Source organism: Pedobacter sp. 05T44 (assembly GCF_056395985.1).
In genome coordinates, this window is the sequence record NZ_JBFTKO010000001.1 from 560,598 (window position 1) to 791,283 (window position 230,686).

Genomic DNA, 230,686 nt, shown 5'->3' on the forward strand with positions numbered 1-230,686 from the left:
TTTTTATAGAATCTTTCAAAAACCTTATCTGCAATCAACGCTGTATCTAAACCGGTATTACTAACGATAAGTTGGCTATCATTTAATTGAATAAAGATCTGGCCGTCTTTATAGTTATGACGGATGGCATTACTAAGCAGGTTATTGATCAACATATCTGCAAGATGCTTGTTCATATTGATCTGCTTGTGAGCAAGGTCTGTTCTAAGGTTTATGTTATGCAGTTGAAGCAGCTCCTGGAATTGTCTTGTTTTTTGCCTGATCAAGTTATCCAGCGGAATCGTTTCCTGATCTGCTATCAGATTATTCTCGATCTTAGCAAGCATCAGTAAGGTTTGGTTAAGACGAGATAACTTGCCTACTGCAACATAAATATCTTCTATAAGCTCGCCTTGTGAATCACTGAATGTTTCTGTTTGAATCAGTGTATCTAGTTTGGAGTTTATTACCGCCAGAGGAGTCATCATTTCATGAGACGCATTGTCTGTAAAACTCTTCAATTCCCTGTAATCTTGTTTTACACGCAAGGACATGGTTGCAACTGCCGTATTTAACTCTGCAAATTCATCGATTTTTGTTGATTCTATTCTGATATCATTTTTATCTGCCAGATTAAAGGCTTTCATTTGTAGCAGTATTCCATAAAAAGGCTTCCATATATTATTGAGAATAAACCTATTGATTAACAACAGGGTGATTAGAAGCAAAATAGTTACGCTAAGGGTTATTAAAACTATTATTCTAACCAGATCTTCAGACTCTACTCTGGATTTTGTTACCGTAACAGAATATAATTTCCCATTTACTTCTACCGTATAAATGAGGCTTCTCCCTGGTTCAATCTTTTGTTCTGATTTATTAAAATAATCATTATAGAAATACCTGCGTTCAAAATTATGACCAGAGTCAATAAGGCTATAGCTTACCTTTTGTTCTTTAAAACTACCTGCTTGTGGCAATTTGCCATTGGCTTGCACATAGGCAACAATTTCATCTTCTTCGATTTCCAGATCCCTATCCAACTGATCTGTCAGGATATAATGGATTACCGAATAATAGATTACCCCAGTAAATACAAAAACAATAATAGAGGCAATTAAGGTGACCCTGTTATATTTTGCGGATAACTTCATACATTTTCAAATTTGTAGCCTACACCATACATAGATTTGATGTAATCTTTGCATCCTGCTTCTACCAGCTTTTTCCGTAGGTTTTTAATGTGGGTATAAATGAAATCGAAATGATCGGAAAGGTCAATCTCATCACCCCATAAGTGCTCTGCTATTGCACTTTTGGTAGTTACCTTGCTATGATTTGCAATAAAATAAACAAGTAGATCATATTCCTTACGGGTAAGGATTAACACATTATCTCCTATCTTCACACTCATTGCCTGCGTATCAATATGTATTTCATTAAAAGTGATAATGTTGCTGCCATTATAACTTTTTCTGCGAACTATTGCTGTTACCCTTGCTTTAAGTTCCGACAGGTGAAAGGGCTTTACAAGGTAATCATCAGCACCAAGGTTCAATCCATCAAGCTTATCATCAAGCGAATGCCTTGCAGAAATGATAAGTACCCCGTCTTTTTTATTGATCTTTTTAATTGCACGCAGAATCTCCATCCCATCGCCGCCCGGTAGTGTTAAATCTAAAAGAATACAATCATAATTATAGATGTTAACTTTCTCTATTGCCGATTTATAGTCTGCTGCGGTTTCGCAAATATTACCTTCATCTGTAAAATAAGTGATAATACTTTCGCGCAATGAGCTTTCATCTTCTATCAATAATATTTTCATTCTGGAGATGTTAAAAAATTAAATGTAGTAAATTAATAAGGCAGTTTATGGTCTTTATAGAGTAAGTTTATCATGCTGGGCAAAACGATAAGCAGTAAGGGCATAGCAACAATAAAACCACCAATAACAGCTATTGCCAATGGCTGATGGAGTTGCGCCCCGGCTCCAATACCCAATGCAAGAGGCATCAGTGCAATTATAGCTCCGAGAGCCGTCATTAATTTTGGACGTAATCGCGTTGAAATGGCATAAACAATGGCATCCTGAACTTTATTTTCCCTACAGGACTCTTTAAACTGCAGGAAGGTAAAAATTGCATTTTCGCCTATTATACCTATGATCATAATCAGGCCTGTATAGCTCCCCACGTTTAGGGCCGTATGAGTTAAAAACAATGCCAAATAACTACCTGAAATACCCAAGACAGCTATAAATAATATAACAGTAGCAATTTTAAAATCTTTAAACAGAAATAAAATAACGGCAAATACAAGCAAGCTTGAGGAAACCAGGATCACAAGGAGTTCTTTAAAAGATTGCTGTTGCTCTGCATAAGCGCCACCATATTCGATATGATAACCAGCAGGCAAATGAATACTGTTTGAAACCTGCTGCCGGATATCCTGAATTGTGGTTCCAAGATCCCTGTTTTCAAGACGGGCCGTTACTACACCCATTGCCTGCAGATTCTCCCGTTCAACCTCTGCTTCTCCGGCATTTATATCGATAATTGCCAGATTAGTGATTGGTACCAACTTACCATCGGGCAAGAATATCTGCATTGATTTAATTCCTTCTACATTATATTTTCTGCTGTTTGGATAAATAAGCCTGATGGTTGAGAGTTGCTCTTTTTCGAGAACAGCGCCAGCAGAATTTCCTTCTAAAGCCATTTGCAATTGATACTGAAAATCGGCTACACTGATACCGTATTGTGCAAGCTGGCTATAAATGGGCCTCACATCAATAGAGGGCCCGGCTATGATAACGCCATCAAATACATCCGCAGCACCCTTAACCTTAGAGACAATAGCAGCAACAGCTTTAGAAAGGGTCGTAAGCTTTGAGTGATTATCTCCAAAGATTTTAATTTCTACGGGCTGGGTTGAACTCATAAGATCGCCAAGCATGTCGCCAATTACCTGTCCGAAATCTATTTCGAGAGAGGGTTGGCTAGCAGTTATCTTATTACGGATTTCGCTTATCACCTCTTGAGTTGTTCTGCTGCGTTCTTTTTTAAGCTGAATAAGGTAGTCTCCATTATTGGGCTCCGTAATAAAGAAGCCCATTTGGGTACCTGTTCTTCTGGAATAAGTTTCTACATCAGGAATTTTTATAATGATCTGCTCTACTTCTTTCAACATCCTGTCGGTTTCCTGAAGAGAGGTTCCCGGCGGAGATTTGTAATCGAGTACAATACTACCTTCATCCATCTCAGGTAGAAATCCTGTTTGGAGTTTTGGCAGTATGAGTATAATAACTAGAATAAGTACCACTATTGCCGCAAAACTGAACATCGGTTTTTTGATAAACCACATTACCCATGCCTGATTTTTCACAGTATGGACTTGGGTTTGTTTCCTTCCCGAAGGTTTTACCTGTTTACCTAAAAGCAGGTATACTACAGGCAAACAGATCCAGGTAACAAAAAAAGAACAAATCAAAGCAATGATCATGGTGTTGGTCATCACCTTGAAATAGGCACCAGCTACTCCTGTCATTAGTAAGAAAGGAATAAAAATAACTATAGTACTAAGTGATGAGCCCAGCATCGCCTGAAAAAGATATCGGATTGCTTTATGAACCAGATCATCGCTTTCCAGCTCCGGATATTCCTCATGAGTTCGATGAATTTGCTCCACTACTACAATTGCATCATCTATAATTAAACCTATTGCGGCAGCAATAGCCCCAAGAGTCATTATATTTAGGGTATAACCAATGCTATATAATACAATTACCGTTAAACAAAGCGTTAGCGGAATGGTAATAAGAATAGTACTGCTGGCCCTTAATGACCTCAAAAAGATGATTGCAACAATAATTGCAAGGCCTAAGCCTATCCAAAGGCTATCGGCTACACTTTTCACAGAATCGTTAACAAAATCGGCCTGTATGTAATAAGGCTTGATGCCTACTCCAGGAGGTAAAATGCTTTGTAAAAGCTTAATTTTTTTCTCCATCTCCTGAGTAAGGGTAATCAGATTGGCCTCGGGCTGTTTAATAACCGCAATCAATACAGCATCATGACCATTTGCATTGATTTTGGTATACTCTACCCCTTCTTGTATGCTTACCCTGGCGATATCTTTAATTTGGATAGCTCTATGTCCGTTATTGCTAACAACAACATCTTCCAAATCCGACCTGGTTGTTACAGCCGCATCTGTAATGGTTAAGTACAATAGTTTATAATCTGAAAGATATCCGTTTGAGCGGATGAAATTGGTTTGACTTAAAGCAGTATTTACCTGCTGAGGAGTGAGGTTGAGCGAACTCATTTTATTTTTATCCAGTTCAACCCAGTACTCCTTAGCCTTTCCGCCGCTCACACGCACTTCCGCCACTCCCTCAACCTGAGAAAGGAAAGGTTTGATGGTATAAGTGGCTATTTCACGAAGTTCAATTGGAGACTTACTATGACTTTCGAGTGTATAACCCATTACCGGTAATATGGAAGGGTTCATTTTTTCAACCGATATGTTGATATCAGGAGGCAGTGCGTTCCTGATCTGATTGATTCTGGATTCTATGCGTTGCTGGCTCAAGTCAATATCCGTATTCCAGTTCATAAACGCAGATATTTCGCAGCTCCCTCTACTTGTAGTACTTCTTACCAACTTTAGTCCGGGTACTTGCTTAACTGCGTTTTCAAGCGGTCTGGTAACTGTTACCATCATTCTGTCAACAGGCTGAAGGCCCGCATCAGCAATTATCTTTATTTTAGGAAATGTGATCTCCGGAAAAAGTGAAGTCTTTAGGTTCTCATAAGCAATAACACCACCAAACATAATTATGGTCAGAATTATTATAATTGGGTTTTTATGAGTCAGAAAGAAATTCTTCATTTGTGGTTGATCATAATTTTAGCCGTATCGGGTAAACCGTAATTACCAGTAAGAATGAACCTGTCATTAGGTTTAAATAAGGGGGATTTTATTTCAACATAACTTCCTGTTTCCAGCCCCTTCTGAATATTTACTTTTACCGCCGTAGTGTCATTCATTAGCTTCATTACCCAAAATTCATCCTGGGTTTCGTTAGTAAGAATGGATTCTTTGGGCAAAGCAATTGGATTTAGCGATTCTGATCGGACTAATTTCACCTTAGCTATAAGCCCTTCTGGAATTAGCTGTTGCGTTTTTACTTGAATGATGACCCTTTGGGTTTGCGATGCAGAATCGACCAAAGGCAGGGAACGGCCCATTTTGCCAGCTAACTTTTGTCCGTCAGGTAATGTTACTTGTAATGCTTTTTGATTTTTAATGATTCCCGTTAGTTCATAAGGCAAATCCATAAGAAAAACAAAACTATTTAGGTTAGTGATTACTGCCAACTGCTCCCCTTCCTGTACATAATCGCCTTTTTGGTGACTTACCTCTCCTACAAAACCAGCTGTATTTGCCGTAATTCGGGTTAGGCCGGTAAACTTAAAACTAGGATCAAGGCTATTAATGGCATTCCCTATGCTTCTGGCCTCTTTGGTAATCACCGTAAATAATGGTTGCCCCCCTTTTACATAGTCGCCTTTTTTTACATTTACAGTTTGCAAATAGCCATTTGAGCTCGCCTTTATAATCCCTTTCTGTTGAAAGGTTGCCGTTGCATTTAATTCAATATAATCGCTTAATGGTGCATGGCTTATCTGGGTAACACTTACCGGAGTTTTTGGATCGGGTGTTTTATCCAACTCACGATTATCCAATGTAGCGCTTGAGTTGCATGCACTCAGAATTAAGCAAATTGAAGCTAAACCCAATGTCACTGTATAATATGGCTTACTACTCATCTTTTTGTTTACTAATTGTTCCAATAGTTTAGTTGATTAATTAGCTGAAGCCTGGATATATTAACCTGCCGAAGCATATATTGGGTATTGAGGTAATTATTTATGGCTATTACATAATCTGCGATAGTGATGTCGCCTGTTTGCAGCAATTTGCTGTCTACATTTATCAAGCCCTCAGTGAATTTAATTTGCCTGGTAATTTTAGCCTGCAGCTCCTGGGTGCCTTGTAGTTGTTGAACAAGCTGATTAACCTGCTGCTGATACTGCCGGGTAAAAAATTGCAGATAATCTTGCCTCGTGTTTTCCTGTATTTGAAGCTGTGTATGCTTCATTTTACGCTGACCACCATCATAAACCGGCACAGAAACACTAAAACCTACACTTGTTCCAAAATTTTTATATGGCTGTAGGATGAAGGATGAATTGTAGCCCCCATTTATATAAACACTTGCCTGCGGTTTGTAATTCAGATCAATCTGCTTTTTATCATTCAATAATTTTAAGCTATCTATTTTATAGCCTTTGATAAAAATGCTATTGCTTAATCCGGTAAGCTGTGTGGCTGTTAGTACGGGTTCTTGCAATACGGTAACACTAGTATCTATAATGCCACTCAAATAATTTAAACGTGCAAAATCATTCTTTAACTGTATGCTGGTTTGGCTCAGCTGCAATTCCTGCTGCTGCAAGGTAACCAGAAACGCAAGGTAATCTGCTTGTTTGTATACACTCTTTTGGGCAAGTACTTTTAACACCTTTTCTTCTTTTTGCAGGAGCTGATAAACTTCAAGATAAAAATCTCTTTGTTGCTGATCCGTATAGGTTGTTATGTATTGTTCGGTGATAGATTTTTTAATGTCTTGCCGGGAGATTTCTGAAGCCGCATTTATTGAATCAGAATGTAATATAATTCCTTCTAACTGAATATCTCGTCTACTTTTACCGATAATATTCTGGTTTGCAGTGATCAGCGCATCGAATGTTTTGCCATTACTAAGCGCATTATCATAACCATAACCGTTAATAACAGGCGCATAACTTCCTGTAGAACTGGCAGTAACCTGAGGCCTGTATCCGGCTCTTAGTATGGCACTATCCGTTTTATCAGAAAGCAGCTGATTCTTAAAATCTTTGAGCAAAGGACTATTGGTCAATGCTTTTTGAATGTAATCATCTACCTTTTTATGCTGTGCCTGACATAAAAATATCCCTCCGCTGTAACTTAAGAGTGTTAATAGCAAGATCGAAGATATTTCCCTTACGCCTTTTATCATTTACAACCAGATTTTTCACTGTATGAATATGATATAAAAGTAAAATCAGACTTTGAAGAAAATCTGTAGAGCTACTGGCAATATCCAGACTAACTTTTTCTTTTATGATGGATAAGCTTATCCATAGCCTCCTGAAATGATCCTGCCCTGGTAACCTCTCCACTATTTACAAAGAAGATTTCGTCGGCATTCTCGATGGTATTTAAACGGTGGGCAATAATTACCAGAGTAGTCTCTTGTGGCAATTTGTCTAATATCTCGCCAAGTAGTTTTTCTGTTATGGTATCAATATTTGCTGTCGCCTCATCAAGAATTAGCAGATCCGGCTTTCTTAGCACAGCGCGCATAAAAGCGATCAATTGTTTTTGTCCCAGACTTAAGCTATCGCCCGAAGAGAGAATCTTTGTTTCTGCTCCATCATCAAAAACTGAAAGTAATCCTTCCAATCCAGTGGCTTTAATTATTGCTAAGAAACTTTCCTGATCATATTCATGATACTGTTCATTGCCGTATAAGATATTTTCTCTAACCGTTCCTGTAAATAAGAACGGTTCCTGAAGTATAAATCCAATTTTCTTACTCCGTTCTTCAGGAGTATAAGATTTGATGTCTTTGCCGTCTAAAAGAATCATTCCACTAACCGGATCGTACAAACGTGCCATAATGGATGCAGTTGTGGTTTTACCTCCACCTGTAGGACCTACCAGCGCATATGTTTTTCCTTTTTCGAGCTTAAAATTCACATTGTGAAGTATTTCATTACTTGTGGTATATCCAAAATGAACGTTTCTGAATTCAAGTAACGAATCTGAGGCTGTTGCAACACTACCCTTAACAATATCCAGATTACTTTCGAGAGATAACATACGGGAGATCCTATCCCAACCCGCAAGTGCAACCTGGAAACTTGTCCACAAAGCAGCCAATTGCCTTAATGGGTTATAAAAGTTAGTAGAATAAGCCAAATAACTTACAAGCAGGCCTATACTAAATTCCGATTCAGAGATCAGATAAATCCCATAACTCAGCACAATTAATTGCGCTAAAGCGGAAAACAACCCGAATACAGGTAAGAACATGTTGTTTKCCATTCCTGTACCCATAGCAGTTTTATAATTATGCTGGTTGGCTACATCAAACTTTTTTCTAAAATAATCTCTTCGGTTAAAAGCAATTATCACCTTAAAGTTGTTCAGGCTTTCCTGTATTTCGGCGCTTAGCCCACCAGAGCTTTTTAAACTTAACGCATTCCTTTTTCTTACCCAAGGCGAAACACTTCTTGTAAAAATCAGGATAACTAAGGCTGGTACCAGGGTAGCTAGCCCAAGTTTTATATTGATAGATAATAAGAATACCCCGGAACCGATCATAGTAATGATACTACTAATGAACTGCATTAGGGCCTGAGAAAAGAATTGGCTCAATTTATCCGTATCATTATTAACCCTTGATATCAGATCACCTGCTTTGTTCTCATTAAAGAAGGCTACAGGTAATTGCTGGATTTTATTAAAGATTACGTTTCTTAATTTGAAGATGGCGCGCTGGGCTACACCTCCCATCCATTGCGTTTGCAAATAACTGCTCACAAAAGCGATAGAATACATCCCTAGTAAAATCCCTGCAAATACCAAAACACCATGATATTTTCCGGTTTGCACGTAATGATCTATTGTATACCCTATTAAAAACGGGCCAAGAAGGTTAAGTGATGCACTAACAAGAATTGCCGATAAGGAGAGAAAAATACGCTTTCTCTCTTCCGCAACCAGATTCAACAGGTTTTTAAGTCCTGTCCAGGATGAACTTTTCTTCTCCTGCTCTGCTATGCTGTTCAGATTATAATTCATAGTTGCTTGTGCTTTTTTGTGAATTAAAAATCTGTACGTATTCAGGGCTTGTATTCATAAGCTCTTTGTGGGTTCCTGCGGCCAGTATTTCGCCCTGCATAAGCAAAATGATCTGTTCATAATGCTCAACCGCAGCTATTTTCTGAGTTACCGATATAAGCGTTAAATTAGGGTAATTGCGCTGAATATTTTCAAGTATGCGGGTTTCAGTCTGATTATCTACCCTTGCTGTAAAGTCATCAAGCAACAATACATTTGGATTTATTGCCAATGCACGTGCCAGCATAATCCGTTGCTTTTGTCCTCCTGAAAGACTTAATCCCCTTTCGGAAACGCTGGTATTTAACCCTTCCGGCAATGATTCCATAAAATCTTTTAGTTCTGCGGTTTCAATTGCCCTTTGTAAAGATTCGTCTGTTACCGTTTCACTAAAAGTTATATTTTCGCGGATGCTCATATTGAACAGGATACTATCCTGAAAAACAAAGCCTAACTTTTGGTAAAAAGATTCACTTTTATATTCATCTATTTGATGTCCGTTGAATGTTAATACACCGCTATCTGGCTTAATTAAACCACTAAGCAAATAGAGCAGTTGTGTTTTACCTGCTGCTGTTGGTCCAATTACCGCAGTCCTTGATCCTGGTCGTACAGAGAAATCGATATGCTTTAATACAGGCTTTTCACCGTAATTAACATTTACATCCTTCATTTCTATAGCTCCGGTTAAATTAGCTGCCAGCTGACCTGTTTCAATAGTATCTGGTCTTTCCAGCATTTCGCTGATCCTGCCGTATGAAGCAGTAGCCTGAGCAATTACATTACTCATAAAACCTATGATAAGAATCGGGAAAATTAGCAGTGCCAGATAACTGTTAAAAGCAGCAAAATCACCCAAGCTMATTCTGCCGTTAATTACATAATGTCCACCCAGAACCAGAATCATTAAACCCGCCATATTTGCTGTAAATACAATTATGGGGATTAGCCAGGCAAATAACCTCAGAATTGAAAGTCCAATATCTTTGGCCTTATTACTCGCCTCAAAAAACTTATCATATTCCAGTTGCTGCGAATTAATTACGCGAATTAACATAGCCCCAAGGATACTTTCATTAATTACTTTATTTAACCAGTCTATTACTTCCCTGCTTTTTTTGAATAGCACCCGTACTTTACCCAATACAATAAAAAACGTACCTCCAATAATTGGAATGATGGCCATGACAATTAAGCCAAGTTTCCAGTTGATGCTAAGCAGTAAGATACTTGCGCCAATAATGATGAACAAGGAGGATACGATAGAAACAATGGCCTGCGATACAAACAATTTTATAGAATCTACATCGGAAGTAAGATTAGTAAGTAAACGGGATGGGTTCGTGGTTTGTATATAAGCAAAGCTTTGTCGGGATATTTTATCGGCTAACCGGGTTCTTAAGTCCCTTGCTACCTTTTCTGAGGCATAGGTTTGCATTAAACTTTGCAGGAAACTAAATAGAAAGATAATGAGCACTACAACTATAAATTCAGTAGCAATGGTTTTATATGAAAATTTGCCTGCACTGTATGCATCTATACCGCTACCAATAAGTTTTGGTATCCAAAGGTTGAGACCATTGCTGAGCAATGCAAACAAGATGAGCAGCATAATCAGGCCTGAATACGGTTTAAGCAAACTAAAAATGCTTTGACCCTGCTTCGTTTTCTGTTTTGGACCCTGAGTATCTGAATTTTTCATTTTCAACTTACGAAATTGGGATTTTTTTTCAATACTATAACCCAATATCAATTATAATTCAGTTATTTTTAAGTTACGAAAATGAATCTCAGCACCCTCAGATTCTAAACACAGGTACCCCTTCTTTACGGTTGATTTACTTATCCCATTTACAAACTTGCCATTTACCGATAATTTGATGGTTCCATCCACACAAACAACTGTATAACTATTCCATTCGCCTTTTCCTTTGCAACGATTCTCTACAGATTTACTGCGTTCGCCCCTTGGATTATCCGGAACTGTTTGTACACCCCCAACCCCAAAAAGTTCGCCATGAACATATGCAATAGGTGGCTTTTCACCATTAGTAATATTCTGGTTTACCCAGTCAAGTTCAAGCATCTGCACTTCTACGCCACCAGGCAGTCGATTTTCCGCTCCCGGTTTTGCATCACTCCATACAAATACTCCCGAATTTCCGCCAGCTTCCATGTGCTTCCACTCAACCTGTAGTATAAAATTCTCATATAGCTTTTCTGAGCGCATAACGCCAATGGGCTTGCCTTTGCAAATGAGCAGATCTTTATCTACCCTCCAGGTATCAGGATCCGTATTTACATTTATCCAGTTAATCGACTGCCCCTTAGCTTTATCACCACTGGTTGTTTGCTCAAATTTTAACTCAGTCCCAAATTTAATAGATTTTGCTTGTGCATATAATGATGGTTTGCAAAGTAAAAGAAACAGAAAGGCCATACCTATCCCACTTAATATTTTCATATCTATCGTTTTAGGTTGGTTAAATTACTTTGGTGATACCAGGCAAAGCTACCGGATGGTCTTCCCATTTAAGATCCCAATGATAATCCTCTATTTTTGGGCCTAGCGTTTCGGTTGATTTCATGACCTGTTCTAATGTCAGCGTTTGGCCACTATATGCAACCATACGTCCCCAAATCGCCAACAGAGTGCTGTTTGCCATTTCTTCGCCCTGGTTTATTGGATTTCCACTTCTTATACCAGCAAAAAGTTCATTATGTTGAGTTTGGTACATATTGTTTTTCTCTCCGTTATAAATCCATTTGTTTTTCCCGGTTATTTCGTATTTGCTGCCAACATTAATAACTGCATTTCCATCTGAGCCTAAAACGTCTACGCTGTTGCGATGCGATGTTCCCTCCTGCTGCCTGCAAAAATGGTATCCCTTAACTCCGTTAGCATACTCATACTCGATTGCAAAATGGTCATATATATTACCAAAGATTTCATCCACACGAACTTGTCTGCCACCTGTCCCTGTCGCACTAACCGGCATTTTTCCGCCCATTGCCCACGACATCAGGTCAAGGCTATGAACTGCCTGTTCTGTTATAAAATCGCCCGAAAGCCAGCTGTGGTAATGCCAGTTACGCATTTTATAGGTGAGATCGGTCCAATCCGGCTGACGAGGGTTTGACCAATTTCCCGCCCCATTCCTGAATGTAGAAACGGTTCTGATGTCGCCAACATCTCCATTTAAAATCCTTCCGAAAGTAGCCCTGCTTGGCAGATCGTAACGGAAACAAAAACCAGACACCAGTGAAAGGTTTTTCTCCCGGGCTTTTTTTGCCGCATCTAAAACCTTACGTATCCCGGGCACATCAACCGCAACGGGCTTTTCACAAAAAACATGTTTATCTGCGTTTATTGCAGCGGTTAAATGGTCAGGTCTAAATGCTGGAGGTGTTGTAAGTAAAACTACATCTACCCCAGAATCTATTAGCTTTTGATAAGCATCAAACCCAATAAATTTATTCTTTTTGTTTACTTTAACCCTATCACCTCCAATTTCTACAAGGGCCGCATACGCGCCTTCCAATCTATCCTCAAAAACATCAGCCAATGCTGTAATTATAACATCCGGATCTGCCTGCAATGCTTGCGCTGCAGCACCTGTACCGCGACCACCGCAGCCTATTAGACCTACTTTAAGCTTAGACTTTGCTGAAGAAAACAATGGAGAAGCAAAGCCTGATTGATAAGCTAATGTACTTCCTACAAGTACCAGACCCGATTTCTTTAGAAATGATCTTCGATCTGTTAAATTTGGAATTGTAATTTTAGTCATAATATTAGGTTCATTTGTTCGGTTGTGTTCTCCCTGGCAGGAGTAGTTTCATTTTGTACTAAATTTATGTTAAGTTATCTAAAGATGGAATTATTCACAAAAAGATTACCTAAAAAATAAAGAAATTGCATGATGATGTCCAATTTCAGAAATTACAATCGTCATCTGTTTTTAACCATTAAAACTTAAGCAAAATGAAAGAGTTCTTATTTGTATTTAGAAATGATTATCAGGCTGTACCTAAAGGTTCTCCTGAAGAAATGCAGGCCGAGACTAAAAAATGGATGGATTGGATAGGCGGTATTGCTGCACAAAACAAACTGGTTGACCGAGGTAATCGCCTGGGATCCGAAGGTAATACTGTAAAACCAGGAAATGTAATTACCGACGGCCCATTTATGGAGATTAAAGAAGCAATTGGAGGCTACACGCTTGTCAGAGCAGAATCACTGGAAGAAGCTACAGAAATGGCAAAAGGCTGCCCTATCTTTAAAAATGGCGGAAGTGTAGAGGTTAGAGCAATTAACCCTATGTAAGCGATAATCCTACGATTAGTTTAAAAAAATGATAAGCCTTTGTAATTTGCAAAGGCTTATCATTTTCGCGCATCTAACCTATCAGTTTTATTATGGAACAAACAGAAGAATTAATACCGCATTTATTTAGAACAGAATACAGGAAATTAACTGCTGTACTAACTAAAATATTTGGTCTGGAACATATAGAAATTGCAGAGGATATTTCAAGCGATACTTTTTTGATGGCATCTGAAACCTGGGGGATTAAAGGTTTGCCAGAAAACCCCGTTGCCTGGCTCTATACTGTAGCAAAAAACAAGGCTAAAGATTATTTGAAAAGGAATACGCTGTTTGATCAGAAGATTACGCCGCACCTCCAAAACAATAGCTCCGAAATTCAGGAATTTGAAATTGATCTGTCGGAACAAAACATTTCAGATTGCCAGTTACAAATGATGTTTGCAGTTTGCCACCCTTCTATTTCTTCTGAAGCACAGATAAGTTTATCTCTCCGCGTGCTCTGTGGTTTTGGAATTGATGAAATAGCAAATGCCTTTTTAACCAACAAAGAGGTTATTAACAAGCGACTGTTTCGGGCTAAAGAAAAACTTAGGATGGAACAGGTTAAAATCGAATTTCCTAATCAGGGCGCAATTGAAGGCAGATTAGAAATGGTTCTAAGAACTTTATACCTTCTTTTTAATGAAGGTTATTATTCGGCCGGAAAAGATGTAACCTTAAGAAAAGAGGTTTGCCTGGAAGCCATGCGTTTAACTAATTTGCTACTTGAAAACAAAACAACAAACAAACCGGCAGTAAATGCACTAATTTCTCTAATGTGCTTTCATGCGTCCCGCTTTGAAGCAAGAGTAAATGTAAACGGGGAAACTATCCTTTATCAGAATCAAAATGAAAACCTTTGGAACGAAGAACTCATTACCCAGGGGGAATGCTTTTTAAATCAAGCCTCCGTAGGGGATAAACTTTCAAAGTACCATCTTGAAGCAGGTATCGCCTATTGGCATACCCATAAACAAGACTCGGCAGAAAAGTGGGAAAGCATTTTGCAACTTTACAATAAGCTGCTTCAATTAGAATACTCGCCAATTGCAGCACTGAACAGAACCTACGCCTTATCCAAAGCCAATGGTAAGAACGAAGCAATTATAGAGGCTGAGAAACTAAACCTGAACGATAATCATTTATATCATGCTCTTCTGGGTAATTTATATACGGGAATTGACAACTCTAAGGCACGGTTCCATTTTCAAAATGCTTTAAAACTAGCTAAATCAAAAGCTGATAAAACGATAATATCAAAAAACATAAGTGATCTTGGTTCTGACTAGAATCAACTAGTTCTATTTTCAGGCCGATCCTCTGCCCTTATTTCCCCAAGAGCAATCTGGCTTGCGTTCCCCATTGACCAATAAAAAGGTCCGGTTTACCATCTTTGTTTACATCACCAATAGCTATACCCCAGCTTCTGCCTACAGTAGATTCCGGAATAACCTCGTTGGTCACTAACTTAAAATTCCCTTTACCATCATTTTGCAATGCCTGAACCTGCATCGGCTGAAAAGGAGGAATCTTGAGTGCGCTTAAGATAATGTCTGGGTGACCATCATGGTTGAAGTCAAAAATTGCCCCTGCATAAGTAGAGTATTGCTGCTTTGGAATCCTTTTTGCCGTTTCATCTTTAAAATTTCCTTTACCATCATTAATCAGCAAACGGGCAGTAGGATCTTTCTCAAATGCACCCCCATTGCTTGTTAGGTTAAGAAATAGAATATCGGGGTGTTTATCTCCATTTGCATCAAATACTAAAACTTCTCTTGTATGCAAAGGAACCAGAAGCTCCAGCTTTTCTGCTTGTTGGGTGAAACGTCCTTTTCCATCATTAAATAATAAACGATTAGGAGGAACCTCATTCCCTGCAATTAAATCCAGATGCCCATCGCCGTTTAAATCAGTCAGCTTAACAGATTGTGTTTCCCATCTGAGTGCAGGCAATCCTTCTTTTGTATAATCAATAAAGTGCCCAGGCTTATCCGGATTATTTAGCCACAAGAAATTCTGAGGTGTAGGTCCGGTGTTTCCAACAACAACATCCAATAAACCATCGCCGTTTACGTCTCCAATATCCAGTCCATTCGCTTCACTTTTTGCAGGCAGTCTCTCACTCACATTTCTAAAAGTTCCATCTCCATTTCCTAAATAGAACTCATGATTTTGATCATCTTCGGCAACGAAGATGACATCCAGATTCCCATCTTTATCAAAATCTCCTGCACGTACGTGTTCTGTATCGTGCGATTTTTCTGCAAAAACACCTTTATTCCAGGTAAATTTTCCTGTACCATCGTTTATATACAATCGGTTAGGCAAATTTTCCAACGCTAGTATAGCATCCAAATGACCATCTTTATTCACATCAGCCAAAACCACATCCAAAGCATGTGCTTCTGCATCTATGGGMAATTGAGTTAAGGTAACATCTTTGAAATACTTGGTTTCCACACTTTGTGAACAAGCATTATTAACAACGACAAGGCTTAGTAAAGCCGAAATCGTATAGAATTTTCTGAATGGAGAAAGCTGCATAACTAAAGTTACTCATATTTTCATTATTCCATTCCCCGGAGCAGACCAAAAAAAGAAAATCAAAACAAAATGATTTTTCGTTAAAAGCTGTTTGTATTAAATCTAAATAAGAATACCTTTGCGGCAGTTTTAATCTTTACACGAATAATTATATGCCAGATTCCCAAATCAAAACGCATGCAGAAAACTTATCTTCTTTATTAACATATAAATTATTACTGATTTTATCAGTCTTGCTTCTTATTGCAACCCCTTTTATCTCATTTGCGCAAAACGGCAATTCAAAGGCTTCGCTATCAGGCATAGTCAATGACACTGAGGGCCAACCGCTGAAATATGCAACTGTTACCGTGAGTGGCGGCAAAAGCATTCCGACAGATAAACTCGGCAGATTCCTGATCAAGGATCTATCTGCCGGTGCTCACCGCATTAGTGTCAGCCTGGTCGGCTATCAGACTTTAGTCAAAGAGGTAACGCTTATTGCTGATACCACCACCGAAGTTTCTTTTGTGCTTGAAACAGGAAATGCCCTTTCTGAAGTGGTTGTTACTGCTGGTAGAAAACCAGAAAGCCTGAAAGATGTTCCCTCCTCAGTTACCATTCTTACCGCAAGGGATGTAAAGGAACAGTTGAACGTTAATCCTTCAGTTACCGCCATCCTTGGAAATACCGTACCGGGATTGGGAACTTCCAGTAATAAGGCCACCAATTCAGGACAGACCCTACGTGGCCGTCAGGTATTGGTACTGATTGACGGTATTCCCCAATCTACGCCACTTATGAACGGAAGTCGTGATATCCGTACACTTGACCCGGCAGCTATTGAACGTGTTGAGGTCATTAAGGGTGCAACTTCTATTTATGGTAATGGATCTGCAGGTGGTATTATTAACTTTATCACAAAAAAACCCACTGCTAATAAAACGTTTAGCGGTACCAGCAGTGTGGGATTAAATGGTAACCTGGCACATCCGTCAAACACAACGGGATACCGATTTTCGCAAACTTTTTCAGGAACGATAAATAAGTTTTCCTATGTGGTTAATGGCACATATAATTATACCGGGGTGTTAAAGGATGCTAAAGGGAACGTGAATGCCCAGCCTGATGGACTTGGTGAGAATTCACTTTATAATACCTTTGTTAAACTTGCGTACAAACCAAATGAGCATAGTGAAATTATTGCTTCATATAACCTGTTTAGAAGTGTACAAAGCAGCGATTACATCAACGTAACGGGCAAATACGGCGAAAACCCTTCGGTAGGTAAAAAAGGAGATGATCCCGGAGAAGCCGCAGGTACACCGTACAACCACAATGCCTTGGTTTCCTATCATAATGATGCGCTGCCTTTAGCCAGTTCTCTTGATGTTTCGGCTTATTACAATAGCTTTATATCTATGAACAGATATGTGGAGAAAGCAACGGCCTGGTACGGCCCGGGACAAACCAAAATACAGTCGTTMAAAAAAGGTGTTCGCCTAACATTGAACACCCCATGGAAAATGGGCGCTTTTGGCGATGGAGAACTGACTTACGGACTCGATCTGTTAAGCGACAGAACCAATCAGGTTCTTACCGATGGCAGGGTATACATTCCGGACATGAACATGCTTAATCTTGCACCATATGCCCAGATGAAGATGGACATAATGACCAATTTTGTTTTGAAAGCCGGAGTTCGTTATGAAAATGCCCGTGTTAAAGTACAGGATTTCAGCACTATTGCCAGAGGGCCTAACGGCGAAGGCAGTATTGCTGTTACCGGGGGTAAGATTCCTTATCATAGCACTACTTTCAATGCTGGTTTAAGATACAACAAATATGATATCTTTAATCCTTTTGTAAGTTTCTCTCAAGGCTTTGCAATCAACGAGCTGGGTCGTATCTTAAGAAGTGCAACCAGCAATACGCTGGAAAGCATTGCCACAGATCCTATTATTACCAATAATTACGAGACGGGTTTCAGCAGCAGGCTAGGCATTGTTAATTTAACCGCATCTTATTATATAAGTACTTCTAAATTGGGGGCTAACCTTGTTGATGTTGGAGGATACCTTGTACCTCAGCGCGAACCGGAAAGAATCCATGGCTACGAAATTTCGGCTGATGTATACTTTAGTCAGAAATGGACAGCGGGAGGCAGCTACTCTTATGTAGAAGGAAAAGCAGAACAAACAGGCGGCACAAAAGTATATATGAATGGTTTACGCATTGCGCCACCTAAAGCAACTGCTTACCTGGGCTACCGTCCGTTGAGTTCGCTTGATGTGAAACTATATTGGGTATATACCGAGGGTCGTGATCGTTTTGATGTACGCGCTAATGGTTTGTATGCCAACAGTGAAGGTCCGGTTAAACCGGTAAGTCTTTTCAACCTGTCGGCCGGCTACAGATTTAACAGTAAGTGGTCAGCCGGACTAGGTGTAGAAAATTTGCTGAATAGTTCATATTACCCGGTAGTAAGCCAGTACCGCGCCATTGATGCAGAATATGTACGTGGCAACGGCGCAACCATGAGTCTGAATCTTTCTTATAACTTTTAATAATGCTGCGGAAACTCTTTTTCTGGCTGCATAAATGGCTTGGTCTGATTACAGGCCTGGTTGTTTTGATTGTTAGTATAACTGGTTGTATAAATGTCTTTTCGGATGAACTAAAAGAATACTTTTATCATAAGCGATATTATGTAGAAGCTGAGGGGAATCGCAACTTTTTAAATTTCAGTGAGCTGCGCAATCAGGCGCAAAAAGCGCTTGGGCCGGATGTTAAGATTACCCGCAGTGAGATCTATCCTGCTAAAGGCCACACCTGGATATTTCGTGCATCGCTAACGGATAAGAAAGCCATCGGACACTGGAACTACTACAAATATTATTACAGGGTTTATGTGAACCCCTACAATGGAAAAGTAGTATACGTGGAAGACACGCGAAATGAATTCTTTCAACTGGTGTTGAACCTGCACATGAACCTACTATTGGGTGACTCAGTTGGCGGCATGGTAACAGGAATTTCGGCGCTATGCTTTTTTGTTTTATTGTTGAGCGGTCTGATTCTGTGGTTTCCTCGGAAATGGAAGACAAAAGCCTTCAAAAAAGGGCTTGTAATTAAGCGTAATGTAGGAATAAAGCGACGAATTTATGATTTACACAATGTATCGGGCTTTTATATCCTGATTCCAGCGATTCTGATCTGTGTAACAGGTTTGGTCTTCGCTTTTCCCTGGGCTGATCAGTCTGTTCAGTTCCTGGCCAATGGCGGAAAAGCTGCTGAAAAGCGCATTATTCCATTATCTACGCCCAACGAGACCTACCATCCTCAGTCAACAGATAGCGCTATTACTCATCTTTTCCAATTGCATCCTCAAGCAGATATACTATCGATCCGCTTCCGCGAAAAGAATACAGATCCAATGGATGTTCAGGTACGGCTTGCCAAAAATCGTACACACCTGTTCGAATGGTATTATTTTKACCGTAACAACGGCAAACTGTTAATGAAGTACGGCGATCAGGACGTAAAGGGTGGTGAGAAATTCAGAAGTATGAATTACGACATTCATACCGGAGCCTATGCGGGCATCCCAACCAAGCTACTTGCTTTCTTTGTTTCATTAATCTGTGCCGGCATGCCCATCACAGGCTTTTTAATGTGGTATAACAAAGGGAACAAAAAGCGGTCGAGATAAGTATCCTCAATTTAGTTGATTGCCACCTGGTAGTGCGTAAAACATTTTTTAACTTTAATCAAATGTTTAGTGGAAATCGAAGATAATATGGATTCTAATGTAAAGATTATCAGTAGCGATGAAGGAGAAACATTAGCGATAGCTGGTGGCAATTACAGAATTGTAATCTCCGGAGATCAGACCAATGGCAACTATGCTGTTATTGAAATGACTGTTCCTCCAGGTGGAGGCCCACCACCCCACTCCCATCCCGAAACTCAGGAAATGTTCCACGTTCTGGAAGGAGAAGTGGAATTTAAAACAGAAGCAGGTAAGCAAACTGTTGGTAAAGATGGCTTTGTAAATATACCCTTTGGTGGGGCGGTACACTGTTTTAAAAACATCTCTGAAAACCATGCACGCTTACTCTGCACGGTGGTACCGGCAGGACTGGAAAATCTATTTAAGGAAATAGGCGTACCTGTATTGCCGGGTCAGATTCTGCCAGTTCCTGAATTAAACGACAAGCGAAGAGAATTTTTAAAAGAAATAGACCTAAAATATAATCAGAAAACCTATCCTCCAGACTTTCTAGGCTAGTAGCTAGGGATAGAAGTCTGCAATACCGAAATCATAGAACATTACTGCTACACTATTGGCCAATGGCCAATGAAAGATTAAACATTACGTACCTGCCCAACAACGAGGCACTACTAGTAGATTTTACAACATTGCTGACATAATTATTAACTAGTGTTTTTACATCAAAAAGGTTTTTACCTATAATGCTGTATTTTAAGCGTGTGTTTTTAGGCTGATATATGAGCTCCGAATTCAATATATGATAATTCGTTTTGTTAAGCTGATATAGGTCAAAAGAAACCAGTTGTGTTAAACCACCACCAAATTTAATCCTTGAAGCAGCAGAATATTTACGGACAATGTTATTGTTTATCCTATTATCGGCTAAATAAGTGGCATCTTTGATATATTGAAATTGTCCTGAAAAGTTCAATGGAAATTTAAAGCCCGTAGATAGCTTAAAATCAAATGCGTTATTGAAATTAGTATAATTATTTATTTGATTGCTAATTGATGCGTAATAATTGGTTTTGGATCGACCAAAATTTAAGGTGAAATCTGTAGAAATAACCGGGATAAATTTTTGAAAAACAGCATTTCCTCCTAATTTTTTTATCCCCTTATAAAAATCCAGTTGCGTGTAAAACAAGGTATTATCAAAATAATTAGCGGTAAGAAAACCTGATGCGCTATAGCTTGCATTGCCCGATAACTGAAATGAAAAATATTTATCAGAAAAAGATCTGTTGTTATAGTATGCCCGTATGATATGGCTGTTAAAGTAATATATACGATCTAAACCTGTATTGATATTCCTAACATCTGTTACCAAACTGTTTTTGTAATAATCAAAATCATCCGTGGAGGTATTCTGAATTTTGTAATTTAAGGACAGCTGCTGATAATCACTTAATTTAGCAGTGATGTTGAGTTCTGGCTGTAAGTAAAAGTAGGTGCTATCCTGCTCATACACACTAATATGTTTTATGTTTCCCCTTAATAAACCCTGCACTTTGATAATTTTGTTATCGAAAGTATATTTCGCCGCTAGATAAAGTAACCGACTATCCGTAACAACATCATTTTGAAAATCTTCTCCAAGAAGGGTTTGATTAAAATTATCTACCCTATAAAGATTAGTAAAGGTTTGTGTTTGTTTAATGTTACCTCCCCCATTTAAGTAGAAATAGTTGTATCCCGATTTTTTTAGTAGTTGAGCATCAACCGTAACTGTATTTAGCGTATTCGAAGCATTTTGAAGCAGATTTTTGGCACCGTTAAATAAAGGAATTTGACTGTATAGATCAGAAATTGATCCGTAGCTTTGCTCAATTTTCTGGTTAAGGGTAGTCATTGTGGCCACAAATGCAGTAGATGCATTGGCTTTTTGAACATAACTTATTTCTCCCTTAAATGATTTAACCTTATCCTCCTGACTTTGATTGACCAGATTTTCAGTTTCAGCATTAAAAAAGGAAGTATCCAGAGAGGCGTAAGTTGAGGGTTTAAAAGTATAGGATATGGCAGAGGATAAGCGAGAAGCCCTGCCAATTCTTTGTTGTACACCCAACTCTATTTGATAATTCTTGTCGTTAGAAGACCTTGTTTCCCGGTCTTCGGTAGTTATAGGTTCTGGGCCAAGGAAAATTTGCGTGTTAGATCGTTCATCAGAAAGCTTATTGCGGATTGCATAAGCACCGAATGTAAGTTTAAGGTTTTTATTAGCATGGCTCACAGCAGAAAGACTTCCTGAAAGCGTGTTATTAAGACGAAAGTTATTGTTGTCGAATGGGTTAGTATCTCCTATAGCATGATTAATTAACTTGCCGTTTGAGTTGTTGTATGCTGTTTTACTATTAAGGCTTAACAAATCTTCCTGGTATTTGCCCGTATTGTTATTGCTTATGTAAGAGAAGGCCTTAATTCTTTTGTATAGAGAAACCACATTGGCAGACACATCGTTTCTTTTATTGATGCCAACCGCCAGATCTGCACTCCCTAAAATACTTTTATTGTTTTTTAATTTAAGATTTAAGACAACCTCATCAGAGCTTATTATTCCATTCAATAGGTCATCTTCGATATAATTCTCTATTGCTTGTACCTGTTCTACAAGCTGGGGTTTCAAATTTTGGGTTATGGTTTTATAATTCTCACCCGTCATATCGTCCCCCTCTAATAAAACCTTGGTGATTTTTTGTTGGTTATAAGTGATCGTGCCATCTTTACTTACAGACATGCCTGGCATTTTTCTGATCACACTTTCAATGTTCTTATCCTCCGCGGTTGTTAATTTAGCTACGTTAAAACTGGTCGTATCATTATGAATTGCTACAGTCGGTTTTTCAGCCTTAATGTTTATTTGCTCTAATTGTTTTGGGTCATCAAGTAATTCGAAGTTATGACTAATTACATTGCCGTTAAAGGTACTCGATTCTAATTTTAGTGTATCGGTTTTTAGACCGATGTAACTGGCTATTAAGTATATAAATTTCGCACCGCCTAAATTCGCTTCTAAAACGAAGAGCCCATTGGTATTGCTGTTTGTATAAGAAAGGATAGTACTGTCTGCTGTTTTTAACTGCAAAGTTGCATATGCAAGCGGCTGCCCGCCAGTAGTAACCTTACCATTTAAAGTTAATTTTTGCCCGAAACCGGCAAAAGATATTAAAATAAATAAGAGTGAAAATACAAATTTCAAAACAACTAAAGTTTTTCCATTTTGGGCGGTAAAGTTACTGTGAAAGACGAGCTTCCCCCACTGCTATTCTGCTGCTCACTTGCCCTCGATAGCGCTGCATTTTGGGCAACACGTTTTTTATAAGCTGCAATAAAATAGGCATGGCTTACAGCCTTCTCTTTTGAATAAGAAAAGGGAATACTGATTATTTTGGGGTCGAATACTGCTTTTAGATTAATGCCGGTAAGTTCATAATTATATTTCCCTTCTAAATCTTTTGCAACAATGATTAAACCGGGCAGTCCGCAGAACTTCCATGGTCCATTTGGTACAGAAATGGCGTCGGTAAACCAAACTTCAAATTGACGCCCTCTAAAGTTGGTAGTTGCCCGTGTACAGCTATAGTTTAATATTTTTTTCTTTTCCTTAGTTATTGTCCACTTAAAATTAGCCAGTGTATCCTTAATCAAATAAATATTACGCTCTATAAAGTCTGAAAGTTGAAGTTCATTTTTGCTGAAATCTTTGTAAACAAATATGGGCTTGCTATTTTTCAGAACTTTCGTTTCCACGAAACTATTATCTCCGTCTGCTACTATGGTGTTAGATAAATTTTTAGGTAGGTTTATCTCAATAGACTTGTTTCCGGAAAAATAAACTATACTGTTTATCTCTGTAGCGCTACTGACACCATCGTTTTTTGTTAACTTATAATTTATCGTTCCTTTAACTTGTGCGCTTATATTAAACGTTAAAAAGCACAATATAAAAGCAAAGCTTAGAGTCGATTTGTTTTGATACATAAATTGTAAGGATATGAGAGGTGGGTATAATTTAAAAAAGATKAGTTCTCCTTTTACAAAGCAGCACTCATCTTTTTGTTTTCAAACAGTAGAATAAAGCCTAAATACGTTTTATAATAAGGGTAATTAAACCGTTAAGGTTTCTTGGGGCTTAATAAACGTGAATAGGGCTTGATGGGTCGTCATTTACCGCTGCCTCTACGGCATTTTGACGTGCTCTTGCAGCATCCATTGCGGCTCCGCAGGTTGCACCACTACCATAGTAAGTATAAGAGCCGTAAACAGAACCATCTGGATACACATAAGTTACCGTAAGYGCTGCGTTACACTGCTTAGCAGCAGCAGTAGAAATTAAAGGAGAAGCGAATGTAGCAATGCCGATTAAGCACAACGCTACGAAAGAAGAGGTTTTTTTCATAGAAATAGATTGAGGATTAATTTTTCAATAATAATTTACACTTATCATGCCAAACGAGCAGCTTTAAAAGATAATGGCATTTTTAACCCTCAAAAAAAGAAATAAAGTTGGCAAGTACTGATTAGATAATACTGATAGCGCTCAGGTATTTGTATGTTAAATTATACATCCCTGTCAAATAAATGTATTAAATTTTTAAGTAAACACGCTTACTCGTATCCTTATTAGAAGCTGATGCAACTACGATGTAGCAATGCAGCTCTTCGCCAATATAGACTCGAAGAATTTAATCCCAGTATCCAGTTAGACACCACATTATGGTTCGGCAGTGCTTGCTTCAGTATCAACTTCGATACTTCTCCGATATATCTTCTTAGCAACTTTGATGCACGTCCGTTCTGAGATGAAGATACACCGAAGTTGCTAAGACGTTGATACGAATTTGATACTGAAACAGTCCAGAAGCAAGTCAGAAGCATCCCAGAAGCAAAGCAAGGATTCACTTCAGCCATGAAACTTTATGCTCACTTTTATGTTTTTTACCTATGACGTCCGCATATAGCGCCGGTCTTCTGGCCATAATATATCTTGAGCCACCCGCATCGGTAAGTTTTTCAGGATCTAGTTCCGCCACTGAAATTTCATTATCTAAAGATCTGCATTCCGCTATGATCTCACCAAACGGATCCAAAATCATGGAACAACCATTTTTCAACTGATCGTCGTCCATTCCAATAGGATTTGAAAATACCGCGTAAACAGCATTATCATAGGCTCTTGCAGGCAACCACTTCATCAACCATTTCCTGCCTTTATCACCATCAAATTCTTTCCTCAGTAACTGGACGTTCGCATTTTTGTCCCTCCACAGGCTAGCGTCAACAAATCCCGCCCCTGGTCTGCTTGATGGTGTACACATCGTTACATGTGGCATAAAAATCACCTGAGCTCCTAAAAGTCTTGTTGCTCTTACATTCTCAATAATGTTATTATCGTAGCAAATTAAAATCCCACATTTCCAGCCTTGCAATTCAAATACAGTATAGGCAGACCCCGGCTTGATATAGGGATTAATGAACGGGTGTAACTTGCGGTGACTAGAGATTAAGCCGTTTCCATCTACACATACATATGCTTTATAGAGTTCATTATTTTCATCTTTCTCAAATAGACCTGCGAGAATAACAATTCCATATTTCTTTGCAAATCCAATGAGAGCAGCTACGCTCGGTCCATTTGGTATGCTTTCACTAAGCACTAACATTTGCTCATAGCTAAGGTTCCTTGCAAACGTATAACCTGTAATCGAACATTCATGAAAACTAATAACATCAGCCCCATCCTTTGCTGCCTGTTCGGAAAGCTGTTCAATCATTTTAAGATTATACTCCTTGTCGCCACTTTTGTTTTCAAATTGCGCAGTAGCTATTTTTATTTTTTTCATGACACAAAATTATCCCTCGGCCTTCAACAATGATTGGAAAATTCCGACAACCATATACATATAACTAAAAACTATATTGATGGAAATGAAGATTCAGCCCTAAAACCGCATAAAATTAATTGCAAGCTTATTGACATTTAACCTGTATTCCATCGGTGTAATACCGGTCATTGTCTTGAAATAATTGTTCAGGTGAGATTGATCATAATAACCAGCTTTATAAACCGCAGTAGTCAATTTGCTTTCTGCAGAAAGATCTCTGAAGATCTTTAAAAAGTGCTGGAAACGAATTACATTCATGAACTTTTTTGGTGAAACACCAATCTGCCTACGATAGAGTCTTTCCAGCTGTCGCTCACTCATTTGTAGTTCCTTCAGCAAGTTTTCCATTCTAATAAGCCCCTCATGTTTATTGATGATTTCAAGGCTAAAAAGCAGATCAGGATTCAAACCGTTGCTTTTTTGGAAACGCTCAAGGAGAAAGCTTTCTATGGTGTCAATTACCTCATGAAGACTTTTACTTTTCGCCGCCTTTCGTTCAAACGGAATCGCCTCAGCTCCGATAAGATCAGTGGGAAGAAATATCCCATCATTTAGCTCATCAGCAGACATCCCAAATAATAAATTAAGTGCAAATGGGCGTAATACAACAACCAACAAAGCCATTTGACCCTGAATTTTAAGATCTCTATAGGCAGACATTTGGCCATAAATAAACATCGATGGCAATTGATCTCCAAATGGATAATCACTCGTGCTGATCAGCATATTTTTAGTCAGCGGAACGACTATGCCTGGTTGTCCGTCAGAAAACAAACGATATGTCATCTCCTCCAACTCATTGGTATGCAATAATAAATAATGCCTGATAAATGGCACTAGCTTTTTACTCGGTTCAAACTGCATTTTACTTAATCTATAAAAATAAGTTTATTCCATCTCTTTTGTAAAGATAACATGATTGAACCATACTTCACCACCCGAGATCGAACTGTAAAATCTTCTTTTCTGTGCAATGGAGGCACATTACAAAATATAAAACCAAAAACCCCTCTCTAAGTGCTTTAGAGAGGGGTTTGTACCGTGGAATAGGAATACTTTGAACATATGGAACGCTTTTTATCGCTCATTGAGCCAATAATTGATTGATTTAGAAAAAAAGAGATGATTATATGCAGGCTCTTTTCATCAATAACTAGCTTCAACAATTAGACTTATTTATTTGATCCCTATGTGAGCCTTTTACTATGAGATTAGTCTACTGCAACCACCACATTTTCATTCGTTTCCACTTTATCATTAACTTCAGTTTTTTAGCTGGCAGTTCTCGGGCCACCCTCTAAATTAGCAATACTAATGCTCAATTCCCCAAAATCAAATGGTTTTACCGTCTTTAATTAAATGAATGTCTGAACTCCAAAGGCGAAACATTTGTCTTTGTCTTGAAAAGTTTACTAAACGATTGTGAATGTTCAAAGCCCAATTCATAAGCAATTTCCGAAACGGAAAGATTTGTAGTTGATAATTTTTCTTTAGCTTTTTCTATGATTGCGTTCTGAATGTATTGTTGTGTGTTAAGCCCTGTCAATGAACTCAACATGTCACTCAAATAGCGTTGCGATAGCTTTAATTCTGTACTGATGTATTTCACTGATGGCAAGCCATTTTTCAGACTGTTTTCTTCTCCAAAATAGCTGTTTAAAAGTTCGTCCAAAGAAGTTATGATGTCGTGATTGATTGCTTTCCTCGTGATAAATTGCCTGTTGTAAAAACGATTGCTATAATTCAATAACAATTCTATTTGCGACACCAAAACATCCTGGCTGAAACTGTCAATATTGTTGTCTAATTCATTGGCTATTGTAGCAAATAAATTGGCTATAATTTCTTTTTCTTTTGCTGATAGAAATAAGGCCTCTGAAACATCGTAAGAGAAAAAGCCGTATTGATTTATTGTTTTTCCTAATGGATAATTTCGGATAAAGTCCGGATGAAAATACAAAGCGATACCTTCATAGCTTTCTACGTCTTCCGGTGAAAAAACAATTTGTTTTGGTTTCAAAAATGCTAATCCGCCTTCTTCAAAATCGTAATATCCCTGTCCGTATTTTATGTGTCCTGTAAATGTAGGCTTAAAGGAAATCTTGTAGAAATCAAGACTTACTTTTTGCCCTTTTGGAAACATTTCAATCGAAACATTATTATAGTCAACCAATGCAATCAGCGGGTGCAATGGTGCAGGAAATCCCAATATCCGCACCAATTGCGATATACTTTTAATGTGATTGATATTAGATTGTTGTTGCATTTTTGGTTTACGAATTTAATCAATTTTGTTTTGACGGACGAATAACAATATCGCCAATTTCAACATCGTTAGGTTGGCTTATTGCATAAATTACAGCATTGGCAATAGCTATGGGATCTATGGCAATCTGTTCCATTCCCTTTTGGACAGCTGTTTTCATTTCTTCATTTTTTATGTTGTTTGCAAAATCTGTTTTCACAATTCCGGGCGAAATGCCTGTAATGCGTATGTTTCCATCTGACTCTTGACGAAACGCCTCTGCAATCGTGCGAATGGCATTTTTAGTTCCTGCATAAACGCCCTGCATTGGGACAATCTTTATTCCTGAAGTAGAAATGATATTAACGATATGTCCCGATCGTTGTTGTTTGAAAATAGGAATTGCAGCGGCCATCCCATACAAAACGCCTTTCAGGTTAATGTCGATCATTTCTTCCCAACCGTCAATATCCAATTCGTCAATACGGCTTAATTGACTGACACCTGCATTATTTACAACGGCATCTAATTTTCCATATTGCTCAACTGCCGTATTTACCAACCTAACTAGATCGGCTTTATCCTTTACATCAATTTGAGCAAAGGTGGCTTCACCACCTTTATTTTTAACTTCTTCAACAAGTTGTTGTAATTGTTCTGTTCGTCTTGCACCCAAAACAACCTTGGCACCATTTTTTGCTAATTCTATTGCAATGGCTTTGCCCATTCCGCTGCTTGCACCTGTAATGGCYACAACTTTCCCTTTAATATTTTCCATTGCTGTTCGTTTTTATTTGTCTATTTGTTTTTCTAAAAATTCCGGATAGCGGTCGCCCACAAGTGTAATTCCATTTACTGTTGTGTCAATTTTTGCAAGTTCATCGGTTGTTAATACAATATTTGTACTGCCAATGTTTTCCTCTAAACGATGCAATTTTGTAGTCCCGGGGATTGGTGCTATCCAAGGCTTTTGAGCTAAAAGCCAGGCCAATGCTAATTGTCCGGTCGTAACATTCTTTTGTTTAGCAATCTCAGAGAGTGCGTCCACTAAAGCCAGATTTGCCTTTATATTTTCTTCGCTGAAACGAGGAATAATGTTTCTACGGTCGATATCCTCTAATTTTTTGTTTATTACACCTGTAAGGAAGCCTTTACCCAAAGGACTGAAGGGAACGAAACCAATTCCTAACTCTTCCAAGGTTGGTATGATTTCATTTTCTGGCTCACGCCAAAACAAAGAGTATTCGCTTTGTAATGCTGTTACAGGTAGAATTGAATGTGCTCTTCGAATAGTTTTAACACTTGCTTCCGATAAACCGAAATATTTTACTTTGCCTTCCTGTATCAGGTCTTTCACTGTTCCTGCAACATCTTCTATCGGAACATTAGGGTCAACTCTGTGCTGATACAACAAATCGATGTAATCTGTCTTTAATCTTTTCAGAGATGCTTCGGTTACGGCTCTGATAGTTGCGGGTCTGCTGTCTAAACCTACCGCTGGTCTGGCATCCTTACAACCAAATTTTGTGGCGATTACTACGTCTTTTCTATAAGGCTGTAATGCCTCGCCAACAATTTCTTCATTGGTGTAAGGTCCGTAGGCTTCTGCGGTATCAAAAAATGTAATACCTCTTTCAACTGCGTTGCATAGTAGTGTGATGGCATCTTTTTTATCAAGACCCTTGCCATCCAAGAAGTTTAAACCCATACAGCCAAAGCCTAATGTGGAAACTTCTAATCCACTATTTCCTAATTTTCTCTTTTGCATAATCCTTTATTTAATTATTTCTAAAACTGACTTAAATTTCAAGTACAAAATTCTTGATTGTCGCGCTGTAAAAAGTAGTTGGATTGGTAATTGTTGTAGTCAGATTTTCAAACGTTTTTTAAACACTATAAATTAATCCGATGCCTTTATCTAACGATTTGATGGCTGTCAGATCATCGGCAGACAACTCTAAGTCAAGTGCATTGAAATTTTCATTAATCCTTTTCATATTTGCTGATTTCGGAATAACCACGACTTCTTTTTGGATTAAACATCGCAGAACCACTTGGGCGATATTCGTGTTATATTTGCTTGAGAGCATAACAACAAGTTAATGGAAATCTGCCAGCACATGCAGTTTACTCCTGAGGTTTTCGTCGCGGAAAGGAATATCTGGAGGTATATTATTGAATCATCAGGGTGATAAATTCAATTTATTGTATCTTCCTAAAAAAAACAAATGAAGAAAACCAAACTACTAATTCTAACTCTGTTTATTGCCAATTTCAGTTACGCACAAACCGCTCTAATGGATAGTTTAATTCAAAAAAACTACTCCACCTTTAAAAAAAACAATAACAACACTTTCGAAGGAAAAGGATGGATTACCCTACAGGATGAAATCAGCAAAAACAATTCTGTGTTATTGGGCGAGCTGCATTTCACCGATGAAGTCCCTTACTTCACAAATGCGATTATTAATAATATTAAGTTCGACAACTATATTCTAGAAATTGATCCATATACAATCAACACAATATCAACAAAAATTAAATCCTTATCCTCAGCTGAACTGGACAAATTCCGTAATGAATCAGGTTCAGCTTTATCTTTTTTACAAGGTGAAGCTGAGTTTGATTTATTCAAAAACATACTTCAGCAGAATATCAAACTATATGGAGCGCACTAAAATTAAGCAGGGAACTATATTTAAGTCGAATTCACCCTTTAAGAGTTCAATACATGAAGCACCTGGTTCTTGAAAAACTACCTGAATGGAAAGACAAGAAGAATCTTTTCAAATTTGGTGCTAATCACCTGCCTAAAGGAGAGAGTTTAATGGAAGTATTCGATATTGGAAACCTGGTTTCCAATATCGAAGAGGCAAATTACCGGAAGTCATTACACATTATGCTCATCGGAAAAGAAGAAGGTGAAACATTGGCTGATTTAGATCAATATAAATCTTTCTTAACCGTCGTAAAAGATGACAATTGGTATACCTATGATTTAAGCCCCTTGAAACAAGCAATCTCTAAAAAGAAGCTTAAAGTAGAGAATTTGGAGCTGGAAAGAATTATAAAAGGTTACGACTATTTGGTTTTCATTCCAAACATAACTAAAACCCCAAAAAGAGGCAGGAAAGACTATTAAATCTGATCAAGAGCCGGCTGTTTTATAGCACAGACGGCTTACTTGGGTGAAGCCCGCTCATAACACCCAAAGAAAATGAGGTTCAGCAGAAATACTTTGAACACAGTTTGAAGAATATTTAGGCGTTAGAAAGATATAAAAAACCGGAATCGAAGTGTTCGATCCCGGTATGTACCGATCAGCGGGACTACTTTGAATATTTAAAAGCCTTTTTATTACTTATTGAGCCTATAGTGGAAGATTTGAAAGTTAAAGGTTTTATAAAATAGCTGCTCTGGATTCTTAGTTTTTTTTCTAGACATAATCTTGCTTTTATTTTGTCTTCAGCATTTTCGAGTTCCGAGAAAAATGCCCGACCTCAAGGGCGCAAGATTCTTTTGTGTATACAAAAGTACATCTTGCAAAACACCCGCGTGGTTAAAGTATTCCTGTAGGTCGCTCGAATTTGTGGATATTTACTTTTGTTGGTTCTCTGGAAAACCAGAATTTTTAATTGCACTTTTGGTATAGGAATAGAGGCAATTATCTACCGCGAGTTCATCCTTAATTCCCGGTAATAACTGAGGAGCCAGGCTTGATTCTTGTTCTTGAGGCAAATGCTTTCTTCGGTCTGATCATAATCAAAGTTTTGATAAGCAAAAGTGATGGGTTAAGAAACAGGAAGATGGTACTCCCGAAGTTAAGAACCTTTATAAAGTATCAAATAAAACTTATGAAAATTTATAACTGCTGCCAGCAGTATGTTTAAAATGGGAAATTCAATTTATGCAAAGGCGTAACACAAACAAAAATAACAGAAAAAAATGAGATTACTATTTTTTGGACTTTTAACATTACTTACCACAAATTCCTTTGCCCAAGGCAATGGACAGTTTGTAAAAGAACATCAATCAAATTGCAAAATATGGTTAGATGAACCGACAACCGCAGACAGCCTAATTTGGAATGGCAATTGCAAAAACAATTTTGCATCCGGAGCTGGCTTTTTGCAATGGTTTCAAAATAATAAATTGGCAGCTACCTACAAAGGTGAAATGAAGCAAGGAAAATTTGACGGGAAAGGAAAATTTGAAATTATTGGATATGCCAGTTTTGAAGGAACTTTTATCAACGGTTCCTTAAACGGAAAAGGTGCAGCCTATTTCAACAACGGCGGTAAAACCATTGGCAATTTTGTAAATGGTGATTTTTTAAACCTAGATGATCAATATCTACCTCTCCTTAAAAAACAAACTTTAGCCCTTAAAAACACGGCTGAGACTTATGGCAACATCAGCAAAGATGATAACCTTTTCTATTACGTACTCGCTCCTAAAAACCCAATACGGGCGGTTTTAGTTCTATTTCCATCAACAGGCGAAACGGCAGAAAATGTAATCAGCTGCAATAAATTTTTGATGCAACAAGCATACGATAAAAATATTCTGTCGGTAGTAGTGAGTGCAAACTACAACAACACATTAGATACGGATACAACATCAAAACGTTTTTTTGATACCGCTTTTGAAGATATTGTAACAAAGTATAAAGCTCCAAAAAATAAATTTATTTTAAGTGGACTTTCGTTAGGCGGGATGAACGCACTGCAATACACCGAAATGTCTCACAATGCAAAATACATCACTTACTTAACACCATTGGCAGTAATTGGTGTAGATCCACCAGTAGATCTAATAGATTTATACAACGGCGCAAAAAATGCAATTGTTAAGTACGAAAAAGAAGGGGATAAATTATCTCAAAGTAAAAAAATAGCATTGCAGGAAGACCATTTTCTGGTAAATGAATTTAAAAAACAGTATGGCGGGTCGCCAGACGAGTTTCCTGAAAAATATGTGGAAGGTTCGATGTTTACAAGAAGCAGAGACGATGGCGGCAATGCAAAATATTTGATCACTGTTCCTGTTAGATTATACTGTGACCCAGATATAGTTTGGCAACTTAAAAACAAAGGCAGGACCTATTATGATTTGAATGCTGCCAATCTTTCGGCAATGACAAATTTTTTAATGCAAAGCGGAAATAAAAAAGCAGAATTTATTCCCGCCATTGGGAAAGGTTTTAGGGTCGACGGAACAAGACATCCACATTCTTGGTCAATTGTAGAACCTACGGATTGTATCAAATGGATCTTGGATTTGGCTAAGTAAAAGTATACAATGTCGGTTTTATACAAGCTAGAAGCTGGTTTTAAATATATTTTCGAATGAATTTAAAGGTATGACCACGCTCATCAAATATTTTGCATTCGCCATACTCCTATTGGTTGTAGTCGGTATTTCAATAAAAAGAACCATCAATCAATCAACAGCACTACCAGAACGAGGTTGTTTTGTAAATTACATTCCAATTGATACTGCTCAAAAAGAGATTATTTTTCCACGATTAGCTGGCCATCTATTAAGTTATACAGGAGACGGTAAAGCATTGTTTACAACTATAACGAATAACTTTTCAAGGCCCATTTCAATGAAAGAGTGGCTGGCTTTGAAACAAAAGCCAAACAAACAAATCGCTGTTAAATCGACCTTAATAGAAGCTAGAGGAACGGTTAAAGCAAATGGTAATAAGTTGGTTTTTGAAAGTGATAAACCAGGCTTTCATAAAGTATTTTTGATAGACCTTTTTAAGGGAAATATCACTAAACTTAATGATGTAAAGACACACGATAAGTATGCTATTAGCACCTGTGATCCGAATCTGTAAACATATTAATTATGGTTTATAATTTACAAGCTTTTATTTGCCGACAAAGTGATGCCATACCACTTACAACGCATCATAAAAAAGCCATTTAAGTTAATCTCGAACAAGGATTATGTTTAATACCTATGACCGTTGACTTATCTGACCAAATCAATAAGGATCTGCAATTGGCAAACCTAGCTGTGTTCTCTTACCTCACTGAAAATCGAAAATAAGCCTTTATTCGACGATTTGAAAATCGCCTAAAAACAAAAAAGCCCTTTAAGATATCTTAAAGGGCTCACAGGTCCCGTGAGCGCACTGATTTCGAACTACATTTTAATGGATTGACCGAATTTAAGAGTTTGATTTTCGAAAGAAGAGCAATTGGAATCCACAATTAAGATTTAGCCGGAAGAAATCAAAAATTGACAAATATCGGGTAATTGGATTTTAAAGGGGTAAGATGTTGATTAGAAATAATGAAAGTTTGTTGATAAATAACAACTCGATGAGTGATGTGAAATCTCACGTTATTACGTTAAGGAGTTACATTATTTAACCCGTATATGTAATAACATTGTTAATGGAATTTCAAAAAAATGAAGCTAAAAAAATGCCACTTCGCAAGAGGCCTATCTTGATAGTGGATAATTTAAATAGAAGTTTCGGTACAGGACCGTATATAAAGGCAATGCTAGAATATTCTTTAAGTGGAAATCAACCGTCAAAATTCCGAAACGAGGATGAGCTTATTGACCGGACTTTACCGAATTTAACTAACCTCTATGAGATTTATCAAAAAGGCAACATTACACAGAAGCATACCCTGATGAGGGGGGTGTTCAAAGATAATCTGGTATGGGGTGATGGTATGTTTAGAACCGCTTTTATTGACCCAACGTTTAATGATAACATACTGAAAGTCAAGCAAAAAGGGTTGCTTTTTAATGAGCAACCCTTTAAGGTTTTGGGCTTGAGCCCGGTTAGTACCCAGCGCCGGAGTCGAACCGGCACGGTTTCCCACAGGTGTTTGAGACCAGCGCGTCTACCAATTCCGCCAGCTGGGCATTTGCTTATTCAGCGGGATGCAAATGTATCAATTGAATAACTAATTACCAAGACTTATTTAAATTATCTTCTTTAAGTTTTTTATCTACCCAAAAAGGGGCAAATGGCACTAATGATGCAAACCCTATGAGTACCACCTTTTTAAAGCTCCATTTATACTCTTGCCATGCCATAATTAAAAAAACAATGTACAGCACAAATAAAAGGCCATGAGCCCAACCTGTGTATTTCACAGCCAAAGGCATATCAGCCCAGTACTTTAGGGGCATAGCAATAAATACCAGCAAGATGTAAGAAATTCCCTCAGCAACGGCAACTTTTCTAAAAATGGATAATGTGTTCATATATATGGATTTGCGGCAAAGGTATCCAAACAATCATTGTAAAAAAGTAGCATTTTACTTTTTTACAATGATTTAACAGCCAGCCTTATATATTGGCAGCTTTAGCAATACTTTCTCTAAGTCTTAACAAATACTTAGTACGATAATACAAGTCCTTTATTGCAATAAGTGTTTTATCCTGCTCCGCTGAAGTCTGACCTTCAAAAGAAGTTGTAAGTGATAAAATTTCATCCGACAACCCCTTCTCTACTCCATTAACATCTTCCTTTAGACTTGCCAGCTTCACAGGGTCGGGATCAAATTGCAAATCCATTAATGCCTCATTAATATCCATCATCTCCATTAAAAAACTTTGGGGCAGAACATAGTTCTCACCTTCCTTTAATAAGCCTTTCAATTCCAGAACATAATGTAATCGCTTCTGCGGATCACTTAGAACCTGATATGCTTTATTATTTACCGTACTCAATTCCAATACCTCAGCCTGTTTCTCATCGCTTTCATTAATATAAAAATCAGGATGATACTTCTTACTAAACTCATAAAACTTTTGCTTTACGAGGGCCACATCAGGATTAAAGCTTAATGGTAAGCCATAAAATGCAAAATAGTCTGTCATAAGGGCTTAATGCATTACAGCCTTAAATATGTCGTTGCCGAGCACAAAAACCATCAACGACAACAGCAGGACAAAACCAACTATCTGGGCACGCTCCATAAACTTATCGCCAAGAGGCTTTCCTTTGATCATCTCTACAATCAGGAATACAACATGTCCCCCATCCAAAGCAGGTATTGGTAACAGGTTCATAAATGCCAAAGCAATAGAAATAAAGCCTGTAGAAGCCCAAAATCTCATCCAGATCCACTCTCCGCCATAAACTTTACGCGCGATTTCTACAGGGCCCGAAAATGCTTTGTTTGCCTGGATTTTACCTGTAACTACTTTCCAGATTCCTTTAGCATTATCACTAAAAGTTTTCCATGCCTGATTTGCTCCTATTGGAAGAGCAGCAAACAGACTATAATTAATTGTTTGTTGTTTTATCTCATCTATGTTAAATCCGATACCAATAGTTCCGGCACTGTCCACAGGAATAGTATAAGTTAACTTTTCAGTACCACGATTAATTATAAAAGACACTGGTTTTTTCTTGTGCTTCTGAAGCTCATCTCTAACATCTGCATTAAATCGAACAGGTGTATTATTTACAGCAACAATTCTATCACCTTTTTTTAATCCTGCTTTGAGTGCGTTGCCAAACACGCTATCTACTGTAGAAGTTAACAAGGGTGCCCTGCTAATAAACGCTTCAATTCCTAAATCAGAAACCTTATTTAAGATATTCTCAGGCACTTTGATATCCAGGGTTCTGTCTCCACGGATAACCGTTAAATTTGTGTTTCCGAGCAAAACCTTTGAACTGATCAATTCATCAAAGCGAATCACCTTGTTTCCATTAACAGCAATTACCTTATCTCCCTTTTGAAGCCCGATTTCTTTACCGATACTTCCGGGATTAATACCATTCTGTGCAGAACTGTTAGGAATAAATGTTTCGCCGTATTTAAATGTAAGCATCCAGAAAATCAGGATACCAACAACTATGTTGACAATAACACCGCCAAGCATCACTATTAAACGTTGCCAGGCTGGTTTAGACCTAAATTCCCAAGGCTGCGCCGGCTGATTCATTTGTTCGGTATCCATAGATTCATCTATCATACCTGCTATTTTAACATAGCCGCCTAATGGTAACCAACCGATGCCGTACTCACAATCCCCTTTCTTAAAACTAAACAACTTAACACCCCAGGCATCAAAAAACAGGTAAAACTTCTCTACCTTAATTCCAAAAGCCCGTGCCGCAAGAAAATGTCCTAATTCGTGTAAAATAACTAATATCGATAATCCCAGAAGTAACTGGGCCGCCATAATCAATCCGCTCATATATGATTTTAAATGTTTCTAAATTTGACTGTAAAAAACTTATTTTGTTACCAGCTCGCCCGCAAATATACGTGTATGCTGGTCGGTTTCTAAATAATTATTAAGAGTTGGTGTCGCTATAAAGCTGATATCAGACATACATTGTTCTATTATATCGCTCATTTCCAGGAAACCAATCTGATTTTGTAAAAAGGCATTTACTACCACTTCATTGGCAGCATTGATGATGCAAGGCATATTTCCTGCTCTGCGTAAAGCCTCAAATGCGAGGTCAAGATTTCTAAAAGTACCTCTGTCAGCCTTTGAGAACGTCAGCTCCGGATAATCCATAAAGTTGAAACGTTTAAAATTGCTGCTTATTCTTCCTGGATATGCAAAAGCATAATGAATTGGCAATTTCATATCAGGAAGACCCATCTGAGCCTTCATAGAGCCGTCATTAAACTGCACCAGCGAATGTACGATAGATTGAGGATGTACAATCACATCAATCTGATCTACATTCAAATCAAACAGCCATCTCGCTTCAATAACTTCTAGGCCTTTATTCATTAAAGATGCCGAATCAATGGTGATCTTAGCACCCATTACCCAGTTGGGGTGTTTAAGCGCCTCGGCTTTGGTAACATTAGCTAAAAAAGCACGTTCCTTCCCTCTAAATGGCCCACCCGATGCAGTTAAATAGATTTTTTCAATTGTATCAACTGCCTCACCTACCAGGCACTGGAAAATTGCAGAATGCTCAGAATCTACAGGTATAATTTTTACCCCATGTTGCTTTGCTAAACTAGTTATCAAATCACCGGCAACTACCAGCGTTTCTTTATTAGCCAGGCCAATATCTTTTTTAGCTTCAATAGCAGCAATAGTTGGTTTTAAACCAACAGAACCTACTATTGCAGTAAGTACTAAATCTGTCTCTGCTAAACTAGCTGCTTCACACAACGCTGCTTCACCTGCTAAAACCTTGATACCTGTAGCTGATAAAGCTGCTTTTACGGATTTATATTGACGCTCGTCGCCAATAACAACCATTAAAGGTTTAAACTTTAATGCCTGGGCAATCAATAGATCAGCGTTTGATTGTGCTGTAAGCGCTGTAACCTTATACAACTCCGGATTTGCCTCAATAACTTCTAAGGCCTGTGTTCCTATTGAACCGGTTGCGCCTAAAATGGATATGTTTTTCAATTTATAAAACTACTTAAATTATCAGCAATCTTTCTGTCGTTCGATAATCTTGGAACCTTATTCTGTCCGCCAAGCTTACCCTGGCTACGCATAAAGTTCACAAAGGCATCTTTCTGTAAAGAACGAATGATCAGTGGTTGCAGTATTTTCCCCTCAATGAGGTCAAAATAGTAAATATTCTTCTTTTGTAGTGCTTCATCTACTTTTTTACTGAAAGCCTCAAGATTCTTAGGAGGATTAAAAAACTCCACAAACCACTCGTGGTAAGGCAATTCGCCGTGTTTCGTTTCCACCTGAGGAGCTACAGTAAATTCTGTGATACCCACACCTTCCAGGTTAGCTACGGTAAGTAAAGCATGTTCTACCTCTTCGCCAATTACATGTTCTCCAAAAGCTGAAATAAAATGCTTAATACGTCCTGTCACCAATATTTTATACGGGTTTTTAGATACAAACTTAATTGTATCTCCGATGCTATAACCCCATAACCCGGCATTTGTATTGAGTATCAAAGCATAATTCTTTTCCAGCTCCACATCTTCCAGACTAACTCTCAAAGGGTTATCATTATAATACTCGTCTGCAGGAATAAATTCATAAAATATACCTGCATTTGCCAGCAGTAACAGACTTTTATCCTGCTGACTATCCTGATAAGCAATAAATCCTTCGGAGGCAGGATAAGTTTCAATTGTATCGATTTTCTTGCCTATGCTTTCCTCAATTTTAGCCCTATAAGGTTCGTAATTAACCCCGCCGTATACAAACAGGCTAAAGTTTTTAAAAATATCTTTAATCTTTTTGCCTCCGGATTTCTGTGCAAGCCTGTCAAAATACATTTGTACCCATGGCGGTATGCCCGAAATCAGGGTCATATCTTCATTAATGGTTTCTTCTACTATTGCATCAACCTTTTGCTCCCAATCTTCAATACAATTTGTGGCATAAGAAGGCAGACGATTTCTCTGTAAATAACCTGGAACAAGATGGGCTACTATACCTGATAACCTACCTACGTTAATTCCATTTTTTTTACTCAGCACAGGGCTTCCCTGCAAAAAGATCATCTTACCATTAACAAAAGCGGTGTTACCGGTTTCGTGAATGTAGGTAAGCAAGGCATTCCGGGCAGCTTTAACATGCTCGGGCACCGATTCTTTAGAAAGTGGAATGTATTTAACGCCCGATGTGGTACCAGAGGTTTTTGCAAAATAAAGGGGTTTTCCTTTCCACATTACATCAGGTTCACCTGCCACTACCCTTTCAATATAAGGTCGTAACTCTTCGTAATCCCTAACAGGAACCGCCTTTTTAAAATCCTCATATGTTTTTACAGAGGCAAAACCATGATCCTTACCAAAAGCCGTACTTTTTGCAGAATCAATGAGTTGGCTTAAAGTTCCCTTCTGTGCTCCCACTGCATTTTTTTTCCATTTATTGATGCCTTTTACAATAAAGGCCGCAAACGGTTTGCTTAATGCCGCTTTTAATCCCATAAGTTCTGTTTAAACTATGTTATGTATAATATCAGGCTCAGCATCTCCCTTGTATTCACTCATCATTTTACGATAAGCAATAGTTAAAGCTACACTTGATAGCGGAACAATAATAAAGGAGCTCAAAATATTTATAAAGAATGAGAACACCGGCCAGTGTATGTAACTAAAAAACAAATAAAGCAGGTGAAAACTTAATAGCACTAACAAAAGCAGAAAAATCTTTGTAAAGTTGCCTTTTGTAGTGGCTAAGCTAAGCTTTATAGATAGAAATGGAGGTAAATCTTTATCGATTATAAAAAACGGGAAGAAAGAAATACGGATCCATGTAATGAATATTGCAATTACCCCAACAGAAATAGCCACATTGGTTATAACTTCCATTTTTATCCCTGTGTATATAAAAGGGAAAGCGATTAACACTACTATCGAATACACACCTACAATACAAAGCATAAAGTAAAGCGTTGCCACCAGGAATCTGATAATCTGTTTTCTGGTAGGAATTGTACTTACAATGCTTACATCATGGTCTTCATCATCCAGTAAATGAAAAATATACTTAAACAGCGATAGATTGATGGTAAAGTAGAACATCACAAAGATGAAAGCCATCAATATACTCAATCCCTTACTTACATCCTTTAAAAAGAATGCCATTAAGCCCGAAGCATTAGAAGTAATAAACATCAAAAAGCACAGTGTGGCAATAGAAAAGTAATTCCTTTTGGTCACTGTCCAGGCCTTGCTAATCACCTCATTTACAGCAAATGTACTCTCCTTTAAAAATTCTATCATTGTTGTTTAAATACTACTCTTTTAATAAAATCCTGCATAAAACCTAAACCGTAGGCTGTTAGCTGAATGAACGCTGCAATAATGCTCAAAAATGCAACTTTTAATGACTTATTAACCTGCCATGAGTGAAAAAATATCAACATAAAGTATATCAGCATTACAAAGTTACAAATGAATGCTAAAGGCCAATAAAATATATTAATAAGCACAGTAAATATTACGGCACATGTAAATGCTGCCGGAAAGAAATGCACCAATTTTAATTCGGAAGGGAAATGTTTATAAATATTTATCCTGGCCCTGCCAAAAAAGTGCAGCTGCTTATAGAACTGGCTAAAACTTGTGCGTCTTTTATGAAAAACTCTGGCTGCCGGGATTAAACCGATCTTAAAACCGTGCTCGTGAATACGAATACTATATTCAATATCCTCTCCTAATCTTGTTAATATAAAGCCGCCAACTTTTTCCCATACTTCTCTGGATACCCCCATGTTAAAACTACGGGGATGGAATTGTCCGATATGCTTTTTATTGCCTCTTATCCCTCCGGTTGTAAATGGAGAAGTCATGGCATAACTGATGGCCTTTTGTACCGGCGTAAAACTTTGGTGTGCAGCATCGGGCCCACCATATGCATCCAGTTTATGTTCAAAAAGATAATCCTTTACTATTTCAAGGTAATCCTCAGGGATGAGGCAATCGGAATCAAAAATCACAAAGAAATCGCCTTTGGCCCTTTCAAACCCATAATTACGCGAAAACCCTTGTCCCTCGTTAGGTTTAAAGAAATATTTTACATCAAGTGAATTGGCATATTTATCAACAATAGCCTTAGCATCATTTACAGAACCATCCTCAATTACCAATACTTCGAATTGGGTATAGGTTTGCCTGGTAAGCGTAGTGAGCAATTCATCAATCTCCTGAGGGCGATTGTAAAGGGGAATTATAATCGAAAAAAACATTTGTTATAAAATCTCCTTTTCTATTAAATATTGGTTACGCTCTGGTGCATTTCTGGTAACCAGTTCTGCAACAAAACCAGTTAAAAACAACTGAGAACCAAGTATTATGGCTACCAAAGCAATATAGAACAATGGTTGATCCGTTACATCCCTTTTATACGGAATGGCCATAGATATATGATATAGCTTAACGCCAATAAGCCATAAGGCCATAAATGTTCCTATCACAAAACTCAGCACTCCTAACGAACCAAAAAAGTGCATTGGACGTTTGCCAAATTTACCTACAAAAAAGATGGACAAGAGGTCTAGAAATCCATTAACAAAACGGCTCATTCCAAACTTGGTAACTCCATATTTACGCGCCCTATGCTCTACTACCTGTTCTCCGATATTCTTAAATCCTGCCCATTTTGCGATTACAGGAATATAACGGTGCATCTCGCCGTAAACTTCAATTGTTTTAACCACATCACTACGGTAAGCTTTTAAACCGCAATTAAAATCATTTAATTGAATGCCCGACATTTTTCGGGTGGCAGCGTTAAAAAGCTTGGTGGGTATGGTTTTGGTAATCGGATCGTAACGTTTCTTTTTCCAGCCGGATATAATATCAAACTTTTCCTCTTTTATCCGACGGAAAAGTTCAGGTATCTCATCCGGACTATCCTGCAGATCAGCATCCATAGTAATTATTACATCACCTTGTGCAGCCTCAAAAGCAACATTTAATGCGGCAGATTTACCATAGTTTCTTCTGAATTTAATTCCTTTTACTGAACTATATTGTTGCTTTAAATCTTCAATAATGCTCCAGGAGCTATCAGTACTTCCATCGTCAACAAAAAGAACCTCATAACTAAAGTTATGCTCCTGCATTACCTTAGCAATCCATGAAGTTAATTCAGGTAACGATTCTTCTTCATTATATAGGGGGATTACAACAGAAATATCCATGTGTGATTACAACGCTTAAAACTGTGCAAACTTACTTAAAACTTAACAAATATGCATATTCACAAAATTGTTAGGTTTTGCCACCACCTGAGCCTCCATTATATGCATCATATTATTAACGACCTGCTAGAATGAAACTGTAACAATATTAGCCGTTCCCAATAAATACTTGGAGAATTACTATAATTAATCCCATTTAATTATAAATTTGAATAGTTATTAAATTAAATCACACAATGATAAACATGCGTAAATCAGTTATCCTTGCTACATTAATGATGGCAGGAATTAACATTGTTCAGGCTCAAGATGCAAAACCTGAAGACACCGAAGTATATACTCCAGTTCCTAAAGTGGTATCAACACCGGAGCTTACAATAGCCCCCCCTTCTGATGCTATTATACTTTTTGATGGCAAAAACCTTGACCAATGGGTAATGACTGAAGACAGATCGAAACCTGCTGCGTGGACGGTTGCCAATAAAGTATTTACCGTAAATAAAAAATCGGGAAACATAGAAACCAAAGAATCATTTGGTAACTACCAATTACACCTGGAGTGGCGTGTGCCTGCAAATATCACTGGCAAAGGACAAGGCAGAGGCAATAGCGGACTTTTCCTTGCTTCTATTGGCAAAGGTGATGCCGGTTACGAATTGCAAATTCTTGACTCTTATAAAAACGACACTTATACAAATGGACAGGCTGCAAGTATTTACAAACAATTTGTCCCTCTTGCCAACCCAACCCGCAAACCAGGAGAATGGAACAGTTACGATGTGATCTGGACTGCACCTACATTTAACGAAGACAAAACTGTAAAAACACCTGCCAGAGTTACCGTGTTATTTAACGGAGTATTGGTTCAGGATAATACTACATTATTGGGGCCAACACAATACATCGGAGCACCTGCATACAGACAAGCTCATGGCCCTGCGCCAATTAAGTTACAATCTCATGGAGATCCTAGCGAACCATTGAGTTTCCGTAACATTTGGATCAGAAATCTTTAATTATTGATTTTTTAGGTAAAGGGCTGTTCAAAGAATGCGAAATTCTTTGAACAGCCCTTTACTATTTATTAGAAAAATAAATCCAATCCAGATTAAACAGATCTTGCTTCTGATCTCCTGAAGCTGTAAATACAAAATAAAGATCATGATTACCTTTTGTTACCTCTATTGCGGCAGTTAACTCTTTCCAATCTGTTTTACCATCAGCCGCTGCTGCCGGTACAATAAGCCGGCTAATTAATGGCCCATTCATACTATCTAACCTCAATTCAATATTTCCTCCGGTGCCAATGACCTGTACATTATACTTAACCCGTTTTATGCCTGCCAGATCTATTTCATTAAACTTGATATAACTATGGTCTGCAATTCCAGTTGTATAAGCCATAAAAGCCGTAGTAATCGTAGCTATACGAACATTTCCCTTATCAAAATCTTCTGCCTGAACGTAAGGATTGMGCAAAGAAATATAAGCTCTACTATCTAAAGGTTCAATTCCATTAGCTCCTTTATCTCTATACGAAGCATTCAGCAGGTAACTTCCCTCCTTTCCTTTTCCAAGATGGTCTTTTAAAGGGATGCTATTTTTAAGAGGCAGTTTTCCAGATTTTCTAGAAAGCGAAAGAATATAATCGACCATTTCTGCAGCGTCATCCGGAGACACCGCCGGATGTGCTGACATAGCCCGCTCTCCCCAGTTCCCGCTACCGCCCTCAATGACCTTTTTAGCTAGCGTTTTCACTACATCTTTCTTGCCTGCATACCGCACCGATATCGACTTATAAGTAGGACCAACTGAAGCCTTGTCCATAGAATGACATGCCTTACAATCCAAATTAGCCAACATCCCCGACCCTTTAAGATATTTATAAGCTCCAGGATCTTGATTCCCGGCGAGGATAACTGCTACATCTTTTCCCTGAGGTAAATAACCGAAAGAGACCTTCACTTTATTCTGATCTATCACCTTATCCTCTACATCTTTAACCACAACCTGATAATCTAATAGCTGTCCATCCCAGTAAAAACTTCTATTTGAATTGCTTTTAATAGCTACCAACGGAGGGGTATTCCCAACATGTATTTTGGAAATTGCGGTTCCTACTGCCCCTTTATCATCCTTTACATTTAGCTCAACATTATAAATACCCGGCTTCTCAAAACTATATTTCACTTCCGATCCGCTGATTGTTTTACCTGCTATCATCCAGCTGAAATCAAGTTTATCTTCTTTATCAAAATCAACTGATTTATTACCTGACAAATTAACTAACAAAGGAGCAGCACCGTACGGTTTGTCGACCGTTATTTCCGCTATAGGTTTTCTATTTCCTTCCTGATACTCTATTCTTATGAGCTTTGCATCCGTATTTTTAGAGAACCAGTTAGTGCCATATTCTAGCATATATATTGCACCATCCTTACTAAATTGCATATCTACAAGGGCAGAAAACTTAAGGTGTTTTAAAAATGGTTCCATCTGTTTATAGTTACCGCTTTCATCAAAAGTAACCGCCATGATCCAACCCCTAATCCAATCGTAAATAAATAACTTACCATTATAATATTCCGAAAGTTTATAGGGCGCATTTGGGAATAGGTCGCTATAATAAATTGGGCCAGCAGCTGCAGTAGCACCACCACTTCCTACCATAGGAAAATGTTTGGAGGGCATTTTACCATACCAGATCATTGCTGGCTCAGCTGGAGGTAGCTCCTTTTCGCCGGTATTATTAGGTGAATTGTTTAAAGGCTTAGTAGGATCCTTTTTTTCTCCCGGCTGTTTGGTTGCATAATTATACAGCGGTAATGCCTGGTTGTTTCCTAAAAAATATGGCCACCCAAAAAAACCCGGTTTTTTAGCCTGATTAATCTCATCAAAGCTCATGTACTCGCCATCTTCACTTTCCACTTTTGTATCCGGACCAACATCCCCCCAGTATACATAGCCATTTTTTTGATCGATGCTAAACCGATAAGGATTACGGGACCCCATAGTATAAATTTCAGGTAAACCTTTTGAACCATCTTTAGGAAAAAGATTTCCCTCAGGAATAGAATAGCCACCACCATCTTTGGGAATAATACGAAGTATCTTTCCTCTTAAATCATTAGTATTGGCAGAAGTTGCCTGATCATCCGCCAGCCCTCTTCCCGGCCTTTCATCCACAGGAGTATAACCTTCCGTTTCCTCTGCGTTTGTATTATCACCTGTAGATAGATATAATATCCCTTTCGAGTCAAATGAGAGGTAACCTGCAGAATGGCAACAATATTTACGCTGAGTTGGAATTTCAAGCAATACCTGTTCCGATTTATTAATTAGCTTATCTCCAACTAACTGATACCGTGCTAACCTACTTTTTGACTCCTCTCCTCCTACCGCAAAATAAAGGTACACCCAATGATTTTCTGCGAACTTTGGATCTAAGGCTAACCCCAGCAGTCCATCTTCTATGCCACTAAAAACATTAATATTTGCTATAGTTTTAACTGACTTTGTTTTACTGTTATAAAGCTTTACAGCCCCCTTACGTTCTACAAAAAGTATATTCAGGTTAGGGAGTACGGCCATTTCCATAGGCTCATCCAATCCTTCAGCTAATACAATGCGCGTATACCGGCTACTATCAGGAACTGTTGTATCGATCTTACTTAATACTTGAAAACCATGATTCTCGTGTTTATTTTTCCAGATCCATGAGCTAAGCACTAAAATAAAAAATGTTGCCGCTACTAATAAATAATTTGATTTCATTTTAACAATTAAACATTAGCCAATAAAACCGATGAACCACTACGTTTTCTGCTCAAATCAGCAGCCTTTATAAAAGAGAAAATCTCCATGGTTTCCCTTTCAGAAACAGGAGGTTTACCCGTTTCAAAAAAACCTATGATMTCAGCTATTAGTGGAGAATAAGAACTAAATGGCCCCAATGTAGCTATTCCACCTTCTCCAAAAGCAGTACCTGCAATATTTGAAGCCCCATTACGTATTCCACGTACAGTTCCAACACGTCCATCTTCCCATACACCTGTTACAAAATCAACACCATCGTTATAAATTCTGGTCACCGTTTTACAACCAGGCCCCATAACTGTAAACAACATTTCTATCCCATGTATAGCATACCAAGCCATATCCATGTGGTTCGATTCAATCTCTGCCGGGGTATAAACATCAGCTCCTAATACCTTGCCAATACTTCCTGAAACAACCTTTTGTACATTGCCATCAAAGCGCAATGCTGAAGAGCTAAAAACCGGAGCATCGTATTTTTTAGAAGCAGCAAAGATTTTTTTCACATCATCCAGCGAAGCTGCAATGGGCTTGTCTATAAACATCCTTTTTCCAGCCTGCATCACTGGTAAAGCTTGTTCAAAATGTGGTCTTCCGTCAATGGTTTCCAACAGGACAACATCAACCTTCCTAATCAGTTMTTCAATCGAGTCCACTATTTCAACTCCATTTGCCTTAACAGCTTCAATGATGCCGGGTTTCATTTTTAATGCTGCAGGAATGTCTTTACTTCCATGTGGATAGGCTGCTATTACTTTGTAGCCCTTCATTTCCAGACCACCTCCATTAATAGCTTTGATGAAAACCTCACTATGCGAAGTATCCAATCCTATAATTCCAATACGTTTTCCTGTTTCCGTACGTAACGGCGACTTGCCTAACGAAGGCAAAGAATGAAGCAAACCTGCACCTAAACCTGCAAGTGCAGTGTTTACGATGAAAGATCTGCGATTAAAAGATCTCATATATATTTGGTTTTGTGTGTTTCTAACAAGAGACTATACAAACAATTCGTTCCTCATATCGAATGTATTCCATAGTACCCCAAAACAGAAAAGAAGCCTTGCTGATTTGAGAGCCGACATGAGTCGAGATAATTTGAGTGCTTTAATATTATGGTCTTTCAGAAATGAAAAGTTCTTCATTAACAGACAACAATCAACATAAGCAGCTGGAACACAGGAATGACGACGACACTTTTGAACAACCTCAAAACAATAATAAACAAAAAAAGACAATTATTAAATCCATTATTCGATTTAATAATTGTCTTTTTAAACAAGTGATATATTTTATATCGTTAAAATACTATTCTTCGTAAAGAGGTTGTTCTTTTTTAATAACAGCTGCACCAATTAAACTGATAATCAAACCATAAATCGTGTAACTCACCGCTACTCCAAATCCTATAAAAAAGATCATGTAAGGTCTCATCATCTCTACTCCCTTAACCTTGTTTTCATCATCACCAGCCGCAGCCTTTGCTGAATCCATTAGCTGATTAAAAGCATTTGTATCTAAAACCTTATAATAAAGGATAGTAAACACAGCTATAAACAATCCTGCATATGCAGCTACTTTAAAGCCCGAAGAAAATGCTTTACCAAAGCTTATATATCCACCTAATTCCTTTTTGTATGTAGTTTGCACAAATACAACAGCCATAATAAATGGAATATAGGAAGCTAGCGAGTATATAATTTTCTCTGCTACAGTGGTATTCGGGTTGTTCTGATCAACTCCTAGCCATTTCATCACAAACATAAGCACAAGGAAATAAACAGAATATGCTATTGCGCTTTTAAACGCCAGCATATTTGGATTCTTTTTCGGTTCTACTACTACTTCTTCTTCCATTTGAAAGTTTTAAATAAACGTTAATATATAAGTTAATAATAAAAGCTATTGCCTAAGCGGTAGCCGCATTAAAATTAGCGATTAAGGTATACACCGCAATATCAAACTCCTTGTTTGCACTAAAATCCTCTAGCTCTTTAATTATCTTATCATTGGCTTTAGGCTGATGGAAGAAAACCATAAAAGGAACAAAAAGATCTTCCATTTCTTCACCCAGATCAATCATCCCGGCATGACTGCAGATATCCTCAACACTTCCTTCAATCAATTGCTGGTTGCTGATCAGGTCTTCATAAATATGGAATTCATCCTGAAACTCGTCTTCCTCAACCAATAAGAATTCTTTAAGGAAATCACCTAATTCAGGTTTTATACGCTCGTCATGGCATTCATTGATATACAACAAAAGGTTCAGTAATTCTGTTCCCCTATCTATTGTTTCTTCTTCAATCCTTAGCCACTCTTCAGAGTCAAGGTAATCTTCTTCAAGTTTTTTAATGTCAATAGAAAAGAAATTAATCATCAGCAAATCAAAGAATACTTCTCTAAGCTCCTCAAATGATGGATGCTCATCAAAAACTTCATCAAACTCTTCAACCTTCTCTATAAAGCCAAGGTCTTTGTTAAACACTTCTACAAGGCTTTCCTCTAACTTAACCGAGTCATTACCAGATACCGCAGCAAATTTATCTAACGATGCAATTAGTGCGTCTTTTACATGATTATCCATATGATTGTAATTGTTTGTTATTAAATACCAGTTGAACTTTACCGGTCAGTTTTTTATTTAATAGTGGAGAATTGGCAGATTTAGAATAGTTACTGGCAACATTATACTCCCATTGTAAAGTAGGATTATAAACTGTAAAGTTGGCTTCAGCACCTTCTTCAATCACAGGAACTGCGAGTCTTAGTAATTTACGGGGATTTATAGAAAGCTTCTCCGCTATCTGCGTTGCATCAAGTCCGGCTTTTATAAGCAAAGGCAAAACAGTTTGCAGGGCAATGATGCCGTATGATGCAATTTCAAATTCAACATCTTTAAATTCTATTTCGTGCGGGCGATGCTGTGATCCTATTGCATCAATGGTTCCGTCTTTTAAACCTGTAAGCAATGCCTTCACATCAGATTTACCACGCAAAGGTGGCTTAACCTTGTAATTACTGTCGAAATCATTCAGCAACTCTTCTGTAAACACCAAATGATGTGCAGCTACATCACAAGTGATTTTCACACCATCTTTTTTAGCTTTCTTTATAAGCGCTACAGAACCTGCTGTTGAAATATTACTAATATGTACAGGAGCATTATGGTAAGTGGCTAAAAAGATATCGCGGCTAATGTGCATTTCCTCTGCTAACGATGGCAATCCTTTCATTCCCAATAACACGCTGGTTTTGCTTTCGTTAATCTGCGATTTTCCTGCAATGGATTTATTCTCAGGATATACCATTAAAAGTCCGTTAAAACCCTGGGTGTATTGTATTGCGCGACTCATAAAGCCATCGTCAACAATTGCCTTTCCTCCATCAGAAAATGCTACTGCACCCGCCTGCTTCATGTCGTACAATTCTGCAAGCTCTTTACCTTCCAGTCCCTGACTAACCGCTCCTATTGGCAGCACATCTACCAGATTGTTTTTTGCCCTGTTAATAATGTATTCCACTTCGGCCTTAGATTGCACCACTGGCTTAGTATTTGGCAAAACCGCGATCCCTGTAAACCCGCCTGCTTTTGCAGCTTCAGTTGCCGTATTAATATCTTCTTTGGTTTCGAAACCTGGATCTCCGATTGAACAGTTTAAATCAAAGAAACCTGGAGAGAGAACAGCACCCTGGCCATCAAAAACCTGTTCGTTTTTAGATGCGGTCAGGTTGTTACCTATAGCCGTTATCTTTCCTTGTTCTACACGAACATCACATTTCTTTTGATTGAACTGGCTGTTTGGATCGGCAATAACTATACCCGTGATAAGAAGGTTCATGATATTTTTATGTTTTTTATGTTATTAAAGAATCTAATAAGTAGTATTTCACCGGCTAAAAAAACAATAGTTAAAATTAGGCAAAGTTTCCATAATTCACTGCTGCTATTTTTCCCTTCGATATTTAATGATTGTGCATCCTTTTTAGAATTAAATACTGCTACCTTTTGTTTGCCAAACAAGTTATTAAGCTGTGTTTCTGTAGCATAATGCATGTCGGATTCTGTACGGTTATCATTAAACGCTATAATGGCCAAAACAGAATCTGCTTTTTTTAATTCATAAAAGCCCGATTTCTTTACCTGATCTGCAACATATAGTAAAGTTTTTCCGGCAGTTTGTCGCACTTCAGGAATAACTTCAAAGTCATTCGACACCAATTTTAACGACTGATTAGCCAGAAGACTAATTTTTTCACTTTCTAATAAATTATTGAGGCCTATTGTATAATATAATGGTTGCTCTTTTGCACTTGCAAAAGCAATCTTATACATTAATGGTACAAAAACCGGGTGCTTAGGCAGGTTGCTATCCTTAATATCCAATGAACTTGATGAAAGATAAATTTTACCGGCCCCTACCGTATACTTTGCAAACAGGAATCTATTTAAAGGCAATTGCAAAATGCTTTCTTTAGCACTTGTATTCTGCTCAGTATAACTAAAATACCTGTTTACCAAGGGCAGATCTATATTTTTAGGAATCTGATCGAACACATCTTTAAAAACAGAGTTCTTTAAATCCATACTGCTTGCTAAAGGTGGCCCAGAATTTAATTGCTGAACCGCAGGCAGCGACAAGCCGGTTAAGAACGGAGTGTAAACATTGCTATTGGCATCAAGATCAGGAAAGATAACTACAGATCCTCCATTTTGTACATATCCTTTTAATTGCTGAGCGAGGCCTGAAGATGGTTCTTTTAGCCCGTTAAGTACTATTAAACTGTAATCGGAAAAGCTGGAGTATTTAATGTTCGACTCAGGCATTTCGGTAAGTTTAAAATAATTGTCGGATGCAAAGAGCGCCTTTATAAATTTATCAGAAGAATTGCCCGTGATGTTTAGCACCTTTAGCTCATTACTTACCTTAAAACTAAAATTCAGATCATCATCAAATGTTAAAGGAAAGTCCTTAATACTAATTACACCTTTTTGCCACCCGCTTTTTAATCCACTAAAAGATAAAGTGTCTTTAACTGACTTACCAGCCTCAACATTTATATTACTGATAGCTTTTTGCTGTTTGTTTATTGTTAGCTTTAAGGCTATGCCCGAAGCAAGCTCTTCACCATAATTCCTTAATTGGACCACAACCCTCTCTGCCTGCCCTGGTTGGTGTACCGGTGAAAGGCTCCAAACACTATCAACCGAAATATTCGGAAGGCTGTTGGCATTTAGCTTAATAAAAGTATAACTGATCTCTTTATTGGCCGCTAAAGGTTTATCACCTGCAAAACTATTCTGAAAGTCGGAAAGCAGATAGCAGATCTCGTTTCTATTTGCAGAAAAACTTGCCTGTTGTCTGTTTAGAATCTGTTGCAAAGTCTTATTTGCTGGTGATATCTTAATTTCATCCAGTAATTGAATAAACTCTTCTTTATTAACAAGCCTTTGGTGCTTGCCCTCAAAATCGTTTGTAATTAATTGAAACTGATCATTAATATCATATGACCTTACAATTTCCTTTGCCTTTCTTTTAGCTTCATCAAGTAAACTGCCCTCTTTGTTTACGGTCTCCATACTATAAGAGTTATCAATATAGATACTGATAACATTTCTCTGTCCCGGATTATGTTTGTTGCCCGAGGGGATAAAAGGCCTGGCAAATGCCAGCACAAGAAATACGATGGCCAATACCCTGCACAAAAGTACAAGCAAATTTTTAAGCTTTTCTCTTGAAGAATTTTGCTCCTTTGCCTCCTTTAAGAATTGTAAGTTGCTAAAATATACTTTCTTAAATTTCCTGAAATTGAATAAGTGAATTACAATAGGTATGGCTATTGCCAGCAGCGCGAAAAGAAAACCTGGGTATAGGAAATTCATTAAAAACCAAAGGTAGAACTTTTACATGAATTTTTTCATAGCATCCCATAAAGTTTCATCTAAACCATAAACATCTGGTCGGAACTGCAGACTACCGTTTTGCGACCATGCGGTTATGTAATTGATGATCAAGGGAACAGGTTTTTTAACGCCAAACCACTTAGGCTTTAACCTATAAACATTTACTGTATCAGCTTTTTTAGCCATTTTTTTTCGGTAAACCGCCATTCTGTTGGTATCTATTGGTGGCAGGTTTACTTCCATTCTTAGCTGATCGTATTCGTACTTATCTTTTACCAGCGTTTCAGCAAATTGTAACGGTTTTTCTACACGAACACAACCATGGCTTATTGCGCGGTTAGCTCTGGAAAATGCACTTTTATTGTTCGTATCGTGCAGGTAGATGCTCGATCCATTGTCGAATATAAATTTAAACTTACCTAAAGCATTCCCCTCTCCTGAGCCTTGCTTGAATTGAAAAGGCAACTTCTCTCTGGAATACTTACTCCATTGAATGGTATCGGGCTCTCCTATTTGTTTACCCTTATAATATACCTTAATGTTACTATTCGAAAGATAATATGGATCTCTAACTGCCTGCCAGTAAATTTCACTTTGTGCAATGCTGACCGGAATATTCCATATCGGATTTACCTGTATAGAGTTCAGTTTACTGTATAGTAAGGGTGTTTCATGATTTTTCGGCTTATCATCCAGATTTCCCGATTTCAGGTACTGCTTAATTTTATCGGCATAACCTTCCTCGCGTTTCCCTCCAACACAAACTTTCATCTGGGTAAGTGTGTCCTGGTTTTTAAACCAGGTAAGCGAAAAATCAGGGATATTTACCTGCACATACTCATCGCCAAGCTCTGGCAATTTCCAGCGCAACCGCTCCATATTTACCATAATGGTTTTTACCATATAGCTTTTACTGCCAGAGTCGGCCTTGTATTTTGAAAGTTTATGCTGGAATACCTGATAATCGGGAGAAGAAGGTTGGATGCTTGTTAATAGTTTTTGAATGTCCTTTGTCTCCAGAACAGCAGTTACACTTAGGCTATCAGGTCTTTTTACCGGCACATAGTACCGGCTAAATAATTTCCTTGGATTGATGCTACCGTAATAAACAAAATTATTGTATTTGATAAGCCCCTCTGCAGCATTAAGCTCCAGATCAGCAATTACAGGATAAACTTCATCTATTGATTTGAATTTATTGGCGTGTAATGTAGCCAACAGCGATTCTATTTGCTTATACCTAAAGAGATTTGGGCTAAAGCCATGTTCCTCACTCCTGCCTATGTAGTTTTCTAAACTATCTAACCCACCATTTACAAAGAATTTGGTAACCAATTCAGGTTTATATTCATTTGCATAGTAATAGTTTGTTAACGTATTGGGATTCGAAAATTTAGGTTTTAAAGAATCAAGGTGTTTTTTAAAAACAACATTATATACAGCAGTATCAAATTTTTTGTACAGTTTATTTTTGAAATGATCTGACAGTACTACCCCTACTTCAGGCACATCTTTAAACCAATTACACGATGATAGCATCGTTATTAACACAACAACAGGCAGTACAGTTTTTTTCAAAGCAAGTGAGTTAGCGACAAATTTAGCCGTTTTTTTATACTTAATGCTTTACCCAAACAAATTAAGTGCCACTTACTATTTCTTAAGCTCCAAACTTCCTTACTTTAAATATAAACGAAAGCATGAAATATCGACCTAATCTGTTTACTTGTCTATCTACAATTACGTTATCGAACACATCTCTTGAGATGCCTGAATTTTCATTAAATAAATCAAACCCATCCAGACGTAAGGTGCCCATGTCTTTTTTAAGAAACTTGTACTCCATAAACAACCGTAATATAGTAGGGTTATTCACAAAAGAATTATCATACCCTGAATTGATCTGTTTAGTAAAGTCGTAACCAAGAGTTAGATCTTTAAAAAAGTAATTACGCCCCTCTATTCCGTATTCAAAACGATTGGTCTGCCGGTCTTCGAAATTCTCTTGCGAATAGGTAGTCCTATTTTGCATGTAAGATGTCTCTATTTCGAAATTAACAATATTTTCCAGGTCTACCCTAAATTCCAATTCCTGTCTCCATACTGCATTTTTTGCAACGTTCTTATTTTGATCAACAAAAGCAACATTGTTATTTAAGGAACCCCATCCGGAAAACTCTATTGTAAACTTACGCTCAAAGAACGGCTTGGAATAGTTATAGTCTCCACTTAAATTATAAAAACCATCAGTATTGGTATAACTGGTTATTTGATTTACTGTATTTGGGATCAGTACTTTAGTAGTTACGATCTTATTTTGTGTTTGGTTATATGAAATATTGGCCGATAACATATGCCCACGGTTCCAGTCTGATTGTTTGTAGCGGGCATTTACACTGTGAATAAATTCAGGCTTTAAGTCTGGATTACCAATCACTACGTTTTGAAGGTTAGAATTGTCAGCAATGGGCTGTAGTTGTAAAAACCCGGGTTGGTTGTTACGCCCCCAATAATTGAACTCAAACGATTCCTGATTTGAAAATCTATACACCATTCTGGCCGAAGGGATCAGATTAAATGTCCTTTGTTCTGTACTGATGTCTTTACTGACATTTTGCCCTTTAAGTACGGCTGGCTGACCATTTACACCTAAAGTATAATTAAACTTTTCACTAATAAAACGATAGTTTACCCCTACTTTATTGGTAATAAACTGATAATCGTAATTATTACTTAAATCCGGATTAAACACTTCTCCACCGTTAAGTACGTCCCGGGTATCTCTGGTACTGGAAGTGGCAGATCGGCTATAATTGTAATTGAATTCGATAAATGTTTTACGCCACAAAGGTTCCATGTAAGAAAATCCCGAGTAGGTACCCAGGGTGTGGCTATTCTGATCGGTAAGTTGATTTTGGAATCTTGTAGAATCAACCCCGCCCTCAGTAATCAGGTAATCATTAGACACGTCCTTAAAGTTATCACCATTAGAATAGTTAAAACCACCCCAATAACTAAAGTTCCTGCCTTTCTTAGAAAATTTATGATTGTAAAACAAGTTAGTTTTCATGAATAAGGAACTGGCATTATTCAGGTTTTTACTATTGCGGTTCGTGATCAGATCCTCTTGAGTGATAGTAGAAAGGCCACCACTACTACCGCTATTTGTATTATATGTAAACTGTGGAGACACTTTAAGATAATTCATGGTATCTCTCTTATATTCTACATTACCATTAAACTCATGATTATACCTGTTGTTTAAATTATCGTTCCTCGAATCCTCTAAACGGGTATAACTATCAAGAAAGTTCTGGGTATGCGAAGTACTAATGGTATTGTTTTTAGTGTTATCGAAATTATAGCTTGCATCAGCAGAAAGTTTGGTGCTCCACTCATTTCGATAATTCAAGCCACCTGCATTTCTGGTAGTTATTCCATCACCTCCGCCCCCTCTCATGTTCGCATTATTTACTGTACCATCAAAAGAAACCTGGCGCTCTCCTTTCATGCTATTGCCCCTAAAGCTGGTATTGTACCTGTCAGAATTACCTACCCCTCCCTGTGCCCGGGCAAAGTATCCCTTTTTCTTATCCTCCTGAATGGTTAGGTTCAGTATTTTTTCAGGCTCACCTGTTTTTATGCCTGTTAATTTAGCCTGATCGCCATAGTCGTCTATAAACTGAAGGTTTTTAATGATGTCGGCAGGCAAATTCTTAATGGCAGTAGCCACATCCGTACCAAAGAAATCCTTTCCATTTACTTTTATCTTGGTTACCGGTGTACCTTGGTTGGTTACATTTCCATCTTTATCAACCTTTATACCGGGTAACTTTTTCAATATTTCATCTACAGCATCCCCTTCCCTAACAGGAAAAGAAGCCGCATTAAAGCTTACAGTATCTTCAGTAACTTTTACAGGAGGAACTCCCGAAATAATTACTGCATCAAGAGTATTGGAAGTTGGTTTGAGTTTAACATTGGGAATTACCAGGGTATTGCCTTGTGTAATGGTGTACTGTTTGGTAAAAGTATCAAATCCAATAAATGCTGCTGTTAAGGTAAATTGTTTAGACTTAACCTTGGTAAAACTGAAGCTTCCGTCTGTATTGGCCGAAATACCCAGGCTATCTTTAACCCAGTTAATTCTAACGATGGCACCGGGCAGTGGCAGCCCAGCAGTATCTAATATGTTTCCTTTAACCGTGTAACTTTGTGCTTTACTGGTTAAAAAAGCACCAGTAAGCGCTACAAGTAAAAGAATTGATTTAATAAAATGGTTCATTTGGTTGTGTGTGTGCCATAAAGGTACAATAAGCTTTGCTAAAGCGTTTTAAGCGTAATTAACATGTTACAACAACACTACCATAAAATTCAGAATACCAAGTTAATTAGTCTTTTGTTTTTGGTAAGATATAATCCATCGGCACCATATCTGCAACCTTTTCATAACCCCAGAAACCTTCATAGAGCAAAGATCCGGGATCATAAATGCCCCCGTTCTCATAAAAATTGATGGACGATTTTAATTGATAAACCAATGAGATCTGAAACCTCGAATATTCTGGTGGTCTTTCAATCTTGTAACCAGAATGATCCGCATAGTTTCTTGTTTCCCTCTCCTTTTTAAAAACGATGTACAGTGCATCTTTGTAATTGAGGGTTTTCAGGCTGCTTAATTTTTGTTTAACCAAAGTATCTGTTAACACCTTCCCTCTGGTTAGCACTTCTAAAGTATCCGGCTTATTCTTCATCATGGTCCAGTAACTCAAAGAATCTTTTCTGGTCTTTAAGCTAATTTGTTTCCCTCTGATATCAGAAAAGAAGTTAATCTTCGCTTCAGTTAGTGTATCCGGGCGTTTACTCTTATTTGGGGCCTTTACCAGTTTGTTAATAATAAAGCCATCTTCCTCAATTGAGTTACTGTATAACGATCTGAAAAAATGTTGAGGAGAACCTAAGTAGGCCACTTTTCTTTTTTCCTGGTAAGCTCTTATTTTTGACCTTGTGCCCTTGATTTCTTCAAAATAAGGATAGCCATAAAATAAGACAATCTTTGTTTCTTCATCTTCTTCAAAGTATTTAAGCAGGTATTTAATTCGGTACCCCAATGCTTTATTTTCTACAACAATAAATTCATCGGCTATTGCTTTCAATATGTGCTTTTCATCATCATAATCAAATTGTATTACCTCCGGATTAGTAATTTCGCACTTTTTAGAATTTGGGGATGTGCCAATGAAACTTTCCTTAAAGGCCTTAAGGCGCTCTTCACGATGCGGATCTAATGTAATTACGACCTCTTTTAACTGTTTAATATTTTCCTGAAGCTTAATTTCTATATCGGCAGATTTACTAATAATGGTTACGTTTTGGTTTGCTGGAAGATACCCGATCATTTGAACAAGCACATTGTAATTTCCTTCCTTTAAATTTCGAATCACAAACCTTCCTTCATTATCTGCCACAGTTCCTGTCTGGTATCCGCTAAGTAAAATGCCGGCACCCGGCAATGTCTCTCCATTCTTATCTTTAACTACCCCGGAAATAGCATATAAACTCTGTGGTGGCAAAACTTCATTCTTATTCTTAGCAATAATCATTACAATTTTATTTTCGATAATGTAGGTTACAGGTAGATCTTCAAAAACGGTACTCAAAACCAAATCAATACCTGCATTTTTAACAGTTATACTAACTGTTTTTAAGCCCTGTAGTAAAGAGTTATCGTACAGAAAATCATAGTTGCATTGTTTTCTGATCTCCTTAAAAACTGTCGACAATTCGGTATCCTTTAGCGACAGAGTGATACCTTGCGCGTTCGCGTTAACTGTGGTATGCAGAAATACGATCAAAAAAAACGCGAATATCAATCTCATCTACTCTGTAACTATAACTCTGTTTCCGTCTATTTTAAATTTAACCTTACCCGTTACTTCTAATGCTTTTAAAACAACCGAAATATTTTTTGAACGAGATACTGTACCGCTTAAATGGAGGTTTTTATGATTTCCATTGTCAACAATTTCAACATTATACCATCGGGCAACCTGACGCAGAATGCTGCCAAAATCTTCGTTATTAAATATAAAATCTCCATTTTTCCAGGCTACAGCCCCCTCTGTGTCTGCCTTACGAACACTTAGGTTATTTTTGGCTAACAACGATTCCTGACCAGGCTGTAAAATCTTATGTTCATTATGGTTCGACACTTTAACAGATCCTTCTAATAATGTAGTTCTGGTTGCATCCTCATCGCTATAAGAATTTACGTTGAAATGGGTACCCAACACCTCAACCTCTTGTTTATCTGTTTTCACAATAAAAGGATGGATTTTATCTTTCGCAACTTCAAAATAAGCCTCACCCACAAGTTCGACTTTACGCTGTTTAAGTGAGGTAAAAGTTGCAGGAAATGTAAGTGTAGAAGCGGCATTTAACCAGATCTTTGAACCGTCGGGTAAAGCCACCTGATATTGTTGCCCTCTTGCGGTAGTTATACTATTTAATTCAGAATTCTCTATGGCTGTTTTCTGTTCATCATCCTTTAAAGGTTTAGCTTTATAGGCCAATTTCCCGTCTGCAGTTTTGAAAATAGATACATTTGTTTGTTCAGCGATCAGACCTGTTGGCGCATCAGATAAAATTATCTTTTTCCCGTTTGCAAGGGTTAAAGTAGCCGTATTTTGAGCGGGTGCCACATCATTAATGGTGTTTGCTACTATAGAGGCCTTAGGCTCTGGACTGATTTGCTGATTGTAATAAAACAAACCACCACCAATTACAACTAACAAGCATGCAGCGGCAACAGCCGGATACCATAAGCGTTTTACTTTTGCAGGTGCCTTCTGTTCCATCAGCGATTTGTAAATCGCTTCAGTTTCCTGATTCAGCTCATCTTCAGAAAGTACTGGAATATTATCTTTAGAAAAATAATGCAGCCAGTATTTAGCAGTTTGTTCTTCCGCAGGAGTAGCTGTACCAGCACTCACCTTATCCAAAACTTTTTTAATATCTTTCTTTTCCATTGGCTCTTTAGAATATCCGCTGATTTGAATTTGGGATTCTGCTCATTGTTGACATAGACAACTCAGGAACACCAAATGGGGACAGCGTCTGAAATTATTTTTACAAATCAGGAGTTAATGATAAAAATCAAGTAAATAACAAGTCCTAATTTTAGCTTCAAGTGCTTCATTGCCCTTTTCAGCTGGGTATTTACTGTTGATTCCGCAACACCTAAATGTTCAGATATATCTTTTGCAGACATATATTGTTTGCTTCGTAACTCATAAACCTTTCGCATTCCTGGTGGCATTGCCGCTATTTCTTTTTCTATCATTGCAGTGATATCCTTTTCTCTTATCAGAAAATCGGTTTCTTCACTATCAACATCTATATAATGGTTTCCTTCGTCTGCATATCGGCGTAAAACATCTTTATGTCTAAAAACATTGAAAATCTTATTAAGAACAGATTTATAGAGATAACCAGAAAGGGTGGTTTTTAAATCGAGCGTTTCACGATTGTTTAACATCCATGCAAAAACATCCTGCACTATATCTCTGGATTCTTCTTTATTACCAAGTTTGTGATAGGCATAGAGATAAAGGGGCTTATCGTACCTCATGTAGATTTCCCTAAACGCCGCATCATCTCCAGACTTAAATAGCCGGATCAATTCACGTTCGTTATATTTGGTATAGTCTAACATATAAACAACTTCTCTAAAGTTAACTATTATCTGAATACTCAAATCAGAAAATATCCCCGTATTGAGAAAATTACAATCGGTTAATAAGAAAGGGCTCTAGCTGCTGATGGTTTTTAGGGCCTTGATAAGGCCAATCGCTCTATAAACACCCTAGCAAGGCCCTGTCAAAGCTTCGCCACACTTAACTCACTATCAAGTCTGAGGCAGTTTCGGCTCCATTTTTATTTTGTACAGCAGTTACATATTAATTTTAAACCAAATTTTATTTGGAATTGCGATTTCAATCTATATATTTGCATCTCCTCAGGATGCTAGCCATTGTTGATAAGGAACTTAAATAATATTATGAACACAATTTTGAACCATCATTTACATTTGCACCATCGCCAATTGGCGATGTATATGTAATGTTTTGTACTTCAAAACTTGTTTCCGACCTTATTTTCTTGTTCAATTCAATAATAATCAAAAGCACATTTGAAAACACTTAAAATCGCTATCCAGAAATCGGGTAGATTAAACGAAAAATCAGTAGAAATCCTTAAAAATTGTGGTCTATCTTTCGAAAACTACAAAAGCTCATTAATTTCAACTGTTACAAATTTCCCATTGGAAATCCTMTTCTTAAGAGATGACGATATTCCGGAATATGTACAGGACGGAATTGCCGATCTGGGCATAGTTGGCGAAAACGTAATTGTAGAGTCTGGCTCTGAAGTTACTTATCTTCAAAAATTAGGCTTCGGTAAATGCACACTTAAAATCGCAATCCCTAACGAAAGTCACATTACAGAAATTGCACAATTAGAAGGAAAAGCCATTGCAACTTCTTACCCTGTAATCCTTGAAAAATACCTTAAAGATAATCATGTAAATGCTGAGGTTCGTACCATATCCGGATCTGTAGAAATTGGTCCGGGTTTAGGATTAAGCGACGCGATTTGCGATATCGTTTCAACTGGTGGAACATTARAAAGTAATGGCTTGAAGCCATTCTCAGAAGTGATGAAATCTGAGGCTATATTGATTGGAAAAGAAGGCTCAGAATTATTACCTGAAGTTCAGGAATTGTTGCAAAGGATCCGTTCGGTACTGCGTGCAAAAGAGACCAAATATGTTGTGCTGAATGTGGCTAAGTCTAACCTTAAAAAAGTTGTAGATCTTTTGCCTGGTGTAAAAAGCCCGACTGTAGTTCCATTGTTTGATGAGGACTGGGTTGCTGTACATTCGGTAATTGCAGAGCATGATTTCTGGGAAAAGATCAATAGTCTTAAAGCAGCCGGCGCACAAGGAATTGTTGTTATGCCTATTGAAAAAATCATTGCTTAATCATAAGATCACAATAGAAAAACGCCTATTTTATCATTAACTAATAGTTAAACTTAAAATATAACAACTTGAAAATCTACAGTTATAAGGATTTATCTAAACAAGAGATTGAATCGATCTGTTTAAGGCAGCTGGAAGACGACGCTACAATACAAGACCGTGTAAAAGGCATAGTGGATGCTGTTAAAACCGACGGAGACAAGGCTTTGTTTAGCTTTGCAAAACAGTTTGACCAGGTTGAATTAACACAGCTGTTCATCGGAAAAAAAGAGATTGAAGAGATAGCCGCATCTATTCCTGCAGCTGCAAAAGCAGCTATTGATACAGCCTACCAAAACATCCGAACCTTTCATGCGGCTCAGGCCAATAAAGAAGAAAAGATAGAGACAATGCCAGGTGTAACCTGCTGGCGCGAAGCGAGGGCTATCGACCGTGTAGGCCTTTATATCCCTGGTGGATCTGCTGTTTTACCAAGTACTTTTTTGATGCTTGGAATACCGGCTATACTTGCGGGATGCAAAGAGATTGTGGTATGTTCCCCTCCTCAAAAAGACGGAAAAACAAATTGTTATCTGGCCTATTGCGCTTTGAAATTGGGAATTGAAAAGATCTATCTGGTGGGAGGTGCACAGGCGGTTGCCGCAATGGCTTACGGAACAGAAAGCGTACCTAAGGTATACAAGATTTTTGGCCCAGGTAACCGTTATGTAACACAGGCAAAACAGCTGATACAGTCGACAACCATGACTGCAATTGATATGCCTGCTGGTCCTTCGGAGGTCCTAGTGCTTACAGATGAGACTGCCAATCCGTCATACGTTGCTTCCGACTTACTTGCACAAGCAGAGCATGGAGCTGATAGTCAGACCATACTGGTCTCTACCTCAAACGAAATCATAACTAAAACACTTGAACAAGTTGAAATTCAACTAAAAGAACTTCCACGAAAAGACGTAACTGCCCTTGCAATAGCAAATTCGTATGCTGTACTGGTAAAAGATCTGGAACAAGGTATGGAATTTAGCAACACGTATGCCCCAGAGCATCTGATCCTTTCCACAGACCATTTTGAACCACTTATACCGCTGATAGCTAACGCAGGATCTGTATTTTTGGGTAATTTAACTCCGGAAAGCGCAGGAGATTATGCTTCGGGCACTAACCACACTTTGCCTACAAGCGGCTTTGCAAAAGCTTATTCAGGTGTTTCACTTGATTCGTTTGTAAAGAAGATTACCTTCCAGCACATCAGCCCTAAGGGTTTAGAAAATATTGGTAACACTGTTGAGGTACTCGCAGAAGCGGAAGGCTTAAGGGCGCACAGAAATGCGGTAAGTATTAGATTGAAAGACATAGTTTAACAAGCCCAAAAATTAATCCCGTTAACATGGATATTAATAAATTACAAAGAGAAAACATTAAAAACCTTCGCCCCTATTCTACGGCGAGGGATGAATATAAAGGGCAGGCCAGCATATTTTTGGATGCCAATGAGAACAGCTATGGCTCTCCATTAGATCAGAATTACAACCGCTACCCTGATCCTTTACAGCTTGATCTTAAAGATGCAATCAGCAAAATCAAAGGAGTTCCAATTGAAAATACCTTTCTTGGAAATGGAAGCGACGAGGCAATAGATCTTCTTTTCAGAGMTTTTTGTGAGCCGGGGATAGATAACATCATCATCCTTCCTCCTACTTACGGCATGTATGAAGTTTCAGCAAACATCAACAATGTTGAAATACGTAAAGTCGATTTACTACCTAGCTTTCAGCTGGATCTTGAGGGCATTGCAGAGGCTATTGATGAGCACACTAAACTGATCTTTATCTGCTCTCCAAATAACCCTACCGGAAACTCAATTATCCGCACAGATATTGAAACCGTACTGGCTAATTTCAATGGTTTGGTTGTGATAGATGAGGCATACATTAACTACGCAAAACAGCGCACATTTATTAAAGAATTAACGGAGTATCCGAACCTTGTGGTATTGCAAACTTTCTCTAAAGCCTGGGGTTTGGCAGCCCTGCGTTTGGGTATGGCTTTTGCCGCCCGTCCGGTTATAGATGTGCTGAATAAAGTTAAACCTCCGTATAATATAAACCAGGCCACACAGGATATTGCTTTGAAAGCTTTGGAGAATATAGAACAGGTAAATGACTGGATTAAAATTACTGTCGAAGAAAGAGATAAATTAAGTACAGATCTGGCTGAATTGGCCATGGTAAAAAAGGTATATCCATCTGATGCTAATTTTATACTAATACAGGTTGATGATGCGTTAAATACATACAACGCCCTGGTAGACCAAGGTATCATCATCAGAGACCGATCTAAAGTATCATTGTGCGAAGGATGCCTGCGCATCACTATCGGAACCACCCAAGAAAACGAAATCCTCTTAAAAGCCCTAAAAACACTATAATGAAGAAAGTATTATTTATAGACCGTGATGGTACACTCATTAAAGAACCCGCGGATGAGCAGATTGATTCATTTGCCAAATTAGAATTTTACCCTAAAGCACTATACTATCTTTCAAAAATTGCAGCAGAGCTGGAATATGAGCTGGTAATGGTTACTAATCAGGATGGTTTAGGCACAGATTCTCATCCTGAGGAGCACTTCTGGCCGGTACATAATTTCATTATGGATACTTTTGCCGGTGAAGGCGTAGAATTTAGTGAGGTAATTATCGACAAAACCTTTGCCCACCAGAATGCAATAACACGCAAACCCAATACAGGACTATTGCAACATTATTTTACCGAGGCCTATGATCTGGACAATTCATTTGTAGTTGGCGACCGTATAAACGACGTTATCCTGGCTAAAAACCTTGGTGCAAAAGCCATATGGATCTGTAATAATGACCAGCTTGGCGCTAATGAAAAGCTTGAAAAGGCGGAGCATTTAACCGAGTATATTGCTTTAAGAACCCAAAATTGGGTGGATATCTATACCATGCTTAAGGCTGGAACAAGAACAATTACTCATGAACGCAATACCAATGAAACAAAGATTAGCATTGGCATTGATCTGGATGGAACTGGCAAAGCTGATATCGATACAGGCTTAAATTTCTTTAACCATATGCTTGACCAGATTGCGCGTCACGGAAGTATTGATTTACGAATCAAGACCAATGGCGATTTGCATATAGATGAGCACCATACTATTGAGGATACTGGTATTGCACTTGGAGAAGCTTTTGCCAAGGCTATAGGTAACAAACTTGGTCTTGAGCGCTATGGTTTCTGCTTGCCTATGGACGATTGTTTAGCTCAGGCAGCAATAGACTTTGGCGGGCGTAACTGGATTGTTTGGGAAGCAGATTTTAAACGTGAAATGGTTGGCGATATGCCTACGGAAATGTTTTATCACTTCTTTAAATCATTTAGTGATGCGGCAAAATGCAACCTGAACATTAAAGCTGAAGGCGAAAACGAGCATCATAAAATTGAAGCTATATTTAAAGCCTTTGCCAAGGCAATTAAAATGGCCATTAAACGTGATGCTGAAAAGCTGGTTTTACCCAGCACTAAGGGAGTATTGTAATTAGATAGCCGTCATCTCGACTTTAGGAGAGATGATGGGAACGAGAAATAAAGAATTGAATAATGATTGGAATAGTAAACTACGGCGCCGGCAACATCTTTTCCCTTACTTCTGCATTGGAAAGGTTAGCTATACCCTTCGGAATGGTAAACACAGAAACTGACCTGGACAAATACACCCACATCATTATTCCAGGTGTGGGACATGCCGGAGCAGCAATGAACAAACTGGAGCAAACAGGGCTTGTTGAGCCAATAAAGGCATTAAAAAAACCGGTACTTGGCATCTGCGTGGGCATGCAATTACTTACCGAACATTCGGAAGAAGGAAATGCCGACATGATGAATATAGTACCTGTTAAAACAAAACTATTCGATAAGAATCAAGGGATTAAAATCCCGCACATGGGTTGGAATAATATAGATCATAAAAACAATTCCTTGTTTGAAGGTGTTGAAAATCTGACACAATTTTACTTTGTGCATTCGTACTTTATTGAATATAACCCTACTTTTGATATCGCGACTGCAAATTATGGAAAACCATTTTCTGCAGCAGTGCAAAAGGATAATTTCTATGGCGTACAATTTCATCCAGAGAAATCTGGTATCGCCGGAGAGCGTTTATTAAAGAATTTTTCAAACTTAAAACAGTAAAATGTACATAATTCCCGCAATTGATATTCTAGATGGTAAGGTAGTTCGCCTTAGAGAAGGTGATTATAACCAAAAAACAGTATATGATGTTTCCATCGCTGAAATGATAGACACTTACCGGTCTAATGGTACAGAATTCATACATATTATTGATCTAAATGGAGCAAAAGGAGATTTCAGTAACCAGGCAGCGCTTTTTGACATCATTAGGAAAACCGACATGCGTGTTCAGTATGGAGGTGGTATCCGCACAATTAAGCAAGTTACAGATTTGCTTGACGCAGGTATTCATCGTGTTATTGTTGGCACACAGGCCATTACCAACCCTGATTTCTTAAAAGATCTTAGTGCTGAAGTAGGCAAAAAATATGACTATGCCAACCGTATTGTTATTGCTATTGACGTATTAGACGAAGTAATTAAATACTCAGGCTGGATGGAAAGTTCACCAATTAAGCTAATGGATTATGTTGACAAGTGCTTACAACTTGGCTTTTTCAGGTTCCTATGTACAGATATCAACAAAGATGGCAAACTAGGTGGCGCAGCCGTAGATTTGTATAAAAAACTATTGGAGCACTCTCCGTTTATAAAACTGATTGCATCGGGTGGTATCAGTTCAATGGCCGACATTGAAGAACTGGCAAACCTGGATATCCGTTCAGTAGTTGTTGGCAAGGCAATATATGAAAACAGGATTTCTATTGATGAAATTAAGCAATGGAATCTGAAGCAAATGACCTCTCTTTAACCGATGTTAAGCAAACGTATTATTCCATGCCTTGATGTTAAAGATGGGCGCACGGTTAAAGGTGTAAATTTTGTTGACCTTAAAGATGCCGGGGATCCGGTTGAACTTGCCTGGCAGTATGCGCAGCAAGGAGCTGATGAACTGGTGTTTTTAGACATTACCGCAACTCATGAAAGACGTGGTACCACGATAGAAATGGTGAAGTCGGTAGCCCGTCAGCTAAATATCCCGTTTACCATAGGTGGGGGTATAACTACCATTGCTGACGCTGAAGCACTATTGAATTCCGGTGCTGACAAGATCAGCATTAACTCTGCGGCAGTCAGAAACCCCTCGTTAATTGAGGATTTAGCTAAAGCATTTGGTGTTCAGTTTGTAGTGGTGGCTGTTGACACTAAACTGGTAGATGGCAAAAATATGGTTCACCTTAATGGCGGACGGTTGATTACTGAACTGGAAACAGAAGACTGGATTCTTAAGGCTGAAAGTTTGGGAGCAGGTGAAATTCTATTGACTTCAATGGATCACGACGGTACTAAAAATGGCTTTGATTGCTTATTACTTGATAAAATAGCACGATCTATCAACATCCCTGTAATTGCCTCGGGTGGCGCAGGGAAGGTTGAACACTTTACGGAGGTATTTTTAGAGACAGGTGTTGATGCTGCTTTGGCAGCCTCGGTTTTTCACTTTGGTGAGATTCCTATCCCCTATTTAAAAAGCGAATTAAAAAAACACAATATACCGGTAAGGTTGTAGCAAAATCTTGTAACTAAAGCGGCCGTCATCCTGAATTTATTTTAGGATCCCGCAAGAGAAAGATAAATAACATGGCCGGGATGCTGAGATAAATTCAGCATGACGAGATCGTGTAAAGAGTTAAAAACGATATGAACATAGATTTTGAAAAAACACAGGGTTTGGTACCTGTAATTATACAGGATGTACAAACCCTGGAAGTTTTAATGCTGGGTTATATGAACCAGGAAGCATGGGATAAAACACTTGCAGAGGGAAAAGTTACTTTCTTTTCGCGCAGTAAAAACAGACTATGGACTAAAGGTGAGGAAAGCGGAAACTTTCTTTTTGTAAAGGAAACGCATATAGATTGCGATAATGATACAATTTTAATAAAAGCTACGCCGGTAGGTCCTACTTGCCATACAGGTTCTCGTAGCTGCTTTAAAACTGACTACAACCAGAACTTTATATTTGAGCTGGAACAGATCATTGCCGATCGCTATGAAAACCCTTCTGAAGAATCTTATGTAAATAAGCTTCGTTCAAAAGGGCTCAATAAAATTGCACAAAAAGTTGGTGAAGAAGGTGTTGAAACTGTTATAGCTGCACTGGCCGAAACTGATGTGGATTTCGTTAACGAAAGCTCCGACCTGATCTTTCATTTATTGGTTTTACTTAGAGAAAAGGGCAAAACCCTGGCAGATATCGGCTTAAATCTAAAAGGTCGACATAGCAAATAATTATATGTTAAAGCACTTACATACACTTAGCGGTCATCAAAACCCAATTTATGCACTTGCAAGTCCTGCTGCAAAAGAAGGCTTCTTCTTTAGCGCAGGCAATGATAAAGGCGTAGTAGAATGGTCATTAAAAACAATGACCTTTGTTAAGGTTCTGGTGCCCGTACAAAGCTCCGTATATGCTTTACATAGTTATAAAGATTTACTCTTTATAGCACAAAGAAGTGGGTTAATTCTTGTATTTGACATAAAGCTTGAGAAAACCATTGCTACTTTAAGTCATCACCAAAAGGGAGTATTCGATCTAAAAACCATTGCTTATAAAAACGAACTTTTAAGTACCGGAGAAGATGGAACAGTGGCTGTATGGTCGCTCAGTGATTTCTCATTGCTATATAATTTCCCTGTTTTACACAATACAGTTCGTACCATTGCGATAAGCAATTCAGAAGAAGAAGTTGCTTTTGGTTGTAAAGATGGAATTATCAGAGTTTACAATTCTTTGGATTATAGCTTAAAGATTGAGTTGAGCAGTCATAAACTCCCAATCACTTCATTGCAATATGCTCCGAATGGAGCATCTTTAATTTCGGGTGGCCGTGATGCACAATTAAAGGTATGGAACTTACCAAACTATGAATTGGCAAATAACATAGCAGCACATATGTTCAGTGTATACACTATCGCCTTCCACCCTACTCAGCCTTATTTTGCTACCTGCAGTCAGGACAAGAGCATTAAGCTATGGGGAGCCAATGATTTCAAACTATATAAGATCCTTAGTTTAGAAAAAAATACGGAGGGCCATTTCCATTCTATTAACAAACTCATCTGGAGTTCAGATGGTAAATACCTGATCTCTACAGGCGATGACCGACAGGTAATGGTTTGGGAGTTTAATTCTTAAAGTATACTATTTTTTTAAGGAAAGTTTGTTTAAATTGGAGGCTACTAAGTATAAGTTATGGCCAAAGAACATCTATATCAAACKAGTTTAACATGGACAGGTAATAAAGGTTCAGGAACAATGGACTACCGGTCTTACGAAAGAAGTTATATCATATCAATAGACCATAAAGCGGATATCCAGGGATCATCAGATTCGGCATTTTTAGGGGATAAAACCAAACACAATCCAGAAGATTTGTTGGTTTCATCATTATCATCATGCCACATGCTTTGGTTTTTACATCTATGCTCTCAAAATGAGATCATAGTATTGGATTATACCGACAATGCCGTAGGAAAAATGGCCGAAGAACCTAGTGGAAGCGGTCATTTTACCGAAGTTATTTTAAACCCTGTGGTGGTAATTAACAATGAGGACCACATAGAAAAAGCGAATTCATTACACGAACAGGCAAACAAGATGTGCTTTATTGCTAATTCTTGCAATTTCCCCGTATCCCACAACCCTAAATGTATAGTAGAAAAGGGTTAAATTGATCGAGCTTAACTTAGAATCGTTAAGTTAATCGCTTAATGATTCTAAGCTTATGAGAATATCTTCCTAATTCAGCATTGTAAATACCCTGATTATCCATTGGATCTATCCTGACTTTACCTGAAGCGTGAATTATATCAGTTGCATTTAACATAATACCAACATGAATAATGCGACCATCTTCATTATCGAAGAAAGCTACATCCCCTGGTTTAACTTCAGGCAAAAAATCAACTGTGGTACCTTGTTCTGCCTGCTGCCATGCATCTCTGTTTAACTGTATCCCGTTTAGTTTAAAAACGATCTGCACAAATCCGGAACAATCCATTCCAAACAAATTTTTGCCCCCCCATAAATAAGGAACGTTTTGAAAGAAAAGTGCCGTATTTATAACATCGATTTGGTCCGAAGGAGGAACTACTGTTGGACTAAATAAAACCTTGTACTTTTCAGTGCCTATACTGCAATAACCATTATTAAACGAAGGAAGATTACTACCTGGAGAGATATAATATTTACTGCCCTGCTCATCTGTTATTACATTCCCTATTTCGGCCGGGGCCAGGTATTTGCAACTATGATTACTTACGAACTCTTCTAACGATACTTCTGTTAACTGCTTAAAGTCTAACCAACCCTCATATCCATCGAAAGCATTGCGTACTTGCCACCACTTTTCATTTCGTTGCAGTATCTCCACATGATCTCCAAAAAGCAATTGAGATGCAATTTCAGCTCTGTCTGATGGTTCAGATCTTAAGGGTGCAACTGCCACCCTACATATTCCATAGTATTGTTCCATAGCATAAAATCAATGGTATAAATGTAAACTTTTGCACAGTTATTTTGTTATTTTTATAGTATAAACCTTAATCTATAAGACGATGAACCTCAAAAAAATTTTAATTGCTGTTGATAATAGTACTTGTTCAGAAAAAGCAGCAAAAGTTGGTTATGAAGTAGCGAAGACGTTTGGCGCAGAGGTTGCACTTGTCAACATTATAGAACCCGTGCCTGCGAACATCAGCCCTGACTTAACACTGGCCCCTGTTTTTCTGGAAACTTACGACAACAGTGAAGAAAACAGTCATTTATTATTAAAAGAAATTGAAACTAAATTTAGTCATGGCATAGCTACCACCTATTTAAGCGTGGTTGATAGTGCTGCGCACGGGATTATACAGCAATCTGATGAGTACGGTTCTGATCTTATTGTAATTGGTACTTACGGCCGAACAGGTTTATATCATTTTTTAATGGGAAGTGTTGCTGAGCACGTAGCTAGAAAATCTGCATGTCCCGTTTTAATTGTTCCAAACAAGTATGAAGAAAAAGCTTAAATAAAAAAGGACACCCTTTGGGTGTCCTGTATAAATTTGATTATAAAAGCTAAAACTAGTTCTCTTGGTGTAACCAAGCTTTTTTAGCCAATAATTCTTCTTCTGTTTCGCGAACATCCTCGTCATCAACGCAGCAATCTACCGGACAAACCGCAGCACATTGAGGTTCATCATGAAAGCCTTTACATTCTGTACACTTATCTGAAACAATATAATAGACCTCATCAGAGGCTGCATCCTGTGCAGCTTCAGCATCTATTTGTTTGTCGCCAAAGTCGATAATACCATTTAAGTTAGTACCATCAGAAAATCTCCAGGCAGTGCCTGCATCGTAAATTGCATTATTTGGGCATTCAGGCTCACATGCTCCGCAGTTAATACATTCGTCTGTTATTTTAATAGCCATGTCTTCGTGTAAATCTATTGCTAAGGGTTACCTTTGCATTGCAAATATAACACTTAAACTTTAAAATTGTTGGAAATATGCCAATCCTTACTACGGAAAAACTAATTATTGCTTTAAAAAAACTTAGTGACTATATAGCCAATCCCGATCAGGGATTCAAAAACCTGATTTTAGCGGCTCAAAACAGCAATGCCTGGTTTACTATAGATGAGGTTGAAAGATCATTAAATGCTTTGCATAAAATGCTTAACCAACAAGATCTGGAAACCTGGTTCAGAAATATTACGATTAATAAAAACCCTAAAAAAGTTGGACTAATATTGGCAGGAAACATCCCTCTTGTAGGTTTTCATGATGTATTATCTGTTTTGGCAACCGGAAACATAGCGCTTATTAAGCTCTCATCATCTGACGATAAATTGCTGCCTGCCCTACTCGCTCAGCTAATTATTATTGAGCCTCAACTGGCAGATCATATTGTTTATGTTGAACGTTTAAAAGATTTTGATGCTGTGATTGCTACCGGCAGTAATAACACTTCAAGATATTTTGATTTTTATTTTGGTAAGGTCCCAAATATCATTCGAAAAAACAGGAATAGTGTTGCAGTCTTAAACGGACAAGAAAAGCCTTCTGAAATCGCATCACTTGGTCATGATGTATTTGATTACTTTGGGTTAGGTTGCAGAAATGTTTCTAAACTATTTATCCCGGAGGATTATAGTATCAAAGAGTTCTTTGAACCAATAGAACATTTCAAAGAAATTATTAATCATTTCAAATACAACAACAATTACGATTATAACAAATCTATTTACCTGGTAAATATGGCTGAGCACTACGATAACGGTTTCCTATTGTTAAAAGAAGATTCAGGAATGTMATCGCCATTAGCTGTATTGTATTATGAGCGTTATAAAAACATCGATGATGTTGCAACTAAGCTAAGGGCAGAAGAAGAAAATATTCAATGTGTAGTAAGTAACATCCCTTTTGAACTAAAAACCGCTGTATTATCATTCGGAGAAAGTCAGGTTCCAAAACTATGGGATTATGCAGATAATGTTGATACCATAGCATTCCTTAAAACGATATAAAAAACCCGGCATACTTAACATATAAACGATATATTAAGTATGCCGGGTTTTGCTTTTGATACAACCTATTATTTGTGTATTACGCCATTTAATTTAATGGTTATTAAATAGGTACCCAGTTGCTTAATCTGGAATCCAAATCTTGGATTGATACTAAATGTGGTTCCAGGAGGATGATTTGCCGGGAATGTAGTTAACGACGCAAACTTACTTGGTATTCTGTAGTACATTAGAAAATCTCCATATCCGCTAATTCTCTTTATCGGGAAAGGCGTAATCTCAAAATTACAAACCATCGAAGTATCTGTATACGTTACAGGGTTAAATTTCGCATAAGATTCAAACGTCGGCCTATCTCCTCTTTTGATGATCTCTCCTGTCTTAGGGTTAAATGGAACTCCATTTTGATCCACAATCTTTACAATTGCATTTGTACCCTGGTCACTGATTTTTTCAATGATCATTTCTGGATTAGCAGACAATGCGCCATTGTCAGTCGCAACTCCATTATCATTAAACCAGCTTGCTGCTATTGCATAAGGCTTAAACAATTCCGGATCTCTAAAATGAATTTCGCCAATGTTTTTAAACACCTTTGTCCCGCTCTCATTACTTACCTCTACGTCAAATTCATATTCAGATCTTGCTGGCAAAAATGCGGTTCCTGCATTAAACAGAAATTGTCCGCTAGGCAAAAACTCAAAAGGAGGCAGCATTTTCTTCTCTCTTTTCGCATTTACCTGCGCAATGGTAGTATCTACGTCCGGATCAATTGGCTGTTTGTAAACATAAACCTCATGTTCTGCATAAAATTCCTCAGCTTTTTGGCTTGTTCCTTTTTTTCTTACTTCCAGTAACTTAACTAAAACAGGAAGCGTTGACCCATCTAAATTTAGTGAGCTTGTTACTACTTTTACATTACCCTGTTCAATTGAAAAGGGGCTGTCTTTATAATACATTGTTTCTCCAATAAAACCTACAGGGATCTTTTTACAACCCACCCAGGCTAAACTTGCGCATACAATTAGTATTAGTGCATATCTTATAATTTTCATTTCGTTCAATTTAATTGAGTAAAAGATTTACCAGTAAAATTTGTGGGTATTATTTAATACGTGGAGTACCCCGTTGGTAGTCAAAATCCCTGAGGTCTGAACCAGCTCTATTATATCCCTGTCCTCATCCAGATAATCATCAGGAATTGGATTCGGGTCCAGACCATTCCTGATCTTGGTTAGATAAAGATACTGTGGTCTAGTGGTTACAAGCCCGGTATAGCTATCAACTTGTTTTAGTAAAATAGAAAAATCCTCGCCAGACAGACTCTTGAAAACTTTATTTTCTAAAGAAAGCTGCTCACGATTAATCTTACCGGTAAAAAGATGAGATCTTAGTGAATCTCTTAGCTCCGGAACAGGCAAACTATCCAACGTATACTTGATATTCTCATCCTGATACTTCTGTTGAATAATTAGTGTTCTTCTTGCCAGAAGTGCTTTAATTGAATAATCTGTAGGAGCAAAAAAGGTATTATTCCCGTTGATTTCATCTTTCAATCCAGCCTTATCAATAAGAACTACCAGGGTATCAAATAGAGGTTTGGTTTTAAGAAAATCATAAGTCGTCATATTTACATGTGGATCATGTAAATCGCCTCCGATGATATAGTCGTTCTTTTTACAGGCGGTAAATGCAACACAAAAAGCGACTAGAGTTAAAATGTATGATAATTTAATTTTCATGATATTTAATTTAAGTGACCAGGTTATCTTAATTTTCCGATCCAGTATTTATTTTGTGTCAATTGTTTATTATCAACAAATAATCCTCTGTTAATAGGCCATTTCCAACCTTCCTCATCGTATCTTGATTGAGGGAAGCGACTAGCATCAAGATAGTCAACCACCATCTTGTTTCGCACCATATCGTACCAGGTATGGCCTTCACAAAACAATTCGCGGAAAGTCTCATCAAATATTTCATATCTAAGATCTTCTCCACTTCCGGCATAATTCTCAAGATTAGACCTTCTTTTAACTTCATTTAAATCTGTGAGTGCCTGACCATCTTTATTTAGTAATGCATTACACTCTGCCCTTAACAACAACATTTCTGCTAATCGGAAAATGCTGATATTACAATCTATTACCGCACCTGTCTGGGCATTAGGATCTTTAAAAGTTAAATTCTGTTTGTTTTTACCAATGTATTTTGTGAGAATCATATCTTCAGGTTTAGACCTGTCGAAATAATAGTTATATCTCGCATCCGAATCATCAGCAAAAATTGCATTAACCATCTCCCTATCAAAAATGGTTGATTTAGACTGTCCTGGTATGTAAGGAATGCCTAGGGTATAATTATAAAAACCGCTTTCCTGATACTCGCCCTGACCGAAACTTGTATTGATCTCAAAGATGCCTTCTGATGATTTACCTTTAAATAATCTGGCAAAATTTGAAGCTGGCTCCAGCATGTACTTCCCAGAAGCGGTTATAGAATCTATTGCTGCAACCGCATTATTTAATAATCCTTGGTCAGCATCTTTAGTTACAAAATACTTCCATCTATTTAAATGAGCCATTAGCGCAAAAGCAGCACCTTTATCAGCCCTTACTATCTCCTCGTTACTGGTTTTCCAATTTAAAAGTTTAACTGCTTTATTCATGTCCACAACACAAGAATCTAAAACTGTAACCTCTGAGGTACGCGCAATATTCTTAGACGATACAGGATCCGGGTCAAACTGAAGTACCAACGGCAAATCTCCCCATATACGAACCATATAAAAATAGGTGTAGGCACGAATAAAATAAGCCTCTCCAATAATCTTCCTTTTATCAGCAGGTGTCTTAAATACATTATCAGGCATTTTACCTACTTTTTCGATTACGGTATTTGCTTGTGTTATTGTTTTATAAAAGGGAGTCCAGGTTTGGAAATCATCCAGATAATCACCTCTAAAATCATTAACATTTAATCCTGTTCCATAATACTGGTCTCCTTTAACAAGGAAATTTAATGCATAATCACCTCCCTCGGTAAAAACTCCCGCGGTAAAATCGCCAAACACAAAATTTGACATACCTTGTCCGCCAAGAGTAAGCGACTTACGCAATAAGGAATAGGCCCCCATTAAGCCAGAAGTTGCATCATCCTGAGTTTTCCAATACACTCCTTCATATACCGAACCTTCAGGTTTTAAGTCTAATAATTTTTTGCAGGAAAATAGTCCTGTGCAAAGCATTCCTCCTAAAAGAAAAATACTTAATGCTCTATATTTTGATAAAATCATGATCTATGTTCTAATTATTAATTATTTATTTAAAGCCGCTTAAAAAGATGCCTGAATACCAAAGGTGAATTTTCTAGGTACCGGATAACTATCTCCTGTATATATTCCCAGCTCATTCACTGCTTCAACATCCGGTAATGTTGATTTCTGGAAAGAGTAAACATTATCTATGATGGTATAAACCTGCAAGCGTTTCATTTTTAATTTTTCCAGCAACTTGGTCGGAACATTATAAGCTAAATTGATGTATTTAATTTTCGCATAAGATCCATCTTCCATATAGGCTGAAGAGAAATTATTAAACTGATAATAATAATCACCGTAAGGATTTAAGTCGGCGTAGGTAGCCTTATCGCCCGGTTTACGCCATATAGGCAATTTATCCAGATTGATAAGCCCAGTGTTTGGGAAGCTTCCAAGTTGTTTATATTGATCAAGTAAACTTGAGATATAAGTGTTATACACCTCTCTGCCTAATAAGAAGGTTGTAAAAACTTCAAGAGAGAAATTTTTATAAGTAAAGGTATTGCTTAAACCACCTGTAATTCTTGGATTCGGATTACCAACCCTTACTTTATCAAAATGATCCCATACATCATAGTCAAAGTTTTGATCTATCCATCTGTATGAGCCAGGTTTTGCAGTCTGCGATCCGTTCCAATAAGTAATCAGATCTCCAGTGCGCGGATCAAAAGGGATTTCATTTTTATCTGTATATACCCCTGCCGATTTAACCAGGAAATATTCATAAATAGGACGCCCTTTTGTAAGTATAAAAGTAGTACCTGTATTACCATCTGTAACCATAATGTCTCTATTACCATTAGGCAACGACATGATTTGATTTTTGTTGAATGACATTACCAATCTTGGATTCCATTGAAATTTGCTCTCAGGACTGAATACTCTTCCTGTAACATTTAAATCAACCCCTAAATTCCTAACATCAACAGCATTAGTTCTAACTTTATCATACCCGCTGGTAACCGGCATAATCAAATCGAAAATAAGGTCTGATGTACCACGGTTATAAGCATCAACAGATATGTTTAATCTGCTTTTAAATAATTCTGCATCAATACCAATATTCGATTGGATTGATCTTTCCCATGTTAAATTATCTTGTGTAATAGATCCGGGATTATAAGTTACCGAGTTTACACCATTGTAGGTATTTGTAGCGGCAGAGCCTTGATACCCTGCACCACCATTTCCGGTAATGTATGAGTTAAATGGCGCATAGTAATCGGCCGGTAAGTTACCTGAAACACCATAACTACCTCTTATTTTCAGTAATGACACCCAATTCTCTGCTGATTTCATAAACGGCTCGTCAGATATTACCCAACCTGCCGAAACAGAAGGAAAGTGGGCCCACCTGTAATTCTTACCAAAACGAGATGAGGCATCGGCACGGAAACTAACAGAGAAGAGATACTTATCTTTATAATCATAACTTGCTCTTCCGAAAAACGACAGCATTCCTGAAGCTTCGCGTTTAGACCCCGTTATCATATTACCGTATGGATCACTATACGCATATTCATTAATACCCTGAACAGTAGAAATTACATTATTCCCTTTTCCAATCCCCCCAATCCCTGTATATTCTCTTGTCAGGTAGTTTATCGTATTTCCACCCAGTACGGTAATGTGGTGGTCATTATTCACCGAAGTAGTATACGAAAGAAGGTTGTCTATATTAAAGTTATCAAAGTTCGATCTAGACGATTGAGCATAAAAATTACCCTCCGCATCCAAAATACTTGGCCTAAAGATGTCTCTGCCGCCTTTGCTTGATTGCAACGATCCTTGTGTTTGAAAATGAAACTTTTTACTGATATCGTAATTTAGTGTTATACTAGACGTAATATCATCATTGATATTCTTATCCTTAACCTGATCCAGCACACCTGTAAAGTTTTGCATATCCACATCACTTATATATAACAGTGAAGTTGGAAACGTCCCTGCATTTATTGGAAGAGGGTTTTCCCAAGGTGCTTGTCCACGTCCTCTGGCGCGGTCTCCCCTCGACAATCTAAATAATGCATCAAGTTTAAGACGCTCTGAAAGCTTAACTCCCATTGATCCCGACATGGTATAACGTTTAAAACCTGTTCCTTTAATAATACCACCCTCGTTGTAGTAGTTACCACTAAAGCGATAATTCATAGTCTCTGAGCCACCAGATGCAGAAGCATCATAATTTTGAATGATACCTGTGCGATAAAATATTCCCTGCCAATCGTTCGCATTATTAAATGCAGGATTTAAACTATCGGTTAGTATCATAGGATATAGCCCCTGTTGCTCATGGCTGGCGTACTTGTTCAAATAATCCATTTTATACCTGCGCTCCTGAGCACCTGTGATGTACTCTTGCATCTCACCTTGTTTAGAAACACCGGTATACGCACTTACATTAATCTCAGGTTTACCAGACTTACCACGCTTAGTTTTAACAACTACTACTCCGTTTGCACCTCTTGATCCATAGATTGATGCGGCTGCAGCATCTTTTAAAACATCAATGGATTCTATATCATTAGGATTTATTCCTGCAATGAAGTTGGTTCCTGTTAAATCTCCAAATGAGGTTACATCCTCACTTGAAATAGGAATTCCATCTATCACAAATAATGGGCTGCTTAAGGCAYGTGCTGCATTTACTGCTCTTCCGATTGATGAATTACCACGTACAACAAATGTTGGTGTACCACCGGGCTCACCTGAGAATGCCTGAACATTTAGTCCCGCCACCCTACCTTGCAAGAGTTTATCAAATGTTGGAGATGGTAAATTTTCAATGTCTTTAGCTTTTACTGTAGATACTGCTGCAGTAGTTTTTTTCCTTGATACTTCCTGGTATCCAATTACGACTACATCTTTAAGCGCATTTGCAGAAGGAGCCAATTGAACATTGACCTCAGTTTGCCCGGCAATGTTTACATCCTTGGCATTATATCCTATATATGAAAAATGAAGAACACCATCTGCAGGTGCATCAATTGTAAATTTTCCATTTCCATCTGTACTAACCCCCTTAGAGGTTCCTTTTAATGTAACGGACACTCCTGGAAGAGGACCACCGTCGTCTGATCCTTTAACTGTTCCGCTAATCTTTTTTTGTGCGAATGCAATTACAGAAAACAGTAGCAACAGGCAGGTCAAGAGTTGCTTCTTGTAAAAATTATTCATAAACATTTTTTTAGTTTAAAATCAAATAGTTGAATTCAATGAAGAGCGATTTTCTTTCAATCTGTTAAGTGGCTGGACTATTCCTGGATAGCCATATTCACCAATTGCAGTTAGGTGACTTGATTTTTCATGGGTTGGTTAGTTGTTAGTTTAAGTTAGTTTGTTAATACAATTAAGGCATAGGAATTCCCCGGCTATATTTATTGTAAATAGCTAATTGAGGTTTACCTAATTCCCTCGTTTAAAATTATATATGGTTATTTGTTGTTCTGGTTTGATGCCCTAAATCAAATCCTGGTTAATGGTTAATAATTAATTCTCAAGCTTTTATGTGCTAAAAATATTATTGCTGTTTTAGTTGATAGCCCTAATCTAGTGTTATTGAAATGTCATTTAACAATCTTTAACAACGCAACCGTTTGCATTAACCAAATAAGATTATACATAGTCCTCATATCAAGATATAAGTCTTAAACAATATTGGAAATAATTTAACTATAAAGACATATTCATTCACAATTCATTACATATGCAAATGATAGGAAAACCAAATAAGTTAGATATATCAATAATTCAACACAAACGGTTGCTTTAGATAAAAAATGTTACTTTACGGTATTTAAGACGGTTTTTAGCAATACGTCCATTCTTGTGCTCTTTCGTTAAAAAAACACCTCAAACAACTAACAATAAGGCACTTAACTAAAACAATAATTTTAGCCCATTATAATTTGTCTTCTATGTTATTATGGTAGACGGCATAAGTAAGATTCAGACGGGTACATTAGGTATAGCAAGGCTGTTTAAAATACAGAGAATAAGCAGTATATTGTATTAGCTTAAATAACTGTATTGACCTGGGGATATACAAAACTTACCGCATTGTTTTTACTGCTCACCTTTAGTGCTGCAAAGGTGAAGGCACAGGTATGTACCGGCTCTTTAGGAGATCCGGTAGTGAACATAGATTTTGGAAGAGGAAGTGCGGATGCTGGCCCCGATCCTGGCTTTAGCAGTTATACCTATGTAAGCGACAGAAATGTACGGGACGGCACCTATACTATTGCAAAAACAACTATTGGCATGAACAGGAATTGGTATGCAGTAACCAATCATACCCCTGATGATGTAGACGGCTATATGATGGTTGTAAATGCAGACCGCAATCCTGGTATTTTTTATGAATCAGATGTACAGATTAATCTCTGTCCAAATACCAAATACGAATTTGCTGCATGGCTACTGAACATGCTTGACTATTCCGGCTTAAAGCCAAATATCACATTTGTAGTATTAGATATGAATGATATAGAATTAGGTAGTTATAACACTGGTGACATTCCGGATCAAGACCGTAATTGGAGGCAATATGGGTTCATTTTTCAAACCACAACTTCAACACGCGTGAAAATCAGAATGATCAATAATGTTTTTAATGTAAATGATGCTGGTGGAAATGATATCGTGATAGATGACATCACATTCAGAGCCTGCGGACCAGATATTAAAGCTGGAATAGGCACTAGTTTTAATCGAGTTCAAGATATTTGTGAAGGGACCACCACAACCTTAAATCTGTCGGCTCAAACAGTGGGTTCGGGAACCCTCCGGTACCAGTGGCAAAAAGACAATGGTGGCAGCTGGGCTGATATTCCCGGGGCTACAAATCCTTCAAGTTATAATGAGTCATTTACTAATGCGATTCCTGGATTGTACAATTACAGATTAACTGCAGCTGAACCAGGAAATTTTAATTCTCCTAATTGCCGAACAGTATCCCCTATCTTAACCGTTAAAGTAAACTCGCCCCCAATGGTAAACGCAATAAGCAATGGGCCTGTATGTATAGGAGATGCCATAATGTTTGATGTAAGTACAGACGGTACCTACGAATGGCGAAGGCCCAATGGAACTTTATTTTCGACAGAAAAATCGCCTGTAATTCTAGATGCTACAGCAAGTATGTCTGGCTCCTATACCCTTACCGTAAAAAGTCTGGGATGTGAGGTTACTTCCGCAATAAATGTGAACGTTATTCCTCCACCAATTCCGGTTGTAGACAATCCGGCACCCCAGATTTGTGAGGGAACTAGTGTACAACTGAATGCTTCAGGGGGTACAAGCTACTCCTGGTCGCCGACAATTGGGCTTTCAGATCCAAATGTTGCGAATCCCATCGCTTCGCCAACTGTAACTACATTATATACAGTTCAAGTAAAAAGTGGTACGTGTTACAGGGAGGCCCAGGTAAATGTAATTGTTAACAAAGTACCAGCTGCTGATGCGGGTCCTGATAAAAAAATATTAAGTGGATATGATGTCAAACTAAACGGAAGTGTGTCAGGAGATGGAGTAAGGTATTTCTGGACACCGAATACTGATATTGATGATAAAAATTCCCTTACTCCCAGGGTATCGCCTAAAGAGGATACAGACTATATCCTGCACGCAGAATCGACTATGGGCTGTGTAACCGCTCTGGACACGGTATTTGTTAAGGTCTATAACGGACTTACAGTTCCAAATGCTTTTAGTCCAAATGGCGACAATATTAATGATGCGTGGAATATCACCGCTATAGATGCTCTGGATGCCCCTGTGGTAAAAGTCATGAATCGTTATGGAACCCTCATCTTTGAAAGTACCGGCTATGAAAAGCCCTGGGATGGGAAGTACAGAAATGAGGATGTTCCTGTTGGTGTTTATTACTACATCATCGATCTGAAAAATGGCATGAAACCAGTTACCGGATCGCTTACCTTGATTAGATAAATACATCACATGCCTTAATTCTCAATTTGAAATACTATTTTTGACCTAATGTATGTTATTAAAGTAAAAGGCATTGCCAAGATCCCTGATTACGTACAATTAAGGGATGATAAATTTACCTTATTGGCCTACTTTAGGGTAGACAGGCCTGATAAATCGCTTGAAAAATTGGGCTTAGGTGATAAATTGCCCTACATTATGAATTTTGTAAATGATTTGCCCTTTGGACAAATTGCTAAAATAGATATTTAAAAATGACAGGAAACGCAGTTATAAATCTAAAGAATGTAGATGTATTTCAACAAAAACATCTGGTCTTATCAGATGTAAATTTAAATGTTGATAAAGGAGAGTTCGTTTTTTTAATTGGCCAAACCGGTTCCGGGAAAAGCAGTTTACTTAAAATCATTTACGGAGATCTTCATATCGGTAATGGCGACGGACAAATTGCTGGCTTCGATTTAAAAAACCTGGCCATTAAAGATGTACCCTATTTACGCAGAAAATTAGGAATTGTATTCCAGGATTTTCAACTGCTTACCGACAGAACAATTGAAAAAAATCTTGAGTTCGTATTAAAAGCTACAGGTTGGAAAGATCAAGCCTTAATTGAAGAACGTATAAAAGATGTTCTTGAAAAGGTAGGCTTACGATCAAAGATCAGAAAAATGCCGCATGAGCTTTCGGGCGGCGAGCAGCAACGCGTTGTAATTGCACGTGCATTATTAAATAACCCAGAAATAATACTTGCTGATGAACCTACAGGGAACTTAGACCCTGATACATCAGAAGAAATAGTAATGTTGCTTAAACAGATTAGTCAGAGTGGAACTGCCGTACTTATGGCTACCCACGATTATCATATTATAAGAACTTTCCCTTCAAGAATTATCAAATGTGAAGGTGGAATTGTGCATGAAGATGCACAAATTGTTTAACCGCCAAAATCTGACAAAACATTCCTTTTCAGTCATTCGCGTCAGTTTATTTTAAATAAAACTGACACCATGACTGATATATTTCATTGGCAAAACTTTTGAGTTTACAATCAAAAATTCTACTATACCATGTTTAGCAAGAAGAAAAAGAACGATAACACAGATCCAATTGTGAAAAATAACGCTGAAGAGCAGATGAATAATACCGAAGATCAAATAAATACTGAAGAAGTAACTGCAGAAAATCCAGTTACGGAAACCGAAGTTGTGCCAGAGCTTTCTGCCGAAGAAAAATTACAACAAGAGAATGCAGCTTTAAACGATAAATATCTACGCTTGTTTGCCGAGTTTGACAATTTCAAACGTCGTACCCAAAAAGAGCGTAGTGAGCTTTTACAAACTGCGGGAAAAGATGTAATAGTTTCACTGTTACCTGTTTTAGACGATTTTGATCGTGCCACCAAGGCCATAGAAACTGCTACTGATATAAATCCAATCCGTGAAGGCGTTGCGTTAGTACATAGCAAGCTAAAAAGCATTTTAGCTCAAAAAGGTTTAAAAGAAATGGAAAGCATCAACAATGTTTTTGATACTGATAACCATGAGGCTATTACTAAAATACCTGCCCCAAATGAAGAGTTAAAAGGAAAAGTAATTGATGAATTAGAGAAAGGCTACACTTTAAATGATAAAGTGATTCGCTTTGCTAAAGTTGTAGTGGGTAGTTAATATTATGAGTAAGAGAGATTTTTATGATGTACTTGGTGTAACCAAAAGCGCATCTGCCGAAGAAATTAAAAAGGCTTATCGCAAACTAGCCATCAAATTTCACCCTGATAAAAACCCTGGGGATAAGGCTGCCGAAGACAACTTTAAAGAGGCTGCCGAGGCCTATGAAGTTTTAAGCAATCCGGAAAAGAAACAACGTTATGACCATTATGGGCATGCTGGCGTTGGCGGAGCTTCTAGCGGTGGATATGGCGGTGGCGGCATGAACATGGAAGATATCTTCAGTCAATTCGGGGATATTTTTGGTGGTGGTGGCAGTCCTTTCGAAAGTTTCTTTGGAGGCGGCGGTCAGCAGTCGCGCGGCGGCCGACGTGTAGCTAAAGGAACTAACCTGCGCATCAAAGTAAAACTCACTCTTGAGGAAATTGCCAACGGTACAGAGAAAAAAATCAAAGTAAATAAGCAGATTAGCTGTAAAACATGTGACGGAACAGGAGCTAAAGATCGCTCATCGGTAAGTACATGTAAAACCTGTGGTGGAAGCGGTGCAGTTCGCAGAGTGACCAACACAATTCTTGGTCAGATGCAAACTACCTCTACCTGCCCTACTTGTAATGGTAGCGGACAACAGATCACGGCTAAATGTACATCATGCCATGGTGAGGGTATAGTTCGTGGCGAGGAAACAATTACAATCAATATCCCAGCTGGTGTAAGTGACGGTATGCAATTAAGCATGAGCGGAAAAGGTAATGCAGCACCTAGCGGCGGTATCCCCGGAGATCTGATCATCCTGATTGAAGAAATACCTCATGAAACTTTAAAACGCGAAGGCAATAATGTAGTTTATGATTTACACGTTTCTATCATTGATGCTGCATTAGGCTATAGTGCCGAGGTTCCAACCATTGATGGTAAAGCAAAAATCAAAATTGAACCAGGTACCCAAAGCGGAAAATTATTACGCTTAAAGGGTAAAGGTATTCCTGAAATCAATTCATATCACAGAGGCGATGAGATTATCCATGTAAATATATGGACTCCAAAAGCGCTAAGTTCTGAAGAAAGAAGCATGCTTGAGAAATTAAGAGACTCTCCTAATTTTAAGCCACAACCTGGTAAGCACGATAAGAGTTTCTTCGAAAAAATGAAAGAATATTTCGAATAATAATTAAATAGTTTTTAGAAAGCCGTCCAGTAGGATGGCTTTTTTTTTGCACTTTTACCATCAAATAAACCTTTAATGAAAGCCGCAGTTATTGATCTTGGTACAAATACCTTCCACCTGATAATAGCAGAAATATCTGCTACAAACGTCCAGATAATCTATAAAACAAACGTACCCGTTAGGCTTGGTCAGGGACGCATTAACGAAAACATCATTATACCCGAAGCATTTGAACGAGGAATTGAAACCTTAAAAAACTTTAAACAGAAAATTGACAAGTACCAGGTTCAGCAAACACTGGCAATTGCTACCTCCGCAGTAAGGAGCGCAGCCAATGGAATTGATTTTGTTGAATCTGCAAAGAAAAACGCAGACATCATTATAGATGTTATTGATGGTGATAAAGAAGCTGAATACATCTATAAAGGAGTAAAAGCCACAGGTACAATCAATGGAACATCATTGATTATGGATATCGGCGGAGGAAGCACCGAATTCATTATCTGTAATGATAAAGAACTGCTGTGGAAGAAAAGCTATAACATAGGTGCAGCCAGATTAATGCAGGCTTATTTCCATTCAGATCCAATTAATGAGCTGGATAAATCAGCTATTATTAACCATCTGAACAATGAGCTCACAGATTTAAAAGAAGCTTGTATATTACATAAACCTGATCATTTGATTGGTTCTGCCGGCGCTTTTGAAACCTTTGCCAGTATGATTTTAAAAGAAACACATATAGAAAACATAAAATCTGCGCCTATAGAATTTACTGCTTACAATAGCCTTTCAGAAAAACTAATTACGTCTACCCATGCAGCACGCCAAAACATGCCTGATCTAATAAAATTAAGGGTTGATATGATTGTGATTGCCGCAATTCTTACCAATCACATTTTATCACTGTCTGAGATTAAACAGATCAGTTTGTCCACTTACGATTTAAAAATGGGCGTTCTATATTCGCTATCAGAATTAAAATCCTGACAAAGCTTTATATAACTTTTCAGTTGGCAAACCCATTACATTTGTATAAGAACCAATAATCTTATCGACAGCTACAAGGCCTATCCAATCCTGAATACCATAAGCACCGGCTTTATCAAAAGGATTAAAATTGGCAATATAAAAATCAATCTGTTCTGCTGTAAGTGGATTAAAAAACACTTCAGTAACATCGTAAAAAGAATGCATTTTATCCCCATAAGCAATGCTCACACCAGTGTATACCTGATGGTTTGTACCAGACAGTTTGGTTAGCATTTCAGTAGCATGAGTTACATCCTCAGGTTTACCCAATATTTCATTATTATAGGCAACAATAGTATCTGCAGTAATCACTATGTTTTCATGGCTATCATCTGCAAAAGCTGCTGCCTTCTTTTCGGCAATATAAACCGCAATTTCGGCCGGGAGCAAATCTTTCGGATAGCTTTCATCAACTTCCTTCAAAACTACTTTAAAATCAAGGTTCATCGATTTCATCAATTCTTGTCTTCGTGGAGATTTTGAGGCGAGTATTATTGGAAGTGTCTGCTTATACATAATTAAAATTTGCTCAAAAATAACAAAAGCGGCCATATGCCGCTTCTATTATTTTAAATGTTTTAATGATTATTGACCTCCGCCATTACCATCTTGTCTTTTTTTCATTGCTTCTTTTCTCTCTTCTTTCCAGGTAGTGTAAGCTTTTTTCTGGTCGTCGTTTAACAAAGCATTAATTTTAGTATCGCTTTCCTCGTTAGATTTCACCATTGCAGCCCGCATTGCGTCTCTATCTCCTGCCGCATCTTCACGCAATTTTTTCATCCCCTCGGCTTGTTCCAGGTAAATGGCAGAAACTTTGGTTTGCTGATCTGCCGTAAGACTAAGCTTTTTAGTCAACATTTCGGTATTTCTTTTTGCTCTCTCTTCAGGTGTTCCTCCTCTACGACCACCTTGACCCTGACCCTGTTGCGCTTGTGCAAATGTTATTACACTAAATAACAATCCGCAGATAATCAATAATTTTTTCATACTCTTTTACAATTTTTAATAGTTATAAAGCTTTTAGCTTCGGTTTTGTAAGAGATTGGAGTATGAACAGTGGAATAGGTTTAATCTAACAGAAGTAACATAATTGTTGCAGGCTGCTACTTTCCCGAATCGGCTGCAGAAGGGTTCTCATCGAACCATTTTTGCTGTACTTTAAGCACCTTTTCAATAATATCCCGAACTGCAGTTTTACCTCCTGAATATGGAGAAATATATTCAGAAATTGCTTTTATTTCGGGCACAGCATCTGAAGGGCACGTTGGCAGCCCTACCAGTTGCATCACTTTAAGATCGGGAATATCATCCCCCATATACAATATTTCGTCGGCCGTAATGTTATGCTTAGCCAAAAGAGAATTAAATACATCTACTTTATCTGAAACACCAAGGAATACTTCCGCAATACCTAAACCTTCAAAACGTCTTTGCATTGCCAAACCCCGCCCTCCGGAGATGATACAAATAAGGTAACCCCTTTTCACGGCCAGCTGTAAAGCATAACCGTCTTTAATGTTAAATGTGCGCAGAAACTCCCCACTGTCTGATGCAATAATATCACCATTTGTGAGCACACCATCCACATCAAAAATAAGGGTGGTAATGTTTTTAAGTTTCTGCAGGAACATATCTTACTAATCCTGGTTATCTCTCCATTCGTAAACCCAGGCCGACTGGATTTGCTCCAAATGACCTTCACTGCTTTCTTCTCTGGTCCCTTTAAAATTAGGTAATTCCAATACCCATTCTATTAACTCAGTGAATCTGATACGGTATATTTTGGCTTCATTAAAATCATCACCAAATTTCTCATATAACTCCTGGGCTATATCCTCATGGTCATTCCAGTATATTGGTAAAGCAAATTTATCTTGCATGTCTTTGTATAATTTATTGATTTATATTAGTGACCTAAAAATTCTGATTGATCAGGGATTGTTACTTCTATGTCTCCATCTATAACAACACACTGGCAACCTAATCTTGAAGTAATTCTAGGACGAACAGCTCTGTCAATAAAATCTTCTTCTTTATCAGAAATTTCCTGGATATTATCCATTCCCTTTAGTACGTAAACATGACATGTACTGCAGCCGCATACTCCACCACAGTTATGCTGTAATTCTATTCCGTGATCTAAACAAGCATCAAGAACCGATTCTCCACTTACAATAGGTAATTCAAGAGGTTCTTTTCCTTGTTCTTCAAAATTTATCTTTAATTTAAAAATACTCATAATTGTGTTCAAAAATAAGCACGAAAAACGGCATTTATAACTATAAATGTGTTTTTTTAATGCTTTTACTTAAAGTTTGATAGATTTCTTTTAATTCAGGCATACCATTCAGTAAAACCTGATGTTTAATCATAGTTTGCTCATCATCCCGAACGGCAGGTCCGGTTTGTACATTTATAGGCAGTTCAGTCTGTACTTTTAATGCCGTCTCCATTATTAATGGCTTAAGCATCTCAAAGTCGAGCTCAAAATGTTCCACTATCTTATCACTCAATGTGTAAAGATGGTTAACAAAATTACAGGCAAAAACTGCCGCCAAATGCAATATTTTCCTTTTCTCGCTATCCACTTCATAAACAGGCGAAGAAAGCATATCCGCGACACTTCTTAAGACCTCCAAAGTATGTACATTGCTTGCCTCAATACATAATGGAACGTTAGCAAAATCAATTGGCTTGGCTTTAGAAAAAGTTTGCAGAGGATATAAAACACCGTAATTTTTCAATGCCGACAAGGCATCTATTGATGTAGCTCCCGAGGTATGAACTACCAATCCATTTATTTCTCTTAAGCTATCAGATACTGATGCAATGGCATCATCTTTCACCGCAACAATGTATAAATCAGCCGAACGGTCAATTTCATCCAGATTTGAGATAGCTACAGAGTTTGTGTTCTTTGCCAGCTCAGAGGCGTTCGCCAAATCACGGCTCCATATCTGAATCAGATCTACACCCTTTGCTTTTAGCGCATTAGCCAAATGCGTTGCCACATTACCAGAACCAATACAGACTACTTTCATTAAACAGCTTTAACTTCTTTTTGTCTCCTGAAAATGGATAGTAAAAATCCTGCAACCATCACTATTGTACCAATCCAATATAAATTGATGTAAGGGAACTCAATAGATTTAAAAACAACCCAGTCCTTCGCCTGCTGAGGTTTTTCAAAAACCTGCAATTCTACTTTGCCTTGATCAGGAATTACTTTTGTAAACCTAACCCTTAACCCTAAATCATCAATATTACGGGCAAAGTCAAATACGTTATTTCCTTTAACCAAAAAGATAGGTTCAGTTTTATATATTTTACCATTAACGTCAACCTCAATTGGCATACCTACAGCTAAATCCTTAGGACCAATTACTAAATCTTTTGCCTGCGGTTTTGGATTTAGTGCTTTAACAGTAAGTACCCCACTACTTGTATGTAAAGTATCACCAACGCTAACTGTCACAATTCTAGGAGCCTTATAGTTTTCTTCTTCACTATGTCCTTCATGGTCTCCATGCTCCTTGTCTTCTTTCAAAGGAGCGCTGGTAACGTGAGTATAAATATCGTAGGTTAAGTAATGTTTAGTGTCAGGTGAAGCAATAAGCCCCATTTTCTCGTTCGACTGAATATGAGGATTTACTTCGAAATCTTCTTTTACTTTGCCAGTACTTTCATCATAAACTTTAAAGTTCAATTTGTAAAAAGTATTTGGAGCAACGGTAGTATCGCTGATATAGGTAACGGTGTACTTACCCATTTTCTTTGGCTCATTTTTGTAGAGAACAATGTTCTCTCCGGGTTTCTCAGCCTTCTCGAAATCTTTAACCGGAATAAAGTTAGATGCATTTAAAGAGATTGGTTTGTTAGTAGCGGCAGCTACCAAAGCGCCAAGCAACAACAAAGCAAAACCAATGTGTGCAACGGCCGCACCTACCAATTTCCGCTTACCTCCAAAACCTTGTCCCAGAATCTTCGCGTTAGACATAACTGCAAAAACACAGCTAAAGGTTAAAAGTATATACATCAGGTTATGATATACATTGGTGATATAAACAAAACCAGCAGTAATTACAATTGAGAAAACCACAGTAGCCGCAAGACTGCTGTAGAATTTACGGATATCAGTTCTCTTGTACTTCATGAACTGGGTGAATCCAGATATGACCGTTACTAAAATAGCAAACGGAGCCTGCCATTGGTTGTAGTACTTAATGGCATCTATAGGAGGTGCAAAGTTAGTTCCAAATGCTGCGTTAAACACAGGTACTGAAGTAGAGAAAATTACCTGAATACAAGCTACAGTAATTACTAGTGCACCTATAAACATCCAGAATTCTCTTGAATAAGTTTCTTCGTCTTTATTGGTAATTGGCAACTCTTTCCATCTTACAATCAGTAAAATTACAGGTAAGGCCAAAAAGACAACATTGTATAATATAAGGTGCCCAAACATACCCAGATCTGTAAATGAGTGGACAGATGTTTCGCCCAAAATACCACTTCTGGTAAGAAATGAAGCATATAATACCAATACAAAGCTGAGGAAGATCAATACAATTGCAGTAAAGAATGCATGCCCTGTATTTTTAAAGGCAATCATTACGTGTACACCCGCTATGAGGGTTAACCAGGGAATAATAGAAGCATTTTCTACAGGATCCCAGGCCCAGAAACCGCCAAAATTAAGTGCTTCATATGCCCAAAATGATCCCATAATGATACCCGTCCCCAAAATCATTACGGCAAACAATGCCCATGGCATTGCTGGTTTTACCCATTCTTTATATTTCTTTTGCCATAGCCCCGCAATTCCATAAGCAAATGGCACAACCATGCTGGCAAAGCCTAAAAACAAAGTCGGTGGGTGGATAACCATCCAATAATTTTGAAGTAGCGGATTTAATCCGCGTCCGTCGGTTATAAATTTAAGGTAGTTTTTAAAGTTTTCAGGATCAGCAAATACAACTGGCGCCATCTCCTTAAGGTTTAAAGCATCTCTTAAAAGGATGAAGGGAGAGCTACCTATTCTTTCGCCAAAGATTTCAACACCTAATAACATTGAAGTTAAAAATGCTTGCGAGAACGCTACAATGGTCATTACGCCAGTTTCCCAGGTTCTGGCCTTCCACATTAATATTACGCCCAGTAATGATTGCCAAAACGCCCATAACCAGAAACTTCCCTCTTGCCCTTCCCAAAATGCTGACACAATATAATATACAGGCAGCTCTTTCGAAGAGTGTGAATAAACGTAAYAGTATTCGTTGTAATGATTTAATATTAGAAAAAAAAGTGTAGCTCCGATGCCTATTACACTAAACCAGTTTATTAGAAATGAGATGCGTCCGATGCGTTTCCATGATTGATCTGCAAGATCCTTATTTTGGGTAGCAAAAAAATAAGAGATGGCTGATAGTAACGACGCAGCGAATGCTAAAACAATAAAGAATTGCCCGACTTTACCCGGAAGGAGGTTCTCTCCAATAAATTGTATATCCATTAAGATTAGTTGTATTTTTCCACTTTACCGTCCTTCTTGACTTCTACAAGATCATTATTATATTTAGATGGACATTTCATGAGTATTTTAGAAGCGTAGAAGGTATCATCTTTCATCTTGCCGATTAATACCAGTTTTTCGGAGCGTTCAAAGTCTTGAGGTTTAGTGCCATTGTAAACAACTTTATTCACAATGCCTTTTTGATCCTTCATGTAAAAAGCAAAGTGGTTAGCATCTTTCTGAGCGTCGTAATATGTACCCTTTTCTTTTTCCCAGTATCCCATTACGTGAAATTCCTTAGGATCTTTTGCAGCTTCAGTAAATGTAGAATAGCTATTTGTATCAGCGTTTAGACTAACTAAAAAACCTACACATATCGCTATAGTAATTAAACCAACAATTGCACTTTTTCTCATGGTCGTAATAAAAATAAATTGAACCCTACAAAGATAAAAAATATAAGTACCTAAAGTCTTTTAGCTACATCCAATTCGGGATGATGACAGTTTATTGATAGTTCTCTGACAAAAAGCTCATTTTTTAGTCTTTATATTCAGATTTTATGAGGTAAGGCATAGTTTTTCTGAGTTTTAGCACTTTTGGGCGAGAAACATTTCTAATGTATGGATCCCAGCTATGTCTTCTATAATAATCCTGATGTTCGGTTTCGGCTGGATAAATGACTTTAAATGGAATCACTTCAGTTACCACCGGCCTGTTGTAACCATTTATAGAATCAATTCTACTAATTAGGTTGTGAATTATTATTTTCTCTGAAGGCGACCGATAAAAAGCGATCGAACGATAATCAGGGCCCAGATCAGGCCCTTGTCCATCCTCCTGGGTAGGATCGTGTGCATTGAAAAATGCTTCGGTTAGTCTTTCAAAGCTTATTACGTTGGGATCATAATAAACCTGTACCGCTTCCGCATATCCGGTAGTTTTAGACAATACCTCATTATAACCCGGATTTGGTTTAGTACCGCCCGAATAGCCACTTATAACCTTACTCACTCCCTTTAACTCCAGCATACATTCCTGCATTGCCCAGAAACAGCCACCAGCATAGGTTGCCACAGCTTCTCCCCTTTTTGCTGCTGTTATTACTGCAAATCCATTTTTAGTTTCCAGTTTTTGCGCCTCATTACAAGCGCAAGATAAAGTAGTCAGAAGTATCCAAAATATTAGCTTAACTTTCATAATCAGGCTTTATGTAATATACGCTGATAAACGCATTTTAATTTTAACATCTGTTTAATTAGCAAACTGATGACAAAAAAAATCCGCATCACTATGTGTGATGCGGATTAAAATAGCTGTCTTTAAAACCTACGGCCAGATACCAAGGTTCATATAAGAAACTGCGATCTTATCAATTGAACCCACAAAAGCAGCGGTCCTTAATGTTTGAACACCAGGTTTGGTAATTAAATTCTCTCTGATCTCATGGTAGGAATGAATCATTGTGTCCTCTAATCCTGAATTTACAAGCTCCATCTCAGAAGCTCCCTTAACAATCATTAAACGATTTTCAGCTGGGATCTTTTTACCAGTAAGATTTTCTAGGGTATTGATTAAGTTGGCATTAGAATTCTCTGCATAACGGTTTTCCATGCGTCCAAATGCTACGTGCGAGAGGTTTTTTAACCATTCAAAATAAGAAACAGTAACACCACCTGCATTACAATACATATCAGGTATGATGATCCCTCCCATTTCGGTAAATATTTCTTCAGCCTCAGGCGTAGTTGGCCCATTTGCACCTTCAGCAATAATTTTTGCTTTTATATTGCGAATGTTGTTTACAGTAATTTGGTTTTCTAAAGCGGCCGGAACTAAAATATCGCATGGTTGCTCTAATCCTTCCATTGAATTTTTGAAATCAGTAGCTCCAGGGAATCCCAATATCGATCCTGTATTTTTACGATGAGCAAAAACTTCATCAATATTTAATCCATTTTCGTTGTAAATTGCCCCCTCATACTCGCAAAGACCAACAATTGTTGCTCCGAACTCTGAAAGGAATTTAGCTGAATGATAACCCACGTTTCCTAAGCCCTGAACAATAACACGTTTATCGCCTAATCCTGCTTTAAATCCAATCTTTTGCATATCCTCGGCTACATTAACGCATTCCTTAACAGCGTAAGCAACACCACGTCCGGTAGCTTCTTTACGGCCGCGAATGCCATGTAAAGCAATTGGCTTTCCGGTAACACAACCTAAAGCATCAAGTTGCCCCGGATTCATAGTCATATATGTATCTGCAATCCAGCTCATTTCACGTTCACCAGATCCATAATCAGGAGCCGGGACATCAATACCAGGACCAATAAAATTTTTCTTTATCAACTCAGTTGTGTAGCGGCGTGTTATAGTTTCTAGCTCGGCCACAGAGTAGTTCTTAGGATTAATACAAATACCACCTTTTGCCCCGCCAAAAGGAACATTTACAATAGCACACTTGTAAGTCATTAGGGCTGCTAAAGCCATTACCTCATCTTCATTTACCATCTCACTGTAACGGATACCACCCTTTGTTGGGCTCATGTGATGAGAGTGTTCTACTCGCCATGCATCAATAACTTCAAATCCATTTCCTCTTCTAATTGGGAACTGGAAACGATACACACTGTTACAGGCTTTAATTTGATTTAATAGTCCCTCGGGATGGGAAGTGAACTGCGCTGCACTGTCAAAATTTTTACACACGTCGGCAAAAAATTTTGTCTCATTTGCTGAATTAGCCATTATTTGTTTTTTATGAATTTTGAATAAGTTCTCAGTTATGAGTACAAAATTGCACTAAAAAAAACGATTATTACAAATGCGGAATTACTTAGTGTCCATCTCCACATCATTAGATTGAGCAAATAATTGTACTGAACTTAATAGCAGCATTAAAGCAAATATGATCTTCTTCATCTTATGAATTTTGTTTGTTTTCTATTGTACGAATTCTAAATCTAATGGTATAAATCCAATACCCTATTATCGACCAGCCAATGAAAGCCGGGTATAAAACAGCGCGCATGCGGCTATCTAAATCGTAGCTGTTAAAGCCCGGATTACCACCGTTTCCGGGGTGTAAGGAGTCTGACAAACGAGGCAATACCATTATAAGCACCACCATCATCGGAAAGGCAAAAATATTGTAAATAGCCGATATCTTAGCCCTTTTTTGTTGCTCATCAATCGCATTTCTAAGTACCAGATAGGCAAAATATAAAAGTATGGCAACTGCTGTAAAATTCTGTTTCACATCAAAACTCCAGAACTGTCCCCAGGTAAATTTAGCCCAGACTGCGCCTGTAATTAGACCCAGTATACTAAAAATGATCCCCACATTTACACTCTCTATTGCTCTGATATCATCCGATTCCTTTCCGTATAATAAATATTTAACACTGTAGAATACCGAAATAGAGAACAATGTAAGCATCGCGAACCACATGGGTACATGGAAATACAGGTTACGAATTGTCTCATTTAATATGGCCAAATGGGGTACTCCGGATAGTAATCCTGCAATGGCGGTATACAAAACTAATACCGACCCTAAAATCTTCCACCAAATCTTGTTCATTATATAGGCTTAATTGTAACAAAGGTAATAACTGGGCAGGGGATTTTAAAGCTCAATCTCTCCATAAATAAGGGAATAGCAGTAATGTTACCGCCGCAACCAGTGCATTTATAATCAAAAGCAGGCCAATTTCATCTAAACTCACACTTCTGTCCAGGCCGTCAATTGCATTTTTTGTAAGCTTAATCAGTACAATTAACACAGGTATAATAACAGGAAAGCTAAGAATAGCCATTAGCATACCTCCGTTACCTGCTTTAGAGGCAATTGCTGAAATCATTGTAAAAATAGTTGAAAAGCTTAAACTACCCAATACCGTGGCTATGATGTAGAGTCCAAGATCCTGAGGCACATAATCGAAGACCATCACGTAAAAAAACAAGGCTATAAGGGTAAGAAGCATCATCAAAAGCACATTGTATACTGTTTTGGAAATGATGAGTGCAAGTGGACTTGCAATGGTATAAATGTATAATTGCTGCCCTTTGCTTTCGTGTAAAAAACCTTTTGAAACTGCATTTATGGAAGCAAAAAGCATGATAATCCAAAACAATGCATTCCAGGTAACTGGAGCTATGCTTACAAACGACAAAAAACAAACAAAAACAGTTGATACTACATACAGCAGAACGCCATTAAGTGCATATTTGGAGCGCCATTCCAGCAGTACTTCTTTCTTAATTAAATATTTTACCTGATGTAGTAATTGCATACTGTGGCAAAGATAATTTTTAATCGGTTATTTTCGATTCAAATAGGTGTTTTGTAAACTAAATATGAATAATATTGTATTAATAAACCTATCCTGATCATGAATCAATATCTTGACATCATTTTAAGAAGCCTGGCAGTTTATGCCTTTATGCTTGTTGCAATTCGCTTAACCGGCAAAAAGGAGCTTTCACAGCTCAACACTACTGATGTGGTATTGATTTTACTGATCAGTAACGCTGTTCAAAATGCTATGGTTGGTAACAACACAAGCTTATTGGGAGGATTAGTTGCTGCAGCCGTTTTGTTTGCTTTAAACTACGCTTTAAAAAAGCTCATGTTCAAAAACAAAAAGCTGAGAGACTTTATCTCTCAGCATCCTGAAATCCTTATCCACAATGGTAAATTCAATTTCGACAAACTCAGCAAGTTGGATATTACCAACGAGGAACTTGAAGAAGCCATGAGGGAGCACGGAATTGAAAAATATAAAGATGTAAAATTGGCTATTCTTGAGGTTGATGGTAACATCAGCATCATCAGCGGTGACGAACATCTAAAACAAACTCAGTTTAAAAGGAAAAGAAAACACAAATCGCTGGGCGATTTGAATTAACAATTTACTTTACCTCAACCCCTTCATTTACCAAAACAACTTTCGGTTTTCTTACAGTGATCAATATAAATGCACCGGCGGCAATAACATACCAACCCCATTTTAATTTTACCATACCTGCACCAAAGTTTATTAGTTTCTTAAAATGAAGAAAACCAAATGAATCATGTGCCTTAAAGTATATGCCAGCCAGGGTAATTAGAACTAAAACAATTCCTCCCCAACCGGCCAATTTTATCAGTCCGGCTTTATTTGCGAAGGCCCCTATCAATCCAATTACCACCAATACATAAAAAGCAATGGCTAACCTCTGGTCTATATCAAAATAATTCCAGCTGCCAATAATTGGAATACGCATAAGTGGGCACATCCCTCCTACGGCCATAAGTACTGAACCAATAATTCCCTGCAGTCTCATTTTATCTATCCTTGAGTATTGATCCCCATTTTATCAGCAAAATGCGCACAGTAATCACGCAAATCTTCTACTATAAGCGTTTCGCCTGTAGCTTTTAAAAAACTATCGCCCATAGTTTGCAACGTTTCGTAAAAAAAACGTTTCATCTCATCAACAGGCATGTCTTTAGTCCAAAGATCAATACGCATTGAGTTCTTATAGTTGTGATCCCACAATGCAAGCATCATAGACTTAACCGGAACTTGTTCCTGAGTTTGTGCATCTGTAGATTCCCAAAGAATATTATCAGGAACATTATTATCGTCTAATTGAACGGTGATTTTAATTTCTGCTTGCTTCATTAACTTATACTAGCTTTTATTATAAATATTAAAATGATGATGAAAATAATTAACACGCCTTCTACAACCCATAGTTTCTTTAGATTTAAAATAAACCTTCTGAAAATTTGATCTGATATGAAAGCAACAACTGCGGTTAAAAAGCTAAACCCAATAAGAATTCCTGTAATATCCACATATTTGGGATTTCCCTCATCTTTCTTATTTATCAGCAGCATTATGGCAATAACCAAACAGATGGCTGAAACAATATTAAGCGGGGTCAGTTTTACTTTCAATGTCTTTAACTATTTTTTGAATTTCTTCTTTTTCCATGCAGGCTGCTTATTTGTTTTATTTCTTGCAGCAGCTGCAATGGCGGCAGCATATTTTTTCTCATGGAATGCACCTTTAAAATCAGGATCTTCTTTACGCTTTTGATCGTCTATTGCACGATTTATGGCTTGCTTCTCCTCATAAGGGGTTTCTTCCACAAAAACCTCAGTCGGCAAAGGTACAACAGGAATTTCTTGTCTTATTAATTTTTGTATTTTCTCAATGTAATATTTTTCGGCTGGCGTACAAAAGGTAAGCGCATCTCCTTTTGAATATGCTCTTCCGGTACGGCCAATTCTATGCACATAATCTTCAATGATAATTGGAACATCAAAATTAATCACATGACTTACTTCCGAAACATCAATACCTCGTGATGCAACATCAGTTGCTACCAATACCCGGATATTACCTTCTTTAAAATTATTTATAGAATTAATCCTGGTATTCTGGCCTTTGTTCGCATGAATTACCCTAACAGCCTCTGCTCCAAACCTACGCTCAATGAAACTAAAAATGTTATCGGCTACCGTTTTGGTTTTACAGAAAATGATCAGTCGTTTAAACTCCTCATCATTTTTCATTAAGTGTTGCAGCAGGTTGATCTTGGTTTTAAAGTTAGGCACTTCGTACAAAGTTTGAGTAACCGTTGCAGCTGGCGTAGCTTGCTCAGCTACTTCAATTAAAGTTGGATGTTTTAAAAAGTCGCCCGCAATCTTTTGAACAAGATTACTCATAGTAGCCGAGAACAAAAGGTTCTGCCTTTTACGAGGTACAATCTCTAAAATCCTATGAATAGAGCCAATAAAGCCCATGTCCATCATTTTATCTGCCTCATCTAACACCAAAAACTTTATGTATTGGGTATTGATATGGCCGGCTAAATAAATATCTAAAAATCTTCCAGGTGTAGCTACAATAATATCAACACCGGCTTTAATCTGTTCAATCTGAGTTTTAGGTCCAAGTCCACCATAAACCACAACAGTACGCAGATCCGTGTATTTAGAGAAAATCTGGATATGCTCGGTAATTTGCATGGCCAACTCTCTTGTTGGGGCTAATATTAATGCACGTGCTGAGTCTCCCTGCGCATATTTCAACTGCATTAGAATGGGCAAAACATAAGCTGCAGTTTTACCTGTTCCGGTTTCGGCAATACCGAATATATCCTGACCCGATAATACAGGGGCTATTGCTTTTTCTTGTATAGGAGTAGCAACAGTAAAGCCTGCATCAGCTACAGCATTTAAAATCTGTCGATTTAGGTTAAACTCTTCGAAATTCTTGGCCATTCGGCAAAAGTAGTCAAAATTTATTTCCTAGCCCTTGTATTTAACCTCCACGTCATCCTGAATTTATTTCAGGGCCTCCAAAGAGAAAGGAGGCATTGCAGGTGCAGGGCCCTGAAATAAATTCAGGATGACGTAAGCTGAAAAGAATATTTTATTTAAGTTTGACACCATGAATACCATACTTATAAAAGCTGCTTCAATTGTAAATGAAGGCCAAATAGTAGTCGCCGACGTACTCATCAAGGCTGGGTTTATTGAAAAAATTGCACCAAACATTGATGAGCCTGCAGATCAGGAAATCAATGCGGAAGGATTACATCTTTTCCCTGGAATGATTGATGACCAGGTACATTTCAGAGAGCCTGGACTTACAGACAAGGCTGATATCTTTTCTGAAAGTATGGCAGCAGTTGCAGGTGGCATTACCTCTTTTATGGAAATGCCCAATACAATACCTAATACACTAACGCAGGAATTACTTGCAGATAAGTATCAGATTGCGGCTGAAATGTCTCTTGCCAACTACTCTTTCTTTATGGGTGCATCAAATACCAATATTGAAGAAGTACTAAAAACAGACCCTAAAAACGTTTGTGGAATTAAAGTTTTCATGGGTTCATCAACAGGAAATATGTTGGTTGATAATGAAAAAGTTTTAGAAAACATCTTCAAAGAAGCACCCATGCTGGTAGCAACTCATTGCGAAGATGAGCAAACCATAAGAGCCAACATGGCCATATATAAAGAAAAATATGGCGAGAACATAACCATTGATATGCACCCACTTATCAGAAGTGCAGAAGCTTGTTATATTTCTTCATCAATGGCTATAGAGCTTGCTAAAAAACACGGAACCCGCTTACACATATTACACATATCCACTGCTAAGGAAGTTGCATTGTTCGACAATATAACTCCTTTAAAAGATAAAAAGATCACAGCAGAGGCCTGCGTTCATCACCTTTGGTTTGACGACAGGGACTATGCTACCAAAGGAAACTGGATAAAATGGAACCCCGCCGTAAAAACCGCAGAAGATAAGGATGCCATTTTAAAAGGAGTACTAGACAACCATTTAGATATTATAGCTACAGATCATGCTCCGCATACCATAGCAGAAAAGGAACAGCCTTACCTGAAGGCCCCTTCTGGTGGGCCATTGGTACAGCATGCATTGCCTGCTTTATTTGAAATGTATCATCAAAAGAAGATCACTTTAGAAAAGATTGCCGAAAAAACTGCACATAATGTGGCTATTTGTTTCAATATCGACAGAAGAGGATTTATTAGAGAAGGGTATTGGGCAGATCTGGTATTGGTAAACCTGAATGATCCGTTTAAAGTGACCCGGCAAAATGTGCTTTATAAATGTGGATGGTCTCCTTTTGAGGGTCAAACATTCCAGGCCGAAGTAACACACACCTTTGTATCGGGCAATCTTGCCTATCAGAAAGGACGATTTACAACAAGAGAAAACGGGAAAAGATTAACCTTTAACAGGTAATGAATGCAGCTTATAAACCTGAAATACGGAAATTTGTTATCCTCTTATCACTTTCAGTAATTGTATTTTTAGCCGGCTTTTTCAGCCGGTTCATTGAAAACATTTATTCAGAGGGACTTTATCAGGTCAGTTCTGTTATCCAGCGTTTTATAAGCTCATTAGTTCCTTTTGCCCTTGGAGACTTTCTTTATCTGCTGCTCATACTTTTTGTAATCAGAAGCTTATTTCTATTCTATAAAAAGATAACCCATAAATCATTAAAAAAAGCTGATCGGGTAAAGGTGCCCTTACAGGTAATTAACTTTATTCTTATTCTTTATTTAATTTTTAAAATTCTTTGGGGTTTAAACTATTCACGTCCTTCAGTTTCAAAACAGCTGGGCATCAACAATGAAAAATACAACACACCTGAGCTGGTTTTACTGGGTAAATTTTTCATCAGTAAACTAAACCATCTCCAAAAAGTAAAGAAAACAAGATACAACATTAAGGAATTAGCGATTAGAGCTAAAGCTGGTTATGACTTGATGGAACAAAGAAATTCCATTTTCAAATACCGCAGCCCTGCGGTAAAACCGGTATTAAATAGTTGGATAGTTACTAAAATTGGCATCGAAGGATATTACAATCCAATCTCGGGAGAAGCAAATGTAAATATGAGATTACCGGCCATAGCCCTACCCTTTGTTACCTGTCACGAAATAGCCCATCAGCTAGGCATTGGTCGCGAAGATGAGGCAAACCTTATTGGTTATCTTGTAGCCGCAAATAGTGCTGATCCTAATTTTCAGTATTCCGCATCCTATGCCATGTTAAAAAGCATACTGTTCGAGATCAGGATCAAGTCTCAGAAAGATTATGATGCTTTGTATACTACCATTAATCCTGGTACAATACAAGACTTTAAAAACGACCGTGATTTTTGGCGCAAGTATAACAGTGAGATGTTTGGATACATGGATGTTGCTTTCGACAGATTTCTAAAACTAAACAATCAGGATAAGGGAACAGACAGTTATCAGGATATTGTACTTTKGCTTTATAATATTCATAAAAAGGAGCTTGACCTTTAAAAATCAKCCGTTCAATTAAAATATTTCTTTAGAAATTACGAATTACTCAATGTATTGAGTAATTCGTAAATCATGTTCCAAAGACCTCATATTAAAGAACTTACATCTAGAATCTTAGAGACAAGAAAACACTTCCAAGTAGTAATTGGCCCACGTCAGGTAGGAAAAACCACATTAGTTAATCATGCGCAATGAGCTTTTCGATGAAGTTAGGCAAGAACCAAAAGAATGGGGTAGAATGGCAGAATCTGCCATAGGAGCTCATTTGGTTAATTCAGCGCTTACCGAAGGCTTTAAGGTATATTATTGGCGCGAGCGCAACAATGAGGTAGATTTTGTATTGGAGCGTCGGGGAAAAGTCATAGGGCTCGAAGTAAAAAGTGGCCAAGATTTAAGTATATCCGGTTTAAATGAATTCCAAAAACAATTCAAACCTGAGAAGATATTACTCATCGGAAAAAGCGGACTGAGCACAGAAGAGTTTTTGAAGCTTAATCCCGTTACTTTATTTTAAACCTCGTAATAGAACAAATTAATTCCCAGGATCTGAAAAACATTACAACCTTAAAACAAAAAAACAGCTAAACATTCCTAAATTTGCCGAACTATGGCAAAAATATCCATCAACCTGGCAACAGGCTCATTCCAGCAAGAAGAAATCATCGTTGGGATTGATTTAGGGACAACAAATAGTTTGGTTGCCTTTATCGATCCGGACAAAAACCCCAAAGTGATAAACGACACTGGTAAAGGCTTATTGGTTCCTTCTATTGTACATTTCAATGGGCAAGGTGATGCTTTGGTTGGAAATGAAGCCAAAGAATTTTTAATTACCGATCCTTCAAACACCATATTTTCTGTTAAGCGCCTACTGGGAAGGTCATACAAAGATGTAGCCAGTCATCAGGATACCTTCTCTTATAAAATAATTGATGATGAGAACGATTCCCTGGTCAAAATTAAAGCCGGCGATAAGTTCTATACACCAATTGAATTATCAGCTGAAATACTAAAAGAGCTTAAAGCCAGAGCAGAGCACGCACTTAAAACCCCTGTGAACAGAGCAGTAATAACTGTTCCCGCTTATTTCAACGACAGTCAGCGACAAGCAACCCGTGATGCAGGAAAACTAGCCGGGCTTGATGTTTTAAGGATTGTAAACGAGCCTACAGCTGCTAGTTTGGCCTATGGACTGGGCCTGGATCCTACTCAACAAAAGACAATAGCCGTTTATGATCTTGGTGGAGGCACTTTTGATGTATCTGTACTTTCAATTCAAAACGGGATATTTGAAGTATTATCAACTAATGGCAATACTTTTTTAGGCGGAGATGATTTTGATCGCGCCATCGTTCATTATTGGATAGACAAAAACAAACTAAACAAACAAGACCTTGCTGCAGATTCAGGTTTAATGCAAGCTTTAAGGTTAAAAGCCGAAGAAGCAAAAAAAGCTTTAACCACTCAAAATTTATTTAATGAGAGGCTTGGCGAAATCTGGTGCTCAATAGATAAACAAACTTTTGAACAACTAATTGCTCCCAAAGTTCAGGAAACCATAAACTCTTGTAAACAGGCCTTAACTGATGCTAAATTAGACATTAAAAATATTGATGAGGTGGTTTTAGTTGGCGGGTCTACACGTACCCCTTATGTTAAAAAACAAGTTGCAGATTTCTTTGGCCGCACTCCTCACGATCAGATTAACCCTGATGAGGTAGTTGCTTTAGGAGCAGCCATACAAGCAGATATCCTTGCTGGAAACAGGTCAGATATCCTTTTATTAGACGTGACCCCTTTATCACTAGGAATTGAAACTATGGGTGGCTTAATGGATGTCATTATTCCAAGAAATGCAAAAGTTCCCACCAAGGCTGGCAGGCAATACACTACCTCAGTGGATGGACAAGTAAACATGAAAATATCTGTATTCCAGGGCGAACGCGATCTGGTTCAGGAAAACAGAAAATTAGCAGAATTTGATCTTAAGGGAATCCCATCTATGCCGGCTGGGCTACCAAAAGTAGATATCAACTTCCTTTTAAACGCCGATGGGATTTTAACTGTCCAGGCTGTTGAACTACGCTCTGGTGTAAAACAGGAAATAGACATTACTCCTAGTTACGGTTTAACCGATGAAACTGTCGAAAAAATGCTGATCGATAGCATTACTCATGCAAAAAGTGATGTAGAACAAAGGATGCTGATTGAAGCCAGAAGTGAAGGCGAACAATTAGTTTACACGGCCGAACGCTTTATCGAAAAACATGGAACTTTCCTTACCGCAGATGAAATCGAAAACACCAACATCCATATCCTGGCACTCAAGGAAGCACTTGCTAAAGCAGAGAAAGATGAAATCCTTAAGAAAGCCGACGAACTAAATGAATTTACACGCCCATTTGCCGAAAGGGTTATGGATGTAGCTGTTTCTTCGGCAATGAAGGGGAAAAGCATCGATAAATAACCACATTAAAGGTTTCTTCATATAGTTTTACGGAAATGAAATATCCTTTTATTTCCGTAATGCTTGTTACAACAATTATTCTGTTTAGCGCCAGGGGCTTCTTTGCTCACATGAGAATTAACTACCTGGCAGTTTTCACGCTTCCTTCCGGCATTAATAGATTCTTCAAAGCGACATAAAACGTTGTGCTGACCATGTGGATGACCACAGACAAACGTCGATATACAGATACTGTAGCGCACCTTGGTACTACCTTGACGTTGATTATATGAACCACCTAGGTCGCTGCTGAGAAGCTAATTTGAACAAATATTTCCCGGGCATAGAAAGTGTAGCTTTTCTGAAAGAAACAATCAAGTGCATAAGCAATACTCCATAGAATAATACCAAAGCATCTCATACTTCGATGAACAGTGTGGTAGACAGGCAGACGAAATCAGCGATATTAACCATAGGATCATCCTGGTACCCAGCATGGGTTGATGCGGGTTACCCCTGCTGCTAATCTACTCTTTTACCTCTTTCTTTTTAAACTTAGATCTTAAAGCTGCAAATATTGCGGGGAAAAAAGTAACAACAGCAATCACTACAATTACTATGTCAAAGTTCTTTTTAACCACAGGAATCTGCCCCAATAAGTATCCCGCCATAAGTAAACTTGTTATCCAGGCAACCCCTCCAATAACATTAAAAAGAGTAAATCTTCCAAACGGCATCTTCGCAACACCCGCAACGAATGGAGCTATTGTTCTGAAGATAGGTAAGAAGCGACTAAAAATAATGGCTTTACCACCATGCTTTTCAAAAAACATGTGCKATTGATTATAATATTCGAGTTTTAGTATTCTGTTGTTCTCTTTAAACACCCGAACACCAAAATAACTACCTAATTTATAATTTAATGAATTACCTAATATAGCCGCCACAATTAAGAGGATCAGCATCACCCAAATACTTAAACCTGTATTTTCTCCGGCAATTAAAGTTCCCATGGCGAACAACAAAGAATCGCCAGGTAAAAAGGGAGTAACTACAAAACCTGTCTCGGCAAAAATGATTAAAAAAAGAATGGCATATGTCCAATTCTGATAATCTCTGATGATCTCCTCCAAATGCTTATCAATATGAAGAAGAAAGTCTATTAAAAAAGTGAAAAATTCCAAGTTTTATAAATTAAGCCCAAAAATAAAAATATCATGCTTATTACCATGATATTTTTAAACTTAGAAATGTCATTTAATTAATTAGTGTGCTATAACGTGTCCTGTTAATTCCGTTGCTGTAACCCCATCAACCCAAATGGTATAATTTTTATTGGCTTGCAAATTCGCATCAAGTTCAGCCGAAACTGGTGAATCTACTATATCCGCAACAAACTTAAATTTAGTACCCGGGTCAAGATCGATATAAGACGATGCACTTTTAAAAGGTATTTTTTCTGAGATCTTGGTAGTTCCAGATAAAACCGAAATCGTATTAGCTAATAAGTAATTCAAATTAATGAACCTCACTTTAGCTTTACCCGCAACTGCCGAAGGTTTCATATCATCATTGATGATTGTTGCCATGTGCAATTCCTTCTGGGTGGTCTGACTCTTTGATTCGGTATAATAGAAAACGGTTGCGTTAATTCCTATTGGAACACCTACAACCGGTGTAGCAGCATTAGCTGTATCTGAACTTATATTACCAAAGGCAAACTGACTATTTCCTGAAGTAACAGTAATATAGCCACTGGATGCACCATACGGAATAGGAATAGAATTTTTCTTGCTTCCATTTAAATAAAATTCCTGCGGACTCGACCCTCTCACTGCGTTAACAGCATTAACATATGCGTCTCCAACAGGCTCTGGTTTGGGTTCTTTAAAACAAGAGCTCAGGAGTATAACACCCAGAGTTAAGCATAAAAAGAATGATTTTTTCATAGTAGTATTATTAAAATTACACTAAACAACGATGACCTGGTCAAAAACCAAGCCATCCAAAATATTTAAATGAGTATTAATTATAATTATTCAACATTACTGGCATAACCAACATTAAAACATCTTCATTTTCATCATTAGTCTGAGGAATTAACAATCCAGCGCGATTTGGCGTAGAAAGCTCCAAGGTAACTTCCTCTCCACTCAAATTGCTTAACATCTCAATTAAGAAACGTGCATTAAATCCTATTTCCAGATCTTCACCTTCGTACTGGCAACTTAAACGCTCATGCGCTTCATTCGCAAAATCTAAATCCTCAGAAGAAATGTTTAATTCACTTCCATTGATTTTTAGTCTTACCTGGTGAGTGGTTTTATTAGCAAAAATAACTACCCTGCGTAGTGTATTCAAAAACAAAGCCCTGTCAATCACTAACTTATTCGGGTTATTAGCAGGTATTACCGCTTCATAATCCGGATAACGCTCATCAATCAAACGACAAACCAGGTTTATATTCTCAAATTTAAAGAAAGCGCTTGTTGCATTATAATCAACAGAAACATTCACATCAGTTGATGGTAATGCCGCTTTCAATAAAGTTAAAGCTTTTTTAGGAAGGATGAAAGAAGATGTTTTATCTGCTTTACTATCCATACGTCTGTATCTTACTAATTTATGTGCATCAGTTGCTACAAAAGTGATGTGTTCTTCAGATAATTGACAAAAAACACCAGTCATGGCCGGTCTTAACTCATCATTACTTACCGCAAAAATAGTTTTGGTAATGGCCTCGGTCAGTACAGACGCTGGTAAGTTTACAGATGAAGCATTTTCTACAACCGGTATTTTTGGAAAATCATCTCCATTTTCACCGCTCAGTTTATATTTACCGTCTCCTGCACTAATCTCAATAGAGAATGATGCATCGTCAATATTAAAAGAAATAGGTTGATCTGGTAAAGTCTTTAAGGTATCTAACAGTATTCTTGCCGGCACAGCTACTTTACCGCCTTCTTTAGATTCAACAGCCAAAGAAGTGGTCATGCTGGTTTGTAAGTCCGTTGCAGATATCGTTAAATTTCCGTCTTTAATTTCAAATAAGAAATTTTCCAGTATAGGCAAAACAGTACTGCTGCTTGATGCACCATTTACTGTTTGCAAATGTTTTAATAACGTTGATGTGGATACAATAAATCTCATAGTATGATCTTGTCAGTTCTCAAAAATATAAAAATTACCTTGCATACTTATGTTTGCGGTAATAATGTTGAAAAATTGCGAACGATATTAACAATAGTAAAGGAAAAACGACATTAATAAGCTGCCATTGTAGCTTTTCGGTACGCAAACGCACCTTGTCCAACAACCTGATCTTAACTTCTTTATTGCGTAAAGAGATCAAATTATCATCATTAGATAAAAAGTCGGCAATATTTAATAACAATGCCTTATTTCCATAGTTTCTTTCTGTATATCTGTCAAAACCCAATGGAAAAACAGATCCGTCTCTGGCACTTATTTGATTTTTGAAGACATCTCCATCTCCAATCACTATCATTTTTGTGGCTTTACTCTCTGCAGGCACACTGTATTGTTCAGTAATTCCGGCAGGAGCCGACCTGTTTAGAAACACAGATTGAAATTTGCCCTCCAAGAGTACGCCAACAGTTCGCTGCACGCTGGCATACTCGCGCGGATCTGGCTGTTCCGCAACCATTTGCAGCGAAAGCATCTTTGGTGTATGATGCACCTTATTATAAGCTGAGCTTTGTAAAATCACCTTTTTATTAACTCCTTTTACTCCAATAGTATCAACAGTGCTAACAAATTCACTCCTTATTCCATCCATATTTTTTACGAGGCTATTAGCTGTATCAGGCATCAGTATTGGATAAAACACCCATGGTGCCATTTGAATCTGTCCCTGCTGTCCACCCATGCTTAAAGGAATTTCTGCACAGTTGGCATCAGCTATAAGATCATAGTTAATTCTTGCGCCATATATAAACAGCATATCATCAAGATTCAGCTTTTTGTTAAAAGCCAGTTGTTCTCCTGCCCCCCTTAAACTATCTAAGCTGGCGCTCACCTGATCTATACTCCAAACTACCCTGCCACCGTTCATTACAAAATAATTGATCTTGTATTTTTCGGCTTCTGTAAATTCCTTTTCGGGTTTTGCAATTATCAATAACTTTAATTTATCTAAACCCGCCTTATCAATTTGGTTAAGGTTTACCCTACCCACGTCATAACTATCCGACAAGCTTTTTATCGCATCATTCAACAGCAAATCAGAGAGCTCACCATTTCCTTCCGTAAAACCAATTCTTGGATGCTGTCCGCTCAATACCTTTTGAATGGCTGATGTAAATACATATTCCAGGTTTTGTATAGAATTATTGATATTTTCTTCATAGTTGCCTGAGGCATCCAGGTTTTGCAATAATTTTAAAGCCAGCTGATTTCCATTCCCTTCAACCATTGCCATTGGAAATATGGTTTTTTGAGCAAACCCGTTATCGTTCTTAATATTTAAGGTGGTAGGCTCTATTCCTACCTGATATAGGTGATTAATAACTGTGTCCTGCTCGGCTGCAGACAGCCCGGATATCGGATCAACAAATTCAACGTTAATATCAGTACCTGCATAGGCTTTGTAGTCAGTTAACAGATCTTTTGCAGCATTTCTCAAACGCTTAAAAGCCGCTGGTAAATMGCCCTCCAGAAAAATAGTAATTGTTATTGGTTTCTTAGCTTCTTTTAAAATCGTTTTAGATTTTGGTGTTAACGTAAAACGCTTCTCTTTTGTAAAGTCTATCCGGGTATAAACATACTGTGATACAACATTCAATAATATTAGCCCTGCCAAAAGACCAACTAATCCGGCACTCTTGCTGTTCTTCAACTTTACCATTTTCTCCCTCCTATTACCAGCTTGGTAATTCCTAAAAAGAAGAATACAAAACTTATAAAATAAACAAGATCACGAGTATCCAAAACTCCTCTGCTTATAGATTGATAGTGCTCATTTACACTTAATCCTAAAAAAATACTTTCCAGGTAACGCATCGAAAAAATTTTGCTCAATGCATCAAAACCGCTGTACGCTACAAAGCAGATAAATACTGCAACTGCAAAGGCAATAACCTGATTTTTAGTAATAGATGACGCAAATATGCCAATGCCAACAAAAGCACTTCCCAGTAGCAATAAACCCAGATAAGAACCAATTACCGCGCCAGTATCAATATTCCCGGCTGGCAAACCCAGCTTGTAAATAGAATAATAATAAATTATAGTAGGCACCAATGAAAACAACACCAGTACCAAACATGCAAAATACTTCGCCAGAATAATTTGCCAATCTGTTAATGGCCTTGATGCCAGTAAAATATAAGTACCTTCTCTCCTCTCTTCAGCAAACGAACGCATGGTTATTGCAGGGATCAGAAACATGAATAGGAATGGCACCAAACTAAAGAACCCGGTGAGTTCAGCATATCCATACTCCAATATCGAGGTATCAGGAAAGAACCAAAGCAGCAAACCTGAGGTTAGTAAAAACACACCAATGGTAATATAAGCCATTAATGAATTTAACAAAMTGAATAATTCCCTTTTAAAAACTGCGTACATTCATTTGCTTTTAAAAATTGTATCCGGCTCTTAAACCAATAAATGATAAAGTTCCCGTATTTTTTGTCCACCCTTCATATCTGGCTCCAATGTCTAAAGAACCTGTACGTGAAACAGGAATTTCAACGCCCAAACCAGGTGTATAAATAAAAGAAACTCCACTGCCATTAGCTGTCGCGATAGACGACCCCACTTCAGCTGTTCCGTAAATATTTTCGGTGATAAAATATCTTGCTCCAACTTTAATCGGAATAAAACTTTGCCTGTATTTCAATGTACCAATAGTTTCTTTGCCATTGAATCTGATATAGCCTACATTTCCGGTAATGTTTAATGACTTTGATACCGGATGCTGATAAAGTAGAGAACCCCCTGTTCCATAATTTGCAAAGTCTCCAAAATCGCCCATAGGTAAGCCTACGTCAAATCCAATTCCCAATCTTGGTTCTGCAATTTGAGCGCTAGATTGTGCCTTAACATCAACCAACTGGAAAAATCCCGCAGTAAGAATTAAGAAAAATATTTTTTTCATTAGTTAAATTTTAATGAGCTGCAATATTATAAAATATAGCTAGTATAACAAAGCTTTGGATGATTACCAGGTTGTCTTCTTTTCTAACATGAGAACACCCCTAGTATAGTCAAAGATGCTTTTAAGAAAACATTCAACTTATATTTTGCTAAACGAACTTACAGAATAACCCTATATTAAGAACATAATGAAAACACAGTTGGAAATACCCTTTCAATAGTACGGCAATAGTATGTTAATAACATACTTTACTTGTACTTATATTGTGGTTATCATATTTTCATTATTAGTGTGGTAATAACCGCATGTCAGGTGTAGTATTATCTTTCTTAATTCCAATGAGTAGAGCAGCGCGAATTTTCAGGGTCACAGTTTATGTAGCCTCAAAACGATATAATGGATAATGAAAAAGCCGCTTGAACTTAATCAAGCGGCTTTTTTATTCGTTTAAACGAACCTTTTGGTTTTTGATTACAAACCGAAATTATATGCTAATCTAAGTCCGATGAAAGAACTTGTAGTTGAATTGGCTGACCATCCTTCATAACGTCCACCTAATTCGATAGCACCGCCATCAGAAACAGGAAACTCTATACCAATGCCAGGAGAATAAGCAAAAGCAGTTTTTCCACCTGATTCAGTAGAGAAAGCAGCACCAAGCTCACCACCTATATAAAAATTCTCAGCCACAAAGTATCTTGCACCTGCTTTAACAGGAATTGAACCATAACTACCGCCACCAAATTCATCCTTAGCCTTAAAACTCAAATAGCCTGCGCTACCTGTTAAATTTAAATTAGTTGCTACTGGATGTTGATACAATAGTGAACCACCATAACCTAATTTATAAACATCACCAAAGTCACCCATTGGAAATGCAAACTCAGCTCCAATACCTAACTTTGGACCTGTCATAGCAACATCTTTTTGAGCCTTAACGCTCGAGAATGCAAAAAGACCTGCAATTGCTGTTAGTAAAAATACTTTTTTCATTTCTGTTTAATTTAAATTGTGTAATTATAATCCTTAGATACAAAAACTTGGCCAATCGTTACAAAAAATAAAACTCTACAGTAAATAATTATTAACAAACGCACAATTGACTTATTTTATTGAGAAGTCAGTTTTCTAAAAATCTCTTCAAGAGACGAAGATTGGTGTTGCTTTTTAAGTTCATTGATTTCGGCATTTGCTACAATCTTTCCTTTATTGAGGATGATGACCTCGTCGCAAACTGCCTCTACTTCTTGCATAATATGTGTTGATAGGATAACCGTTTTGTCCTTTCCCAGCTTCTTAATCAGTTCCCGAATGTCGGTAAGCTGATTTGGATCTAAACCTGATGTAGGTTCATCAAGTATTAAGATCTCGGGATTATGAATAATTGCCTGAGCCAATCCTACCCTCTGCTTGTAGCCTTTAGAAAGCATATTTATTTTTTTGTGCTGCTCGGCCCCTAAGCCAACGGCATCTATTGTCTCCTTAACTTTTTGCTCGGGGTGCTGAAGCTTATAGGTATTGGCAACAAACAATAAAAACTCTTTTACATACATATCTGTATATAAAGGCGTGTTTTCTGGCAGGTAACCAATAATACGTCTAACATCCAAACTCTGGGTTTGCGAATCGAAGCCGCACAACTCAGCGGAGCCGGAGGTTGGCTTCAGATAACCGGTAAGCATGCGCATCGTGGTAGATTTTCCGGCACCGTTTGGCCCAAGGAAACCTAATATCTTTCCGGGTTTAACCTCAAAACTAACTTCATCGACAGCCTTTTGCTTATCGTAATACTTAGACAAATACTGTACTTTGATGCTCAATTTATTTAATTTTTAGGTTTACCGGAGTGCTCATTTTCAAAAGTAGAAAAAACACCACTGCATTCATGAAAACCATTAAAATATTTTATCTAAGTTTGCATCATTATGGCAAAAAACACTAACGACGAGCAATTTAAAAATGTAATATCACACGCCAAGGAATATGGTTTTGTATTCCAAAGCAGCGAAATATATGATGGACTAAGTGCTGTATACGATTACGGGCAGTTAGGGGCAGAATTAAAAAACAACATCAAAACTTATTGGTGGAAAGCCATGGTACAAATGCATGAAAATATTGTAGGCATTGATTCTGCAATATTTATGCATCCAAAAATATGGAAAGCAAGTGGTCACGTTGACGGATTTAACGATCCTATGATCGATAATAAAGATTCGAAAAAACGCTACCGTGCTGATCAGTTATTAGAAGATAAAATTGCACGTTACGAAAAAGACGGCAAAACAGATAAAGCTGCAAAGCTACAAGCTGATATGGATGAGGCTTTAAAATCTGAAAACCTACAGCAATTAAAAACATTAATTGAAGAACACGAAATAGCATGCCCGGTAAGCGGCACAAAAAACTGGACAGAAGTACGTCAGTTTAACCTGATGTTTAGTACCCAGTTTGGTGCTATGGCCGAGGGGGCAGAAGAAATATACTTACGTCCTGAAACTGCTCAGGGTATTTTTGTAAACTTCCTTAATGTTCAGAAATCGGGAAGGATGAAAATTCCTTTTGGTATTGCACAGATAGGAAAAGCTTTTAGAAACGAGGTAATTGCCCGTCAGTTCATTATGCGYATGCGTGAGTTTGAACAAATGGAAATGCAGTTCTTTGTACGCCCGGGTGAAGACAAAAAATGGTTTGCATACTGGAAAGAGGCTCGTTTAAAATGGCATTTGGCTTTAGGCACCTCTGCCGAAAAATACAGATACCACGATCATGTTAAACTTGCTCACTATGCGAATGCAGCTACCGATATTGAATTTGAATTCCCGTTTGGGTTTAAAGAAGTAGAAGGTATTCATAGCCGTACAGATTTCGATCTTTCTCAGCACCAGGAATTCTCTGGCAAGAAAATGCAATATTTCGACAATGATCTTAATGAAGAGGGAAAACCATATGGCAACTATGTACCTTATGTGATAGAAACTTCTATAGGTTTAGATCGTATGTTCCTTTTAACCATGATCAATGCTTTTGAAGAGCAGGACCTTAGTGATGGAGAAAAACAAGATAGCAGGACGTTATTGCGTTTACACCCTTGCCTTGCTCCTGTTAAAGTAGCGATATTCCCACTTACTAAAAAAGATGGTTTACCGGAAAAAGCAAGAGAAATTATGAACAGCTTAAAGCTGGATTTCAACTGTGTATATGAAGAAAAAGATGCCATTGGTAAGCGTTACCGCAGACAAGATGCTATTGGTACTCCTTTCTGCTTAACAATTGACCATCAGACACTGGAAGATGATACGGTAACCATTCGTCATCGTGATACAATGGAGCAACAACGTATTGACATTAAAGATCTTCAAACATTAATTGAAAGCAAAACAAGCTGGAAAAACTTGTTAAGGTAATATTTGCTAAAGCATTCGTCATACCGCTGAAGAGCGGTATCTCGCTTTTTCCAGGCAAACTTTCCCTTGAGGGATGCTGAAATAAATTCAGCATGACGACCGAGCTCTCAGGATGACGAAAGTACAAAGAAGAGGGGGCAGTAAACTGCCCCCTCTTCTTATTTTTTCAAAACGCTACTCAATGAATATTCCCAGTTCATTCTTGCAATATTAAGAACTGAAATCTGTTGGGGGCATTCTACCTCGCAGGCCTCTGTATTACTGCAGTGTCCGAAATTCTCTTCATCCATTTGTTTTACCATAGAAAGCACCCTTTTCCGCGACTCCATTTTTCCTTGAGGCAATTTTGCCAGGTGGGAGATTTTGGCTGATGTAAATAAGGCCGCACTTGAGTTTTTACAAGTAGCAACACAAGCGCCGCATCCTATGCAAGCAGCAGAGTCAAAAGCAGATTCGGCCTGTTCATGTGTAATGGGTATTCCATTTGCTTCAGGTGCCTGACCAGTATTTACAGAAACAAACCCACCAGCCATAATAATCCTGTCAAATGCTGACCTATCAACCCTTAGATCCCTTTTTATAGGAAATGCCAAAGCTCTGAATGGTTCAACATAAATGGTGTCGCCATCTTTAAACTCACGCATATGAAGCTGGCAGGTAGTAAGATTTGCTATGGGGCCATGTGCTTGTCCGTTAATCATCATTCCACACTGCCCGCATATTCCTTCCCTGCAATCATGGTCAAATTCAACAGGGCGGTCGCCTTTTAAAACCAGCTGCTCATTTAAGGTATCCATCATCTCCAGAAAAGACATATGAGGGATCACATTATCCAGTTCGTAATCTACCAGCTTACCCTCGCTGGCAGCATCACTTTGTCTCCAAATTTTTAGATATAACTTCATCAGCCTATTTATTTATAGCTTCTTACTGCCAGTTCAACATTTTCAAAGTGTAATGGTTCAGGGATCAGCAATTCTTCCTGTCCTTCTCCCCGCCATTTCCAGGCAGATACGAAACAGAACTTTTCATCATTCCTTAAAGCCTCTCCTTCCGGAGTTTGATATTCTTCTCTAAAATGGGCACCACATGATTCGTCTCGAGTTAAAGCATCCAGGCACATCAACTCTGCCACTTCGAGATAATCACCAATACGACCTGCCTTTTCCAATTCTCCGTTCATCTCATCTTCATCGCCAGGAACTTTAAGGTCTTTATAAAAATCAGCCCTTAGCTTTTTTATTTCGTTTATGGCGTGGATTAATCCTTCTTTGCTTCTTGATAAACCACAATAATCGTATAATAACTTGCCTAAAGTCTTATGGAAATAATCGGCCGTTTTAGTGCCATTTATTTCCAGCAGTTTACTTAGTTGCGCTCTTACCTGAACTTCGGCATCGATAAATGCCTGATGATCTATCGGCACCCTTTCTGATTTAATTTCTCCGGCCAGATAATTTGAAACCGTATATGGTGCAATAAAATAACCGTCTACACATGCCTGTAATAAAGAATTTGCACCTAACCTGTTGGCTCCATGATCAGCAAAGTTAGCTTCACCAAGGGCAAACAATCCTGGTATGGTCGTCATCAGTTCATAATCAACCCATAGTCCGCCCATTGAGAAGTGAGCCGCAGGAGATATCATCATAGGCTCTACATAGGCGTCGGTAGCCGTAATTTTGCGGTACATGTCAAACAGGTTGCCATACTTCTCTTTAATACGCCCTTTTCCCTGCTCCTTAATCGCCTTGGAAAAATCCAGATAAACGGCATTCCTTTGCGGCCCTACTCCAAATCCTGCGTCTATGCGTTCCTTTGCCGCTCTCGAGGAAATATCGCGTGGGGCAAGATTACCGAAGGCAGGGTAACGTCTTTCCAGGTAGTAATCACGTTCTGATTCAGGAATATCATTAGGTTTCCGGTTTTCAGAAGGTTTTAAAGGCACCCAAATTCGCCCATCATTCCGCAGCGACTCAGACATAAGTGTGAGCTTAGATTGGTAATCGCCCGATTGTGGTAAGGATGTTGGGTGTACCTGGGTCCAGCTTGGACATGCCATTAATGCACCCTTCTTGTGTGCACGCCATATGGCAGATGCATTGCATCCCATTGCAAGGGTTGATAAATAATAGATTTTACCAAAGCCCCCGGTGGCCAAAATTACGGTATGAGCACTATGCCTTTCTATCTCTCCTGTATCAAGATTTCTTACAATAACGCCTCTTGCTTTTCCATCGATAACTACTACATCCAACATTTCATGCCTTGTGTAAAGCTTAACAGTTTTGGCAGCAACCTGACGCATTAAAGCCTGATAAGATCCTAAAAGCAACTGTTGTCCGGTTTGTCCCCTTGCATAAAAAGTCCGGCTAACCTGTACACCTCCAAAAGATCGATTATTCAGATACCCGCCATATTCTCTGCCAAAAGGCACACCTTGGGCAACTGCCTGATCTATTAACTGAGCCGAACATTCTGCAAGCCTATAAACGTTTGCTTCGCGTGACCGGAAATCGCCGCCTTTAATGGTATCATAGAACATACGATAAACACTATCTCCATCATTCTTGTAATTCTTGGCCGCATTTACTCCACCTTGTGCAGCTACTGAGTGTGCACKCCTTGCTGAATCCTGAAAACAGAAAGATTTAACATTGTATCCCATCTCGGCCAATGATGCCGCAGCAGCACTACCTGCCAGTCCGGTACCAATAACAATAACGTCMATTTTTTTTCGGTTGGCGGGATTAACCAGCTTAGCATGGTCTTTATAGAAACTCCATTTATCTTTTAATGGTCCCGGTGGTATTTTAGCGTTCAGTTCCATAAAACATGTTGAGTTAAGTAAATATAAATTGGAATAATAGCGAAACCGATAGTGATGATATAGCTATAGCCTGTACCAAAAGTCCTTACCCACGAAACATATTTAGGATGATACAAACCCAGTGATCTGGCTGCACTATAAAAGCCATGCAGCAGATGATAACCCAGCGCGAACATAGACAGCACATAGAAAAGTACATACCACCAGTCGTGATAGGCAGCCACCACTATTGCGTATAGGTCTTTATGCCCACTTTCATCTTTCGGTAAGCTTCCGAACTTGTACTGATACCAAAAATCCCTGAAATGAAATACCAAAAATATCAGAATTAGTGTGCCAAGTATCCCCATATTTCTTGAATACCATTTGCTGGCTTTGCCCCTGTTATCCACGGCATACCTGCCTGCTGTTTTTTTATTTTTAAGCGTAATTATCAATGCATCCAGGCAATGAATTACAATAGATGCATAGAGAACATAAGAAATGATCTTTATAAAAATATTGCCGGATAGCAGCTGAGAATAACTGTTAAAGCTGGCTTTTGCTTGTTCGGCAGGTAATAATAACTGCAGATTTCCAAGCAAATGAATGACAAGAAAAAAACACAGAAACAACCCCGTAACTGCCATTAGCGTTTTTCGCATCAGTGTAGATGCTCTGTTTTTATTATCCATAAGCTTTAAATTAATACAAGCCGATCATCTTCCACCACAGCCCGCCTATTCCCATCCAGATCAAAAGAAAAACGATACTCAAAACAAATCCCTTTGACCACCAGTCCTTGACATCAACGAATGTACTTCCAAAAAATACCGGTGCCGGACCATGCCCGTAATGGGTTAATGTTCCAAAAATACCACCACAAAAGCCCAGCGATAATGCAAGCAGCATGGGCGGAATGCCAATGGTGATACCCACGCCAAGCAAAGCTGCATACATAGACGCAACGTGCGCTGTTGCACTTGCAAACAAATAATGACTGTAAAAGTAAACCAGAATAATAATAGGAAAAGCCATGGTCCAGCTCAGCCCTCCTATTTTTGCCCTTACCAATTCACTGAACCATGGGATTAATCCCAGCGTATTCAAAGAACTACCCATCATTACCAAGGCCGAGAACCATACAATTGTATCCCATGCGCCCTTTTCACTTTTCACATCTTCCCAGGTTAAAACCTGCGATAACAACAGGAATACCAGACCAATAAAGGCAGTAGTTGTGGCGTCGATTTTAAAAATATCTCCTGTTATCCATAAAAAAAGCAAGACAACAAATGCAGTTAACATCAACCATTCGTTGCGTGTTACAGCTCCCATCTCTTTCAATTTTTCGGAGGCCATTTTAGGTGCTCCTCCCGTCGATTTTATTTCCGGAGGATAGATTTTGTATAAGATATATGGCACCAGAATCAAAGAGATAATTCCTGGAATTATTGCGGCCCACATCCAAGACATCCATGTGATATTTATACCAAGATCTGCAGCAAATTTCTGACACATGGGATTACTCGCTGTACCTGTTAGAAACATTGAGGACGTGATGAGGTTGATGTTATAACAACTTAATGTTAAATAGCCTCCTAGCTTACGGTGCGTTTCCGGTTTTTCTGGAACTGAATCGAAATTAAGGGCCATAGACTTCATGATCGGATAAATAATACCACCCCCTCTTGCAGTATTACTTGGAATAGCGGGTGCCAGTACAAGATCTGCAAGGCCCAATCCATAACCCAAACCTAGAGAGCTTCGGCCAAACACTCTGATAAAAAGGTAGGCAATTCTGCTTCCAAGACCCGTTTTTATAAAGCCCCTTGCGATGAAAAATGAAATGCCAATTAGCCAGATAACCTTATCTCCAAAACTACTTAAGGCCATTGAGATCGACTTACCCGGGTTTCCTGGTGCCAACACCCCTGTTAAAGCAACTATTGCGATAGCAATCATAGACATGGTACCCATGGAAGCTGCTTTTAAGATAATACCTAAAATAGTTGCTAAAAAAATAGCCAGCAAATGCCATGCTTCGGGCTTTACACCTTCTGGTACTGGTAAAAACCAGATTAACAACCCAAAAGCCAATGTAGCCAGCATCATTTTGTAGTTGATCTCTTTCATAATTTAACGGATTAGAGTGAATTAGATAATTAAAATCTTGCCTGAACCTGGCAAATAATCCTATTTGTATTGTACTGCGTTGTATTGGGGATATTTCTTTCGTATCTGTCCATTAGCAATCCCAATTGAACTCTAATGGCGTATGCTTCAGCAAAGGCCGCACTGATCATTGGAATATAACTTTGTCGGGAATTTCCCACTTGCTTAAAATCTGAATCGAGGTATTCATATCGCACTGCAAATTCCAAACTTTTGAGTCTAGCATTTTTAATACTGTAAGCCACATTTGGCAATACATAGATGCCGCGCATTGCATACTCACTTACCGGGATTACCAGATTTTCCTGGCCAAAGAATGCAACACTGTTTATCCCTTGTTTATATTCTGAAACAAGTTCTATACCCCACCGCTCATTCAGCTGCTTTTTATAATCAACATCGGCACCATAAGCCCATATTTTTTGGCCCATGTTTTTGCCAACTCCACCACTGGCACCCAACTGCGTAGTTTTACCTAAACCAACTACAATTCGGGCAGGAATTATTTTACCGTCGTCGTTATCACTTACCTGATTTCGGTTGTTGCCATTAAAAATACCTATATAATATTTTACAGGAACATCAGTATTTTTAATCTCTCCAAAATAAGTGGCACCTATTTGAAAGCTCTGCCAACTGTTTGAACCAAAAAGATAATATTGATTTGAATAATCAATGGAACGTACAAAATCAACAGGATAATTATCTTCCTGACCAAATTGAGGCCTGAACTGACCGAATTGGAAATTCACATAATCATTAATACTGTACTTAATGTATGCGTTTTCGAGCACTTTGTTTTGAGGGTTGCCTGTAAAATCACCAAAGTTGACCAGTATAACAGCGTTAATTCGATCGTTTATAGTAGCATTCAATTGTAAACGTGCCCGTTTTACAGAAAAAGAATTTCTGGAAAAATGCTCATCGCCGGCATGATGCATACCAGCAATATCAATATCGTCATCAAGCGAATAATTAAATTGAGTTTGCAGCATTCCTGAAAAATTGATCTTGGCTTTTTCAGAAACGGGAACGCTTATTCCTTGTGCTTTACTTAAAAGGGGGCTGCAAAATAAAAAGACGACCAGGAGGTGAGAACGACATTTCATAGGGATGATTTGTGTAAGTGTTTCTGTTAAAGCAAATTAATAAAAATTTGAAGTTAAAAAAAGTGTTCAGAGTTATTATTTTTAATAATGTATATCATTTTATTATAAAATGTTTCATTTTGAAAAATGTCCACGCTCATCTAAAGTAAAACAGCCCTGTCGCTATTTGCAACAAGGCTGTTCCGGAATTTAGCAATCGTTATTTCTAGAAATTTGTGAGGGCAAATACATTCCCTGCAAAATCTGCTACATAAAGGGTGTTTTCAACAACTGATAAATCAGCAAATATTGGAGCGCCCAGATTAATTTTCCTCAGTACATTTCCAGAATTTTCATCCAAGACATAGATATATCCATCAGAGGCTCCAAGAAGAAGCTTATTTTTATACTTAATAACTGAACATTCTACAGTAGCCGACTCGGGACCTGCATACGGAGCAGAATAAACAAGCGCATTGCCAGTAGTAGTATTCCACGTTTCTTGTAAAGTATTAACATCATAAGCAACAACTCCATGTTTAGCGGTTGGCATAATAATATGCTTATCTGTAACCAAAGGTGCTGCCATTACCTTAAATTCATAATTGGCATCAATTTTTTGAAGTGTCTTTCCGGTTTGAGGATCTAACACAAAAATGGCGTTCAGACCAGTGATGTATAATTTACCATTTACATACTTCCCGGTACTGCTTCTAAAACGCAAACCTTCGTCACTTCTTTTCCATAGTAATTTACCAGTTCTTTTATCATGACCGAATAGACTTTGCCAATTACTGCCGGTAATTATGACATCGCCCGCAATTGTCATCTTTTCAGGTGTACCTTCTCCTCCTCCCCACTCTTTATTTACCCAAATAGTTTTACCTGATTTAACCTCAAGTGCCTGGAAATAACCTTCAGCCCCTGTATAATAAATACCGTTCTCTGCTACCCCTGCAGAGATGTAGCCAGGCAAGCTCTTCATGCCCAGGTCTTTCTTCCAAACCAATTCACCAGATGATGCTTCTAGCGCATAAGTAAAGCCTTCCATATCTGTACATAGTACCAATCCGCGGTCATAAGCTATTTCATGTTTGATGGAGTTACGGGTTTTATAATGCCATAAAACTTTTCCACTCTGCGGATCAAGTGCTGTAATTCCGCAATTGATATTGTTACCATCATCTATTGTAGCCGCAAATAGTCGCCCTTCGGCAAACAGGGGTGCAGTTTTCCATATATTTCCTTTTATGTTACTTATCCATTTTAATGATGTTTCTGTATCAATTTTAAAAGACTGTTTCTGTATGTGCTGCTCGCCATCTGCAAAAACAACTTCGGTTTGTATTGTTAAAGGTTTCCCTTTTGCCAACTTAGTCACGGGTATTTTCCCTTCCCAATTCCAATCAGTATTTGCGGTCAAAGCTGTTTCGGCCAGCTTATTTCCTTTACCATCATAGATTATGCTCTTAACATTCATTACAGTAGTTTCACTATCGTAAACATTCGCATTTACGATTAGTGCTCCGTTTTTCACCTTTACCATATCCGACCCGGATGGAGTAGTTACCACCAGGTGCTTATGCAAATAAGTATAATGTGGTTTTACTTTTTTTACACCATTTTTATCAATTTCTATAGACAGGAATTGTCCTGCAGAGTTATCTATTCCCCCTTTATCAGGTGGTGCAGATGAAATGTAATGAATCCCTGTCTTTTCGCTTTTCCTTACAAAATTATTGTGCCAATGGCCATAAACCCATGCTTTTAAATTATTATCATTTAAATTGATAGAATCGTTTTTACCTTTTAAAATGAATTGATCGTTGTAAGTAAGGAGATCATGATTAAAGATAATTACGGGTTTGTTTTTATCTACAGCAGCAAGGTCATTTTTCATCCAGCTGATTACCTCATCCACTGTATACGATGGCTGAAAATCGCCAGACCTCATTGGAGTTACAATAAAATGTGCTGGTCCGGCATCAAAAGAGTAATATACCGGGCCAAACAAATTTTCAAACAGTTCCTCGCCATAAGCCCCTTTAACGAGGTCATGATTACCAATACAGTAAAAAATTTGCTTACCCAATGTTTCAGATGTAATCTGGTTGGCATGGAAGTTTAATCCCTTTTCGTAACAGATATCGCCGGTATGAACAATAAAGCTGATGCCCTGTTTTTTTGCATAGTTCTTTACATTCACAATCCAATCGTTGTACTTATCAGTCTCGGTATCCGTAATCTGAAGCATTTTAACAGATGTTCCGGCACTTGTAGGATCTTCAACTAAACCAAAATTATATACCTTATCTGTCGTCTCACCTACTTTGATATAATGTTTATCAGTTAGTTTATAACCAGCAGGAATAGTAATGAATATAAACCTCGTTTTTGAATGACCAGGCAGGTTAAAGCTACCCTCTTTATCTGTGCTTAATACATTTTGCCCATCAGATACGGCTACATTGGCTATACCCGGCTCAGATGTATCAGCAAGTTTGTTCTTATTTTTATCTAGAAAAACCTTTCCCTTAAATTGGGCATTTGCTATACCAACAAAAGATAAGTAAAAAAATAAAATCGCTAGTATTCTCATGGTTTGTTTGTGTGTAAATTTAAAAAGCAGCAGGCGATTAAACCTGCTGCCGGAGAGTGCTGTCATTTTAATATTATTACCAGCCAAACACTTGTTTTAAGGCCGGGTTAACTACAGTTTCACTTATTGGTATTGGCCTGTAATAATACTTTGGTTCAAGAAATGTTCTCGGCTGATCTCTATCGCGCGTAAATGCTACAAAACCAGAAGTGCCATTAGTAAGGTAAAAATTCTGGTCCTTACCGTCTTTATCTTTTAAGTAGTATTTAGATAGGTTCTTTTTCACATCCTCTGGGAGATTTGCGATCGCAGATTCATCATTAGGAGAGGTTAGAATTGCAATATCAGGTATACCATCTCCTGTAACATCCAATCCACCCATTGCCGGAACATACATCCCTTGCTGACTGTTTTGTAAAACTTTACCTACTTTCCAACGAACTATATCATCATACCTTAAACCTTCGCAAGCCATCTCCACCCTTCTTTCCCTGCGAATTTCAAGCAATACCGCTGTATTTGCTCCCATGGCATTAGGGTAAGTAGCTGAAAGTACCGGATCTAGTGCTACCCCCATGCTTAATGCAGGCATTTGCACCCTATTCCTTAACTTATTAATTGTCTGATCCAGGTCGGCTTGAGTAATCGTTCCGGATTCAGCCTTTGCCTCTGCATTTATCAAAAGAACCTCAGCATATCTAAATATTGGCAAGTCTGTGTAGTTCATTACCCAGCCTTGCATTAAATCAGCAGAACGGGGATAAAATTTAATTTGATTATAACCTCCAAGGGTTGGCTTTATTCTATATGGCGCCGTAGCATTATTCGGCCCTCTAAATGCCGGATTAATAATAGTTTCTGCCATACGAGGGTCGCGACCGGCAAACACTTCTGTATATAACTTGGTATTGTAGCCGGGTGTTGAGGTAAATGGAGAACCATCTGTTTTAAGATAAGTATCAGCCAGATTTTTACTAAGAGACCAGATATAGTCTAATACTGTATGGCTATTGTTACCAACTCCAAGTTCTTTTCCATAATCAGCCCACATAATCATCTCTTTATTCGCGGCTAAATTTGCACTTGAAAATAAGGCACGATAGTCTTCACCAGCCTTTCCTGTATTGTAGATAACAAAGCCACCGTCTTTTATAATTTGGGCCGTAGCGGTTATAGCAACGTCAAGAAAACGCTGATAGTCGTTTGTTAATGCTATCTCATCATGGTATTTCCTAAAAGTACCCTCGTGAAGCGCAAAGCGTGCCAATAAAGTAAGTGCCGCCCATTTGGTGACGCGTGTATTGCTTCCATCTGCTTTAATATTATTTGCGGCATAAGTAAGATCGTTCAAAACCGAATCGGCAACCATTGCTCGTGGATCCTGACCTTTATAAAGATTAGGATCTTCGGAATTTACAACCTTTGAAAACCATGGTACATTGCTATAGGTTTTGATCTTTTTAAAATAATAAAGGCCACGGAAAAAACGGGCAATACCTACATAATGATTAATTAGTGTTTGATCACCTTTTACCTGATTAATATGATCAAGCATATAGTTAATTTGACGCAAATCTGCCCAGTCCTTTTTATCCCAGCCACCAACGTTTGAAGATGATATGCCGCCTCTTACCAGATTATCAACCTCACCATTTGCATTATAGTTAGCAATATTATCAGAGTTAATATCATCGTACGAAGGGCTCAACTGCTTGTAAAAGCCATTGCTATATGTTTCGAGGTCTGATGGTGACTGAAAAAAGACGGCGTCAGTAATTTGTGTTTGAGGATTACGTTGCAAAAAATCCTTCTTGCAGGCTGTTATTGCTATAGCTATAAATCCTATTATAAGGATATAATTTATTCTTAGTTTCATAATACTTTCTGCTTGAGTTAAAAATTAAGGTTTAAACCAAAAGAAAAGGTTTTTTGGAATGGATAGACCTTACCATCGAGCCCTTCAGGATCCAGATTTGCTTTAATATGAGATACATCAAATATGTTTTCTGCACTGAAGTAAAGGCGCAGTTTATCCAGTTTTATCCGATTCGTTAAAGTTTTTGGCAGTGTATAACCAAGTGTTAGGTTTTTTAACCGTAAATAAGAAGCATCCTGCAAATATTTAGTCTGTGGATTTCCAAGTTCAGTAGCATCTTCTGCAATATAGGCTTTAACCCTCGGGAAGTAAGCATCTGGTGTTTCGGGAGTCCAGTGGTCAAGATTATGAACCTGAACATTGGCCCATGGTTGTGCATAAACGCCCCAGAAATAATGGTTGCTTGGACCAGGATACCAATCTCTTTTACCAACACCTTGGAAGAATACCCTTACATCAAACCCCTTCCAGCCTGCGTTCAAGTCTATTCCATATTGGTACCTTGCCCTATTATTACCAATGATCTTCTGATCTCCATGATCGGCAAGTGTATTTTTACCTTTATCTATTTTGCCATCACCATTTAGGTCCTTGAATTTTAAGTCACCCACATCAAATTTATACCCTGTATCATCAGCCCCAACAGCAGTTTGGTCAGCATGGTTAGCAAGTTCTTCTTTGTTCTGGAAAAAGCCTTCTGTTTCCAAGCCCCATATCTCTCCGATTTCTTTACCAACATAATGATCAGATAACAAACCATTTGGATTATCAAATCTGGTAATATACGAACGACTATCGCCCATATTAAATCCTATGTTATAGTAAAATTGGCTTTCAGCGAGCATAAATCCATCTTTCCAGCCCAATCTTATTTCCCAGCCTTTTGTTTTCAAATCTGCAGCATTTACTTTTGGTTCATTAACACCAAAAGGGCCAGGTAAGGTTTTACCCTTTGTAAGCATACCCTCTGTGTACCGGGTATAAGCATCAAAACTCAAATCAAAACGATTTTTGAGAAAGCTTACATCACCACCAAAGTTAATTGTTGATACCTTTTCCCAGGTTAAACTTGGGGCAACTGCTCCTGGAGGGAGAACTTGAATGGGTCTTTTGCCATCAAGAATCTGATCAATCTGCCCAGATGCCATAGAAGGAATGTATAAATATGAATCCACATCCTGATTACCCAATGAACCATAAGACGCACGTAGTTTTAATAAATCAAGTCCGATGCTTTCTGCTACAGGCTTAAAGAAATTTTCACCCGTTACTACCCATGCAGCTGAAGCTGAAGGGAAAAATCCCCAACGATCGTCGCTTGGGAAACGTGAAGTGCCATCATAACGGCCATTTAATTCCAGAATGTATTTATTATCAAAAATATAATTCAAGCGATAAAACCATCCCCTTACTGCCCAATCTTCAATTCGTTCACTACCGGTCATATCACCGGTTGCTAAAGAAATAGACGGTAGTGTATTGCTGATCAATCCCTTGCGTGTAACAGAATTAGTGGTACGATATCTATATTCCTGATTAAAGCCTGCCAATACTTGCAAATAGTGTTTTAAACCAAAGGTTTTATGAAAATCTGTATAAATGTTATAAATATTATGTCTCACAAGCCTAGTATCATTTTGAGCCCAGGTTGGGTTCGAACCACTATAACTTATGGCCGAATTAGGTCCTGTTTTATATGGTACGGGTACATCAAACGATCTGCCTGCAGTATCTATTCTTCTAAAGGTAGCATCAGCCTTTAAATCCCATACATCCTTTACCAGTTCAGCTTTGGCATTAAATGTTGTTTGAAAATTATTGCTTCTGGTTACACTACGTCCGCCACTTTGTAATCTTCCCAATAGAGCGGCACCGGTCGAGGTCCAGCTTCCATCAGGGTTCTTTGGAACATCAAGAGAACTCTGCCTGTTAACATTATGAAAGAAGCCTTCCCCGCCATAAACAGATTCATCATAAGTGCTAGACATAAAAGAGGTATTATTACCAAGAGTTAACCAATTCCTTAGCTTATAATCTGCTTTTGCTCTTAAATTATACCGATCATAGTTATCATTTCCGTAGCGCAACATTCCTTTATTTGTGAAATATTCACCTGAAGTATAATAGCTTAGTTTTTCGTCTCTTTTAGATATGCTGAAATTAGCGCTATAAGTTGGGGCAGTGTTATGATACACCTCATTCATCCAGTTTGTAGATCCATAATATGCCCATGCATTAGGATCTGTTGGCGATATAATTACAGACGGAAGAGAAGGATTTTCTGAACGTTGTCTGGCATACTCTCTTACATTTTCTGGAAACAGGTTGTATAGCGGATAAGCAGCATCGTGCTTAAACTCCATGGTCTTAAGGGGATCAGTTACAATATCAGGAACCTTACCCAAGGTACGTATTGCGTAATAAGTATTTGCAGATACCTTAAGATCGTTACTCTTAGCAGTTTTTGTTGTAATCAAAATTACGCCAAAAGCTCCTCTGGCACCGTAAATTGCAGCTGATGCTGCATCCTTTAAAGTCGACACACTCTCTATGTCATTAGGATTTAAAGCCATTAATTCATCGGCAGTAAATGGCACATTATCAACCAGAATATAAGGTGATCCGCCATTTAGTGATGTATAACCTCTGAGGTTAAAAGCTGGTGCTTTATTAACCTGTCCACTTGAAATAGTTATATTAAGGTTTGGAATTAGTCCCTGTAAACTAGCCCCTACGCTTGAAAAAGGCCTGTTTTCGATTTCTTTACTGGTTATTCCATCAACTGCACCGCTCAAATTTATTTTTTTCTGTGTGCCATATCCAACCACAACAACTTCATTCAGAATCTTCTGATCGTCTTTTAAAACGACATTGATCTGTTGTTGTGTACCTACAACAACTTCCTGAGTGGTTAAACCCATATAAGAAAACACTAAAATATCAGCAGAGGACGCTACATTAAGTTCATAAACTCCATTTACATCAGTAGTTACAGAAGAAGTGGTCCCTTTAATCTGTACCGTTACTCCTGGCAATGGTATACCAGTTTCGTCGGTTACTTTTCCCTTTATCAATTGCTTCTCTCCAGACAATTCATTCCTCTTCCTGAAGATCACAATATTTTGATCTATCTCCCTATAGGAAAATGGCGTCTGATCTAATAAACGTACAAGCACTTCGGTTATCGGCTCGTTAGATACGTTTATCACAATTCCTTTTACCTTTCGTAATTCATTGTTGTTATAAGAAAAGTCAAGCTTACTTGTTTTACTGATCTTTTCAATTGCTCTTTCTAATGATTCGCCATTAAGGTTGAGAGTTACCCTAACATCTTTAAGATTCTGGCTAAAAACAGTTTCTGCTAAAAGGGTTCCGGCAGAAGTAAGTAAAGTAGCAAACACTATTAATCCTACCTTCATTATCTTAAGAATTAGTGTAGTAATGTTTTTTTTCATATTTTTAATCGTTTTATAGTTTAAATGAAACACAAAACAGCCATACGGAAGATTTTTCGACGAATTACCCGCATGCTGTACATTTAGATCAGTATCTGCTCCAACAGGTACTGATCATTATTTTTTCTGGTCTAATTACACCCGTTTCCTGTTATCAGTACCTCCTTTTCTTTAATTTGATAAGTAATTCCCTGAATCAGGGCGATTAGATCTAAAGTTTCTTTAAGACTTTGTTTCGCGTTAATGTTGAAGGTATTCTGGCAATTCTTAAATAATTCCTTGTCATAATCTATTTTAACTCCGTATGCATTTTCAACAGCGAGAACAGCCTCTTCAAAATACACTCCGTTTAAATTAACTTTGCCATTATTCCATTCTGTTTTTTCAACAGCCTTAGTTGTAAGTGTTTTCGGCTTGTGGGTAACTTTATTATACACCACCTCTTGATTGGGGGTAAGTACACTGATCTGTTTGTCATGATTACTAACCGCTACCTTTCCGGTTACAACAGATACTGAGGCTGTAGAGAGGCTTTTATAAGATTTAACAACAAATGATGTTCCCAGAACAAATGTTTTTAACGATGAGGACTCAACAATAAAAGGTACTTTTTCATTGTGAACCACATTAAAGAACCCCTCCCCGTCTTCCAGATAAACTATCCTTTTCGCTCCAAACTTTTTGGGATATTTTAAGGTACTAGCGGCGTTAAGCCAAACAGTGGAACCATCGGGTAGTGTAACCAATTGGGTTTTGCCCATAGGCACTTTAACTATTACAAAGTCGTTGGCTTTAAAATAAGAATTGTAATAAAACACGATACCAGCCGAGAGCAGAACAAAACTAATGGCCGCAGCCATTGCCAGCATCAATTTCTTACTTATACGTTTTTGCTTGTTTGCGGATTGTTTGTCATGAGCATACCTGCTTGCAGTAATGCGCGCAAGCATCTCCTTGCGTAACTGCTCTTTGTCATCCTGATCCTCAAAAAATTCTGAAGGATCGGAAATGCCAAATTCTTTATAGATTTCTTTTTTATTCTTAGCGTCCATTCTAAATACATAACGAACAAGAATTAAAGAGGTACTATGTAGAAATAAAATATTTTAATTAGCCTGATATTTAGACCTAAGTCTTTTAAGAGCACTCGTAATTTGATTTTTTACGGTTTGAGAAGAAATGGATAATTTGCCGGCTATTTCATTAACCGAAAGCTGTTCTTCCCTACTCATTAAAAATACCTTTCGCATTCCGGAAGGCATATCTTGAATTTCTAATTGCAATTGCTGTGCCATGTCCTTAGATACAAGTTGGTCAAACACATCATTATCTGCGAAAGGATGGGTCTTTATTGCTTCATCATCGTGCTTAATACGAAGTGTTTGCCTGCGATTAAGATCGGTAAGCTTATTTTTGAGGATCACGTAAATGTATCCGACAAATGTAGTGGTGATATTGATCGAATGACGTTTAACCCAGATGAGCATAAACAGATCATGTACAACATCCTTTGCCTCTTCACGGTCATTTAGTTTTTTACAGGCAACAGCGTACACCAAGTCCCAATAGCGTGCATAAATTTCATTAAATGCATCATCGCTATCATCTTTTAGTAAATCCAATAAAGCTAAATCAGTCAGGCCCTTCAAAAGATGTTGGTTTTAAAATCGTTTGGTCATCACAATGTATTAAAAATTTCAACAAAAGTAAAACTCTAAAAAAGCTTAAAGACTAACGATACATTAACTTTTTATTAACTTATGGAAACTATTTAAAATTTCACATCGCTCTGGATTTGCCCTGATTCTTAAGCTAAAACGGATGTGCTGTAACTTTAACACATTGCACTTACGGCATAAACAGAAGTTGTTTTATTATTTAAATAGTCCTAAATATATTTACTGAACTCATAAACCCACATCAAATGGTGGGATAAACATAATAGCATTACGTATTGTAACCCCAAGTATGGCCTGGCTTTTGCTATTGGTCAAAACATGAAACTGTTTTCGATATCTATCCTTTTTCTATTTTCTATTTTTACAAGTACGCAAGTCAAAAACACATCCGACGACTACACATGGTCTAAAGAGGAGCTAAAAATGGCCAACACCGCGGGCAACTCCAGTTACCTTACCGGGGAAGAAAAGGATCTGGTTATCTATATGAATCTGGCGCGTATGGATGGCGAAAAATTCTTTAATACTTATTTTCAGGATTTTGTGGAGGCACACAACAAAAAAGCCATGAAGTATAGCAACTATGATGAGCTTAAAATAACCACAAGTAATAAGTACTACCGGAGTCTGGCACAGCAGATTAGAGCGGTAAAGGATCTTCCAATGCTTTGGCCAGACGAGGCTTTAAGCATAGTAGCAAAACAACATGCAAGGGATATGAACCGCAACAATTTTAGCGGGCACAATTCCAGTGACGGAAGGTCGGTTAAAGATAGAATATCAGAGATTTACCCTAAAAGATCCAATGGTGAAAACCTTGCATTTGGTTTTTCTTCGGGTCTGGACAATATTTGTATGTTATTGCTTGATAAAGGTGTTCCAGATCTTGGACATAGAAAAATGATCTTAAATGATTCCTATGGGTTAAACTATATTGGGGTAAGTATTCAACCTCACAAAAAATACGGCTATTGTGCAGTAATTGATTTTGTGGCATTACCCAGGTAGTTCCTCGTCATCAATATTTCAAAAAGAACATATCGTAAATTTATTGTTAACAAATCGTTTTCAAAATACTTAGTTTTACTGCCTCTAATTAAAGGCAGTTGAAAATTAAGAACACAAAAGAGGTAAATCTTTACCTGGCACTGGCATACCGGTTTTTTATTGTATTGGTTTTATATACGCTTTGCAGATTGGGCTTTTATGCCTTCAACCATAGCTTATTTCAAGGCATTACTTTCTCTAAGTATCTTGTTATCCTATATGGAGGTGTGAAATTTGATGTTTCCGCCCTGCTGTACATTAACCTTATATTTATATTATTACATGTTATTCCCTTCACTTTCAGGTACAAGGAAGGATATCAAAAGTTCTGCAAATGGCTTTTCATTATCACCAACAGCATAGGTATAATGGCAAACTTTGCCGATTTTGCCTATTATAAGTATACCTTAAAGCGTACCACAGCAACAGTTTACAGTCAGTTTAAAAACGAGCAAAACAAGCTTAAACTATTAGGTGACTTTCTTGTCGACTATTGGTACCTTCTGATCCTTTTTGCGGTGTTTGTGTGGTTATTTATTAAGCTTTACGAGCTTGTTAAAATTAACAAAGCACCTCGTTTCACCTGGCCTGTTTATTTATTACATACCGCGCTTATGCTAGGTATAGCGCTAGCCTGCCTTACTGGAATTAGAGGCGGCTGGGGTTTTGGAACTAGGCCAATTACACTTAGTAATGCCGGTGAATTTGTGGATACACCTGATCAGATGAACCTGGTTTTAAATACACCATTTTGCATATTCAGAACACTTAAAGCTTCTAAGTTAAAACCTGTTCATTTTTATGATGAACAGACATTAAATTCTATTTACAATCCGATCCACATCCCTACTGATACCGGTAAGTTTAAGCCGCTCAATGTAGTTTTTCTAATTATTGAAAGTTTAGGGAAAGAGCACGTGGGAAGCCTAAATACTGATCTGGACGGAGGAAAATACAAAGGCTATACTCCTTTTCTTGATTCTTTGATTTCCCAGAGTTACACCTTCACTCATACCTATGCCAACGGCCGCAAATCTATTGATGCTTTGCCTTCTGTTATTACGGGTGTTCCAAGTATCAGAGAGCCCTTTATTCTTTCCATCTATTCTGGCAATAAAACTACCAGCATTGCTAAGCTATTAAGTGATAAAGGATATGAGACGGCATTTTTTCATGGTGCCCCAAATGGTTCAATGGGTTTTTCATCGTACACCCACCTTGCAGGTATAAAACATTACTTCGGACAAAACGAGTATAAAAACACTGGTGATACCGATGGTACTTGGGGAATTTGGGATGATCCTTTTATGCAGTACATGGCGCAAACCATGAATACCTTTAAACGGCCGTTCTTTTCAAGTTTCTTTTCTTTATCATCTCATCATCCGTTTAGGTTACCGGATGAATACAAAGGCAAGTTTCCTAAAGGCCCTCTTCCGGTACAGGAAATTTTTGGCTATACAGATATGGCTTTGCGCAACTTTTTTAAAACAGCGTCAACTATGCCTTGGTATAAAAACACCTTGTTTGTCCTTTGTGCAGACCATGCAACTGTTTCTTACTACCCTGAATATCAAACAACACCAGGATATTTCTCAATCCCAATTGTGTTGTATTATCCGGGCGGAAACTTAAAAGGAAAAGCTGATAAAGTTGTGCAACAGATAGACATCATGCCAACCGTATTAAACTATTTACATTACGATAAGCCTTATTTTGCATTAGGTTTTGATGCATTTAAAGAAGGTAATGATAACTTTGCTGTGAATAATAACGATGGTACTTTTAGCTTTTACCAGGGCGATTATCTGTTAATTAATGATGGGAAAGAAAATAACGCTTTGTATAATTTAAAAACAGATCGTTTAACAAAAAACAACATTCTGGAAAAAGAACCGTTAATTGCAGAGAAAATGGAGAAATACCTGAAAGCATTTATCCAGCAATACAATAACAGGATGATTGAAAATAAACTAACAGCAAACTAATTGCATGAGGAAAGCCTTATTAAAAATAATAGATTTCTTTTATCCTCCATTCTCTCGCTGGCTACCCATTCATACATTCAGATACATGGTGTCTGGCGGCACCACTGCAGCCACTGGAATTGTAGTATATTATATTTGCTATAACTGGGTATTGCATCAAAAAGATGTTCATCTCTCTATACCTTTCTTTCCGAACCTAATTACTGCACCAACAGCAGCTTTGGCCATAGAATCTGTAATTACTTTCTTTATTGGTTTTATATTAAATAAGTATTTGATTTTTACAAAATCAGACTTAAAAGGACGGATCCAGTTGTTTAGATATGGATCTGTAGTAGCTACAAATATTCTGCTCAACTATGCCCTGCTTAAGGTGTTTTTATCTTTCGGATTTTACCCAACTATTTCCAAGATTATTATTACCACTATTCTAACTGTTTTCAGTTATTTTTCTCAAAAGCACTTTTCGTTTAAAGTAAAAAAGTAGTTCGCTGTGTCTATAATCCAATTAATTTTACTTGTTTAAAGCCTGTTATAGCCTTAACTTAGACGCTTCATATTCAATTTTAGAAATGAGCGATTTTAATGACTTTAATAATCCACAAGTAGCTAAGTTGCCAACGCATCTAAAGCAATTTATTGTAGAGCAACATTACGAAAGATATACGCCAGTCGATCAGGCAGTATGGAGGTATGTGATGCGTCAAAATTATAGCTATTTAAAACATGTTGCTTATTATCCATATATAAAGGGCTTACAACGGGCAGGTCTTAGTATTGAACATATTCCTGATTTGCAAAACATGAACGACAATCTTGGCAAAATAGGCTGGGGTGCAGTTACTGTGGATGGATTTATTCCACCTTCGGCATTCATGGAATATCAGGCATACCGTGTACTTGTTATTGCAGCCGATATCCGTCAGATTAATCATATAGAATATACTCCTGCTCCCGATATTATTCATGAGTCGGCAGGTCATGCACCAATTATTGCGGATACTGATTATAATAATTACCTAAGTTATTTCGGCTCTATTGGTGCCAAGGCGATGTTCTCTTCAAAAGATTTTGACTTGTACGAAGCTATACGACACCTCTCTATATTAAAAGAGGCTGCCGATGTTCAGGAACAGGAAATTGCAAGGGCTGAACAGCGCTTACAACAAATCTCTGAGGATATGGGCGAGCCTTCAGAAATGGCTTTATTGAGCAGATTACATTGGTGGACTGTAGAGTATGGCCTGATAGGCACCTTAGAAAACCCTAAGATTTACGGAGCTGGCCTGCTATCATCAATTGGAGAAAGCTCCTCGTGCATGAAGCCCGATGTAAAAAAATTATGGTATAATAAAGACACCATAAATTACCCATACGACATTACTAAGCCACAGCCTCAATTATTTGTAACCGAAACTTTCCAAAATCTGATTGATGTTTTGGAAGATTTTGCAGATACAATGGCATTCAGGCGCGGAGGTTCAGAAAGTATTGTTAAAGCTATTGAATGTAAAAACCCGGCAACTGCTGTTTACAGTTCTGGTTTACAGGTAACTGGAGTATTTACAGATATGGGTATCGATCAGAATGATGAGCTTACGTTTATAAAAACCACCGGACCATCGGCCCTTGCTTTTGAAGGTCAACAACTTGAAGATCATGGCAAATTTCATCACAAAGATGGTTTCTCATCGCCGGTAGGTAAACTGAAGGGAATGGATACGCCGCTGGAAGATATGGACACATTTCAATTATTGAAATGCGGTATCAAGCCTTTTAATCTGGCCATCCTGGAGTTTGAAAGTGGTATTTCTGTAAAAGGTATTGTTAAGATCATCCATCAGAAAAATAAAAAAACTTTCCTTATCAGGTTTGAAGATTGTACAGTTAAGGAAAGTAACGGAAATATACTTTTCCAACCAGACTGGGGCGTATACGACATGGCTGTTGGTGCGACCATTGTTTCTGTATTTAATGGTGCGGCAGATAAAGGTTCTTATGAGGAAATTACACATGTGAGCGATAAGCACACTCATAAAGTAAGTTACGACGAGAATACACAAAAGCTTCATGACATCTATAAAAGCATGCGTTTGATAAGAGAGAACGAGGCAGGCTTTGAGCAATTACCTGTTTTGTTTGAAAAAATAAAGACAGAACATCGCCAGGATTGGCTTTCAGCACTTGAAATGCTTGAAATTTTACACCATAAAAAACTTTTCCCCGAATTGGAAAAAGAGGTCCGCAATTATTTAGAGCTTAAGTCTGAGAACGAAGCTGAACATAAAAAACTGATTAATGATGGATTACATGTAATCGAAAATCCCGTTAGTCAATTAATCACTGAAGAAGATAATTAATGAATATAGTATTAACCGGTGCAAGCAGCGGAATTGGTTTTGAAGCCGCTTTAGAATTTACATTAAGTAGTGAGAACAAGGTAGTATGCATTGCCCGGTCTTCTGATAAGTTACGTAAACTTTTGGAAATAGCAAAAGGCATTAATCCTGATTGTACACTGCTGCCCGTAGAGTTTGATATTGTAAATGACGACTATGCGGCCCTAATCCCCTTTTTAAAAGAAAGACTTGGCAAGGTTGATATTCTAATAAATAATGCTGGCGCATTAATTAATAAACCATTTCTGGAAACTACTCATGCTGATCTTTATGAGATGTTTGAAAGCAATGTTGTGGGGCATTTTAGTATGATCCAAAACCTAATTCCTTTGATGGGTGAGAGTAGTCATATCGTAAACATTGGCAGTATGGGTGGGTTCCAGGGAAGTGTTAAATTTCCGGGGCTTTCGGCCTATTCTTCGAGCAAATCTGCTTTACATACTTTAACTGAATGCCTGGCATTTGAACTGGCAGAAACTGGTATTAAGGTAAACTGCCTGGCTCTTGGTTCTGCGCAAACAGAGATGCTTGAGCAAGCATTCCCGGGTTACCAATCGCCGGTTTTAGCTTTCGAAATGGGTAAATATGTCGCTGATTTTGCCAGAACAGGACATAAATTTTTTAACGGAAAAGTAATTCCTGTTGCGGTAACAACGCCATAATCAACAACTTATCAACATTTTTAGGGTTCAAAGATAATTTTAATATCTTTAACCCGATTGATATGAAGAAAACCATTATTCTATTCAGTGTAATACTTTTAAGTTTTACGGCAGCTAAGTCGCAAACTTCTATACCCGTTCAATTTCAGGAACTGGTGCATAAGCTTAGCCAGGAAGTACCAGATCAGGATAAGAAATCAGCAATCAATGCTTCGCCAAATCGCTTATTGGAATTTGCAAGATCTATGCTTGGTATCCGGTACCGCTCGGCTTCCAGTAGTCCTAGCAAAGGTTTTGACTGCTCCGGCTTTGTCAATTACGTTTTCAGCAATTTTGGTTTTAAAGTGCCTCGTTCATCCAGAGAATTTGCAACAAGTGGTGAAGCCAAAAAGCTAGAGGACGCAAAAATTGGAGATGTAATCCTGTTCACCGGAACGAATAGCAGATCAAGAACCCCCGGCCATGTTGGGATTATCTATTCTATAGATGGAGATGAAATCAAATTCATTCATTCTTCTTCGGGAAAGAAAAGAGGAGTAACAATTACCAGTCTGGATGATGGTTTTTACAAAAAACGTTTTATAAAAGTAATCAGTATCCTATAGCAATACTATCTTTAGCGCGTCGTTCACCTTGCCCTGCGCCAGCCACTCTTTAGCAAGTTCATGGAGCTCACGTTCACGATTATTAGCATCACCAATAGTTGCGTCTAAAATCTCCTTAACATCTGGTACATTTCTGAATGCGTCAATTTCATCGTCAGTTGGTAAATGTTCCATATTACCAAGTTTCCCTAGGTCGTTACCCGTTAATACAGTTGAATTACGAACTGCTTTAGGTAATGCGTCCACACCTATTCCAAGTGTTGTTAATGGCTTAGCTACTTTAAACAAATTTTCTGGTGTCACCCTGCAATACCAATCGCCCCCTAAGCGTGCTACAAGATCAATTTTCGCCTGATCAATTTTCCCCTCTTCGTCTAATATCTCTTCTTTAATGTGAATTAGCTTTACCTCGGCCAATATAAGGTTCCCTGCCCCTGGATTTTCTCCCAGGTGAATTACTTCCCTGACCACACATTCCATCTGCACAGGAGCCTCTGCAACCCTTGGTGGCTTAACCAATTGTGAAGGGAGCATGGTAAACCCGGCCTTTTCAAATTCATTTATTCCTTTTGGGTATTCAGTACTCGCTAAACTGGTTTGCTGTACCATAGGATAATTTACAATATTAATAACACACTCCTTAACCTCTAATATGTTTTCGAGTGTATGTTTGGTTGTATTGTCCCGTACCCTTCTTGCCGGAGAAAATATACACAATGGCGGGTTGGTACTAAACATATTAAAAAAACTAAAGGGGCTCAAATTAATATTTCCAGCCTGATCGATAGTTGTGGCAAAACAAATTGGTCTTGGTGCAATTGCATATTGCATATAGTTCTGCAATTGCATAGGGCTTAAATCGGAAGTATTGAGGGTTAGCATAAAGTTATTGATTGATATATGTTATGTCATCACGACAAGAGCCCGTCATCTCTCCTATCGTCGAGATGACGTAGACATACGAGATGACGTAGCCATAATAGTCGAAAGGAAATAATTACTTCTTCTTCAAGGTCAAAATAGAAAAATCGGTATCGACCTTCTTAATGGTATTACTTAAATGACCAAGACCTGTGATTTCCATTTCTACAACATCACCGTCCTGCAGCCATTGAGGCTTAAAATTTGGGTCATTTAATAATCCTGTACCATTCAATTCAAGAAAACATCCTGTTCCAACAGTACCGGATCCGATTACATCGCCTGGTAAAATATCTACACCATACGCGCAACGTTCAATAATTTCAGCAAAAGTCCAGTCCATATCTGCCATGTTTCCTGCAGACACTTGTTTACCGTTCACGGTACATGTCATTTCAAGATTATAAGTATTACCAGTGTGTCCTGATTTAGCTGAGGTTTTGTATTCTAACAACTCATCTGGAGTTACCAGCCATGGTCCTATTACGGTAGAAAAATCTTTGCCTTTGGCAGGCCCAAGATTTAACAGCATTTCTTCCATTTGTAATGTTCTGGCACTCATATCATTCATAATGGTAAAACCAGCTATATAATCATCTGCCTCTGCAGCTGTAATATTTCTTCCTTTTTTGCCTATTACTGCGGCTACTTCCAATTCAAAATCAAGTTTTTGGAAATGATCGGGCATACATTCAATTTCGCCGGGACCCTGGATGGCATTATGATTGGTAAAATAAAAGATTGGATATTGGTCAAACTCCGCAATCATATCAACTTTACGATTTCTTCGGGCAGCAGCTACATGCTGACGAAATGCATAACCATCTCTGCACGAGGCTGGATGAGGTACCGGAGCAAGCAATTCAAAAAAAGCTTCCTGCTTTGGTGACAGCTCTCCTGATTTGATCTGACTATCAACTTTTTTTGCACGGCCCATCAAAACTTCACCACCTTGCAAAAAGGCATTCATCTCATCAGGCAATTGTTTATCGCATGAATTTAAATTGTAAATGTGTCCGTTTACAAAAACACCAAGGTGTTCTCTGTCTTCTGTTTTATAGGATACCAGTTTCATATGATCAATAGTTTTTTGTAGTTATTCAAATCTATATAAAAAATAAGGCAAACAGACTAAATAATTTTCGCAGAGAATTATCGCCTACAATTTGTTGATTAGCAGATTAAATACTTAATTTAGCCACCGCAAAAGAAAAATGATACAAAGCAATTTTATATATCAGAGTCAGATAGCCAGGCAAGCATTGGCTTCATTTAGATATGCCATGCTTTCCAAAATCATTTTCGCGCAATATTCCCTTTAAGCTCCAAACCATCCTGCTTTATTTAAAACGTTTTGCACGTTTTAATCGTTATTAAATTACATTTTAACCAAATACCTACTGCTATGCCTATATATCATACCTTAGGAACTATACCTGCTAAACGCCATACTGTTTTTCGTAAACCAGATGGTAAATTATATGCAGAAGAATTAGTCTCTACTGAAGGGTTTTCAAGCCTATATTCACTCGTTTATCACTGCCATCCACCTACTATTGTAAAGTCATTAGGAGAACCATATTCTGTAGAGCCTAAGATTGCCCGTGAAAAACATTTACGCCATACCAGTTTAATCGGTTTTAATATCAAACCTGAAGATGATTATTTACAAAGTCGTAAACCAGTATTGGTAAACAGTGATTTACACATTTCTCTGGCCGCTCCAAGAAAATCAATGACCGATTATTTCTATAAGAATAGCCAGGCAGATGAGGTAATTTTTATACATGAAGGTACCGGCACCTTAAAAACAGGCTTTGGAAAGATCCGCTTTGAATATGGCGACTACCTGGTAGTGCCACGGGGAACCATTTATCAGATGGAATTTGATGACGAAAAGAATCGTTTGTTTATTGTAGAAAGCTTTAGCCCTATCCGATCACCTAAGCGCTATCGTAATGAATATGGACAATTAATGGAACACTCCCCTTATTGCGAGCGGGATATTAAGCGACCAACAGATCTGGAAACCATTGATGAATTTGGTGATTTTAAGGTGCTGATTAAAAAACAAGGACTAATGTATCCTTATATCTATGGAACCCACCCTTTTGATTTTATAGGATGGGATGGCTTTCATTACCCGTGGGCATTCTCTATTCATAACTTCGAACCAATTACTGGTCGTTTGCATCAGCCACCGCCTGTTCATCAAACATTTGAAGGACACAATTTTGTGATCTGTTCTTTTGTGCCCCGCAAATACGATTACCATCCCCTTTCTATACCTGCTCCTTATAATCATAGTAATGTAGACAGTGATGAAGTACTTTATTATGTTGACGGAGATTTTATGAGTAGAAAGCGCGTAGTTAAAGGCCAGATTACTTTACACCCGGGAGGTATTCCGCATGGCCCACATCCGGGTGCAGTAGAAAAGTCTATAGGCAAGGAAAGTACAGATGAGCTTGCAGTTATGATAGATCCTTTCAGACCATTAATGCTTACTGAAGATGCAGTTAATATTGAAGATGAAAGTTATCATAAAAGCTGGCAGGAAAATATCGAGTAAAAAATTMAGCTGTTGCCCGCTTCCTCAAAATCTTGAAGGGAAGATTTTGTATGTCAGTTCACAACACAGAATTTTTTAAGGAAAAAGAAGATAAAAACTAACTTATTATTCAAATAATACTAAAATGACTACACAAACATTTGCAGAAAAGATTGCCAAAGCGCAAGATTTTCTTMCTATAAATGGAACAGATTATATAGAGTTTTATGTAGGAAATGCCAAACAGGCTGCGCATTTTTATAAAACAGCATTTGGCTTCCAATCATTAGCATATGCAGGTCCGGAAACAGGGGTACGTGATCGGGCATCTTATGTACTGCAACAAGGAAAAATCAGATTGGTATTAACAACGGGGTTAAAATCTGACAACCAGATTTCTGAACATGTAAAAAAACATGGTGATGGAGTTAAAATATTAGCCTTATGGGTAGACGACGCTTACAGCGCTTTTGAAGAAACCACCAAACGTGGCGCTAAGCCATATTTAGAACCGGTTACTAAAACTGATGAGCATGGTGAAGTACGCATGTCAGGTATTTATACCTATGGCGAAACGGTACATATGTTTATCGAGCGTAAAAACTATAATGGTTCCTTTTTACCGGGATATCGGGATTGGGAAAGTGATTACAACCCCGTTGATACGGGTTTGCTTTATATAGATCACTGTGTTGGCAATGTGGGCTGGAACCGAATGAATGAAACTGTTAAATGGTACGAAGATGTAATGGGTTTTGTAAACATTCTTTCGTTCGATGACAAACAGATCAACACAGAATATTCAGCCCTGATGAGCAAGGTGATGAGTAATGGGAATGGCTACTCTAAATTCCCGATCAATGAACCAGCAGAAGGCAAAAAGAAATCGCAGATCGAGGAATATCTGGAGTTTTATGAAGGCGAAGGGGTGCAACATATTGCTGTAGCAACTAAAGATATTTTAGCTACGGTAAAGGAATTAAAAGCTCGAGGGGTTGAGTTTTTAAGTGCACCCCCTGAAGCCTATTACAATATGATGCCAGAACGAGTTGGAGAAATTGATGAAGAAATAGTACAACTAAAAGAACTTGGAATTCTTGTAGATTGTGACGAGGAAGGCTATTTGCTCCAAATATTTACTAAACCGGTTGAGGATCGTCCGACTTTATTTTTTGAAATAATACAACGTAAAGGGGCCCAATCTTTTGGTGCAGGAAATTTCAAAGCACTGTTCGAGTCTCTGGAACGCGAACAAGAACTAAGAGGGAACTTATAAAAAAAATAGTTACTTTCGGGGTTCAAGGCTATAATGTGCAAATGGAGATTAATAGAGTTAACAAGATAATGCTGTTTTGTATACATTTCAAAGCAGCATTTAAATTATTTCAAAAAAACGATCCATTACGTTTAGCTGGGGCCACCGCTTTTTTTGCAAATTTTGCACTACCTCCTATCCTGATTATATTAATTAGACTTTTTGGGTACTTTATTGACAGAAAAATACTCGCTTCAAGAATGTTCGAGCGTCTGGCCAGTATTTTGGATGATACCAGTACAGGGCAAATCAGACAGACCTTAAGAAATATAAGAGGAATTGATCATAAATGGTATGCAACTTTACTCAGCTTTATTTTCTTCTTATTTGTAGCCACTACACTGTTCACTGTTATTAAAAATTCTATGGACCAAATCTGGTCTATTGCAAATAAAGAACATGCAGGGTTTATGTTTAAAATGAAGTTAAGGGCACGCTCAATGATAATCATTTTACTGGCCGGACTGTTATTTACGATGGGTTTTATAACCGATAGCATTCAGGCATTTATTGGTTCGTACATAAACACGGCCGCTCCTACTTTTGGAAAAATATTTCTTTCAATGTTAAATCAGCTTTTATTTATAGCCATTGTAATGATCTGGTTTACAGTACTGTTTAAATTTTTAACTAATGGCCGGCCAACCTGGAAAGCTGCACTAAAGGGCGGTTTGTTAACAGCGGTATTATTCACAATAGGTAAATATATACTAAGAATAATGCTTCCGCTCAGTGGAATAGGCAACATTTATGGTACTTCTGGTTCTATTGTTCTAATTATGTTGTTTGTATTTTATTCTTCTTTTATATTCTATTTTGGGGCTTGTTACATTAAGGTACTAAGTGATTCCAAAGAAACTCCTATACGCCCGATAAAAGGGGCGTTTGAATATGAAATAAAAGAAGTGTTAAAAAACACTTAGCATACCTGTGGTTTGGAAATCTGCTCAAACCCATGCATTTCAAATACTGCCAGCTTACTTAATAAATTGTAATGTAAAGTGCCAAAGAAGTTAACAATCCCATCTTTGTTTTTACCTTCAATACAAATGTTTTCTTTAACAATCTCCTGGTGTTCTAATTTATGATCAGCAAGAAGGACATCTTCATCCTGAATTTTCACATCATTTGCCTCGATTGAGAACTGATTTAGCAGCTTAGAGAAGCTTTGACCGTTTAGCAATAGTTCTTTGATATTCATGATCAATTTGATTTAAGTAGGGACGGAAGCATCATCAATTTTAAAGCCAAAAAGAAAGGGTAAATGATTTACATTTACCCTTTTATACAAAATGTGGAAAACTTTTATTTACTAGAACACCCTGTAAGCCAGTCCGAAAGTAAAAAGGCTCAGTTTGGTATCGTTATAGCCATCTTTTCCGATTTTAGAAAGCCCGGCTTCGTATCTTAGATCAAGACCTAAATTACCAATATCGACACCTGCGCCAAATTGCCAGGCGAAATTCTGTCCTTTAAAATTACCTTTAAATACGCTTCCTGCGGCTTGTCCAAATGACTGTTCATCGTCCAAAATAAAGGAAACTACGGGACCTGTATTTAACCTTAGGCCAACACCAGCTGCGCCAAGTTTTGTACCTATCAGTATAGGTACATCTAAACTGGTAAACTTAACTTTATTTTCTTCTCCTGAACTCGCTTTTAATGTGGTGTTTTTACCACTCAAATAAAGCTCTGGCTGCAAATGAATACCTGCTGCACCGATGCGGGTCCATATACCAGCATAGTAACCAGCCCTATTGTCACTGCTAAATGTATTTTCCGTACTTAATTTTGAAAGGTTTGCTCCGGCCTTTAAGCCCATTTGGAAGCTAGGCAACACCTGACTAAAAGCAACCAGATTAAAGCAAACAAATAATGCTGATAAGATTAATTTTTTCATATTAGAATGATTAGTATTTTATTAATTAAACGACTATTACTATGTAAAACTAAGAATATTTTTAATTTGTATCTAAATTACGTAGTTTTATCTTAAAAGATCAACACAATATCATTGTTGTCCTCTTATCCCTCATTATTATTACCCTGCTGTTTAATGGATTTTACATTTAATTTATACTCGATTGTTCTAATTTTATTTGGCACAGCTACTCTCCTGCTATCTTATTATATCTATAGAAAAGAAGGAGGAGCCGTTCGCTTTTTTGGCATTATGATGTTCTCAAGTGCCATATGGTCATTTGCGTATGGCTTTGAGTTAGCAAGCACCACAATTGAACAAGCAAAACTTTGGATAAGTATTGAGTATATAGGTATCTCTCTGCTTCCATTATCCTGGCTTCTATTCTGTTTAAAACTATCAGGAAAGGATCATTGGTACCAGAATAAAATAAATATGTTTATTCTAATTGCCACAGCAGTTATTCCCATATTAATGGTTTGGACAAATGATTATCACCATTTACATTTTAAAAGTTACCATATGGACACTACAGGGGATTTTCCAATGGTTGCTCTTGAAATGGGACCATCATTTTGGATATTCACTTTATATTTCTATCTGTTATTGGCTACTGGAAGCTACTTATTAATTATCACGTTTCGCAAATCAGACCCTATTTACAAAAGTCAAAATTATAGTATAATAATAGCTGCATTTATACCCTGGATAACAAATATCACCTATTTTTTGGGGTTCAGACCTTTCGGTCAACTCGATATTACCCCTTTTGCTTTTATTATTACAGTATTTTTAATCAGCATTGCCATCTATCGTTTTAAGCTCTTCGATATTTTACCTGTTGCAAGGGAAAAAGTATTAGAACTAATGCAAGATGGTTTCGTTATACTGGATAGCAAAAACAGGGTAATTGATTATAACTCTTCTTTTAGAAGATACTTATCAGATATTAAGAAAAGTAAAATAATAGGAACTCAGATTGAAGCGCTTTTTCCCGACCACAAAAAGCTTGCTGCATTGATTAAAGAAAGGCAATCGGGGAAAATCGAATTAAAAATAGAAAACCATAACGGATCATTTGAACTGGAAGCAGAAATCAGAACTTTAAATGAAAATCAGCTTAAATTAAACAGCGAGGCGGTCATTATAAAACTACAGGACCTTACTACATTAAGAAAGGAAGCGCTACGTTCTAAATCACAGACAACAGAACTTCAACAGCTTAATCAACTTAAAGACAGGGTATTTTCCATAATCGCTCATGATTTACGAGGGCCTTTGGTTAACCTTGGAGAAATCCTTAAAATGACCTCAGACGATGTAATTACTATTGAAGAATTCAAAACACTGTCGCCCACTTTAAGCAGAGACATTTTATATACCACAGAACTTTTAGATAATATTTTGCATTGGTCTAGAAGCCAATTAAAAGGTTATGGAATCGATCGGGACTTCTTTGATCTGAAAAATATCCTGGTCAATGAAATCAACTATCACTTACCAGCGGCAGAGGCAAAAAATATTCGAATAATACAAGATGTTTTTCCAGGTGAGATGGTTTATGCTGATAGACTGATGATACAGATTGTAGTTAGAAACATATTAAACAACGCCATTAAGTTTTGTAATGAAAATTGTGAAATACATATAACAGCTGTATACAAAAATGGCTTTATTGAACTTCGTATCGAGGACAACGGCGTTGGAATGTCAGAGATTGCACTCCAAAAAATACATAATGGAGATAACATATCCACAAGGGGTACAATGAATGAGAAAGGCACAGGATTAGGCCTGGTGATATGCAAAGAGTTTATGGAGAAAAATGATGGCAAACTTATAGTCAGAAGTGAACTGGGTAAAGGCTCTTCTTTTTGCATATATCTACCGGTAGATCTAAAGTAAAATGCCCGCAAGTTGCGGGCATTTCATTGCGTTTAGACTTTTATTTACCTGTGGCGTCGTTTATAGCTTGCTGTTCTTTTAAGGCATCAACATTGTTTTTGTTACCAAAGTTTTGAGTTTTATCTGCAAAATAGTCGAGTATGCCAACAATCGTGTCCAAATTATCTGAAACTCTTTGATGCATATCAGGCAAATCCTTCTCTAACCTTTTATCTCCAAGCTCTATATTATCAACTTCAATTTTCCCTATTTTTTGAATTATTGCTTGTTGTGAGTGCTGTAAGTCTTCTAATTCTCTTACGATTTTCTGCATCAATTCAAACTTCTTTAAAGTATCCATATTCGTATTTTAATTAAGATTAATATTCATTTTATATTATAATTCAACCAATTACCCTGCCAATATGTTTTGATTTTTTATAATGAGATCATCCGGGCATCGTTATATACATAAAAAAATAGAGACAAAACTTGCAATACCAATAAATAACTAATACTTTAGTTGTTTAAATATTACCCGTATGAAAAGAGCACTTCTTGTATTTTTTGCAGTCATTTCTTGTCAGATTACTTACGGACAGAGTAAAGCTGTCCTTGATAATGAGAAACTGCTGGAATTTTATCAAACACAAAAATATATCGATGCAGCTCAATATTTAAAAAGCATTTATGCTGAGGATACTCAGGATGAAAAAGAAATATCGCAACTTGCTTATGCCAATATGATGGCAGGCAAACTTCCGGAAGCAGAAAAAAATTATTTAAAGCTCCACGATAAACAACCTCAGAACTTACCAGTATTGTTTAGCCTTGCAAATATCAACCTTAGAAGAGGAAACGATGAAAAGGCCAAGGCATATTACATGGATATCCTTAAAATCGATAGCACAAATTTTACTGTATATAAGCAATTAGCCAATTTGAATAAGGGAGAAATGAACCTGGCTAAAATAGGTTATCTTAAAAAAGCGAATGAAATAAATCCTATTGATCCGGATGTGGTATTTGATTTGTGCGAGCTCTATTTTAAAATGAACTTTTTTGACAAGGCAAGTAATATATTACAACCGGCCTTAGATGCAGATAGCACAAATCTGCAACTGCTCAAAATGAAAATGCCTATTAGTATGGCGAATAAAAAATATGATGAAGCTATCAAAACCGGAGAGAAATTATTAAGTTATGGTGATAGCTCGACCTTTGTCCTCAATAATCTGGGAAAATCTTATTTTTTCATTCTTGATTACAAAAATGCATTAAAGAATTTTTTAGTAATAGAAAGTAAGTCGATGGATAGCGAAGCATTATATTATTCCATTGGACTTAGCTACAGAGGATTAAAAGATTATAAAAATGCTATTCCTTACCTCGAAAAAGCAATACAAGAAGGAATATCAACCAAAATTGCCAGCTATTATGGCTTACTTGGAGATTCATTTGAAGGTGTAAACAAGAATACTGAAGCAAATGCAGCATATAAAAAAGGCCTCCAATTCGAAAACAATGGAAGCCTGTTGTATAATATTGCTCTTGTCTACGAAACAAAGCTTAACGACAAGAAGAATGCAATTGACTATTATGAGCAATACTTAAAGACAATCAACCCTAAAGAGCAAACAAAGCTGATCGGATTTATTAAAAACAAGATTGTCGAATTAAAAAGATAACTACCTGTTTATTAGTCTGGCAACGTATTTACCTATAATATCAAACTCAAGGTTTACTGTGCTACCTACATTAACCTCATGTAAATTAGTGTGTTCAAAGGTGTAAGGTATTATGAATACAGAGAATTCATCAATATCTGAATTTACTACCGTTAAACTGATACCATTAACTGACACAGATCCTTTTTCTACGGTAACATTCCCACTATTAGAATCATACTTAAACCTGTACTCCCAGCTCCCGTCAAGCTCAGCTCTCTTAATGCATACTGCTGTTTGATCTACGTGGCCTTGAACAATATGCCCGTCCAATCGTCCATTCATTAACATGCAGCGCTCCAGATTTACTTTATTACCTATCCTTAACTCATTGAGATTGCTTTTCTGCAGCGTCTCTTCTATTGCCGTAACCGTATGAGTATTTTCTGACAACGCTACCACAGTTAAGCACACCCCGTTATGCGAAACACTTTGATCTATCTTTAGCTCATTACTTAAATTCGATTGTACGATATAATGTTTGTTTGTACCTTCCGACATTATATCTGTAACCTCCCCAAGTGTTTCTATTATTCCTGTAAACATATTTATTAATTAAACTTAACTCTATTTTTTCTCCAGTTGCTCACTACTTCCACCTGGTTTTGTATCGGCACCACATCGGGCTTTTTCAATGAAATTACCGCAATTAAAGCTGCCATGAGGGCCTCATCCTCATCTTCATTTTTCAAACTTTCTGCACTAAAGTATTTACTTACAAAATGAGTATCAAAATTACCACCTTTAAAAGCATTGTGCTGCATTACAAATTTCCCAAAAGCAAGAGTAGTTTTTATACCCGTAATGTCATATTCATCAATGGCACGGATCATCCGTTCAATTGCCTCTTCCCTATCCTTACCGTATGTGATTAACTTCGCAATCATTGGATCATAATAGATCGGAATTTCCATGCCCTGTTTAAAACCATCATCAACACGAACTCCGTTCCCCTTTGGTGTATTGTATGTTTGCAATACGCCTATATCCGGCAAGAAATTGTTTTCCGGATCTTCAGCATATACTCTCAGTTCAAGCGCATGCCCATTAATCTTCAAATCCTCTTGTTTATAGGAAAGTTTTTCACCTCTGGCAATCTTAATCTGTTCTTTTACCAGATCCAAACCGGTTATCATTTCAGTAACGGGGTGCTCTACCTGAAGTCTGGTATTCATTTCAAGGAAAAAGAAATCGAGGTTTTCATCCAGAATAAACTCAACTGTTCCAGCACCCACATAACTTACAGAACGCGCTACATCTACTGCACAGGCTCCCATCTTTCGACGAGTTTCTTCAGTTAAAATACTAGATGGGGCTTCTTCAATTACTTTCTGATGTCTTCTTTGAATAGAGCATTCACGTTCAAATAAATGAACAATATTACCATGAGTGTCTCCAAGAACTTGAATTTCTATATGTCGTGGCGACGAAACATAACGTTCAATAAATACAGATCCATCACCAAAGGCTGATGTAGCTTCACTAACTGCCAACTGCATTTGCTCTTCAAAGTCGGTCACTTGCTCTACCACCCTCATTCCTTTTCCACCGCCACCGGCAGCAGCTTTAATCAGAATCGGGAATCCAACTTCAATGGCTCTTGCCTTTGCTTCTTCAATATCGGTAATTGCTTCTTCGGTGCCCGGCACCATGGGAATATTATATTTCAAAGCAGCTGCTTTGGCCGATAATTTATTTCCCATAATTTCCATTGCCTCAGGCGTTGGCCCAATCAGAATTAATCCTGATTCTTTAACTAACCTTGCAAAGCCAGCATTTTCCGATAAGAAACCATATCCAGGATGTATTGCTTCAGCTCCGCTAGCCTTGCAGGCTTCTATTATTTTTTCTCCTAATAAGTAAGATTGATTTGACGGAGCCGGGCCAATGCAAATTGCTTCATCAGCATAAAGTACATGTAACGCTTCTCTATCAGCCTCAGAAAATACAGCAACTGTTTTTATTCCCATTTCACGTGCAGAACGCATAATGCGCAATGCGATCTCACCTCTGTTGGCTATAAGGATTTTATTCATCTGTTAAAGTTATTTATGGGCAATTGGATGTAAATGTATTATGTTTTCGATTGCCATGTCAATCATCTCCGAAGAAACATCTAAATGGGTGACCATTCTGATCGTATTTGGACCAGTAGTATTACAAGCAATACCTTTTTCAGCCAAAAGAAGAACGATATCATTAGCTCTAAATCCAGGTGCCACATCGAACAGCACTATATTTGTTTGGACAGGCAGTACAGACGACACATAATTAACTTCATTTAAAGCACCTGCCAATGCAACTGCATGCTGATGATCGATGGCTAAACGCACTACATGATGGTCTAAGGCATAGATTCCCGCTGCTGCTAAAAAACCTGCCTGTCTCATCCCGCCACCAAATGCCTTACGTATCTTCCTTGCCTTTTTAATAGTTTCCTGAGATCCTAGCAGTACAGAGCCTACGGGAGCACCAAGCCCCTTTGATAAGCAAACCGATATTCCGTCGAAATACTTTCCGTAGTCCTTTGCATGATCGCCGGTAGCAATTAAAGCATTAAATATCCTTGCCCCATCTAAATGAAGTTTTAATCCTTTAATATTACAAAGTGTATGGATCGGTTCTATTTGATCTAAAGTATAAGCTATGCCTCCGCCCTTATTTACTGTATTCTCTAAAACTACCAGGCTGGAGTTTGGATAGTGAATATTATTTTCATTTATTTCTGGTTCAATTAACTCCGGTGTTAATATCCCTCTGTCTCCATATAACAGGCGAACTGAAGCCATAGAGTGATAAGCAATACCGCCACCCTCATAACGATAAACATGAGATGTTTGGTCACATATCACCTCGTCCATAGGCTGAGTAAAACACTTAATTGCAATCTGATTGGTCATTGTACCTGATGGGCAAAACAATCCGGCTTCCATATTAAATATACCCGCCAATTTCCTTTCCAATTCATTTACTGTCTCATCTTCGCCAAAAACATCATCACCTATTTTTGCACTCATCATAGCTGCCCGCATTTCTGCTGTAGGTTTTGTTACTGTATCACTTCTAAAATCAACTTTTATCGCCATGTTATTTTTTACTGAATACAAAGATTTATTTTTAATGTTCTTAATGAAAGAAAGATTGATAATATTACAAAATACAATATAAAATAACGGCTTTAGATAAAAAAAGAATTAACAACGCCTTTAAACAGATAAAAATCATATTATCGTTCATTTTTAACCAAAAAACTACTATTATAGCGGCTGTAACCTAAATTCATAAAAACAAGAAATTTTATAATTTGGATTTTAAAATAACAAGTGTATTTTAGCCTTAGTGTTTATTTAACAATATGGTAATCTAAAAATCACGAGCAAAATTAAAAAAAACACTGTTTTTAAGCATTTAAAGGCAGAAAACTAACAACTAACCAAAACTAAAAAATTAAATTTATGAAAAAAAACCATACGAAAGTTGTAGGATTATTTACTTTTATCCCGAAAAAATCAAATTAAGATGATAGTTATTGCAGATGGTGGTTCAACTAAAACCAATTGGTGTTTAATTAATGAGGCTGGTAGAAAAATTCATTTTAATACAGAGGGCTATAACCCGTAMTTTTCGAGCACAGAGTACATAGTAGAGTCATTAAGAAAAACCTTACCTGATCACTTGGAAACTGACAAGTTGAAAGAGGTAAATTATTATGGAGCGGGCTGTTCTACAGACGCCAAACGTAAAATTGTTGCTGATGCAATGAAGCAGGTTTTCCCAAATGCGGAAATCAATATCGGCCACGACTTATTAGCTTCATGCAGAGCATTATTAGGCGATGAACCTGGTTTTGCCGCAATCTTAGGAACAGGAACAAATTCTTGTCTATACGATGGAAAAGACATCACTTTAAACATTGATTCACTTGGATATTTCCTTGGTGATGAGGGAAGTGGTTGTTTCATTGGAAAAAGAATTCTTTCAGACTACATGAAAGGCTATATGCCAAAAGGCCTTAGAGAGAGCTTCTATGATAACTTTGCATTAACCAACGAAGATATTTTTGACCATATTTATAACAAACCATTGCCAAATCGCTTCTGCGCAAGCTTTAGTAAGTTTTTATATGATTTCAAAGACAATTATGAAGATTATACATTCTCCACAGTTGAATATGCATTTACTGCATTCTTTGAAAACCTTGTAATTCATTATCCTAACTATAAAGAGCATTCGTTAAACTGCGTAGGTTCTGTTGGTTATAGCTTTAGAGATATATTGAGTATAGTAGCAGACAGATATGAGATGGGTGTTGGTAAAGTTATCCGCTCACCTATAGATGATCTAGTTGATTATCACTTGTTAGTAGCCAACAAGTAATAGCTAAAAATAAGCACAATAAAAATGGCCTGTATCATTGATGATACAGGCCATTTTTATTATATCGCACATGCTTAAAAAGAAATCTCCTTTTCAAACAATTTGGCATATTTCCTCTTGTCAAATTTATACAAGGTAGCCGCCCTAAAGGAAACACCTTGTTGCTTTTCCTGAAGGTCTCGTAAAACGCCGAAGCTTAGCATTTTCTTTCTAAAATTTCTTTTATCCAATTTCTTGTTCAAAATAATTTCATAAACATTCTGCAGCTGGGTTAGTGTAAACTTCTCCGGCAAAAGCTCAAATGCTATTGGTTGATGTTTAATGCGGCGCTTTATCTTTTCAAGCCCTTTATCAAAAATCTGCTGATGGTCAAATGCCAGCCTTGGCAAATCTTTTACATTAATCCAGTGTGCCCGCTTTGCATAGGTACTAATAGGCTTTACAGCCTTATCACCACCTAAACGCAAAAGTGCATAATAGGCAATACTTACTACCCTTCCCTGTGGATGTCGGTTAACATCGCCAAAAGTATAGTACTGTTCCATATAAATGTTACTTAGTCCGGTAAGCTCGTTTAAGATCCTGGAGGCCGATTGGTCTAAACTTTCAACCTCTCCAACAATATTACCCGGCAATGCCCACCAGTCTTTAAACGGCTCTTCATTTCTCTCGATTAAAAGGATCTTTAATTCTCCCTCGTCGAATCCGAACACCACACAGTCAATCGAAAAAGTGGAATCAAACTTTGGTAAGACTTCTTTCAAAATATTAAATATTAATTACGCTAATTACTCGTTATACAACATGAATTTCTCCATAAAGATAGATAAGAATCCCAATTTAGCAATATTTTCCATTCCTTTGAAACCGGGTTCAAGCTAGACACTTATTATTCTGTTTCAATATATTAAATTTTTAAATATTAAAGCAAATAAATATACTTGTCCCCAAATTACACAGAAAATAAAAAATAAATTACTTAGTGTAAAAAATACACCCTATATTCGTATAATAAATCATGAAACCAAATATCAAAAATATCGCTGTGTTGACATCTGGAGGAGATGCTCCGGGAATGAATGCTTGTATTAGAGCTGTAGTAAGAACCGGAATATACAATGGTATAAATATGTTTGGAGTTTTGCAGGGATACCAGGGATTAATAAACAACAATATTAATCCAATGGATGCAAGGTCCGTAAGTAACATTATCCACCTCGGAGGAACAATATTAAAAACAGCACGTTGTCTGGATTTCAAAACTGAAGAAGGACTAGATATTGCTTTTGAAAATTTAAAAGCAAGAGACATAGATGGACTAATTGTCATCGGTGGAGATGGAACTTTTACAGGAGCCCAGAGATTTGCAAAGAAACATGGCGTAAAAGTTATAGGTATTCCCGGAACTATTGATAACGATTTATACGGATCAGATTTTACTTTAGGATATGATACGGCAATAAATACAGTTATTGAAGCCATCGACAAAATCAGAGATACCGCCGACTCGCATGACAGGTTGTTCTTTATTGAAGTAATGGGCAGAGATTCGGGGTGTATCGCCTTAAGAAGCGCAATTGCCAGTGGTGCAGAAGCTGTTTTATTACCTGAAAGGGAAACTAGTGTTGATGAATTGGTGGCGCAACTGGAAGCAGGTGCATCTACTAAAAAATCTTCGAGCATAGTTATTGTTTCTGAAGGACATAAAGACGGTGGAGCTTTTGACATTGCCAAAAAAGTTAAGGAGAGGTTTAACCACTATGATACAAAAGTGACTATCTTAGGCCATCTTCAACGTGGAGGCAGCCCGAGTAGTTTCGACAGGATACTTGGAAGCAGACTTGGCTTTGCTGCTGTAAATGAACTTTTGAAAGGAAACACCATGCAAATGGTTGGCCTGCGTGGTAATGATATACACACCACCACTATTGAAGAAGCACTTACAAAGCATAGCTTTAAATTGGAAAGTGATTTATTGGAAATGACTAAAGTCTTATCAATATAAATATGATTGCAGTAGTTTATAGCGGATCAAAAACAGCGTTCTGGAAAATTGCACGGGATGGAAAAACCATCGCCGAATGCACTATGCCCGGTATAAACCCTTGTTTTAACGATCAAAAAGCAATACTGCAATTTTTAAATAAGAAGGCTACGCTGATTAATCATGCCGAAAGCATAAAGAAAATATATGTGTTTGCTGCAGGAGCTTCCTCAGTAGAAAGAAGGAACGAATTGGCAGAAACGCTTGGTATCTTCTTTAAGTATAGCAAGATCACCGTTAAGGATGATCTATATGGAGCAGCAATTTCAGCGTGTTACAACAACAGTGGCATCGTGGGTATATTAGGCAGTGGTGCCAACTGTGCATATTTTGATGGTAAAAGCCCCGAGAAAAATAACTTTGGCCTTGGATTTATTCTGGGCGACGAGGGTTCAGCAACCTACCTGGGAAAGATTCTTGTAAAAGCCTTTCTTCAGGAAAAATTACCAAAAGATTTGCAAAGTGAGTTTGAGGTTAAATACAATCTGGACAGACCGCAAATACTTGAGCGTGTGTATAAAAAACCAATGGCTCAGCAATTTTTCAGTTCTTTCTTCGATTTTTTCCTTGAAAACCGCAACCATAAATATATACTAGATCTAATAGATAAAGCGTTTGAAAGTTACTYCAATATATATCTGTTACCAACAATAAAACTACATCCTGGAAAGGAAATACATTTTGTAGGTCTTGTTGCAGGAACATTTCAGGAGCAACTAAGGGAAACAGCAGAAAAACACGGATTAAAAATAACATCAATTACTAAAGAACCAATATATAATTTACTAAACTACTATTCAAATTAATAAGATGAGCAAAATTGGAATAAACGGCTTTGGCCGTATCGGCAGACTGGTTTTTAGAGCTGCTTTAAAAAGAGGATTAGATATCGTTGCAATCAATGACTTAGTTGAGCCTGATTACATGGCTTATATGTTAAAGTATGATACTACACATGGTCGTTTTGATGGTACTATCGCTGTAGAAAATGGAAATCTTGTAGTAAACGGAAAAACCATCCGTATCACTGCTGAAAAAGATCCGGCAAACTTAAAATGGAATGAAGTTGGTGTAGAAACTGTTATTGAGTCGACTGGTTTATTCTTAACTCAAGCAGACGGTGCAAAACACATTGCTGCAGGTGCAAAAAGAGTGGTATTCTCTGCTCCGGCAAAAGACGATACCCCTACTTATGTAATGGGTGTAAATCATCATAAATTAACTGCAGACCAAACGATCGTTTCAAATGCATCTTGTACTACTAACTGCTTAGCACCAATTGCTAAAGTATTAAATGATAATTTTGGTATAGTAGAAGGTTTAATGAGTACTATTCACGCGGTAACTGCAACTCAAAAAACAGTTGACGGTCCTTCAGCTAAAGACTGGAGAGGCGGACGTGGTGGTTTCTCTAACATCATCCCTTCATCAACAGGTGCTGCTAAAGCTGTAGGCTTGGTACTTCCTGAATTAAAAGGTAAATTAACTGGTATGTCTTTCCGCGTTCCTGTAGCCGACGTTTCTGTAGTCGATCTTACTGTACGTTTGGAAAAACCTGCTACTTACGAAGACGTAAAAAAAGCCATGAAAGCTGCCTCTGAAGGTGAGTTGAAAGGCGTATTAGCATATACTGAAGACGAAGTAGTTTCTTCTGATTTTATCGGTGATGAGCATGCATCAATTTTTGACGCTAAAGCTGGTATTTCATTGAATGATAACTTCGTTAAAGTGGTTTCTTGGTATGATAACGAATGGGGCTATTCTAATGCATTAGCTAAATTCGTAGAGTACTACGGAAACTTAAAGTAAAACCCGTTCATACAGGTTTATATTTGGTTAGAAAAGGGATGTGCGTGGATGCGACATCCCTTTCTTTATTTCTAGCCTCTTATACCCCATGTATTTCAACCAGTAAGACTCCCACACTAAGGTTCAACATGTGTTAATAATTCTGTTAATTGTATTGCGATATTGAATGCTAATATAGGCATCTACGCTATGTATCGAAGGTCTTGTCCCCCATTTTGTCCCCGTGTTTGTCCCTATTAAATTTATTAGAATCATCCATCAGTACGGCTATTAAATCTCTTTTGAGTTCGCTGTTAAACCGAAAGGCTGGCTGAACCAACCCTACCCGCAATAATGTGTTATGTGCCATAGTTATATTAAATTATAGCACTCAAAAACCAAGCTTTCAAAGCAATTAAGGAACGGAATAAATGGGCTATAAGGCTGCTATGTGAGCGTTTATGCCATAGTTTCTTTAAGCGTGTTGTGGTGACAAGCTTAACTTTGTGTAATGATTAATACACTCGCGAATTCACACTTCGTACCTATTTGTAAACACTTATCCGCGTTCTTTTCCAAAGCAGGTAGTAACCAAGTGCCACTCCGAGAATTGTCATGGCAATGGCTAGACCACCATCTTTTACTTTATATTCATCACCGTAAAGTTTTATATCAGTGCTAGTAATAAGTAGACCGAGAAGAACTAACAGTAGCCATATGCCGCAAATTACGATGGTTGTTATCCACTTGTATTTGGGAGCAATCCAATGCGCCAAAGTTACTGAGAGGAAGGAGATTATCAATCGACTTGAGGCATAATTATACTGCTTTAAGGATGACCCGCTAACAAAATAAGATAGAATAAACTCGATGATCTATGAAGCAAGTAATCCAATTCCTATGGAAAGAGGGAGCAAAAATACCCAACGTAAACAATAAAAAATGGAGTCTCGGGTGATTATTCTTTTGGTAGTAATAATTACTGGAGTGTCTAACTTATTACATATCTCATTCCGAAGTTGGTCTGGAATATTATTCCATGTAGTTTTAGTTGTTAACAACAACTGGCAGTCACACTCATCTTTAACAACCTCAATGATATTGCAGTACCATTGATAATAGCACCGCTCTCTCGGCTTAGGGGGAATAAAGCCTCTTCATATTGGTATCCCAGTAAACTTCAGTAGCACTTCTCCATGTCCAGTCCATGTTTTTACGATAAAACATAGAGTTACCTTGCAATTTCAATTATGTCATATTGGGATGTGGTACTAGCATACCTTTGCACAAAGCAGGTATTCTACCCATATATCAAAAAAATTATTTGCGGACACGACTCAATGTTTMCTGAGACATCCCAAGATAAGATGCGATATATCCAAGTGGAATTCGATTAAGTAAATATCCTTCATGAGATAAAAAACGTTCATATCGTTCTTTTGCAGATAATGTGCGTAAAGAAATTGCCTGTTCCTCTGATCTTACATAGTATGCCTCAATCAGTTTTCTTCCAATATAATTGAACCGAGGATGTTTTGTATAGATTTCCTCCAGATGACTTTTACTCAATTGAAGAAGCTCGCAGTCCTCTATTGCTTCGAGGTATTCCACTGAAGGATTTCCAGTAAAGAAACTATTAACAGACACAACGATATCATTCTCTATTAAGATCCAAGATACCTTTTCATTCCCATCAGAATCGATATAAAAACTTCGTAAAGCACCAGATTTGATAAAATAAACATGCTTACTAATATCTCCCGGTAAGAGCAAATATGTCTTCTTGCAAACAGTCAATACTTTACTTTTTGAGAGAATATCAGAAATAACATCGTCGTTAATTGACTGGATGGCAAGAAGCTTTTTAAAAATTGAAGAATGGATATCATCAGCCATATCGTTTTTGATTTTTGTCAAAAGTAGAGTAAAACTAATCATTTAACTTGCCCAAATCAATAACTGATCAATTATGAAAATAGACAACTACATCATTAGTAAATTAACCTTTATGAAGGTAATTTTCCCTCTATTTTACGGACTTTTTGTAGTGGCATTAGGTGACAAACTTTCATTCCCCATGTTTGCCTATCTTTTGATAGCTCTGTTAAATCTTGAGACCTCGGCACTAGGGATTATTGGATATGGGAGTATCTTCTATCTCATATTTACCGGCTTTTATCACTTCGATAAAAATTGGAATTATCGATGGACAATAGCTTGTAGTTTAGCACTCGTACTCTTAACTGCAATACCCATATATTGCAACATCATTAATGGTGGTCGCTACGTATTTATCTTCATTGCCATTGCATTACTGATGGCTGCATTTGTTATATACGGCAGTATTTTAGGCCTTCGCATATTAAAGTTTGCAAAAGATTAATGTAGTTTACTTTCATTCTCCAGATCCATATGTAAAAACCATTTTATRAATGTCGTAACTTATCCCTTCATGTACCATTGTTTTACTTTTCTCTGGTAAGAATTTGAAACCGACTGACTCATAGCATCTAATTGCCGCATAATTCTTTTCCCATGTAAAAAGTTCAACAGTATCAATCTTAAAAAGTCGCTTAGATTCTTCTACTAGCAATTCAATAAAGTATCTGCCTAATCTTTGACCCCGAAGACTTGGTTCCCCCACAAGAATCCTGGCTAGCCTAGGGGCGCCACTTTCTTGAGGAATGATCTCACCAAAAGCAAACGGAAGCTTTTCTAAGGTATAACCTATATAAAGTAGACGATCTGGATAGGTATTCTTATAATCCTGGATTTGCTGTTCTGTTAAAGGATAAGAAAAATCTGTGCCCGAGAACTGAAGCAAAAGTTCAGCATCTGTCACCCAAGATTCTAATAATCTGAAATCCGAACTATCATATGGTTTTAGCATGTTGACGATATCTTGTATCAAATCTATAGCTATAGTATTATACTTCCAAACTCAATAAAAATCATATCTAAGATAGGTCTTAGTTCATCATCTGATCAATGTCACACTTCCTTTTAATGGTTTATCACTTTTGCTGCTTTTTATCTGATAATAATAAACTCCAACCGGAACATCAGTGCCTTTGTAGCGACCATCCCATACGGGATTTAGACCCCTCGTTTGAAAAACCAGCACTCCATATCGGTTGTAAATTGTAATCGTAGCACTAGGATCATTTTCCAGTCCGGCAACATACCATAAATCATTTATGCCATCTCCATTAGGGGTGAATGCATTAGCCACAATGATCTCTTTACACCAAGAAACAACTTTATAAATAACTTTGGCGGTACAACCGTTTACATCCGTTACAGTTAACTTGTAGTCACCTGGCTTGGAAACGGTAAATGCATTGCTTGAGCTAGTCAATCCATTCCAATTATAGCTCAGATATCCTGGTTCAGCAATCAAAGTAACCTGTTCACCAGATGTTGTACAGATTTTAGAATCCAGGGGTTCAGTCAACAAAATCCGATCGTTTACTAAAACATTTACCACATTGCTTTTGGTTGTACAACCAAAAGCTGAGGTAACCTCTACAAAATAATTGCCTGCTTGATTTACCTGAATCGAAGATGTGGTTGCCCCCGTGTTCCATCGGTAAGTTGAATTCGGGGCAGTTGAGACACTTAAGCTTGCCGATTCTCCATAACATAAGCTTTTCGTTGGAACGGTATTTACTGAGATTACAGGAAAGGGGTAGATTTGCAAATTAAATGGGTTCGATTTCTTTTTACATCCCTCAATATTTTCAAAAATAGCCTCGTATATCCCAGCCGAGGATACCTGGATTTCCGTCTTATTCTCCATAGTCCTTAATTCAATACCGTCCTTATACCAATGTATCTTATGGCTTTTCGTGTTTTCGATCTTCAACAAAGCGATATCGCCGAAGCAATAAGTTGATTTATTGGGGGTAATAATAGGCGCAGACAATATAGCTATATCGATCGCCACGGCTGACGAGGTTACAAAACTCCCGGCACAATTACTCACCTCTACCCTATAACTACCTTTTGAACTAACCTTTAACTTAGCTACACTCTCCCCTACAATTTCAGCATCGTCCTTAAACCATCGATAGGTATAACCGGGTTTATCAATGGTTGAAAGTTCTTTGCTATTCCCCTCACACAAAGTAATTTTTGCGGGGTAGTTGAATGTAATTTCTGGAGTAGTCTCTGTATTTATGACAAAGTTTTTAGAATGCATGCTCACCCCTTCACACATGCCAATCAGTTCAGCCCTGTAACGTCCTTTATCCAAAATCCTAACAACTGATTTTCCTGCCCATTCAGGTAAATCCACACCGTTCTTTGTCCAATGAATAGATATTGCACCATTATTTATAGGATCTGTAAAGTTGGCATTAACTTCCAGGCTTTCATTTCCGCAAAGTGTAAAAATAGATTCCTCTACAGTTTCCATATCAGGGTCTTTATCATAAGTGAATCTGGCAAGTAGCTTTTCTTCATAAATTGCACCATCTAGTTGCGGATATACCTTTTTCACGCCCTGATCAGTAGCCAGCCAAATTACATTTTCACATATATACCTTGGATCATAAGCAGGTCTACTTCCCTCTGGAGAAAAACTTCTATAATCAATTGCAAAATTATTGACCCTGGCATTTAGTCCTGGCAACTTTTTAAAACTGACCTCTTCTATAGGAACCCAATCAAACAGCATACTTTTAACAAACTTTTCGGTGTAAAATAATCCAGTATTGGAGGCTGCCAATACAAATGTAGTGGGCGATAATACGTTAAACATCCGTAATTCCTCTATCGAATTGATTTGTTCATTTTTAATTGGCTGCGTTAATCCAATACCACAACGCCCCCAATACTGAATATATAATCCATTATTTGTTCCCCAATATTGAGAATTCTGATTTATACCCATATAGTCACTGCCTTTATCATAATTAAACATAGTACAGTTAAAATCTCCATATGGGTCATGCTGCGGTATATTGGAAACATATATTGTGTAATCAATATGTTGAATTACACTTTCTCCCTGAGGCCATCCACATCTATAATTTACATCCAAATTTACTTTAAACTCTACTCCTTTGATACCTGATTTTGTAATTTTGTAGCCTCTGAAATCAAAGCCTTGTTCACGATAAATGTCATACAACATTACTGTATTATCATTTCTGATGATTCTATATAGATATTTATCAGTTGCAACCACCAGACGATCATCGCGCCAATAGTCATCAACATCAGGATAGGATTCAGTATTCTTCATACCATCAAGCTTTACGGCAATTCCATTTATCTTCGTAATTTCAGGATCATCCAGAGGAATCATGTTTTTGTTACCATTTTTAACATGAATAAGCCGTTTGGGTTTTACAGAAAAGTAAATATCCTGCGTACTATAGCCAGCAAGATCGTCCACCAGCTCTCCCACTGTTTGTGGATAAATAGAAAAGTCGCCAGCAAGCATCGATTTATAATAAACTATTCCTGATGCAGTTAATGCCCAGACCGTATGATCATCATATGTTATTATAATCTTTTTGATGTTTTCTCCAGAAAGGAAACTTTCCCCTGATCGCAATATCAATTGTGCATTTGCTAATGATATGCCAAGAACATAAAACAGGCAGATTAATAGAAATCGATGAGAGTGAAGCATTTTAGATATTTAACACTAATGTATTCAAAGTATAGCAAAATATACTTTGCTTTTTGAATTTCTATTTAAATCTATTACCTACAGCGCTAACTACAATGTTACCAAGTTATATTTGGATATTTAATGCCAGAATTTAACTTTGTTTAAACCAAATATTCCTCTTATCTCAAAATTTTATGAAAACTATTTTTTACGCCCTTTTAACAACCGTTGCTTTCTCAGCTTGTCAAGGCAATAAAGAAAATGCTGCAACTTATGCCCCGAGAGTGCTAACTGCAACAGAAAAGTTCAATTATTATCCCGAAACCAGAGGCGACACCTTAGCGCTTATTACTGCCGAAAGTGATAAAAAAGCGGCTGAAGAAACAGAAGAAGTATTTAATGTAAAATACAAGGATACAGTCATTCAAATCCAAACAAATCCGGCAGACAAAGCCTCCGCTATAGGTAAATTTTCTACTGCTGAATATGTAAACACTCAAAAAACCGCTTTACTGGTTCAAATTGCCGACAACTCAGGTCTGGTAGCTCCTGTATATTTAATCACAATAACAGATAAAAAACCAGACGTGATTAGCCTTTACAGAGCATCTAAAGGTAAAGAGGATAAAAAATATACCAAGGGAATTATCAAAACCGGAAGAGATGGTTATTTAGTTAATAATGATTTCTTTGTTGCCAATGTTAACGCTAAGGTTTTCTTAATTAAAAGACAAAACCCGGACGAAAGAATCCAGGGAGAATTCATGCTGAAATCTCCGGATAAACAAACATTTGCATTTCTAGGCGAAAAATCTTTCTTCCAGGTGCACTATCCTACAGGAAAAACATATGATCAACCTTTAAAAACTTTGCCAACCGCAAAAGGAAATGACCTGTTTGTATGGATTCAGGAAAACTATAAATGGGATAGAGATAAAGAAGGCATTTCACACTTAATCCCTAGCGACAACGATAAGATTGTCGATTTAAAATCATTCAAGTAAGCATTACAAGTTTTACATAAAAAAGCGCCTGTATCAACACTTATGATACAGGCGCTTTTTTATGTACATTAGATCAACAAAATAAAAAAACTGCATGAAAACATCATTTAAGGTCCCTTTATTTGCAATGATTGCGATTCTAACATCTTGTCAAAATACCGACAAAAAGTCGACAGCAGACGGCACGGCTTTATCATCCTCAAACCCCTTTCTTAACCAGAGTAAACTACCTTACCAGGCGCCTGATTTTGATCATATAAAAGATAGCGACTTTAAACCTGCTTTCGAGGAGGGAATGAAAATTCATTTAGAAGAAATCCAGAAAATTGCTGGCAATACCGAAACGCCGACATTCGAAAATACGTTTGTAGCAATGGAGAAATCAGGTGAAATGCTCACAAGGGTAAATCGGATATTTGGCCTTCTTACAGGTGCAAATACAAACGATGATCTACAAAAATTACAAGAAGAAATTGCACCTAAACTTGCTGCTCACCAGGATGCTATATCATTAAATCCAGAGCTATTCAAAAGGATCGAATCCATTTATAATACAAGAGAAAAGTTAAAATTAGATCAGGAATCAAAACGATTAGTAGAGTATTACTATCAGGCATTTGTTTTAGCCGGAGCTAAACTTTCAGAAACAGACAAAACAAATCTTAAAAAGCTGAATGAACAAGAGGCCTCGTTAAGTGCTAAATTTTCTAATCAGCTTCTTGCTGCTGCCAAAGCAGGTGCTTTAGTTGTTAATGACAAATCAGAACTTGCAGGCCTATCAGAAGGTGAGCTTGCTGCTGCCGCCCAAACTGCGAAGGCAAACAAGTTAGAAGGCAAATGGATGTTATCTCTTCAAAACACCACCCAACAACCTTCACTACAAATGTTATCAAACCGTGCAACCAGACAAAAGCTATTTGATGCTTCCTGGAACCGTGCTGAGCGAAATGACACAAATGACACCAGAAAAGCTATTGTAGAAATAGCAAAAATCAGAGCAGAGAAAGCAAAACTTATCGGCTTTCCTAATTATGCTACATGGAAACTGCAGGATCAAATGGCTAAAACTCCGGCCGCAGTTGAAACCTTCTTCTCTAAACTCGTGCCCTCCGCAACAGCAAAAGCCAAAGCTGAGGCTGCTGATATCCAGGCTGTAATTGATCAGCAAAAGGGTGGTTTTAAAGTAGAGCCGTACGATTGGAATTACTATGCAGAACAGGTTCGCAAAGCGAAATATGATCTGGATGAAAATCAGATAAAACCTTATTTCGAATTAAACAAAGTACTTCAGAATGGTGTATTTTATGCTGCCACCCAACTTTATGGCATCACTTTTAAGGAGCGTACGGATCTTCCGGTATACCATAAGGATGTTAAAGTATACGAGCTCTTTGATAAAGACAATACTACCATAGGCTTGTTTTACTGTGATTATTTTAAACGCGACAACAAATCTGGAGGCGCCTGGATGGACAATATGGTTGGCCAGTCTAAGCTATTGGGTACTAAACCTGTAATTTTCAACGTATGTAACTTCACTAAACCTGCAGCCGGTCAGCCGGCATTAATCAGCTTTGATGACGTAACCACAATGTTCCATGAGTTTGGTCATGCGCTACATGGTTTCTTTGCAAACCAGCAATATCCAAGCCTATCTGGTGCCAATGTTGCCAGGGATTTTGTGGAGTTCCCATCTCAGTTCAATGAACATTGGGCAATAAATCCAATGGTATTTAAAAATTACGCTGTTCATTATAAAACAGGTGAGCCAATGCCACAAACATTGATTGATAAAATCAAAAAAGCCGGTACATTTAATCAGGGTTATGCATTAACAGAAGTCCTTGCCGCCGCCGCCCTTGATATGCAATGGCATAAGCTATCAGCAACGGATCCTTTGCAGGATGCAGATAAATTTGAAACTGCCGCCCTACAAAAAACACATCTTGACCTGTCGTATGTTCCATCACGCTACCGTTCTTCTTACTTCTTACACATTTGGGGAAATGGCTATGCAGCGGGTTATTATGCTTACCTGTGGACAGAGATGTTAGATCATGATGCATTCTCCTGGTTCGAAGAAAACGGAGGATTAACCCTTGCTAATGGGCAACGCTTTAGAGACATGATACTTTCAAAAGGCAATACAGAAGATTATGGTAAAATGTTCAGAGATTTCCGCGGACATGATCCAAATATTTCGGCAATGCAGAAATACAGAGGCTTAATTACAAAATAACAGATAAAGGGAACCGGTTAATTACCGGTTTTCTTTTTTAAACCTTCCTCCTATCCAAACCGATAAAAACGACAACACGAGGAATACAACAAGCACATAAAAACAGTTTACAAATACTGTTGCGTACCCATACTTCGCCACGTCTACAAAAGGGTAAGGGTAAAATCCTGATGCAGATCCTCTGTATAAGATAAACATCAAATAAATAAAAGGGTAAATAAGCCAGCTAAAGGTATCATTCCATTTCAATGAATCCTTGGATACAAACAAGAACCAGTATAGCACAAATAAAATAGGAATAATTAAATGGAGTAACTCATCAACTACCAATTGTAAACCCTTTGGTTCCCACGTAAACCTCAATATCAAATTATAAATTAAGGCCACTACAGTAATATACACCGCAGTTGCTGTAAGAGTAGTCGGCTTTGTAAAGAAACCGCTGTCCTTTCGTTTCAGCAAAAGTGAAGTAAAGCACAATGCCACAAGAATATTAGTTAAAACAGTAAAGTAGCTAAAGTATCGAATAACCGACTCATCAACCGGCACAATATTGCTTTGCATAGTAAGATAAAGCTGCGCTATTAGTGCAAACCAGCCCAATATAACACCTGTTATTAACAACCAATTACCACCTTTGGTATCGCTCTGTTCCATGTATACCAAGTTACGGAAAAAGGAATAATTAGCGTAACATAAATCTCAGGCCAAAAAAGTTTAATCATTAGCTATTAAGGAAGAATAATCTTATTCTCTATCCCCTATCTTAGTATTATTAACCAAATCAATAATCTTCCTATAAACGAAGCATTCATGTCTATTTTAAAAGTATTTATAACCACAGGTATTCTCACTGCATTCGTATTTAACTCATCAATAGCACAAGACATTGAACGATGGGACAAACAAGTAAATGAAAAAGAAAATCCTAACGCCAAGTGGTTTAAAGAAGCAAAATTTGGCATGTTTATTCACTGGGGTCTATATTCAAAACTTGGAGGCGTATGGAATGGCAAGGATTATTACGGTAGTGGCGAATGGCTAATGCATCAGGCCAAAGTTCCTGCTGCAGATTATGCAAAAGTTGCCAAAGAATTTAATCCCGTAAAATTTAATGCAGATGAATGGGCCGACCTTGCAAAGGATGCTGGCATTAAGTATATGGTAATTACCGCTAAACATCATGAAGGTTTTGCAATGTACGATTCAAAAGTAAGCGATTTCAATATCGTAAAGGCATCTCCTTATGGGAAAGACCCTATGAAAGCGCTTTCAAACGCCACAAGAAAAAGGGGTATACAATTTGGCTTTTACTATTCCCAGTTCCTGGATTGGCACGAACCAAATGGTGGTGGTAACAAATGGGACTTTGATGAAACAAAAAAGGACTATCTAAAATATTATAAAGAAAAGTCAATTCCGCAGCTAAAGGAATTGCTTACCAATTATGGTGATCTGGGTATTGTTTGGTTTGATATGCCAGGCGGTCTGGATAAAAAACAAACTCAGGAACTGGTAGACAGCATGCATGCCCTACAGCCTAAGAGCCTGTTTAGCAGCAGGGTTGGACAAGGACTGGGAGATTATCGCACCTTTGGTGATTCTGAAGTTCCTGCAACGCCAATTAAGGGTGCCTGGGAATCCATATACACGCATAACGATTCATGGGGATATATTAGTCATGATATGAACTTTAAATCTCCAAAAGAAATCATCCAGCTCCTTGCAACCGTAGCTTCTAAAGGTGGTAACCTTATGCTAAACGTAGGACCTGACGGAGAGGGTAACATCCCTCCTTATTCAGTGAAATATTTAAGAGAAACCGGTAAATGGCTCCAGGCAAATGGCGAAAGTATTTATGGAACAACCTACGGATTAATCCCTGCCCAACCCTGGGGTGTTACCACATCTGCACCGGGCAAACTATACCTTCATGTACTAAATAACCCTGGAAACGGAAAAATCAGGATACCAGGCGTAAACGTAGCAGTAAATAAAGTGTATCAGCTTGCAAACAAACAACCGGTTAAATGGATAAAACAAGGCAGCGATATTATTGTAGACATGCCTAAATCCTTAAACGAACACAACACGGTGCTTGCTGTTCAGTTCAGTGGCAATCTTAACGATGGTTATGCGGCCTCAATACCACAGGTTTCATTACAGTATGAGTTCAATACAATAGATGCAGTAAATGCTGAGGTTAAGGGAAATGCAGAAATAAAATCGCTTACTTACAGCCATTATTTTGGCGACTGGAAACACACCACCTGCGTAACAAACATGAGCAGCCCTGGGGATGAAGCTTCTTTTAAGTTTTCGGTAGCAGAACCGGGCGATTATAAAATATTATTGGAATATTCATGCCCTGAAGCAAGCAGTAAACAAGAAGGTCTGATGAGCTTTAACAACACAACCTATAAGTTTCTAACATTAAGAACATCGGAGTTTAGTGCAGGCAAACCATTGTTATTTATTAAACACCCCGTTGCCATCGTTTCTGTTGATAAACCTGGTATTTACACCATAAAATTAACTCCAGACACTGATGGAAAAGCTTTATTTAGTTTAAAGTCTATTATTCTGCAACCGGTATTGTAAAAACATTACTTCCCAACTATATCTTGGTAAAGAAATTCAGAAACTCCTGTTTTTTTGTCCGGCTTAGGTTGATGACAGTGTTATTAGTCATAACTACTTCCCCTCCTTCGCCTCTGATATAGTGTTTTATATAATCGAGGTTAATGATAAAGGATTTATGTGCCCTAAAAAACGAATGATCGCCCAGGGCCTCTTCAAATGACGAAAGCGTTTTACTGACTAAATGAACCTGCCCGTCGTTCATCATAATGTTCGTATAACAACTGGTAGCTTCCAGGTATAATATTTCTTTTATCTTGATAAAATGAAGTCCCTTACTACTGGATAAAGCCAACGTATCCATGATTCTGGTTTGTGTAAAGTGCTTGGCCATTTGAAACTGTTTCTTAGAAGCAGCAGTTTCGTTGTTTAAAAACCTGTCTACAGCATCTTTCAGTTCCGTTTTATCAATTGGCTTTAATAAATAATCCAATGCATTTAACCTCAATGCAGCAATTGCATACTGATCATATGCGGTAGTAAAAATTGTCTGAAAGTTAAACTCATCAAATTGTTCCAGAACATCCAAACCACTCATTACAGGCATTTCTATGTCCATAAAAACAATATCCGGATGGCTTTCTTCAATAATTAATTTAGCCTCAGTACTTTTCTGACAAGTAGCAACCACCTCAATTTCCTTACAGCACTGGTTAAGCAAGTGCTGTAGTGTTATTATACCATGCTTCTCATCGTCAACGATAATAGCTCTGATTGCGTTCATATCTAGATAATTTTAGGTCTATAACTTTTAGTCCTTGCCAATAAATTTAATTCATTAATTCGTAAAACACGAAAACCAATTAGTAAACGGTAAGTTTTAACTATCAAATGGTTATCTCTTGGAAAAATTCTTTTACAAGTTTAATAAATCATGTTAAGATAAATATGAACAGCAGTACCTATTGCCTGGTTGTGTTTATTATACAGGTCCTCAATTACAATCTGGCTATCGCTGCTCAATAGCTTCAACCTGCTCGATGTAATATCAACCCCATAAGATTTATGTTTAAACTGGCTTGGCATAAAAGATCCGGCTGCAACACGACCAATGCCATTGTCTTTTATTGTGATATGTAATATGTTCTCATCACTTTTTTCTATCAATACTTCCAAAAGCCCCATCCCCTCTTTATTTCTTAACCCATGCCAAATGGCATTCTCGGCAAAGGGTTGCAAAATAAGCGGAGGAACTTTTAAAGATTCCGGATGGATATCCTTGCTGAACTTAATAATATATTCAAAACAATGTTCCAGTCGAACTGCTTCCAGATTCAGGTAAAGCTTCAGCGTATCAAGCTCCTTATCCAAAGAAATAGCGGTGTGTTTAGAATTATCCAATATATTTCTCATCAGCTTAGAGAAAGTGGTAATATATTCACTCGCCTCTTCAGTTTTGTGTTCAATAACAAAGCTATTAATAGAGTTAAGTGTATTAAACATAAAGTGCGGATTCATTTGCGATCTAAGGGCCTGCATCTCCGCATCTTTGAGCTTCCGTCTATACTGCTCTTCTATCTTATGCTGATGAAATAAATACCTGTAAACATAAACTATACCCAATATAATAAGCCCAAACATCAGAAATAAAAACCATTGCGTTTTATAAAATGGGGCGGGTAAATATACTTTTACCAATAATCCTTTTGATTGCCAGTTCTCCATGTTGTCCCCGGCCTCAATTAATAAACTATAGTCTCCGGGAGCAAGATGTCTTAAAGACAATTCAGCCTTATTACCTAAGTAATTCCATTTGGTCTCATCTTTAAATTTATAGCGGTATATTATTTTTCGCTTGTCAATATAAGTAAGTGACGAGAAAAGCAATTCCAGTTCTGTTTCTCCTTTTTTTAGCTCAATATTAGGGTTATTTGTATTAATGGTTTTGCCATTTATCTTAATGCCGCACAGTTCCAGTTTGTTTACCAGTTGGGATCTTACAATTTTACTTACGTCAATAAACGATAAACCGTACTCAACCCCAACAACAAGATTCCCATTTTTCAGTTTTCTAAATCCGTAAATCAAATCGTCGCCTGGTAATCCATCTATTTGCGATATTCTGATTACTTTATCGGTATTTTTATTGTAAACATTTAATCCTTCCTCTGTCGCAAACCAAATATTTCCATTATGGTCTTCTGTAATCCCTTCAACCCTATCATTTGCTACATCATAGGTTTTAGTGTTCAACAACTTTTTTATCTCTCCATTAGCATTAAGCAGGTTCCAACCGCCATATCCTGAAACAAGTACATTATTATTCGCTGCCGGGGCAATCCGGTTATAATAATCGCCAGAAAACATCGAATGATTGGCATTTGCTTTAAACTTACTTACTTCAGTAAAAGCCTTTTGCGATTCATTATAGATGGTAATCCCGAAATCTTTAGGCATCCAGCCGATCAACCAGATCTTACCGTCATTGTGAACATATATATCATTCCACAAATTGTCAGACCAAAACTGTTTATCATTCATCACCAATCCCTCCTCTTTTTCAAGAGAAGGCCATTTGTAAACCTGAACAGGCTGTCCGGCAGGCAATATCCAAAGTTGTTTATTTTTATAAAGAATGCATTTTCTTATTGCCCCATTTAAGGGTATTGGCAGCTTTTTAATCTTTTCGTTATCAACAAGGAAAACACCAACATTTGTACTTACAAAAAGCTGATTGCCATTAAGCTGTAAACTCTCACATTTAGCGTTCTCATCTGGTAGTGGGAGTTTGCGCCAGACTGATGCCTTGCTATAAATCCATATTAAGTTATCCCTGCCACAGGTGTAGATATCGCCATTCGGCATTTCAGCAATATCCACCAACATATTCCCCGGTTTTTGGAAATCAGCGGGCAGCATCTCATTATTTATCGAAGCATAGCGATTAAACAGTTTCACCAACCCCTTATTTGTGGCTATCCAAATAACTTTCGTTTCGTTATTTACAATAACTTCATTAATGATCTGTCCTTGTGTTTTATAAAGTAGCTTAGGTGTTAAATCGGTATCGCTTAACAGATATACGAACTGATCAGAATACAATAACGTCTGGTTAAGCCCATCAAAAACTATTTTGCCTAATCCAATAATCCGGTCATTGCCGGGCAAAGAAGGGAATTGTTTTATCTCCTGTGTAATCAGATTATACTTGGCAAGCAATCCGGTAGTTGTCCCGAAAAGAACTTCTTCTTTATTGATTCGCAATGCGGAAATATAGTTTAAGCTCCTTAGTTTAGCATCAGGATGAATACTAAGCTTATCTGTACTCTTTTGCCAAACATATAGTCCACGATTTGTAAACACCCAGATTTCGCCTTTTTGTATTTCTAAAAAAACGATATTCCTCTTTATCTTATCAGCATTTTTATCAGTAAAGAACACTTTACCCCTGGAACCGTTAGCATTATAATATTTAATGTTGTTAAAATCACTGCACCATATTCTATCCTCCGAATCAACAAAAATATTCTCAAAATGATCATTATTTGGATCAGTATCATGATACTTATTGGACACAATCACCTTTGGCTTGTCATAAAAGTTCTTTAACAAGCACAGGCCATTATAAACATCGTGGTAATAAATAACATCGTTTTTAACTAAAAGCGAGGTAATATTGGTAAGGGCTGCTGGATGCTCTAAAAAACGATAACCATCATATTGCGATAAGCCTCTTCTGGTTGCCAGATACAGATAACCGTTTTTACTTAAACTGAGCTGTCTCACATAATCAGAGGGCAGTCCCTCATCAAATCTGATAATCTCATCCTTTAAATGACTTTGCGTCTTGCCATAAAAAGGCAAAATACAAAGCCACAATAAAATGTAATTAACAGATGCTTTAATGCCCATTGTGTATTAAACTTATCAATTTGCAGCGTAATTTGCAAATGATTAGTCTACAACAATAAAGTCATCGTCTCTATTTTGCCACCGGAGGTTTCACTTCGGTTGTATCTTTTTCAAGAGTAGGCACAACGTAGCCACCAAAATCCAGGGTCACTTTAGGAAATACCTTTTTAAGCTTTACCTCATCATCTTTAGTAATCCCTGTTTGGTATAAGTAAATACTATTTAATTCTTTTAAACCTTTTAATTGCTCTACTCCGGCAGCAGTAACTTTAGTACCAACAAGATTTACATATTGCAGATGACTTACACCTTTAATCAACGCTATTCCTTTATCAGTAATTGCAGTTCTGCTTAAATTAAGACGGATCAGATTATCGAGTTTAGCAACTGCCTGAATCCCTTTATCATCTAAAGCGGTGTTGGCAAAATTAAGCCAAACCAATTGTTTGTTTAACGGCTCTAAAAGCTTTAACACATCAGCATTTGCCTTTGCAGTAACAAAACTGGCAGATAAATAATTACTGGTACTTAGTACAGGAATAACCACTACACCTGCCTGTTTAAGCTTTTCAATAGCCGCAGCATCTGCCTTTCCAATTTCTTTTTCAGGAATATCAGCTAACTTATTTTCTTTTTTAGCTGCTCCGGTCTGGAAACTTAGCAGAAGTGCTTTTTCTTTCTCTGATTGTTTAAAATCCTGCACCTTTTTGTTAAAGTCTGCTCCTTGTTTTACCCACCACTGCAGCAATTCAATCTCTTCGGCAGTAAGCTGTGGTTTTTCTTTTGGAGGCATATGATCCTCATTAGAAGGCGGCAAAAGCAATCTTTTGATCAACTCACTTTCCTCAGCACTTCCCGGAACCAATGTTTTACCGTCTTCGCCTCCTTTTAATATAAAATCCTTTCCGTCGAGCCTCAGTTTTCCTTTCTGTTTTTCTGCACCATGACAATTATAGCATCTGTTTTGCAGCAGGGGCTGAATCATATGGGTATATGCCATTGCCTGTTGTACATTTGCGATTGGCGGTATAGCGGCCTTTCCTTTCCCATCATCTTTTAACGCAGAGCTGATATAATCAGATCCATGAGTAAGTGAACCCCCATAATGCCCGGTAATGGTTATCAGAACGATTAAAATTATGGCTACCAGGTTTAATACGCCTTCTTTAGCCTGCTTTTTATACATCGTATAAACAAGCAGCGAAATAACCGACACGCTAATGCCTAGCCACTGATGGATGCCAACCATATTGCTATCGTAATCTCCACTTTGCGACAACAAATAACCGCTTACTGAAGAAAAAACAGCACCCAGTCCTCCAAGTAAATAAATAAAGGGCACTGCTGGCTTTAGCGCAGAAAACTTGGTATTAATAGTTAACAGTTGAAAAAGGCATCCCAGCAACAAAATACCTATTGGTAAGTGAACAAGAATAGGATGAAACCGGCCGATAAGGTCGGGAATGGATAATAATGTCATCTCTTACAACTGATAACGCTTACGCAGCAGGTTCATCATATAAACATTTATCGCCCATTGGTCGGCCACTGGCTGTCGGGTGTAGGGCAAGGTCTGTAAGTAATCAGGTGGACCAAATTCTGTTAAAATGGTCATCCTTTCGCCTTTCAATTTCTTACGTTCTATAACCTTATCCCACCATGCAAGATGTGCTTTTATAGCACCATCCCATTCTGGTGCGCGCGGATCGTTAACCTGTGCTCCTTGCGGATGGCCAACTCTGGAATGAATATGACTTACCCTTTCCAATGCAATATCAATAGTTGCTTTCTGATCTGCCAGCAAACTTTCATGTACCACACACCAGTGCGATATATCCAGAGTTAACCGCAAATCAGGATTTTTCTCAATAAAGTTTCTTGCTATAGGTGCGCAGAAAAGCATTCGCCCACGATGTGTTTCATGATAAATCGGAACACCGGTTTCTTTACTCTTTTTGGTTGTATAATCTATAAATAGCTTGTTCTCCTCATAGGTAAAATAATCTTTACCAGAATGACAGTTCACATAAACAGGCTTTTGAAAACTATTCCCTGTTGCTGCATCCAGATTTTTCTTAAAGGCATTTAAATGTACTGCTGGCTCACTCTGGCTGCCACCGCATAAAAAACCCACCTGTAAACCATGTTTCTTTAGTGCGGTAAATAAATTCTCCTGCGCTTTGGCATCATCTCCAGGCCACCAAACCTCAATCCCCTCATAGCCTTCTTTTTTTGCTAAAGCGCAAAACTCATCGGTAGTACCAGGGAAACCCCAATCGGTAGCCATAAATAACAATTCATAGCCTGCCTTTGCTTTAACGTAAGGAATTTCCTGAGCAGCTATTTCGCCTAGCGGAATCAATAATCCGGCAGCTGTTGCCGTTGCAGTAGTTTTTAAAAAATGTCGTCTGTTTTGGTGCATTTATAATTGCGGTAAAAGTTCTTTAAGTAAATTAATTAAGCAATAACATCATGAATAACCTTGCCGGCGACATCCGTCAGTCGGAACGGGCGACCCTGAAAAGGATAAGTAAATTTCTCATGATCAAAACCCAGTTGATTCAGTATGGTGGCTTGAATATCAAAGGCATCCACCTTACCACTTATGCCGCTGTATCCGATCTCATCAGTTTCTCCATGGGTAAAACCTTTTTTAATGCCGCCTCCGGCCATCCAAATGGTAAAGGCATCCGTATGATGGTCTCTTCCATTATACGGGTTCTGAACCCCGTTACGGTTCTCCATCATTGGCGTACGACCAAACTCACCACCCCAAACAACCAGGGTTTCTTCAAGTAAGCCACGCTGTTTCAAATCCAGAAGTAATGCTGTAATCGGTTTATCAATACTGCGGCATTTATTCTTCAGTCCTATATTTAAGGAATTGTTAGGTCCATCACCATGCGCATCCCAGCCCCAATCAAATAACTGTACATACCTTACCCCTTTTTCAACTAATTTACGGGCAAGCAGAACGTTATTTGCAAAGCAAGATTTGCCTGGTTGTGTTCCATACATTTCATGTATGTATTCAGGCTCATCATTAATATTCATCACCTCTGGTGCAGAAATCTGCATCCGGTAAGCCATCTCATATTGCGATATACGCGATAATATCTCAGGATCATTGTAAGCCGCATACTCTTGTTCGTTAGATGCATTAATCGCATCTATAGAAGCCTTGCGCAAATCACGGCTCATTCCATGAGGGTCTTTGATAAATAATACCGGGTCTCCCTCACTTCTGCATTGTACCCCCTGATATACAGAAGGCAGGAATCCACTGCCCCATATGCTCTTACCGGCATCAGGAAAACTTCCGCCACTGGTAAGTACCACAAAGCCCGGAAGGTTCTGATTTTCGGTACCCAATCCGTAAGTAGCCCAGCTGCCCATACTTGGCCTGCCTAAACGAGGGCTCCCTGTATGGATTAACAACTGCGCGGGCGCATGGTTAAACTGATCTGTCGAAACTGCCTTTAAAAAACTAACGTCATCTACCATTGTAGAAAAATGCGGAAGGTTATCGCTAACCCATGCCCGGCTTTGGCCATGCTGTGCAAACTTTGCCTGCGGGCCAAGCATTTTAGGCACTCCGGTAATAAAAGCGAACTTCTTACCTGCCAGCAAAGATTGCGGACAATCCTGTCCGTCCATCTTCATCAGCTCCGGTTTATAGTCAAATAATTCCAGCTGAGAAGGTGCACCTGCCATATGCAGGTAAATTACACTCTTAGCCTTACCTAAAAAAGGTGGTGCCTTTGGTAACAAAGGATGCACCGGATCATACAAAATATCATTATTGGTTTTACCTCCCAAACCACAGCTGCCCAACAAGGCTCCCATAGCCACGGCACCAAGTCCCATTGCACTTTCTTTAAGGAAATGCCTGCGTGTAAAAGCCCTGAGTTCAGTTTCCTGAGCTTCTTTTACCAGGCGATGTGCGTTCAATTCATCTCTTGTCATTACAATTAGTTTTTTGTTACCGCTTCGTCCAAATTCAACATTGCATTTGCCACAACCACCAGAGCGGCTGTTTCCGGATACTTATCCGTTTGCTGGCCTCCAAGAATTTGCTTTGCTTTATCGGGGTGTACTTTATAGTCATTCAATGCCGTTAGATAAAGGTTATCTAACACCTTAAGTTTAGCACCTGATATAGGCTTATACATCATCCACTCATATCCTTTAGCAATTTGACTTTTTATTTCTTTCCCACCCTCCTTCTTCATTCTTAAAGCAAAATATTTAGCCATATCTATATATGCCGAGTCGTTAAGTGTAACCAATGCCTGCAAAGGTGTATTGGTTCTGATCCTCCGCGGACTACAAACTACTCTTTGCGCTCCATCAAAAGCAATCATAGATGGGTATGGCGAGCTTCTTTTCCAATAAGTATAAATTGCTCTTCTAAATTGGTCTTCACCTGTAGCATTATTCCAGGTAGCTCCATTGTATGGCGAATTCCAAATACCATTTGGCTGCCAAGGCATTACACCCGGACCATACATCTTAGCACTTAATATTCCACTCACAGAAAGGTGCTGATCTCTGATCTGCTCTGCAGTCAGTCTCATTCTCGATCCACGTGCATAATACTTATTAAACAGATCTTTCTTTTTCGTATCCTCAGTAACTTTCGAATCTTGTCTGTATGTTGCACTCATCACCATTTCCTTAATCAACCGCTTCATACTCCATTTGTAATCATTCATGAGTTGCCACGACAAATGATCCAGCAGTTCTTTATGAGTCGGGTTCATTCCTTGTGTGCCCATATCCTCCAATGTTTCTACAATACCTGTCCCAAACAGCTGCTCCCACAAGCGGTTGGCCATAGTTCTTGACAGCAAGGGGTTCCTTTTATCCGTAAGCCACATGGCAAGCCCTTGTCTGTTTTGAGGTGCATTAGCCGGCATGGCGTAGGCTAAAGATTTAGGAACGCCGGCATGTACTTCTGCTCCAGGTGTAATCCATGCTCCTCGCTTAAACACAAATGTTTTGCGGGATCTGTCCGACGGATTTTCAACCATAATAGGTATCGTTTGTACGTTGGCATTCAACAGCGTCCAGAATGTCGCTTTGTTTTCTTCATATCCCGGCTTACCCTTCCCAGGAAACTGTGGTGAGAAACGGAACCAATCAAAGTATACAATAACTTCGTCCCTATTAGTTGCTGTTGGATTAGTATAAGTCAGGTAAACATCATGCACACCGGTCTGAGCTTTAAAATCAACAGCCAGATTTCGGTAACCGGGGCCTTCAGGAACTTTCCATGAGGCAATTACCGGCCCGCCAGGCTTATCTAACCTTAACTGCATACTTCCACCCGGCTTACCAGATGAATATCTATAAATCAGCTGATCAACCTTGTTTAGGTTCACGGCAGGAATTCTGGCTACTGCATTATTCTTAAAGAAAAGTGCAATGTTGTTATTTCCTATAATCGCGTTGACCATACTATCAGCAATAACAGAGTTGATAACCGGTTGACCTGTTTTTAAGAATTTATGAATCTCCTTTGATTTTTCAGGCGATACATTCACCTTTAACCATTCAGTTAATGAAGTTAATTTTGTTTGCAAGGAATCATCATACTGTCTTAACAAAGGATATTCCGACGAAATATCTTCATCTCTGGTGTTGTTAAAATAAGCCATGAATTTATAAAATTCATCATGCTTAAATGGATCATACGGATGGCTATGACATTGTACGCAGGCAAATGTTGTACTCAACAATCCTTCCCAGGTAGTATTAACGCGGTCTAAAACCGCAGCAACCCTAAACTCTTCATTATTTGTACCACCCTCATCATTGGTCATGGTATTTCTTTGAAACGCTGTAGCGATATACTGGGCGTCGGTAGGATCTGTAAAAAAATCACCTGCTATCTGTTCAGTAACAAATTCATTGTAAGGCATATCCTTGTTAAATGCACGGATCACCCAATCGCGGTATTGCCAGATGTTTCTGCCCACATCGGCCTCGTAGCCTTTGGTATCTGCATATCTTGCAACATCTAACCACATAGATGCCCATTTCTCTCCAAAACGCTGAGAGGCCATTAATGAATCTACTAAGATTTGGTAGGCTTTATCTCCATCTTTGGCTGTTAAGTATTGTTCTGCCAGTTTTTTTGGCGGAGCCATCCCAATCAGATCAAGACTTGCCCTTCTTAATAAAGTTGGTCTGTCGGCCTCGGCAGATGGTTTTAATTCCTGTTCATCAAGTTTCTCAAGGATGAACTTATCAATATCATTCTTAGCCCAGTCGCCACTAACATCTGGTATCTCTACCTCTTTTACTGGCAAATAAGCCCAATGATCGCCCCATTTGGCACCTTGTTTTATCCACCTCTTAAAAATGTCTATTTCATCTTCATTGAGTGCTTCATGTTTGTAAGGCATACGCTCTTCAGGATCTTTGCTTAGCAAGCGTTTTATCAGCTCACTTCCATCAGGATCTCCGGGGATAATAGCAGGCTTACCACTTTTAGTAGCAGCAATTGCTTCCTCATGGAATAACAAGCTAAATCCTCCTTGTTTTTTCACGCCTCCGTGACAGGAAATACATTTTTTGTTAATAATAGGTTTTACTTCAGTATTGAAATCCACTTTCTTATCATACGACATCAGCAGTGAACATACAATCACCACAGCAAAAAGGACAAGCAGGACCAATAGTTTCTTGTTGCGAAAAAATTTCATAACGACATTACAATATTTGGCTTCAGTGTGTTAATGTAAATTACCTATTATTTCACATAAAAACCTAACAGCCAGTGCAAAAGTTTCTAACAAGAGGCGGCAAAAACAAGCAAAAAACCCTTTTAACTAGCAAAACAAACCTTTGCGCAAAATTTTCAATGTCGATGCAACTTTTTCAAAAAACAAGAATACTTATCATCCTAACACGCAGTGCACGCGTTTCATCCTTATACTCGTCATCTCTCCTATAGTCGAGACGGCGTATTCTCCCTTAAAATTTAATGTTCTGTATTCTAACAGCATTCAGAATAGCAAGCAGTGCCACACCCACATCAGCTATCACCGCTTCCCACAATGTAGCCACACCACCAGCACCTAAAATCAATACAGCAACCTTCACAATCATAGCCAGAGCGATGTTTTGCCAAACTATGCTGCGCGTAATCTTACCAATCTTTATTGCAGTTACAATTTTTGAAGGCTGATCGTTCTGTATTACAATATCGGCAGTTTCTATGGTAGCATCACTCCCCAATCCCCCCATAGCAATTCCGGCATCCGCCAATGCCACAACAGGCGCATCGTTTACCCCATCACCAATAAAAGCAATCTTTAAATTTTTATCCTTAAGCGCCTGCACTTTCTCCACCTTATTTTCAGGTAAAAGATCACCAAATGCATCATCAATACCTAAAAAGGCCGCTACCCTGCTCACTACACTTTGCTTATCACCACTTAGCATTACCGTTTTTATACCCAGGGCATGCATATCCGCAATGGCCTGCTTGGCATCTTCTTTTACTTCATCCGCAATAGTGATATAACCGGCATATATCTTATCAATGGCTACAACTACTACGCTATCGGTAATGTCATCTATGGCATTATCATAAGCTATGTTAAACTTTTTAAGCAATTTCGCATTACCCGCAAGCACCTCCCTACCATCAATAATTCCTTTTAAACCATGACCGGCAATCTCCTCAACCTGTTCAATTTTTACTCCTGAGATTTCATCTCCGGCATATTCCTTAACTGCTACAGCAATTGGATKGGTTGATTTACTTTCGAGCGCAGCAGCTATCCTTACAAGCTCTTTTTCATTATATCCGTTAGCCACAACTACCTCCTGGACATCAAAAACTCCCTTGGTAAGCGTTCCTGTTTTATCCATCACTACAGTATTTACAGTAGTAATTACGTCCAAAAAATTAGACCCTTTAAACAATATACCATTCTTAGATGCCAGGCCAATCCCGCCAAAATACCCCAGGGGGATAGAAACCACCAATGCACAAGGGCAACTAATTACCAGGAATACCAGCCCTCTGTACAACCAATCGCTAAAGTTATAATCGGCTACAAAAAAATAAGGGACTGCAACCACAAGAACAGCCAATAAAAACACTATTGGAGTATACACCTTGGCAAAGCGCGAAATGAACAATTGTGTTTGAGATTTCCTGGCCGTAGCGTCTTGCACCATTTCAAGAATTTTACTCAGCTTACTATCTTTAAACAAGGCTGTAACCTTTAATTCGGCAAGCTGGTTCAGGTTAATCATACCGGCAAGTACAGATTCACCTTTTTCTTTATTGTCAGGTCTGCTTTCGCCAGTCAGGGCAGCAGTATTAAAGGTTGCCTTATCCGATGTTAACACACCATCAAGTGCTACCTTTTCACCCGGTTTAACCTGTATAATTTCATCAATTTGAACCTCAGCAGGCAGCACATTAATTACCTTTCCATCTCTGATCACATCCACACTGTCCGGCCTGATATCCAGTAAAGCCTTAATACTTCGCTTTGCGTTACTAACAGCTGAATCCTGAAACCATTCTCCTATCGAATAGAATACCATAACGGCAACACCCTCGCTATAAGATCCAATTGTAAAGGCTCCAATAGTAGCTACACTCATCAGAAAAAACTCATTAAAAAAATCAAGTCTTATTGCTTTTCGAAATGCCAGGGCAAGCACATCATACCCGGCCAATAAATAAGCAGGGATAAAAACTACCAGCTGAATAACATTGCTAAACACAATACTAAAACCATACTCCAATACCATCATAACAATGATAATGGCCAGCGCTGTTAATAATGGCCAATGCCCTATTATCCCTGATGGTTCCTCGGCGCCATGATTATGCCCATCATCATCAGAATGTTCGTGTTGATGGTTCTCTTTATGATTGTGTGGTGCTGCTTTTTTTGGTTCCTCAACCGAACAGCAATCTTTATGATTATTTGATAATTGCATAACTCTAAATATATAGCCAAAGGTACAGGCTACAGCTATGCAATGCTATTGCAAAGGTATAGATGGATTACACTGATCGCATATTCCTTTAATAATGAGGTTCATCTCCTGACGAAAGAAATTAATAGGCAGTGAGATATCAGGTATTTTGGTATTTGGCAGACAAAATGTTTCCTTACAGGTATTGCAATAAAAATGAACATGAAGATCATGATGATTTTCTCCATCACAATCTTCCTCGCATAAAGCATATTTTGTGGCACCGGTGCCGTCCTCAATACTATGAACCAGCCCCTTTTCTTCAAAAGTTTTCAATGTCCGATAAAGCGTAATCCTATCCGATGGAGCCATCCCTCTTTCCAGGTCGTTTAAACTGATGGCCGCATTTTGCCTGGTTAAAAACTCCAACACTAACAAACGCATAGCGGTGGGATTAATATCCTTTACCTTTAATTTATTCTCAATGTCTATTATCATAAGCCTTGCACTTTTTATCGAAAATCACACTATTTATGATCATCGTTCACTTCAAGCCAATGGCCGTCCGGATCTTTAAAATATACTTGTTTTATACCATCAACCCTTAAAGTAACTGCCTTACGTGTTCCCGCCCAGTCTTCAAATTCAATTTTCTTAACATTTAGCAGCGTAATGAACTTGTCTACAGAAGGTACACTAAAACATAAATGTTCATTCTTATCATGCTCTACGCCTGCTTTTGCACCTTGAATTAAATGCAGATGTCCGGCAGGGCCAATAGAGAACCAGGTATGTTTACCATCTTTAAACGGCTCCGGAATAATCTCCAGATCAAAAACATCTTTATAAAATGCTGTAGACTTAGCCAGATCAGTAACATACACTGCAATATGATTTAGAACTGCTCCTTGTTGCTTCTTTTCTGCTTGCGCCATTKACTTTTGGAACGGGGTTAACATTACCAGAGTTAAAACGATTAATGTAAGGGTTTTCATATAGAATGATTAGGATTTCTTGAACAAGATGGTTAAAATTCTTGGAATATCTGTTCTGTTATTGTCATCAAAATACTCCTCAACATCAACCAATGTCAGTCCATGCTTTTTACCAGCCTGAATAAAATCAGATATATTATGGTTAAAACAATCTACAATCTGCTTACCCTCTTCTGTGTCAAATCTGGCTTTAGTACCAGTGTATTGCTTAAAAGGATGCAATTCACCGATGTACACATACCCCTCAGGATTTAAAGATTTAGATACCTGATTAAAAACATAATCCAGATTATCGATGTGTTCCAATATTAAACTAAAAGTTACCAGATCGTATAAGCCATCTCTGAAATTCCAGCGGGCAGTAATATCTGCCTGTTTAAACTCAACCCTGTTAGATGTTATTTTATCTTTTGCTCTGGCCAGCATTTGATCTGAAAGATCAACCGCTGTAATCATGGCGGCTTTTCCAATCAGCCATTCTGTATTTTTCCCTGTTCCACAACCAATCTCCAAAACTTTATTAAATGGAACACGGGCAAGGCATAACTTTAAAGCCAAACCCTCCAGATCTCTTGTTTTATTATCGTTAGTATCGTATTGTGCAGCCCAGATGTTATAAGCTTGTTTAGTATTCATAAAGCAAAAATAATAAAAATCCCCTTTTTCTTAAGCTATTGATATTCGCTGCTGTTGAATTTCGCATCCAGCCAGTCAATATGCCTTGTCAGGAAATTTTTCAGATACGCGACTTCTCCTTCGTACGACCCCGATACCTGGAGCTCTAAATATGACTGTTTCTTTAAGATATCCCATGTGGTAAAATTCCTGACCTGCGAAACCGCAAGCTTCTTGGCAAGCGGTATCGTTGCATCAGGCAATGTTTTTATTTTGGCTTTAAGCTCGTTCCATCGTTCTCTTATTCTCTGCCTGAAGGCGCGATCCTCCATTAATCTTTTAAACCATATCTTAGGCTCAAAGGCTGAATTAGACATTAGTCCGTTTACCTGATCGCCCAAACGGTTATCATTATTTGCCGCCTTATCAAAATCCCAAACCGGGCCAACATAAATCTTATCGTCGTTACGTTTTTTAAACATAAAGGTGCTCCTAAACGCATCCGGATTACCAATTACTTCATTTACAATATAAAAATCCACATAGCTATTTACATCAAAATACTTTCTGTAGCCATTTACCGGATCTGTAAAATCAGCCGAATACAAGGCGTCCTCCAATTTCTGGAAATGGTTTTTGATATAATCCTTTTGCTGCTGATTGATCTTATCTTCATCAGGATACTTAATTACAAAAGGCATATTCTTTTGTGTCTTAAAATATACTGGCTCGCCATCAGCAAAAAGATCGTGTTCTATCAGGTATCCTCCTGCAAGATCAGGCAAGGCGGTGGTACCATTAGGCTGCTCTTCAATATCAACCAGTCCCTTGCCTTCTTTAATCTGTTCAGTTAGCTGATAATTACCAATAAACAATCCGTTTAAATATACTTCAACATATCTCGAATTTGTAGTAAAAGCACGCCCCATATTTCTGCTCAGCATAAAAGCGAGTTCATTACGCATCAAAGTTTTGTCGGCATAATTAGCTAAAAGCACCCAGTTCTTACTTTCTGCCATACCCAGCAGACCTGCTTTTTTATCGAGTTTAATGCGATAAGGCTTTTTAGGCATATCATACCATGTCGAATTGCCTCTTCCCTTTATTTCCGTTTTACCTTCATAAACTACATCTTTAAAATTGCTCACTAACTTTAAGGAGCCCGTTACATAAGTATCCTTACTGGTTATAGGAACATTATTTGTGTTGATGTAAAGTGCCGCAATACCGTTGTCTGTAAACTTAACAACATATGTCTTTTTGGAATTGTCTTCAGCTACTACACTGTAACTTACCAAACGTGTAAAGTCATTAACGGTTGTATCGCTTTTCTGAGTTACTTCACCAATAACGATCTTTACCCCATCGTAAGTAAATGATGGTATCAGCTTACTGATATCCGTTCCGGCAAATGCCCTGGCATATATGGTATCGCCTACAATCTCGCCGTTAACATCATTCACCAGAACATGGTTCTTCCTGGCACTAAAGCTAAAGGTTTTTAACTGCTTGTCGCTTTTTGGTATTACCGGCGGATCTTCATGCTTATTATCCTTTTTACAAGAAGAAATTACAAGCAGCACTGATACAACAAACATCCATTTGCACCAGTTCTTACCGGATTTTAAAGTTCTACAGGTCATAAGGCTTAGTATATTTGGCTATTCAAGATAAAGATTATTTCTGATAACCACTCAGATATAGAACCCCTTATGAAACACCATTAGACCCTTATGCTCAAAATATCATGAATAGCATGTTTTGCATTAGGAAACTGAAATACAAAACCTGATTCAAGCAAACGATTTGGTACTACCCACCTGCTCTTTAAAACCAATTCTGTTTCTGAACCTATCAAAAGCATACCTATTTCCAATAACCACTGCGGACTAGGCAATCCAAATGGAATACCAAAAGCCTTACGGATCAAGCGCATCAGTTCTGTATTTTTAACTGCCAGCGGGGCGACACAATTAACCACCCCCACAAGTCCTTCGTTATTCAATAACCATTCGGTACACCTGGCTACATCATGTTCATGAATCCATGAAACATATTGTTGTCCATCGCCCTGATGGCCGCCCAAACCGAATTTAACAAGGTTAAGCAGACGAGGGAACACGCTGTCATTTCTACCTAAAACAATCCCCATCCGCAATGCAACTTTACGTGTTAAAGCTGTTTCTGTTTCAAAGAATGAAGCTTCCCATTGTTTACACACATCAATAGAAAAGCCATAACCAATTTCTCCCGTATATTCATCCTGTGAATGATCTTCCGCATGGCGATAAATTGTAGCAGAAGTTACATTGATCCAAAGTTTTGGAGGGTTAGCCATTTCGGCAATTACTTTATTTAACAATCTGGTGGGTACTGTTCTTGAGGCAATGATTTCTTCCCTATTCTTTTCATTATAACGGCAGTTTACATTTTTCCCGCAAAGATTGATCAGCATATCTGCATCCTTAAGCGTTTCGGTCCACTGCCCTTCAGTTCTTCCGTCCCATAAAACTGTTTCCACATTATCTTCAGCAGCTTTACTTTTTCTGCTGAGGATCACCACGTGCCTGGCAATAGTTTTATAGTAGTTAGCTAAAACACTACCCAGATAACCGTTACCTCCAGCCAGAACTATTTTTGCGTATTTCATATTCTTTAGATAAAGAGGATCAGTAAAAGAACAACTATTCTGTACAGCACCCAGGTTAAGGTAGGTATATATCCTAGTTTTAAAATACCCATTCGTCTAAAATGTTCCAGAAACATAATGCCGGCCACTCCCATAAAATATGCAGCGTAAAAAAGTGCAGGCAATACCAAAAACTTAGCCATCAACAAAGCAGGTAGCAGCAATAAAGATCCGGCAAAAGATATCGTCATCATATTACCCAGGTACTCCCACTTTTTATCCCATGCCATAATGCTTACCACAATTGCCTGAAAAACAATTTGTCCGCCACAAATAAAATACTCTCTATAGGTACTACCAACAGGCATTAGCTCTTTTAATAAACCCACATAATGTGTAAGTATAAAACTGGCCATAAACCAGGTGAATATTAAATATGCAATGCGATACCTCAATTTAAAAGTAGGTTGAATTGCAAAGCTATCTTCTGTAATTTCAGCAGGTATAATTACTTTTCTATTGTAAGATACAAAAGCGTATACCTTACTCATTATCCAGATAAAAGGTTTAAGAGAAAAGAGTGGCCCTAACAACGGGATTGAGTTTGCGAGCACTTTAAACAAACTGTTTATGCCGTATGTTACCTGCCCTGTTTCAGTATCAACCAGTGCAATTTCATTCACCGCCCGCTGCTGATCTACATAAGGACAAACATTTTGAGGCATGTTCTGATAAGGTTGTGCTCCTGTCGGATCAAGCATTCCAACCTTAGTAAAACCTTTGGTATACAGCTTGCACATTGGGCATTCTGCATCAAAAAGGATCAAGTGGTTTTTTAAGCTTTTCATAGATCAAATGTAAGAACAAATTATTAAACTTTCAAAACTTATTGAAAGTTTAATCTTAAAACACACTTAAGAGTTCATAGACATATCCATGAAACGCATTGACATAATGTGTAATGTTTATGTACAATTTCTTTTGCTATTGTTTTGCTTTCCTCTTGCTGAAGCAAACAAAAAGTAAAATTTACCCAAAAGAAAAGCAACGTATCAGCAAAATTTAAATTACACCTATTGTAGTTCACGCACTATCCTGATCTAGGATATTCATTAATAATTGATTTACAGTTTACCTGAAAGTTCTTTCGCTTTTTGGTAATTCGGGGTACCTTGTGGGATTTTGGATAACCAAATTAAGGCCTCTTTTTTGTTGTCTTGTTTAATATAACTCAATGCCACATAATAGGCAGCATCGTATTTAAACGCTGACTCTCCTTCGTACAATTTCTTAAGTACGGTTCTTGCCTCATGTTCCTGGGAATTCTTTATCAGCGTAATAGAAAAATAATAAGAAAGCAGCGGATCCTGCGGGTTACTCATGTATTCTCTTTGCATGATCTTACGTGCAGCAGTATAGTCTCCTGCGTTATATAGTTCAGCCGCTTTATTAAGCACACCGGCACTTTCACCACGCTCTGTTACCGACATTTGTTTGCTGATCTCATATTTATTATACAAGCCCGAAGACCATGGTGCCCAAATAAACAAGCCAACACCTAAAACCACAACTATACCAATCCATATGACAAAAGATTTATAGTTCGCTTTCTTAAGAGGGGTTTCTGCATGTTTACCTTCTTCTGAAAAATGTATATTGGCCATTGAGGGGTTATAATAAAATACTGAAATAAGATTATTTAGCTTGCTTTAAAACCAGTGCGCCCAATGGAGGAATATTTAAAGAAATAGAATACTCCCTTCTATGGCAGTTCTCTTTTAATGGCAGCAACACTGCTTCATTCAACTTTCCACTTCCAAAAAACTCCTCGGCATCCGTATTGAATATTTCTTTCCATTTAGCTTTAAACGGCAAACCTACAAGATAATTCTCGCGGAAAACAGGAGTAAGATTCAGGATCACAATAAGTGTGTCTTTTGCTTTTAGACCTTTCCTAAGGTAAATGTAAACCGAATGCTGGGCATCATCGGCATTGATCCATTCAAAACCCTCGTGTGAAAAGCTGTGTTCATATAGCGCCGGTTCAGATTTGTATAGTTTATTGATGGCCCTAACGGTTTTCTGCATTCCCAAATGAGGAGGATGCTGCAACAGATGCCAATCTAACGAGTTCTTAAAATCCCATTCGTGTGTTTGAGCAAACTCATTACCCATAAAAAGTAACTTGGTACCCGGTTGGGTAAACATATATGCATATAGCACCCGCAGGTTGGCAAATTTTTGCCACTCATCGCCTGGCATCTTATAAATCATTGAAGATTTGCCATGCACTACCTCATCATGAGAAAAAGGCAGCATAAAGTTCTCACTAAAGGCGTAAGTAATGCTAAAAGTGAGTTGATGATGATGGTATTTTCTGTTAAGCGGATCGTTTTTAAAGTATTTTAACGTATCATTCATCCAGCCCATCATCCATTTCATTCCAAAACCCAGTCCGCCGGCAAACACAGGATGTGTTACCCCCGGATAAGTACTGCTTTCTTCTGCGATGGTATGGACACCTTCAAAGGAGCCATACACAGCTTCATTAAGGTCTTTAAGGAATAATGTTGCACCAAGGTTCTCGCTGCCCCCAAACTCGTTGGTAGCTGCTTCTTCGGCCTTTCTGGAGAAATCAAAATAGAGCATCGATGCCACCGCATCTACACGTAATCCATCAGCGTGGAATTTATCTAACCAGTACATTGCATTACTGATCAGGAAAGACCGTACTTCATTTCTGTCGTAATTAAAGATGTATGATTTCCAATCGGGATGAAAGCCTTTGCGCATATCGGCATGCTCATATAAATGGGTACCATCAAATTTGAAAAGCCCATGAGCATCGCCGGGAAAATGCGAAGGAACCCAGTCCAGTATCACACCGATATTGTTTTTATGCAGTTCTTCTATCAAAAACATTAACTCCTGCGGAGTTCCATGCCTGGAGCTTGCTGCAAAATAACCTGTAATCTGGTACCCCCATGATGGGTAATATGGATACTCCATAATAGGCATCAGCTCTACATGGGTAAAGCCCATATCTAATACATAAGGCACCAGGCTTACTGCTATTTCTTTGTAGGTTAATACCCTTTTTGGTTCTGATGGGTCGCGCTGCCATGAGCCAAGATGCACTTCATAAACCGACATAGGTGTATTCAGTGCATTTGCTTTTGGGCGCTTATTGAGCCATGTTTTATCTTTCCAGGTATAATCTGTATCCCATACAATAGAAGCAGTTCTTGGTGGATGCTCCCATTTGGTAGCAAAGGGATCCCCTTTTTCTATATCGCTGCCATCAAAACCTTTAATGGCGTATTTATAAACTTCGCCTTTGCCAATGTTCGGGATAAAACCCTCCCATATACCAGAAGAATCTAACCGCCTGTTAAGCTGGTGCGATGTTTTGTTCCATTGGTTAAAATTTCCGGTAACATTTACTGCCTGGGCATTAGGTGCCCAGACAGCAAAGTAAGTTCCTTCCGTTTTATTGTGTTGTATTAGGTGTGCACCAAATTTCTCATACAACCGAAAATGCTTGCCTGAAATAAATAATGAGATATCAAAATCGCTAAATAAACTGTAGGCAAGCACTTCCATTAATTATAGATTTTTATTGTGGTGAAATTTTTATTTGATTTAAAACGCAAGCAATTACGCTCATCCAATGTATAATCGGCGACTTCATGATCATCAACCGTGATCTTATTGACGTTGAACGGCAAGCCAACAATGTTGTAATTGTACAACTCGTAATTAGGTGTATACAAGCCACTTCTCGACTGCTCAATAGTTAACGCATACTGCGTTCCTTTAACACTGAATTTTTTCTCTGAGTAGATGTCCTGCTCATAAGCAAATGTATCACCATGATCTTCGTACAAGAACGAGTTCACTTCATAATCAGAAAAATAAACATTCAGCAATACCTCGTCAATGTCCTTTTCGCCAACATACTGCATTACAGGATATTCCGGAATTACGGAACCTGCTCTAACAAATAATGGCATATGATCTAATGGTGTAGCAATGCTATGCTCGCTCTCTCCGGTTAATACCTCATGCGTCCAGAAGTTATACCATTTTCCTTTTGGCAGATAAACCATACGGGATGCTGCACCTTGCTCTAAAACAGGGCAAACCAATATTTTATCACCAAATGTAAACTCATCCTGGCGGTAACCATTGCTGATGTTTTCTTGCTCAAGCATTACCAATGGTCTTAAAATTGGGAAACCATAACGGTGATGCTCCCAAAATACCGAATATAAATAAGGAAGCAACCTGTATCTTAATTCAATGTATGTTCTGTTAATGCTGGTATATGGTTCTCCGAAACTCCAAGGTTCTCTTTCAGCTGTATCACCGGCAGAGTGTGCACGCATAAACGGAGAGAAGGTACCCAGTTGGATCCATCTGGTAAATAATTCCGGATCCGGCTCTCCACTGAAACCTCCTATATCGGTTCCGCAAAAAGGTACCCCTGAAACTGACATGCGCTGACATTGGATATTACCAATTTTTAAGTGTTCCCATGTAGCCACGTTATCACCGGTCCACACACAACCATAGCGCTGCATACCAGAATATCCCGCCCGGGTAATGGTAAACGGACGCTTATTACGCATTAGCTTTTTCAAGCCGTCGTAAGTTGAACGTACCATCTGCATACCATACACATTATGTGCTTTGCGATGCGAACCTCTATAACCATCATAGTTATGTCTTACATCGTTAGGGAATGTTCCTGAACCGAATACTGCCGGCTCGTTCATATCATTCCATACTCCTGCAACACCTATATCTACTAATTCTTTGTATAAGTTACCCCACCATTCTCTTACGGTTGGGTTGGTAAAATCAGGAAACTGGCATCTTCCCGGCCATACGTGGCCTTCCATAAAGTAGTCGTCGCTACGGCGACAGAAATAGTTGTTTTCCTTACCTTCTTTAAATACCCAGTAGTTATCATCGACTTTAATTCCCGGATCTATCATAACAACGGTTTTGAAACCATCGTTTGCAAGTTCCTTAATCATCCTTTTAGGATCAGGAAAGTGGCTTTTGTTCCAGGTAAAGCAACGGTAGCCATCCATATAATCGATATCCAGATAAATGGCATCGCATGGAATATTACGTGATCTAAAGCCTTCTGCTATTTCTTTAACCTTCTTTTCAGGATAGTAACTCCACCTGCACTGGTGATAACCTAAGGCCCATTTGGGAGGCATTGGATGCGTTCCCGTTAGGGTCTGATATCTTTTTACCACGTCCATCATATGCGGGCCGTGGATGTAATAGTATTGTAATTCACCTCCATCTGCCCAGAAACTGGTTTTGGAGTTGTCTTCTCTTCCAAAATCGAAATAAGAACGGAAGGTATTATCGAAGAAAATACCGTAAGCCGCCTGCTCATTTACACCAACATAAAATGGAATAGTACGGTACAATGGATCCTGATCCCATCCAAATGAGTATGCATCGGTATTCCAGTTTTGGAAATGACGCCCTCTAAGGTTCATGTTTCCTGATTTATCGCCAAGTCCAAAGAAGTTCTCTTCCGACCCACACTTTTTAGTGGCATATACATAGTAACCACCAAATTCTATATTTTCTTCCCAGTGCATTGGTGTGGCATCTTCACTCATCACCTTCTGGTTCAGATTATCTGTGAAAGAGATGTGGAAATCGTCTTTTCTTACTTTACAGGTAACAGTATTGGTTGATATCGCATAATACTCTGGCAGTTCCTCGAATTTAAATGTGGTTACCTTTTGGTCTACCACCGGAACTGCATAAGAGAAATCATCCAGAAAAACACCATGTGGTGCCAGTCTAACTCTGATGATTTCGTCGCTTACCACTCTGATTTCAACTTTAGCATCCCCATCAGCAAAGAAAAATTTGTTTCCAACTGTGGTAACACTTTGTACCGGACTAAGATATTTTTTAACTATTGGTTTTATATCCGTTACCGGATTGTTTAAATGCTGAACTTGCTCCTCAACAATTTCCTTTGTGATTATATTATTTATTATTTCTTTATTTTCTTCCATGAAAAATCGCTTTAGTAAAAATTTGCCCCCCTTTTGATCATGTAATAGATCGTGTATTCTGTACATACTAAAGTGTTAAATTTTCTATTAAAACCAAAGGATTATTATTATATAAAAATATACGCATAAAAAAGGCCCTGACATTGCTGTCAGGGCTCTTTTATAAAACTAATTAATTGATGAAGAGCTGTGTTAATTTGATTTTATGGGTTAAATGTAAATCCTATGTAGTAAAGTGCGCCTATAGAAGGGTTACCATAAGAAGTAAAGTAATATTTATTTAATATGTTTGAGCCCCCAAGTTTAACCATTGATTTTACTGAAGGTATTTTTAAGTTAACCTGTGCATCAATTGTATTGAATGAAGGAACATCTCCTGAAGCAAATGATGAGTTCCAGTAAAACTTATCTTGCCAGCGGTAATTAACATTAAAACCAAAGTTTTTAATGATCTCTTTGTTACCAAGACCTAAATTATAACGAATCTCCGGAGTGTTAAAATCATTAATATAATCTGTAGGAAGGTCGCCTAATTTGTTGTAAGATACGTTACCGCTTAAGTTATAACCGCCTATTAAATAATCCAAGCCCAATGCGCCTCCGTAAGAAGTTACTTTACCGGTTGCATTTACAGGTACTCCAAATTTAGAGAAGGAATTATCGTCGTTTTGCTGAAAAACATCCACTGCTGTAATGAAATTCTTATAAGTATTGTAGTAAGCATAGGCATCTATCAGGAACCTTGACCCTAACAATCCTTTATAACCTACTTCGTAGGCCTGCACGCTCTCAGGACGAACCCCTCTTGGATCAAAGTTGTATTGTTTTAGCAGAGCAGGATTAGGAGCACCAGCTGCTACAGAACCCAAGAATGCGCGATAACTTACATCAGTATAAGGAATATCTGTTGTAAGCATATGGTATTTCTCCAACATACTAGGTATACCACCAATAAGCCTTTGTAAACCACCTGCTACCGACAAATCTATGTACTGGTTTTGGGTTGTTGGATTCCGATAACCTGTTTGGTATGATACCCTGATGTTATTATCCGGAGCTACAGTAAGTACTCCTGATACTCTTGGTGTGAAACGGCCATCAAAGTTAGAGCTTTTATCATATCTGCCAGATAAAGCCAGTTTGAATTTATCATCAAACATTTTTTTAGCGATCTGGGCAAATGCACCGTATTCATTTATATCAATTTTATCGGTAAGATCATCAAAAATAGTTCCCCCTGAACGCAATTGGTAAATCCGGTATGAACCTCCAACCTGTAATTCAACTACATTATTAAGTGCATTTGAGAAATTATACATACCCTCATAATGGTATAGATTGGTTTTATCGTCGAATTTAGCACCTGTTCCCGAAGCAATGGTACTGTTTACAATTTTATCTTTTGCAGCTTCAAACTGAGGGGTACCAGGCACAAAGCGTCCCTGATCGGCAACATTTCTTGCAGCTGCATGAGCTTGTGCATCAGTAATTCCCGGAGTGGTCAATTTTGCTCCTATGTATGTACTGATGTATTGAGGGTACCATGTTTGTGATGTTTTTGAAGCTTCGTTGATGAATGCTCCTAAAATAGAGGAGATATATGAATCACCCGAACGTTCTTGTGTGGTATAACCCCTTACAAAGAAATCCTGTCCTTTTAGTTCTAATTTGTATTGCCCGATGCTAAAGTTACGCAATGAGTAACGATCTGAACCGGTATATACCGAAGTACCCGTTCCCCAGTTTATCTGGGCAATACCTTCTATTGTAGGTGTAAATCTGTAGTGTAACGATCCGGAAGTTTTAAGCGATTGGGTATTGTAATCTACCAGTGCATTTTCATTATAACCGGTCCTTGTTACTTCCTGATTTGGAAGAATGGTTTGATTTTTAAGCCCGAAATAGAATGGCAGATACTGACCAGATACTGCAGGGCGCAATGGAGCCGGAACATTTGCATTTATAAAGTTCAGGTAGGCAGGATAGCTTGTTCCTGCAGGAAGATTATCAAGGACCGTTTTTGGATTAAACGCTCCACCAGATGCAGCTAAGATACCCGCCCGTATAGTAGGCTCAATGCTTTGCTGAACTATACTTCTCATATTTTGCGAGCTTTCATCACCATAAACGTTTATACCATCATAAGCCGGATCTGAAGCCCTATCGCCTGCTTTAAAAGCGCGGCCATTGCGATCAAAGTTGCTATAGTTATCTGCCTGCCAGTCTTTTGCCTGAAGGAACGAGAAAGTAGCTTTTACAGCGAACTTATTATTCCAGGCTTTTGCCAAACGTACATCCAACTGGTTATACTGCTGATTTCCGGTATTGTTATCATTTACATGATTAATTCCCGACTTATAAGAAAAGCTGGCTCCCTGGTAATCAAAAGGGCTTTTTGAGGTCATAAGCATGGTACCGCTGATACCGCCCGCACCATATAGCGCTGAAGATGCTCCCGGCAGTAACTCTACGTTATCCAGATCAAGATCTGAAATACCAATAATATTTCCTACAGAGAAATTTAATCCTGGTGCCTGATTGTCCATTCCATCAACAAGCTGATTAAAACGGGTATTGCCATTAGAGTTAAATCCTCTGGTGTTTATTGATTTAAAAGTTAAACTCTGTGCACTGATCTCAACACCTTTCATATTGGTTAGGGCGTCATAAAATGAGGGAGCAGAAAGCTCTTTTAATACAGCAGGTCCCATACGCTCTACAGACACCGGAGATTCAAGAATTCGCTCCGGAGTTCTGGATGCAGAGATAACCACCTCCTGACCTAAAACGGTAGCAGTTTCTATCTCAAAGTCCAGATTCGAAGCATTTCCTGTAACTTCTTTCTCAATTGAAGCGTATCCAACATAAGAAATAACGATTGTAAATGGAGCGGCTTGCTTAACGGTAAGTGTGTATTTACCACTCATATTAGTGGCTGTGGCTATTGTAGTTCCTTTGACAGTAATCCCAACACCTGGTATTGGTTCCTTAGTGGCTTTATCGGAAACAGACCCACTAATGGTTACATTTTGAGCCTGCGCTACCAAACCGGTAATACATAGCAATAAAAATGCAAAGATTGCTTTGGTAAAAATTTTATTCATGCAGTTAATTTATATAAGGTTAATTTATTATAAATATAATACATTAATTTAATTTTCCAAATCCAATTTTGATGAATATTTCATTGCCAAAATCGGATTTTGATTGCAATTGATTTAACTTTTATGTTAACTTGCAAAGTCAATTTAAATTCAAAGGAAGTAGTAATCAAATACTTTCATTTATGTTTTAGATGTGCCTTTAACTGAGCTATGATGAATAAAATAAAAGCCCTCATTTGCATTGTTATCCCAATACTATTAACATATGCTCTCAATACAAAATTCGGCGATACCCCTCCTCTTCTCAAATTCCTGAATCCCTTTACCGGTTTTTGGCAAAACGCAGAAAAAAATACAGTAAATCCAAATAGAAAAATTACCCTAAAAGCTACTTATCAGAATGTTGATATCGCATTCGACGACAGGATGATTCCGCATATTTTTGCGCAAAACGATCATGATGTTTATTATGCTCAGGGTTACGTAACAGCAATGCATCGTTTATGGCAAATGGACTTTCAAACCCGTTTTGCTGCCGGCCGCATCTCTGAAGTGGTAGGGAAAAAGGCCATAGAACTTGATAAATATCAACGTAGGATGGGTATGGTTTATGGCGCTGAGAAATCTCTGGAAGGAATGATGACCGACCCGAAATCAAAAGAAATGATACTGGCATATACCGCTGGTATAAACGACTATATACATTCTTTAACGCAAGCCAAACTACCCATTGAATATAAATTATTGGATTTTAAACCTGAAGACTGGACTCCTTTAAAATGCGCATTACTGCTAAAACAGATGTCGGCAGTATTGGCAATGGGCTCCGATGAGTTTTATATGACCAATATCAGAAAGAAGTTTGGCACTGATGTGGTTAAAGATTTATTTCCTGACTACCCTTTCAAAGAAGATCCGATTATTCCTGTTGGTACCAAATGGGATTTTGATCCACTGCCCGTTCCTACTCCGCCTGCTGATGCATTAAAGGAAATGACAACCGGAAATATAGAAACTAAACAAAAAGAAGAAGGAATTGGAAGTAATAACTGGGCCATATCAGGTGCAAAAACAAAATCCGGCTACCCTATTTTAGCAAACGACCCTCACCTTGATTTAACCCTTCCTTCTATCTGGTACCAGATTCAACTTCATGCTCCAGGTCTAAACAGCTATGGCGTATCATTACCGGGAGCACCGGGAGTAATTATAGGCTTTAACCAAAATATTGCCTGGGGAGTTACCAATGTAGCCGCAGATGTGCTGGATTTTTATGAGATCAAATTCAAAGACAATACCCATAAAAGCTATTGGTATAATAATGAGTGGAAAAATACCACAACCCGACTTGAAAAGATCCTGATAAGGGGTAGCAAAGCTGAAATAGACACCGTTTATTATACGCACCAAGGTCCGGTAGTTTATCTTCAGAAGCCAGAAAAGTTTTCTAAGGCTCAAAATATTCCTATCGGAAATGCACTAAGGTGGATTGCTCATGATAAATCTAATGAGCTTAAAACTTTCTATTTGCTAAATCGCGGCAAGAACTACAACGATTACCGCAAAGCACTTACTTATTATACGGCTCCGGCACAAAACTTTGTATTCGCTTCGGTTGATAATGATATTGCCATTACCGCAAATGGCAAGTTCCCACTAAAATGGAAAGATCAGGGTAAATTTATTATGGATGGTTCTGATCCTAAAAATGATTGGCAAGGATGGATTCCTGCTTCTCAAAACCCAACTGTTAAGAACCCTCCAAGAAACTTTGTTAGTTCGGCCAATCAATCATCTACCGATCAAACTTACCCTTATTACATTAACTGGGAATTTAGTCCGTATGAACGGGCGAAACGCATAAACGACAGGTTAACAGTAATGACTAACGCTACTGCCGACAGCATCAGAACGATGCAGACCGACACTTACAGCATCCATGCCCAAAATATCTTACCCGCTATTTTACCTTTGGTAGATGGCAGCAAGTTAAACGCCACACAAAAAGAAGGGTTCTCTTTAGTGTCTGCCTGGAATAAACATTACGATGCAAAAGAAGTTGCAGCAAGTATTTTTGATCTGTGGACCAAACGCATTCAATACAATATCTGGGATGATGAATTTAGTGTTGACGGTGTTCCAATGCGCTATCCTTCCAGAGACAGAACCGTACAACTGATTTTAACACAGCCAGATTCCAAATGGGTCGATAACATTAAGACACCAGAGAAAGAAACGTTAAGTGATCTTGTAAATGAGGCCTTTAAGTATTCATGCGATAGCCTGGAACGTAAATACGGGCCTATTGGCGAAAGATGGCAATGGGCCAACTTTAAGCATAGCAATGTTCCGCATCTGGCAAAAATACCGGGTTTCGGCTCTAAAACATTAATGATTGGTGGTGGTAAAATGACCATAGATGCATTAAGCGAAAGCAATGGCCCCTCGTGGCGAATGGTTGTTGAATTAGGAAAAACACCTAAAGGACATGGCGTTTTCCCGGGCGGACAATCGGGCAACCCTGGCAGTAAATTCTACGACAATATGATCGACACCTGGGCTAACGGCGAGCTGTATGACCTTTTCTTTATGCAATCTGTTGATGACCCATCGGCCAAAATAATCTCTAAATTAAAAATATCCAAAAAATAGCATCATGGTATTTATTGTAATTTTAATAGCCTCTTATTTACTTCAAATGGTTTTGCCCTGGTGGATAATCGTAGTGATTTCATTTGCAACATGCGGTTTAATTGGTAAAACAGGAAAGATATCTTTATGGTCGCCTTTTTTTGCGATCCTGCTCTTGTGGACAGGAATGGCTTTATTTAAAAGCTTACCTAACAACAATGTTTTAGCATTAAGGGTAGCAGGAATGCTTGGTGTAAGTTCATGGATATTGGTGCTGGCATTGAGCGCTATGCTTGGTGCATTTATAGCGGGAGTAAGCGGTTTTTGTGGTTATCATTTCAGAAAAGCTGTTCTAACCAAGAAAACCAATTCTTAATTAAAACTTTGTTGTGTATTTTTGCACACGTGAAAGATTTAATCGGGCAAATTTTCTCTATTGAGACTAAAGAACAGTTTGAAAAAGCATCCCTTGAAGTATTTAAACATCAGGCAAAAAATTGTTCAGTGTATTGCGAATACATATCTCATTTAAGGATTAAGCCTGAGGAGATATCTTCATCAGATCGTATTCCTTACTTGCCGATCAGCTTTTTTAAAAGTCATGAGGTACTAAGTTCTGCTGACGAAACTGAGATTATTTTTAGCAGTTCAGGCACTACAGGTATGTTGCAAAGCAGACATTTGGTTACCGATGTTAAAGTATACGAACAAAGCTTTAACCTTGCTTTTGAGCAGTTTTACAGCAAACCCGAACAAACATGTTTCCTTGCGCTACTGCCTTCTTATCTGGAACGGGATGGGTCGTCTTTAATCTACATGGTTGATGCGCTGCTAAAGCAAAGCAAACATAAAGACAGTGGCTACTTCTTGCACAATCATGATGATTTGTTCCAAAAACTAAAAAAGCTGCAAGCCTCTGGCCAGAAAACCATTCTAATTGGTGTTACTTATGCCCTGCTTGATTTTGTTGAGCAGTACAAAATAGATTTCCCCGAACTGATTGTAATGGAAACAGGTGGTATGAAAGGCAAAAGGAAAGAAATGGTGAGAGAAGAATTGCACGAAATACTTCAGAATGGCTTTGGCGTTAGTGCCATCCATAGCGAATATGGCATGACTGAACTTTTATCGCAAGCCTATTCTTATGGAAATGGAGTGTTTAATTGTCCTCCCTGGATGAAGATTAACCTTAGGGATACCAATGATCCTTTAAGTCTGATCGCAAACAACAAAACAGGAGGAATCAATGTTATCGATCTTGCAAACATCAATTCCTGTTCTTTTATAGCGACCCAGGATCTGGGCCGCGTATTTGAAGATGGATCTTTTGAGGTTCTAGGCCGTTTTGACAATGCTGATATCAGAGGCTGCAACCTGTTGGTAAATTAGCTTTCTGATTATTTAGCTATTATCAGATAATAGTTCTTTTTACCTTTTTGAACGATAATAAATTGATCATTCAATAGGTTTTCAGCATTAAAAACAGCCTGAGCATCACCAACCTTTTCTTTATTTACAGATACTCCGCCACCTTGTATCAATTTCTTCGCTTCGCCTTTAGAAGCAAAAACGCTCGATTTTTCGGCAAGCAATGTAGCGGCGTCAATTCCTTGTTMAAGTTCCGATTTTGAAATTTCAAATTGAGGGATACCTTCAAATATTTCTAAAACCTGTGTTTCATTTAAAGTTTTGAAAAACTCCAAAGAACCATTACCAAATAAAAATTCAGAGGTTTTAATTGCAGTTTCCAATGCCTCAACAGAATGTGTTCTGATGGTTATATCCTCGGCCAATGCTTTTTGAAGAACGCGCAAATGTGGCGCAGTGTCGTGCTCTGCCTCAAGGCTTTCTATTTCTTCTTGCGATTTAAGCGTAAAAATTCTGATCCATTTTTTAGTATCATCATCAGAAGCATTAAGCCAAAACTGATAGAATTTGTAAGGCGACGTTTTTGCTGCATCTAACCATACCGCCCCGCTTTCAGTTTTACCAAACTTAGTACCATCAGCTTTTTTGATCAGATTGGTAGTCACTGCAAATGCAGTACCGCCATCTTTCCTTCTGATGAGTTCTGTTCCGGTAACAATATTGCCCCATTGATCTGAACCACCCATTTGCACCAGGCAATTGTGGTGTTTCCACAAATAGTAAAAGTCATAACCCTGAATCAGCTGGTAGCAGAATTCGGTAAAAGAAAGTCCCGAATCACCTTCCAGTCTTCTTTTAACACTATCTTTTGCCATCATATAGTTTACAGTAATGTGTTTACCTACATCTCTGATAAAAGTAAACAGGTTCATGTCCTTGAACCAGTCATTATTGTTCACCATCACTGCACCATTACCTGTCGCTTCGAATTTCAAAAACTTAGAAAGCTGTTTTTTCATTCCGGCTAGATTATGTTCTACTGTGGCCTCGGTTTGAAGATTTCTTTCGTCAGATTTACCTGAAGGATCACCTACCATGCCGGTAGCTCCGCCTACTAGTGCATATGGCTTATGGCCGGCACGTTGAAAATGAATAAGCGTCATGATCTGAGTTAAATGTCCTACATGCAGTGAATCAGCAGTAGGGTCAAATCCTATATAACCTGAGGTCATTCCTTCATTCAATTTATCTTCAGTACCCGGCATGATGTCCTGTAACATGCCTCTCCAGCGTAGCTCTTCAACGAAATTGGTCATTCTTATATCCTTTTGCCGCAAATATAGGAAAACCTATGTTATCCTTTAAATTCAATACGCCTCAAAAACGCTTAAACTGAACAAAATTAGCTACTTTTAGGGCAATGAACTTTTTGTCGCATTTTTATTTTGAAAGAGACAATCATGATGCAAACATGGTAATCGGAGTTGTTTTGCCAGATTTTGTAAAGAATGCACAGAAAGACAGCAACTTATATCCGCTAAAAGAAAAACATCTTTTTGAATCTGATGCTGATGAAAATTCTATCCTTATTGGATGGGGCCGACACATTGCAGTAGATGCTGTTTTTCATTCATCGGAGTTTTTTAAATTACATACCAACACCTTAAAACAGATCATCTTACCGGCACTTCAAGATAGCCCTGTTAAGCCTTTTTTCCTAGCTCATATTGGTCTTGAGCTAGTGCTGGATCATTTGCTAACCATCCATGGAACAGTAAACATTAATACTTTTTACGAGCAGTTAGGCCAGGCCAATAAACAAGCAATAGATTCTTTTCTAAAAAAAAGTGGTGTACCAGACACAACGGTATTCTTTAAATTCCTGAACAGCTTTATTTCCAGCAGATACCTGTTTAGTTACCAGAAGATCGAGAACATCTCTTATGCCCTGAACCGCATTTGTATGCGTTTGTGGGACAGCCCATTTACAGAACCACAACTTGCATTATTAACAGATAAACTCTCTGTTTTTAAGACCAGTATTGAAGATGATTACATGTCTATATTCAGCGATGTGGAGCAACATTTAAAGGCTGGCAATCATTAGAATCCTCAACATCAAAAATATTTCATATAAATCTCAATTAGCTCCTAAAGCTAATTTGTATCTTCGCTTCTATGTCACTATTTGATATAAAAGATAAAATGGATGCATTGGTTAAGGAGCTTAACCAACACAGTTACAATTATTATGTATTGGCAATGCCTACCATTGCAGATTACGAGTTCGACAAAAAACTTGAGGAACTTGGCAAGCTGGAAAAGGAGCATCCGGAATTTGCAGATCCCGACTCTCCTACCCTGAAAGTTGGAKGCGAAATAACCAAAACATTTACCACTGTAAAGCACAGGTGGCCAATGCTTTCATTGGGCAACACTTATAACGAGCAAGATCTTCGTGATTTTGATGAGCGGGTAAGAAAAACCATTGGCGAAAGTTTTGAATACGTTTGTGAACTTAAATTTGACGGACTTTCTATTAGCCTGACCTATGAAGACACCAGGCTTGTAAGAGCAGTTACCCGCGGAGACGGAACCAAAGGCGATGATGTAACCACCAATGTTAAAACCATTAACAATATCCCTCATAAATTAAAAAATGAAGAAGTACCGCCTCTGTTCGAGATCAGAGGTGAAATCTTTATGCACCGTGCTGCTTTTGAGCGCCTAAATAAGGAACGCGAAGAGCTTGGGGAGATCCAATATGCCAACCCAAGAAATTTTGCCGCAGGAACCGTAAAAATGCAGGACTCAAAAGAGGTAGCCAGACGCCCTCTTGACTGCTTCCTGTACTCACTAAATACCGATAAAAATTATTTTAAAACACATTGGGAAAGCCTGCAGACTTTAAAAAGCTGGGGATTCAACGTAAGTACCAATTCCAAACTGGTTAGCAACATTGACGATGTATTGTTGTTCATTAAGCATTGGGAAACCGAGCGTTTTAAACTATCATATGACATTGATGGCATTGTAATTAAAGTGAACAGCTATGCACAGCAACAGGAACTGGGCTTTACAGCTAAATCTCCACGCTGGGCCATTTCATTTAAATTCAAAGCAGAAGAAGTAGAGACCATACTGGAAAAGGTAACCTATCAGGTGGGCCGCACAGGTGCTGTTACTCCTGTAGCAAATTTAAAACCGGTGCAACTTGCCGGCACTACTGTAAAGAGGGCCACACTGCACAATGCAAATGAGATTGAAAGATTGGATTTGCATGAGGGAGATAGTGTGTTCGTAGAAAAAGGCGGAGAGATTATCCCTAAAATAATTAATGTGAACCTGGATAAACGCAAAGCCGGTGCACCTAAAATTATTTACCCTTCAGTTTGCCCTGAATGCCAATCGACCCTGATTAGAAAAGAAGGTGAAGTTGCCTACTACTGCCCTAATGATGAAGCTTGTCCGCCACAAATTGTAGGCAAGATCCAACATTTTATTGGCAGAAAAGCAATGAATATAGACGGTCTTGGCGACGAAACCATAGAAACATTTTATCAAAAGGGATTAGTAAAACACATCAGCGATCTATATACACTTCATGAAAAAGCGGAAGAACTGAAAACCTTAGACCGCTTTGGAGAACGTTCCATCGAAAATATGCTTAAAGGTATTGAGGAGTCTAAACAGATGCCTTTTGAAAAAGTATTGTTCGGATTGGGTATCAGGTATGTAGGCGAAACTGTAGCCAAAAAATTAGCTTTCGGCGCTAAAGACATCGAGAAATTATCGACAGCCAGTCTCGAAGAACTAACCGCAATAGATGAAATCGGACAGCGCATTGCAGAAAGTATCATTGAATATTTTGGAAATCCGGAACATTTACATCAAATTGGGCTTTTAAAATCCTACGGACTTCAATTTGAAGCTATAGAAAATGAAATTGCTTTACAAAGTGACAAATTAACTGGAAAAACATTTGTAATTTCGGGCGTTTTTGAAAATTATAGCAGAGAAGAACTTAAGGATCTGATAGAAAGCAATGGTGGCAAAATCTTAAGCGGCATTTCGGCCAAGCTTAATTATTTGCTTGCCGGCGACAATATGGGTCCGTCTAAACTGGATAAAGCGAAAAAACTAAATGTACCACTGATTTCAGAGGGTGATTTATTAGAGATGTTGAAATAATAACTAAACAATGAACAAATTTCATGGAACGGGTGTAGCACTGGTTACACCATTTAATGCAGATGGGTCAGTAGATTTTGACGKGTTGAAAAACCTGATCAACTACCTGATCGAAGGAAAGGTAGAATACCTGGTATCATTAGGTACAACAGGAGAAGCATCAACACTCAATAAGGACGAAAAAAAGAAGATCTGGGAATTTACAGCAGAAATAAATAATGGCCGTTTACCACTAATTGCCGGTATTGGCGGCAACGACACCAATGTTATAGCGCAAAACATAAAAGATTTTGAAGTAAGTKGTTACGACGCCATTTTATCTGCCAGCCCATACTATAATAAACCAACTCAGGAAGGCATTTACCAACACTATAAAGCACTTAGTGAGTCTAGCTCACTACCAATTTTGTTGTATAACGTACCAGGACGCACAGGAAGCAATATCAGCGCCGAAACGACCTGTCGCCTTGCTACAGATTTAAAGAACATCATTGCCATTAAAGAAGCTTCTGGAAACTTTGATCAGTTTAATCAGATCATGAGAGATAAACCAGCCGACTTTATGTTAATTTCCGGCGATGATCCTGTTGCAATGCCAATGATATCATTAGGTGCCGTGGGTGTAATTTCTGTAATTGGAAACGCATTGCCAAAGCAACTGTCTGACATGATCAGATTATGCCTTGCTGGTGATTTTGCTAAAGCACTTCCGCTGCATCTTAGCTTAATCGAGTTTACCAGATTAATGTTTGTAGAAGGCAATCCGGCAGGCGCAAAAGCTGCCTTAAAACATTTTGGTGTATGTGATGATAACCTTAGACTTCCTTTGGTTAAGGTATCTCCTGCTATACGTGAGGCAATCATTGCCGAATCGAAAAAGATTACAGCTTAGTATTAGGTTGTACCACCATCGTCATCCTGAATTTAATTCAGGATCCTGGATTAGAAAGTCAGACCAGCGAGTGCGGGATCCTGAAATAAATTCAGGATGACGGAAAGTTTTAAAATATTATACAATAAAAAAAGCGTCGCGATAATTCGGGACGCTTTTTTTATTCATCAAAACAAAAATAAAGTGGTTCTAACCTTTATTTTTTGTTTCTTGAATCTCCAAACGAATCGTTTGAGCTAAGTTCTTAAGATCTTGCATACCTTTACGTACACGAGTACCTGCAGCGCTGTTCGCCTTGTTGTAGAATTTGTCGGCATCAGCTTCTAAAGCTGCTACAAGCTCTTTTACTTCATTAAATTTTTTCATCGTTAATTTACTCCTTTTAGGTTTTTAAGGTTTTGATTAATACTCTATTACTAAAGTAAGATGTTTATTTTACAAAAAAAACTTTTGGATTAATAAAAAAGTGCCTAAAACACTGTTTTTTTCCACATTATAGGGGGTTATGCACAATTAATCCGTCAAAAAACAAATTATCCAGTTGAAAATCAGATAATTACAAAACAACACAACATAAAAAAGCCCCTCCAATATACTTAGAGGGGCTTTTTTTATTGAATGAATTTTATGCTATTGAGAATTGATTCTCTTTATAGTATCCGCTTTTCAATTTATCTGAAACCTCGCTAAAGGCATCTAATGTACGCTGTACGTCTTCCATTGTATGAACAGCTGTTGGTATTAACCTCAACTCAATAAGTCCTTTAGGGATTACAGGATACACTACAATAGAACAGAATATTCCGTAATTCTCTCGCAGGTCCATTGTAAGCGCAGTAGCCTCCAATAGCTCACCTTTCAAGAACACCGGGGTAACCATTGTATTTGTTACACCTAAATCGAATCCACGCTCCCTAAGTCCTTTCTGCAAGGTAGTAGCAACATTCCATAGTTTCTCTCTAAGCTCCGGATTGTTCTTTAACAGTTCCAGTCTTTTTAACAAACCAATAACCATTGGCATAGGTAACGCTTTGGCAAAAGTCTGAGAACGCATATTGTAACGGAAGAAATTAGTCATCTCTTCTGTTGATGCAACAAATGCTCCAATACCAGCCATAGATTTAGCAAAAGTACCAAAGTAGACATCAACCCCATCAATACAGTTTTGCTCTTCATGAGTACCCGCACCTGTAGGTCCCATAGTACCAAAACCATGCGCATCATCAATTAATAAACGGAAGTTGAATTCTTTTTTAAGGTCAACAAGTTCCTTTAATTTTCCTTGCGCGCCCGACATACCAAAAACACCTTCAGTAATTACCAATATACCGCCACCGCTTTGTTCAACCAGCTTAGTTGCTCTTTCAAGCTGTTTGCGTGCGCTATCAATGTCGTTATGTTTGTACACAAAACGCTTACCCATGTGTAAACGTAATCCGTCAATAATACATGCATGAGATTCAGCATCATATACAATAACATCATTCCTATCCACAAGACTATCAATGATAGAAACCATTCCCTGATACCCGTAATTTAATAAGAAAGCGTCTGGTTTACCCACAAATGCCGCAAGCTCCTGCTCCAGTTGTTCATGGTATTTAGAGTTTCCCGACATCATGCGGGCACCCATTGGATAAGCCATTCCAAATTCTGCAGCACCTTTTAAATCAGCTTCCCTTACTTCAGGGTGATTGGCCAAACCTAAATAGTTATTTAAACTCCATACCAGATGCTCTTTACCGCGAAAGTTCATGTGAGGGGCAATATCACCCTCTAATTTAGGAAATGAGAAATATCCATGTGACCATTTGTGATGTTGCCCGATCGGGCCCATATGCTTTGCTATCTTTTCAAAAATATCCAATGTTATATGTATTAAGTTTTTTTATATTTTTTGCAAATTTAAGGTTAATATGACTGATACGCAACATCAGCATTTACCAAAGGCAAATACGCTATTATTATGCCAAAAAAGCCTTAACATATTTATTGTTAAGGCTTTCTATTTTTTTTATGTTAATAATTAATCAACGTTGTCATGAAGGAATGAGTTATTAGGTCTGATTTCAGTAGATCCATCTTCATCATTACTTAAAGTAAATCTTGAAACCTGAGACTCAGATGAGTGCTGAACCTGTTGCAACTGCATTTGCTTACGTTTGTAAGCTGGCTCATTCTCTAACTCCTGCAAACCATTGCTGGTTCTTAATTTCATGCTCAGATCTTTTAATCTTAAGATTCTTTCTTTCGATTTTTTAAGCTGATCTTCTATTGACTCATCATTTTTGTMATCATCCAATCCTGCTTCCTGAACATCTTCTCTATGAGCTTCAACATCATTATTAAATACTGATGCCGGGGTTTCAAATACAAAATCAGTTTCTGCAAGCTTAATTTCGAATTCAAAGCCAGATGACTCTTGTTGAGTTTCCTGAGCAGGTTCTTCTTCAATTAAGGTATGTCTTACCACTGTATTTTCAGGCTCATCAGTTTTTCTGGCTTTATTGATATTAAATAAATCACCGAAAAGATCTGATTGCTTTATTTCTTCTTTGGCTTTCATAACCGGCTCCTGAGCAGGAACGTCAGCTTTAGGTTGTATGAAAGAATTGACAGGCTCTACCGGACGCACCATAGGTGCTTCTTCTGGAGTTAATAAAGAGATCTTTTTAACGTTCTTTTTATCTTCTTCACGCTGTTCTTTAGTTTGGAAGCCGGTAGCAATAATGGTTACAGATAATCTTTCACCAAGGTTTTCATCAATACAGTTACCCCAGATCAAATCAGCAGAAAGACCTGCTTTATCCTGGATATAATCAGTGATGATCGTTACCTCGTCCATTGTTACTTCCTGTACTCCGGAACTGATATTTAATAGGATATATCTTGCACCTTCAATCTCATTGTCTTTCAACAATGGAGAAGCCAAAGCACCTTCAACAGCATTTAATGCTCTGTTTTCGCCTTCGCATGCAAAACTACCCATTATAGATACACCGCTATCTTTCATAACAGTACGCACATCTTTAAAATCCACGTTGATGTATCCAGGTACAGTTATAATCTCGGCAATTCCTTTTGCAGCAGTTGTTAAAATATCATCTGCCTGAGCAAATGCTGAACCCAAAGTAAGGTTACCAAATATTTCGCGCAATCTGTCGTTAGAAATAACCAGGTAAGAATCTACATATTTTTTTAGTTCATCTAAACCATCGTTAGCCTGCATTTTACGTCTTTTACCTTCAAAGGAGAAAGGCGTAGTAATAATAGCTACCGTTAAAATATCTAATTCTTTTGCAGCTTTAGCTATGATCGGGCTGGCGCCTGTTCCGGTACCTCCACCCATTCCTGCCGTAATGAACAACATTTTTGTAGTGTTGCCCAGCATCTGCTTAATATCATCTATATTCTCTATGGCTGAATTTTTACCAACTTCAGGAATAGAGCCTGCACCCATACCTTCAGTTAAACTTGCACCAAGTTGAACCTTATTAGGAATAGGACTAAACTCCAAAGCCTGCGCATCAGTATTACAAATGATAAAGTCAACACCTGTAATTCCAGAACGGTACATATGGTTTACCGCATTACCTCCACCGCCACCAACACCAATTACCTTGATGATTGACGACTTATCTTTTAACATTTCAAACTGCATATCTTTATGAATCAGTTATTTAAAAATTCGTTTTTCCTGTTCATCTCTCTATGTAATATTAACACTTTTTTAACAGGCGTTTTCCACAACTGTTAAGAATGTGGAAAAATCGTGTTTTGTTGAAAAATATTACGGCTTTATATAATCTTCATCGCTTACATTCATGTCATCCTTGATGAAATCCTTTGTTTTAGCTAGAAGTTTATCAAATAATCCACCACCTGAACGTTTTACTTTCTCTTTATCTTTTGGTCGCTCTACAAATACTCCCGGTTGCTTCATTTCCTCAAGCAGCTCCTCAGCTTTTTGTATACCTTTAATTAATAAACCAACACTGGTAGCATACATCGGGCTTTTCAAATCATCATAGATGGTTTTAGGCATGTCTTCATATTTAGACAAATGCTCATTCGGATATCCAACACGGCAATCTAATCCGGTTACATATTCAACCAACTGCGACAAGTGTTTCAACAACGCACCACCACCAGTAATCACCACTCCTCCGATTAGTTTTTTCTCATATCCCGAAGATTTGATTTCGTAATAAACATGCTCAATAATTTCCTCCATACGGGCCTGGATTACATAAGCAAGATTTTTCACTGAAATCTCTTTAGGTTCTCTTCCTCTTAATCCCGGAACACAAATAATCTCGTTCTCTTTATTCTCTTCTGCAAGCGCAGAACCAAAACGGGTTTTCAACAATTCCGCCTGGTTTCTCATCACAGAACATCCTTCTCTGATATCTTCAGTTACACTGTTACCTCCAAAAGGAATAACAGCAGTATGACGGATAATTCCTTCATGGAAAATAGCGATATCGGTAGTACCACCACCTATATCTACCAAAGCCACGCCCGCCTCTTTTTCTTCATCGCTCAACACCGATTCAGAAGAAGCTAATGGCTCCAGTATCAATTCCTGAGTTTGTAACCCGGCATTGGTTACGCATCTCATTATATTTTTTACCGCAGTTACCTGACCGGAAATGATATGGAAGTTTGCTTCCAAACGCACTCCTGCCATTCCAATAGGATCTTTAATACCCGGCTCATTGTCGATAGTAAACTCTTGTGGCAATACATGGATGATTTCTTCTCCTGGGGGCATAACCAGTTTGAACATATCATCAATTAGCTTGTCAATATCCTTCTTTCCTATCTCATTATTTAATTCTCTTCTGGTCAAAATACCTCTGTGTTGTAAACTTTTGATATGCTGGCCAGCAATACCTACATTAACAACGCGGATTTCGACGTTCGATTGCCCGCTTGCAAGTTCTACCGCCTGAGCTATCCCCTGAACTGTTTTCTGGATATTGGATACCACACCACGTGTTACCCCTGCGGATTCTGCTTTTCCTATACCTAATACTTCTATTTTTCCGTGTTGTGTTCTGCGACCAACGATCACACAGATCTTAGTAGTACCAATATCCAACCCTACTACGATTGGAGACTGAGTGGTTAATTTTTCTTTGCCCATAACTATATTGATTTGTTGAGTTTATTATTTCTGTTTTTCCTGGTATCTGTTTTAATTATCATCCTTTAGTTCTTCCGGCATCTCTTCGCGAACCATCGTATCTATCGGTTTCTTTTTCAGAGAATCTAACCTGGCTACCTCTGATAAAGAATCAATCTTGTTCTTTTCGCAAACAACTTGATTGGTATATTTTATATTGATGGTTTTATAGGTGTCCCATCCCACCTTCGGCATTGCCTTATCGTAAAAAGCGCGCAAATTCCTCATCTTAACTTCCAGTGAATCTGCAGTCCCCAAAATGATCCGCTGATTGCCTACTCGCGGCACCAATTGAATATCATTTTTATCATCTACAATCAATTGCTCGATCTGCTCATTCCATAATGTATCCTGTTCTATATAAAATGCGGTTTTATACAGATCCTTAGCCAGCTTGGTAATCAACGTATCTACCTTACCACTAAAATGCTCCATTATTTTTCCGTTTGCCACCAATACGCTGGCTGTAAAATTTGGAGAAATAGGCATTTTCAATCCATTCCTATCGATATAAAAATCCTGATCACTAGCATTTRTGACCCTTAATATCGGCTGGCGCTGTTTCACGTTAATATGAATTACCCCATTCATATCTGCGTAAACTGTTGCAAAAGCGATGTAAGGATTCGCCTTTAATTTTTGTTCTATTTCTTCCAGATTAATCTGCTCCAGTTTCTTACCAATCAATATACCCTGACTCTGTTTTAAAATTGCATCTACTTCTTCCCTTTCAATAAAGTTATCCGCTCCCGGAATTAAGATTTTAATATTGGTACAAGTCACAGTATCTTTCTTAATGCTCACAAAACTCATGAGCACTATAATTCCGGCCAGACTAACTATCCAGGCAAAACCTTTAAATACCGATTTCCAATTTATCCTCTTAAGCATTTGTCAACAGGGTTTTTAGTGGTTGTATCAATGTATCTATATCACCGGCACCTACAGTTAAAAGTAACTCAGGCTGCTTGTTCTTTATGCGTTCTACAACTAAATCTTTTCCACATATCTCTTTGTCTTTCAACGAGATCTTATCTAACAAATACTGCGAATTAATCCCTTCCAGCGGCAATTCCCTGGCCGGATATATTTCCAACAGTATCAAATCATCGGCAGTGCTTAAAACTTGTGCAAAATCATCTGCAAAGTCGCGGGTACGGGTAAACAAATGTGGCTGAAAGATCACTGTCAGTTTCTTATCAGGATACAATTGTCTTACCGCGTTAAAGCAGGCCCTTAGTTCTTCAGGATGATGGGCATAGTCATCTATATAAATATGCTCCGGAGAATTTACGATATACTCAAATCTTCTCTTTACACCCTTAAAATTACCTACAGCAGTTTTTATCTTTTCGGGATCAATACCCAGTTTCAAAGCAACAGCAATTGCTGCCACCGTATTTTCTACGTTATGTTTTCCCGGAAGCATCAGGCTTATTCCTTTAATCGAATGATCGGCATCCTCATAATCGAATACAAAACTTGCATGCTCCACCCTGATGTTTTTAGCCTTAACCTGCGAATCCAGATCAGCACTATAACTTATCGAACCGGCAATAGGCAAGCCTTTTTTAGCAAACAGGGTACCTTCAGGTTTTAGCTGACCGGCAAACAATTGAAACGACTCCTGCAATTGCGAAGCATCACCATAAATATCCAGGTGATCAGCATCCATAGAAGTGATTACCGAAATATCCGGATGCAGTGTCAAAAATGAACGATCATATTCGTCAGCCTCTACCACAACCACATTGTTACTGCCAATCAAAAAGTTACTGCTATAGTTCGTAGCTATACCGCCTAAAAATGCGGTACAGCCATAACCTGTGTCAGTTAAAATATGCGCAACTACTGATGAAGTAGTGGTTTTACCATGTGTACCGGCAACAGCAATACAAAACTGGCCTTTACTAATGATGCCCAAAACCTCCGAGCGCTTTTTAAGTTTAAAGCCATGCCCTTTATAATAATTCAATATTTCAGAATTCTTAGGAATTGCAGGCGTATAAACTATCAGTGTTTCTTTATCATCAGCAGTAAAGCAATTAGGCAAGGTATCCTCATTGTCGACGTAAGATATCAAAACACCCTCCTGCTCAAGAGCAGTTGTAAGGTTGGTCTTTGTTTTATCATAACCGCAAACAATACATTTTCTCTTCACAAAATAACGGGCAAGGGCACTCATTCCAATTCCACCGATACCAACAAAATAAACTCTTTTTATATTGTCCAGTTCCATTATTCCTGCCCCCCCTTTCCAGCTAAAATTAAAACCTGTTGTGCAATCAGATTATCGGCATCAGGCAAAGCCATCTCAGCAATGTTCTCAGAAAATATCTTACACCGTTCCTTATCTTTTAGCAGCGACAATGCTTCAGGCACCAGCGTATCTTCGGCAGAGTGATCTGTTATTAACATTGCTGCATTGTTTTTCACTAAAGCCAGGGCGTTTTTGGTCTGATGATCTTCGGCCACATTTGGCGAAGGAACCAGGATAACCGGTTTTTTAATCAAACACAATTCTGCAATGGTACCGGCACCAGCTCTTGATATAATAAGATCAGCAGCGGCATAAGCCATGTCCATCTTATTCAGAAATTCCAGAATTCGTACATTCGGATGAAAATTCAAACCTAAACGTTCCACAATTCCTTTGTAGTAAAACTTACCGGTTTGCCATACCACCTGTACATCTTCCTTCAATAGCTCAGGCAAGTGTTTTTCAATGCTTTTATTTAAAGTACCGGCCCCCAGGCTACCACCTGTAACCAATATTGTTTTCTTAAGCGGATCAAGCTTTAGCAATTCTGCTCCTGCATGATGCTTGTTTAAAATATCAACAACATCTTTTCTTACCGGATTTCCGGTTTTCAATATATTGGCAGCAGGGAAAAACTGATCCATACCATCAAAAGCCACGCAAACTTTAGCCGCCTTTTTCCCCAGCCATTTATTAGTTATACCTGCATAAGAGTTCTGCTCCTGTATCAGGTAAGGAATATTTTTTAAAGATGCAGCATACAATATCGGTCCTGATGCATAGCCTCCAACCCCAACTACAACATCTGGTTTAAATTCAGAGATCAGCTGCATGGCTTTTTTAACACTTCCTAAAAGCTTAAATGGCAGGCCAAGGTTTTTAATAATAGATCCCCTTTGGATACCGCTGATATTTAAACCCACAATTTTATATCCGGCAGCAGGAACCTTTTCCATTTCCATTCTGCCTGTAGCACCAACAAATAATATTTCGCACGCTGGCTCCATACGCTTCAGCGCATTGGCAATAGATATGGCCGGAAAAATATGTCCGCCAGTACCGCCACCCGAAATAATTACCCTTGTTGGTTTCATCATCTTATTTTATGCCATTGCAGGTATTTCACCCACAATCACTTTTTTACTATTATTTTCTTCAACATCCTTGCTCACACTCAATATTATCCCAAATGCAATACTGGTAAATAACAGAGAGGTTCCACCCATACTCACCAGCGGTAAAGGCACACCGGTAACCGGGCCCAAACCAACAGCAACAGCCATATTTGCAAAGGCCTGTATGGTTAAACTAAAACTTAAGCCTGCCGCCAGCAATGCCCCAAATGCCTTGGGTGCCCTGGTTACAATCTTTATGCATCGATAAAGCAGCACCAGATAAAGCGACATTACAATTATCCCCCCTATAGTTCCGTACTCTTCAATGATCATTGCAAACACAAAATCAGAATACGGATGAGGCAAAAAGTTCTTTTCTATACTATTCCCCGGACCTTTACCAAAAACCCCGCCAGAGGCCAAAGCAATTTTGGAATGGTCGGACTGAAATGTTTTATCAGAGTTCTGACGCTCCGGGTGCATATAAGTCTCAATACGAGATTTGTACACTTCCCTACGTGGACCTAAAAAGGCTACAAAAAGCAACAGTACAAAACCACCCGCACATACCATCATGATCTGCTTAATACTGATACGGCCAATAATCAACAACAAAATACTTACACCAAAAAGCATTAAAGCGGTCGACATATTTGCCCATGCAATCAGCACAAACACCACACAAACAGAACCMATAATCGGGATAAATGCTTCTTTAACGTCTTTAATATTCTCTTGCTTTCTGGTCAGCATCCTGGCCAGAAATGTAATTAAAGCCAGCTTGGCCAAATCCGAAGTTTGAAACGTTAAACCGATCAGCGGTATCTTAACCCATCTCGAAGCATCATTTACATTGGCTCCAAAGATCAGCGTATACACCAGCAATGGAATCGTAATTACCATCAGTACTTTAGAAATTCCGGCATAGTACCTGTAATCCAAAAGGTGGGCTATATAAATCATAGCAATACCTATCAGCACAAATATCACGTGTTTGGTCAGCAATAATTTTTCCACTCCTACACCACGCTTAAATGCCAGAGTACTGGTAGAACTGTATACTACCAAAATGGAAATAAGCGACAACAAAATGATGATCAGCCAAATCCAGCGATCTCCTTTTGTCTTGTCCAGAAGTTTATTTATTGCAACCATAGTCTACAATTCTTTAACGGCACTCTTAAATTGATTGCCTCTGTCTTCGTAATTTTTAAATAAATCAAAGCTTGCGCACGCTGGCGAAAGCAAAACCGTATCTCCTTTTTTAGCCAGGTGATAGGCTACCTGCACCGCTTCATGAGCAGAAAAAGTATTCACTATAATCTCTACATCATCTTCAAAAGCCTCATGAATACGCTTATTGTCTTTACCCAAACACACAATGGCTTTCACCTTCTGGTGCACCATATCCTTAAGCATATTGTAATCATTACCCTTATCAACACCGCCCATAATCAGAATCACGTCAGTTCCTACACTCTCCAAAGCGTACCAGGTCGAATTCACGTTAGTGGCTTTAGAATCATTGATGTAATCCACCCCCGAAATCTTTGCCACATGTTCCAACCTGTGTTCAATATTCTTAAAATCTCCCATACTTTCGCGGATGGAAGTATTTCGAATGTCTAATACTTTGGCTACTATGCCCGAAGCCATAGAGTTGTAAATATTATGCTTGCCCTGAAGGGCTAACTCTGAAATAGACATGGTTAGTTCGTCGTTTAGGTGTATATTTATGTGTATGTTATTGCTTTCCAGGTATGCCCCGCTCTCAATCTTTTTACGAATGGAGAAGGGATACATTTTTGAACTTACGTTCGTTGTTTTTAAAACCTTTAAAGTTTCAGGGTCATCAGCGCAGTAAATGAAAACATCATCAGCTGTCTGATTTTGGGTAATGCGCATTTTCGATGCTGCATAATTACCCAGTTTATAATCGTACCTGTCTAAATGGTCAGGTGTAATGTTCAATAATACCGCTATATCGGCTTTAAACTCATGCATGTCATCCAGCATAAAGCTCGAAAGCTCCAAGACATACCAGTCATAATCGGCAGTTGCCACCAAGGCCGCAAAGCTATGCCCAACATTTCCGCCAAGTCCTACATTAAAACCTGCTTTTCTCAGCGTGTGGTAGGTAAGCATGGTAGTGGTTGTTTTACCGTTCGAACCGGTAATACAAATGGTTTTTGCATTGGTATACCGTTTGGCAAACTCAATTTCCGAAACCACAGGAATCCCCTTTTTCTTAATCTCCTTAATGATCGGAGCGGTATCAGGTATTCCCGGACTTTTTATCACTTCCGCTGCATTCAATATCTTTTCAGCAGTATGCTGTTTCTCTTCAAAAGGGACACGTAATTCCTCTAAAATCTCTTTATACTGGGTGGCAATAGCACCAAAGTCCGACACAAAAACATCAAAACCCTGTTTCTGCGCCAGCATTGCCGCTCCAACCCCACTCTCTCCTGCACCAAGAATTACAATTTTATCGTTTTCCATTACCGCAGTTTTAAAGTGACTAAAGTGATGATGGCCAATAAGATTCCAATAATCCAAAACCGGGTTACGATTTTAGCTTCATGGTATCCTTTCTTTTGATAGTGATGGTGCAAGGGCGACATCAGGAAAACCCTTCTGCCCTCGCCAAACCGTTTTCTGGTATATTTAAAATAGCTTACCTGAATAATTACAGATAAATTCTCTATCAGAAAAACCCCACATAAAACCGGGATCAATAATTCTTTTCTAATCATGATAGCAAAAACGGCAATGATACCCCCAATGGCCAAACTTCCTGTATCACCCATAAATACCTGGGCAGGATAAGAATTGTACCATAAAAAGCCCACACAAGCACCCACAAAAGCGCCCGCAAAAATCATCAGCTCACCCGAATTGGGGATATACATGATGTTCAGGTAATCGGCAATGACGGTGTTACCCGACACGTAGGCCAACAGACCAAGTGTTAAGCCAATAATAGCCGATGTACCCGTGGCCAGCCCATCAATACCGTCGGTAATATTGGCACCATTGGATACCGCAATTACAATTACAATTACAAATAACAGAAAAACTACAAAAGCATATTTCTCATAGCCAGGGCCTAAAAACTTAAGCACCTTAGCATAATCCATTTCGTTATTTTTATAGAACGGAACATTGGTAAGGGTCGACTTAACATCCTGAGTATAATAAAAACTCTCTCCCTTTTGTCTCAAAACCATAGGTGCAGTAGTCTTGGCACCTATACCGGTTGTCGCTTTTGTATTTGTGGTCTCATCAACAGTTTGCCTTACCACAATATTCGGGTTAAAATACATTGTCCAGCCAACAATAAGTGCCAGCCCAAATTGTCCAACTACCTTAAAACGACCTGCTAATCCTTCTTTATTTTTTCTAAAAACTTTAATGTAATCATCAACAAAACCTATAACCCCCATCCATATAGTGGTTACAATCATCAGGATCACATAAATATTAGTAAGGTTGGCAAACAACAATGTAGGCACCAATATGCCCAGCAAGATGATAATACCCCCCATAGTAGGTGTACCTTGTTTTTGCATTTGCCCTTCCAGGCCAAGGTTCCTAACCGTTTCACCCACCTGCATTTTGTGCAGGTAATTAATCAATCTTCTACCGTAAACAGTAGTAATGATCAGTGAGATAATTACAGCCAACGAGGTACGGAAGGTGATGTATTGAAACAACCTCAATCCTGGAAATTCATAATTCTGATTCAGATACTCGAATAAATAATACAACATTAGCCCATCAAGTTAAATTGTTCCATCAATACCTCTTTATCATCAAAATGATGTCTAACACCATTTATTTCCTGATACTTCTCATGCCCTTTGCCTGCCAATAAAATAATATCACCAGGTTTGGCCAAATGACAGGCAGTTTTAATTGCCTCTTTCCTGTCCACTATGCTTAATGTTTTTCTTTTATTTGTTGGCGAAACACCTTTTTCCATATCCTCCACTATCGTTTGCGGGTTTTCCGTTCTCGGATTATCCGAAGTTAAAATCACCTTATCACTCCAATCACAGGCTACCTGTGCCATAATAGGTCGTTTAGTTTTGTCCCTATCGCCACCACAGCCAATTATCGTAATTACCTGTTCGGTGCCTTTTCTTATATCCTGTATGGTGCTCAATACATTTTGTACTGCATCAGGAGTATGTGCGTAATCTATTATCCCAATTATGTTCTGGGTAGAAGTGATGTATTCAAACCTGCCTTCAGCGCCTGTTAACCTGCTCAATACAGTCAGTACAGAAAGCTGATCCTGCTCCAACAACATTGCCGTGCCATATACCGCAAGCAAATTATATGCGTTAAAAGAACCCACCAGTTTAAAGAACACATCAGCCCCGTCAATATCAAGATGCAAACCGCTAAAGCTGTTCTCAATCACCTTTGCTTTAAAATCAGCAAGCTGTTTGAGCGCATAGGTTTTTTTCGATGCCTTAGTGTTCTGAAGCATCACCATTCCGTTTTTGTCATCAAGATTAGTCAATGCAAAAGCCGATTTTGGCAACACATCAAAAAATGCTTTTTTAGCTTTAATGTAATTATCAAAGGTTAAGTGAAAATCTAAATGGTCGTGGGTAATGTTAGAAAACACTCCTCCCGAAAAGCTTAAGCCCTCAATTCTATGTTGCACCACCGCATGCGAGCTTACTTCCATAAAGCAATAGCTGCAATCGGCCGCTACCATATCCTGTAATAAGCTATTTAAAGCCAGCGGATTTGGTGTAGTATGCGTAGCAGGAATCACCTCGTCGTTAATATGGTTCTCCACTGTCGAGATCAAACCAACCTTATAACCAAGTTCTCTGAATAATTTAAATAACAATGTAGCAATGGTAGTTTTACCATTAGTACCGGTAATACCAATTAACTGCAGTTTAGAAGAAGGGTTGCCGTAAAAATTAGAAGCCATAATGCCCAGCGCAGCAGCACTGTTTTCGACCTCTACATAGGTTACCAGCTCATTTTTAACCTCAGGTATCGTTTCACAAACTATAACACTTGCACCAGCTTCAATGGTAGCCTGAATAAAAGCATGCCCGTCAGACAAAGTACCTTTAACAGCAAAAAACACAACATCCTTAACAACCTGACGCGAATCAAACACCAAAGCGCTAACCTCCCTGTTGGTTGATCCAACCAGGTTTGTTATTGCTACTCCATATAAAACTTCCTGCAACTGCATCCTATTGTAATTCAAGTTGAACTAATAATCCTCTTCCTATTCTATTTCCGGCAGGAATAGACTGCGCTATAACCTTACCACCACCTTTTACCCTGGTTTTTAAACCTGCATTACCCAACAGGTATAAAGCATCTTTTAAACCCATCCCCTTTACATCAGGCATCACCCCTTTTACGGCAGCATGCTCTTCGTAAGGAACGCCGTTATTGGTATCAATACCACTTACAGACCTATCTGCATAAAGCGCTTTAATACCCAGGGCTTTGTAAATCTTTTTAACCGCTTTACTCTCGCCCACCTTCGCTTCGGGAGCCTTGGTATTACCTACCAGGTGATTTGGAATATCGTTGTACATTTCCATATCGCTGGCATAAATGCGATCAGCAATCTCTTTAAATACCGGCCCGGCAACTGCCGCACCATAGTATCCATTTTTAGGGCCGTTAATGGCCACCATAATGGAGTATTTAGGTTTATCAGCAGGGAAATAACCGCAAAAAGAAGCCTGATAGCTTTTCTTAGCTTTATAACCTTTATTACCATCAGCTACCTGAGCGGTACCTGTTTTACCGGCTACCCTGTACAATGGCGATCCCATTTGCTTACCGGTACCTTTAGTAACTACCGATTCGAGCATTGCCTGTAATTTTTTAACCGTTTTCTCAGAGCAAACCCGTTCCGAGATCACCCTTGCTCTGAACTGCTCAATCGGATTTCCCAGTCTGCGGATTTCCTTAACAAAAATTGGCGCTATATACTTACCATCATTAGCAATGGCATTATAAAAAGTTAGCATTTGCAAAGGCGTAATCTGCATTTCATAGCCATAAGCCATTTGAGGCAGGGTCATGTTTTTATTCCAGCTTTTAAACGAAGGATTTTTTATCACGGGTTTAGTTTCTCCCGGTATCTGCAATCCAAGTCTTTCATTCATATGAATATCATACAGGTGATCTGTAAATTGCGATGGATTATCCTGATAAGCCGCATTCACCAATTTAGCCACAGCTGTATTTGCCGATTGCTCAAAGGCCTTCATTACCGTAACCGTTCCAATACCACCATGCGAATCCTTAATGGTATGTCCCGGAATCCTGTAATACCCATCTCCTGTCGCTACCATGGTATTGGTATCTACTTTATTATCTTCCAGTAGCGCCATGTACGAAGCCAGTTTAAAGGTCGATCCAGGATCCTGACTGCCACCAATGGCATAGTTAAACTTCTCTTCGTAAACCCCTTCTTTAACCCTTGTGTAATTGGCAACCGCCCTTACCTCGCCAGTAGTAACCTCCATTAATATCACCGTTCCGTGATCAGCATCGCTTATTTTCAACTGTTTTTCCAACGCGCTTTGCGCCAGATCCTGCATGTTAATGTCAATGGTCGAAATAATATCGGCACCCTCTTTAGGTGCTACCTCAGCTTCATCATTAACAGGCATCCAAACCCCACCTGATATTCTCTGAACCAGTCTTTTTCCGCTTTCACCATTAATATACTCACCATAAGCACCTTCTAAACCAACCCCATTGCTTACATTTTCATTTTTATAACCAATAGTTCTTGCGGCCAGGTATTTAAACGGCTTAATTCTTTTATTTTGCTGAACAGCAATTAAACCACCAGTATACTTCCCTACATTATATAAAGGAAATGTTCTTATGGTTTTCAATTCCTGGTATCCAACTTTACGCTTAATCAATAAATAACGAGCACTATCACGTCTGGCAGAGCGTAAATACCTCGAGTACTCTTTAGGCGTTTTATCTTTAAAGAATTGCGATAACCTTAAAGCCAGCGAATCCACCTTACCATCAAACACCTCACTATCAGCAATACCACCGGCATACATATCCATACGGAGCTCATACTCAGGAATAGAAGTTGCAAGCAAACTTCCATCGTTTGAGTAGATATTTCCACGCGCGGCTTCTACATTGATATACTTTGTAGAGAGACTATCGGCCATGGCACGCCATTTATGTCCCTCCACAAACTGTACATCGCATAGTCTGATCAGTACTGCCACGGCAAACAGTACAATCAGTCCGAAAGACAGAYAAACACGTAATAATATGTTAGCTCTAATATTCATTACTGCTTATTACAATTTTTTTAGGCGGCTCTGTTAATTCCTTAATTCCAAGCGTATCCACCTTTTTAGCAACCTCTGTTAGTTTACTTTTGAACATCAAATCAGCTTTAAGCGATTTGTATTCCCAGCTCATTTCTTTTACCTCTTTACTTAACTGATCAATATTTCTGATGTTTTTGATGGCCATATGGCTATTCGCGATATACAGCATTCCTAAAACCGACAGAAATATCAAAAACGGCAACATCTCTGTTGCAGCTTCCTTACTCACTACACCCTCAGTAAATAACTTTTTAAAGAACTGATTTTCAGATACAGGCTCTTTCTTCTTAATCCTGATATCCAATTCCTCTTCTTCTTCAGGCTCTTCGTCTATATGTTCCCTAAACCTGTTATTCATAACTTCTCTCCAATCCTTAATTTCGCACTCCTGGACCTGCTATTGCGTTCCAGCTCAGCTTCATCAGCCATCACAGCTTTCCTTGTTATTACTTTAAAAGGCTTTTGTTCGTTACCAAAAAAGTCTTTATCAACCTCGCCTTTAAACTTTCCTTTGGCCAGGTAATTTTTTACCGGCCTGTCTTCCAAAGAATGGTAAGACATCACCACCAGACGTCCACCACTCTTTAGCACATCAGCAGTCTGTGCCAGAAAATTCTCCAGCACTTCTATCTCGGCATTCACCTCGATGCGCAGGGCCTGAAAAACCTGCGCCATATATTTATTTTCTTTTCCCTTTGGAATGTGTGCCGCAACTGCCTTTTTAAAATCAGCCAGTGTTTCTATGGGGCGTTCTATTCGACCGGTCACTACAGCCTTAGCCAGCGACTTTGCATTTTTCACCTCACCATAAATACCAAATATCCTGTGCAGCTTTTCTTCAGTATAAGTATTCAACACCTCCGCAGCAGTCAGTTTACCCTGTTTGTCCATCCGCATATCTAATGTAGATTCAAACCTGGTCGAGAAGCCTCTATCCGGTTCATTAAACTGATGAGAAGAAACACCAAGATCAGCCAGAATGCCATCAACAGCTTTAAAGCCTAATAAGCGAAGGTTATTTTTAAGGAATGCGAAATTCTGATCAACAAAATGAAAGCGCGGATCATCAATCTTATTTCTTTGTGCATCCGGATCCTGATCAAAAGCGATCAACACGCCATCTTTACCGAGATGTTTAAGGATTTCTCTCGAATGTCCGCCACCGCCAAATGTCACATCAACATACACGCCATCTGGTTTAATATTTAAACCATCGATGCACTCTTTCAACAAAACCGGAACATGGTAATTATTCTCCATTTTCCCTCCTGTTCTTATCCCCCATTACTTCGGCAGCAAGCAGCGCAAAGTCGGCAGGATCTTTATCAAATAATGCTTCGTATGATTTTTTAGACCAAACCTCAATCTTATCAAACTGACAAGCCAGTACCAGTTCAGTATTAATTTCAATACCTACCGATTCCATTAAAGAGTTAGGCAAATTAACCCTGCCGGTTGCGTCCAGCGTCAATTCTGTAGCACCGCGGGTAAATAATCTTATAAATTCTCTGTTTTTTTGTTCGTACGGATTCAGCTTACTCAAGTCCTCCACTATCTTTTCCCATACTTTTTTAGGATAGATTACCAGATGTTTTTCAAAACCCCGGTTAACCACAAGTCCCTCTTGCTCAACATTAGGCAATTGTTTTTTCAGGCTCGAAGGGACCATCAAGCGGCCTTTCGCGTCTAATTTACAATCAAATTCTCCTAATAACTGAACCATTATAATATGTGCACTTTTTATGTAGTGTAAAAATAGGTACTTCTACCACTTTTTACCACATTCTACCACAAAAAGTTTTCCACATATTATTTCTCTACCACTTTCCCCCATATTTAGCATAAAAAGGCCATAAATCATGGTGGGAGGAAGTGGTAAACAAAACAGGCGTTTCGCAAAAACGAAACGCCTGTCCTTAAAATTAGTCAGGTATACTAGTCATTTATAGCCTTAACACCTGGTAATTCTTTACCTTCCATATATTCAAGCAATGCTCCACCACCGGTCGATACATAACTTACTTCATCTTCTAAATTAAACTTCGCAATTGCAGCAGCCGAATCACCACCGCCAATTAAAGAGAAAGCGCCGTTTTCTTTGGTAGCTGCAACAACTGCATCAGCAATTGCGCGTGTACCTACCTCAAAATTAGCCATTTCAAAAACACCCATCGGGCCATTCCACAATAATGTTTTAGAGTCTTTAATGATGTTCGAGAACAATTCAGCCGTTTTCGGGCCAATATCTAATCCCATCCAGTCAGCAGGAATTTGTCCAGAATCAACTGTACCTTTTTCGGCATCATTGTCAAACTTATCAGCAATAACAGTATCTACAGGTAAAACAAGGTTTACACCTCTGGCCTTAGCTTTATCTAACAACTCAAGGCAAAGCGCCATTCTATCTGCTTCCAACAATGAGGTACCAATTTCACCACCTTGTGCTTTAGCAAAAGTATAAGCCATACCACCACCTATAATCAGGTTGTCTACTTTTTCAAGCAAACTTTCAATTAATAAGATCTTGTCTGAAACCTTAGCACCACCCATAATAGCGGTAAAAGGTCTAACAGCACCATGATTTACTTTTTCAGCATTTTTCAATTCTTCAGCCATTAAATAACCGAAATATTTTGCGTTAGGAAAAAACTCAGCAACAATAGCAGTTGATGCATGTGCACGGTGCGCAGTACCAAAAGCGTCGTTTACATATACATTTCCAAGTTTCGATAACTTTTCAGCAAAGGCTTTATCACCTTTTTCTTCTTCTTTATAAAAACGCAGGTTCTCTAATAAAAGAACTTGTCCCGGAACTAGGTTTTTAGCCTTTTCTACGGCTTCAGCACCAATACAATCATTAGCAAACTTCACCTCAAGATCCAGCATTCTCGAAAGGTCACCTAAAATGTGTTTCAAAGAATTTTTATCATCCGGACCATCTTTTGGTCTGCCAAGGTGAGACATTAGAATAACACTACCGCCATCATTTAAAATTTTATTGATTGTAGGTAGCGCTGCACGCATTCTTTTATCATCAGTAATATTAAAATCTTTATCCAAAGGGACGTTAAAGTCAACTCTGACTAAAGCTTTCTTATCTGCAAAGTTGCATTGATCTATTGTTCTCATTTTTTAAAATTATTGTTTTGTAATGGTTGGTTCTAAATTTAAGCTGTCAAATATGCCGAACTGGCGACGCGCCAAATATAAGAAGCATTACCCATTATTCTTTATAATTTTTTGCACCACATCTACCAAACGCGCAGAGTAGCCTGATTCATTATCATACCAGCCCACCACCTTTACCAGGTCGCCCACTATAGAAGTAAGCTGACTATCAAAGATGCATGAATGCGGATTGTCTAAAATATCAACGGAAACAATCGGGTCTTCTGTATATTCCAGTATTTCGCTCATCTCATTTTCCGAAGCCTTTCTAAAAGCAGCATTAATCTCTTCTATGGTAGTTTCCTTTTTAAGGATACAGGTAAAATCGGTTAAAGAACCATTTAATACCGGTACCCTGATGCCGGCACCACCCAGCTTACCATCCAGATGGGGAAATATATGAGTAATCGCTTTTGCTGCCCCTGTACTGGTAGGTATTATAGATGCCGATGCAGCTCTTGCCCTGCGTAAATCTTTATGTGGTGCATCGTGCAAGTTCTGGTCGCCTGTCATAGAATGAACAGTGGTGATGTAACCATCCAGAATACCCCAGTTGTCGTCCAGTATCTTAACCATTGGCGCCACGTTGTTTGTGGTACACGAAGCGTTCGAAAGCACTTCCGATTTCAAGTCTACCTCCGCATCATTTACACCAAGCACTACCATTTGCACACCCTTGTCACCACATGGAGCCGATATCAGTACCTGTTTAGCTCCTGCTTTCAAATGAAGATCAGCACCTGCCTTGCTGGCAAACTTTCCTGTCGACTCCAATACAAGGTCAATACCCAGATCAACCCATGGCAGTTTTTCAGGATTAGGCTCAGCATAAACAAGAATCTTCTTTCCATTAATGATCAAGCTGTCATTTTCAAATTTTACAGTACCCTTAAAACCTCTGTGTACGGTATCATATTTAAAAAGGTGGGCTAAAGTAGCCGGATCTCCCAGATCATTGATGGCAACAACGTTGATGTTTTTTTCGATAGCAGTACGCAGAAAGATGCGTCCGATCCTACCAAAACCATTAATTGCGATATTCATTTTACTCGTTTTGTTCTGGGGGCAAAAGTACCTATATTCTTATTAGCAGTGGTATAATTTCCGAAGGGATTATTAAAAATTACTTCTACGTTGTACCAGCACGCTACTTTACGCATTATTGCTCCCATTTCTTCGGTATTAAAAACTGAACTCGCCATTTTTCCAGAGTATAGTACTATGGGCGTCTACTTTTTTGACGTTAATGGCGTTACCAATTAGTGTCGCTTGGCTTCCAGGCTTGAGAATTACGTCCTCTCGAATTTTTCCGTCCTCTCGAACTGCAGGGAGAGAGGACAGGCTGCTTTAAAAATGTTTTTATTGCCTCTGTTACATTATCGTTTCAGATAATGAAGCGATACGCATCCCGAGTCAAGCACTCTCGAGTCCGCTAGTTTTAAACGCTGCTGCAGATCAAAACCGGTATCATCGAACAATCTCCTTCCTTCACCAACAATAGTAGGATGAACCAGGAAATAAAACTCATCAACCAAACCAAGTGCTATCAATTCCGAAGGCAAACTTACACCCCCAATTGAAATATTTTTGCCTGACTCCTGTTTCAGTTTTAGAACTTCGTCTCCCAGATTTGAACGAATAAGCTTCGTATTTCCTTCAACCTTATCTAATGTTCGGGAAAAAACAACCTTATCAATGGCATCAAATGTTTGTGCAAATTCATTCACTACTTTCGTTTCCGACTGTTTCTTTGCCACATCAGGCCAATAAGGAACCATCAGCTCATAGGTCTTGCGCCCATAAATAATGAGGTCAACGTCCCGCATGAGGTCCGTAAAATACTCATGGGTTTCTCCTCCGCCACCGAATTTGGTATGATCGCAACAACCATCCGCGCTCAGATTAATACCATAGATTACCTTTCTCATAAATTAAAGATAACAAGAATCCACCACTCTCTTCAAGGGCAAGCCGGACAAAATAAAGGGGCATTTACGCCAAAAGTACCACCCTTACCCTTTCTCACATTTCACGCATACTTTCAATATCTATTATTACATTTATATCTACTAACTTCAAAATTATGGCATCACGTATATCAGGCATTGGCGGTATTTTCTTCCGCTCTAAAAACCAGGAAGCACTTGCAGATTGGTATGAAAAACACTTTGGCATCAACTCCATGAAAACCGGGTACATCTGGGATCAGGAAGCAGGCCCTACCGTGTTTTCTCCTTTTGCCCAAAACACAGATTATTTCGGCAACGATCAGCAACAGTTCATGCTCAACTTCCGCGTAAACAATCTGGATGAGTTGCTTGCGTTACTTAGAGAAGAAGGTGTCAAAATCGATGAGAAAACCCAGAACGAAAGCTATGGCAAATTCGCCTGGGTTTATGATCCTGAAGGCAACAAAATCGAATTGTGGGAGCCATTAAATCCAGAAGACTAACTTCTGCTTACCGCTAAAGTCCCTCCTGCTTTTACCCAAACCGCTGCTTTAACAACTACCTCTCCTTTGTCGTTCAAAAACTTAGGCTGCCATAGTATTTTCTTTTTTCCAGCATTTGTCAACACAGATTTTTTATTCCCTTCATGCCTTACCGTGATCAGGGTTTTTAATACCGGAACATCCTTCAGTTCCGAAGTCACATCGCTTTTTCCGCGGTATAGCGTAGTTAATTGACTGGAACACGCATCAGCCTCTAACCCCATTAATCCTTCTACAAAACCTTTAATCACACCATAAGATACCTCTGGATACTCCCTTCTTTTCGTTTCAGGATTGGTCAAATGCAGCATGTAATTGTAAGCTTTATCCGCTTGCCCATTCTGATACATGATCAATGGAAAGTATGACAGGTTTTCTACATTCCAATCTCTCGACAATAAGTGCTGTATCGTCTTTTCTTTTCTGTCGCCTTCTTTCAATGCATCAAACCACAGCAAAAAGGTTGCTCCCTCTTCCATCCCAAACTTATGATCGGTCGAGTAATAAGTATTATAAAGTGAAGCAGATTCGTTCCACCACAGATCATCAATACTTTTCTGATAAGCTGCAGCTTTTTCCCTGTACAATTTGGCCTCCTCCCTTTTACCTTTCACATCAAGTATAGAAGCATAAGACATCAGTCCTCGGTATATCGCCCCTACCAGATCCACTCCCATTTTAATGTTAGGCACACCTTCAGAATAAGAAGGTAAACCACGACAACGATGAAAAGAATCTTCATTGTTAAAAGGTACCGGTGCATTTGGATGGGTCGGTCTGCTCAACAATGAATCAGCCTGCAACACCCACCTATCTATAAATGAGGTAACAGATTTTTTATGAAAATTTTCAAAAGCTGCTCCTTTAATGTATTCTTCATCACCCGTCCACAAATACAATTTCCAGTTGGTTGTCAATACATCAAAGTTGGCATTCAGGTTATACCAGAACTCTTTATCATTGCGGTAATCCTCTACTGCTGGTTTTCCCAAATGATTAATTTCCCAGTAAGAACACCAGTCTTTAGCATCAGATATATTGTTCACAAATAGCCTGAGCATATTTTTGTTCTCCTTATTTAACCCCAGAATCTCTCCGCCAATGCTCTGGTGGGATACATCACGCATGCAAAATGCTGCCCTGGGTGGCAATGCCGATTCGTACCATGGGCCAACCGGATCGCCCGGTTTTCCTTTGTAGCTTAAAGCCATTTCTTTAGCCCTGGCAAATGCAGTTTGCAAGGCAGCATCTGATGATTTAAAAGTTACTCCGCCATTCTGGGCATATGCACCGCAGCAAAGGCAAAGCAATAAGTATAGAAAAAGGTTTCTTTTCATGTGTTTAATATAAGTTTATTTCTACTGCCTTTCGTCCGTCCCAGTTAATTTCCTGGTTTTTACTACCGGCCTGTTCTATAATAATTTTTAGTTTCTGACCAGCTCTTACAACCGTAATATTAAAGTCTTTGTTAAAAGCCTTTATGTGATTTAGCGACATCTCTTTCCAACCTGTAGGAAGATAAGGCTGCAGCAAAAACGACCTAAAGCTTTTTGGCTGCATCCCAAACAACCCTTCTGTTATCGCCCTGCAATACAAACCACTCTCTGCTGCTAAATGGCGTTGGTCTCCCTCTGGCCAGGCCTCTACGGCATAAGGCACATGCTCACCAAGCAAACGCTCGGAGGTATAGTATTTCAGGTATTTAAGTGTAGTATCGGTAATACCTGCATTAAACAATCCGCGAACGGCATATAAAAGCGAGCGGTCCCAAAAAGTCTTCGATCCTGACTCAGTCAGCATCCCATCTTTTGTCCACAAATGGTTTGATAAAAGCGCCTTTGCAGTTTCGGCTTTCCTATCATATATCCCCATTACCAGTGGCATACCTATCCATGATCTTAACTTATCATTTCCATCGAAATAGCGATAGGTGTTATATCCCTGTACTTTTGCGCCAAAATACTTTTCAATTGCAGTTCTCAATTCTGCAGCTTCCTTAGCTAATTTTTCTGATACCGTTTTATCGCCCAACGTAGCGGCAAGATCCGAAGCGCTGGTCAACGCCCCGTAAGCAAGAGTATTGGTTGACAAGTTTATTTTTCCTGCCGGAAACCTGCCCTCCAACTCATCAGAGTCTGACGCAATTACCCCGTCAGCACTTTTCTTCCTTCTCGAAAATTCAAGGCACCATTCTATTAGCGGCCACAATTTCCGGGCTTCAGCAGTATCCGCATAAGCTAGCGCAAATCTTGATGCACCATAGGCAATCATAGCCATATCTCCGCGGTCGCCCGCCCCATTCCACATTCCTGCTCCCTCTGCTATAATGGAACTCGGAATTGGTTTGTATGCATCGTTCATGTATTTCGCAAACATCCGAAAGCTGTTCATACCACTTTCGTTTCCCGCAGCATTACCTAAAAAAGGAAAAAGCGGGTTCATGTATTCGGCCTGGTCATTTGCCCAGATTCCTGCGTAATAAGATCCTCCACCCGGACTGTGCATCAGCCCCCCCTTAGTATCAAAGATACTTTCCGAAGCCCTGATCTTTGCAAACGAGAACATCTGGTTCAGAGTATCATCAGGAGTTTTCAAAACCAGTTCCTTTGTTATCTCAGCTATGAAGTTTTTACGTTTTACCAATTCGTATTCAGAAGAGAATTCATAGGCCTGGTCGGTGGTTTTTCTGGCTGAATATACAATGGCGTACGCCTGCTCTTCGCCCGGGTTTAAGGTAAACTTACCTGATCCGTAGATTTTAGTATTTAACAGATAAGTTCCATAAACTCCTTCATTTTTCTTTGTACTATCTGTTCTATCTAATTCTGGAATCGTAATCTCAACAGGTTTTGTTCCCTTGTTCTTAAAGGTAAGTTGCTCAATAAATGCAGGCTTATCAACCGATGGGAAAAGTCCGTGCGATATATTTACCGTTCCAATTGCCGATTTGACTTTTATAGAGCCATTAAATGAAATGACATCAGGCTGTTCTTCTATGGCTTTCCCATTTATGGATGCTGGCGGTATAACCTGATCAAAATCCCTGATCAGGCTTCCTCGTGTATCATTAGGAATAATGCGGAGCATAGGAAACACCAATTTCCTTTTTAATATGAAATTACCTTTATCATTTACACCATAAGTAATTATTGCCGAGATCTGTTTCCCGCTCATTTCAATCTGATCGGTATGGGCAGCACCTTTTTTCACGGCCCATTCTATACCGCCGTTTTTCACCAAATGCCATCGGAGGTTCTGGCCGTTTACATCAGTAACGCTATACAGCAGAAACAGGAAAAATAATAAACTTTTTATAGGGAAATATTTCATATTAAAATTGGTTTTTTTGGCATTAAAAATGGTGTTTGCACATTCGTTTATGTTATCGTCATCCTGCTAACTCAATCATCATCCTGAATTTATTTCAGAATGATGAAGATGCATCAAATCTAATTGTAATTCGGGTTCTGCACTATTGCCGGATTTTTCTGTATCTCCGTTCTCGGTATCGGGTAATAGTAAAAACTCGGCACCCACGTACGTTCCTGAACCGTCATCACCTCATAGGTAAACGTACCGTTGCTCTGCTTTCTGATAATTACACCCTTCGCATCTTCCGAACCTATCTCTGCAATTCCCCACCTTCTAATGTCAAAATAACGATGTCCTTCAAAACACAATTCAATCCTGCGCTCATGTCTTATTTTCTCCATCAATGCTGTTCCTGCACCACTAACCACTGGCAAACCTGCCTTTTCTGTTCTTATTTTGTTCAGATAAGTCAGTGCCTCTCCATCCTCGCCCAACGCCGAGCAAGCCTCTGCATAGTTTAGGTAAATTTCCGACAATCTGAAAACTGCCCATTGTGTAGCATCATAATCCTGAACATTCCAATCATGGGTTTCGTCAACCATTTTCCTTACGCAATACCTTGTTTTAGAAGCATTCCATGGCGAATAAGGACTTTGCGGAGAATCATCACCTCCTTCAAAAAAACCTGTAAGCCTTCCTTTGAATTGCTGGTTATTGGCCAAAATAGTTGCATAAAACCGGGGCTCTCTGTTCAAATATGGATTTTTTGCCTGCTCCGGATTACTCCAGCTAAACTTTGTACCATCAGCCATCTCAAAATCATCCACCATTTGTTGCACCACATTATATGCGCTGTAACCATTATAACCATTCGGACTTAAATCTCTGCTTACGGTATTATATCTGTCCGCTTTTACCAAACCACTATATACCCTCCCAAAAATAATCTCCGGATTAAAGAAATCAAGAAAGGTTTTATTGTAGGTACCATTGGCCGCATTGCCATACAGAGCATATTTAACACCTGTATAATCAATCACTGCTTTTGCAGCCAGTTTAGCATCTTCCCACAGTTTCCTGTCATTGCTTTTATTAAAATACGGACTTGCAGCGTATAATAACAGTCTCGATTTTAAGGCCAGTGCCGCTCCTGCTGTTGCGCGCCCTTTATCAGGATCGTTAGGATAAACCGCCGGCAAGGTTTTTAAAGCTTCAGCAATATCTGCTAATATAAAATCTTTGGTCTCCAGCCAGGTGGCTCTTTTTTCATTAAAATTCCTATCGTTCACATCGTAAACCTTTACAATAAGTGGTACGCCTCCAAATCTTTTCAGCAGTTCAAAATAAGCCAGTGCCCTTAAAAAGTGTACCTCTCCCTTCATGGTATTTACCGCTTCATCTGCTCCCGTTACCTTTTCAATATTTGTGAAAAAGATATTGCTCGAACGGATAGAGGCATACATTTTATTCCAATGGTTCAGGGAACCAGAAGTCTGGTTATCAGGTGTGGCTTCTCCGCGTACATACAGGTTTTCATTTGTCCAATTAAAGTTCCCGTAAAGCTCATCGGTTTGTGCTGCCCAGCCAAAACCTCCGTCTTGGTAAGCAAGTACTGTTTCGCTGTAAATATTGTTCACAAAAACCTGGGTCAGTTTCGGATCCGACCATACATCCTTTTCAGAGTAAGAGTCAAGAGGTTGCAGGTCTAAAGCCTTTTTGCATCCTCCAAATATCAACGCAGTGCAAACAAGTAAAGCAGCGCTGTTGATTTTAAAATTATTTATATTCAGTTTCATGATATACTTTATAAGTTTTTAAAATGTGATGTTTGCGCCAATATTGATTAAACGCTGTTGTGGATAGTATTGCCCTGAATTGGTTGGCACTTCCGGATCAAATGACGGCCCGAACTTGTCAATAGAAAACAGGTTTGTTCCGCTGATATAAATCCTTGCGCTCTGCATTTTTAATCTTTCGGACACCGATTTTGGCAAAGTATATCCTACCTCTACATTTTTAAGCCTTACAAACGATGCATCTCTTAACCAAAAATCAGATTCAAATGTATTTACCCCAAAAGTTCTTCCGGTTGGGCCGCTAAAGTTTCTCGGATACTTGGTATCACCCGGTTTTTGCCATCTCTCATCAAAAAATTCGGTTACCATATTTAAGCCTGCAGGCGCCAGGTATGATTTAGCCCTGGCCTGCCCCTGGAAGAAAACGGAAGCATCTATGTTTTTCCATGATCCGCCTAAGGCCAAACCAAACATGATTTCCGGCGTGCGTACCAACGGCATTCTCACTTTATCAAGGTCGTTTATAGCACCATCGTTGTTTACATCCTTATACCTGATGTCGCCTATGCCTGTTCCTGCCGGATGTGGACTATTATCAATTTCCTGTTGATTCTGATAGATGCCATCTGATTGATACAGGAACCAGGAATCAATAGGGATACCGGTTTTACGCTGGTACTCGGGGATATTCRCCGCCTCGTCCATAAAGATCACCTTGTTCCTTGCAAATGTGATGTTACCCCTGATGTTATAGGCAAAGGAATTGCCGATAGTGTTATTGTGCGTAGCTTCAAGCTCAATACCACGGCTCAATACTTTTCCTAAGTTTTCATTTGGCAGGGTCAGCCCGGTATATCCCGGAACTGATTCACTTCTGGTGATCAGGATATTGGAACGCATAGACCTGAACACATCTACATTAACCCCCAGTTTACCATTAAAGAATTGTGATTCTAAACCGATATCGCTAGTGGTAGCAAGCTCCCAGGTGATGTTAGGATTGGGCGTTGGCCCAAGTACCAATGAAGAAACCTGTGAAGCTCCCGATCCTAGTGAGTAACCATAACCAGTACCCAGCAAATAGGTCTGCAGGTAATTGAAATCACTCACCCTATCATTACCGGTTCTACCCCAAGATGCTCTTAATTTTAACTCATTGATCACTTCCGATTTAAAGAAGTCTTCCTGCGAAATACGCCATCCTGCAGAAACTCCTGGAAAAAATCCATAGCGTTTTCCTTCAGGAAAGTTTTGTGAACCGTCGTAGCGCATAGTATAATCAATCAGGTATTTACTCTTATAATTGTAAGATAAACGACTGATGTAATTGATACGGGCAGCTTCTGCAGCATCAGAAAAGTTTTGCTKACCAATAAGGCTTCCTGCTGACAACTGATCCAGACTGTTACTCAAGAAATTTGACCTTGAAGCATTAATGATATCGGTATTMCCCTTAAAGCTCTCAAAGGCCACGAAGGCATCAAAGCTATGATCACTGATGGTTTTTGAATATCCCAGTTTTAAATTGAGCAACCTCTCGCCAATGTTGCCTCTTTGTTCAATAAGCGATGGTGCTATTGATGAGGTTACCTTTACATAGTCTTTTGTAGCGGGATCATACCTATATGCCGGTGGCGGCGTTTTGGTAAAGGATTTTGTTTTAGATAGGGTTTTGTCATAAGCGTAATAACCATCTACAAATAGTCCTTGTGTAATTTTGTCCAGTTTCCAGCTAAATGATGCTTTTGTTTGCAGATAATCGGTAGTAAACCGCTGGTATCCTGCTTCGCCAGAGGTAACATACATCATGCTGTTATCGGGGCCGCCACCAATACCTACACCAACAAGTCCGTTGCTATAAACAGGGGTTAAGTATGGATAGGCTAACCATAATTCTCTAAAAATACTTCCAGCATCATAACCATTTTTTGCAGCATTGCGAAATTCATTACGGTACGATACATCAACTCCGATTTTAAAGTTATCGGTCACATTCACATCCACGTTTGCCCTTGCCTGATCTTGCTTATAATAAGCTGCATCCTGCTTGTAAATTCCGTCTTGTTTCTGGTGCTGGCCCGAAAAAAAATAACTTACCTTATCTGTTCCTCCACTTAGTGACATGATGTGATTTTGTTGTAATGCACGTGTTTTCATCACTGCATCCCACCAATTGGTATTTGGAAAAGCTAAGGGATCTGACCCATTACGGAATTTTTCAATAGCTTCTGTTGTCCATGTAAGTTGTTGCCCCACTAAGGCATCGTATTCGTTTGTTGCCTGCGCATATTGATATGAGCTCAGCATCTGAGGAACGCGTGTTGGCTGGGTGCTGGCCCAGTTGGTTCCAAGTGTAAGTACAGGCTTGCCCGACTTGCCTCTTTTTGTTGTAATCAGAATAACACCATTAGCTGCTCTTGCACCATAAATAGCAGCACTTGCATCTTTTATTATACTAAATGATTCTATATCCGCCGGATTTAACCTGGCGAAACCGCCTGCCCTGTCCGGAATTCCATCAATAACTATCAAAGCACCTGAATTACCAAGCGTACCCTTTCCACGAACAAATATATCTGCATTGTCGTTACCCGGTTCGCCGCTTCGGGCATTTACAATTAGCCCGGGAACCTGACCTGCGATAGAGTTGGTTAAATTGCTTGATGGTGATTTGCCCAGTTCCGCACCACTAACTGTTGACACAGCTCCTGTCAGGTTTGCACGTTTTTTTGTACCATAACCTACAACAACGATCTCGTTCAGTCCGGAGCCTGCTGCTTCTGTTAGCTGCACTTCAATGTGCTTCCTGCCGTTCACAGCTATCTCCTGATCGGTAAAACCGATATAACTGAAAATCAACACCGCATTATCCGGGACACTCAGTTTAAATTTCCCTTCATCATCTGTTTTGGTGCCAAGCTGCGTGCCCTTTACACGTACCGTGGCATTGGGCAAGCCACTATTATTGTCTGTTACCCTTCCGGTGATCTGCTGCTGAGCAAATGCCTGGGCACAAAAAACAAAAAAGAGCAGTAATAGAATAAGCTTTTTCCAGAGAAAATCAGGATAGCCCAACTTTTCGATAGTAAGTTTCACGTTCATATTTGGTTATGTTTTGGTTAGGAATAGAACAGTTTTTCTTTCTAGTCTAGTCTATGCTGTTCTATTATTAAGTAAATATAAAGGAAGTTTTTTTATAATTGCAAATTTTACTTTCATAAGTGCCTTAATTTGTATTTAATGATTAACTAAAAATTATTACCTTGTGAAATAAAAACTAAAACAAACATTTTTTATACCTATAGACTAGTGTAGCCCAACCTATCAATATGATAACCATTTTTGAAAAAATACAGGAACTTGAAGAAGTACCATCCTTTTCCAAACACGAGCAATTTGTACAGGGTATAATTAATGCTATCGACGAAAGAATCATTTCTAAAGGAGAGGCGCTGCCTTCTATAAACGTCCTGATCAAGGAACTTGGTTTTGCAAGGGAAACCGTAATGAAAGGATACAGAGAACTCATCAGCCGCGGAATAGTGGAGTCAAAAAACAGACTTGGCTATTTTGTTGCAAATGACGATACTGAACAAACCTTAAAGGTGGCACTGCTTATGTACCTTATCGACTCCTTTCAGGAGCAGTTCTACCGGAACTTCAGAAATGAACTGGGGCCAAATGTACATATCGATGTTTTTTTTCACCATGGCAACATCACCATGTTCGAAACCATGCTGAACATGATTAAAGGAAAGTATGGGGTGTATGTGATTTCACCTATACCACATCCAAAAACCAAACATCTGCTGGACATGCTGCCGAGCAACAAGTTCATTATGTTCGACCGCTATGAACCGCTTAAAGGCGAGTTCAACTACATTACTCAGGAATTTGAACAGTCTACCTATAGAATATTGGCAGAA

General features: G+C 38.3%; 192 protein-coding genes and 1 tRNA gene (2 of these 193 only partly in view). 61 read left to right on the plus strand and 132 right to left on the minus strand.

Features of this window, described 5'->3' with window-relative positions; genetic code table 11:
- The 9 genes from AC1DDK_RS02280 to AC1DDK_RS02320 all read right to left on the minus strand — a co-directional run.
- Positions 1-1,133, minus strand: the 5' portion of a protein-coding gene (locus tag AC1DDK_RS02280) for a sensor histidine kinase (RefSeq protein WP_337715359.1). 160 nt of this gene lie to the left of the window's left edge; 1,133 of the gene's 1,293 nt are visible here — the first part of the coding sequence; the start codon lies at positions 1,131-1,133; its stop codon lies beyond the left edge, outside the window.
- Entirely contained in the window at positions 1,130-1,807 is a 678-nt protein-coding gene (locus tag AC1DDK_RS02285; RefSeq protein ID WP_288880736.1) for a response regulator transcription factor, read from the minus strand. The genes AC1DDK_RS02280 and AC1DDK_RS02285 overlap by 4 nt, the downstream gene beginning before the upstream one ends.
- A gap of 32 nt (positions 1,808-1,839) precedes the next feature.
- A complete protein-coding gene (locus AC1DDK_RS02290) occupies positions 1,840-4,875 on the minus strand; it encodes an efflux RND transporter permease subunit (protein ID WP_288880733.1) in 3,036 nt (1,011 codons plus the stop codon).
- Positions 4,872-5,816, minus strand: a complete 945-nt coding sequence (locus AC1DDK_RS02295; RefSeq protein WP_288880730.1) for an efflux RND transporter periplasmic adaptor subunit — start codon at positions 5,814-5,816, stop codon at positions 4,872-4,874. Before AC1DDK_RS02295 ends, AC1DDK_RS02290 begins: the two co-directional genes overlap by 4 nt.
- 11 nt (positions 5,817-5,827) lie before the next feature.
- Entirely contained in the window at positions 5,828-7,090 is a 1,263-nt protein-coding gene (locus AC1DDK_RS02300; protein WP_337715363.1) for a TolC family protein, read from the minus strand.
- Between the two features lie 89 nt (positions 7,091-7,179).
- Positions 7,180-8,940 carry an ABC transporter ATP-binding protein gene (locus AC1DDK_RS02305; RefSeq protein ID WP_477633798.1) on the minus strand — a complete coding sequence of 587 codons (1,761 nt, stop codon included), beginning with the start codon at positions 8,938-8,940 and terminating at the stop codon, positions 7,180-7,182.
- Positions 8,930-10,681 (minus strand): ABC transporter ATP-binding protein, encoded by a 1,752-nt coding sequence (locus tag AC1DDK_RS02310; RefSeq protein WP_477633799.1) that lies wholly within the window; start codon positions 10,679-10,681, stop codon positions 8,930-8,932. The genes AC1DDK_RS02305 and AC1DDK_RS02310 overlap by 11 nt, the downstream gene beginning before the upstream one ends.
- 51 nt (positions 10,682-10,732) lie before the next feature.
- Positions 10,733-11,443: a 3-keto-disaccharide hydrolase gene (locus AC1DDK_RS02315; protein WP_288880720.1), complete on the minus strand. Its 711-nt coding sequence runs from the start codon at positions 11,441-11,443 to the stop codon at positions 10,733-10,735.
- Positions 11,444-11,462: 19 nt separating this feature from the next.
- Complete coding sequence (locus tag AC1DDK_RS02320; protein ID WP_288880718.1) at positions 11,463-12,770, minus strand: Gfo/Idh/MocA family protein; 1,308 nt, start codon at positions 12,768-12,770, stop codon at positions 11,463-11,465.
- 194 nt (positions 12,771-12,964) lie between these two features.
- On the opposite strand from AC1DDK_RS02320, the gene AC1DDK_RS02325 reads away from it, so the two are divergent.
- Together AC1DDK_RS02325 and AC1DDK_RS02330 are read left to right on the plus strand one after the other, a co-directional pair.
- Entirely contained in the window at positions 12,965-13,306 is a 342-nt protein-coding gene (locus AC1DDK_RS02325) for a YciI family protein (protein WP_172660662.1), read from the plus strand.
- A 92-nt stretch (positions 13,307-13,398) separates the two neighbouring features.
- On the plus strand, positions 13,399-14,637 hold the full coding sequence (locus tag AC1DDK_RS02330) for an RNA polymerase sigma factor (protein WP_337715365.1): 1,239 nt from the start codon (positions 13,399-13,401) through the stop codon (positions 14,635-14,637).
- A 37-nt stretch (positions 14,638-14,674) separates the two neighbouring features.
- Here the strand turns inward: AC1DDK_RS02330 and AC1DDK_RS02335 are convergent, their stop codons facing one another.
- Entirely contained in the window at positions 14,675-15,892 is a 1,218-nt protein-coding gene (locus AC1DDK_RS02335) for an FG-GAP repeat domain-containing protein (RefSeq protein ID WP_477633800.1), read from the minus strand.
- Positions 15,893-16,044: 152 nt separating this feature from the next.
- On the opposite strand from AC1DDK_RS02335, the gene AC1DDK_RS02340 reads away from it, so the two are divergent.
- From AC1DDK_RS02340 to AC1DDK_RS02350, 3 genes are all read left to right on the plus strand, one after another.
- The gene (locus AC1DDK_RS02340; protein ID WP_477633801.1) at positions 16,045-18,438 is read left to right on the plus strand and encodes a TonB-dependent receptor; all 2,394 of its coding nucleotides are present in this window, start codon (positions 16,045-16,047) and stop codon (positions 18,436-18,438) included.
- A gap of 2 nt (positions 18,439-18,440) precedes the next feature.
- Entirely contained in the window at positions 18,441-19,583 is a 1,143-nt protein-coding gene (locus tag AC1DDK_RS02345) for a PepSY-associated TM helix domain-containing protein (protein WP_477633802.1), read from the plus strand.
- Between the two features lie 69 nt (positions 19,584-19,652).
- Complete coding sequence (locus tag AC1DDK_RS02350; protein WP_288880706.1) at positions 19,653-20,162, plus strand: cupin domain-containing protein; 510 nt, start codon at positions 19,653-19,655, stop codon at positions 20,160-20,162.
- A 52-nt stretch (positions 20,163-20,214) separates the two neighbouring features.
- Here the strand turns inward: AC1DDK_RS02350 and AC1DDK_RS02355 are convergent, their stop codons facing one another.
- The 9 genes from AC1DDK_RS02355 to AC1DDK_RS02395 form a co-directional block, all read right to left on the minus strand.
- Positions 20,215-22,845 carry a peptidase associated/transthyretin-like domain-containing protein gene (locus AC1DDK_RS02355; protein WP_172660667.1) on the minus strand — a complete coding sequence of 877 codons (2,631 nt, stop codon included), beginning with the start codon at positions 22,843-22,845 and terminating at the stop codon, positions 20,215-20,217.
- Between the two features lie 5 nt (positions 22,846-22,850).
- A complete protein-coding gene (locus AC1DDK_RS02360; RefSeq protein WP_172660668.1) occupies positions 22,851-23,627 on the minus strand; it encodes a GLPGLI family protein in 777 nt (258 codons plus the stop codon).
- A 151-nt stretch (positions 23,628-23,778) separates the two neighbouring features.
- On the minus strand, positions 23,779-24,045 hold the full coding sequence (locus AC1DDK_RS02365; RefSeq protein ID WP_172660669.1) for a hypothetical protein: 267 nt from the start codon (positions 24,043-24,045) through the stop codon (positions 23,779-23,781).
- Between the two features lie 499 nt (positions 24,046-24,544).
- The gene (locus tag AC1DDK_RS02370) at positions 24,545-25,489 is read right to left on the minus strand and encodes a nitrilase family protein (protein ID WP_337715371.1); all 945 of its coding nucleotides are present in this window, start codon (positions 25,487-25,489) and stop codon (positions 24,545-24,547) included.
- 99 nt (positions 25,490-25,588) lie between these two features.
- Complete coding sequence (locus tag AC1DDK_RS02375; protein WP_337715373.1) at positions 25,589-26,395, minus strand: AraC family transcriptional regulator; 807 nt, start codon at positions 26,393-26,395, stop codon at positions 25,589-25,591.
- Positions 26,396-26,882: 487 nt separating this feature from the next.
- The gene (locus AC1DDK_RS02380; RefSeq protein ID WP_288880694.1) at positions 26,883-27,797 is read right to left on the minus strand and encodes a helix-turn-helix domain-containing protein; all 915 of its coding nucleotides are present in this window, start codon (positions 27,795-27,797) and stop codon (positions 26,883-26,885) included.
- Positions 27,798-27,816: 19 nt separating this feature from the next.
- Complete coding sequence (locus AC1DDK_RS02385; protein WP_172660673.1) at positions 27,817-28,554, minus strand: SDR family oxidoreductase; 738 nt, start codon at positions 28,552-28,554, stop codon at positions 27,817-27,819.
- 12 nt (positions 28,555-28,566) lie between these two features.
- Positions 28,567-29,544, minus strand: a complete 978-nt coding sequence (locus tag AC1DDK_RS02390; protein WP_288880691.1) for an aldo/keto reductase — start codon at positions 29,542-29,544, stop codon at positions 28,567-28,569.
- Between the two features lie 118 nt (positions 29,545-29,662).
- A complete protein-coding gene (locus tag AC1DDK_RS02395; protein WP_288880688.1) occupies positions 29,663-29,866 on the minus strand; it encodes an aldo/keto reductase in 204 nt (67 codons plus the stop codon).
- A gap of 138 nt (positions 29,867-30,004) precedes the next feature.
- On the opposite strand from AC1DDK_RS02395, the gene AC1DDK_RS02400 reads away from it, so the two are divergent.
- The 4 genes from AC1DDK_RS02400 to AC1DDK_RS02415 all read left to right on the plus strand — a co-directional run bounded on the left by AC1DDK_RS02400 (position 30,005) and on the right by AC1DDK_RS02415 (position 33,624).
- Positions 30,005-30,454, plus strand: coding sequence for a hypothetical protein (locus AC1DDK_RS02400; RefSeq protein WP_477633803.1), 450 nt, complete (start codon positions 30,005-30,007; stop codon positions 30,452-30,454).
- Positions 30,455-30,507: 53 nt separating this feature from the next.
- Positions 30,508-30,918 (plus strand): hypothetical protein, encoded by a 411-nt coding sequence (locus AC1DDK_RS02405; protein WP_477633804.1) that lies wholly within the window; start codon positions 30,508-30,510, stop codon positions 30,916-30,918.
- A gap of 803 nt (positions 30,919-31,721) precedes the next feature.
- Entirely contained in the window at positions 31,722-33,068 is a 1,347-nt protein-coding gene (locus AC1DDK_RS02410) for an MORN repeat-containing protein (protein WP_337715375.1), read from the plus strand.
- Between the two features lie 70 nt (positions 33,069-33,138).
- Positions 33,139-33,624, plus strand: coding sequence for a hypothetical protein (locus AC1DDK_RS02415; RefSeq protein ID WP_337715377.1), 486 nt, complete (start codon positions 33,139-33,141; stop codon positions 33,622-33,624).
- Positions 33,625-34,593: 969 nt separating this feature from the next.
- Here AC1DDK_RS02415 and AC1DDK_RS02420 read toward each other — a convergent pair.
- The 9 genes from AC1DDK_RS02420 to AC1DDK_RS02460 all read right to left on the minus strand — a co-directional run bounded on the left by AC1DDK_RS02420 (position 34,594) and on the right by AC1DDK_RS02460 (position 42,376).
- A tRNA-Leu gene (locus AC1DDK_RS02420) sits at positions 34,594-34,673 on the minus strand.
- 45 nt (positions 34,674-34,718) lie between these two features.
- Positions 34,719-35,018 carry a DUF3817 domain-containing protein gene (locus tag AC1DDK_RS02425; protein ID WP_048904329.1) on the minus strand — a complete coding sequence of 100 codons (300 nt, stop codon included), beginning with the start codon at positions 35,016-35,018 and terminating at the stop codon, positions 34,719-34,721.
- Positions 35,019-35,103: 85 nt separating this feature from the next.
- Complete coding sequence (locus AC1DDK_RS02430; protein ID WP_172660679.1) at positions 35,104-35,637, minus strand: iron-sulfur cluster co-chaperone HscB C-terminal domain-containing protein; 534 nt, start codon at positions 35,635-35,637, stop codon at positions 35,104-35,106.
- Between the two features lie 6 nt (positions 35,638-35,643).
- On the minus strand, positions 35,644-36,969 hold the full coding sequence (rseP, locus tag AC1DDK_RS02435; protein WP_172660680.1) for an RIP metalloprotease RseP: 1,326 nt from the start codon (positions 36,967-36,969) through the stop codon (positions 35,644-35,646).
- Positions 36,970-37,008: 39 nt separating this feature from the next.
- Complete coding sequence (locus tag AC1DDK_RS02440) at positions 37,009-38,160, minus strand: 1-deoxy-D-xylulose-5-phosphate reductoisomerase (RefSeq protein ID WP_172660681.1); 1,152 nt, start codon at positions 38,158-38,160, stop codon at positions 37,009-37,011.
- Positions 38,157-39,656, minus strand: a complete 1,500-nt coding sequence (locus AC1DDK_RS02445; RefSeq protein WP_172660682.1) for a GH3 auxin-responsive promoter family protein — start codon at positions 39,654-39,656, stop codon at positions 38,157-38,159. Before AC1DDK_RS02445 ends, AC1DDK_RS02440 begins: the two co-directional genes overlap by 4 nt.
- Before the next feature lie 9 nt (positions 39,657-39,665).
- Positions 39,666-40,454, minus strand: a complete 789-nt coding sequence (locus AC1DDK_RS02450) for a hypothetical protein (RefSeq protein WP_172660683.1) — start codon at positions 40,452-40,454, stop codon at positions 39,666-39,668.
- Positions 40,451-41,419 carry a glycosyltransferase family 2 protein gene (locus AC1DDK_RS02455; RefSeq protein ID WP_048904323.1) on the minus strand — a complete coding sequence of 323 codons (969 nt, stop codon included), beginning with the start codon at positions 41,417-41,419 and terminating at the stop codon, positions 40,451-40,453. Before AC1DDK_RS02455 ends, AC1DDK_RS02450 begins: the two co-directional genes overlap by 4 nt.
- 3 nt (positions 41,420-41,422) lie before the next feature.
- Positions 41,423-42,376 carry a glycosyltransferase family 2 protein gene (locus AC1DDK_RS02460; RefSeq protein WP_172660684.1) on the minus strand — a complete coding sequence of 318 codons (954 nt, stop codon included), beginning with the start codon at positions 42,374-42,376 and terminating at the stop codon, positions 41,423-41,425.
- Positions 42,377-42,621: 245 nt separating this feature from the next.
- Here AC1DDK_RS02460 and AC1DDK_RS02465 point away from each other — a divergent pair, with 245 nt between their 5' ends.
- Complete coding sequence (locus AC1DDK_RS02465) at positions 42,622-43,392, plus strand: 3-keto-disaccharide hydrolase (RefSeq protein ID WP_084498238.1); 771 nt, start codon at positions 42,622-42,624, stop codon at positions 43,390-43,392.
- A gap of 61 nt (positions 43,393-43,453) precedes the next feature.
- Here AC1DDK_RS02465 and AC1DDK_RS02470 read toward each other — a convergent pair whose 3' ends face one another.
- The 11 genes from AC1DDK_RS02470 to AC1DDK_RS02520 all read right to left on the minus strand — a co-directional run bounded on the left by AC1DDK_RS02470 (position 43,454) and on the right by AC1DDK_RS02520 (position 59,811).
- Entirely contained in the window at positions 43,454-46,150 is a 2,697-nt protein-coding gene (locus AC1DDK_RS02470) for a PQQ-dependent sugar dehydrogenase (protein WP_477633805.1), read from the minus strand.
- An 8-nt stretch (positions 46,151-46,158) separates the two neighbouring features.
- A complete protein-coding gene (locus AC1DDK_RS02475) occupies positions 46,159-47,157 on the minus strand; it encodes a Gfo/Idh/MocA family protein (protein ID WP_477633806.1) in 999 nt (332 codons plus the stop codon).
- A gap of 343 nt (positions 47,158-47,500) precedes the next feature.
- Complete coding sequence (locus AC1DDK_RS02480; RefSeq protein WP_337715622.1) at positions 47,501-48,049, minus strand: DUF4199 domain-containing protein; 549 nt, start codon at positions 48,047-48,049, stop codon at positions 47,501-47,503.
- A gap of 52 nt (positions 48,050-48,101) precedes the next feature.
- Positions 48,102-48,779, minus strand: a complete 678-nt coding sequence (locus AC1DDK_RS02485; protein WP_048904318.1) for a hypothetical protein — start codon at positions 48,777-48,779, stop codon at positions 48,102-48,104.
- Complete coding sequence (locus AC1DDK_RS02490; protein ID WP_172660687.1) at positions 48,772-50,034, minus strand: dihydroorotase; 1,263 nt, start codon at positions 50,032-50,034, stop codon at positions 48,772-48,774. The genes AC1DDK_RS02485 and AC1DDK_RS02490 overlap by 8 nt, the downstream gene beginning before the upstream one ends.
- Complete coding sequence (locus tag AC1DDK_RS02495; protein WP_337715624.1) at positions 50,031-52,076, minus strand: BatA domain-containing protein; 2,046 nt, start codon at positions 52,074-52,076, stop codon at positions 50,031-50,033. Before AC1DDK_RS02495 ends, AC1DDK_RS02490 begins: the two co-directional genes overlap by 4 nt.
- Before the next feature lie 21 nt (positions 52,077-52,097).
- Positions 52,098-53,675: a L,D-transpeptidase family protein gene (locus AC1DDK_RS02500; protein WP_337715626.1), complete on the minus strand. Its 1,578-nt coding sequence runs from the start codon at positions 53,673-53,675 to the stop codon at positions 52,098-52,100.
- An 82-nt stretch (positions 53,676-53,757) separates the two neighbouring features.
- Positions 53,758-56,382: an outer membrane beta-barrel protein gene (locus AC1DDK_RS02505; protein WP_288880651.1), complete on the minus strand. Its 2,625-nt coding sequence runs from the start codon at positions 56,380-56,382 to the stop codon at positions 53,758-53,760.
- A 106-nt stretch (positions 56,383-56,488) separates the two neighbouring features.
- Entirely contained in the window at positions 56,489-57,976 is a 1,488-nt protein-coding gene (locus AC1DDK_RS02510; protein ID WP_172660690.1) for a carboxypeptidase-like regulatory domain-containing protein, read from the minus strand.
- The gene (locus tag AC1DDK_RS02515; protein WP_337715628.1) at positions 57,977-59,125 is read right to left on the minus strand and encodes a FecR family protein; all 1,149 of its coding nucleotides are present in this window, start codon (positions 59,123-59,125) and stop codon (positions 57,977-57,979) included.
- A 107-nt stretch (positions 59,126-59,232) separates the two neighbouring features.
- Positions 59,233-59,811, minus strand: coding sequence for an RNA polymerase sigma factor (locus tag AC1DDK_RS02520; RefSeq protein ID WP_337715630.1), 579 nt, complete (start codon positions 59,809-59,811; stop codon positions 59,233-59,235).
- A gap of 477 nt (positions 59,812-60,288) precedes the next feature.
- Here AC1DDK_RS02520 and hisG point away from each other — a divergent pair, with 477 nt between their 5' ends.
- The 10 genes from hisG (at position 60,289) to AC1DDK_RS02570 (ending at position 69,030) form a co-directional block, all read left to right on the plus strand.
- Positions 60,289-61,140, plus strand: a complete 852-nt coding sequence (gene hisG, locus AC1DDK_RS02525) for an ATP phosphoribosyltransferase (RefSeq protein WP_477633807.1) — start codon at positions 60,289-60,291, stop codon at positions 61,138-61,140.
- 68 nt (positions 61,141-61,208) lie between these two features.
- A complete protein-coding gene (hisD, locus tag AC1DDK_RS02530; RefSeq protein WP_288880646.1) occupies positions 61,209-62,501 on the plus strand; it encodes a histidinol dehydrogenase in 1,293 nt (430 codons plus the stop codon).
- 26 nt (positions 62,502-62,527) lie between these two features.
- On the plus strand, positions 62,528-63,568 hold the full coding sequence (hisC, locus tag AC1DDK_RS02535; protein ID WP_477633808.1) for a histidinol-phosphate transaminase: 1,041 nt from the start codon (positions 62,528-62,530) through the stop codon (positions 63,566-63,568).
- Positions 63,568-64,701, plus strand: coding sequence for a bifunctional histidinol-phosphatase/imidazoleglycerol-phosphate dehydratase HisB (hisB, locus tag AC1DDK_RS02540; RefSeq protein ID WP_337715633.1), 1,134 nt, complete (start codon positions 63,568-63,570; stop codon positions 64,699-64,701). The genes hisC and hisB overlap by 1 nt, the downstream gene beginning before the upstream one ends.
- Before the next feature lie 62 nt (positions 64,702-64,763).
- On the plus strand, positions 64,764-65,357 hold the full coding sequence (gene hisH / locus AC1DDK_RS02545; protein WP_172660697.1) for an imidazole glycerol phosphate synthase subunit HisH: 594 nt from the start codon (positions 64,764-64,766) through the stop codon (positions 65,355-65,357).
- A 1-nt stretch (position 65,358) separates the two neighbouring features.
- Entirely contained in the window at positions 65,359-66,108 is a 750-nt protein-coding gene (gene hisA / locus AC1DDK_RS02550; RefSeq protein ID WP_172660698.1) for a 1-(5-phosphoribosyl)-5-[(5-phosphoribosylamino)methylideneamino]imidazole-4-carboxamide isomerase, read from the plus strand.
- 3 nt (positions 66,109-66,111) lie between these two features.
- Positions 66,112-66,867: an imidazole glycerol phosphate synthase subunit HisF gene (hisF, locus tag AC1DDK_RS02555; RefSeq protein ID WP_172660699.1), complete on the plus strand. Its 756-nt coding sequence runs from the start codon at positions 66,112-66,114 to the stop codon at positions 66,865-66,867.
- A gap of 131 nt (positions 66,868-66,998) precedes the next feature.
- Positions 66,999-67,589, plus strand: coding sequence for a bifunctional phosphoribosyl-AMP cyclohydrolase/phosphoribosyl-ATP diphosphatase HisIE (gene hisIE / locus AC1DDK_RS02560; RefSeq protein WP_172660700.1), 591 nt, complete (start codon positions 66,999-67,001; stop codon positions 67,587-67,589).
- Positions 67,590-67,593: 4 nt separating this feature from the next.
- Positions 67,594-68,496, plus strand: coding sequence for a WD40 repeat domain-containing protein (locus AC1DDK_RS02565; RefSeq protein WP_288880638.1), 903 nt, complete (start codon positions 67,594-67,596; stop codon positions 68,494-68,496).
- A gap of 57 nt (positions 68,497-68,553) precedes the next feature.
- On the plus strand, positions 68,554-69,030 hold the full coding sequence (locus tag AC1DDK_RS02570) for an OsmC family protein (RefSeq protein WP_337715636.1): 477 nt from the start codon (positions 68,554-68,556) through the stop codon (positions 69,028-69,030).
- A 25-nt stretch (positions 69,031-69,055) separates the two neighbouring features.
- Here the strand turns inward: AC1DDK_RS02570 and AC1DDK_RS02575 are convergent, their stop codons facing one another.
- Positions 69,056-69,835, minus strand: a complete 780-nt coding sequence (locus AC1DDK_RS02575; protein WP_337715638.1) for a C40 family peptidase — start codon at positions 69,833-69,835, stop codon at positions 69,056-69,058.
- A gap of 82 nt (positions 69,836-69,917) precedes the next feature.
- On the opposite strand from AC1DDK_RS02575, the gene AC1DDK_RS02580 reads away from it, so the two are divergent.
- Positions 69,918-70,373, plus strand: a complete 456-nt coding sequence (locus tag AC1DDK_RS02580) for a universal stress protein (RefSeq protein WP_172660704.1) — start codon at positions 69,918-69,920, stop codon at positions 70,371-70,373.
- Between the two features lie 55 nt (positions 70,374-70,428).
- On the opposite strand, the gene AC1DDK_RS02585 is transcribed toward AC1DDK_RS02580, so the two are convergent.
- On the minus strand, positions 70,429-70,779 hold the full coding sequence (locus AC1DDK_RS02585) for a 4Fe-4S dicluster domain-containing protein (protein WP_048904300.1): 351 nt from the start codon (positions 70,777-70,779) through the stop codon (positions 70,429-70,431).
- A gap of 77 nt (positions 70,780-70,856) precedes the next feature.
- Between AC1DDK_RS02585 and AC1DDK_RS02590 the strand changes: the two genes are divergently transcribed.
- On the plus strand, positions 70,857-71,876 hold the full coding sequence (locus AC1DDK_RS02590) for an acyl-CoA reductase (protein WP_477633809.1): 1,020 nt from the start codon (positions 70,857-70,859) through the stop codon (positions 71,874-71,876).
- A 68-nt stretch (positions 71,877-71,944) separates the two neighbouring features.
- Here the strand turns inward: AC1DDK_RS02590 and AC1DDK_RS02595 are convergent, their stop codons facing one another.
- From AC1DDK_RS02595 to AC1DDK_RS02610, 4 genes are read right to left on the minus strand one after another with little or no spacing between them, the layout of a single operon-like run.
- Entirely contained in the window at positions 71,945-72,931 is a 987-nt protein-coding gene (locus AC1DDK_RS02595; RefSeq protein WP_172660706.1) for a DUF5007 domain-containing protein, read from the minus strand.
- A 27-nt stretch (positions 72,932-72,958) separates the two neighbouring features.
- Positions 72,959-73,618 carry a fasciclin domain-containing protein gene (locus AC1DDK_RS02600; protein WP_172660707.1) on the minus strand — a complete coding sequence of 220 codons (660 nt, stop codon included), beginning with the start codon at positions 73,616-73,618 and terminating at the stop codon, positions 72,959-72,961.
- Positions 73,619-73,641: 23 nt separating this feature from the next.
- On the minus strand, positions 73,642-75,171 hold the full coding sequence (locus tag AC1DDK_RS02605) for a RagB/SusD family nutrient uptake outer membrane protein (RefSeq protein ID WP_172660708.1): 1,530 nt from the start codon (positions 75,169-75,171) through the stop codon (positions 73,642-73,644).
- Positions 75,172-75,210: 39 nt separating this feature from the next.
- The gene (locus tag AC1DDK_RS02610) at positions 75,211-78,372 is read right to left on the minus strand and encodes a SusC/RagA family TonB-linked outer membrane protein (protein WP_477633810.1); all 3,162 of its coding nucleotides are present in this window, start codon (positions 78,370-78,372) and stop codon (positions 75,211-75,213) included.
- Between the two features lie 852 nt (positions 78,373-79,224).
- Between AC1DDK_RS02610 and AC1DDK_RS02615 the strand changes: the two genes are divergently transcribed.
- The 6 genes from AC1DDK_RS02615 (at position 79,225) to AC1DDK_RS02640 (ending at position 84,969) form a co-directional block, all read left to right on the plus strand.
- Complete coding sequence (locus AC1DDK_RS02615) at positions 79,225-81,144, plus strand: T9SS type B sorting domain-containing protein (RefSeq protein ID WP_337715640.1); 1,920 nt, start codon at positions 79,225-79,227, stop codon at positions 81,142-81,144.
- 48 nt (positions 81,145-81,192) lie between these two features.
- Complete coding sequence (locus AC1DDK_RS02620) at positions 81,193-81,396, plus strand: hypothetical protein (protein ID WP_048904292.1); 204 nt, start codon at positions 81,193-81,195, stop codon at positions 81,394-81,396.
- Between the two features lie 2 nt (positions 81,397-81,398).
- Positions 81,399-82,082, plus strand: a complete 684-nt coding sequence (locus AC1DDK_RS02625; RefSeq protein ID WP_048904291.1) for a cell division ATP-binding protein FtsE — start codon at positions 81,399-81,401, stop codon at positions 82,080-82,082.
- Between the two features lie 129 nt (positions 82,083-82,211).
- Positions 82,212-82,811 carry a nucleotide exchange factor GrpE gene (locus AC1DDK_RS02630; protein ID WP_172660711.1) on the plus strand — a complete coding sequence of 200 codons (600 nt, stop codon included), beginning with the start codon at positions 82,212-82,214 and terminating at the stop codon, positions 82,809-82,811.
- Positions 82,812-82,815: 4 nt separating this feature from the next.
- Positions 82,816-83,979, plus strand: coding sequence for a molecular chaperone DnaJ (gene dnaJ, locus AC1DDK_RS02635; RefSeq protein ID WP_172660712.1), 1,164 nt, complete (start codon positions 82,816-82,818; stop codon positions 83,977-83,979).
- Positions 83,980-84,054: 75 nt separating this feature from the next.
- Positions 84,055-84,969, plus strand: a complete 915-nt coding sequence (locus AC1DDK_RS02640; protein ID WP_337715642.1) for a Ppx/GppA phosphatase family protein — start codon at positions 84,055-84,057, stop codon at positions 84,967-84,969.
- Here the strand turns inward: AC1DDK_RS02640 and AC1DDK_RS02645 are convergent.
- The 12 genes from AC1DDK_RS02645 to AC1DDK_RS02700 form a co-directional block, all read right to left on the minus strand.
- Positions 84,958-85,527, minus strand: a complete 570-nt coding sequence (locus AC1DDK_RS02645) for a Maf family protein (protein WP_172660714.1) — start codon at positions 85,525-85,527, stop codon at positions 84,958-84,960. The genes AC1DDK_RS02640 and AC1DDK_RS02645 overlap by 12 nt on opposite strands.
- Before the next feature lie 69 nt (positions 85,528-85,596).
- Positions 85,597-85,998 (minus strand): periplasmic heavy metal sensor, encoded by a 402-nt coding sequence (locus tag AC1DDK_RS02650; RefSeq protein ID WP_048904288.1) that lies wholly within the window; start codon positions 85,996-85,998, stop codon positions 85,597-85,599.
- A gap of 116 nt (positions 85,999-86,114) precedes the next feature.
- Positions 86,115-86,642, minus strand: coding sequence for a KdsC family phosphatase (locus AC1DDK_RS02655; protein WP_337715643.1), 528 nt, complete (start codon positions 86,640-86,642; stop codon positions 86,115-86,117).
- Positions 86,643-86,648: 6 nt separating this feature from the next.
- Positions 86,649-86,891, minus strand: a complete 243-nt coding sequence (iscX, locus tag AC1DDK_RS02660; RefSeq protein ID WP_048904286.1) for a Fe-S cluster assembly protein IscX — start codon at positions 86,889-86,891, stop codon at positions 86,649-86,651.
- A gap of 26 nt (positions 86,892-86,917) precedes the next feature.
- Positions 86,918-87,250: a 2Fe-2S iron-sulfur cluster-binding protein gene (locus tag AC1DDK_RS02665; protein WP_048904285.1), complete on the minus strand. Its 333-nt coding sequence runs from the start codon at positions 87,248-87,250 to the stop codon at positions 86,918-86,920.
- Positions 87,251-87,290: 40 nt separating this feature from the next.
- On the minus strand, positions 87,291-88,052 hold the full coding sequence (locus AC1DDK_RS02670) for a Rossmann-like and DUF2520 domain-containing protein (RefSeq protein WP_172660717.1): 762 nt from the start codon (positions 88,050-88,052) through the stop codon (positions 87,291-87,293).
- Positions 88,052-90,523, minus strand: a complete 2,472-nt coding sequence (gene ccsA / locus AC1DDK_RS02675; protein ID WP_477633811.1) for a cytochrome c biogenesis protein CcsA — start codon at positions 90,521-90,523, stop codon at positions 88,052-88,054. The genes AC1DDK_RS02670 and ccsA (AC1DDK_RS02675) overlap by 1 nt, the downstream gene beginning before the upstream one ends.
- 5 nt (positions 90,524-90,528) lie before the next feature.
- Complete coding sequence (locus tag AC1DDK_RS02680) at positions 90,529-90,939, minus strand: cytochrome c maturation protein CcmE domain-containing protein (RefSeq protein WP_172660719.1); 411 nt, start codon at positions 90,937-90,939, stop codon at positions 90,529-90,531.
- 124 nt (positions 90,940-91,063) lie between these two features.
- Positions 91,064-91,723 (minus strand): peptide-methionine (S)-S-oxide reductase MsrA, encoded by a 660-nt coding sequence (gene msrA / locus AC1DDK_RS02685; RefSeq protein ID WP_337715647.1) that lies wholly within the window; start codon positions 91,721-91,723, stop codon positions 91,064-91,066.
- Positions 91,724-91,852: 129 nt separating this feature from the next.
- A complete protein-coding gene (locus AC1DDK_RS02690; protein WP_048904281.1) occupies positions 91,853-93,274 on the minus strand; it encodes a Glu/Leu/Phe/Val family dehydrogenase in 1,422 nt (473 codons plus the stop codon).
- A 175-nt stretch (positions 93,275-93,449) separates the two neighbouring features.
- Positions 93,450-94,109: a cytochrome c biogenesis protein CcsA gene (gene ccsA / locus AC1DDK_RS02695; RefSeq protein ID WP_172660722.1), complete on the minus strand. Its 660-nt coding sequence runs from the start codon at positions 94,107-94,109 to the stop codon at positions 93,450-93,452.
- Between the two features lie 52 nt (positions 94,110-94,161).
- Entirely contained in the window at positions 94,162-94,821 is a 660-nt protein-coding gene (locus tag AC1DDK_RS02700; protein ID WP_172660723.1) for a heme exporter protein CcmB, read from the minus strand.
- Between the two features lie 99 nt (positions 94,822-94,920).
- On the opposite strand from AC1DDK_RS02700, the gene AC1DDK_RS02705 reads away from it, so the two are divergent.
- On the plus strand, positions 94,921-95,436 hold the full coding sequence (locus tag AC1DDK_RS02705; RefSeq protein ID WP_172660724.1) for a DUF421 domain-containing protein: 516 nt from the start codon (positions 94,921-94,923) through the stop codon (positions 95,434-95,436).
- A 4-nt stretch (positions 95,437-95,440) separates the two neighbouring features.
- Here the strand turns inward: AC1DDK_RS02705 and AC1DDK_RS02710 are convergent, their stop codons facing one another.
- The 3 genes from AC1DDK_RS02710 to AC1DDK_RS02720 form a co-directional block, all read right to left on the minus strand.
- Complete coding sequence (locus tag AC1DDK_RS02710; RefSeq protein WP_172660725.1) at positions 95,441-95,854, minus strand: hypothetical protein; 414 nt, start codon at positions 95,852-95,854, stop codon at positions 95,441-95,443.
- A gap of 5 nt (positions 95,855-95,859) precedes the next feature.
- Positions 95,860-96,195 carry a gliding motility protein GldC gene (gldC, locus tag AC1DDK_RS02715; RefSeq protein ID WP_048904276.1) on the minus strand — a complete coding sequence of 112 codons (336 nt, stop codon included), beginning with the start codon at positions 96,193-96,195 and terminating at the stop codon, positions 95,860-95,862.
- 287 nt (positions 96,196-96,482) lie between these two features.
- Positions 96,483-97,805 (minus strand): DEAD/DEAH box helicase, encoded by a 1,323-nt coding sequence (locus tag AC1DDK_RS02720; RefSeq protein ID WP_337715648.1) that lies wholly within the window; start codon positions 97,803-97,805, stop codon positions 96,483-96,485.
- Positions 97,806-97,974: 169 nt separating this feature from the next.
- Between AC1DDK_RS02720 and AC1DDK_RS02725 the strand changes: the two genes are divergently transcribed.
- From AC1DDK_RS02725 to dnaK, 4 genes are all read left to right on the plus strand, one after another.
- Positions 97,975-99,309, plus strand: coding sequence for a dihydroorotase (locus AC1DDK_RS02725; RefSeq protein WP_172660727.1), 1,335 nt, complete (start codon positions 97,975-97,977; stop codon positions 99,307-99,309).
- Positions 99,309-100,382 carry a DUF3810 domain-containing protein gene (locus tag AC1DDK_RS02730; RefSeq protein WP_477633812.1) on the plus strand — a complete coding sequence of 358 codons (1,074 nt, stop codon included), beginning with the start codon at positions 99,309-99,311 and terminating at the stop codon, positions 100,380-100,382. The genes AC1DDK_RS02725 and AC1DDK_RS02730 overlap by 1 nt, the downstream gene beginning before the upstream one ends.
- Positions 100,383-100,566: 184 nt before the next feature.
- Positions 100,567-100,896 carry a DUF4143 domain-containing protein gene (locus tag AC1DDK_RS02735; protein ID WP_337715650.1) on the plus strand — a complete coding sequence of 110 codons (330 nt, stop codon included), beginning with the start codon at positions 100,567-100,569 and terminating at the stop codon, positions 100,894-100,896.
- A 93-nt stretch (positions 100,897-100,989) separates the two neighbouring features.
- On the plus strand, positions 100,990-102,849 hold the full coding sequence (dnaK, locus tag AC1DDK_RS02740; RefSeq protein WP_288880582.1) for a molecular chaperone DnaK: 1,860 nt from the start codon (positions 100,990-100,992) through the stop codon (positions 102,847-102,849).
- Between the two features lie 506 nt (positions 102,850-103,355).
- On the opposite strand, the gene AC1DDK_RS02745 is transcribed toward dnaK, so the two are convergent.
- From AC1DDK_RS02745 to AC1DDK_RS02780, 8 genes are all read right to left on the minus strand, one after another.
- The gene (locus AC1DDK_RS02745) at positions 103,356-104,012 is read right to left on the minus strand and encodes a DedA family protein (RefSeq protein ID WP_477633813.1); all 657 of its coding nucleotides are present in this window, start codon (positions 104,010-104,012) and stop codon (positions 103,356-103,358) included.
- Positions 104,013-104,093: 81 nt separating this feature from the next.
- Positions 104,094-104,777, minus strand: a complete 684-nt coding sequence (locus AC1DDK_RS02750; protein WP_172660731.1) for a DUF4397 domain-containing protein — start codon at positions 104,775-104,777, stop codon at positions 104,094-104,096.
- A gap of 76 nt (positions 104,778-104,853) precedes the next feature.
- Positions 104,854-105,978: a DNA polymerase III subunit beta gene (gene dnaN, locus AC1DDK_RS02755; protein WP_048904267.1), complete on the minus strand. Its 1,125-nt coding sequence runs from the start codon at positions 105,976-105,978 to the stop codon at positions 104,854-104,856.
- A gap of 34 nt (positions 105,979-106,012) precedes the next feature.
- Positions 106,013-107,695, minus strand: coding sequence for a gliding motility-associated ABC transporter substrate-binding protein GldG (gene gldG / locus AC1DDK_RS02760; protein WP_477633814.1), 1,683 nt, complete (start codon positions 107,693-107,695; stop codon positions 106,013-106,015).
- Positions 107,689-108,417, minus strand: a complete 729-nt coding sequence (gene gldF, locus AC1DDK_RS02765; RefSeq protein WP_477633815.1) for a gliding motility-associated ABC transporter permease subunit GldF — start codon at positions 108,415-108,417, stop codon at positions 107,689-107,691. Before gldF ends, gldG begins: the two co-directional genes overlap by 7 nt.
- Positions 108,418-108,427: 10 nt before the next feature.
- Entirely contained in the window at positions 108,428-108,949 is a 522-nt protein-coding gene (locus AC1DDK_RS02770) for a hypothetical protein (protein ID WP_288880571.1), read from the minus strand.
- A 471-nt stretch (positions 108,950-109,420) separates the two neighbouring features.
- Positions 109,421-109,942, minus strand: coding sequence for an outer membrane beta-barrel protein (locus tag AC1DDK_RS02775; RefSeq protein WP_337715657.1), 522 nt, complete (start codon positions 109,940-109,942; stop codon positions 109,421-109,423).
- A gap of 116 nt (positions 109,943-110,058) precedes the next feature.
- Positions 110,059-110,769, minus strand: a complete 711-nt coding sequence (locus AC1DDK_RS02780) for an ATP-binding cassette domain-containing protein (RefSeq protein WP_172660736.1) — start codon at positions 110,767-110,769, stop codon at positions 110,059-110,061.
- A gap of 105 nt (positions 110,770-110,874) precedes the next feature.
- On the opposite strand from AC1DDK_RS02780, the gene AC1DDK_RS02785 reads away from it, so the two are divergent.
- A complete protein-coding gene (locus AC1DDK_RS02785; protein ID WP_172660737.1) occupies positions 110,875-112,356 on the plus strand; it encodes a glycine--tRNA ligase in 1,482 nt (493 codons plus the stop codon).
- Positions 112,357-112,514: 158 nt separating this feature from the next.
- On the opposite strand, the gene AC1DDK_RS02790 is transcribed toward AC1DDK_RS02785, so the two are convergent.
- From AC1DDK_RS02790 to AC1DDK_RS02835, 10 genes are all read right to left on the minus strand, one after another.
- Complete coding sequence (locus tag AC1DDK_RS02790) at positions 112,515-113,261, minus strand: succinate dehydrogenase/fumarate reductase iron-sulfur subunit (RefSeq protein ID WP_172660738.1); 747 nt, start codon at positions 113,259-113,261, stop codon at positions 112,515-112,517.
- 8 nt (positions 113,262-113,269) lie between these two features.
- Entirely contained in the window at positions 113,270-115,186 is a 1,917-nt protein-coding gene (locus AC1DDK_RS02795; RefSeq protein WP_477633816.1) for a fumarate reductase/succinate dehydrogenase flavoprotein subunit, read from the minus strand.
- Positions 115,177-115,860, minus strand: a complete 684-nt coding sequence (locus AC1DDK_RS02800; RefSeq protein ID WP_172660740.1) for a succinate dehydrogenase cytochrome b subunit — start codon at positions 115,858-115,860, stop codon at positions 115,177-115,179. Before AC1DDK_RS02800 ends, AC1DDK_RS02795 begins: the two co-directional genes overlap by 10 nt.
- A gap of 10 nt (positions 115,861-115,870) precedes the next feature.
- Positions 115,871-117,301 carry an anion permease gene (locus AC1DDK_RS02805; RefSeq protein ID WP_172660741.1) on the minus strand — a complete coding sequence of 477 codons (1,431 nt, stop codon included), beginning with the start codon at positions 117,299-117,301 and terminating at the stop codon, positions 115,871-115,873.
- Between the two features lie 29 nt (positions 117,302-117,330).
- Complete coding sequence (locus tag AC1DDK_RS02810; protein WP_288880562.1) at positions 117,331-118,449, minus strand: porin; 1,119 nt, start codon at positions 118,447-118,449, stop codon at positions 117,331-117,333.
- A gap of 205 nt (positions 118,450-118,654) precedes the next feature.
- Complete coding sequence (locus AC1DDK_RS02815) at positions 118,655-121,093, minus strand: outer membrane protein assembly factor BamB family protein (RefSeq protein WP_337715660.1); 2,439 nt, start codon at positions 121,091-121,093, stop codon at positions 118,655-118,657.
- Between the two features lie 10 nt (positions 121,094-121,103).
- Positions 121,104-122,903, minus strand: a complete 1,800-nt coding sequence (locus tag AC1DDK_RS02820) for a RagB/SusD family nutrient uptake outer membrane protein (RefSeq protein WP_337715662.1) — start codon at positions 122,901-122,903, stop codon at positions 121,104-121,106.
- A gap of 17 nt (positions 122,904-122,920) precedes the next feature.
- Positions 122,921-126,358 carry a TonB-dependent receptor gene (locus tag AC1DDK_RS02825; protein WP_337715664.1) on the minus strand — a complete coding sequence of 1,146 codons (3,438 nt, stop codon included), beginning with the start codon at positions 126,356-126,358 and terminating at the stop codon, positions 122,921-122,923.
- Positions 126,359-126,489: 131 nt separating this feature from the next.
- Complete coding sequence (locus AC1DDK_RS02830) at positions 126,490-127,410, minus strand: FecR family protein (RefSeq protein WP_172660745.1); 921 nt, start codon at positions 127,408-127,410, stop codon at positions 126,490-126,492.
- Between the two features lie 54 nt (positions 127,411-127,464).
- Entirely contained in the window at positions 127,465-128,007 is a 543-nt protein-coding gene (locus AC1DDK_RS02835) for an RNA polymerase sigma factor (protein WP_172660746.1), read from the minus strand.
- Between the two features lie 348 nt (positions 128,008-128,355).
- On the opposite strand from AC1DDK_RS02835, the gene AC1DDK_RS02840 reads away from it, so the two are divergent.
- The 6 genes from AC1DDK_RS02840 to AC1DDK_RS02865 all read left to right on the plus strand — a co-directional run bounded on the left by AC1DDK_RS02840 (position 128,356) and on the right by AC1DDK_RS02865 (position 134,738).
- Positions 128,356-129,045, plus strand: a complete 690-nt coding sequence (locus AC1DDK_RS02840; protein WP_172660747.1) for a CAP domain-containing protein — start codon at positions 128,356-128,358, stop codon at positions 129,043-129,045.
- Positions 129,046-129,143: 98 nt separating this feature from the next.
- Complete coding sequence (locus tag AC1DDK_RS02845; protein ID WP_337715666.1) at positions 129,144-131,072, plus strand: LTA synthase family protein; 1,929 nt, start codon at positions 129,144-129,146, stop codon at positions 131,070-131,072.
- A gap of 4 nt (positions 131,073-131,076) precedes the next feature.
- On the plus strand, positions 131,077-131,559 hold the full coding sequence (locus AC1DDK_RS02850; RefSeq protein WP_172660749.1) for a GtrA family protein: 483 nt from the start codon (positions 131,077-131,079) through the stop codon (positions 131,557-131,559).
- Between the two features lie 85 nt (positions 131,560-131,644).
- Positions 131,645-133,432, plus strand: a complete 1,788-nt coding sequence (locus AC1DDK_RS02855; RefSeq protein WP_337715668.1) for an aromatic amino acid hydroxylase — start codon at positions 131,645-131,647, stop codon at positions 133,430-133,432.
- A complete protein-coding gene (locus tag AC1DDK_RS02860; RefSeq protein WP_172660751.1) occupies positions 133,432-134,133 on the plus strand; it encodes an SDR family oxidoreductase in 702 nt (233 codons plus the stop codon). Before AC1DDK_RS02855 ends, AC1DDK_RS02860 begins: the two co-directional genes overlap by 1 nt.
- Positions 134,134-134,195: 62 nt before the next feature.
- A complete protein-coding gene (locus tag AC1DDK_RS02865; RefSeq protein ID WP_172660752.1) occupies positions 134,196-134,738 on the plus strand; it encodes a C40 family peptidase in 543 nt (180 codons plus the stop codon).
- Here AC1DDK_RS02865 and AC1DDK_RS02870 read toward each other — a convergent pair.
- Together AC1DDK_RS02870 and AC1DDK_RS02875 are read right to left on the minus strand one after the other, a co-directional pair.
- Complete coding sequence (locus AC1DDK_RS02870) at positions 134,733-135,620, minus strand: flavin reductase family protein (protein ID WP_337715669.1); 888 nt, start codon at positions 135,618-135,620, stop codon at positions 134,733-134,735. The two genes, AC1DDK_RS02865 and AC1DDK_RS02870, sit on opposite strands and share 6 nt — an antisense overlap.
- Before the next feature lie 115 nt (positions 135,621-135,735).
- The gene (locus AC1DDK_RS02875; protein ID WP_337715671.1) at positions 135,736-136,734 is read right to left on the minus strand and encodes a fumarylacetoacetate hydrolase family protein; all 999 of its coding nucleotides are present in this window, start codon (positions 136,732-136,734) and stop codon (positions 135,736-135,738) included.
- 330 nt (positions 136,735-137,064) lie between these two features.
- Between AC1DDK_RS02875 and AC1DDK_RS02880 the strand changes: the two genes are divergently transcribed.
- The 3 genes from AC1DDK_RS02880 (at position 137,065) to AC1DDK_RS02890 (ending at position 140,448) form a co-directional block, all read left to right on the plus strand.
- Positions 137,065-138,231 (plus strand): homogentisate 1,2-dioxygenase, encoded by a 1,167-nt coding sequence (locus AC1DDK_RS02880; protein ID WP_288883787.1) that lies wholly within the window; start codon positions 137,065-137,067, stop codon positions 138,229-138,231.
- A gap of 124 nt (positions 138,232-138,355) precedes the next feature.
- Complete coding sequence (hppD, locus tag AC1DDK_RS02885) at positions 138,356-139,486, plus strand: 4-hydroxyphenylpyruvate dioxygenase (RefSeq protein WP_477633817.1); 1,131 nt, start codon at positions 138,356-138,358, stop codon at positions 139,484-139,486.
- Between the two features lie 41 nt (positions 139,487-139,527).
- Entirely contained in the window at positions 139,528-140,448 is a 921-nt protein-coding gene (locus tag AC1DDK_RS02890) for a YihY/virulence factor BrkB family protein (protein WP_172660757.1), read from the plus strand.
- Here AC1DDK_RS02890 and AC1DDK_RS02895 read toward each other — a convergent pair.
- Entirely contained in the window at positions 140,445-140,726 is a 282-nt protein-coding gene (locus AC1DDK_RS02895) for a hypothetical protein (protein WP_172660758.1), read from the minus strand. The two genes, AC1DDK_RS02890 and AC1DDK_RS02895, sit on opposite strands and share 4 nt — an antisense overlap.
- Before the next feature lie 111 nt (positions 140,727-140,837).
- A complete protein-coding gene (locus tag AC1DDK_RS02900; RefSeq protein WP_337715673.1) occupies positions 140,838-141,425 on the minus strand; it encodes a porin family protein in 588 nt (195 codons plus the stop codon).
- 156 nt (positions 141,426-141,581) lie between these two features.
- Between AC1DDK_RS02900 and AC1DDK_RS02905 the strand changes: the two genes are divergently transcribed.
- On the plus strand, positions 141,582-143,351 hold the full coding sequence (locus AC1DDK_RS02905; RefSeq protein ID WP_337715676.1) for a sensor histidine kinase: 1,770 nt from the start codon (positions 141,582-141,584) through the stop codon (positions 143,349-143,351).
- 40 nt (positions 143,352-143,391) lie between these two features.
- On the opposite strand, the gene AC1DDK_RS02910 is transcribed toward AC1DDK_RS02905, so the two are convergent.
- Positions 143,392-143,691 carry a hypothetical protein gene (locus AC1DDK_RS02910; protein WP_048904240.1) on the minus strand — a complete coding sequence of 100 codons (300 nt, stop codon included), beginning with the start codon at positions 143,689-143,691 and terminating at the stop codon, positions 143,392-143,394.
- Between the two features lie 181 nt (positions 143,692-143,872).
- On the opposite strand from AC1DDK_RS02910, the gene AC1DDK_RS02915 reads away from it, so the two are divergent.
- A complete protein-coding gene (locus AC1DDK_RS02915) occupies positions 143,873-145,018 on the plus strand; it encodes a tetratricopeptide repeat protein (protein WP_288883790.1) in 1,146 nt (381 codons plus the stop codon).
- Here the strand turns inward: AC1DDK_RS02915 and AC1DDK_RS02920 are convergent, their stop codons facing one another.
- From AC1DDK_RS02920 to AC1DDK_RS02930, 3 genes are read right to left on the minus strand one after another with little or no spacing between them, the layout of a single operon-like run.
- Entirely contained in the window at positions 145,019-145,603 is a 585-nt protein-coding gene (locus tag AC1DDK_RS02920) for a riboflavin synthase (RefSeq protein WP_288883791.1), read from the minus strand.
- Positions 145,604-145,608: 5 nt separating this feature from the next.
- Positions 145,609-147,093, minus strand: a complete 1,485-nt coding sequence (gene accC, locus AC1DDK_RS02925) for an acetyl-CoA carboxylase biotin carboxylase subunit (RefSeq protein WP_337715678.1) — start codon at positions 147,091-147,093, stop codon at positions 145,609-145,611.
- Between the two features lie 9 nt (positions 147,094-147,102).
- Positions 147,103-148,143 (minus strand): threonine aldolase family protein, encoded by a 1,041-nt coding sequence (locus AC1DDK_RS02930; RefSeq protein WP_172660764.1) that lies wholly within the window; start codon positions 148,141-148,143, stop codon positions 147,103-147,105.
- 433 nt (positions 148,144-148,576) lie between these two features.
- On the opposite strand from AC1DDK_RS02930, the gene AC1DDK_RS02935 reads away from it, so the two are divergent.
- Positions 148,577-149,434 (plus strand): N-acetylglucosamine kinase, encoded by an 858-nt coding sequence (locus AC1DDK_RS02935; protein WP_477633818.1) that lies wholly within the window; start codon positions 148,577-148,579, stop codon positions 149,432-149,434.
- A 74-nt stretch (positions 149,435-149,508) separates the two neighbouring features.
- Here AC1DDK_RS02935 and AC1DDK_RS02940 read toward each other — a convergent pair whose 3' ends face one another.
- Entirely contained in the window at positions 149,509-150,198 is a 690-nt protein-coding gene (locus tag AC1DDK_RS02940; RefSeq protein WP_048904234.1) for an NUDIX hydrolase, read from the minus strand.
- A gap of 254 nt (positions 150,199-150,452) precedes the next feature.
- On the opposite strand from AC1DDK_RS02940, the gene pfkA reads away from it, so the two are divergent.
- The 3 genes from pfkA to gap (AC1DDK_RS02955) are packed head-to-tail and all read left to right on the plus strand — an operon-like array spanning position 150,453 to position 153,287.
- Entirely contained in the window at positions 150,453-151,439 is a 987-nt protein-coding gene (gene pfkA / locus AC1DDK_RS02945; RefSeq protein ID WP_172660765.1) for a 6-phosphofructokinase, read from the plus strand.
- 2 nt (positions 151,440-151,441) lie between these two features.
- Entirely contained in the window at positions 151,442-152,284 is an 843-nt protein-coding gene (locus tag AC1DDK_RS02950; protein ID WP_477633819.1) for a hypothetical protein, read from the plus strand.
- 4 nt (positions 152,285-152,288) lie between these two features.
- A complete protein-coding gene (gene gap / locus AC1DDK_RS02955; protein WP_337715680.1) occupies positions 152,289-153,287 on the plus strand; it encodes a type I glyceraldehyde-3-phosphate dehydrogenase in 999 nt (332 codons plus the stop codon).
- Between the two features lie 1,299 nt (positions 153,288-154,586).
- On the opposite strand, the gene AC1DDK_RS02960 is transcribed toward gap (AC1DDK_RS02955), so the two are convergent.
- The gene (locus AC1DDK_RS02960) at positions 154,587-155,162 is read right to left on the minus strand and encodes a Crp/Fnr family transcriptional regulator (protein ID WP_477633820.1); all 576 of its coding nucleotides are present in this window, start codon (positions 155,160-155,162) and stop codon (positions 154,587-154,589) included.
- Between the two features lie 73 nt (positions 155,163-155,235).
- On the opposite strand from AC1DDK_RS02960, the gene AC1DDK_RS02965 reads away from it, so the two are divergent.
- Positions 155,236-155,649, plus strand: a complete 414-nt coding sequence (locus tag AC1DDK_RS02965) for a hypothetical protein (protein WP_337715684.1) — start codon at positions 155,236-155,238, stop codon at positions 155,647-155,649.
- Between the two features lie 12 nt (positions 155,650-155,661).
- Here the strand turns inward: AC1DDK_RS02965 and AC1DDK_RS02970 are convergent, their stop codons facing one another.
- Together AC1DDK_RS02970 and AC1DDK_RS02975 are read right to left on the minus strand one after the other, a co-directional pair.
- Positions 155,662-156,156: a GNAT family N-acetyltransferase gene (locus AC1DDK_RS02970; protein WP_477633821.1), complete on the minus strand. Its 495-nt coding sequence runs from the start codon at positions 156,154-156,156 to the stop codon at positions 155,662-155,664.
- Between the two features lie 87 nt (positions 156,157-156,243).
- Positions 156,244-158,907, minus strand: coding sequence for a T9SS type B sorting domain-containing protein (locus tag AC1DDK_RS02975; RefSeq protein ID WP_337715688.1), 2,664 nt, complete (start codon positions 158,905-158,907; stop codon positions 156,244-156,246).
- Positions 158,908-159,083: 176 nt separating this feature from the next.
- On the opposite strand from AC1DDK_RS02975, the gene AC1DDK_RS02980 reads away from it, so the two are divergent.
- On the plus strand, positions 159,084-159,893 hold the full coding sequence (locus tag AC1DDK_RS02980; protein ID WP_172660769.1) for a hypothetical protein: 810 nt from the start codon (positions 159,084-159,086) through the stop codon (positions 159,891-159,893).
- A gap of 94 nt (positions 159,894-159,987) precedes the next feature.
- Entirely contained in the window at positions 159,988-162,132 is a 2,145-nt protein-coding gene (gene dcp / locus AC1DDK_RS02985; RefSeq protein WP_337715690.1) for a peptidyl-dipeptidase Dcp, read from the plus strand.
- A gap of 21 nt (positions 162,133-162,153) precedes the next feature.
- On the opposite strand, the gene AC1DDK_RS02990 is transcribed toward dcp, so the two are convergent.
- Positions 162,154-162,789, minus strand: a complete 636-nt coding sequence (locus AC1DDK_RS02990; protein WP_337715692.1) for a Pr6Pr family membrane protein — start codon at positions 162,787-162,789, stop codon at positions 162,154-162,156.
- Positions 162,790-162,945: 156 nt separating this feature from the next.
- On the opposite strand from AC1DDK_RS02990, the gene AC1DDK_RS02995 reads away from it, so the two are divergent.
- Positions 162,946-164,733: an alpha-L-fucosidase gene (locus AC1DDK_RS02995; RefSeq protein ID WP_337715694.1), complete on the plus strand. Its 1,788-nt coding sequence runs from the start codon at positions 162,946-162,948 to the stop codon at positions 164,731-164,733.
- 16 nt (positions 164,734-164,749) lie between these two features.
- Here AC1DDK_RS02995 and AC1DDK_RS03000 read toward each other — a convergent pair whose 3' ends face one another.
- The 17 genes from AC1DDK_RS03000 to AC1DDK_RS03080 form a co-directional block, all read right to left on the minus strand.
- On the minus strand, positions 164,750-165,496 hold the full coding sequence (locus AC1DDK_RS03000) for a LytR/AlgR family response regulator transcription factor (protein WP_172660773.1): 747 nt from the start codon (positions 165,494-165,496) through the stop codon (positions 164,750-164,752).
- A gap of 140 nt (positions 165,497-165,636) precedes the next feature.
- On the minus strand, positions 165,637-168,624 hold the full coding sequence (locus AC1DDK_RS03005; protein ID WP_337715696.1) for a sensor histidine kinase: 2,988 nt from the start codon (positions 168,622-168,624) through the stop codon (positions 165,637-165,639).
- Between the two features lie 70 nt (positions 168,625-168,694).
- A complete protein-coding gene (locus AC1DDK_RS03010; RefSeq protein ID WP_337715698.1) occupies positions 168,695-170,104 on the minus strand; it encodes a c-type cytochrome domain-containing protein in 1,410 nt (469 codons plus the stop codon).
- 3 nt (positions 170,105-170,107) lie between these two features.
- On the minus strand, positions 170,108-171,046 hold the full coding sequence (locus AC1DDK_RS03015) for a sugar phosphate isomerase/epimerase family protein (RefSeq protein WP_337715700.1): 939 nt from the start codon (positions 171,044-171,046) through the stop codon (positions 170,108-170,110).
- 35 nt (positions 171,047-171,081) lie between these two features.
- Entirely contained in the window at positions 171,082-172,590 is a 1,509-nt protein-coding gene (locus AC1DDK_RS03020; protein WP_288883806.1) for a DUF1501 domain-containing protein, read from the minus strand.
- A gap of 5 nt (positions 172,591-172,595) precedes the next feature.
- Positions 172,596-175,334 carry a DUF1553 domain-containing protein gene (locus AC1DDK_RS03025; protein WP_288883807.1) on the minus strand — a complete coding sequence of 913 codons (2,739 nt, stop codon included), beginning with the start codon at positions 175,332-175,334 and terminating at the stop codon, positions 172,596-172,598.
- 271 nt (positions 175,335-175,605) lie between these two features.
- Positions 175,606-177,597, minus strand: coding sequence for a heavy metal translocating P-type ATPase (locus AC1DDK_RS03030; protein ID WP_477633822.1), 1,992 nt, complete (start codon positions 177,595-177,597; stop codon positions 175,606-175,608).
- Positions 177,598-177,642: 45 nt separating this feature from the next.
- Positions 177,643-178,074: a Fur family transcriptional regulator gene (locus AC1DDK_RS03035; RefSeq protein ID WP_172660780.1), complete on the minus strand. Its 432-nt coding sequence runs from the start codon at positions 178,072-178,074 to the stop codon at positions 177,643-177,645.
- A gap of 29 nt (positions 178,075-178,103) precedes the next feature.
- A complete protein-coding gene (locus tag AC1DDK_RS03040) occupies positions 178,104-178,571 on the minus strand; it encodes a VOC family protein (protein WP_477633823.1) in 468 nt (155 codons plus the stop codon).
- Positions 178,572-178,580: 9 nt separating this feature from the next.
- Complete coding sequence (locus tag AC1DDK_RS03045; protein ID WP_172660781.1) at positions 178,581-179,207, minus strand: class I SAM-dependent methyltransferase; 627 nt, start codon at positions 179,205-179,207, stop codon at positions 178,581-178,583.
- A 35-nt stretch (positions 179,208-179,242) separates the two neighbouring features.
- Positions 179,243-180,829 (minus strand): CotH kinase family protein, encoded by a 1,587-nt coding sequence (locus AC1DDK_RS03050; protein ID WP_337715704.1) that lies wholly within the window; start codon positions 180,827-180,829, stop codon positions 179,243-179,245.
- 80 nt (positions 180,830-180,909) lie between these two features.
- Positions 180,910-181,836: a TIGR01777 family oxidoreductase gene (locus AC1DDK_RS03055; protein ID WP_337715706.1), complete on the minus strand. Its 927-nt coding sequence runs from the start codon at positions 181,834-181,836 to the stop codon at positions 180,910-180,912.
- Positions 181,837-181,841: 5 nt separating this feature from the next.
- Positions 181,842-182,663 carry a thiol-disulfide oxidoreductase DCC family protein gene (locus AC1DDK_RS03060; RefSeq protein ID WP_337715708.1) on the minus strand — a complete coding sequence of 274 codons (822 nt, stop codon included), beginning with the start codon at positions 182,661-182,663 and terminating at the stop codon, positions 181,842-181,844.
- Between the two features lie 276 nt (positions 182,664-182,939).
- Complete coding sequence (locus AC1DDK_RS03065; RefSeq protein WP_337715710.1) at positions 182,940-183,479, minus strand: tetratricopeptide repeat protein; 540 nt, start codon at positions 183,477-183,479, stop codon at positions 182,940-182,942.
- Between the two features lie 31 nt (positions 183,480-183,510).
- Positions 183,511-185,418 (minus strand): 1,4-alpha-glucan branching protein GlgB, encoded by a 1,908-nt coding sequence (gene glgB, locus AC1DDK_RS03070; protein ID WP_337715712.1) that lies wholly within the window; start codon positions 185,416-185,418, stop codon positions 183,511-183,513.
- Complete coding sequence (locus tag AC1DDK_RS03075) at positions 185,418-187,874, minus strand: glycoside hydrolase family 31 protein (protein ID WP_172660787.1); 2,457 nt, start codon at positions 187,872-187,874, stop codon at positions 185,418-185,420. Before AC1DDK_RS03075 ends, glgB begins: the two co-directional genes overlap by 1 nt.
- Before the next feature lie 203 nt (positions 187,875-188,077).
- Positions 188,078-190,978 (minus strand): TonB-dependent receptor, encoded by a 2,901-nt coding sequence (locus AC1DDK_RS03080; protein ID WP_288883983.1) that lies wholly within the window; start codon positions 190,976-190,978, stop codon positions 188,078-188,080.
- Positions 190,979-191,188: 210 nt separating this feature from the next.
- Here AC1DDK_RS03080 and AC1DDK_RS03085 point away from each other — a divergent pair, with 210 nt between their 5' ends.
- From AC1DDK_RS03085 to AC1DDK_RS03095, 3 genes are read left to right on the plus strand one after another with little or no spacing between them, the layout of a single operon-like run.
- Positions 191,189-193,630, plus strand: a complete 2,442-nt coding sequence (locus AC1DDK_RS03085) for a penicillin acylase family protein (RefSeq protein WP_337715713.1) — start codon at positions 191,189-191,191, stop codon at positions 193,628-193,630.
- Between the two features lie 4 nt (positions 193,631-193,634).
- Positions 193,635-193,985 (plus strand): hypothetical protein, encoded by a 351-nt coding sequence (locus tag AC1DDK_RS03090; protein WP_172660789.1) that lies wholly within the window; start codon positions 193,635-193,637, stop codon positions 193,983-193,985.
- Positions 193,986-194,014: 29 nt separating this feature from the next.
- On the plus strand, positions 194,015-194,998 hold the full coding sequence (locus tag AC1DDK_RS03095) for a LuxE/PaaK family acyltransferase (protein WP_288883981.1): 984 nt from the start codon (positions 194,015-194,017) through the stop codon (positions 194,996-194,998).
- A gap of 8 nt (positions 194,999-195,006) precedes the next feature.
- Here AC1DDK_RS03095 and tyrS read toward each other — a convergent pair whose 3' ends face one another.
- Positions 195,007-196,293 carry a tyrosine--tRNA ligase gene (tyrS, locus tag AC1DDK_RS03100; RefSeq protein WP_477633824.1) on the minus strand — a complete coding sequence of 429 codons (1,287 nt, stop codon included), beginning with the start codon at positions 196,291-196,293 and terminating at the stop codon, positions 195,007-195,009.
- Between the two features lie 104 nt (positions 196,294-196,397).
- Here tyrS and AC1DDK_RS03105 point away from each other — a divergent pair, with 104 nt between their 5' ends.
- From AC1DDK_RS03105 to dapA, 3 genes are all read left to right on the plus strand, one after another.
- Entirely contained in the window at positions 196,398-197,084 is a 687-nt protein-coding gene (locus tag AC1DDK_RS03105; protein WP_337715717.1) for an ACP phosphodiesterase, read from the plus strand.
- A 71-nt stretch (positions 197,085-197,155) separates the two neighbouring features.
- A complete protein-coding gene (gene ligA, locus AC1DDK_RS03110; RefSeq protein WP_477633825.1) occupies positions 197,156-199,168 on the plus strand; it encodes an NAD-dependent DNA ligase LigA in 2,013 nt (670 codons plus the stop codon).
- Between the two features lie 10 nt (positions 199,169-199,178).
- Positions 199,179-200,060: a 4-hydroxy-tetrahydrodipicolinate synthase gene (dapA, locus tag AC1DDK_RS03115; protein ID WP_477633826.1), complete on the plus strand. Its 882-nt coding sequence runs from the start codon at positions 199,179-199,181 to the stop codon at positions 200,058-200,060.
- Between the two features lie 189 nt (positions 200,061-200,249).
- Here the strand turns inward: dapA and AC1DDK_RS03120 are convergent, their stop codons facing one another.
- The 19 genes from AC1DDK_RS03120 to AC1DDK_RS03210 all read right to left on the minus strand — a co-directional run bounded on the left by AC1DDK_RS03120 (position 200,250) and on the right by AC1DDK_RS03210 (position 221,089).
- A complete protein-coding gene (locus AC1DDK_RS03120; RefSeq protein ID WP_048904203.1) occupies positions 200,250-200,426 on the minus strand; it encodes a hypothetical protein in 177 nt (58 codons plus the stop codon).
- Between the two features lie 259 nt (positions 200,427-200,685).
- Positions 200,686-201,927, minus strand: coding sequence for an aminotransferase class I/II-fold pyridoxal phosphate-dependent enzyme (locus AC1DDK_RS03125; RefSeq protein WP_172660795.1), 1,242 nt, complete (start codon positions 201,925-201,927; stop codon positions 200,686-200,688).
- A 159-nt stretch (positions 201,928-202,086) separates the two neighbouring features.
- A complete protein-coding gene (gene ftsZ / locus AC1DDK_RS03130; RefSeq protein WP_477633827.1) occupies positions 202,087-203,721 on the minus strand; it encodes a cell division protein FtsZ in 1,635 nt (544 codons plus the stop codon).
- Between the two features lie 129 nt (positions 203,722-203,850).
- Entirely contained in the window at positions 203,851-205,209 is a 1,359-nt protein-coding gene (gene ftsA, locus AC1DDK_RS03135; protein WP_048904200.1) for a cell division protein FtsA, read from the minus strand.
- Positions 205,210-205,260: 51 nt separating this feature from the next.
- Complete coding sequence (locus tag AC1DDK_RS03140) at positions 205,261-206,139, minus strand: cell division protein FtsQ/DivIB (protein ID WP_477633828.1); 879 nt, start codon at positions 206,137-206,139, stop codon at positions 205,261-205,263.
- Positions 206,132-207,487: a UDP-N-acetylmuramate--L-alanine ligase gene (gene murC / locus AC1DDK_RS03145; RefSeq protein ID WP_172660798.1), complete on the minus strand. Its 1,356-nt coding sequence runs from the start codon at positions 207,485-207,487 to the stop codon at positions 206,132-206,134. Before murC ends, AC1DDK_RS03140 begins: the two co-directional genes overlap by 8 nt.
- Positions 207,487-208,602 carry an undecaprenyldiphospho-muramoylpentapeptide beta-N-acetylglucosaminyltransferase gene (gene murG / locus AC1DDK_RS03150; RefSeq protein ID WP_172661078.1) on the minus strand — a complete coding sequence of 372 codons (1,116 nt, stop codon included), beginning with the start codon at positions 208,600-208,602 and terminating at the stop codon, positions 207,487-207,489. Before murG ends, murC begins: the two co-directional genes overlap by 1 nt.
- A gap of 9 nt (positions 208,603-208,611) precedes the next feature.
- Positions 208,612-209,778, minus strand: coding sequence for an FtsW/RodA/SpoVE family cell cycle protein (locus AC1DDK_RS03155; RefSeq protein ID WP_477633829.1), 1,167 nt, complete (start codon positions 209,776-209,778; stop codon positions 208,612-208,614).
- A 3-nt stretch (positions 209,779-209,781) separates the two neighbouring features.
- Positions 209,782-211,125 carry a UDP-N-acetylmuramoyl-L-alanine--D-glutamate ligase gene (gene murD / locus AC1DDK_RS03160; RefSeq protein WP_337715720.1) on the minus strand — a complete coding sequence of 448 codons (1,344 nt, stop codon included), beginning with the start codon at positions 211,123-211,125 and terminating at the stop codon, positions 209,782-209,784.
- Positions 211,125-212,396, minus strand: a complete 1,272-nt coding sequence (gene mraY / locus AC1DDK_RS03165; RefSeq protein ID WP_172660800.1) for a phospho-N-acetylmuramoyl-pentapeptide-transferase — start codon at positions 212,394-212,396, stop codon at positions 211,125-211,127. The genes murD and mraY overlap by 1 nt, the downstream gene beginning before the upstream one ends.
- Positions 212,396-213,853 (minus strand): UDP-N-acetylmuramoyl-L-alanyl-D-glutamate--2,6-diaminopimelate ligase, encoded by a 1,458-nt coding sequence (locus AC1DDK_RS03170; RefSeq protein ID WP_288884425.1) that lies wholly within the window; start codon positions 213,851-213,853, stop codon positions 212,396-212,398. Before AC1DDK_RS03170 ends, mraY begins: the two co-directional genes overlap by 1 nt.
- A 1-nt stretch (position 213,854) precedes the next feature.
- Complete coding sequence (locus AC1DDK_RS03175) at positions 213,855-215,951, minus strand: penicillin-binding protein (protein ID WP_477633830.1); 2,097 nt, start codon at positions 215,949-215,951, stop codon at positions 213,855-213,857.
- Positions 215,941-216,351 carry an FtsL-like putative cell division protein gene (locus tag AC1DDK_RS03180; protein ID WP_048904192.1) on the minus strand — a complete coding sequence of 137 codons (411 nt, stop codon included), beginning with the start codon at positions 216,349-216,351 and terminating at the stop codon, positions 215,941-215,943. Before AC1DDK_RS03180 ends, AC1DDK_RS03175 begins: the two co-directional genes overlap by 11 nt.
- Positions 216,348-217,253, minus strand: a complete 906-nt coding sequence (gene rsmH, locus AC1DDK_RS03185) for a 16S rRNA (cytosine(1402)-N(4))-methyltransferase RsmH (protein ID WP_172660802.1) — start codon at positions 217,251-217,253, stop codon at positions 216,348-216,350. The genes AC1DDK_RS03180 and rsmH overlap by 4 nt, the downstream gene beginning before the upstream one ends.
- Positions 217,243-217,716, minus strand: a complete 474-nt coding sequence (gene mraZ, locus AC1DDK_RS03190; protein ID WP_172660803.1) for a division/cell wall cluster transcriptional repressor MraZ — start codon at positions 217,714-217,716, stop codon at positions 217,243-217,245. The genes rsmH and mraZ overlap by 11 nt, the downstream gene beginning before the upstream one ends.
- 212 nt (positions 217,717-217,928) lie before the next feature.
- A complete protein-coding gene (locus AC1DDK_RS03195; protein WP_288879914.1) occupies positions 217,929-219,122 on the minus strand; it encodes a phosphoglycerate kinase in 1,194 nt (397 codons plus the stop codon).
- Positions 219,123-219,209: 87 nt separating this feature from the next.
- On the minus strand, positions 219,210-220,205 hold the full coding sequence (gene gap / locus AC1DDK_RS03200) for a type I glyceraldehyde-3-phosphate dehydrogenase (RefSeq protein WP_288879912.1): 996 nt from the start codon (positions 220,203-220,205) through the stop codon (positions 219,210-219,212).
- A complete protein-coding gene (locus AC1DDK_RS03205) occupies positions 220,202-220,363 on the minus strand; it encodes a FecR domain-containing protein (protein ID WP_288879910.1) in 162 nt (53 codons plus the stop codon). Before AC1DDK_RS03205 ends, gap (AC1DDK_RS03200) begins: the two co-directional genes overlap by 4 nt.
- Positions 220,364-220,537: 174 nt before the next feature.
- Positions 220,538-221,089: a dihydrofolate reductase family protein gene (locus tag AC1DDK_RS03210; protein WP_172660807.1), complete on the minus strand. Its 552-nt coding sequence runs from the start codon at positions 221,087-221,089 to the stop codon at positions 220,538-220,540.
- Positions 221,090-221,244: 155 nt separating this feature from the next.
- On the opposite strand from AC1DDK_RS03210, the gene AC1DDK_RS03215 reads away from it, so the two are divergent.
- Complete coding sequence (locus AC1DDK_RS03215; protein WP_172660808.1) at positions 221,245-221,613, plus strand: VOC family protein; 369 nt, start codon at positions 221,245-221,247, stop codon at positions 221,611-221,613.
- On the opposite strand, the gene AC1DDK_RS03220 is transcribed toward AC1DDK_RS03215, so the two are convergent.
- The 4 genes from AC1DDK_RS03220 to AC1DDK_RS03235 form a co-directional block, all read right to left on the minus strand.
- Positions 221,610-222,989, minus strand: a complete 1,380-nt coding sequence (locus AC1DDK_RS03220) for a trehalase family glycosidase (protein ID WP_288879906.1) — start codon at positions 222,987-222,989, stop codon at positions 221,610-221,612. The two genes, AC1DDK_RS03215 and AC1DDK_RS03220, sit on opposite strands and share 4 nt — an antisense overlap.
- A gap of 4 nt (positions 222,990-222,993) precedes the next feature.
- Positions 222,994-224,982, minus strand: a complete 1,989-nt coding sequence (locus AC1DDK_RS03225) for a glucosidase family protein (protein ID WP_337715724.1) — start codon at positions 224,980-224,982, stop codon at positions 222,994-222,996.
- 119 nt (positions 224,983-225,101) lie between these two features.
- Positions 225,102-226,760 carry a RagB/SusD family nutrient uptake outer membrane protein gene (locus AC1DDK_RS03230; RefSeq protein WP_288879903.1) on the minus strand — a complete coding sequence of 553 codons (1,659 nt, stop codon included), beginning with the start codon at positions 226,758-226,760 and terminating at the stop codon, positions 225,102-225,104.
- 18 nt (positions 226,761-226,778) lie between these two features.
- A complete protein-coding gene (locus tag AC1DDK_RS03235; protein WP_477633831.1) occupies positions 226,779-229,862 on the minus strand; it encodes a SusC/RagA family TonB-linked outer membrane protein in 3,084 nt (1,027 codons plus the stop codon).
- 227 nt (positions 229,863-230,089) lie between these two features.
- Between AC1DDK_RS03235 and AC1DDK_RS03240 the strand changes: the two genes are divergently transcribed.
- Positions 230,090-230,686, plus strand: the 5' portion of a protein-coding gene (locus AC1DDK_RS03240; RefSeq protein ID WP_172660813.1) for a GntR family transcriptional regulator. Its footprint extends 420 nt past the window's final position; the window shows 597 of its 1,017 coding nt (coding positions 1-597); its start codon is at positions 230,090-230,092; its stop codon lies off the right edge, out of view.

What these genes read in the sequence shown, in the direction of transcription:
- AC1DDK_RS02645 (WP_172660714.1), bottom strand. Translation starts at nt 85,527, where the DNA reads ATGTATAAGCAGACACTTCCAATAATACTCGCCTCAAAATCTCCACGA.
- AC1DDK_RS02830 (WP_172660745.1), bottom strand. Translation starts at nt 127,410, where the DNA reads ATGGACGCTAAGAATAAAAAAGAAATCTATAAAGAATTTGGCATTTCC.
- AC1DDK_RS02840 (WP_172660747.1), top strand. Translation starts at nt 128,356, where the DNA reads ATGAAACTGTTTTCGATATCTATCCTTTTTCTATTTTCTATTTTTACA.
- AC1DDK_RS02315 (WP_288880720.1), bottom strand. Translation starts at nt 11,443, where the DNA reads ATGAAAATATTAAGTGGGATAGGTATGGCCTTTCTGTTTCTTTTACTT.
- iscX (WP_048904286.1), bottom strand. Translation starts at nt 86,891, where the DNA reads ATGCAAGATAAATTTGCTTTACCAATATACTGGAATGACCATGAGGAT.
- AC1DDK_RS02515 (WP_337715628.1), bottom strand. Translation starts at nt 59,125, where the DNA reads ATGGAAAAGAAAGATATTAAAAAAGTTTTGGATAAGGTGAGTGCTGGT.
- AC1DDK_RS02735 (WP_337715650.1), top strand. Translation starts at nt 100,567, where the DNA reads ATGCGCAATGAGCTTTTCGATGAAGTTAGGCAAGAACCAAAAGAATGG.
- mraY (WP_172660800.1), bottom strand. Translation starts at nt 212,396, where the DNA reads ATGTTGTATTATTTATTCGAGTATCTGAATCAGAATTATGAATTTCCA.
- AC1DDK_RS02680 (WP_172660719.1), bottom strand. Translation starts at nt 90,939, where the DNA reads ATGAGAAAAAGTGCAATTGTTGGTTTAATTACTATAGCGATATGTGTA.
- AC1DDK_RS02480 (WP_337715622.1), bottom strand. Translation starts at nt 48,049, where the DNA reads ATGGAAGAAGAAGTAGTAGTAGAACCGAAAAAGAATCCAAATATGCTG.
- AC1DDK_RS02705 (WP_172660724.1), top strand. Translation starts at nt 94,921, where the DNA reads ATGAATCAATATCTTGACATCATTTTAAGAAGCCTGGCAGTTTATGCC.
- AC1DDK_RS02750 (WP_172660731.1), bottom strand. Translation starts at nt 104,777, where the DNA reads ATGAAAAAATCATTCTTTTTATGCTTAACTCTGGGTGTTATACTCCTG.
- AC1DDK_RS03230 (WP_288879903.1), bottom strand. Translation starts at nt 226,760, where the DNA reads ATGAAACTGAATATAAATAATTTTAAAATCAACAGCGCTGCTTTACTT.
- AC1DDK_RS02805 (WP_172660741.1), bottom strand. Translation starts at nt 117,301, where the DNA reads ATGAAAGAGATCAACTACAAAATGATGCTGGCTACATTGGCTTTTGGG.
- AC1DDK_RS02390 (WP_288880691.1), bottom strand. Translation starts at nt 29,544, where the DNA reads ATGCAAAAGAGAAAATTAGGAAATAGTGGATTAGAAGTTTCCACATTA.
- AC1DDK_RS02375 (WP_337715373.1), bottom strand. Translation starts at nt 26,395, where the DNA reads ATGCAGTTTGAACCGAGTAAAAAGCTAGTGCCATTTATCAGGCATTAT.
- AC1DDK_RS03020 (WP_288883806.1), bottom strand. Translation starts at nt 172,590, where the DNA reads ATGACAAGAGATGAATTGAACGCACATCGCCTGGTAAAAGAAGCTCAG.
- AC1DDK_RS03080 (WP_288883983.1), bottom strand. Translation starts at nt 190,978, where the DNA reads ATGAATAAAATTTTTACCAAAGCAATCTTTGCATTTTTATTGCTATGT.
- gap (WP_288879912.1), bottom strand. Translation starts at nt 220,205, where the DNA reads ATGAATATCGCAATTAATGGTTTTGGTAGGATCGGACGCATCTTTCTG.
- AC1DDK_RS02905 (WP_337715676.1), top strand. Translation starts at nt 141,582, where the DNA reads ATGGATTTTACATTTAATTTATACTCGATTGTTCTAATTTTATTTGGC.
- msrA (WP_337715647.1), bottom strand. Translation starts at nt 91,723, where the DNA reads ATGAAAGTTAAGCTAATATTTTGGATACTTCTGACTACTTTATCTTGC.
- AC1DDK_RS02850 (WP_172660749.1), top strand. Translation starts at nt 131,077, where the DNA reads ATGAGGAAAGCCTTATTAAAAATAATAGATTTCTTTTATCCTCCATTC.
- AC1DDK_RS02320 (WP_288880718.1), bottom strand. Translation starts at nt 12,770, where the DNA reads ATGACTAAAATTACAATTCCAAATTTAACAGATCGAAGATCATTTCTA.
- AC1DDK_RS02330 (WP_337715365.1), top strand. Translation starts at nt 13,399, where the DNA reads ATGGAACAAACAGAAGAATTAATACCGCATTTATTTAGAACAGAATAC.
- AC1DDK_RS03120 (WP_048904203.1), bottom strand. Translation starts at nt 200,426, where the DNA reads ATGAAAAAATTTAATGAAGTAAAAGAGCTTGTAGCAGCTTTAGAAGCT.
- AC1DDK_RS02395 (WP_288880688.1), bottom strand. Translation starts at nt 29,866, where the DNA reads ATGCTCTCAAGCAAATATAACACGAATATCGCCCAAGTGGTTCTGCGA.
- AC1DDK_RS02900 (WP_337715673.1), bottom strand. Translation starts at nt 141,425, where the DNA reads ATGAAAAAATTAATCTTATCAGCATTATTTGTTTGCTTTAATCTGGTT.
- AC1DDK_RS02980 (WP_172660769.1), top strand. Translation starts at nt 159,084, where the DNA reads ATGAAAACTATTTTTTACGCCCTTTTAACAACCGTTGCTTTCTCAGCT.
- AC1DDK_RS02790 (WP_172660738.1), bottom strand. Translation starts at nt 113,261, where the DNA reads ATGAAGTTATATCTAAAAATTTGGAGACAAAGTGATGCTGCCAGCGAG.
- AC1DDK_RS02295 (WP_288880730.1), bottom strand. Translation starts at nt 5,816, where the DNA reads ATGAGTAGTAAGCCATATTATACAGTGACATTGGGTTTAGCTTCAATT.
- AC1DDK_RS03010 (WP_337715698.1), bottom strand. Translation starts at nt 170,104, where the DNA reads ATGACATTATTATCCATTCCCGACCTTATCGGCCGGTTTCATCCTATT.
- AC1DDK_RS02915 (WP_288883790.1), top strand. Translation starts at nt 143,873, where the DNA reads ATGAAAAGAGCACTTCTTGTATTTTTTGCAGTCATTTCTTGTCAGATT.
- murD (WP_337715720.1), bottom strand. Translation starts at nt 211,125, where the DNA reads ATGGAAAACGATAAAATTGTAATTCTTGGTGCAGGAGAGAGTGGGGTT.
- gap (WP_337715680.1), top strand. Translation starts at nt 152,289, where the DNA reads ATGAGCAAAATTGGAATAAACGGCTTTGGCCGTATCGGCAGACTGGTT.
- hisH (WP_172660697.1), top strand. Translation starts at nt 64,764, where the DNA reads ATGATTGGAATAGTAAACTACGGCGCCGGCAACATCTTTTCCCTTACT.
- AC1DDK_RS03000 (WP_172660773.1), bottom strand. Translation starts at nt 165,496, where the DNA reads ATGAACGCAATCAGAGCTATTATCGTTGACGATGAGAAGCATGGTATA.
- AC1DDK_RS02670 (WP_172660717.1), bottom strand. Translation starts at nt 88,052, where the DNA reads ATGAAAGTAGTCTGTATTGGTTCTGGTAATGTGGCAACGCATTTGGCT.
- AC1DDK_RS02520 (WP_337715630.1), bottom strand. Translation starts at nt 59,811, where the DNA reads ATGTTAGACTATACCAAATATAACGAACGTGAATTGATCCGGCTATTT.
- AC1DDK_RS02720 (WP_337715648.1), bottom strand. Translation starts at nt 97,805, where the DNA reads ATGGCCAAGAATTTCGAAGAGTTTAACCTAAATCGACAGATTTTAAAT.
- mraZ (WP_172660803.1), bottom strand. Translation starts at nt 217,716, where the DNA reads ATGGTTCAGTTATTAGGAGAATTTGATTGTAAATTAGACGCGAAAGGC.
- hisIE (WP_172660700.1), top strand. Translation starts at nt 66,999, where the DNA reads ATGAACATAGATTTTGAAAAAACACAGGGTTTGGTACCTGTAATTATA.
- AC1DDK_RS03205 (WP_288879910.1), bottom strand. Translation starts at nt 220,363, where the DNA reads ATGGCGAGTTCAGTTTTTAATACCGAAGAAATGGGAGCAATAATGCGT.
- rseP (WP_172660680.1), bottom strand. Translation starts at nt 36,969, where the DNA reads ATGAGCGGATTGATTATGGCGGCCCAGTTACTTCTGGGATTATCGATA.
- hisB (WP_337715633.1), top strand. Translation starts at nt 63,568, where the DNA reads ATGAAGAAAGTATTATTTATAGACCGTGATGGTACACTCATTAAAGAA.
- AC1DDK_RS03045 (WP_172660781.1), bottom strand. Translation starts at nt 179,207, where the DNA reads ATGAATACTAAACAAGCTTATAACATCTGGGCTGCACAATACGATACT.
- AC1DDK_RS03050 (WP_337715704.1), bottom strand. Translation starts at nt 180,829, where the DNA reads ATGACCTGTAGAACTTTAAAATCCGGTAAGAACTGGTGCAAATGGATG.
- AC1DDK_RS02360 (WP_172660668.1), bottom strand. Translation starts at nt 23,627, where the DNA reads ATGTATCAAAACAAATCGACTCTAAGCTTTGCTTTTATATTGTGCTTT.
- AC1DDK_RS02455 (WP_048904323.1), bottom strand. Translation starts at nt 41,419, where the DNA reads ATGTTTTTTTCGATTATAATTCCCCTTTACAATCGCCCTCAGGAGATT.
- AC1DDK_RS02910 (WP_048904240.1), bottom strand. Translation starts at nt 143,691, where the DNA reads ATGGATACTTTAAAGAAGTTTGAATTGATGCAGAAAATCGTAAGAGAA.
- murG (WP_172661078.1), bottom strand. Translation starts at nt 208,602, where the DNA reads ATGAAACCAACAAGGGTAATTATTTCGGGTGGCGGTACTGGCGGACAT.
- AC1DDK_RS02580 (WP_172660704.1), top strand. Translation starts at nt 69,918, where the DNA reads ATGAACCTCAAAAAAATTTTAATTGCTGTTGATAATAGTACTTGTTCA.
- AC1DDK_RS02860 (WP_172660751.1), top strand. Translation starts at nt 133,432, where the DNA reads ATGAATATAGTATTAACCGGTGCAAGCAGCGGAATTGGTTTTGAAGCC.
- AC1DDK_RS02930 (WP_172660764.1), bottom strand. Translation starts at nt 148,143, where the DNA reads ATGGCGATAAAAGTTGATTTTAGAAGTGATACAGTAACAAAACCTACA.
- AC1DDK_RS02400 (WP_477633803.1), top strand. Translation starts at nt 30,005, where the DNA reads ATGAAGAAAACCAAACTACTAATTCTAACTCTGTTTATTGCCAATTTC.
- dnaN (WP_048904267.1), bottom strand. Translation starts at nt 105,978, where the DNA reads ATGAGATTTATTGTATCCACATCAACGTTATTAAAACATTTGCAAACA.
- AC1DDK_RS02820 (WP_337715662.1), bottom strand. Translation starts at nt 122,903, where the DNA reads ATGAAACTAAGAATAAATTATATCCTTATAATAGGATTTATAGCTATA.
- AC1DDK_RS03215 (WP_172660808.1), top strand. Translation starts at nt 221,245, where the DNA reads ATGGCATCACGTATATCAGGCATTGGCGGTATTTTCTTCCGCTCTAAA.
- AC1DDK_RS03180 (WP_048904192.1), bottom strand. Translation starts at nt 216,351, where the DNA reads ATGAATAACAGGTTTAGGGAACATATAGACGAAGAGCCTGAAGAAGAA.
- AC1DDK_RS02505 (WP_288880651.1), bottom strand. Translation starts at nt 56,382, where the DNA reads ATGAACCATTTTATTAAATCAATTCTTTTACTTGTAGCGCTTACTGGT.
- AC1DDK_RS02565 (WP_288880638.1), top strand. Translation starts at nt 67,594, where the DNA reads ATGTTAAAGCACTTACATACACTTAGCGGTCATCAAAACCCAATTTAT.
- AC1DDK_RS02995 (WP_337715694.1), top strand. Translation starts at nt 162,946, where the DNA reads ATGTCTATTTTAAAAGTATTTATAACCACAGGTATTCTCACTGCATTC.
- AC1DDK_RS02425 (WP_048904329.1), bottom strand. Translation starts at nt 35,018, where the DNA reads ATGAACACATTATCCATTTTTAGAAAAGTTGCCGTTGCTGAGGGAATT.
- AC1DDK_RS03105 (WP_337715717.1), top strand. Translation starts at nt 196,398, where the DNA reads ATGAACTTTTTGTCGCATTTTTATTTTGAAAGAGACAATCATGATGCA.
- AC1DDK_RS03195 (WP_288879914.1), bottom strand. Translation starts at nt 219,122, where the DNA reads ATGAGAACAATAGATCAATGCAACTTTGCAGATAAGAAAGCTTTAGTC.
- AC1DDK_RS02285 (WP_288880736.1), bottom strand. Translation starts at nt 1,807, where the DNA reads ATGAAAATATTATTGATAGAAGATGAAAGCTCATTGCGCGAAAGTATT.
- AC1DDK_RS02855 (WP_337715668.1), top strand. Translation starts at nt 131,645, where the DNA reads ATGAGCGATTTTAATGACTTTAATAATCCACAAGTAGCTAAGTTGCCA.
- dcp (WP_337715690.1), top strand. Translation starts at nt 159,988, where the DNA reads ATGAAAACATCATTTAAGGTCCCTTTATTTGCAATGATTGCGATTCTA.
- AC1DDK_RS03025 (WP_288883807.1), bottom strand. Translation starts at nt 175,334, where the DNA reads ATGAAATTTTTTCGCAACAAGAAACTATTGGTCCTGCTTGTCCTTTTT.
- AC1DDK_RS02595 (WP_172660706.1), bottom strand. Translation starts at nt 72,931, where the DNA reads ATGAAAATTATAAGATATGCACTAATACTAATTGTATGCGCAAGTTTA.
- AC1DDK_RS03015 (WP_337715700.1), bottom strand. Translation starts at nt 171,046, where the DNA reads ATGCACCAAAACAGACGACATTTTTTAAAAACTACTGCAACGGCAACA.
- AC1DDK_RS03055 (WP_337715706.1), bottom strand. Translation starts at nt 181,836, where the DNA reads ATGAAATACGCAAAAATAGTTCTGGCTGGAGGTAACGGTTATCTGGGT.
- AC1DDK_RS02325 (WP_172660662.1), top strand. Translation starts at nt 12,965, where the DNA reads ATGAAAGAGTTCTTATTTGTATTTAGAAATGATTATCAGGCTGTACCT.
- AC1DDK_RS02465 (WP_084498238.1), top strand. Translation starts at nt 42,622, where the DNA reads ATGCGTAAATCAGTTATCCTTGCTACATTAATGATGGCAGGAATTAAC.
- AC1DDK_RS02895 (WP_172660758.1), bottom strand. Translation starts at nt 140,726, where the DNA reads ATGAATATCAAAGAACTATTGCTAAACGGTCAAAGCTTCTCTAAGCTG.
- AC1DDK_RS02290 (WP_288880733.1), bottom strand. Translation starts at nt 4,875, where the DNA reads ATGAAGAATTTCTTTCTGACTCATAAAAACCCAATTATAATAATTCTG.
- AC1DDK_RS02445 (WP_172660682.1), bottom strand. Translation starts at nt 39,656, where the DNA reads ATGGGATTAAAAGCGGCATTAAGCAAACCGTTTGCGGCCTTTATTGTA.
- AC1DDK_RS02625 (WP_048904291.1), top strand. Translation starts at nt 81,399, where the DNA reads ATGACAGGAAACGCAGTTATAAATCTAAAGAATGTAGATGTATTTCAA.
- AC1DDK_RS03085 (WP_337715713.1), top strand. Translation starts at nt 191,189, where the DNA reads ATGATGAATAAAATAAAAGCCCTCATTTGCATTGTTATCCCAATACTA.
- ftsA (WP_048904200.1), bottom strand. Translation starts at nt 205,209, where the DNA reads ATGGGCAAAGAAAAATTAACCACTCAGTCTCCAATCGTAGTAGGGTTG.
- AC1DDK_RS02990 (WP_337715692.1), bottom strand. Translation starts at nt 162,789, where the DNA reads ATGGAACAGAGCGATACCAAAGGTGGTAATTGGTTGTTAATAACAGGT.
- AC1DDK_RS02690 (WP_048904281.1), bottom strand. Translation starts at nt 93,274, where the DNA reads ATGGCTAATTCAGCAAATGAGACAAAATTTTTTGCCGACGTGTGTAAA.
- AC1DDK_RS02800 (WP_172660740.1), bottom strand. Translation starts at nt 115,860, where the DNA reads ATGGATAATAAAAACAGAGCATCTACACTGATGCGAAAAACGCTAATG.
- AC1DDK_RS02640 (WP_337715642.1), top strand. Translation starts at nt 84,055, where the DNA reads ATGAAAGCCGCAGTTATTGATCTTGGTACAAATACCTTCCACCTGATA.
- AC1DDK_RS02410 (WP_337715375.1), top strand. Translation starts at nt 31,722, where the DNA reads ATGAGATTACTATTTTTTGGACTTTTAACATTACTTACCACAAATTCC.
- AC1DDK_RS02600 (WP_172660707.1), bottom strand. Translation starts at nt 73,618, where the DNA reads ATGAAAATTAAATTATCATACATTTTAACTCTAGTCGCTTTTTGTGTT.
- AC1DDK_RS02700 (WP_172660723.1), bottom strand. Translation starts at nt 94,821, where the DNA reads ATGCAATTACTACATCAGGTAAAATATTTAATTAAGAAAGAAGTACTG.
- AC1DDK_RS03060 (WP_337715708.1), bottom strand. Translation starts at nt 182,663, where the DNA reads ATGAAAAGCTTAAAAAACCACTTGATCCTTTTTGATGCAGAATGCCCA.
- murC (WP_172660798.1), bottom strand. Translation starts at nt 207,487, where the DNA reads ATGGAACTGGACAATATAAAAAGAGTTTATTTTGTTGGTATCGGTGGA.
- hisF (WP_172660699.1), top strand. Translation starts at nt 66,112, where the DNA reads ATGTTAAGCAAACGTATTATTCCATGCCTTGATGTTAAAGATGGGCGC.
- AC1DDK_RS02450 (WP_172660683.1), bottom strand. Translation starts at nt 40,454, where the DNA reads ATGATAGAATTTTTAAAGGAGAGTACATTTGCTGTAAATGAGGTGATT.
- glgB (WP_337715712.1), bottom strand. Translation starts at nt 185,418, where the DNA reads ATGGAAGTGCTTGCCTACAGTTTATTTAGCGATTTTGATATCTCATTA.
- AC1DDK_RS02620 (WP_048904292.1), top strand. Translation starts at nt 81,193, where the DNA reads ATGTATGTTATTAAAGTAAAAGGCATTGCCAAGATCCCTGATTACGTA.
- AC1DDK_RS02415 (WP_337715377.1), top strand. Translation starts at nt 33,139, where the DNA reads ATGACCACGCTCATCAAATATTTTGCATTCGCCATACTCCTATTGGTT.
- AC1DDK_RS02810 (WP_288880562.1), bottom strand. Translation starts at nt 118,449, where the DNA reads ATGAAATGTCGTTCTCACCTCCTGGTCGTCTTTTTATTTTGCAGCCCC.
- AC1DDK_RS03065 (WP_337715710.1), bottom strand. Translation starts at nt 183,479, where the DNA reads ATGGCCAATATACATTTTTCAGAAGAAGGTAAACATGCAGAAACCCCT.
- accC (WP_337715678.1), bottom strand. Translation starts at nt 147,093, where the DNA reads ATGAATAAAATCCTTATAGCCAACAGAGGTGAGATCGCATTGCGCATT.
- AC1DDK_RS02405 (WP_477633804.1), top strand. Translation starts at nt 30,508, where the DNA reads ATGAAGCACCTGGTTCTTGAAAAACTACCTGAATGGAAAGACAAGAAG.
- AC1DDK_RS02890 (WP_172660757.1), top strand. Translation starts at nt 139,528, where the DNA reads ATGGAGATTAATAGAGTTAACAAGATAATGCTGTTTTGTATACATTTC.
- dnaJ (WP_172660712.1), top strand. Translation starts at nt 82,816, where the DNA reads ATGAGTAAGAGAGATTTTTATGATGTACTTGGTGTAACCAAAAGCGCA.
- AC1DDK_RS02575 (WP_337715638.1), bottom strand. Translation starts at nt 69,835, where the DNA reads ATGGAACAATACTATGGAATATGTAGGGTGGCAGTTGCACCCTTAAGA.
- AC1DDK_RS02875 (WP_337715671.1), bottom strand. Translation starts at nt 136,734, where the DNA reads ATGAAACTGGTATCCTATAAAACAGAAGACAGAGAACACCTTGGTGTT.
- gldC (WP_048904276.1), bottom strand. Translation starts at nt 96,195, where the DNA reads ATGAAGCAAGCAGAAATTAAAATCACCGTTCAATTAGACGATAATAAT.
- AC1DDK_RS03075 (WP_172660787.1), bottom strand. Translation starts at nt 187,874, where the DNA reads ATGGAAGAAAATAAAGAAATAATAAATAATATAATCACAAAGGAAATT.
- AC1DDK_RS02965 (WP_337715684.1), top strand. Translation starts at nt 155,236, where the DNA reads ATGAAAATAGACAACTACATCATTAGTAAATTAACCTTTATGAAGGTA.
- AC1DDK_RS02775 (WP_337715657.1), bottom strand. Translation starts at nt 109,942, where the DNA reads ATGAAAAAAGTATTTTTACTAACAGCAATTGCAGGTCTTTTTGCATTC.
- pfkA (WP_172660765.1), top strand. Translation starts at nt 150,453, where the DNA reads ATGAAACCAAATATCAAAAATATCGCTGTGTTGACATCTGGAGGAGAT.
- AC1DDK_RS03210 (WP_172660807.1), bottom strand. Translation starts at nt 221,089, where the DNA reads ATGAGAAAGGTAATCTATGGTATTAATCTGAGCGCGGATGGTTGTTGC.
- AC1DDK_RS02495 (WP_337715624.1), bottom strand. Translation starts at nt 52,076, where the DNA reads ATGAATTTCCTATACCCAGGTTTTCTTTTCGCGCTGCTGGCAATAGCC.
- AC1DDK_RS02710 (WP_172660725.1), bottom strand. Translation starts at nt 95,854, where the DNA reads ATGAGACTGCAGGGAATTATTGGTTCAGTACTTATGGCCGTAGGAGGG.
- AC1DDK_RS02490 (WP_172660687.1), bottom strand. Translation starts at nt 50,034, where the DNA reads ATGAACCTTCTTATCACGGGTATAGTTATTGCCGATCCAAACAGCCAG.
- AC1DDK_RS02380 (WP_288880694.1), bottom strand. Translation starts at nt 27,797, where the DNA reads ATGCAACAACAATCTAATATCAATCACATTAAAAGTATATCGCAATTG.
- AC1DDK_RS02880 (WP_288883787.1), top strand. Translation starts at nt 137,065, where the DNA reads ATGCCTATATATCATACCTTAGGAACTATACCTGCTAAACGCCATACT.
- dnaK (WP_288880582.1), top strand. Translation starts at nt 100,990, where the DNA reads ATGGCAAAAATATCCATCAACCTGGCAACAGGCTCATTCCAGCAAGAA.
- rsmH (WP_172660802.1), bottom strand. Translation starts at nt 217,253, where the DNA reads ATGGAGAATAATTACCATGTTCCGGTTTTGTTGAAAGAGTGCATCGAT.
- AC1DDK_RS02815 (WP_337715660.1), bottom strand. Translation starts at nt 121,093, where the DNA reads ATGACAGCACTCTCCGGCAGCAGGTTTAATCGCCTGCTGCTTTTTAAA.
- AC1DDK_RS02510 (WP_172660690.1), bottom strand. Translation starts at nt 57,976, where the DNA reads ATGAGATTGATATTCGCGTTTTTTTTGATCGTATTTCTGCATACCACA.
- AC1DDK_RS03220 (WP_288879906.1), bottom strand. Translation starts at nt 222,989, where the DNA reads ATGAAAAGAAACCTTTTTCTATACTTATTGCTTTGCCTTTGCTGCGGT.
- AC1DDK_RS02485 (WP_048904318.1), bottom strand. Translation starts at nt 48,779, where the DNA reads ATGGATAATCATGTAAAAGACGCACTAATTGCATCGTTAGATAAATTT.
- AC1DDK_RS03005 (WP_337715696.1), bottom strand. Translation starts at nt 168,624, where the DNA reads ATGGGCATTAAAGCATCTGTTAATTACATTTTATTGTGGCTTTGTATT.
- AC1DDK_RS03035 (WP_172660780.1), bottom strand. Translation starts at nt 178,074, where the DNA reads ATGATAATAGACATTGAGAATAAATTAAAGGTAAAGGATATTAATCCC.
- AC1DDK_RS02585 (WP_048904300.1), bottom strand. Translation starts at nt 70,779, where the DNA reads ATGGCTATTAAAATAACAGACGAATGTATTAACTGCGGAGCATGTGAG.
- hisA (WP_172660698.1), top strand. Translation starts at nt 65,359, where the DNA reads ATGTACATAATTCCCGCAATTGATATTCTAGATGGTAAGGTAGTTCGC.
- AC1DDK_RS02655 (WP_337715643.1), bottom strand. Translation starts at nt 86,642, where the DNA reads ATGTTCCTGCAGAAACTTAAAAACATTACCACCCTTATTTTTGATGTG.
- AC1DDK_RS03225 (WP_337715724.1), bottom strand. Translation starts at nt 224,982, where the DNA reads ATGAAATATTTCCCTATAAAAAGTTTATTATTTTTCCTGTTTCTGCTG.
- AC1DDK_RS02300 (WP_337715363.1), bottom strand. Translation starts at nt 7,090, where the DNA reads ATGATAAAAGGCGTAAGGGAAATATCTTCGATCTTGCTATTAACACTC.
- AC1DDK_RS02605 (WP_172660708.1), bottom strand. Translation starts at nt 75,171, where the DNA reads ATGATTTTATCAAAATATAGAGCATTAAGTATTTTTCTTTTAGGAGGA.
- AC1DDK_RS02975 (WP_337715688.1), bottom strand. Translation starts at nt 158,907, where the DNA reads ATGCTTCACTCTCATCGATTTCTATTAATCTGCCTGTTTTATGTTCTT.
- AC1DDK_RS02870 (WP_337715669.1), bottom strand. Translation starts at nt 135,620, where the DNA reads ATGCTAACCCTCAATACTTCCGATTTAAGCCCTATGCAATTGCAGAAC.
- AC1DDK_RS02825 (WP_337715664.1), bottom strand. Translation starts at nt 126,358, where the DNA reads ATGAAAAAAAACATTACTACACTAATTCTTAAGATAATGAAGGTAGGA.
- AC1DDK_RS02460 (WP_172660684.1), bottom strand. Translation starts at nt 42,376, where the DNA reads ATGGATATTTCTGTTGTAATCCCCCTATATAATGAAGAAGAATCGTTA.
- AC1DDK_RS02430 (WP_172660679.1), bottom strand. Translation starts at nt 35,637, where the DNA reads ATGACAGACTATTTTGCATTTTATGGCTTACCATTAAGCTTTAATCCT.
- AC1DDK_RS02920 (WP_288883791.1), bottom strand. Translation starts at nt 145,603, where the DNA reads ATGTTTACAGGAATAATAGAAACACTTGGGGAGGTTACAGATATAATG.
- AC1DDK_RS03090 (WP_172660789.1), top strand. Translation starts at nt 193,635, where the DNA reads ATGGTATTTATTGTAATTTTAATAGCCTCTTATTTACTTCAAATGGTT.
- AC1DDK_RS02370 (WP_337715371.1), bottom strand. Translation starts at nt 25,489, where the DNA reads ATGAAAAAAATAAAAATAGCTACTGCGCAATTTGAAAACAAAAGTGGC.
- AC1DDK_RS02865 (WP_172660752.1), top strand. Translation starts at nt 134,196, where the DNA reads ATGAAGAAAACCATTATTCTATTCAGTGTAATACTTTTAAGTTTTACG.
- ccsA (WP_172660722.1), bottom strand. Translation starts at nt 94,109, where the DNA reads ATGAACAAGATTTGGTGGAAGATTTTAGGGTCGGTATTAGTTTTGTAT.
- AC1DDK_RS03170 (WP_288884425.1), bottom strand. Translation starts at nt 213,853, where the DNA reads ATGCAGTTGCAGGAAGTTTTATATGGAGTAGCAATAACAAACCTGGTT.
- AC1DDK_RS02650 (WP_048904288.1), bottom strand. Translation starts at nt 85,998, where the DNA reads ATGAAAAAATTATTGATTATCTGCGGATTGTTATTTAGTGTAATAACA.
- AC1DDK_RS02665 (WP_048904285.1), bottom strand. Translation starts at nt 87,250, where the DNA reads ATGAGTATTTTTAAATTAAAGATAAATTTTGAAGAACAAGGAAAAGAA.
- AC1DDK_RS02770 (WP_288880571.1), bottom strand. Translation starts at nt 108,949, where the DNA reads ATGAAAAAAATATTTTTCTTAATTCTTACTGCGGGATTTTTCCAGTTG.
- AC1DDK_RS02630 (WP_172660711.1), top strand. Translation starts at nt 82,212, where the DNA reads ATGTTTAGCAAGAAGAAAAAGAACGATAACACAGATCCAATTGTGAAA.
- AC1DDK_RS02725 (WP_172660727.1), top strand. Translation starts at nt 97,975, where the DNA reads ATGAATACCATACTTATAAAAGCTGCTTCAATTGTAAATGAAGGCCAA.